The 195,067-nt window shown below is 70.3% G+C and carries 150 protein-coding genes and 3 pseudogenes (1 of these 153 only partly in view); 71 read left to right on the top strand and 82 right to left on the bottom strand.

Translation table 11 applies throughout. The annotated features are described in order from the left end of the window. Positions 1-306 precede the first annotated feature (306 nt). Both JN22_RS35325 and JN22_RS35320 read right to left on the bottom strand, forming a co-directional pair. A pseudogene (locus tag JN22_RS35325) lies at positions 307-1,391 on the bottom strand (NAD(P)/FAD-dependent oxidoreductase). 88 nt (positions 1,392-1,479) lie between these two features. Continuing rightward, a pseudogene (locus JN22_RS35320) lies at positions 1,480-1,578 on the bottom strand (FAD-dependent oxidoreductase); the annotation flags it as partial. 387 nt (positions 1,579-1,965) lie between these two features. On the opposite strand from JN22_RS35320, the gene JN22_RS35145 reads away from it, so the two are divergent. The 3 genes from JN22_RS35145 (at position 1,966) to JN22_RS02835 (ending at position 4,027) form a co-directional block, all read left to right on the top strand. After that, a complete protein-coding gene (locus JN22_RS35145) occupies positions 1,966-2,121 on the top strand; it encodes a hypothetical protein (RefSeq protein ID WP_317852914.1) in 156 nt (51 codons plus the stop codon). Beyond that, positions 2,087-2,911, top strand: a complete 825-nt coding sequence (locus JN22_RS02840; RefSeq protein ID WP_317852913.1) for a dihydrodipicolinate synthase family protein — start codon at positions 2,087-2,089, stop codon at positions 2,909-2,911. The genes JN22_RS35145 and JN22_RS02840 overlap by 35 nt, the downstream gene beginning before the upstream one ends. Positions 2,912-3,013: 102 nt before the next feature. Beyond that, the gene (locus JN22_RS02835) at positions 3,014-4,027 is read left to right on the top strand and encodes a 4-hydroxyproline epimerase (RefSeq protein WP_085552440.1); all 1,014 of its coding nucleotides are present in this window, start codon (positions 3,014-3,016) and stop codon (positions 4,025-4,027) included. 58 nt (positions 4,028-4,085) lie between these two features. Here JN22_RS02835 and JN22_RS02830 read toward each other — a convergent pair whose 3' ends face one another. From JN22_RS02830 to JN22_RS02820, 3 genes are all read right to left on the bottom strand, one after another. Beyond that, on the bottom strand, positions 4,086-4,754 hold the full coding sequence (locus JN22_RS02830; protein ID WP_085552439.1) for a GntR family transcriptional regulator: 669 nt from the start codon (positions 4,752-4,754) through the stop codon (positions 4,086-4,088). A gap of 25 nt (positions 4,755-4,779) precedes the next feature. Further along, positions 4,780-5,289 (bottom strand): DUF4126 family protein, encoded by a 510-nt coding sequence (locus tag JN22_RS02825; protein WP_223677538.1) that lies wholly within the window; start codon positions 5,287-5,289, stop codon positions 4,780-4,782. Positions 5,290-5,391: 102 nt separating this feature from the next. After that, complete coding sequence (locus tag JN22_RS02820; RefSeq protein WP_223677531.1) at positions 5,392-6,864, bottom strand: aldehyde dehydrogenase family protein; 1,473 nt, start codon at positions 6,862-6,864, stop codon at positions 5,392-5,394. 9 nt (positions 6,865-6,873) lie between these two features. Here JN22_RS02820 and crtI point away from each other — a divergent pair, with 9 nt between their 5' ends. From crtI to JN22_RS02795, 5 genes are read left to right on the top strand one after another with little or no spacing between them, the layout of a single operon-like run. Further along, positions 6,874-8,481: a phytoene desaturase family protein gene (crtI, locus tag JN22_RS02815; RefSeq protein ID WP_317852912.1), complete on the top strand. Its 1,608-nt coding sequence runs from the start codon at positions 6,874-6,876 to the stop codon at positions 8,479-8,481. 24 nt (positions 8,482-8,505) lie between these two features. Continuing rightward, complete coding sequence (locus tag JN22_RS02810) at positions 8,506-10,050, top strand: phytoene desaturase family protein (RefSeq protein ID WP_085552436.1); 1,545 nt, start codon at positions 8,506-8,508, stop codon at positions 10,048-10,050. 14 nt (positions 10,051-10,064) lie between these two features. Then, positions 10,065-10,922: a lysophospholipid acyltransferase family protein gene (locus JN22_RS02805; RefSeq protein WP_085552435.1), complete on the top strand. Its 858-nt coding sequence runs from the start codon at positions 10,065-10,067 to the stop codon at positions 10,920-10,922. Next, a complete protein-coding gene (locus JN22_RS02800) occupies positions 10,919-12,079 on the top strand; it encodes a glycosyltransferase (RefSeq protein ID WP_085552434.1) in 1,161 nt (386 codons plus the stop codon). Before JN22_RS02805 ends, JN22_RS02800 begins: the two co-directional genes overlap by 4 nt. An 8-nt stretch (positions 12,080-12,087) precedes the next feature. Next, entirely contained in the window at positions 12,088-13,203 is a 1,116-nt protein-coding gene (locus JN22_RS02795) for a sulfotransferase family protein (RefSeq protein ID WP_085552433.1), read from the top strand. A gap of 47 nt (positions 13,204-13,250) precedes the next feature. Here the strand turns inward: JN22_RS02795 and JN22_RS02790 are convergent, their stop codons facing one another. Then, the gene (locus JN22_RS02790) at positions 13,251-13,952 is read right to left on the bottom strand and encodes a hypothetical protein (RefSeq protein ID WP_223677530.1); all 702 of its coding nucleotides are present in this window, start codon (positions 13,950-13,952) and stop codon (positions 13,251-13,253) included. A 257-nt stretch (positions 13,953-14,209) separates the two neighbouring features. Between JN22_RS02790 and JN22_RS02785 the strand changes: the two genes are divergently transcribed. Beyond that, a complete protein-coding gene (locus tag JN22_RS02785) occupies positions 14,210-14,845 on the top strand; it encodes a calcium-binding protein (protein ID WP_085552432.1) in 636 nt (211 codons plus the stop codon). A 301-nt stretch (positions 14,846-15,146) separates the two neighbouring features. On the opposite strand, the gene JN22_RS02780 is transcribed toward JN22_RS02785, so the two are convergent. The 8 genes from JN22_RS02780 to JN22_RS35140 all read right to left on the bottom strand — a co-directional run bounded on the left by JN22_RS02780 (position 15,147) and on the right by JN22_RS35140 (position 21,780). Next, on the bottom strand, positions 15,147-15,623 hold the full coding sequence (locus JN22_RS02780; RefSeq protein ID WP_143268118.1) for a hypothetical protein: 477 nt from the start codon (positions 15,621-15,623) through the stop codon (positions 15,147-15,149). Between the two features lie 63 nt (positions 15,624-15,686). Continuing rightward, positions 15,687-16,610, bottom strand: coding sequence for a Mu-like prophage major head subunit gpT family protein (locus tag JN22_RS02775; protein WP_085552431.1), 924 nt, complete (start codon positions 16,608-16,610; stop codon positions 15,687-15,689). A 9-nt stretch (positions 16,611-16,619) separates the two neighbouring features. Further along, positions 16,620-17,609, bottom strand: coding sequence for a phage protease (locus JN22_RS02770; RefSeq protein WP_143268117.1), 990 nt, complete (start codon positions 17,607-17,609; stop codon positions 16,620-16,622). A gap of 508 nt (positions 17,610-18,117) precedes the next feature. Continuing rightward, positions 18,118-18,459 (bottom strand): hypothetical protein, encoded by a 342-nt coding sequence (locus JN22_RS02765; protein ID WP_085552429.1) that lies wholly within the window; start codon positions 18,457-18,459, stop codon positions 18,118-18,120. Beyond that, a complete protein-coding gene (locus JN22_RS02760; protein ID WP_085552428.1) occupies positions 18,459-18,881 on the bottom strand; it encodes a regulatory protein GemA in 423 nt (140 codons plus the stop codon). The genes JN22_RS02765 and JN22_RS02760 overlap by 1 nt, the downstream gene beginning before the upstream one ends. Continuing rightward, positions 18,865-19,140 (bottom strand): hypothetical protein, encoded by a 276-nt coding sequence (locus JN22_RS02755; protein WP_085552427.1) that lies wholly within the window; start codon positions 19,138-19,140, stop codon positions 18,865-18,867. The genes JN22_RS02760 and JN22_RS02755 overlap by 17 nt, the downstream gene beginning before the upstream one ends. Before the next feature lie 4 nt (positions 19,141-19,144). Continuing rightward, positions 19,145-19,903 (bottom strand): AAA family ATPase, encoded by a 759-nt coding sequence (locus tag JN22_RS02750; RefSeq protein WP_085552426.1) that lies wholly within the window; start codon positions 19,901-19,903, stop codon positions 19,145-19,147. Positions 19,904-19,962: 59 nt separating this feature from the next. Further along, positions 19,963-21,780: a Mu transposase C-terminal domain-containing protein gene (locus tag JN22_RS35140; protein WP_179166024.1), complete on the bottom strand. Its 1,818-nt coding sequence runs from the start codon at positions 21,778-21,780 to the stop codon at positions 19,963-19,965. Positions 21,781-22,132: 352 nt separating this feature from the next. On the opposite strand from JN22_RS35140, the gene JN22_RS02740 reads away from it, so the two are divergent. The 3 genes from JN22_RS02740 (at position 22,133) to JN22_RS02730 (ending at position 28,051) form a co-directional block, all read left to right on the top strand. Further along, positions 22,133-22,654: a helix-turn-helix domain-containing protein gene (locus tag JN22_RS02740; RefSeq protein ID WP_179166023.1), complete on the top strand. Its 522-nt coding sequence runs from the start codon at positions 22,133-22,135 to the stop codon at positions 22,652-22,654. A gap of 1,015 nt (positions 22,655-23,669) precedes the next feature. Continuing rightward, positions 23,670-27,524, top strand: a complete 3,855-nt coding sequence (locus JN22_RS02735; protein WP_085552423.1) for an autotransporter domain-containing protein — start codon at positions 23,670-23,672, stop codon at positions 27,522-27,524. 8 nt (positions 27,525-27,532) lie between these two features. Continuing rightward, positions 27,533-28,051, top strand: a complete 519-nt coding sequence (locus tag JN22_RS02730; protein WP_085552422.1) for an invasion associated locus B family protein — start codon at positions 27,533-27,535, stop codon at positions 28,049-28,051. On the opposite strand, the gene JN22_RS02725 is transcribed toward JN22_RS02730, so the two are convergent. From JN22_RS02725 to JN22_RS02695, 7 genes are all read right to left on the bottom strand, one after another. Continuing rightward, positions 28,020-29,228 carry a glycosyltransferase family 9 protein gene (locus tag JN22_RS02725; protein ID WP_085552421.1) on the bottom strand — a complete coding sequence of 403 codons (1,209 nt, stop codon included), beginning with the start codon at positions 29,226-29,228 and terminating at the stop codon, positions 28,020-28,022. The two genes, JN22_RS02730 and JN22_RS02725, sit on opposite strands and share 32 nt — an antisense overlap. 5 nt (positions 29,229-29,233) lie before the next feature. Continuing rightward, complete coding sequence (locus JN22_RS02720; RefSeq protein ID WP_143268116.1) at positions 29,234-30,799, bottom strand: tetratricopeptide repeat-containing sulfotransferase family protein; 1,566 nt, start codon at positions 30,797-30,799, stop codon at positions 29,234-29,236. Positions 30,800-31,003: 204 nt separating this feature from the next. Then, a complete protein-coding gene (locus JN22_RS02715) occupies positions 31,004-32,062 on the bottom strand; it encodes a hypothetical protein (RefSeq protein WP_085552419.1) in 1,059 nt (352 codons plus the stop codon). A 60-nt stretch (positions 32,063-32,122) separates the two neighbouring features. Further along, positions 32,123-33,610 carry a hypothetical protein gene (locus JN22_RS02710; RefSeq protein ID WP_085552418.1) on the bottom strand — a complete coding sequence of 496 codons (1,488 nt, stop codon included), beginning with the start codon at positions 33,608-33,610 and terminating at the stop codon, positions 32,123-32,125. A gap of 32 nt (positions 33,611-33,642) precedes the next feature. Further along, positions 33,643-37,356, bottom strand: a complete 3,714-nt coding sequence (locus JN22_RS02705; protein WP_085552417.1) for a hypothetical protein — start codon at positions 37,354-37,356, stop codon at positions 33,643-33,645. An 18-nt stretch (positions 37,357-37,374) separates the two neighbouring features. Further along, positions 37,375-39,699 carry a hypothetical protein gene (locus tag JN22_RS02700; RefSeq protein WP_085552416.1) on the bottom strand — a complete coding sequence of 775 codons (2,325 nt, stop codon included), beginning with the start codon at positions 39,697-39,699 and terminating at the stop codon, positions 37,375-37,377. Between the two features lie 9 nt (positions 39,700-39,708). Continuing rightward, positions 39,709-44,238: a DUF6603 domain-containing protein gene (locus JN22_RS02695; protein ID WP_085552415.1), complete on the bottom strand. Its 4,530-nt coding sequence runs from the start codon at positions 44,236-44,238 to the stop codon at positions 39,709-39,711. Positions 44,239-45,492: 1,254 nt separating this feature from the next. Between JN22_RS02695 and JN22_RS02690 the strand changes: the two genes are divergently transcribed. From JN22_RS02690 to JN22_RS02645, 10 genes and pseudogenes are all read left to right on the top strand, one after another. Beyond that, positions 45,493-46,899 (top strand): caspase family protein, encoded by a 1,407-nt coding sequence (locus JN22_RS02690; RefSeq protein ID WP_085552414.1) that lies wholly within the window; start codon positions 45,493-45,495, stop codon positions 46,897-46,899. Positions 46,900-46,982: 83 nt separating this feature from the next. Beyond that, a complete protein-coding gene (locus JN22_RS02685; protein WP_085552413.1) occupies positions 46,983-48,161 on the top strand; it encodes a DUF4384 domain-containing protein in 1,179 nt (392 codons plus the stop codon). A gap of 94 nt (positions 48,162-48,255) precedes the next feature. Then, positions 48,256-51,120 carry a caspase family protein gene (locus tag JN22_RS02680; RefSeq protein WP_085552412.1) on the top strand — a complete coding sequence of 955 codons (2,865 nt, stop codon included), beginning with the start codon at positions 48,256-48,258 and terminating at the stop codon, positions 51,118-51,120. Positions 51,121-51,191: 71 nt separating this feature from the next. Then, entirely contained in the window at positions 51,192-51,719 is a 528-nt protein-coding gene (locus tag JN22_RS02675; RefSeq protein WP_179166022.1) for an OmpA family protein, read from the top strand. A 143-nt stretch (positions 51,720-51,862) separates the two neighbouring features. Then, positions 51,863-52,411: pseudogene (locus JN22_RS35315) on the top strand (caspase family protein); the annotation flags it as partial. A gap of 354 nt (positions 52,412-52,765) precedes the next feature. Beyond that, on the top strand, positions 52,766-53,578 hold the full coding sequence (locus JN22_RS02665; RefSeq protein WP_223677537.1) for a caspase family protein: 813 nt from the start codon (positions 52,766-52,768) through the stop codon (positions 53,576-53,578). Between the two features lie 43 nt (positions 53,579-53,621). Continuing rightward, a complete protein-coding gene (locus tag JN22_RS02660) occupies positions 53,622-54,839 on the top strand; it encodes a serpin family protein (RefSeq protein ID WP_085552409.1) in 1,218 nt (405 codons plus the stop codon). Positions 54,840-54,855: 16 nt separating this feature from the next. After that, entirely contained in the window at positions 54,856-56,001 is a 1,146-nt protein-coding gene (locus JN22_RS02655) for a caspase family protein (protein ID WP_085552408.1), read from the top strand. 342 nt (positions 56,002-56,343) lie between these two features. Beyond that, positions 56,344-58,392 carry an ABC transporter substrate-binding protein gene (locus JN22_RS02650; protein ID WP_223677529.1) on the top strand — a complete coding sequence of 683 codons (2,049 nt, stop codon included), beginning with the start codon at positions 56,344-56,346 and terminating at the stop codon, positions 58,390-58,392. Between the two features lie 37 nt (positions 58,393-58,429). Continuing rightward, positions 58,430-59,866: a caspase family protein gene (locus tag JN22_RS02645; protein ID WP_179166021.1), complete on the top strand. Its 1,437-nt coding sequence runs from the start codon at positions 58,430-58,432 to the stop codon at positions 59,864-59,866. Positions 59,867-59,944: 78 nt separating this feature from the next. Here the strand turns inward: JN22_RS02645 and JN22_RS02640 are convergent, their stop codons facing one another. From JN22_RS02640 to JN22_RS02600, 9 genes are all read right to left on the bottom strand, one after another. Next, positions 59,945-61,264 (bottom strand): serpin family protein, encoded by a 1,320-nt coding sequence (locus tag JN22_RS02640; protein ID WP_085552407.1) that lies wholly within the window; start codon positions 61,262-61,264, stop codon positions 59,945-59,947. Positions 61,265-61,345: 81 nt separating this feature from the next. Further along, complete coding sequence (locus JN22_RS02635; protein WP_179166020.1) at positions 61,346-62,830, bottom strand: caspase family protein; 1,485 nt, start codon at positions 62,828-62,830, stop codon at positions 61,346-61,348. Between the two features lie 14 nt (positions 62,831-62,844). Next, the gene (locus tag JN22_RS02630; protein WP_179166019.1) at positions 62,845-64,407 is read right to left on the bottom strand and encodes a caspase family protein; all 1,563 of its coding nucleotides are present in this window, start codon (positions 64,405-64,407) and stop codon (positions 62,845-62,847) included. Next, a complete protein-coding gene (locus tag JN22_RS02625) occupies positions 64,388-65,314 on the bottom strand; it encodes an OmpA family protein (RefSeq protein WP_085552404.1) in 927 nt (308 codons plus the stop codon). Before JN22_RS02625 ends, JN22_RS02630 begins: the two co-directional genes overlap by 20 nt. Positions 65,315-65,382: 68 nt before the next feature. Then, positions 65,383-68,301, bottom strand: coding sequence for a caspase family protein (locus JN22_RS02620; RefSeq protein ID WP_143268113.1), 2,919 nt, complete (start codon positions 68,299-68,301; stop codon positions 65,383-65,385). Between the two features lie 97 nt (positions 68,302-68,398). Then, positions 68,399-69,646, bottom strand: coding sequence for a DUF4384 domain-containing protein (locus JN22_RS02615; protein ID WP_179166018.1), 1,248 nt, complete (start codon positions 69,644-69,646; stop codon positions 68,399-68,401). A 62-nt stretch (positions 69,647-69,708) separates the two neighbouring features. After that, positions 69,709-71,088 (bottom strand): caspase family protein, encoded by a 1,380-nt coding sequence (locus JN22_RS02610; protein WP_085552401.1) that lies wholly within the window; start codon positions 71,086-71,088, stop codon positions 69,709-69,711. 36 nt (positions 71,089-71,124) lie between these two features. Then, complete coding sequence (locus JN22_RS02605) at positions 71,125-72,174, bottom strand: DUF4384 domain-containing protein (RefSeq protein WP_179166017.1); 1,050 nt, start codon at positions 72,172-72,174, stop codon at positions 71,125-71,127. A gap of 23 nt (positions 72,175-72,197) precedes the next feature. Further along, a complete protein-coding gene (locus JN22_RS02600; RefSeq protein WP_179166016.1) occupies positions 72,198-72,716 on the bottom strand; it encodes a DUF4384 domain-containing protein in 519 nt (172 codons plus the stop codon). Positions 72,717-73,371: 655 nt separating this feature from the next. Here JN22_RS02600 and JN22_RS02595 point away from each other — a divergent pair. The 6 genes from JN22_RS02595 to JN22_RS35135 are packed head-to-tail and all read left to right on the top strand — an operon-like array spanning position 73,372 to position 79,401. Beyond that, positions 73,372-74,568 carry a hypothetical protein gene (locus JN22_RS02595; protein ID WP_085552398.1) on the top strand — a complete coding sequence of 399 codons (1,197 nt, stop codon included), beginning with the start codon at positions 73,372-73,374 and terminating at the stop codon, positions 74,566-74,568. Next, on the top strand, positions 74,565-75,119 hold the full coding sequence (locus JN22_RS02590) for a hypothetical protein (RefSeq protein ID WP_085552397.1): 555 nt from the start codon (positions 74,565-74,567) through the stop codon (positions 75,117-75,119). The genes JN22_RS02595 and JN22_RS02590 overlap by 4 nt, the downstream gene beginning before the upstream one ends. After that, positions 75,103-76,482, top strand: a complete 1,380-nt coding sequence (locus JN22_RS02585; RefSeq protein ID WP_085552396.1) for a hypothetical protein — start codon at positions 75,103-75,105, stop codon at positions 76,480-76,482. The genes JN22_RS02590 and JN22_RS02585 overlap by 17 nt, the downstream gene beginning before the upstream one ends. 15 nt (positions 76,483-76,497) lie before the next feature. Continuing rightward, entirely contained in the window at positions 76,498-77,331 is an 834-nt protein-coding gene (locus JN22_RS02580) for a hypothetical protein (protein WP_085552395.1), read from the top strand. Positions 77,332-77,350: 19 nt separating this feature from the next. After that, positions 77,351-78,478 (top strand): caspase family protein, encoded by a 1,128-nt coding sequence (locus tag JN22_RS02575; protein WP_085552394.1) that lies wholly within the window; start codon positions 77,351-77,353, stop codon positions 78,476-78,478. Beyond that, positions 78,475-79,401 (top strand): M15 family metallopeptidase, encoded by a 927-nt coding sequence (locus JN22_RS35135; protein WP_211099544.1) that lies wholly within the window; start codon positions 78,475-78,477, stop codon positions 79,399-79,401. Before JN22_RS02575 ends, JN22_RS35135 begins: the two co-directional genes overlap by 4 nt. A gap of 69 nt (positions 79,402-79,470) precedes the next feature. On the opposite strand, the gene JN22_RS02565 is transcribed toward JN22_RS35135, so the two are convergent. Genes JN22_RS02565 through JN22_RS02545 form a run of 5 tightly spaced genes read right to left on the bottom strand, consistent with a single transcriptional unit; the run spans position 79,471 to position 89,152 of the window. After that, positions 79,471-82,029, bottom strand: coding sequence for a hypothetical protein (locus JN22_RS02565; RefSeq protein ID WP_085552392.1), 2,559 nt, complete (start codon positions 82,027-82,029; stop codon positions 79,471-79,473). Further along, a complete protein-coding gene (locus JN22_RS02560) occupies positions 82,019-84,673 on the bottom strand; it encodes a penicillin-binding transpeptidase domain-containing protein (protein ID WP_085552391.1) in 2,655 nt (884 codons plus the stop codon). Before JN22_RS02560 ends, JN22_RS02565 begins: the two co-directional genes overlap by 11 nt. Positions 84,674-84,689: 16 nt before the next feature. Next, positions 84,690-86,690 carry a hypothetical protein gene (locus JN22_RS02555; protein ID WP_085552390.1) on the bottom strand — a complete coding sequence of 667 codons (2,001 nt, stop codon included), beginning with the start codon at positions 86,688-86,690 and terminating at the stop codon, positions 84,690-84,692. A gap of 33 nt (positions 86,691-86,723) precedes the next feature. Then, positions 86,724-87,590 carry a PP2C family protein-serine/threonine phosphatase gene (locus tag JN22_RS02550; protein WP_143268110.1) on the bottom strand — a complete coding sequence of 289 codons (867 nt, stop codon included), beginning with the start codon at positions 87,588-87,590 and terminating at the stop codon, positions 86,724-86,726. Further along, the gene (locus JN22_RS02545; protein ID WP_085552388.1) at positions 87,587-89,152 is read right to left on the bottom strand and encodes a serine/threonine-protein kinase; all 1,566 of its coding nucleotides are present in this window, start codon (positions 89,150-89,152) and stop codon (positions 87,587-87,589) included. The genes JN22_RS02550 and JN22_RS02545 overlap by 4 nt, the downstream gene beginning before the upstream one ends. Before the next feature lie 403 nt (positions 89,153-89,555). Here JN22_RS02545 and JN22_RS02540 point away from each other — a divergent pair, with 403 nt between their 5' ends. The 5 genes from JN22_RS02540 (at position 89,556) to JN22_RS02520 (ending at position 94,010) form a co-directional block, all read left to right on the top strand. Next, complete coding sequence (locus JN22_RS02540) at positions 89,556-90,683, top strand: ABC transporter substrate-binding protein (protein WP_085552387.1); 1,128 nt, start codon at positions 89,556-89,558, stop codon at positions 90,681-90,683. A 93-nt stretch (positions 90,684-90,776) separates the two neighbouring features. Then, positions 90,777-91,658, top strand: a complete 882-nt coding sequence (locus JN22_RS02535) for a branched-chain amino acid ABC transporter permease (RefSeq protein WP_085552386.1) — start codon at positions 90,777-90,779, stop codon at positions 91,656-91,658. Positions 91,659-91,663: 5 nt separating this feature from the next. Continuing rightward, positions 91,664-92,506, top strand: coding sequence for a branched-chain amino acid ABC transporter permease (locus JN22_RS02530; RefSeq protein ID WP_085552385.1), 843 nt, complete (start codon positions 91,664-91,666; stop codon positions 92,504-92,506). Next, a complete protein-coding gene (locus JN22_RS02525; protein WP_085552384.1) occupies positions 92,503-93,297 on the top strand; it encodes an ABC transporter ATP-binding protein in 795 nt (264 codons plus the stop codon). Before JN22_RS02530 ends, JN22_RS02525 begins: the two co-directional genes overlap by 4 nt. Continuing rightward, entirely contained in the window at positions 93,294-94,010 is a 717-nt protein-coding gene (locus tag JN22_RS02520; RefSeq protein WP_085552383.1) for an ABC transporter ATP-binding protein, read from the top strand. The genes JN22_RS02525 and JN22_RS02520 overlap by 4 nt, the downstream gene beginning before the upstream one ends. Before the next feature lie 86 nt (positions 94,011-94,096). Here the strand turns inward: JN22_RS02520 and JN22_RS02515 are convergent, their stop codons facing one another. Continuing rightward, on the bottom strand, positions 94,097-94,291 hold the full coding sequence (locus JN22_RS02515; RefSeq protein WP_085552382.1) for a hypothetical protein: 195 nt from the start codon (positions 94,289-94,291) through the stop codon (positions 94,097-94,099). A gap of 254 nt (positions 94,292-94,545) precedes the next feature. Between JN22_RS02515 and JN22_RS02510 the strand changes: the two genes are divergently transcribed. The 5 genes from JN22_RS02510 to JN22_RS02490 are packed head-to-tail and all read left to right on the top strand — an operon-like array spanning position 94,546 to position 100,372. Beyond that, a complete protein-coding gene (locus JN22_RS02510; protein ID WP_085552381.1) occupies positions 94,546-94,863 on the top strand; it encodes a hypothetical protein in 318 nt (105 codons plus the stop codon). Beyond that, positions 94,860-95,837, top strand: a complete 978-nt coding sequence (locus JN22_RS02505; RefSeq protein ID WP_085552380.1) for a GNAT family N-acetyltransferase — start codon at positions 94,860-94,862, stop codon at positions 95,835-95,837. Before JN22_RS02510 ends, JN22_RS02505 begins: the two co-directional genes overlap by 4 nt. Then, positions 95,834-96,151 (top strand): hypothetical protein, encoded by a 318-nt coding sequence (locus JN22_RS02500; RefSeq protein WP_085552379.1) that lies wholly within the window; start codon positions 95,834-95,836, stop codon positions 96,149-96,151. The genes JN22_RS02505 and JN22_RS02500 overlap by 4 nt, the downstream gene beginning before the upstream one ends. A gap of 25 nt (positions 96,152-96,176) precedes the next feature. Next, entirely contained in the window at positions 96,177-98,435 is a 2,259-nt protein-coding gene (locus JN22_RS02495) for a cysteine peptidase family C39 domain-containing protein (protein ID WP_085552378.1), read from the top strand. Next, a complete protein-coding gene (locus JN22_RS02490) occupies positions 98,432-100,372 on the top strand; it encodes an ATP-binding cassette domain-containing protein (protein ID WP_085552377.1) in 1,941 nt (646 codons plus the stop codon). Before JN22_RS02495 ends, JN22_RS02490 begins: the two co-directional genes overlap by 4 nt. A 27-nt stretch (positions 100,373-100,399) precedes the next feature. On the opposite strand, the gene JN22_RS02485 is transcribed toward JN22_RS02490, so the two are convergent. After that, on the bottom strand, positions 100,400-101,407 hold the full coding sequence (locus JN22_RS02485) for an ABC transporter substrate-binding protein (protein WP_085552376.1): 1,008 nt from the start codon (positions 101,405-101,407) through the stop codon (positions 100,400-100,402). A gap of 284 nt (positions 101,408-101,691) precedes the next feature. Between JN22_RS02485 and JN22_RS02480 the strand changes: the two genes are divergently transcribed. Next, on the top strand, positions 101,692-102,042 hold the full coding sequence (locus JN22_RS02480; protein WP_085552375.1) for a CCDC90 family protein: 351 nt from the start codon (positions 101,692-101,694) through the stop codon (positions 102,040-102,042). Here the strand turns inward: JN22_RS02480 and JN22_RS02475 are convergent. Next, positions 102,017-102,973 carry a LysR family transcriptional regulator gene (locus JN22_RS02475; RefSeq protein ID WP_085552374.1) on the bottom strand — a complete coding sequence of 319 codons (957 nt, stop codon included), beginning with the start codon at positions 102,971-102,973 and terminating at the stop codon, positions 102,017-102,019. The two genes, JN22_RS02480 and JN22_RS02475, sit on opposite strands and share 26 nt — an antisense overlap. A gap of 143 nt (positions 102,974-103,116) precedes the next feature. Here JN22_RS02475 and JN22_RS02470 point away from each other — a divergent pair, with 143 nt between their 5' ends. Together JN22_RS02470 and JN22_RS02465 are read left to right on the top strand one after the other, a co-directional pair. Continuing rightward, positions 103,117-104,478, top strand: coding sequence for an aspartate aminotransferase family protein (locus JN22_RS02470; RefSeq protein WP_085552373.1), 1,362 nt, complete (start codon positions 103,117-103,119; stop codon positions 104,476-104,478). Positions 104,479-104,566: 88 nt separating this feature from the next. Further along, a complete protein-coding gene (locus JN22_RS02465; RefSeq protein WP_085552372.1) occupies positions 104,567-105,364 on the top strand; it encodes a glucose 1-dehydrogenase in 798 nt (265 codons plus the stop codon). Between the two features lie 12 nt (positions 105,365-105,376). Here the strand turns inward: JN22_RS02465 and JN22_RS02460 are convergent, their stop codons facing one another. After that, positions 105,377-106,477 (bottom strand): lytic transglycosylase domain-containing protein, encoded by a 1,101-nt coding sequence (locus JN22_RS02460; protein WP_223677528.1) that lies wholly within the window; start codon positions 106,475-106,477, stop codon positions 105,377-105,379. Between the two features lie 116 nt (positions 106,478-106,593). Beyond that, positions 106,594-106,980, bottom strand: a complete 387-nt coding sequence (locus JN22_RS02455) for a hypothetical protein (protein WP_085552370.1) — start codon at positions 106,978-106,980, stop codon at positions 106,594-106,596. Positions 106,981-107,152: 172 nt separating this feature from the next. On the opposite strand from JN22_RS02455, the gene JN22_RS02450 reads away from it, so the two are divergent. Next, a complete protein-coding gene (locus JN22_RS02450; RefSeq protein ID WP_085552369.1) occupies positions 107,153-108,205 on the top strand; it encodes a hypothetical protein in 1,053 nt (350 codons plus the stop codon). Between the two features lie 3 nt (positions 108,206-108,208). Here JN22_RS02450 and JN22_RS02445 read toward each other — a convergent pair whose 3' ends face one another. From JN22_RS02445 to JN22_RS02435, 3 genes are all read right to left on the bottom strand, one after another. After that, positions 108,209-109,372: a PQQ-dependent sugar dehydrogenase gene (locus tag JN22_RS02445; RefSeq protein WP_085552368.1), complete on the bottom strand. Its 1,164-nt coding sequence runs from the start codon at positions 109,370-109,372 to the stop codon at positions 108,209-108,211. A gap of 64 nt (positions 109,373-109,436) precedes the next feature. Next, complete coding sequence (locus JN22_RS02440; protein WP_085552367.1) at positions 109,437-110,432, bottom strand: LLM class flavin-dependent oxidoreductase; 996 nt, start codon at positions 110,430-110,432, stop codon at positions 109,437-109,439. Between the two features lie 124 nt (positions 110,433-110,556). Next, entirely contained in the window at positions 110,557-111,039 is a 483-nt protein-coding gene (locus JN22_RS02435) for an Lrp/AsnC family transcriptional regulator (RefSeq protein ID WP_085552366.1), read from the bottom strand. Between the two features lie 152 nt (positions 111,040-111,191). On the opposite strand from JN22_RS02435, the gene JN22_RS02430 reads away from it, so the two are divergent. Then, complete coding sequence (locus JN22_RS02430; RefSeq protein WP_085552365.1) at positions 111,192-113,630, top strand: transketolase; 2,439 nt, start codon at positions 111,192-111,194, stop codon at positions 113,628-113,630. Between the two features lie 33 nt (positions 113,631-113,663). On the opposite strand, the gene JN22_RS02425 is transcribed toward JN22_RS02430, so the two are convergent. Together JN22_RS02425 and norR are read right to left on the bottom strand one after the other, a co-directional pair. Then, positions 113,664-113,858 (bottom strand): hypothetical protein, encoded by a 195-nt coding sequence (locus JN22_RS02425; protein ID WP_085552364.1) that lies wholly within the window; start codon positions 113,856-113,858, stop codon positions 113,664-113,666. 70 nt (positions 113,859-113,928) lie between these two features. After that, positions 113,929-115,512: a nitric oxide reductase transcriptional regulator NorR gene (gene norR / locus JN22_RS02420; RefSeq protein WP_085552363.1), complete on the bottom strand. Its 1,584-nt coding sequence runs from the start codon at positions 115,510-115,512 to the stop codon at positions 113,929-113,931. Between the two features lie 132 nt (positions 115,513-115,644). On the opposite strand from norR, the gene hmpA reads away from it, so the two are divergent. Then, entirely contained in the window at positions 115,645-116,820 is a 1,176-nt protein-coding gene (hmpA, locus tag JN22_RS02415; RefSeq protein WP_085552362.1) for an NO-inducible flavohemoprotein, read from the top strand. A gap of 32 nt (positions 116,821-116,852) precedes the next feature. Continuing rightward, a complete protein-coding gene (locus JN22_RS02410; RefSeq protein ID WP_085552361.1) occupies positions 116,853-117,272 on the top strand; it encodes a hemerythrin domain-containing protein in 420 nt (139 codons plus the stop codon). A 25-nt stretch (positions 117,273-117,297) separates the two neighbouring features. On the opposite strand, the gene JN22_RS02405 is transcribed toward JN22_RS02410, so the two are convergent. Then, positions 117,298-118,992, bottom strand: a complete 1,695-nt coding sequence (locus JN22_RS02405; protein ID WP_085552360.1) for a Na/Pi cotransporter family protein — start codon at positions 118,990-118,992, stop codon at positions 117,298-117,300. A gap of 223 nt (positions 118,993-119,215) precedes the next feature. Between JN22_RS02405 and JN22_RS02400 the strand changes: the two genes are divergently transcribed. From JN22_RS02400 to JN22_RS02390, 3 genes are all read left to right on the top strand, one after another. Beyond that, on the top strand, positions 119,216-120,301 hold the full coding sequence (locus tag JN22_RS02400) for a hypothetical protein (protein ID WP_223677527.1): 1,086 nt from the start codon (positions 119,216-119,218) through the stop codon (positions 120,299-120,301). A gap of 220 nt (positions 120,302-120,521) precedes the next feature. Continuing rightward, entirely contained in the window at positions 120,522-120,857 is a 336-nt protein-coding gene (locus JN22_RS02395) for an acyl carrier protein (RefSeq protein ID WP_085552358.1), read from the top strand. Between the two features lie 68 nt (positions 120,858-120,925). Continuing rightward, positions 120,926-122,290 carry a GH1 family beta-glucosidase gene (locus JN22_RS02390; RefSeq protein WP_085552357.1) on the top strand — a complete coding sequence of 455 codons (1,365 nt, stop codon included), beginning with the start codon at positions 120,926-120,928 and terminating at the stop codon, positions 122,288-122,290. Here JN22_RS02390 and JN22_RS02385 read toward each other — a convergent pair. Both JN22_RS02385 and JN22_RS02380 read right to left on the bottom strand, forming a co-directional pair. Then, a complete protein-coding gene (locus JN22_RS02385) occupies positions 122,265-123,575 on the bottom strand; it encodes a methyl-accepting chemotaxis protein (protein WP_085552356.1) in 1,311 nt (436 codons plus the stop codon). The genes JN22_RS02390 and JN22_RS02385 overlap by 26 nt on opposite strands. After that, complete coding sequence (locus JN22_RS02380) at positions 123,550-124,074, bottom strand: PAS domain-containing protein (protein ID WP_085552355.1); 525 nt, start codon at positions 124,072-124,074, stop codon at positions 123,550-123,552. The genes JN22_RS02385 and JN22_RS02380 overlap by 26 nt, the downstream gene beginning before the upstream one ends. Positions 124,075-124,614: 540 nt before the next feature. On the opposite strand from JN22_RS02380, the gene JN22_RS35130 reads away from it, so the two are divergent. Beyond that, on the top strand, positions 124,615-126,138 hold the full coding sequence (locus JN22_RS35130) for a sensor domain-containing diguanylate cyclase (protein WP_223677526.1): 1,524 nt from the start codon (positions 124,615-124,617) through the stop codon (positions 126,136-126,138). A 28-nt stretch (positions 126,139-126,166) separates the two neighbouring features. Here JN22_RS35130 and JN22_RS02370 read toward each other — a convergent pair whose 3' ends face one another. The 4 genes from JN22_RS02370 to JN22_RS02355 all read right to left on the bottom strand — a co-directional run bounded on the left by JN22_RS02370 (position 126,167) and on the right by JN22_RS02355 (position 133,155). Beyond that, positions 126,167-126,742: a HutD/Ves family protein gene (locus JN22_RS02370; protein ID WP_085552353.1), complete on the bottom strand. Its 576-nt coding sequence runs from the start codon at positions 126,740-126,742 to the stop codon at positions 126,167-126,169. A 97-nt stretch (positions 126,743-126,839) separates the two neighbouring features. Then, a complete protein-coding gene (locus JN22_RS02365; protein ID WP_085552352.1) occupies positions 126,840-127,538 on the bottom strand; it encodes a hypothetical protein in 699 nt (232 codons plus the stop codon). 559 nt (positions 127,539-128,097) lie between these two features. Continuing rightward, positions 128,098-131,610, bottom strand: coding sequence for an indolepyruvate ferredoxin oxidoreductase family protein (locus tag JN22_RS02360; RefSeq protein WP_085552351.1), 3,513 nt, complete (start codon positions 131,608-131,610; stop codon positions 128,098-128,100). Positions 131,611-131,784: 174 nt separating this feature from the next. Next, the gene (locus tag JN22_RS02355; RefSeq protein ID WP_085552350.1) at positions 131,785-133,155 is read right to left on the bottom strand and encodes a GH1 family beta-glucosidase; all 1,371 of its coding nucleotides are present in this window, start codon (positions 133,153-133,155) and stop codon (positions 131,785-131,787) included. A 213-nt stretch (positions 133,156-133,368) separates the two neighbouring features. Between JN22_RS02355 and JN22_RS02350 the strand changes: the two genes are divergently transcribed. Continuing rightward, the gene (locus tag JN22_RS02350; RefSeq protein WP_085552349.1) at positions 133,369-134,130 is read left to right on the top strand and encodes a cyclic nucleotide-binding domain-containing protein; all 762 of its coding nucleotides are present in this window, start codon (positions 133,369-133,371) and stop codon (positions 134,128-134,130) included. 10 nt (positions 134,131-134,140) lie between these two features. Here JN22_RS02350 and JN22_RS02345 read toward each other — a convergent pair whose 3' ends face one another. Genes JN22_RS02345 through JN22_RS02335 form a run of 3 tightly spaced genes read right to left on the bottom strand, consistent with a single transcriptional unit; the run spans position 134,141 to position 136,592 of the window. Then, complete coding sequence (locus tag JN22_RS02345; RefSeq protein WP_223677525.1) at positions 134,141-134,620, bottom strand: DUF2000 domain-containing protein; 480 nt, start codon at positions 134,618-134,620, stop codon at positions 134,141-134,143. A 44-nt stretch (positions 134,621-134,664) separates the two neighbouring features. Further along, on the bottom strand, positions 134,665-135,516 hold the full coding sequence (locus tag JN22_RS02340; protein WP_223677524.1) for an AraC family transcriptional regulator: 852 nt from the start codon (positions 135,514-135,516) through the stop codon (positions 134,665-134,667). Further along, entirely contained in the window at positions 135,513-136,592 is a 1,080-nt protein-coding gene (locus JN22_RS02335; RefSeq protein WP_223677523.1) for a LysR family transcriptional regulator, read from the bottom strand. Before JN22_RS02335 ends, JN22_RS02340 begins: the two co-directional genes overlap by 4 nt. Here JN22_RS02335 and JN22_RS02330 point away from each other — a divergent pair. The 5 genes from JN22_RS02330 to JN22_RS02310 all read left to right on the top strand — a co-directional run bounded on the left by JN22_RS02330 (position 136,540) and on the right by JN22_RS02310 (position 142,360). Then, entirely contained in the window at positions 136,540-137,739 is a 1,200-nt protein-coding gene (locus JN22_RS02330) for an MFS transporter (RefSeq protein ID WP_085552347.1), read from the top strand. The two genes, JN22_RS02335 and JN22_RS02330, sit on opposite strands and share 53 nt — an antisense overlap. 103 nt (positions 137,740-137,842) lie before the next feature. Beyond that, the gene (locus JN22_RS02325) at positions 137,843-138,322 is read left to right on the top strand and encodes a (2Fe-2S)-binding protein (protein WP_085552346.1); all 480 of its coding nucleotides are present in this window, start codon (positions 137,843-137,845) and stop codon (positions 138,320-138,322) included. A gap of 3 nt (positions 138,323-138,325) precedes the next feature. Further along, the gene (locus tag JN22_RS02320) at positions 138,326-140,587 is read left to right on the top strand and encodes a xanthine dehydrogenase family protein molybdopterin-binding subunit (protein ID WP_085552345.1); all 2,262 of its coding nucleotides are present in this window, start codon (positions 138,326-138,328) and stop codon (positions 140,585-140,587) included. 184 nt (positions 140,588-140,771) lie between these two features. Beyond that, positions 140,772-141,188, top strand: a complete 417-nt coding sequence (locus JN22_RS02315) for a CopG family transcriptional regulator (protein WP_223677522.1) — start codon at positions 140,772-140,774, stop codon at positions 141,186-141,188. Positions 141,189-141,232: 44 nt separating this feature from the next. Continuing rightward, positions 141,233-142,360: an extracellular catalytic domain type 1 short-chain-length polyhydroxyalkanoate depolymerase gene (locus tag JN22_RS02310; RefSeq protein ID WP_085552343.1), complete on the top strand. Its 1,128-nt coding sequence runs from the start codon at positions 141,233-141,235 to the stop codon at positions 142,358-142,360. A gap of 34 nt (positions 142,361-142,394) precedes the next feature. On the opposite strand, the gene pcaF is transcribed toward JN22_RS02310, so the two are convergent. From pcaF to JN22_RS02250, 12 genes are all read right to left on the bottom strand, one after another. Beyond that, entirely contained in the window at positions 142,395-143,597 is a 1,203-nt protein-coding gene (pcaF, locus tag JN22_RS02305) for a 3-oxoadipyl-CoA thiolase (protein WP_085552342.1), read from the bottom strand. Next, positions 143,597-145,153 carry a 3-hydroxyacyl-CoA dehydrogenase PaaH gene (gene paaH / locus JN22_RS02300; protein ID WP_223677521.1) on the bottom strand — a complete coding sequence of 519 codons (1,557 nt, stop codon included), beginning with the start codon at positions 145,151-145,153 and terminating at the stop codon, positions 143,597-143,599. The genes pcaF and paaH overlap by 1 nt, the downstream gene beginning before the upstream one ends. A 187-nt stretch (positions 145,154-145,340) precedes the next feature. Next, positions 145,341-146,327 carry an NADPH:quinone oxidoreductase family protein gene (locus JN22_RS02295; RefSeq protein ID WP_085552341.1) on the bottom strand — a complete coding sequence of 329 codons (987 nt, stop codon included), beginning with the start codon at positions 146,325-146,327 and terminating at the stop codon, positions 145,341-145,343. Positions 146,328-146,331: 4 nt separating this feature from the next. After that, a complete protein-coding gene (locus JN22_RS02290) occupies positions 146,332-147,468 on the bottom strand; it encodes a CaiB/BaiF CoA transferase family protein (protein ID WP_211099543.1) in 1,137 nt (378 codons plus the stop codon). Then, positions 147,468-148,139, bottom strand: coding sequence for a 3-hydroxyacyl-CoA dehydrogenase family protein (locus tag JN22_RS02285; protein WP_085552339.1), 672 nt, complete (start codon positions 148,137-148,139; stop codon positions 147,468-147,470). Before JN22_RS02285 ends, JN22_RS02290 begins: the two co-directional genes overlap by 1 nt. Before the next feature lie 3 nt (positions 148,140-148,142). Beyond that, positions 148,143-149,018: a 3-hydroxyacyl-CoA dehydrogenase family protein gene (locus JN22_RS02280; RefSeq protein ID WP_085552338.1), complete on the bottom strand. Its 876-nt coding sequence runs from the start codon at positions 149,016-149,018 to the stop codon at positions 148,143-148,145. Between the two features lies 1 nt (position 149,019). Continuing rightward, entirely contained in the window at positions 149,020-150,192 is a 1,173-nt protein-coding gene (locus JN22_RS02275) for an acyl-CoA dehydrogenase family protein (protein ID WP_085552337.1), read from the bottom strand. Between the two features lie 182 nt (positions 150,193-150,374). Next, on the bottom strand, positions 150,375-151,130 hold the full coding sequence (locus JN22_RS02270) for an SDR family NAD(P)-dependent oxidoreductase (protein WP_211099542.1): 756 nt from the start codon (positions 151,128-151,130) through the stop codon (positions 150,375-150,377). 1 nt (position 151,131) lies between these two features. Further along, a complete protein-coding gene (locus JN22_RS02265; protein ID WP_085552336.1) occupies positions 151,132-151,899 on the bottom strand; it encodes an enoyl-CoA hydratase/isomerase family protein in 768 nt (255 codons plus the stop codon). After that, positions 151,899-153,605, bottom strand: a complete 1,707-nt coding sequence (locus tag JN22_RS02260; RefSeq protein ID WP_085552335.1) for a class I adenylate-forming enzyme family protein — start codon at positions 153,603-153,605, stop codon at positions 151,899-151,901. The genes JN22_RS02265 and JN22_RS02260 overlap by 1 nt, the downstream gene beginning before the upstream one ends. A gap of 27 nt (positions 153,606-153,632) precedes the next feature. Beyond that, a complete protein-coding gene (locus JN22_RS02255; protein WP_085552334.1) occupies positions 153,633-154,412 on the bottom strand; it encodes an enoyl-CoA hydratase-related protein in 780 nt (259 codons plus the stop codon). A 34-nt stretch (positions 154,413-154,446) separates the two neighbouring features. After that, a complete protein-coding gene (locus JN22_RS02250; protein ID WP_085552333.1) occupies positions 154,447-155,682 on the bottom strand; it encodes a CaiB/BaiF CoA transferase family protein in 1,236 nt (411 codons plus the stop codon). A 252-nt stretch (positions 155,683-155,934) separates the two neighbouring features. Between JN22_RS02250 and JN22_RS02245 the strand changes: the two genes are divergently transcribed. From JN22_RS02245 to JN22_RS02195, 11 genes are all read left to right on the top strand, one after another. Continuing rightward, positions 155,935-157,617: a sigma-54 interaction domain-containing protein gene (locus tag JN22_RS02245; RefSeq protein WP_085552332.1), complete on the top strand. Its 1,683-nt coding sequence runs from the start codon at positions 155,935-155,937 to the stop codon at positions 157,615-157,617. Positions 157,618-158,032: 415 nt separating this feature from the next. Beyond that, positions 158,033-159,268 carry an ABC transporter substrate-binding protein gene (locus JN22_RS02240; protein ID WP_211099541.1) on the top strand — a complete coding sequence of 412 codons (1,236 nt, stop codon included), beginning with the start codon at positions 158,033-158,035 and terminating at the stop codon, positions 159,266-159,268. A 23-nt stretch (positions 159,269-159,291) separates the two neighbouring features. Beyond that, positions 159,292-160,047 (top strand): ABC transporter ATP-binding protein, encoded by a 756-nt coding sequence (locus JN22_RS02235; RefSeq protein ID WP_085552330.1) that lies wholly within the window; start codon positions 159,292-159,294, stop codon positions 160,045-160,047. Further along, positions 160,040-160,777 carry an ABC transporter ATP-binding protein gene (locus tag JN22_RS02230; RefSeq protein WP_085552329.1) on the top strand — a complete coding sequence of 246 codons (738 nt, stop codon included), beginning with the start codon at positions 160,040-160,042 and terminating at the stop codon, positions 160,775-160,777. Before JN22_RS02235 ends, JN22_RS02230 begins: the two co-directional genes overlap by 8 nt. A gap of 15 nt (positions 160,778-160,792) precedes the next feature. Then, positions 160,793-161,680 carry a branched-chain amino acid ABC transporter permease gene (locus JN22_RS02225; protein ID WP_085552328.1) on the top strand — a complete coding sequence of 296 codons (888 nt, stop codon included), beginning with the start codon at positions 160,793-160,795 and terminating at the stop codon, positions 161,678-161,680. Positions 161,681-161,682: 2 nt separating this feature from the next. Beyond that, positions 161,683-162,663 (top strand): branched-chain amino acid ABC transporter permease, encoded by a 981-nt coding sequence (locus JN22_RS02220; protein WP_085552327.1) that lies wholly within the window; start codon positions 161,683-161,685, stop codon positions 162,661-162,663. 171 nt (positions 162,664-162,834) lie between these two features. Next, on the top strand, positions 162,835-163,644 hold the full coding sequence (locus JN22_RS02215; protein WP_223677520.1) for an SDR family NAD(P)-dependent oxidoreductase: 810 nt from the start codon (positions 162,835-162,837) through the stop codon (positions 163,642-163,644). Positions 163,645-163,959: 315 nt separating this feature from the next. Continuing rightward, positions 163,960-166,008, top strand: coding sequence for a methyl-accepting chemotaxis protein (locus JN22_RS02210; protein ID WP_085552326.1), 2,049 nt, complete (start codon positions 163,960-163,962; stop codon positions 166,006-166,008). Positions 166,009-166,313: 305 nt separating this feature from the next. Next, on the top strand, positions 166,314-168,116 hold the full coding sequence (locus JN22_RS02205; protein ID WP_085552325.1) for a DUF2491 family protein: 1,803 nt from the start codon (positions 166,314-166,316) through the stop codon (positions 168,114-168,116). A gap of 15 nt (positions 168,117-168,131) precedes the next feature. Then, positions 168,132-168,557: a DUF350 domain-containing protein gene (locus JN22_RS02200; RefSeq protein WP_085552324.1), complete on the top strand. Its 426-nt coding sequence runs from the start codon at positions 168,132-168,134 to the stop codon at positions 168,555-168,557. A gap of 133 nt (positions 168,558-168,690) precedes the next feature. Continuing rightward, a complete protein-coding gene (locus JN22_RS02195) occupies positions 168,691-169,458 on the top strand; it encodes a hypothetical protein (protein WP_085552323.1) in 768 nt (255 codons plus the stop codon). A gap of 81 nt (positions 169,459-169,539) precedes the next feature. Here JN22_RS02195 and JN22_RS02190 read toward each other — a convergent pair whose 3' ends face one another. Further along, a complete protein-coding gene (locus JN22_RS02190) occupies positions 169,540-170,862 on the bottom strand; it encodes a replication initiation protein (protein ID WP_223677519.1) in 1,323 nt (440 codons plus the stop codon). A gap of 707 nt (positions 170,863-171,569) precedes the next feature. Then, the gene (locus JN22_RS02185; protein WP_085552321.1) at positions 171,570-172,322 is read right to left on the bottom strand and encodes a TSUP family transporter; all 753 of its coding nucleotides are present in this window, start codon (positions 172,320-172,322) and stop codon (positions 171,570-171,572) included. Between the two features lie 137 nt (positions 172,323-172,459). Here JN22_RS02185 and gcvA (JN22_RS02180) point away from each other — a divergent pair, with 137 nt between their 5' ends. Together gcvA (JN22_RS02180) and JN22_RS02175 are read left to right on the top strand one after the other, a co-directional pair. After that, positions 172,460-173,329, top strand: coding sequence for a transcriptional regulator GcvA (gene gcvA / locus JN22_RS02180; RefSeq protein WP_143268109.1), 870 nt, complete (start codon positions 172,460-172,462; stop codon positions 173,327-173,329). A 113-nt stretch (positions 173,330-173,442) separates the two neighbouring features. After that, positions 173,443-173,934 carry a hypothetical protein gene (locus JN22_RS02175; RefSeq protein WP_143268108.1) on the top strand — a complete coding sequence of 164 codons (492 nt, stop codon included), beginning with the start codon at positions 173,443-173,445 and terminating at the stop codon, positions 173,932-173,934. 70 nt (positions 173,935-174,004) lie between these two features. Here JN22_RS02175 and xdhC read toward each other — a convergent pair whose 3' ends face one another. From xdhC to xdhA, 3 genes are read right to left on the bottom strand one after another with little or no spacing between them, the layout of a single operon-like run. Then, positions 174,005-174,874 carry a xanthine dehydrogenase accessory protein XdhC gene (gene xdhC, locus JN22_RS02170; protein ID WP_085552319.1) on the bottom strand — a complete coding sequence of 290 codons (870 nt, stop codon included), beginning with the start codon at positions 174,872-174,874 and terminating at the stop codon, positions 174,005-174,007. Further along, positions 174,871-177,252 (bottom strand): xanthine dehydrogenase molybdopterin binding subunit, encoded by a 2,382-nt coding sequence (gene xdhB / locus JN22_RS02165; RefSeq protein WP_085552318.1) that lies wholly within the window; start codon positions 177,250-177,252, stop codon positions 174,871-174,873. The genes xdhC and xdhB overlap by 4 nt, the downstream gene beginning before the upstream one ends. Beyond that, the gene (gene xdhA, locus JN22_RS02160) at positions 177,245-178,732 is read right to left on the bottom strand and encodes a xanthine dehydrogenase small subunit (RefSeq protein WP_085552317.1); all 1,488 of its coding nucleotides are present in this window, start codon (positions 178,730-178,732) and stop codon (positions 177,245-177,247) included. The genes xdhB and xdhA overlap by 8 nt, the downstream gene beginning before the upstream one ends. Positions 178,733-179,016: 284 nt before the next feature. On the opposite strand from xdhA, the gene JN22_RS02155 reads away from it, so the two are divergent. Both JN22_RS02155 and JN22_RS02150 read left to right on the top strand, forming a co-directional pair. Continuing rightward, positions 179,017-179,970 (top strand): SPFH domain-containing protein, encoded by a 954-nt coding sequence (locus tag JN22_RS02155; RefSeq protein ID WP_085552316.1) that lies wholly within the window; start codon positions 179,017-179,019, stop codon positions 179,968-179,970. 4 nt (positions 179,971-179,974) lie between these two features. Next, complete coding sequence (locus JN22_RS02150) at positions 179,975-180,424, top strand: NfeD family protein (protein ID WP_085552315.1); 450 nt, start codon at positions 179,975-179,977, stop codon at positions 180,422-180,424. A gap of 64 nt (positions 180,425-180,488) precedes the next feature. Here JN22_RS02150 and amaB read toward each other — a convergent pair whose 3' ends face one another. Together amaB and JN22_RS02140 are read right to left on the bottom strand one after the other, a co-directional pair. Continuing rightward, on the bottom strand, positions 180,489-181,985 hold the full coding sequence (amaB, locus tag JN22_RS02145) for an L-piperidine-6-carboxylate dehydrogenase (protein ID WP_085552314.1): 1,497 nt from the start codon (positions 181,983-181,985) through the stop codon (positions 180,489-180,491). A gap of 25 nt (positions 181,986-182,010) precedes the next feature. After that, entirely contained in the window at positions 182,011-183,669 is a 1,659-nt protein-coding gene (locus JN22_RS02140; protein WP_085552313.1) for a thiamine pyrophosphate-binding protein, read from the bottom strand. Between the two features lie 161 nt (positions 183,670-183,830). On the opposite strand from JN22_RS02140, the gene gcvA (JN22_RS02135) reads away from it, so the two are divergent. Then, positions 183,831-184,763: a transcriptional regulator GcvA gene (gcvA, locus tag JN22_RS02135; protein WP_085552312.1), complete on the top strand. Its 933-nt coding sequence runs from the start codon at positions 183,831-183,833 to the stop codon at positions 184,761-184,763. 40 nt (positions 184,764-184,803) lie between these two features. On the opposite strand, the gene yddG is transcribed toward gcvA (JN22_RS02135), so the two are convergent. From yddG to JN22_RS02095, 8 genes are all read right to left on the bottom strand, one after another. Further along, positions 184,804-185,721 carry an aromatic amino acid exporter YddG gene (yddG, locus tag JN22_RS02130; protein ID WP_085552478.1) on the bottom strand — a complete coding sequence of 306 codons (918 nt, stop codon included), beginning with the start codon at positions 185,719-185,721 and terminating at the stop codon, positions 184,804-184,806. A 112-nt stretch (positions 185,722-185,833) separates the two neighbouring features. Then, a complete protein-coding gene (locus JN22_RS02125; protein WP_085552311.1) occupies positions 185,834-187,516 on the bottom strand; it encodes a methyl-accepting chemotaxis protein in 1,683 nt (560 codons plus the stop codon). A 276-nt stretch (positions 187,517-187,792) separates the two neighbouring features. Next, positions 187,793-189,277, bottom strand: coding sequence for an ATP-binding protein (locus JN22_RS02120; protein WP_085552310.1), 1,485 nt, complete (start codon positions 189,275-189,277; stop codon positions 187,793-187,795). Positions 189,278-189,334: 57 nt separating this feature from the next. Continuing rightward, complete coding sequence (locus tag JN22_RS02115) at positions 189,335-190,015, bottom strand: RluA family pseudouridine synthase (RefSeq protein WP_085552309.1); 681 nt, start codon at positions 190,013-190,015, stop codon at positions 189,335-189,337. A gap of 7 nt (positions 190,016-190,022) precedes the next feature. Further along, entirely contained in the window at positions 190,023-190,340 is a 318-nt protein-coding gene (locus JN22_RS02110; RefSeq protein ID WP_085552308.1) for a CcdB family protein, read from the bottom strand. Then, on the bottom strand, positions 190,340-190,594 hold the full coding sequence (locus JN22_RS02105) for a type II toxin-antitoxin system CcdA family antitoxin (RefSeq protein WP_085552307.1): 255 nt from the start codon (positions 190,592-190,594) through the stop codon (positions 190,340-190,342). The genes JN22_RS02110 and JN22_RS02105 overlap by 1 nt, the downstream gene beginning before the upstream one ends. A 132-nt stretch (positions 190,595-190,726) precedes the next feature. Continuing rightward, positions 190,727-192,361: a fumarate hydratase gene (locus JN22_RS02100; protein WP_085552306.1), complete on the bottom strand. Its 1,635-nt coding sequence runs from the start codon at positions 192,359-192,361 to the stop codon at positions 190,727-190,729. Between the two features lie 359 nt (positions 192,362-192,720). Further along, positions 192,721-195,067, bottom strand: partial view of a Pls/PosA family non-ribosomal peptide synthetase gene (locus JN22_RS02095; protein ID WP_223677518.1) — the 3' portion only. It continues 1,766 nt past the right edge of the window; 2,347 of the gene's 4,113 nt are visible here — the last part of the coding sequence; the start codon falls outside the window, past its right edge; the stop codon is at positions 192,721-192,723.

The following is a 195,067-nucleotide window of genomic DNA, read 5'->3' as shown; positions in this document are numbered from 1 at the left end:
TATATCCGACATGCAGGATACGATCCTACTTAAATCAGACAGACTCTAAAAGACTTGGGTGAGGGGGGCGCCACCGCTACCGGCCACCGGGCGGGCCGCGCGGGATGGAACCAAAGGGTTCGGCCGGATCACGGACCGGGGGCGGACAATGACCGCGCGGCCTGCCGATCCGGCATCGGTGCGTTTCGCCGGCGACCCGCGCCGTCCACCTCACGCGCTTGGCGCGGTCGTGGCGCTGTAGCATCATGCGTTTCATATGAAAACGCATGATGCTACAGCTTTATGTTTGGCGATCGGATTCACGCTTCAAATCGATTCTGATTTTACGCGATCCGATCTAATGCCGGAAACGTGAGGCAGCATAGGGCGCCGGGTCAATCGGCGCCGGGCGGCCGGCCGATCAGGGCGGCGACGATGTCGGCGCGTCGCGGCGGCCTGCGTCAGCCCGTAATGGCCGTGGCCGAAGGCGTGGATGACGCGGCGGTCGGCGGTTGCCGGGCCGATGACCGGCAGGCTGTCGGGGATGGAAGGGCGGAAGCCCATCCAGCGCGCGCCGTCCCCGACCGGCCGGCCGGGGAGCACACGGCGCAGGCGGCCGAGCATGGCATCGACCCGTGCCCAGTTGGGCGGGGCGTCCAAACCGGCGAACTCGACGCTGCCGCCGATGCGGTCGCCGCCGTCGAGCGGCGAGGTGACGAAGCCGTGCCCCTCGTACATCACCGGCCGAGTCACGCCCAGCGTGCCGGTGGGGACGGTGATGTTGTAGCCCCGTTCGGTGTCCAGCGGTACGCGGTCCCGGCCGCCGCCGCCAGCGGCTTCGCCCAGGCCCCGCAGGCAATCACGGCATGGTCGGCCATTGCCGTCCGCCCCTCGCCGAGTCGGAGAACCACGCCATCCGCCCGCGATTCCAGGCCCTCGACGGCCGTCACGGCGACACGGGCGCCGCGCGCCCGCGCCGCGTCGGCCAGCGCCTCGGTGAACAGGCGTGGGTCGCCGACATGGGCGCCGGTCGGGTAGAGGGCGCCGCCGGCGACCTCCGCGCCGAAGGCCGGCTCCAGCGCCCGCAGAGCCGCCGAATCCAGCCTTTCCACCGGGATGCCCAGAGCCGTCTGGCGGGCGTGCAGGGCCGTCGACGCCGCGAAACCGGCGGCGTTCATCCATACCGACAGGATGCCCCGGCGGCGCAGATGTCCGTCGAGGCCCAACGCCACCAGCCTCCTCTCCCAGGCCGGCAGGGAGGCGGCGTTCAGCGCGTGGATGGCGCGTGAGCCGGCGGCGATGCGGCCGGGCCGGCTGGCCGCGACGAAACGCAGGAGCCAGGGCGCCAGCGCCGGCAGATGACGGGGTGCGATCGACAAGGGGCCGAGCGGGTCGAGAATCCAGCGCGGCATGTGCGCCCACGCCTTGGGCGAGGCCAGCGGCAGAATGTCCATATGGGGCGATCCAGCCGGCGTTGCCGGCCGATGCGCCGGCTGCCGGCCCTTCGCGGTCGAGCAGTTCCACCCTGTGCCCCTCGTCGAGCAGGGCATGGGCGACCGCCACGCCGACGATGCCCGCCCCCACCACCGCAATGCGCATGCCGTCCGGGTCCTTCCAACGATGAGCCGGCCATCCGAACCGGCCATCCCGGCATGGGACGGGAAGCCGGCGGCGTCCCAGGACCGTTCATATACAATATGCGATCCCCGCGCGGCCTGCTTGGTTTTAACCGGTCACCGCGCCACCCGTGCCGGAAGATTCCGGGGAAAACGCCGTGGGCGGGCGGACGGGTGGCGTCCGGGAATTTCCTTGATCGCAATATTGTATAAAATGTACAATCAGCAAATCCTGAAGATGATCCCGTCCGGGCCGCGCAAGGCCGGCGCCGCGCTCCGGCCGTTGACGTGTCCTCCACCCCCATCGCCCCGTCTTCATCCAGGGGGCGGCGGACATCCCGTTCCGCCCCGCATTTTCCGGAGTGTCCCCATGACCGCCCGCATTTCCTGGGAAGGCGTCTTCCCGGCCGTGACCACCCAGTTCCGCGAGGACCTGTCGCTCGACGTCGACGCCACCGCCAAGGTGATCGACGCCCTGGTCCCGCGACGGCGTGTCCGGCCTGATCGTCTGCGGCACGGTGGGTGAGAACACCTCGCTGACCCGCGACGAGAAGGTCGCCGTCATGGAGGCGGCCAAGGCGACCGCCGCCGGCCGCGTTCCGGTGATCTGCGGCATCGCCGAATTCACCACCGCCTTCGCGGCGGACACCGCCAGGGAGGCGGCGCGGGTCGGCATCGACGGGCTGATGATCATGCCGGCGCTGGTCTATTCCTCCAAGCCGCACGAGACGGCGGCCCATTTCCGCACGGTGTCCAAGGCCACCGACCTGCCGGTGATGGTCTACAACAACCCGCCGGTCTACAAGAACGACGTCACCCCCGACATCCTGGCCTCGCTGGCCGATTGCGACACGGTGGTCTGCTTCAAGGATTCCTCGGGCGACACGCGGCGCTTCATCGACACGCGCAACATGGTGGGCGACCGCTTCGTCCTGTTCGCCGGCCTCGACGACGTCATCGTCGAGAGCGTCGCCATGGGCGCCGCCGGCTGGGTGTCGGGCATGTCCAACGCCTTCCCGCGCGAGGGTGAGACGCTGTTCCGGCTGGCCAAGGCCGGCCGCTTCGCCGAGGCGATGGCGCTCTACGAATGGTTCATGCCGCTGCTCCATCTCGACGCCCGCCCGGATCTCGTCCAGTGCATCAAGCTGTGCGAGCACATCATGGGCCGCGGCACCTGGCGCACCCGCCCGCCGCGGCTGGAGCTGCTGCCCCAGGAGAAGACCGCGGTGGAAGGGCTGATGCACAAGGCGTTGGCAACCCGTCCGGCGCTCCCCGATGTCGGGCTGGCTCCGGACGCGCTGGCCAGACCCGCCTGATCCGGGCACCCTGCCCATGAGGATTCGGGGCGGGCGGCCGGTCCGCGCGGTCGGACGGAACCGCCCGTCGTTTTTCGCCATCCCGCATGCGAGGTCACGCCCATGGCGCGTCACAGCTTCTTCTGCATCGACGGTCACACCTGCGGCAACCCGGTCCGCCTCGTCACCGGCGGGTCGATTCCAACGCTGCGCGGCGCCACCATGTTCGAGCGGCGCCAGCATTTCCTGGCCGAGCATGACTGGATCCGGAAGAGCCTGATGTTCGAACCGCGCGGCCACGACATGATGTCCGGCTCGATCCTCTACCCGCCGACGCGGGAGGATTGCGACGTCGCCATCCTGTTCATCGAGACGTCCGGCTGCCTGCCGATGTGCGGCCATGGCACCATCGGCACGGTCACCATGGCGCTGGAGCATGGGCTGGTCACCCCGCGCGAGCCGGGGCTGCTGCGTCTCGACACGCCGGCCGGCGTCGTCGAGGCCCGCTACGTCGCCGACGGCCCTTGCGTGGAGAGCGTGACGCTGACCAACGTCCCCTCCTTCCTGCTCGGCCGTGGCTACGAGGTCGAGGTCGAGGGGTTCGGGACGCTCAGCGTCGACGTCGCCTTCGGCGGCAACTTCTACGCCATCGTCGAGCCGCAGGACGGCTACGGCGACCTGTCGGAGCTTCAGCCGTCCGACGTGCTGCGCCTCAGCCCACGCCTCCGCGCCGCCTTCAACGCGCGGCACCGCATCGTCCACCCGGCCAACCCGGCGCTCGACCGGCTGACTCATGTAATGTGGACCGGCGGCCCGCAGACTCCGCAGGGCTCCGCCCGCAACGCCGTCTTCTACGGCGACAAGGCGATCGACCGCTCGCCCTGCGGCACCGGCACCTCGGCGCGGATGGCGCAGCTGCACGCCACCGGCCGCCTGCCGGTCGGGCGCGAGTTCGTGCACGAGAGCATCATCGGCTCGACCTTCACCGGCCGCGTCGAGGCGGAGACCGAGGTCGGCGGCCGTCCCGCCATCATCCCGTCGATTCGCGGCTGGGCGCGCACCACCGGTTTCAACACCATCTTCGTGGACGACCGCGATCCTTTCCACGCGGGTTTCCAGGTCGCCGACGCGCGTTGAGCGTTGACGCCGGTGCCGGGCGGGGGAAGGGCGGAAGCCCGCTCCCCCGCGGCCCCGCTCACCTGTCCGCCCGGAAGGTCCCGATCACCGTCAGCAGGTCGCTGCGGACGGTTTCGATGTGGCCGCACAGAAAGCGGCAGGCTGCGTCGATGTCGCCCTGCCGGCACAGGGCGATCAGTTCCGCATGCTCGCGCTCGGCACGCCCCATGGAGGTGGTCGTGCTGAGCTGGACGCGCGTGTAGCGGTCGCTCGTTTGCAGCAGGGAGGTCACGATGGCCAGCGTGCGCGGCTGCCGCGCCTTGCCGTAGAGCGCCAGATGGAACTCGGCGTTGAGGGCGCCCCAATGGCTGACGTCGTGGCTGGCGATGGCCGCCTCGAACCGCGCGTGGACCGCGCTCACCGCCGCGAAATCCTCCGCTTCGAAGGCCGGGATGGATTGGGCGAGCATCCGCGGCTCCAGGATGCGGCGCAGGTCGAAGACGTCGTTGATCTCGTCGAGCGACAGCTCGGAGACGATGGCGCCCTTGTGCGGGACGATGCGCACCAGCCCTTCCGCTTCCAGCTGGAACAGCGCCTCGCGGACGGGAATCCGGCTGGTCCCGTAGGCCTCGGCCAGCGCGTCCTGCCGGAGCTGCGTGCCGGCCGGGTGGGTGCCGTTCAAAATGGCCTGGCGCATCTGGTCGGCGATGGCCGATGAAAGGGTGCGATGTTGCAGCGTCTTATTCATGATGCCGAAGATTTAGCCGGGAAGCTCATGGATTGCCATACAGTGTTGATTGGATAAATTCGACGATCGTGGCGGCAACCGCGCCGCGCGCCGTGGCGACGACGAACAGGGCGGCGGCCAGCGCCGCCATGTCCTCCAGCAGCGCCGCCGGCCGGTCTTGACCGAAGGCGGTGGCCATGCGCCGTCGCGCCGCGTACCCCAGGAGCGTGCCGGCGACGGCGCCGAGCCCGCCCGCGGTCAGGCCGGCGAGCCAAACGCCCGCGTTCGACCCGCCCGCGTTGACCCCGATGGCGGCCCCGGCGATGGCGCCCCACACGACACGGCTGGCGAAAGGGAAGGGCCGCTTGCGGCTGGGGGTGGCCGGCAGCTTGTCGACGACGAGCTCCACCGCCGCCATCGCGGTGAAGACCCAGGGCGAGGCCGGGTGGCCGAGGAAGAACAGCCAGCCTTCCGACAGGTCGAGCCAGCCGCCATAGGCGGCCCAGGCGACGGCCGCCGGTGCGATCAGGGCGCGCGAGCCGGCGACGGCGCCGATCAGAACAGCGAGGGCAGAACAGCGAGGGGCAGAACAGCGAGGGGCAGAACAGCGAGGGGCAGAACGGCGAGGGACAGGACGGTCGTCATGGCGGTCTCCGCATCAATCGTCCCGGCGTCCGCGCAGTGCCTGGAACAGCCGCCGAAGCGCGCCGAGGCGGGCGCCGCCCCCACCATGGAGCAGACGCAGCGCCGCCAGCATCAGCGCCGCGTCGCCGTCGCGCGGCGGATCGAAATGCGGGCGGCTCCGGCCGCGCCGCACCGAGACGGTCTTCACCCGCGTCATCTCCAATAGCCCCTCGGCCCCGCGCGTGACGCCCCAGCCGCTGGCCCGGCGTCCGCCGAAGGGGAGGCGCGGGTCGGCGGTCGGCACGATCAGGTCGTTGACCGTCACCGCCCCGGCGTCCAGCCGCCCGGCCAGCGCGCGGGCCGCGCCCTCCGGCCCGAAGACCGAGGCGCCGAGCGCGTAGGGGCTCCGCGCGGCGGCCTCCAGCGCCTCGTCCAGGTCGCGCACGGGCACCAGCGACAGGACGGGCGCGAACAGCTCCTCGCGCAGCAGCGCCATGTCCGGCCGCGCGTCGGCCAGGATCAGCGGCGGCATCGTCGGGTCCGCCTCGCCGGGCAGGGGGCCGAGCGGGCGGGCGCCGTCCGCCACCGCCGCCCGCGCCAGCCCGCCCAGCCGGCGCCGCACCGCCGCAGGCACGGCCGTCGGCGGAATCGCCGCCACGGGACCCCGCAGCGCCTCCTCCAGCCCCGCCGCCATCTCCCGCGGCACGAAGACCCGCCGTGGCGCGATGCAGGTGGCGGAGCCGTTGAACCGCAGGCCGAAGGCGAGCGCACGGGCAACCAGACCGGCATCGGCGCCCGGCAGCACGAACACCGGGTCGTTCCCCGACAGCTCCATCGTGGACGGCACCAGGGCATCCGCGAGCCGTTCGGCCACCGCCCGGCCGGTGCCGGCCGATCCGGTCAGCACCAGCTTGTCGATGCCGGCGGCGACGGCGTCCGTCACCGCGTCGGGAGATTCGTCCAGAACCCGGAACAGCCCGGCCGGAAGCCCGGCCTCCGCCAGCCAGCCCGCCAGCCGGTCCATCGGCGCGGAGCAGCCGGGCGCCGGCTTGACCAGCACCGCGTTTCCGGCGGCCAGCGCCTGCAACGCCTGCACTCCCGGCAGCAGCAGCGGGTAGTTGGACGGCCCGACGATCAGGACGGTGCCGAAGGGCTCGCGCCGCACCTCCGCCGCGACCCCGAACAGCCAGACCGGGCGGCCGCGCCGCCCCAGCCGCCGCGGCGCCAGCAGCCGGACGGCCTCGCGCTCCAGGAAGCGGCAGGCTTCGGCCAGCGGCAGGATCTCCGCGCTCAGGCTCTCGGCCGCGCGTCGTCCGGGGCGCGTCGCCAACGCCCGCACAAGGTCTTCGGCGTCCGCCGCAATCCTGTGGCGGATTTTGCGGACAATGGAAAGTCTTTCGGTTGTGCCGCAACCGGACCATGCCGCGCGCGCAGAGGAAAATGGATCGCCGGCTCCGTTTTTCCAAGGGATTACGTCTGGAGAGGTGGGGTTGTTGCTGAGATCCATTTCCGCTCCATGTTCGTGACCGCCCCGACACAAGTCGGCAATTGGGGAGCGTTTGACAAGCGGATGGAACGGCAAGTCGTGATCATTGGCGCCGGGCCGGGCGGATTGGCGTCCGCCATGCTTCTGGCGCTTACCGGGGCGAAGGTGACGGTCCTGGAACGGCAGGACCGCGTCGGCGGCCGGTCGGCCGGTTTCGCGCTCGACGGCCACCGCTTCGACAGCGGGCCGACCTTTTTCCTGTATCCCCGCATCCTGGAGGAGATCTTCGCGGCCTGCGGACGCCGGCTGTCGGAGGAGGTCGAGCTGATCCGGCTCGACCCTCTCTACCGGCTGGTGTTCGAGGCCGGCGGGGAGTTGCGGATGCACGCCCAGAAGGCGGCGCTGACGGCCGAGATCGCGCGGCTCAGCCCGCGCGACGCCGGGGGGCTGCCGCGCTTCCTGGCCGACAACCGGGCGAAGATGGAGCGTTTCCGCCCGGTGCTCGAATCCGACTTCTCCAGCCCTTGGGCGCTGGCGTCGCTGCCGATGCTGAAGGCGCTGGGCAAGCTGGCGCCGCACCGTTCGGTGGACCGGGAGTTGTCCCGCTATTTCCAGGATCCGCGCGTCCGCCTCGCCTTCTCGTTCCAGAGCAAGTATCTGGGGATGTCGCCCTTCCGCTGCCCGAGCCTGTTCACCATCCTGTCCTTCCTGGAGCACGAGCACGGCGTCTTCCACCCGCGCGGCGGCACGGAGGCGGTGATGGAGGCGATGCGGCGGGTGGCGGAGGGCATGGGCGTCACCGTGCGCCTGAACGAGGCGGTGCGCCACATCCGCTTCCAGGGGCGCCGCGCGGTCGGGGTGCGGACGGAGACCGGCGAGTATCCGGCCGACGCGCTGGTCATCAACGCCGACTTCGCCCGCGCGATGACGACGCTGGTGCCCGACGACCTGCGGCGGCGCTGGAGCGACGCCCGCATCGCGACGAAGAAATTCTCCTGCTCCACCTTCATGCTCTATCTGGGCATCGAGGGCAGGGTGGACGGGCTGGACCACCACACCGTCTATCTGGCCGAGGATTACGCCCGCAACCTCGCGGAGATCGAGGAGGGCCGCGATCTGCCGCACCGCCCCTCGGTCTATGTCCAGAACGCCTGCGTCACCGACCCGTCGCTGGCCCCGCCCGGCGGCAGCACCCTCTACGTCCTGGTTCCGGTCGGCCACCAGCGCGGCCACATCGACTGGCGGACGGAGGCACAGCGCTACCGCCGCCTCGTGCTCGACCGGCTGGCCGGCTTCGGGCTGGGCGGTCTGGAGCGCCGCATCAAGGTGGAGCGCGTGGTGACACCCGCCGATTGGGAAAGCCGGTTCGCGGTGCATCGCGGCGCCACCTTCAACCTGGCGCACAGCCTGGATCAGATGCTCCATCGCCGCCCCCGCAACCGCTTCGAGGATCTGGACGGCGTCTATCTGGTGGGCGGCGGCACCCACCCCGGCAGCGGCCTGCCGGTGATCTTCGAGGGCGCGCGCATCACGGCGCGGCTGCTCGCCCAGGAGCTGGGTCTGCCGACGCCCTGGCGCAACGAGACCATGGACGTGTCCGGCCTGCCGAAGCGGGCGGTCGCCGGGGGATTGGCATGAGGGAATCGGCATGAGGAGATCGGCATGACGGGCCGGATCGCGGTGATCGGCGGTGGCCTGGGCGGGCTCGCGGCGGCGGTGGTGCTGGCGGCGCGCGGCCACGCGGTGGTGCTGCTGGAGAAGAACGGCTGGGTCGGCGGCAAGGCGGCGGTGCTGGAGGAGGGCGGCTTCCGCTTCGACATGGGGCCGACCATCCTGACGGTGCCGCGCGTCCTGCGCCGGATCCTGGCGGAGGCCGGCTGCGACCTGGACCGCGAGCTGGAGATGGTCCGGCTGGAGCCGCAATGGCGCTGCTTCTTCGACGACGGCACGGTGCTCGACCTGTCGGAGAACCTCGCCACCATGGCGGCGGATCTGGACCGGCTGTCGCCCGGCCGGGGGGCCGGAGAGGGCTACCGCCGCTTCCAGGCCCTGTCGGAACGGCTGCACGGCATTTCCGAGCGCTTCTTCTTCTGGAAGTCGGTGGAGGATCTGGGCGACACGCTGGACATGCGCAGCAGCCTGAACGCCCGCACCCTGTCGGACGTGCTGGCGCTGCGCATGGGCAGCACGGTCGCCGGCACCATCCGCGGCCATGTTCCCGACGCGCGCGCCGCCCAGATGCTGGACCATTTCACCCAGTATGTCGGCTCCTCGCCCTACGGCTCCCCGGCGGTGCTGTGCGCCATCGCGCACATGCAGACCAGCGACGGCGTCTGGTACCCGATGGGCGGCACCCGCGCCGTGCCGGTGGCGCTGGAACGGGTGGCGCGGCGCCTCGGAGTCGAGATCCGCACCGGCACCGGCGTCCGCCGGCTGGAGGTGACGGACGGGCGCGCCACCGCCGTGGAAACCGAGGACGGGGAGCGCATCCCGGTGTCGGCGGCGGTGTCCAACATGGATTCCGTCCGCACCTACGACGAGCTGGTCGGCGGCGCGCCGGCCAAGCGCTTCCGCAAGCGCCGGAGCTACGAGGCCGCCTGTTCGGGGGTGGTCTTCTATCTGGGGCTCGACCGCGGCTACGATCATCTGCGGCACCACGACTTCGTCTTCTCCCGCGACCCGAAGGAGGAGTTCGACTGGATCTACCGCCGTGGCGAACCAGCGCCCGACCCGACCTGCTACATCGCCGCCCCCGCCCGCACCGAACCCGGCGTGGCGCCGCCGGGGGGCGAGGCGCTCTATGTTCTGGTCCACACCCCCTATCTGCGCCCGCACCACGATTGGGCGCGGATGCTGCCGGACTACCGCCGTGTCGTGTTCGACAAGCTGAAGCGCACCGCCGGTCTAGCCGACCTGGAGGACCGCATCCGCGTCGAGCGCGTCCTGACCCCGCGGGACATCCACGACCGCTACCGCGTGCTGAACGGCGCCATCTACGGGCTGGCCAGCCACGGCCGCTTCCTGGGCGCCTTCAAGCCGGGCAACCGCTCGCGCGACGTGGAGGGGCTGTATCTGGCCGGCGGCGCCGCCCATCCGGGGCCGGGCATGCCGATGGTGCTGATGTCGGGCTGGATCGCCGCCGACAGCCTGGACCGCGACCAGCGGGGAGGCGAGGCGCGCGGCGGCGACCGGCGCGCCGTCGCCTGAAGGGCCGCCGAGCCATGCGGCCCAGCGGTGGGCAGGACGGCAGCGGGCAGGAAGGCGGCTGGCAGGGCGGCGGCGATCCGGTCTCCCTGCGCTCGCCGGCGCTCTGCCGCTTCTTCGGCGCCGTCATGGCGCGGCGGATGCGGCGCGACTTCCACGCGGTGCGGCTGGCGCTTCCGGGCTGGCCCGACCTGCCGCCCGACCGGCCGGTCATCGTCTGGCTGAACCACCCGTCCTGGTGGGATCCCGCGGTGCTGATCATGATGGGGACCAGCCGTTACCGCGAGCGGCCGGGCTACGGCCCGATCGACGCGGCGATGCTGCGCCGCTACCGCTTCATGGCCCGCATCGGCCTGTTCGGGATCGAGCCGGGCCGGGCCGGCGCCGCCGCCTTCCTGCGCAACGGCGCGCGCATTTTGGCCGACCCGCGCGCCATGCTGTGGATCACGGCGGAGGGCGCCTTCACCGACCCGCGCCGCCGCCCGGTCCGTCTGCGGCCGGGCGTCGCCCATCTGGTCCGCCGTGCCCCCTCGGCGCTGCTGGTGCCGCTGGCCCTGGAATACCCCTTCTGGGATGAAAGCACGCCGGAGGCGCTGGCCCGCTTCGGCGCTCCCATCGAGGCGTCGGCCTTCGCCACCCAGCCGGTGGCCGCGATCGCCGCCGCGCTGGAACGCCGGCTGGAGGCGACGATGGACGCGCTGGCGCTGGACGCGCAAAGCCGCGACCCGGAACGCTTCCTGACGCTGATCGACGGGACGGCGGGTGTGGGGGGCGTCTACGACCTGTGGCGCCGGGCATGTGCCTGGGCCGGCGGGCGGCGCTTCTCCCCCGCCCATGGCGACGTGTCGGACGGCGGCGAGGCGCGCCGGCCATGAGCGCCGTCACGCCGCTGGCCGCGCTGGCGCTGGCGCTGGCCCTGCTTCCGCTGGGGCTGGGCATCGCGAACCTGCGCCTCTACCGCCGCCCGGACGCCGAGCCGCCGCCGGACACCGCCGTCAGCATCCTGATCCCCGCCCGCAACGAGGAGGCCACCATCGCCGCCTCGGTGGAGGCGGCGCTCGCCAGCCGGGGGGTGTCGGTGGAGGTGGTGGTGCTCGACGACCAGTCCTCCGACCGCACGGCGGAGATCGTCCGCGCGCTGGCCGCCCACCCCGGCAACGCCTCCCGTCTGCGGCTGGAGCCGGCGCCGCCGCTGCCTCCAGGCTGGTCGGGCAAGCAGCACGCCTGCCGGACTCTCGCCGGGCTGGCGCGCCATCCGCTGCTGCTGTTCCAGGACGCCGACGTGCGGCTGGCCCCGGACGCCGCCCGGCTCGCCTGCGGCGCGCTGCTGGCGGGGCCGGCGGGTCTGGTCAGCGGCTTCCCGAGGGAGGAGACGGGCAGCTTGGCCGAGGCGCTGGTGATCCCTCTGATCCATGTGCTGCTGCTGGGCTACCTGCCGATGGGGATGATGCGGCGCTCGACCGACCCCCGCTTCGGCGCGGCCTGCGGCCAGCTGATCGCGGTCCGGCGGGAGGCCTACAGGCAGGCGGGCGGCCATGCGGCCATCGCGGCTTCCCTGCACGACGGGGTGACGCTGCCGCGCGCCTTCCGCCGGGCCGGGCTGGGGACCGACCTGTTCGACGCCACGGGCCTCGCCCGCTGCCGGATGTACCGCGGCTGGCGGGAGGTCTGGTCCGGCTTCTCCAAGAACGCGACGGAGGGAATGGCGACCCCGGCCGCCCTGCCGGTCTGGACCCTGCTGCTGTTCGGCGGCCATGTTCTGCCCTGGCTGCTGCTGGGCTGGGCAACGCTGGTTCCGTTGCCGGGTGTCGCGGTGGTCCTGGCGGCGCCGGCCGCTGCGGCGGGGCTGCTGTTCCGGCTGCTGCTGGCCATCCGCTTCCGCCAGAGTCTCCTCGGCGCCCTGCTGCACCCTGCGGGAATCCTGATCCTGCTGGCGATTCAATGGGCGGCGCTGCTGCGCGCCCGCCGGGGCCTCCCGGCGCAATGGCGGGGACGGGCCTACCCGGCCGATCCCGGAGGGCGCCCCCCGTGACTCCCTCCATGCCTGCCTGGCTGCGCCGGAATGCCCACCGCATCTTCCACCCGCTGGCCGGTGCCGACGCCGCCACCCTGGCGACCGTGTTGCGCGACGGCGGCGGGGTGGGGCCGCTCCACCTCCACCGGGTGGCGACGGCGCTGGGGGCGGCGGCCGTCCGGACCCCCTTCGACGCCCTGGAGCGGCGACGGGTGGAGCGCCTGATCGGACGGTCGCCCGCCGCCCCGCCGCCGCTGTTCATCCTGGGGCACTGGCGCAGCGGCACGACGCATCTCCTGAACCTGCTGGCGCAGGATCCCCGCCTTGCCGCCCCCGACCCGCTGGCGGTCGGGCTGCCCTGGGGGTTCCTGGGGCTTGGTCCCTTCTGGCGCGCGCGGCTGGAGGCTTGGCTGCCGCCCGACCGCCTCATCGACCCGATCCCCGTCACCCCCACAGCCCCGCAGGAGGATGAGCTGGCGCTGGCGCTGATGCAGCCGCTGTCCTATTATCATGGCGTCTTTTTTCCCCGCCGCTTGCACCAAGCCTTCCGCCAGGGCGTGCTGTTCGAGGATTGCCCGCCGGCCGCCATCGCCCTGTGGCAGCGCCGGCTGGAGCATTATCTGGCCAAGCTGCAACTTCGAGTCGGCGGCCGGCGGCTGCTGATCAAGAACCCGGCCCATACGGCCAAGCTGGTGGAACTGCTGGCGCTCCACCCCGACGCGCTCGTCCTCCACATCCACCGCGACCCCTACGAGGTCTACAGCTCCACCCGCCGCATGCTGAGGACGCTGCTGCGGGAATTCGCGTTGCAACCCTACGATCCGCAGGCGGTGGACGGGCTGGTGCTGGACCTTCACCCCGCAATCCTGAAGCGCTTCGACCGCGCTTTGCCCCTGCTGCCGCCCGGCCGGTTGGTGGAGATCCGTTATGATCGCCTTGCCGCCGACCCGCTGGCGACCCTTCGTCATATCTATGACCGGCTGCCGCTGGGACCGTTCGAAACGGCAAGGCCCCGGGTCGAGCGCTATCTGGCCGGGGTAGGGGACTACCGGCGCGCCCGGCACGAGCTGGACGCCTCAACCCGCCGCAACGTGCGTGAACGCTGGGCTTTTGCCTTCGAGCGCTGGGGCTACCCCGCGTGATCGCCCTTATGAATGGGCAACAGCGCAGCGTCGATCTTCGGACGGTGCTATTGCTCTTGACCGGGCTTCCATGCAGCGGAGTCGTCCTTGTCGGCTTTGACGAAACGGGACACGTCAGCGTTCGCCAGCAAGCGGATCGCGGAGTCGAAGCTTTCCGATTTGAAACCGAGCGAGGACAGGCGTTTGCCGGCTTGACGCTCGTCGTCATTCTGGACGTAGCGCTCGTCACCCGCCTTCATCACGAAGGGCGTCCCACCGGTGCCGACGCTGCCCGGCGAAGCCGAATCGCCGGTCCGGGAAAACTCGGCGGCCATATCCCGCATAGCCTCCAACGGGTCGCCACCGGACCGCATCGCCGCCCGGCGTTGATCGAAAGCGGCCATCTCCTCCATCGAGATGTCGAGGGGGTTGCCCTGCGACGAGCCAACAGCCTGCCGCGCGCCCTCCCAGAAGGCCCCGGCCCTCGCTTCCTTGAGCCGGCTGGTGAGCGCGAGCCCAAGGTCGCGGGCGCTGATCGCACCGGACGACACCAGGCCGCCCAGGGTGGAGCGATCCTCAGACGATAGGCCGGAAAAGACGGCGAGCGCCTCATCCTTCAACTCCACCGCCAGTGGACTCAGATCCACAGAATCGCTCCGGCTCGTTGCCGTCTCCGCACCCCGCGCGGCCGTCGCGGCGGTGCGGGCGCTTGGTGCCGCAGTCCCGCTTCTTATCGCCGGGCCAGCGGCGGACAGGTCAGAAACATTCATCGGATCCTCCTTAAGCCCACCATCCGCATCAGGTTTGGTTGCCAGATAGGCCAACAATGCTTATGTAGCTAAGTAACAATAATAATCAGTAGACATGCGAAATCATATCATCACTTAGTTAACGCGCAATTAATTTAACATCAACATTACGCATACTATAGTATATAATAATAAATATTATTGACTCAGTCGATTTACTTTGTTAGCGAATTGAACACAACAACTCGCCTTGAACCATTGAAATATGGAGGAAAAAAATGGGCTTTTTCGCTCTACCCTCGACGCAGTTCGATTATGTTGCGACGAATCCGAACGAGGCTTGGTCGATTTATGGGAACAACCTTGGAAATCAACTCGTCGGCGGAAACCTCGACGACTACATTGATGGCGGCAACGGCAGCGATACTATCGATGGCGGTGCCGGCAACGATTTCATCAACGGTGGAAACGACGCGGACACGCTGTACGGGTGGACAGGCAACGACAACCTCCTGGGCGGCGCTGGCGACGACTGGCTCTATGGAGAAGCCGGCAACGATACCCTGAATGGCGGCGCATCCGGCTTCCGCGACGTGCTTCAGGGCGGTGCCGGCGACGATGTCTACATCCACTACTATAACGACGGCGGTCTCTCGTGGATCGCCGACGCCAGCGGCACTTCGGACAAGCTCGTCATCAACGACGTGACCTTCGGCGACCTGCTTTTCGCGCTCGACTCAAGCAACAACAACAATCTGATCATCTACACCGCGGCTGACGATGCCAATGGCATCAGCGATGGGATCGTGATTCAGAATTTCTTCAACGGCAGTGGCCACGGGTCGGGCGAGGTCGAATACATCCAGGTTGGAAGCACCACGTACGATTTCTGGGATTATCTCGGCTTGGCATGATCGGGCCATGACCGCTTCGGCCGGCGCCGCCATGCGATCCCGGCCGAAGCACGCCGCTCCGACAGGAACACCGCTCCCTCTTCGGACCCGCTGAGAGCGGAAGTCAGGCGACATCACACTTGATGTCTTCGGGTTTTCGAAGCGGAGCAAATGCATTCAACGGCAACGGAGAACGCACGGGGGGGGGGGGAAGGCCCCTCTGTGCGCTCCGGTGAGTGAGAGATAATTATTCTGCACTGGCTAAAAATATCCTGCAATGGAACCGGGATCCTATGGGATTCGCGGGGATCCGATGGGATCCCTACGGCCTCTCTGTGAGGGCCGGAGGGATGAACGTATGAAGCTGGTCACAGGTGTGGCAACGCACGGTGACCGGCTCGGGAGCGCCCATAGGCTCTTCCATGCCCTGGCACAGTCTTTCCACGGAAGCGATACGCAACGCCAATGCCCTTGCAATTGCCTTCGCCCCCCAGCCTTTGGAGCGGAAAACCCGCACCCGATGATGCGAGAGTGACCAACGTGCCGTGGGGACCGGGTATTCTCTTCCGCCCATCGCCTCCGCAATGATGGCAGCCGCCTCCTGCCCAAGCGTTTTCACCAAAGGGTGGTCTTCTTTCAATTTCTTGGCCTTTGGGATGTAGAGCTTACCGTCCCCAAACGCCCTTGCGAACCTGTCAGTGGCTCCATCCCCCAGAAGCCGAGCAATATCACCCAGAATGCCGGGCCACCCCACAACAGGAATGTCGCTATCGGCAATCCTGAATTTTCCTTTCGCCATTACTCTTTTACCTTCTCAGAGCAACGTAATAAGTGCCAGTGCACACCAGCACTGGCACTATCTTCACAGGTGGGCAGAAACCACCAGTTCAGCGGAACCGGCCCACTCATTGGCAATCGCCACCGACCGTTCGTCCGGCGGCTCGCCCACCGTCACCACGCGCGTCGTGTTGTTGACGACGCGACGGCCCGCGCCGTCCAGTTCGTCGGGAACGACCAGGATGGTCGGAGAGACGCCCATCTTGCGACCGTTGTCGCCCCGCACCGATGTCATGGCCGCGCGTGCGGCCTCGTAGTTCTCGACCGTGAGCGGCGCCTTGCTGCCATAGGCGAGCTGCCACAGGCCGAACCCGGCATTCACCCGCGCCACGACGCCGTAGATGAATTCGCGCTTGTTGAACACGTTGTCGTCGGTGGGGCTGTCCTGCCGCTGGAACTCGTAGTCGCGGCGCTTCTGGAACACGATCGGCTTGATCGGCCGGGAACCGTCGATCAGGAACCATGCCGGTCCGTCGCCGGCCTGCATGTTGCTGTGGGGAACGGTCACGCTCTCGGACGTGTGGACCGGATGGTCTTCGGCGAAGAACGGCTTTCCGTCATAGCAATGGTCGGTGAAGCCCGAGGCGAGCAGTTCATACACCAGGGCATCCGGGTGGCGGCGGCTTTCATAGCCCATGTTCTCGAACAGCGGAGTGAACACTCCCACCGCGTCATCTTCGATATGATCTTGCGAGACGCTGATGGTCATCTCGAAGGGACGGTTCTTGATCGTGTAGCCATGAATCTCAAGGTTACGAACGATGCGCGGTCCCACCCATTCCCGCAAGATGGGGGTGCTGCCGAGCCAAGCATACTTTTCTTCTCCGGTCTGGCTCGGCACTTCCATGGCAATTTTCTGATAGGTGCTGGGAGCGCCCTGGAAACCCTTGTTGAAGCTGGTTTTGAAGCCAGAAAACAAATTTCCCAGGTTGGGTGCGGTAATAAGCATGTAATTCTCTTACAGGTTCTTGGCGTAATCAGCGGGATCGAGGCCCATGCTCTTGCACAGCGCGAGTTGATCGGCTGTCAGGTGATTGGAAACCGCCGGATCGCTTGGGCCGACACCCGGCAGTGTCTCGCGAGACAGCTTGGCGAACGCCGCCGGGGCAACACTCGCGAAAGCATCGAAGCTGTCCGGGTTCTGCCGACACAGGGCCAAGCCCCACTCCCGTTGCGCCGGGGTTATCTTCCCCGCACAGATCGCCGCATCGACCTTTGCGACAGCCTGTCCATCGACGATGCTGGAGCGCACCGACGCCAGTGCCGTGGAAGCTTCATCATAGAGCGCCCGAGGCACATAGAGGGCCGGATCGGGGATGGCCGATGCGGTCGCCGTGCTGGTGCCGTCCTTCAGCTTCGCGATGGTGGCGAGGATGGCGGCGTGATCGGCGTTACCGGGCAGGCCCAGCGCCTCCAAGATCGCCAGAAGCGTGGAGTTCATCGTGTCTCCTTGAGACGATGCGAGAGCGGGAAGCATGGTCAGGGCGGGCCGATTGGTGAGGCCCGCGCCGATGATGCGGGTGACGGCGCGGTCCGGCGTGTGCTGGAAGGACGGCGACAGGAAGCGGTATTCCTTGGACGCGATGGCGTGGGAACCCGACAGCGTCCAATCGACCTTGCCCCAGATACCGCCGTCCCGGCTTTCCAGAGCCGTGATCCAGCCTGCGGCCGGCGCCGTGCCGCCCTTGGGCGCAGCCAGGTCGGCGGCGTGGTCGTAGTCGATGGCGAGCAGGCCATGCGGCGCGGACGCCATAGACGCCGCAATGACGGCACCGGCATCTTTCAGCATCCATCCAGGCCGTCCGTCGTTGGGCTGGACGTTGCCGGCGGGCAGCAGTTGGACCCACTCCGGCGCTTTCCCATCGCCCGGCAAGGGCATGGTCAGCGCGGAGCAGACGGAAGTTTCAGTCAGCGATGGCATGGGAATGTGTGTGGTGGTTGACGCCACCAGATTGCATTCCCTCCGAATTTTTTATCAGGAACCGAGTTTCAGCGGGAAAAAGACCCGGCTCACGCCGTTTACCACCACGCGGCTCAGCGTCAGACCTGAATTGTGACCGTTCACGGGGTGACGCCACCCCACCCCGTGTTCCGAACCCGCCGCAAGGGCGGGGACAGCGAGCCGGCGGCGCTATTTTCCCGGTCGTCTGAACGGTCTTTGGAAATCCTACGTCTGCCGGAATTTCCAAGCAAGAAGCGACAGTGCGGCAATCGCGGAGGCACGCCACCCTCCTCGTAACGGTCGGCGGTTTCCACGCCCACCGAACCGGACCGGCGATTTCCCGGTTGTCGCGATTGCCGCCGGATCAGCCTAGAAGCGGAGGGGTGATTCCTGCAAGCCGCTAGGAAGCCCATGGATGCGTTTTGGACTTCGCCTAGGGGAAGGGGGCGGGCAAGCGCCAGACCTGTTTAAAAACCTGTTTAAATGGGCTCAGAGAGGCATGCGGAGAAGGCGCCTACCTCTTTGCCCCGCGCACCCGCTGCCAGTACCGATGCAGAGCCGAACGGGACGGCACCCGGTCCACCCCGAACACGGCGATGGCGGCAGCTCGCACATCGTCCAGGGTCAGGCGGGTCAGCCGGTCATCAACGAAGCGCCGCAGTTCAACGTCGTCGTCAAGACGCGGACGAACGCCGCTCTTTACCGGCATCCGCTCATTCCAGAAGGCGACGATGCGTGACCGCGACCACCCACACTCATCCCCGAAACGGACGCGAACGGCCTTCTCGACGTCGGAAAAGGTCATCGTCCGAGGCGCTTCAAGGATGAAGGCTTGGATATCGCGGTCACGGTTCATCACGCGGCAACTCCCGCCGGCTTGCGATCCTGCATGCTCTTCAAAGCGGTGATGATCTTCTGAGCGTTGGCGGCGGGAATGAAGCGGACGGAGCTGACCTTGAACTTGCTTTCCAGCCATTTCCCAAGACTGGCGTCATCGCCCGTGCCGTTCGTGTAGTCCTTCCATAGGCGCCGAATGTAGGCGACCTGCCGGGGCGTCGCCATGTCCGCGCGATAGCCGAGGTTGGCCCGGTTCCAGGTGCTGCGGAAGCCGAGTTGCGACAGGCGGAACATGACCGCTTCGAAGCCGTCGTCGCTCAAGTCCTTGGAACTGGCGACGCCGCCATAGTTCCGCAGAAGGCTCCGGTAGTCCTCTTCGGTCAGCCCGAGTTGCTGACGCGCCACCTGGATTACGGCGATCTTGTTACGCGAAAGCGGCATGTTCAGCCCCCCTGTGCAGGCGATGCTTGATTTGAATGGCCTTATCGGTGGTCAACTCCAGAAGCGCGGCGCCATCCGCTTCGTCGCCGGTGGCGATCCGCTCCGACGCGGCGCGCGTGCAGGCGTCAAGCTGGCGCAGGTCGGTCACCAGCGACGGATGAGCGGCACCGAAGAGGTAGGCGGCACGGCGTTGCTCACGTTCGGCCAGCACGTCGGCGAAAATGGTCCTGAGTTCCGCGATTTCGTCGTCGAACAGCATGGCCTTACCCCCGCGCCATGGTGTCGGCGAGAAACAGATGCTCCACCGCGACGGCTTCACCTTCACCGGCAACCGCGCGCGCGTTGGAAAGAAGCTGTTCCACGCTGTGAAGCCCGATCCCCCCTTTCAGGCAGCGGGCGATCAGGTCATGCTCCCGCTTGCCGGACAGTCCCATGTGCTGGCACAGGGCCGTCACATCGCTGGCATCCGGTTTCGGCATGGGAAGCCGCTGACCGATCCGGGCGCGGAAGGCCGCGAAGGCATCGCCCGCACCGCTCCGCTTCCCGGAGCGTTCCGCCCACAGGGCTTCCATGTCGGGCGTGCCCACCAGGACGAAGCCGCACCGGGCTTCGTCCCACAGCTCGCGCACCACATGCACCAGCTCGGGCGTCATGTGGTTGGCTTCGTCGATGATGACCAGCACGCCGGGCTTGGCACGCAGGAAGCCAATCAGTTCCTCCGCCAGTTCCGCCTTACCCATGTGTGGGGCGTGCGGCAACCCGGCCGCCCGGCACAGCCGCACCAGGAAGGGCTGCGGCGTCGCCGCAAACACCGGCAACCGCATGTAGACGGTCGTTGCCCCGTGCGCGTCGGCATGGGCCTTCGCCGCCGTCGTCTTGCCGGTGCCCGTGGTGCCGACGATGACGCCGATCTGCCGCAGACGGCGGCACAGGGCCAGCGTGTCGCCCGCCTCCCGGAACGCCTGGATGGCGCAGGGCTTTTCCAGCGCGCCGGGATCAACTATGTTCGTAGGCTCAGTCATGTTACCTCACAGGCTGAAATCCGGGGTCGCTCCCGGTGCTGGCCGTCGGGTGACTGCAATCACCCGGCGGCTTTTCGTTGTGCGTCGCGTTCAAGGATCATCCGCCGCACATCCGTCGCACGCGGACGGGTGGGCTGTTCGGAGACGGTAGACAGGGCGCGCGTCGGCCGCGCGGCCTTGCGGAATTCGGGGCTGATGCTCGCCACGCCACCGGGCAACGCCGCCGGTGCCGTGCCGAACACGGCGACGGCATCGGCCATTGAGCGTTCCAGGTCGATCTGGTCGGTTTGGGCTTCGAGCGCGCGGATTTGGCGGTTGTATTCCGCTGTCATGCGCTGCTGTTCACCCGCTCCCCGAATGTCATCGAAGCTAAAGACGGGCACCGGAACCGCACGACACAAGAATTTGTTGTCGTCATCGAAGACGAACAGTTCATCGCGATTGCCGAATTGCGGCGCGCGGACAATGACGGTGCCGACACCGGCCAACACCAACAGTGCATCATCACGGTAGAGCTTACCGCTCCAGGTGAATTCACCACCGGGGCGCACCTTACGCGGTTCTTCGGTGCAGAACGCGACGGCCAGTTCTGCCGGGTCGAGCAACAGGCTTCGCCAGCCCGCCGAAACGAACTCGGCAAAGCGTGCCGATGGGGCCGCGCCATTCAAATGGCCGGACTGTGTCTTGCAGTGGTAGTAGGCAACGGCGTTCGCGAAGGATGCTTTGAAGTCGTCGAAGGTGCCAGGATAGGGCACAGAATCGCGGCCCTGATTTTCCACCTTCTTCTTCATCCGGTCGCCACCGATGTGACCGGGGATTTGCGCGAGAGCCGTGCGTTCAAGAACGGCGAACAGCGTCTCGATGACTTTGCTTTGCGGGTTGTAGGGCCGTGAACGGCGCATGCCAGCGTCGGCACCGAAATCCGTCACATCCCGAACCTCAACGGCGTGTTTGAGCTTCGTCAAGTCCGCAACGAAGTCACCCCAGTTGTATTCACCACCATGGTCAACATAGAGCCGCGTCGGCACGCCCCAATTTGGGTCCGCGCACATGTCCACAAAGGACTGAATAACATGCTCACGCCGGATCATCTGCCCCTTGGGCATCACGAACAGGCTGATGAAGGTGCGGTTGGTGGCGAGGTCCATCCAAGCCACGGCTTTGACCGTGCACAGCGATCCGTCGTCACGCCGGAAGGCGATGTCGATGTGGTGAACGTCGCCTGCAACCCACTCCATGGGCCGAAGGTGCGAACGGTCGCGATGCACACGAGGCGTCTGGATGGCGGCGGAACGGCCAGCGTCCTTGCGCCGGATGGCGACGGCCCGGTGGTTGCGTTCACCTTCGATCAAGGAACGCGGCAGCATGCACGCGGCCCGCAGTTCATCATCGGACGCGGCGCAACCAGCTTGGCGCATCAGCCCCATAACGAAGGGCAGGCTGTTCAACTGGACCGTGGGCCACGTCGGGGCGCCCGAACGCCACTGCGAAGCGACGTGCCGTTGCGCAGCCGACGCGATGCGCGCCTGTTCGGTTTCGCTCAACCCGGCGGCTTCGGCCAGGGCATCCCAGGTGCGGGAAATGACGACGCGCCGCTGCCCGCGATCCGCACGCGCCTTGCGCATCAAGCCAGCGAAGCCCGCAGCTTCGTACTCGGCGATCCAGGCGTACAGGGTGCGTTCCGAAACGGGTTGGCCGCGCCGCGCGCCGGACTGGTAGCGCGCCGTTTCGGCAATATTCGCTACGGCGGCGAAACGCTCCGATGAACCGCGCGGGTGTGCCAGGGCTTGTTTGATGACGGTGTGCCGCCATGCCCATTGCCCTTCAAGGCGCGGCGTGCCAGCAGGGCGTTCTTGGACTGGAAGGGGGTTTGTCACACAGTCCGAAGCAGAGATAGAGATAACTGCCCGACCCGTTGCACTATCGTTGGAACCCGCTGTGGGTAAGCTGTCAGTAGAAACCTCATACTGAATGCCGCTTCGACCACCACGACCATGCGCCAATCGCACGTTTAGATGATGCCCACGCCAGGGCTTCCCAGCATGCGCCCGAGCAAGCGCTTGCCGTGCCATTCGCTCAGAAATACCGACACCCATAGCGAAGGAGGTCGCGTCGATCCATGCGACGGTAGGGTTGCCTTCTATGGCGTGATATGCATTATAATGGGCATCCATGCATGATAGTATGGCACCTATTATAGTAGGTGGTCAACCTGAAAAAGAGGCATCTATGGTCGAGACTACCTTTGGCTCGCGGTTGCGGGACGCGCTTGCAGAAAGTGGAATGTCGCTGGCGGCGCTCAGTGATAGGGCTCAACTGGTCTACAGCTCAGTCCAGAATTATGCTTCTGACAAGCAAAACCCCGGCGCCGAAGCCCTCGCAAAAATTGCGCGCGCAACCGGTATCAATTTACACTGGCTGTTGACTGGAGAAGGAGAAAAATTCTTTAGGTCTGTTCCGACTATTGCGCGCGAAATAACTATGAGGGACTATCAGGAACTTCGCGCCCGTTTTAGCAATTTTGACAATGTATTTACATTTAAGAACCCATGGGAATTTGGAGATGTAAAAGAGAATATGCCAGAGTATGAAGCCATGTCGTTTCGTGGCGCTATTCGTGCGATGGAAAAACTTCGCATTGGTGATGTCCAGACGGTACTTGCTGGTCGCGATCTTGATCAGATGCCGTTGGATGAACTTAGCGATGCCTTTCGCCAAGTCATCAACACGGTTCAGCCGACCCACCGATAGCGTGATTGCACCAACTCAGGCCGGGCAACGTGTCCAAACGTTGCCCGGCCTTTTTTGTGTCTGACTGGCAAGGGCCGAACTAGGCTCCGCAATAGGTCCTCAATAGGCTCCGCAACAAGAAAACGGCTCCCGCTTGGGGGAGCCGTTTTCTTATATATCAATGGCTTATCTGACCATGCCGATTGCGGAGCCTGCCTCTGCAACGCCAAGCTATTGCGGCCCTGTTCGGCTTCATGTAACCCATTGATTAGAAAGTCGTTTTATCTTTGCCATTGCAGAATAATCTTGGTTTACCGTTGCAGAATAATTTCCGCTATATCACCGGTTTCCGTGTTGACAGCCGCAGCACGTCCGCATTGCGCAAGCGGCACCAGCCGTTCTCCCACAGCATGTTCCAGATGTCCGGTGAAGGAAACCGCCTTCGGTTCGGATGAACGAGGCGGCTCTCCTGTTTGCGCGGCGGCATCGCATGGCTTGGTGGCACGGGGTTTCCCACATACCGGTTTCCAGGAAGGCCGGTTTCCAGGAAGGCCGGAAGCAGCGACGGACCATGGCCCAGCGAAGGACAGCGGGAATGGCCGCCGGGATCCGTGGTTCGGCCAACCGACACTGATCATCGCTCAGCGCTGGGCCCCTACTACCGCATCGGCGGTCTTCGGCGGTGCGTTTCCCCGCCAACCAGCAGCCGCCTCCGCCCCCTCCCCAGTCAGAAGAACTTCCGAACCAGGCTGTCAGTTCGGACAGGTGGCGCGTCAAACGCCAACAGCGCTCCGGTGCTTTTGGTACACCCCATAAACAGTCACAAAACATATTCCCTGAATGCTGTTCAGACCTCACATTTACTGGCCGTTTCCAGTTACGATTTGTGACGATTTTAAATATTAGAAAATGTTGATTATGAACAGTCAGCATTTATTATGGTTTCATCTTGTCGAAAAGGCGAAATGCACGTTACGATTGGATCGTGCAATCCATTGGCCACAACACTGCGCCCCGCTTGCAAGGTGAATCGCCCATGCCGCCGCCGTCACGCCTTGAGTCGATCCGTCAGAGCCTGCTGTCGGGCGGTCGCCTTCCGGCCATGGTTGCGGCCCCCATCGCGCTCGGCGTGTCGCTGGCCGGAAGCGCGGCGTCGGCGGAAACGCTGTCCACGGTCCAGAGCGAGATCTTCGAGCCGACCGGAAGCAGCATTCTCATCACCAGCACCGGCGGCGTGATCGACAGCGGCACCGGCAACGGCGTCAACGACCAGTCCACCGGCGTGTGGGTCAAATCTTCCGGCGGCTGGACCCTGACCAACCAGGGCACGATCAAAATATCGCTCGAAGCGAACTACTCCCAGGCCGACGGCATTTACGGCGAGCACAACGGCACCGTGATCAATTCCGGACGGGTCGAGGCGCCGAACACATTCGCAGGCATCGTGTTCGCCACCTCGTTGCATGGCCTGCCGTCGGTGCTCGAGAACACCGGAACGGTCATCGGCAACTGGATCGCCGTCAAATCCGACCATCCGCTCAACCTCACCAACGGGTCGCCGTCCAACACGACGGCGTTGATCAAGAACGTGCGGCCGGCGACGGATTCCTTGCAGGCGGATTACCCGGCGGTCACGGTCAACGGGCTGAACGGGACCTCCGTCATCACCAACCACGGCACGATCATCGGTACCGCCGACGCGCTGTCCGTCAGCGGTGGGTCGACCATCGTCAACCATGGAACGATCGCCGCCGGAAACGGCTACAGCGCGATCAGGACGGTGGACGGTGGAACCGGCAGCCTCATCAACCTGAAAAACGGCAGCCTCCTGGTCGGCGGCATCCAAGCCGCGGGGAGCAATCAGGTCCTGCGGTTGGAGGGAAGCGGCAGCCTGTCCGGACCGGTGTCCGGCCTGACCACCCTGACCGTGGACGCAACCGAGTGGACGCTGGGCGGCGCAAGCTCGGCCACCACCACGAACGTCCAGACCGGCACGCTGCGCGTCAACGGCTCCCTCACCACGGCGCTGCAACTCAGCAGCGGCACGACGCTCGCCGGAACCGGAACGGTCGTGGGGACCGTGACCAGCCCGTCCGGCACCACCCTGTCGCCCGGCGGCTCCAGCACGCCCGGAACCCTGACGATCACCGGCAACTACACGCAGGACAGCGGCAGCACGCTGGCGATCCGGACGACCTCATCCACCGCCAGCAAGCTGGCCGTCACCGGCACGGCCACCATGGGCGGCGCGCTGTCGGTCACCTCCACCGGGAGCGGGTACGGCGACAACACGACCTACACCATCCTGACCGCGACGGGCGGCCTGTCCGGCGCCTTCACCGCCGTCACCAACAGCGACGCGACGCTGGCCCCGACGGCCACCTTCGATACGGCGAACAATCAGATTCAGCTCACCCTGACCAAAGTGACGCCGCCGCCGCCGGCACCGGCACCGCCACCTCCGCCAGCACCACCACCACCGCCGCCGCCGCCACCACCACCCACTCCCACCCCCGATCCTGATCCCACTCCGACTCCGCCACCTCCGCCACCGCCACCGCCACCGCCACCGCCACCGCCACCGCCGACCGGCGTGATCGACACCAGCCGCCCAAGCTTCACCGACAGCGACAGCGCGGTCCAGGGCAGCACGATCACCTTCGACGGCGGCACGCTGCGCCCGAGCGCGCCACTGACGGTCGGCCAATCGGTCACCGTGACCGATCGGGGCGGCACCATCACACCGGAAGGCAGATCCGTCACGCTTGCGGGCGCCGTCGGCGGCAGCGGCGCGCTGGCGGTGTCCGGTCCGGGCGCGCTGGTCGTCTCCGGCCAGCTTGCCAACGCGGGCGGCCTGTCCGTCGCCAACGGCGCGGCCCTGACCATCGAGAAGAGCGGCGTGGTCGCCGGCGGTGCGCTGGCCGTGAACAGCGGCGGCAGCGCGACGGTCGGCGGCATCGTCGCGGTCCCGGTGACGGTCGCTCCCAACAGCACCGTTGCCGTGGTCGAGGGCGGCGGCGTCGGCGGCACGCTGACGGTCCAGGGCGGAACCCTGACCGTCGCCGCCTATGGTGCGGTCAACGGGGCGGTCACCGTAACCTCCGGCGGCAACGCCACCCTGGCCGGTGCCGTCATGGCCCCGGTCACGGTCGGCGAGGGCACCGTCACCGTGGCCGCCACGGGCAGCACCGGCACGGTCACCGTGGGGGACGGCGGATCGGTGTCCGTCAACGGGGTGATCGCCGGCTCCCTCACCACCAGCGCCGGCTCGACCTTCGGCGGCGGCGGCACGGTCCTTGGCCCGGCGACACTGTCCGGCACCCTGTCGCCGGGCAACTCTCCCGGCGTTCTGACCTTCCAGTCGGCCGTGACGCTGACCGGCACCAGCGTTCTGCGCGCCGAGATCGACGGCCCGGCCGCCGGTTTCGGCGCCGGTCGGCACGACCAGATCCGGGCGCAGGGAGCGGCCTTCACCGCCGCCGGCACGCTGGTCCCCGTGCTGCGCGGCATCAGCGGCGACGCCACCAACGCCTACACCGCGACGCTGGGTCAGAGCTTCACCATCGTCCAGGCGGACAACGGCGTGTCCGGCGGCTTCGCCGCCGTGACGCAGCCGGAGGCGGGGCTGGAGGCCGGCACCCGCTTCGACACGCTGTACGATGCCACCGCCATCCGGCTGGTGGTCACCCCGACCGGCTACGCGGCCCATGGCGGGACGCCCAACCGGCGGGCCGCCGGCGCGGCGGTGGACGCGCTGCGCCCCGCCGCCGGGGCGCGGCTGGAGGGCGTCGCCGCCCCGCTGTTCGGCGGACTCTACGGCCTGCCGGGCAGCGGCATCGCCGGGGCGCTCGACCAGCTCTCGGGCAAGCTGCACGCCGACACGCTGGCCGCCGACCGCAACAGCCGCCGCCTGTTCGGGAGCGCGGTGGAAAGCCGCTTGGCGGCGCTGCGTGGCGGCGAGGCGGCCTCGTCCGGCGTCCGGCTGGACGGTGGTGGCAACGGCACGCGCGCCGTCGGTGCGATTGGCGGGACCGGCGGCGGAACCCACGGTCCGGGCGGCGTGTGGGGCCAGCCGCTGGCGGCCTATGGCCGGACCGGTTCGGACGGCAACGCCGCCGGCTCCACCGAACGGATCGGCGGTTTCCTGCTGGGCGTCGACCGCAGCAGTGAGGACGGCGTGAGCGGCGGCGTGGCGCTCGGCTATCTGCGCAACCGCGTCACCTCCCGCGACGGGCTGGGCAAGGCCGACGTGGACAGCTACCAGGCGACGCTCTACGGCTCCTGGAGCCTGCGCGGCGCGGCGGACAGCCCCTATGTGGAGGGCGCCGTCGGCTACGGCCACGCCCGCTACGACACGTCGCGCGGCGTCGTCTTCGGCGGGCTGGCGCAGGGCGCCACCGGCACGGCGGACGGTCATGATTTTTCCGTCGAGCTCGCCGCCGGGCACCGCATGGCGTTCGCCGGGTCGGGCAGCGCCTGGATCGAGCCGCGGGCCGGTCTGCGCTTCGACCGGATCACCCGCGAGGGGTTCCGGGAGTCGGGCGGCGGCGTGGCGCTGGAGGTCGAGGCGGCGGGCTGGACCAGCCTGCGCAGCGCGGTCGGCGTGCGTGCCGGCACCAGCGTGACGGTCGGCGGCTGGCGCCTGGCGCCGAGCGCTGCCCTGGCGTGGGAGCACGACTTCGCCGACGCCACGGCGACCACCACCAACCGGCTGGGCGGTGCGGCTTTCGCCGCCGACGCCAGCAAGCCGGGCCGCGACGCCCTGGTGATCGGTGCCGGGCTGGGCGTGGCCCTGAACGACCGGCTGAGCGCCACCGTCGGCGTCCAGGACGCGATCCGCGCCCGCGAGAACAGCCTGTCGGCGACCGCCGGCCTGAAGTGGACGCTGTGAGGGGGCCGATGGCGGTGCGCAAGGTCGTCATCGCAGGGGCACTGGCTGCGCTCCCCCTTCTCGCGGGCGGGGCGCCCGCCGGGGCGGTGGAGCCGGGCAGGACCTTCGGCGACTGGCAGACCGAATGCGAGACGCCCGCCGACGGGAAGCCGCGCTGCTTCCTGTCGCAGACCCGCGTGGTGGAGAACAAGGAGGCGAAGCAGGCCACCCGCATCCTCAAGGTGTCGGTGGGCTATTTCGCCGCGGACGGCAAGGGGGTGATCGTGGTGATCCTGCCGCTGGGCGTCGATCTGCGCGCCGGGGCGGCCCTGACCATCGACGACGGCAAGCCGCTGCCCCTCGCCTACCAGCAATGCGTCCAGGACGGCTGCCTCGCCAACGCCCCGATGGACGAGGCGGCGTTGACCGCGCTGCGCCGGTCCAAGGGGGCGCGGATCACCCTCCGTCCTTACGGCGGCGCGCAGTCCCTGGCCTTCCCGATCTCCACCAAGGGGGTCACCGACGGGCTGGCCGCCCTGAAGCCCTGAGCGTGCCGCCAGCCACCGCGGCGGCGGCGCCGCGGACGGCCTCGTCCCATTGTCCGGGCGCCGGCTGCCGATGCAGGGTGACGGTGGGGTACCAGGGCGTGTCGCCACGGCCGAGCAGCCAGCGCCAGTCCGGCGCGTGGGGCAGCAGGAGCGCGGTCGGGCGCCCCATCGCCCCGGCCAGATGGGCGACCGCCGTGTCGACGCAGACCACATGGTCGAGCTGCGCCAGAACCGCCATGGTGTCGGCGAAGCTCTCCAGCTCCAGCCCCAGATTGACCAGCGGCGCCGTTCCATAGACGCGGGCGGCCTCGGCCTGCGCCGGGCCCTTCTGGAGCGACACCAGAACCGTCCTCTCCAGCGCAAGGAGGGGCGACAGCCGCGCCAGCGGCATGGAGCGGTTGCGGTCGTTCCCGTGGGTCGGGCGACCGGCCCAGACCAGCCCGACGCGGCGGTAGCCGCTGGGCAGCAGCCCGGCCAGGCGCCCCTTCCAGCGCTCCACCCGCTCCGGCTCGGCCCGCAGATAGGGGACCGCGGCCGGGATCGTCCCGAGCGCCGTGCCGAACAGCCCCGGCAGGCTGGACAGCGCGGCCCAGGCGTCGAAGGGCGGCGCCTCTTCCCAGGCGGTGAAGGCCCGGTGCCCGCCGGGAAGCGAGCGGATCACCGGCAGCATCTCCGGGCTGCAGGCAACCGCCGGATTCGGGCAGAGCGCCGCCGCCATCGGCAGGTAGCGCGCGAACTGGATGCTGTCGCCGAAGCCCTGGTCGGCGACCAGCAGAAGGGCGCCGCGGGGCATGGGCCGCCCATCCCAGGGCCGCGCGGCAGCCTGCCCGCATCGCTTTTGAATCGCGGGCGGCACCGGCGGCGGCACGCCGGGAAGGCGCCAGCGCCATTCATACTCCCGCCAGCCCTCCTCCAACCTCCCGGAGAGCAGCAGCCCCTCCGCCAGTTCGAAATGCGGAGCCGGCCAATCCGGGCGGAGCCGGACGGCCCGCCGCTCGCAGGTCATCGACGCCCCGATCTCCAGCCGGTCGTGAAGCGCGACCCCCAGATTGTACCAGCCCGCCGCGTCGCCGGGATCGAGCGCGGCGGCCTGGCGGCCATGGGCGGCGGCCTCGTCCAGCCGGCCCTCGCGGCGGCGGATTTCGCACAGGTCGCTGTGGGATGGGAGCACGGGCATGGCGGCTACAGGCTGTAGCCCAGCCCGTGGATGGCCGGCTCCAGGATCGGGATCACCGGCTTCAGATGGGTCCTGTAGGCGCGGTGGCGGTCGACGGAGCGGCCGTGGAGCTTCTCCGCGACCTTGGCGTGGCCGGGCGTGCGGGCGTAGCGCCGGTTCTCATCGAAACGCAGGCAGCGCCGGTCGAAGCCCAGCCCGAGGAAGCCAAGCAACCGCCGCACCGCCGGTTCCGGCTCGCGCACCATATCCTCGTAGCGGAGCGGCAGGTAGCGCAGCGGCATCTCGCGCCGGTAATGCTCCACCAGATCGTACACCCGCAACACATGGCGGGCCGCCGTCTCCGGATCGTTGGCGCAATGGAAGCCGTGGGTCAGGTTGGTTCCCATCATCGACAGCACCACGTCGAGCGGGTGGCGCAGAACATGGACGACCGGCGCGGTGGGGAACATCAGGGCGATCAGGCCGAGATGCGTCTCGTTGAACGGCATCCTGTCGGTGAACAGGGTGTGGCCGGGCTTGGGCTGGACCAGCTTGCGGGCGTGGCGCAGGTAGGCGTCGCGCAGCCGCTCCAGCCCGTCGCGCTGGTCGCCCATCCACAGCTCCGACAGCGCTTCGGGATAGGCCAGCGGGCTGCCCAGAATCCGCGGCAGCGCCTGGACCACCGCGCCGAGGGACGGCAATTCGTCCCCAGCGGCGACCGCCGGGTGGCAGGACAGGATCCGCTCGACCAGCGTGGTGCCGGAACGCGGGGCGCCCGCGACGAAGACCGGCTGCGCCCCGGCGGCCGGCGTGTCCGGACGCGGCATCAGGCGCAGGCGCGGCGCGACGAAGAAGCTGGCGAGGCGCGCGATCAGGTCCACCGCCGGCTCCTCGCCGTAGCGGCGCCCGGCCTGCCGCAGCAGGGCCTTGCCGGCGGCGAAGGCGGCGAACGCCTCGTCGTGACGGCCCATCCGGTCGAGAACGCGCCCCTTCTCCAGCAGTGCGTCGGGGTCGGCACCATGTTGGGCGGCGGCGTCGAGCACCGCCAGGGCCCGTTCCGGCTCGCCGCGCCGGGCCAGCAGGGCCGCCGCGAAGGTGCTGGCGCCGCGATGGCCGGGGTCGAGGCGCCGGGCGCGCTCCACAAACCGCTGCGCGGCAGGGAGATCGCGGGCCGCGTCCTCGGTCTGCGCCCAGCCGTGCCAGGTCAGGGCGATGGACGGGTGCAGGGCCACGGCCCGCCGGTAGGTCCGCCGGGCCTCGTCCAGACGGCCCTGCCGCATCAGGCTCCAGGCGAGATTCGCCACCGTCGCGGCGTCCGGCGGCGCCAGGGCCAGCGCCCGGCGGTAATGAAACTCGGCGGCCTGGGGCCGGCGGGTCTCGGCCAGGACCAGCGCCATCAGCGCATGGGAACGCGCGCTTTCCGGCGCCAGCCGGACCGCGTTGCGGGCGTGGACCTCGGCCTCCGCCGCGCGGCCCGTCCGGAACAGAAGCCCGGCAAGCTCCTGCGTCACCGGAAGGTCGTCGGGCGCGGCCCGCAACCGCCGCTCCAGCGCCGCGGCGTCGGGGGAGGCGCTTGGAAGGTCGTCGGGCATGATCGGCAAGACGGGCGGGCGCCATGGCGGTTGGACGCCCGCATGGGCGCGTGGTGCGGCGCAGGATAATGAAGAGCCGAAGCGACGGCAAGCCGCCGGAGCCTTCCCTGTCCATCATCACCGCACGCCCATGCGGATCCGCGTCGTCCCCCCAGCCGAGCCGGGCGGCCATTCCCGCGACCGGAAGCCCCTTCGCCGCTCCGGTCAGCCGATGATCGCGCGCAGCCGCGTCAACTGTTCGCCGGAGAGGCGGGCGAACTTCACCGTATCCTTCTCCACGGTCGCGCGGACGCTGGAACCCACCGTCTCCAGCATCGAGGACGGCTTCTGATGCAGCAGGGCCAGCGCCGCCTCCACCATGGCCACCTGCGCGGCCATGTCCTCGCTGTGCTCCGAGCCCATCAGCGCCGCCTTGGCCGCCTCCAGCTCTCCGGCCAGATCGTCGACGTAGGCGATGGGCCTTCCGCTCAGGGCGTCGCGGACAGCCGACACGGCCCCCTCGACCAGTCTCCGGATGCGGAGGTCCGGGATGATGTCCAGCTTCTCGTCAACGAAGTCGGCCGAGACGGTGGCCGCGTGCCACGCCGGCACGAGATCGCTCGAACCGAGAAACTTCAGCATCTCGATCGCAGGCAGCTTGGTCTCCAGGACCTCGTGCAGCGAGGCCTGGGTCCGGCCGGCGGAGAGGCGCGTCAGGTCGGCCTCGTCGTATTTCCCGCAGGGGATCGCGTGCAGGGCGCCGGGGATGTCGATCCGCCGGTCCCCCACATCCACCCGCGACAATCCGGCCAGGCGGGCGGCCAGAAGGTCGGCCAGCGACCCGCTCCGGTCGGAAGCCGAGCGCAACCCGTCCGGGCTGGTCCTGACGGCCGCGACGTCGCTGATCAACCAATAGGTGTTGGCGTCGCCGGCCTGCGGGAACGAAACCCCATCGCTGTAGGAGTCATTGGTGAGTAAGGCGCGGAATGCGTCCTTGGTGTTCCCGTCCAACACGGGCCCGCCGCTGTTGCTGGCGCTGTAGCCGATGCTCCAATTGAGCTGGACGGTCGTGATCCGGTCCCACAGAAGATATCGGACATAGCCGGTCGTGCCCGTGGCCGTATCGCTCATGCCGGTCGAAATGTAGGTGTCGGTGGCGCCGGAGGCGATCGTTTCGGCTGATTGCTGCTTCCACTTCCCATGCGACAGGTCGTAGGCGAGCCGCCACATCATGCCTTGGGTCGCGTTCTTGACGTGCAGGGTGATCTTTCGCTTTTCGGCCATTTATCGTCTCCCGATTGATGCGAGGTTGTGCGCGGCGCGCGTGCCGGCCCGGAGACCGGGCTAGATCGGAAACACACCGCTCTTGGTGGGAATCGAGGGGGCAGGGGCTTCGCCCACCCAGTCGGGCCTGCCGGTGCCGAAGGGTATCCAGAAGAAGGAATAGGTCGGCTTGACCACGCTGGTCTCGGTCTCCATGGCGAAGCCGATGGTGAACCTCTCGCCCTTGCGGACCGGCAGATTGAGGCTCTGGTTGTTCGAGCCCATCCAGAGCTGTCTTCCATTCGGCACGAAGCAGAAGACGGTCGAGCCGCCGGTCGCCGTCACGGTCTGGTCGCCGCTGCTTGCCCAGATCCACCCCAACTGCGCCCGCGTCGGGAAATTTCCGGAGCACTGGATGTTTCCGATCACATAGCCGTCGGTGGTGGCCGCGTAGATGCCGAGCCGCTCGGTCAGGGAGAGCCGCTCGCCCAGGATGGCGACGGGGCCGACGGCCGACAGGGCGCCGCTGACGGCGAGGCTGCTCTGCGCGGTCAGGGCGCCCGTCGCGTTCACGGTGCCGGTGACGGCGAGGTTACCGGCAACGTCGAGGTTGCCGGTGACGCCGAGAGCGCCGGTGACGGTGGTGTCCTTGAGCGCGGTCTGGCCGCTGGCGACGGTCAGCGCGGCGGCGGGCGGTGCGGCGGTAAGGGTCGTGGCGCCGCTCACGTTCAGGGCGCCGGTGAGCGTTGACGGTCCCGCGACCTTGAGTTCGTGCGGCGTCAGGATCGCCGGATCGGCGATGGTGACGGTCAGGCTGGCGTAGAGCTTGGAGCCGAGCCCGAGCCCGAGGTCCCCATCGGCCTCGGCGTCCTCCCCCACCATCGGCAGCGATGCCGCCAGCACCAGGGTGGTGTCGGCCGCCAGCCCCGCGTCGATCGACCGCCCCTTGTCGCCGCCGCTCCAGATCTCCCCCGTCTTGTCGGAGTAGAGCGTGAAATGGGTGCCGCTGCTCTCCCAGGACAGCACGATCTTGTCGCCACGGTTGAACTGCGTGCACGGAACCCCCGGCTTGCCGTCGGCGGTCGCCATGAAATTGCGGAGGAACAGGCTGAGGGTGGTGACCGGAACCGGCAGATCGGTCTCCTTCTCCGTGAAGGACGACGGGGAGGTGCCGGACTCCTCGATGACCACGATGGTGCTGGTGGTCACCTCCGACGTGGTGTGCCCGGTGATGGTGAATTCCAGGTCGTAGGTGATCTGCTGGTGTTCCTCATCCTCGCAGTGGAACTTGAAATATTTCGCGTCGCCCACGCCCAGCCCGTAATCGGCGGCGGCAACGACCTTCTCCTCGGATGGCACCCAATTCCGGTTGTTGTATTCGACGGTGGGGCCGGGCGAGGCGAGGAAGAGATAGTCCGGATCCGGCGCTGTCTTCACGATGAAGGTAAGAGCCCTGCACCAGCACGGGGTCGCGCCCTGGCGCGGGTTGATGATCACGCTTCCGCTCTGGTTGACCTGCAACGTCTCGGGCAGGAAGGATGTCTGGTAGGTCAAAAGGGCGTCGGTCATGGTGCACCTGTCTTGTGTTTGGGTCGGGCCGGCTATTTCTTCTCGGTCAGGTCGATCAGGAGCTGGAGCATCCCCTCGCGCAGGGAGTTGGGCACCGGCGGCAGCACGGCGTTGGGCGTGGCGGCGGTGATGTCGTGGCCGGTCGCCTCCGCCGCGTCCGCCACCGCCTCCCACCACGACCAGCTGCCGCCCTGCTCGGCCGGCAGGGGCAGCGTGATCGCCTTTTCGAACGGCGGCGGCCGGTCGTCCGCGCTGGTCGCGGCGTGGAGGGTGGTCAGGATCGGCCCCATCCGGAAGGTCAGCGCCATCCGCGACAGCGGCCCGTCGACGAAGCGGTTCGGCAATTCCAGCGTCTTGACCGGGAACAGGCCGGTGAAGACCCGCGCGCTGCCGCGCGGATCGAGCAGCAGGGTCAGCGTGACGCTGTCGTCGGGCTCGAAGGACAGGCGGGGATAATTCCGCCCGGAACCCAGCGGGCCGATCTGCCGGACATAGGCCTGCCCGTCGTCGGGCGGGACCACGCTGTTGAAGACGTCGTAGTCGGTGCCGGCGAAATAGCCGATGGTGCCGTCCTGACGCGTCGCCTGGTCGCCCAGGCGCAGGGCGTATTTCTGCCGGATCCAGGCCGGCGCCTCGTCCCGCAGGGTGTTCGCCCAGCCGGGATCGCTCAAGGGGGCGCCGCTGTGGCGCAGCCGAAGCCGCACCCGGACCAGCGCCAGCGCCCGCCCCACCAGGCTGGTCAGGTTGGCGTTCGTGCGGCCGCCCAGGGGATCGACGGTCCAGAGCGTGGAGTCGATCGCGCGCAGGAAGGCGTTGAACGACTCTTTCTGCTGGAAGACCGGCGACTTCACGAAGTCGCGCAGATGCGGCGAGACCCGCCCGAGATCCTCGACGCTGCGGACGTCGCCCCGTGGTGGCGGCGCCCAGACCGCGCGGCGGGTGTCGCCGTCGATATCGACCAGCAGGCGGACGTCGCCCAGGTTGGCGCCGTCGGGGCCATAGAGCAGGATGCTGCCGTCGAGATGATTGGGCACCAGCCAGCCGCAGACCGGGTTGGCGTCGACATCCGCCGCCAGGGTCACGCCGTCGTCGCTGTTGTCGATGAGCTGCACATCGACCTGTCCCGGCTGGACCAGCCGGGGCGGCAGTTCAATCACCGACTTCACCCCGGCGCTCGCCGCCAGCTTGACGTTCGGGCGAAATGCCTCGTCGATCAGGACCGGAAAGATGTCGTGGCTGTTCAGCCCCTGCTGCGTGCCGCGGCTGATGAACTCGAGCACGCGGCCGAAGCGGTCGTAAAGGATGACGTCGTTGAAGTAGAACTGGCCGGCGCGGATTCCGTGGAAGGCGCCGGACTGGGTCATCGGCACGCTGTCGACCCGGCCGCGCAGCGCGTCCGGCAGCGCCTCCGCCCCGGCGCCGGGGTCGTCGTAGCCGAGAAGGTCGGACAGGCGGTGCCGGGTGCCGCCGCCGCCGCCGATCGTCTCGCCGGGCCAGGGCCGGCGGAAGGCGCGGGTGTCCCGGCGCAGCAGCCCCTCGTTGAAGCCCACCAGCTCCTGGGTCAGGAACTTCCAGCCGAAGACCTCGCCGATCCGTTCGTAGATCGCGCCCAGCCCTTCCTGGCCGGCACCGAACTTGTCGAGGAAGGTCTTGAGGCGGGCCCCCAGGACGAGCTGGGTCTGCGGGCTCAGCAGCGAGATGCCGCCGACCTGCTGGGCGACGCTCGCGACGCCGCTGCCGGCGAAACGGTAGTCGGTTCCGTCGAAATGCCAGTTTCCGTCGTCCTCGGCGCCGTGCGGAATCGGCAGGAAATCGCCGCGCCATTCCAGGAACAGGGGTTCCCAGTCCTGGCTCCAGCGCGCGATGGTCAGCTCCGGCCGCAGGCCGACGAGCGCGGCCGAATCCCCGGCGGCCTGGATGGCGGCGACCACCCCGCTGCCGACGCCGGCGGCGGCGGCGAGGCTGGCCGCGTTGGCCGGGTCGAGCAGGAACAGCTCGTCCACCAGCGCGCCGACCGGCTCGGGCAGCGCCGCCAGATTGGGCAGCGCCGGCAACGCGGCGGCGGCGGTGGCGCGCGAGAGCGGCGCCCCCTCGCCGACGACGAGGCCGGAGACGATCCGGCCGGACAGGCGCACCGTCAGGGCCTTGGTCGGATCGGCGGCGTAGGGCGACTTCACCCCGGACAGGACGATGGTCGGGTTGTTGGGCCGCCAATGGCGGGGCGGCACATCCGCCTTCAGCCGCTTGCCGGCGCCGAGGCCCCGCTTGGCGGCGAAATCGGCGATGCCGGCCTGGTACGCCTGCTCCCGGCTGGCGCCGGCCGTGGCGAGGGGACGCGGGACACGCGCCAGCAGCGTCCTGACCCGCTCCAGGGCGGCGACCAGCCGGGCGGCCGGGCTGTCCGGCCGGGCGGGGTCGAGCGCCGCGTCGAGTTCGGCGGCGGGCGGGCGGTCGACCGGCCGGATCCCCGCGAGCACCCCGCGCTTGTACCAGATCGCGTTCACCTGCCATTGCAGCGCGAACACATGGTCGAGCGCCCCGTCGAGTTCGGCCTGATTGAGGTTGAGCGCGTTGAGCCAGACGGTCTCGGCGTCGGTCAGTTCGGCCGGCGTCTCGGAATCCTCGGGCGTGATGACCCAGCGGTCGCCGCCCCGGACCGAGCCGAACCACTCCTGCCGGATGCGCTGTTCCAGCAGCGCGCCGCCATTCACCTGATTGAGCACGTCGAGCAGGTCATGGTTGAAGGCGCGCAGCAGCGCCGTCGTCCCCGGCTCCTTCAGCAGGACGCCGACCATGGCGGTGAAGGCGTCGACCGGCGTGTTGGCGATGGCGATGTTGAGCGTCGGATTCCGGGTGATGTCGTGCAGGGCGTCGGGCTCCGGCGCCGGCCCGTTGCGCTGCCAGTCGATGCCGAAGCAGCCCCCGGTGTAGAAGCTGCGGGTCACCGCCGGCCCTCCCGCCGCGCCGTCCCCCCCTTCATCCCCATTGTCCAGCGCCCAGCGCAGCGCCGCCAGCAGCTCGGCCTGGGTGTCGCCGGTGGCGGTGGCGAGGATGTCGCGCGCCGGATCGGAATACCAGCCGACCACGTAATAGCTGAGCTGGTCGCTGTCGATGCCGGTGAGCTGGTCGTAGATGCCGAAGACGTTGCGGTGATGGGGAAAATAACCGCTGAACAGCGGGTTGGCCGGAGCGACGGCGGTGAGGAAGACCGAATCCGCCGCCCGTTCGCTCCAGCCGTCGAGTTCGAAGCGCACGCCGATCCGCGGGGTGCTGGGCTGGCCGTCGGCGGCGGGCACGAAGGCGCCGCGGATCGGATCGCCGCTCCTCCGCCACATTTCGACGACCGGGGGATCGACGAGGTAGAGCGAGCTGTCCGCCGAATCGCCGGGCGTCTTCCTGGATATCTTGGGGCAGTCGCTTTCCACCACCCAGCCGGTGACGGTGCGGCGGTCGCTGCCGCGTACCCGCACCACCAGCCAGCGGTTGGGCACGAGCGGATGCACGATGGCGCCGGTGGCGGCGTCCTGCCGCCCCTCGCGGAGCGCCGCCGGCAGGGTCCAATGCACGAAGACGCCGACGTCCTTCGTCTTGGCGAGACCCGACAGCGGCTCCGGCTCCGGGCTGCGGAAGTCCGGCAGGGCGAGATAGTTGAACGGCCATTGCCGGAAGGCCGTCCGCTTGACCACGGCCGTGTTTGCGACCATCGCCTCGCATCGCATGGGGACGATCAGGGAGGGCAGGGGCATCGCAAGCTCCGTCGACGGCTAGGGGATTTGGCAGTGGAAGACGATCGCCTCGGGCGACTTGATCATCTGAAGGGCGAACTGCGCCGGCTCCAGCGGACCGCCGGCCGGCGCGCCGGCCGAGGCCAGGGCGTCGCCCAGCGTCCTGACCAGCCCGGCGCCGCCGGGGGCGAGGTTCAGGACCCGGCTCGTCCGGTCGCGCATCTGGCGGGTTTCGCGGCCATGGGCGTCGTAGACCGGCACCTGGCCGCCGACCTGCTCGCCGATCGCCCCTTCGAGCCGGCGCGAGGTCGCCGTGCCGGAGCCGTCGACGCCGAAGCGGAAGCCCTCCTGCGGCTCGGCGATTTCGATCCGGTCGGGGATGCCCGCGAACAGGACGAGCAGCACGGTCGGCGACAGATGGTCCATCCGCAGGATCTTGACCGGCTGGTCGCCGGCGTAGGGCTGCACCGACAGGGTCGGCCAGCCCGAGACCAGGGCGGAACGCAGCAGCAGGCCGCTGATCGTCTGCCCGTCGCCGTCCGGCCCGACGCTCGCCCCCACCGGCTCGACCCCCGTGGCCTGACGCCGCAGATCCTGCGCCGCCTTGCGCGCCAGCCGGCCCAGCACGCCGCGGGTGAGCGCGTTGAAGACGGTCTGGCGGCTGGATTCCAGGCCGAGGCTGAGCGCGCCGTCGACCAGCGCATCGACCCAGTTGGCGTCGACCCGGAAGAAGCGGAGCGACTCCGCCGGAAGCATGCGCTCGTCGGCAACCAGCAGGTTGAACGGCAGCGGATGGAACAGCGTCAGCCGCGCCAGCCAGCTGGCGAGGCCCTGGGCGTCCTCGCTGACGATGGCCTCGATCATCTCCTGGACGGCCGGGTTCTCCAGCAGGTCGCGGACCGCGGCCTGCGGATCGGCCGCCGGCGCGTCCCCGCCGGACGGGCGCGGAGCCGTTTCGGTTCCGGTCAGCAGCCTCGCACCCAGCCCGCCGATCCGATCGACCAGCCCCGCATCGAGCACCGACAGCAGCCGCTCCTGCGCCGACCGGCCGTCGGCCAGGGCCGCGCCTTCGCTGCGGGCGGGCGGGCCGACCGCATCGAGCCGTTCGCGCAGCCCGTCCACATAGCTCATCGCCCAGCGCCGGAAGGCCAGCAGACGGCGGGCGAAATCCTTGTCCGACAGCGCGGCCGTCCGCCCGGCCTCCCACGCCGCCGCCAGCGACAGGTCGAACATGCCGAAGCGCTGCTGGTAGATGATCGCGGCGTCGGCGGTCAGCAGCGGTCCGGGCTTGGTGAGCGATCCGGGCTTGGTGAGCGGGGCGGGCTGGACCGGGGTCAGCGGGCCACGGTACCAGGCGAAGGCGGTCTCGCCGGTCCGGGTGTGCCAGGCCAGCGGCACGAAGCCCTGCGACAGCCGGTTCGACACCTCCAGGGCGGCGGGATCGGGATCAGCCGTGGCGGCGGCGGGAGGGGGCAGGCGCAGCCACAGCGCGTCCGGCTCCTGGTCCGCGCCCCCGCGCAGCCCCTCGACCAGCCCCTGGAAATCCACCGCGTGGTCCCGCACGCACTGGAAGCTCCAGCTGGCGAGCGACAGCAGGGCGACGCTGGTCCCGCCGGCGAAATCGGGCCGCTCGACCAGCCAGTCCTCCAGCCCTTCGACCGAGACCAGATGGACGATGTTCTTGACCGGCGACGCCCCGTCCGGCGGATGCGCCGGAAAGCGGTTGGCGGCGACGACCGAGACCAGGCCCTCGGTGTTCAGGTTCTGCGCCGCCTTGTCCCCGACCCCGGAGCGCCGGCAATGGGCGAGGAAGCGCAGTTCCTCCCGGCGGGGCATGAGCGCGGCGAAGCGGTCGGCCGGAAGGCGGATGTAACGGCAGGCGGTGTCCGGATCGACCTCGCCGTCCGGAACGACCGCCGGCTTCAGCACGCCCGGCTCGGGAGCGAGAAAGTCCCGGATCCGGGCGGTGACCACGCCGGTTCCTCCCCCTTCCTCCCTGCCGCCTCCGTCCAGCTCGTCCTCGGTCAACACCAGCAGGGCGAGCCAGGGGGTGCGGGCGTCGCCGCCGACCCGGCGCTCCCAGGGCAGCGACGGTTCGCGGAACACCAGATGCGGCAGTTGCTCGGCGAAGAGGCCGGTCGCGCCGCGCGGCGGGTGCATGCTGAGGATGTCGGACGCGTCCAGGGCGAACTGCGGCGCCTCGACCAGGAATTCCTGCACCGCCGAGAAGGGAGCGCCCGACCGGACGCCGTCGGGAAGCTCGTGGGTGACCGTGACCCAGTAGCGCCCGGCGCGGGTCGCCGGGAGCAGGTTGTCGTAAAAGGCGACATCGCCGAATGGGAGGGCAGCGGAGGCGTCCGGCATGGTCGTTCCTCAGTCCTGCTTCAGAGGGGCGTAGGTGAAGAGGGAGCCGGCCCGGCCCGCCAGACCCTCCAGCCGGTCGCAGCGGCCCCGGTAGACCGCGGCGGCGTCCAGGGCGTCCAGGATCGACTGGCGGGCGGCGTGGGCCGTGTCGCCGGCCGTGGCCGCGATCTGCCCGATGGTGACGTTGTCCCGGACGGGCCGGTAGGCGGTGGCCGCCGCCGTTCCGGGCCGCAGCGGCGCCTGTCCCGGCGGGCTGATGTAGTCCCGCATCAGCCGGTGGCGCGGCGCCGGCCCCGCCATCGCGCCCCGGACCGGCGACGGCGTGGTCACCTGGTAGCCGGTCGGGGTGTCGGGCAGGATGTCGGCGGACGGGCGGTCGGGAATGTGGGTGAAGGGGCTGGGCGGCTCGCCCCACAGCGCCTTCGGCACCGGCTGGGTGCGCGGCTCGAACCGCCAGCCGTCGAGATCGACCTCCGGGCCGTCCACGGTCTCGCGGGCGATCCGGACCCGGTGGATGGAGTCCACGCCGGTCCGGTTCATCGGGCGGATGTCGATTCCCGCGCCGGCGGCGTGCGTCCGGAGGCCGGTGTCGCCCGGCCCGTCGCAGACGAGGCGGCTGGCCGGGATGGCCGACTGGGTCGTGAAGCTGAAGCCGCGCGGCTGCACCACCCAGCGCTTCCTGCTGGAGCTTGCGGCGTCGTCGACCGTGCGGTTCAGTTCGGCGCCCGGCGCGATCACGCAGATCGCGTCCGGTTCCGGCAGCATGGCGGAGAAGCCGGCCCAGTCCAGCGGCTTGCTGGCGCCGCTGCCGTAGTCGGCGCCGAAACGGACGGTGAAGCTGACCACCACGATGTCGACGCGGACCTTGCCGCCGGTCGGCGGCCCCCACAGCGTCAGCGCGGCGCCGACCGAGACCGACAGCGTCTTGTGGCAGAACAGCAGGTTCAGCCGGTAGGAGACGCCGACGCTGATCTCGATTTCGGCCAGGAAGTAGAAGGGCCGCCAGGAGACCAGGAAATCGGCCCGCGCGATGAACCAGGCGCGCAGGTCGCCGTCGCTGAACAGCGCCTCCAGCGCGCAGCCGCCCATGATGCAGGAGGGGGTGAGCGCGAAATAGGCCTCGCCCTTCACCGTCACGCAATCGCTGACCGACCAGTTGAAGCCGACCCGCGGCACCTTCGGGTAATGGGCCGGCACCTTGAAGGCGGGGTGGTAGCCGCCCACCGTCACGACGAAGTCGCCGGCGTGGGGGCTGGGCGGGAACCACAGGCTGAAGGCGAAGCCGCCGGTCAGCCGGCACTCCCGCGTCAGCAGGTAGGAGGAACTGGTCAGGACGGCCGAGGCCTCGATCACGCCCAGCGTCGGCTGGAACACCGCGCGCAGTTGCAGTTCGAGGAAGGCGTAGGTTGGCACCCCCTCGGCCGGCACCGGCAACTGCATCGACGCGATGCCGAGCAGCGCGATGGTGAAGTCGCCGGTCGGCTGCACGATCAGCAGCGCGCGGGTCTTGATGATGCCGAAGGCGGTGAAGTGCAGCCCGGCCGCCAGCCAGAGCGACCCCATGCGCGGCACCACCCATTTGCGCGGCTTCACGTTGTCGCCGACCGCCTTCTTGCCCTCCAGGACGTGCAGCACGTCCATCGGCGTGAACGTCTCGGCCTCGCTTCCGGGTGTCGGCGGCCGGCCCAGCAGCAGGAAGGGGAAGCTCTGCACCTCGTCGATGCCGGGGATCGCCAGCTCGCGGTTGAAGCCGCCGCCGGCCATCAGCCCGTCGATGAAGATCGGCGGCACGCCGCCCAGCGGCGCCAGCACCTGGACGAACAGGAAGAGCGACGCGTCCCCCGACGTCATCCGCGCGTAGGAGCCGATGCCGGCGAGGCCGAACTGCTTGAAACGCAGCGAGAAGGCGCCGTCGAACTGGAAATCGACCCCGGCGGCCAGCTCGCTGCGGCGCAGCTTGATGAGGGCGCCCGAGATCGCGAGCGGGTCCTTCTGGAAGTCCACCCCCAGGCCATGCAGGTCGAAGACCGGATCGAACGCGTCGAGCGGCGAACCGGCGGACAGCCCGTCCAGGCTGAGCGTCAGCGGTCCCAGGGCGATGTCGGCGTCGAGAGACAGGCTCAGCACGTTGTCGGCGAAGCCGACGCCGATGCGGTTGAACTGGAAGATGCCGAACTGGCGCTGGATGCTGAACCAGCGGGTGCCGTCCGACGGGGCCTCCTCCCCGGCCTCCTCATCCTCCTCCGGCTTGGCCGCTTCGCTGGCCGGGCCGTCGCCGACCGGCAGCAGCAGGGCGAGGCTGGTGCCGGCGAAGCGGATGTCGGCGCTGATGCCGACCCCCTTCGACAGGCCGTCCTCCGGCAAGCCGGTGGCCTCCTCCGGCAGCAGCGCGGCGATCCGGCCGGTTTCCTCCGCGCCGATGGCGGCGGACGCGTAGAGCACCTGGAGATTGTCGATCGCCAGCGTTTCGTCCGCCGGCAGGCGGTCGCCCACCAGCGGCAGGCGGGTGAGATCGACGACGACGTCCATTCCCAGGCCGAAGGCGAAGCGCTTGGCCTTGCCGTCGGACCAGTAGAGGAACCTGGCCTCTTCGAGATCGACGGCGATGCCGCCGGGAACCAGGGCGCCGAGCGACGGCGAGACCCCGGCGACCAGACGGCCCAGATCGACCGTTCGCGTCTCGTCGTGCCGGAACAGCGCGACGAGCAGATCCGAGTCCGAATCCCGGTCGAAGGTGATGGCGAACAGGAAGCCGTCGATCGTCAGCGCGCCGCCGACCGTGGCGGCGTACCCCTTGCTTCCGGCCTTCGGCCCATCCCTGGCGATCCGGATCGACACCGACATGTCGACCGCCTTGTCCGCCACGGTGAAGCCGCCGTCGCAGGCGAAGGCGAAGGTGCCGTCCCCCGTCTCGTAACAGAGCGACAGGCGGGTCAGGGCAAGATCCTTGAGCGGCGCCGGCAGATCGGAGACACCGAACTCGCGCCCCAGGGCCGCCAGCAGCGATCCGATCGACAAGCGCGACTGCGGAGTCTGGGCGCCGGAAAAACGCCAGCCGGTCTCGGCCCCGGCATAGCCGCCCTCCAGCGCCAGGGTGAGGTCGCCGCCCAGCTTGAGCCGGCACGTGATCCCGGCGGTGATGCCGCCCTTGGCCTCCTCCTTTTCCCCTTCCTCCTTCCCGTCCTCCTCCTTCCCGCCCTCCTCCTTCCCATCGTCCTCGCCGCCGGGCTTGCCATCCCCGTCATCGGCCGCGGGCTTCTCCTCCTCGGCCTCCTCGCCTTCGGCTTCCTCGTCCGGCTTTTCCTGGGGACCGTAGGTCAGCGCGAACGCGACGCTCTCCAGCGCGACCGGCCCGGCCGCCCAGACGCCGGTGACGCCGGCCTCGAGCGCGTAGCTGCCCTTGCGGGGCTTGGCCGAGAAGGCCACGGCGTCGACCGCCAGCGCATCCGGGACTCCGGCGTCGGGCAGGCCGGCCGCCGCGACCATGGCCTTGACCTTGACCCGCGCCTTCTCCTTCAGCGCGCCGGTGATCGCGAGATCCGGCAGGCTCAGGACCACATCGAGCGGCAGCTCGGCAACGGTGAGCGCGCTGGCGATCTTGAACGACGCGATGGACCGCTTGCGCCACTCCACCGCCAGCGTGACCGCCTTGATCGCGAGGTCGAAGGCGGAACGGTCGAGGCCGAGCGTGGCGACGCCGTCGGCCGCGGCGCCGGCCAGCGTCGCGCCGCCGTTCCAGCCCGCCAACGCCGCCAGGCCGGGAAAGGCCGTGCCGGTCGCCGGACGCAGGGTGACGGGCCATTCATCCTCGGTCGACAGGTCGATCTCGACGAGCAGGGCGACGGCGTCGACGGTCAGACGGCCGGCCACCGTCATCACCGGCATCTCCTCGGTCGACAGCGCGGCGCGGAACTCGATCCCCTGGAAGACCAGGGTCGGCGGCGCGATCTCCCAGCGGGTCGCCGGCGCCCGCATGCCGAATTTCCATTCGGTGGCCTCGTCGTCCTTGGCCGGATGGAAGGCGATCTCGAAATCGTCGGGCAGGACGCTCAGCGTCTCGCCGAGGAAATCCAGATCCTCGGGAATCGGCATCGGCTGGCCGTTCGAAGGGCCGAGCCGCAACAGATCGACCGGCCTCACGGCGTTCAGCGTCCCGGTCAGCGTGACCAGCCAGGGACCGTCGTCGTAGGTCACCGACACCGGCGGCGTGGCCGGACCCAACGTCAGGGCGGCGTCGAGCACGCAGCCGGCGGTGATCCCCGACTCGGTTTCCTCGATGGTGATCGCGACGGCGCCGACCGCGAGCGAGGCCGTCAGGCCCGTGACGCCCCAGTCGGCGGTCACGGCGCCGGTGATGGTGAGCGATGAGCCGTCCAGATCGAGGCCATTCTCGGCCAGCACCAGCGTGATCGCACCGTCCGGCATCGTTTCCAGCAGGCCGGTCAGTTCGTCGGGCAAGTCGTCGTCGTCAGCCGACAGCGTCAGCCCGTCGTCGCCGCTCTTGCTTTCGATCAGGGCCTTCAACTCGGACAGGGTCATCGCTGCCTCGCGGTTGTTTTGCGGGTTCCTCCAGGTCGCTCCCGGAAGCCGATGCCATGGCCCCGACCGGCCGGCGGCGAAGGTTGCCGCCGGTTCAGCGGGGGCGTGTCAGCGTGGGGGAGAAGCCCCGGGCGGCGGACGCGACGAAGGGGGGGCGGTCGAACGGAAAAGCGTCAGCCGATCAGGGAAGCGGAGGGTGAAAGGCGGGAGGAACGGTTGGTGGGAAAAGCCATGGGCCTCCCCCACATCACGCAATTTAGAAAATTGCGATATAAATGCTTGATAATAGGGAAAATCCTTTCTTGTCAGCACCTTGTCTTTATCGCCGGGCACTGGAGCGGATGACGCCTTGCACCGCCCGGATCCGGGCGGATCAGAGCCTCTTCGGTCGAGGGGCCATCGCCGGCGCTTCAGCCATCACGCCCCGCCATTCCAGCAAGGGCCGACGCCCGGGGGTTCCCAATGTTGCCGCCATGATGACGGCTGGGCCCCGCCAGCCTGGGAATGACGAGGAGGAAAGCGCAAGCAATCGAGGGCTCCTGCATCATGCGGTTTTCAGCTCAACCGACACCCCCGAAGGATCGAACGAGCAACAGCCCGAGGCTCTGCTCTCGAACCGCCGGAACACGCAAAGCGTGGCACGGGATCGGCAACTTTAAAGTTATTATTTTTCTATTTTTCTACTTTGATTTGTAATCATGCTATCCTATGCACTCATACCTCATCAACATATTTTTACGGATTCCTAAAAAGTGTTCTCTTCGCCGAAGCGACCCGCCCAAAGGGGCGAAGAGGCACGCCATACGAACGAAACAGAAACATTTTGCAGCCAGACATTGGACGAAACATCCAGCGGGCGCCGGTCATCGGCGGCGTCCCAAGCGATGTCCTGTGAAACCTCACCGGGTAGCGGGCTTGGCGGACGGCCGGAAGCGATCATCCCGATAGGCCTCATGGGCACGCGCAACGCAGGCCCCCATCCGCGAAAGCGCATGGACCGGAACGCTCGGGAGACGCTCGGCATGACCGGCGGCGCTTGAGCCTTCTCACGAGCGGAGGTTACCGTTATGGTGGACAATCATCGAAAATTCCTCTCGATTCGTCGGTTTCCGCCATTGGATTTTCCGAAAAAAGAGCATCGCTGATGATGTTTGAAAACTTATGGGCGATGAAATCTCCCTCTTTAATTGCATTCCAACGCCTTGACCCACACGCCGCGGGCCCGGTGGGGCTGGCCGTCCAGGAGAGGGCATCATGAAGACACTCGTCCTGCTGGCCGTGCTCGCCGCCGCGGCCTGGTTTCATGCGGGCGGAGGGAGCGTGCCGACGGCATGGTCGCAACGTCTGTCCACCGTCCCCAAGGACATCGTCGCCGTTCCCGTCAACCCGGCCTCCGCGGTCGATCTGGCGATCGAGGTCGACGGCCCCGTTCTTCGCGAGGGGACGGAAACCCGCATCTGCTTCTCGGCCAGCCAGTCCGGCTACGTGACTCTGTGGAATGTCGGCACCTCCGGCCGGGTGGCGCGCATCTTTCCCTACACCGACGCCGGCCAGCCGGTGCCGGTCAAGGGCGGCCAGCGCTATTGCGCCGGCGACGCCAGCGCCAGCCACGCCTTCCGCGTCAACCCGCCCTACGGCTCCGAGGACAGCTATCTGGTGTGGACCCGCGCGCCGGACGCCCAGCCGCGCACGCCCAAATTCGAGTCGGCCGCCGCCCTCGCCAAGGACATCACCCCCATCACCCGGCTGCCGGCCGCCGACTGGGCGACCGCCAAGGTGACCTACGACGTCGTCCCGCCCGGCGGTCCGGTGAGCCAGCCGGCCCCGCCCGTAAGGCCGGCCACCCAGACCGCGGGCTCCGGCCGCACGTGGCTCCTGGGGATGGGCGCCAACGTCACCCCGTTGGTGCGGGCGAACGACGACGCACGCCGCTTCACCGAACAGGCGGCCCAGCTCTTCCGGGTGCCGGCGTCCAACGTCCGGCTGATCGCCAACGCCTACCGCCGCGATTTCGAGGCCGGCATGGCGTGGCTGGCCGCCAACGCCGGCCCCGACGATCTGGTGCTGATCTATTTCAGCGGCCACGGCTCCACCGTGCCGGACGACGACGGGGACGAGTCCGAGGACGGCCTCGACGAGGTGTTCATCCCGTTCGACGTCGAGGGCAAGGCCTATCCGACGGAGCAGGACATCGTGCGCGACGACCGCTTCGCGGAGATGGTCGGCCGCATCCGCACCAACCGGGTCGTCAGCGTGCTCGACACCTGCCATTCCGGCGGACTGCGCAAGTCGTTCACGGTGACCGGCGCCCGCACCAAGTTCCTGACCAAGGGCATCCTGGGAACCACGCCGCCGCGCGCTCCCGCCGGCGGGGCCCGCGCCCGCCGCAAGGATCTGCCGGGCGGCGTCGACGGCACCTCCCTGGGCGTTCCGGACGTCAAGGGCCTGGTCGTGGCCGCCGCCCGCGAGGACCAGTACGCCCTGGAAGGGGCCGACGGCAGCCTGTTCACCCTGGCCTGGCTGGAGGCGATGGCCCGCGGCGGCACCCTGCGTTCGGCCTTCCAGAGCGCCGCGCAGGAAACCGAACGCTCGAGCCGCGGCCAGCAGAACCCCACCCTGTCGGGCGACCTCAGCCTTCTCGATTCGGTGCGGCTCGACTGAGCCGCGCCCGGCTTCCCCGCCGCCATCCCGATAAGGAACGTGAACGGTTCTCCCCATTCCGGCCCACGGAGGCTTCACCCGCCATGCACAGCAGCGCCCCCACCTCCCGTCCCCGTCATTCCCGCCATCGCCTCCCGGCCAGCCTGATCGTCCTCGCCGCCACGCTGGCCTCCCTGCCGGCCCACGCCGACCTGGGCGGCGGCGCCCCGGCCGCCGCCCCGCTGGTCCGCGACCTGACGGCGGAGCAGCGTCCGGTCGCGCAGTTCCAGGTGCCGGCCTCCGACCTCACGGTCAACGCCTGGGTGAACCAGGCGGACAACAGCTACAAGCCCGGCGAGTTTCTGGAACTGACGGTGCAGACCAACAAGGAGGCCTACATCACGGTGGTCGACGTCGGCACTTCCGGCAAGGTGCACATCGTCTATCCCAACCAGTTCCAGACCGACAACCGGGTGCGCCCCAACAAGCCGGTGCGCATCCCCTCGGGCGGCGACGATTTCGCCCTCAAGGTGGGGGGTCCCGCCGGCACCGAGGTGCTGAAGATCATCGCCACCACCTCGCCCCAGCCGCTGTTCCCCGCCGGCCAGCTTGCCAGCGCCGGGCCGTTCAAGGCCTACAAGGGCGGCGGGGCGGCGGCGGCGAAGGATCTGGAGACGGTGCTGCGGCAGAACGCCGCCGGCAACGCCTGGGCCGAATACACCAAGATCATCCGCATCGCCGACGGGACACCCACGGCGGCGGCTCCGGCGCCGGTCCAGCCAGCGGCGGCCGGCGGACCGGTGCCGCCGGCCGCGGTGGCGGTGGTGCCGGCCGCCCCGGCACCGGGCAGCGGCTTCAAGCTGTCGGTGGCCACCGACAAGCCGGTCTACAAGGTCGGGGAGGCCGCCATGGTCTCGGTGGCGAGCGAGCGCGACTGCCGGCTGACGCTGGTCGATGTCGGCTCATCCGGCACGGTGCATGTGCTCTATCCCAACCGCCATCAGCCGGACAATCGGCTGAAGGCCGGCCAGCCGGTGACCATCCCCAGCGCCGCCACCCCGGTGGATTTCCGCGTGCAGGGGCCGGACGGGCTGGAGGCGCTGGTCGCCATCTGCCGCAGCGACGACCAGCCGGTGCTGTCGGGCACGCTCAACTATCAGCAGAGCGTCTTCCCGGCCTACGGCGACGCCAAGGCGCTGGCCAAGGATCTGGCGGCGACGCTGCGCCAGCCCTCCGCCGCCATCGCGCACGCCACCACCAGCTTCCTGGTGAGCGCCCCGTAAGGCGGCGGCGGATCGCAGCAAACAGGGGGCCGGTGTCCGCGACGGACGCCGGTCCCCTGCACCCGTTGGACGGACAGGCAAAGGGAGAGGGGCCATGGTGCGGACGCTGATCTTGGTGCTGACGCTGGCGTGGGCGGTGCTGCCGCTGCCAGCCCGGGCGGGCGAGCCGCCGTCCGAGCCGCAGTTGCGGGTGGAAACCGGCATGCACACGGCGACGATCAAACGCATCGACATGGATGCGACGGGGCGGCTGCTGCTGACCGTTTCGGAGGACAAGACCGCAAGGCTGTGGTCACTGCCGGACGGACGGTTGATCCGCGTCTTCCGCCCGCCCATCGGACCAAGCGACGAGGGCAAGCTCTATGCTGGGGCGCTGTCACCAGACGGAAGCGCGGTGGCAGTCGGGGGATGGATCAACCATGGGCTATCGAACGACCACAGCGTCTACCTGCTCGACGCCGCAACGGGAACAGTGATGAGACGGCTGAGTGGGCTACCCAATGTGGTGAACCACCTTGCCTTCTCACCGGACGGACGCCGGCTGGCGGCGGGGGTGGGGGGAGCGAACGGCATTCGGGTGTGGGATGTCGCCAGCGGACGGGAAGTGCTGACCGACAGCGATTATGGAGGGGGTGTTTACGGTCTTACCTTCGCTGCCGATGGCCGCTTGGCCACGGCCTCCTTCGACGGTCACATCCGGCTCTACAGTCGCGACGGGACGTTGCTGCGCAAGGTCAAGGCGTTGGGAGGCGAACGGCCCTTCGGCATCGCCTTTTCTCCCGATGGCACGCGCTTGGCTGTGGGATATGTGGACGTCAAGCGGGTGAGCGTGTGGTCAGCCAGCGACCTTTCCCTGCTGTATAGCCCCGACACAGCAGGCGGGAACGAGAATTCCCTTGCCTGTGTCGAGTGGTCAGCGGACGGCCGCTTCCTGTTCGCCGGCGGAATGTGGGCGAAGAATGGCAAGTGGTTCATCCGCCGTTGGACCGACGGGGGGCGTGGAGCCGCCACCGACCTCGCCGTTCCCATCGACCGTACCATCATGGACCTCAAACCCTGGGGCCGCGACGGGGTGCTGTTCGGAGCGGCCGGTCCGGCTTTCGGGACCTTGGACGTACGAGGCAAGCCGGCGCTGTCACGCCTTGCCGCCGTGTCCGATATGCGTGACAAGCTCGCCAGCTTCATGGTCGACCGCGACGGGCGCCGCGTTCGCTTTGGGCTGAAGTACGGCAGCGAGGACCCGGTGCTGTTCGACCTCACGGCTCGCACGTTGGAACCCTCGGGCGCCACGCCCTCCGATCTCGTCCCGCCGCGCATCACCGGCCTGCCCGTCGCCGGCTGGGAGGACACCACCGCCCCCAAGCTCGGTGAAACGGCCCTGCCGCTCCAGCCGTATGAAACGTCGCGCAGCCTCGCCATCTCCCCCACCACCGACGGCTTCCTGCTCGGCACCGAGTGGTTCCTCCACCTGTTCGGCAAAGCCGGAACCCAATTGTGGGGGCAACCCACCCCTGGCGTCACTTGGGGCGTCAACGTCTCGGGCGACGGGCGGCTGGCGGTGGCGGCCTACGACGACGGCACGATCCGCTGGCACCGCATGACCGACGGCAAGGAACTGCTGGCCCTGTTCGTCCACGCCACCGACCGGCGCTGGGTGGCGTGGACGCCGTCCGGCTATTACATGGCGTCGGCCGGCGGCGAGGACCTGATCGGCTGGCACGTCAACAACGGCAAGGACGCCGCCGCCGACTTCTTCGGGGCCGGGCGCTTCCGCGACACCTTCAATCGCCCCGACGTGGTCGAGCGCATCCTGGCCACGCTCGACGAGGGCGAGGCGCTCCGGCAGGCCGACCAAGCGGCCAACCGCCGCCGCCAGGACGACGACATCCGCCGCAAACTGCCCGCGGTGGTGGAGATCCTCTCCCCGGCCCCCGGCAGCGGCTTCTCCGGCCAGACGGTCGAGGTGCGCTACCGCGTGCGCTCGCCCTCCGGCCTGCCGGTGACGCGGGTGCGGGTGCTGGTCGACGGGCAGGCGCCGGCCGAGGCCGCCCGCGCTCTGGGCCGCATCCCCGGGGAGGGCAACGTCTACAGCTTCAGCGCGCCGCTGCCGGCGCGCGACGTCACCCTCGGGCTGGTGGCGGAGACCGAGCATGGCGCCGGCGAGGTGGCCTCGCTGCCCCTCAAATGGACGGGCCGGGCGACCGTCGACCCGACCAAGCCCAAGCTCTACGCGCTGCTGGTCGGCGTGTCCAACTACGCGCGGGCCGAGGACCGGCTGAACTACGCCGCCAAGGACGCCGAGGATCTGCGCAGGGCGCTGGAGAAGCAGCAGGGCGGCCTCTACCGCGAGGTGGTGGTGAAGGTCCTGCCCGACGCGGTGAAGAACGACGTGCTGGACGGTCTGGAATGGCTGGAGCGGCAGGTGACGGCCCGCGACGTCGGGTTGCTGTTCCTGTCCGGGCATGGGCTCAACGACCAGCAGGGCGAATACTGGTTCATCCCCCAGGACGGCGACCGCGACCGGCTGCGCCGCACCTCCGTCAACCAGGCCGAGATCAAGGGCGCCCTGAAGCGGCTGGCCGGCAAGACGCTGCTGTTCCTCGACACCTGCCACGCCGGAACGGTGGCGGGATCGCTGCTGAAGGGCACCACCGACGTCTCCGGCTTCGTCAACGAGCTGGCCTCGGCGGAGAACGGCGTCGTCGTCTACGCCAGCTCGACCGGACGCGAGCTGTCGATCGAGAATTCGGCGTGGCGCAACGGCGCCTTCACCAAGGCGCTGGTCGAGGCGCTGGGCGACGGCAAGGCCGACGGCAACCGGGATGGCGTGGTGACGCTGGCCGAACTGGACGTCTATCTCAGCGAGAAGGTCAAGGATCTGACCGGCGGCCGCCAGCACCCGGTGATGGTGAAGGCCGGCGCCATCCGCGACTACCCCATCGGCACGGCCGGCCGCTGAACCGGGGATGAGCCAATGAACCGATGGACCGTCATCCCGAACAACCAGAAAACCACCGAAGGAGTCCCGCCATGCTGTCGAAACCAGTCCTGCTCGCCCTGGCCGTCGGCGCGGCGCTGACCGCCGTCCCGGCCCTGGCCGAGGTGACCGACCTCACCGGCGGCGTGCCGAAGGCCGCCCGCATCATCGACGCCCTGGCCCCGCCCGAACCGGCGGTGCGGGCCAAGGGGATCGGTGCCCCCAAGGATCTCCAGGTGGAGGAGCGCCGCATCCGGCTCGACATCCCCTTCGCCAACAATTCGGCGGAGCTGACCGGCAGCGCCCGCCAGACGCTGGCGGAACTGGCGGCGGCGCTGACCAGCCCGCGGCTGGCCGGAGCCCGCATCGTCATCGAAGGCCACGCCAACCGCACCGGCACCGCCGACCACAACCGATGGCTGACGGGGGAGCGCGCGGCGGCGGTTTCGCGCATCCTCTACAGCGGCGGCGTCACGGCCGGCCGGCTGTCGGCGACCGGCTTCGGCTTCGACCGGCCGATCCCCGGCATCAAGCCGACCGACGGGCGCAACCGCCGCGTCGAGATCGTGGCGGTGCCGTGACGCGGAGCGTCTTCGGCGGGACCGGCAAGGCGCCGGTTCCGCCGTGGGGCGGAAAAGCCCGCCCTACGCGGCATCAACCGGACCTTGGAACAATACGCTTGCGGAAACGTGGGGGCGTGAAGGGAGTGCAAACCGTGAAACCTATGCTGATGGCGTGCAGTCTTTCCCTTGGGATGCTGATCGCGCCCCTTTGCTTGCCAACACCAGCACAGGCTGGCTTCCGTGCATGCCCAAGCTTCGATTCAACGGTTCGCACTCCAGCCCCGTCAACGGGGAAAATTCGTGCTTTGGTTGTTGGCGTTAACGATTATACAAATGGAATTCCTAAATTGCTCAGATCTGTCAATGATGCAAATCTCATTGCAAAGGCGCTTCTTGGCATAGGAATCAACACATTGCTTGTCACTGACGGGAACGCAAAAAGAAATAATCTTATAGACCAAATTGAGAGTCTTATTGAGAAATCACAACCCGGGGATACTATTTTATTTACTTTCTCTGGCCACAGCATGAGCAAAAATACTCCGCAAGGGAATGCAATATCAATAATAACCTATGATGCTTCAGCAGATTCTTTAAAAAATAATGATACATCAGGCACGATATCAAGCAAAGTCATGTCTGAATTGATAATAAAAGCAAAACGGAAAATGGTAAATTTTATGATTGTTTCTGATACAAAGCATTCCAGTAATTTCCATGGATTCTGCGAAATACCAGACAATTTATATTATATCGGCGCCGCATCCGATGACAAATCCCATCCTGAAAAAACAATCGAAGGGAAAACGTACGGCGCTCTGAGCGTTTCCTTTTCAAAGGCGCTGCGTGGTTTGGCCGACAGCGATGCCAATGGCTGGATTTCCTATGCGGAACTCACCGCCTTCCTCTCCCATGAACTTGCGGTGAAACCTGCAAAGCCTGCGACACCAGACTTCGCTTCCTTTTCGTCATCCCCATCCTTCGCCGTGGCCCCTGGGGTCGCCAACGAACCATTGATCGGGATCGCCGCTCCGGTCAACGTCCACGCGGCGCGTGCACAAGCCATGTCCAGCCAACCGACGACCGCCGCCCCCCCTCCTCCCGCCACGGCGGAGGCCTCCTTCCCCGGTCCACGCCACGCGCTGGTGATCGGCGCCAAGTCGTATCGGAACATCAAGCCGCTGGAGCGCACCCTGGAGGATGCCAAGGCACTGGCCGACGCGCTGGAGAAGCGCGGCTTCCTCGTGACCCTGGTGAAGGAACCCGACCGCCGCGCCCTGGCCCTGGCGGCTCCGGCCTTCGCCGAGGAACTGCGGCGCAGCCCCGGCGCGCTGGCCTTTGTCCTGTTCGCCGGGCACGGCGTCGAGATCAAGGGCGCCAACTACCTGTTGCCCATCGACTTCCCCGACGTCCGCGACCTTCCGCCGGGCCAGGGGGAGGCGCTGGTCCGTTCCGACGCGCTGGCTCTCGACAGCCTACTGGCAGAGGTCAAGGCGGCGCAGCCGCGCTATCTGGTGGCGCTGTTCGACGCCTGCCGCGACAACCCTCTGGTGGCCGCCGGCAGCCGGTCGGTCGGCGGAACCCGCGGGCTGGCGCGCATCGACGCCGAAAGCAACACCGCCGTCATGTTCACCGCCGGCGCGGGCGAGAGGGCGCTCGACCGGCTGCCGGGAAACGACCCAAGCCCGAACGGCCTGTTCATGCGCCATTTCCTGACCCAGATGGACAACCGGGACTGGCCGCTTGACCGCATCTTCCGGGAAACCGCCAAGCGGGTCGTGCAGGACGCCGGCGGCAAGGCCAATCACTCCCAGCATCCGGCCCACCACAGCCAGATCTACGACGACATCGTCCTCGCCGCCCCGCCACCCCGCTAAATTTGGCAACCCGCCCCCGGCAACCCGTCCAAGGAACCGCCCGATGCCCGTCCTCACCCGCCGCGCCCTGCTGGCCGCGTCCACCGCCGGCCTGGCGCTGGCCGCCGCCCGCGCCCGTCCGGCCGTTTCCGCGACGGTTCCGTCCCCGGCCTTCCTCAAGGCCGTCAACGCCCTGGGCCTGAAGGCCCTGGCCGAACAGTTGACCGCCGCCCCCAAGGCCAACCACGCCGTCTCGCCGCTCAGCCTGGGCGGAGCCCTGACCTTGCTGGCGCAGGGAGCGGCGGGCGGGACGGAGGCCCGGCTGAGGGCGGCGCTGGGCGGGCGGAGCGGCAGGGAAGCGGCCGAGGATTGGCGCCACCTGCGCAGCCTGACAAAGCCGAGGGCGGCGGACACGCTCACCGTCGCGCTCGCCAACGGGCTGTGGCACGCGCCGGGGCTGAAGGTGGGCGGCGGCGCGGCCGAACGCCTGAAGGACGCCATGGCCGCCGCCGTCGCCGGTCTCGATTTCACCGACCCCAAGGCGGTGGAGACGGTCAACGCTTGGGCCAGGGACAACAGCGACGGCATGATTCCCGCCCTGCTCGATCGGCTGGAGGGAAACACCGAACTGGTGCTGGCCTCGGCGCTCGCCTTCAAGGCGAACTGGGCGACCGCCTTCGCCGCCGACCGGACACAGCCGCTGCCCTTCGCCGGAGCGGACGGCGCCACCGTCGCGATCCCCACCATGGCGCGGAGCGACGCCGCCTTCGCCCACCGCAGGGCGGCGAACCACGAAGCGGTGCTGCTGCCCTACGCCGATCCGGCCTTCGCGCTGGTTCTGGCGCTTCCGGGGAAGGGGGTGGCGCCGGCCGCCCTGCTGGCGGACGGCGAATGGCTGGACACGGACCTGTTCATCCCGCGTCCGGGGGAGCTGCTGCTGCCGCGGGTCGAACTGTCCCCGCGCTACGACCTGACCGATCCCAAGGCCAGCCCCACCATGGCGACCCTGCTCTCCGGTCCGGTCGATCTGTCGGGGCTGGGAAAGGCGTGGCAGGACAACCCGCAGACGATGGGACAGGCGGTGCAGGCGGTGGCTCTGCGCTGGGACGAATCCGGCACCCAGGCGGCGGCGGCCACCGCTTTCGCCACCAGCCGCGGCCTGTCCGACGGCGAAGGAAACCCCTTCACGCTGCATTTCGACCGGCCGTTCGCCTTCGCCTTGCTGCACCTCCCCACCGGCGCCATTCTGCTGGCCGGGGCGGTCAACAGGTTGCAGGCATAGCGGGGGAACGGGGACGATGATGCGCTGGACGACGGCACTCCTGGTTCTGGCGGTTCTGTGGACCGCACCGGCCCTGGCCGGCAAGAGGGTGGCGATGGTGATTGGCAACGCCGGCTACGGGGTGAACGACGACCTGTCTCCGTTGCCCAACGTCGCCAACGACGTCCCCGCCATGGTGCGGACATTGCGCGATCTGGGCTTCCTGGTCATCGCCGACACCGACGTCGACAAGCGCCGCTTCTCCGACCGCCTGCTGGAGTTGAAGGACGCCCTGACCCTCGGCGAACGGCCGGAGATGGTCTTCGTGTACTACAGTGGACACGGCATGGAGATCGGCGGGCGCAACTACCTGATTCCGCTGGGCGCCCGCATCGACCGCAAGGAACGGGCCCGCGACGAGGCCACCGATCTCCAGGAGGTGCTGGCCGACCTTGCAGAAGCGCGTGTGCCGGCCACCATCGTGGTGCTCGATTCCTGCCGCAACGACCCTTTCGGCAAGGGGCGCGGCCCCCGCTTCAAAGGGGCCGACGCCAACGCCGGCTTCGCCCGCATCGACGCGCCCGAGGGGATGCTGATCGCCTACGCCACCAAGCCGGGCACCACGGCGATGGCCGGCCTGCCGGACGAAACCCTCAGCCCCTTCACCCAGGTGTTCCATCGGACGCTGGCGCAGCCCGGCCTCAGCTTCCAGCAGGTGCTCGCCCAGACGGCCGCCGAGGTCAAGCGCAAGACCGGAAACCGGCAATCCCCGTGGATCGAAGGCGAGCCGGGCCTGCAAAGCATCGTGCTCAACGGACGGGGCGCGCCGCCGCCCGCCGCTTCGGCCCCGGCCCCGGCCCCGGCCACCACGCCGGTGGGCGTCGTCCGGGCCTTCTACGCGGCGCTTTCGGCAGCCGACGGAGCCGCGGCGGTTCGCCACGTCATCGCGGAAAAGCGCGAAACGGGGCCTTATGTCTCAGCGACCATCACCGCCTTCTACGGCCAGATGTCCCGGCCGTTGCGCGTGCTGGACATCGAGGCGGCGGATCCGGGGATGGTCCTGGTGCGCTATGATTGGACCCACCGCAACGGCCGGTCCTGCAACGGTCAATCCCTCGTGGATCTGGTCGAGCGGTCGGGTGCCGTCCTGATCGAGAGGATCAGGGTGCTGTCCGGCTGCTGACGGCGGGACGACGCCCGGTTTTCCCCAATCCCGGCAACGGGAGCGGAACCCCTCCATATCCCTTGCATTGTCTTGAACCCGGACACGGCCACCTCCGGATGACGCCCTTCATGTCTTCCGCGTTTTTTTCGTCGCGCGACGGAAGTTCGATGCATTAAAATACGAACTCTTGATCATGACTTTCCACGGCCGCCCTCCGATCGGCGGCATTGGGTTGAGACGCGGGGGCGCATCGCGCCGATGACCGGCCTTCCGGCCATCGGCGCGCGCTGGCCGCGCGAATCTGGCCAGCGCGAGAAGGGAGCTTTCCGGTCGCGGCTGGCCAAACGGAGGATGACGGCGATGCGCGCAGCGGTCCTTGTTCTGATGGCGATCCTCCTGCTGGCCGGCCGGCCGGCGAGCGCCGAAAAGCGTGTGGCGCTCGTCATCGGGAACGCCGCCTACGAGGCCGAGGCCCGGCTCGGGAACCCGGTGAACGACGCCAGGGCGATGTCGGCGGCGCTGCGCAGGCTGGGCTTCGAGGTGACGGACGGCTACGACCTGACGATCGACCGCATGCTCGCCACCTTGCGCGACTTCAGCCGCACGGCGGGCGGCGCGGACGTGGCGCTGGTCTACTACGCCGGGCATGGGTTGCAGGTGGAGGGCGAGAACTATCTTTTGCCCGTCGACGCCCGGCTGAACCGTGAGCAGGAGTTGCGGCGCCAGGCGGTGGCCCTGGACGAGGTGCTGGCCGAACTGCGCGACGCCCGCCGGCTGAGGCTGGTGATCCTCGACGCCTGCCGCAACAACCCCTTCGCCAAGCGCCTCGCGCGGAGCATGGGACAGCGCAGCGTCATGGTCGGGCGCGGCCTTGCGCGGATCGACCGGGTGGACTCGGACACCCTCGTGGCCTTCGCCACCGGCGCCGACAGCATCGCCGACGACGGGATCGGGCAGGCCAACAGCCCCTTCACCCGCGCGCTGCTCGAACATCTCGAAGCGCCCGGCCTGGATATCCGGCTGGTCTTCGGCCGTGTGCGCGACAGCGTGAGGATGGCGACCAAGAACGAGCAGACCCCCTTCGTCTACAACTCGCTCGGCGGCGACGCCTATTATCTGAAACCGGGCGCCCCGCCGCCGGCGTCGGCACCCGCCGCCGACCGCGAGGCGCTGTTCTGGACGTCGGTCAAGGACAGCACCAACCCCGCCGACTTCGACGCCTACCTGAGCCAGTTTCCCAACGGAACCTTCGCGTCCCTCGCCCGCAGCCGCAGGGAGGCGCTGGCGCGGGCCGCCGAGAAGCCGGCGGCCGTTGCCGCCGCGGTGCCGCCCCAAATCGTCGCGCCGCCACCCCAGCCGCGCAGCCCCGTCACGGTCGCGGTGGCCGGTCCCATGACCGGACAGTACGCGATCTTCGGGGAGCAGATGAGGAAGGGGGCCGAGTTGGCCGTCGCCGACATCAACGCCCGTGGTGGCATCGGCGGGCGCAGCCTGAAGCTGGAGGTCGGCGACGACGCCTGCGACCCGAAGCAGGCCGTGGCCGTCGCCAACCAGTTCGCCAGGGTTGGCGTGAAATTCGTGGCCGGCCATTTCTGTTCGGGTTCGTCCATCCCGGCCTCGCAGGTCTACGCGGAGGAAGGGATCCTCCAGATCACCCCCGCCTCCACCAACCCGAAGCTGACGGAACAGGGCCTGTCGAACGTCTTCCGGGTGTGTGGCCGCGACGACCAGCAGGGGATCGTCGCCGGACGCTACATCGCCGCGGCCTACCGGAACCGCTCCGTCGCCGTTCTGCACGACCGGTCCGCCTATGGGAAGAACCTGGCGGACACGGCGCGCGCGACGCTGACCAGCCGCGGCGTCTCCATCGCGCTGTACGACTCCATCACGGCCGGCGAGCGCAGCTATGCCGCCACCGTCGAGCAAATCCGCCGGTCCGGGGCGGGCGTGGTCTATTTCGGCGGCTACCACACCGAGGCCGGGCTGATCGCCCGCGAGATGCGCGCCGCCGGCCTGCGCGTGGTCCTGGTCGGCGCCGACGCCCTGGTCACCAACGACTATTGGGCGATCACCGGCACGAGCGGCGAGGGCACGCTGATGACCTTCGGGCCGGATCCCCGCGAGAAGCCGGCGGCGCAAGCGGTCGTGAAGCGTTTCCGCGCCCAGGGCTACGAGCCCGAAGGGTACGCGCTCTACACCTACGCCGCCGTCCAGGTCTTCGCGGCGGCGGCGACCGCCGCCGGCACGACCGACGCGCCGCGCCTCGGCGAAACGCTCCGGCGCCAGCGCTTCTCCACCGTGCTCGGCGATCTCGGCTTCGACGCCAAGGGCGACCGCAGCGAGCTCGACTATGTCTTCTACAAATGGTCCGGCGGGGCATACTCGGTCTGCACGACCTGCACGTTCTGAGATCCGCGACGCGTCTCCGATCCGGGGGAGTTTGAGCATGCGAATTTTCGGAGCGTGGCTGGTGGCGGCGCTGCTGCTGGTCTGCCTTCCGGCGCGGGCCGAGCCGCGCGTCGCGCTGGTGGTGGGGATCGGCCGTTATGAACAGCAGGACAGCCTGCGCAACCCGCCGAACGACGCCGCCGCGATGGCCCGCACGCTGGCCGGGCTGGGGTTCGAGCTGATCGGCGGCGGGCCGCAGATCGACCCCGACCGGGCGCGGCTGCTCGACCTGCTGCGCACCGTCGGCGACCGGGCACGCGGCGCGCTGGCCCTCGTCTACATCGCCGGGCACGGGGCGCAGCACCAGGGACGCAGCTATGTCCTGCCCCGCGACGACGGGCGCATCCGCTACCGCGAGGATCTGCCCGACTGGGCGGTGTCGGTGGATGGCGTCCTGGACCGTCTGGACGGCGCGGCGACGGCGCTTCTGCTGTTCGACACCTGCCGCAACGTGGCGCTTCCGGCGCGCAACGGCGACCGGACGGCGGTCCGCGGTCTGGCCCGGCTGGAACGGACGCCGCCGCAGTCGATGGTGGTCTTCGCCACCCAGGCCGGCGCCGTGGCGGCGGACGGCGACGGAACGAACAGCCCCTTCGCCCAGGGGCTCGTCGAGCTTCTGGCCACGCCGGGGGTGGAGGTCGGCCTCCTGATGCGCCGGGTGCGCGACCGGGTCAGCAGCAGGACCGATGGCCGGCAGAAGCCGGAGATCGTCGTCAATCTGGGCGGCGACGAAATCTATCTGGTCCACCGGCCATCCCCGCGCGCATCCGTCCCGCCGCAGGCCCGCGACGACCGATGGAGCGGTCTGGAATCGGGGAAGGCCTATCTCCTGCCCGTGCTGGAGAACGATTCGGCCACGACAGGGGGACCATTGCGCCTCGCATCCGTGGATCCGCCCGCATCGGGCCAAGCCGTCATTTCCGACGATGGCCGGCAGATTCTGTTCACGGCGCCGGCCAATGCGGGTGGCGATGTCGTTTTCTCTTACCGCGTCCGCGAGGACGGTGGCGGGGAGGCCCGCGCCCGCGTGACGCTGTCGTTCGCGCAGCCGCAGCCCGCATACGCATCATCCATTCCGCCAGGAAGCCAGGAGGATTTGGCCGTCAAGATTGGCGATCGGGTCTTTTTCGGCTTTAACCGATCCGATCTCGCGCCCGAGGCCAAAATGACGTTGAACCGCCAGGTGGCGTGGCTGGTCCAGAACCCGACCACCAGGGTTACGGTCGAGGGGCACGACGACGAACGCGGCTCCCGATCACACAGCATGACGTTGTCCAAACAGCGGGCAAACGCCGTGAAGCAGTATCTGGTGTCTCAAGGCATTGCTCCCGACCGCATCAGCGTCGTCGGTTATGGTAAGGAACGGCCTGCGGTGACCGGCAGCAACGAGATCGCTTGGTCGCAGAACCGCCGGGCCATCACGGTGGTCGACTGAACGCCTCCGGCCGGCGTCGCGCCGATCCGGGACTGCGCGACGTCGGCGGTCGGTTCGTCTCCCGTCCCGATGCACGGGCTACGGCTTGGCCACCACCCCGGCCAGCAGAAGCGCGCCGGTTTCCCTGTGGATCAGCGCCAGGGCGAAGGGTCGGTCGAAGATCAGCTCGAAGGGCGTCTCCTGAGGGGCCACGCTCATGCTCTTCTCGATGCCGATGACGGTGGCGGCGGCGGCGGTCGTGCCGCTCTCGTCGACCTTCAGCACCACGCGCTGAAGAGCCTGCCCGACCTTGTGCGGCTTGGCCCACGCGGCGCCGAGCGCGCCTAGGTCGAGCCCGCCGGACAGCAGCTTGGCCACGGAGGGGTTCGCCTTGGTGTCGCGCAGGTCGCTGCCGGCCGCCAGATCGAGCCGTGGCAGCAGGACGCGGCCCTTGCGCCGGGCGTAGCGCTCGGGCTTCAGCCAGTCGCCGTTCTTCAGCAGGCCGGGCAGCTTCTCCGGCGTCTTCGGGAGCACCGCGATCATCGCGTAGGCCGGATCGGCGTAGGGCAGCAGCACCCCTCGGCTGTCCTTGGTCTCGGCGTAGCGGAACGCGTCATCGACCCTGGCCATCATCGGGACCTCGGGCTTGGTGCCGTCGGCCGCCTTGAACGGCCGCGGCATGGTCGCCGACGGGTCGAAGGACGTCTCCCAGCGCCCCTTGAACGCCAGCGCGCTCGCCAGCACCAGTTCGGTGTCGGGGCCCAGGCGCTCGACCACCGACGGTATCGCCCCGGCGGTCTTGTCAGCCACCCAGGCGTTGACGGCGGCGGCGGGATCCCCCTTGGCCGGATCGATCGCCGCGATCTCGCCGGACAGCGCGTCGCGAATCCGCCCGGCAACGGCCTCGTCCACCGTCAGCGCGGCCGCGTGCCACAGGCCGTTGGCGAGTTGCAGAGTCACCGTGTCGGAGGCCGGCTTCCTCAGCACGTCCGCCATCTCCTTCCAGGATTTCGCGACTCCCGCGGCGCCGTCCGGCGGGTTGCCCAGCGCCGGGAGAATGGTCTGCGCCGTCTTGCCGGAAGCCCCCTGTGCCAGAAGCCCCAACGCTCCGCCGAGGCTGAGCGGCGACACGATGTGGGTCCTCCTCGGATCGGCGGCCACCTGCTGCGCCAGCATGGCAACGCCCAGATTCCTGATGGCGTCCGTCAGCGCGACGGACTTCGGCGCCGGCTTCGCCACGGCCTTGGCCGCGGCCTTCGCCTCGGTCTTTGCCTCGGTCTTTGCCGGGGCCTGCTTGTCGGTGCCGCCCGGCGGATGCTCGTGCCGCGGTCCTTCCGCGCAGGCCGCGACGGGGACGATCGCCGCGGCCAGTCCGGCGGCGGTGAGGATCGACAACAGACGGTTGGAGAGGCGGGTCATGGAATGCTGTCTCCTTGATGGGAGCTGTCCGGGGAAATGCCGCAGCCATGCGGGTCGGAAGAGGGCGGGAACCTGTCCCGGCTATTTCCGCAGGATCTCGTACTCGTAACGCCCCATGGCCCAGCGGACCCCGCGGGTGGTCAAATCCGCGGTCCAGGGCCGGACCAGCCGCTGGCCGAGCGCGTTGAGGAAGCGGAGCGGGTCGGCCACGGACGCGAAACCGCCGTCGTTCCGGGCGCCCGCCGCCGCGGCCCGGAGCAGTTGGTTGAGCTGTTCGAAACGGATGTCGTCCTGGATCACCAGAGCCAGGACGGTTCCCTTGCCCGGCGGCTCGTCGGCGGGCAGGGAGAACCCGTCATACGGGTCGGGAATCCGGATGGTCTGGCCGGCGCGGACCCGGGCCTTGACGCCGCGTGCCTCGCTGTGGGCGTTGGGAAACAGAAGATTGACCTCCTCGTCCGGAGCGATGTCGAGCACGACCAGCGTGCCGTCGATCGGCGCCTTGACGGTCACGGAGACATCGCGGCCGACCGGGATGCGGCCCGGCGAGACCGTCACCTCCACCGCCTTCTCCGGCCCCGGCCCGATCGCGTCGGCGGCGGCCTGCGCCAGCGTCGGCGCCTGGGCCAGGGTGATCAGATCCTTGGACAGCGCGTCCGGCGGCGCCTCGACGAACGGGGTCATGCCGGTCTTGCACGCGTTCTCCTTGCAGTAGGTCTCGGCTTCCCGGCGGACGAAATCCTCGATCTCGGCGACGCTGACGATGCCGTTGCCATTGGCGTCGGCCGCGCCGGCCGCGCCGCGCAGGAAGGCCTCGGTGAAGACGCCGCGCCGCGGGGCCAGGCGCGTGTTGACCTGGGCCACCTGATCCGGACCGGCGGCATAGAAGGCGATGACGTTGCCTTGGCTTTCGGTCAGGTCGGGCACGATGCGCTGCTGGCCACGGTCGTCCGAAAGGGAGACGGACTTCACGGCGTCGTCGATCTCGAAGATCGGAACCTTCGCCTGCCCGTCGTCCAATCCGCCCCCGCCCCGCGTCATCGTTCCCGAGAAGCAGGAATCGAAGAGCATCACGACCTGACGATCCTTCAGGCGCTTCAGGCGCTCGTCGATCTCGTCGTCCAGCACGAAGCCCTCGTACCCGCCACCCTGGCGGAGCCGGCCGTCGAAGGCGACGATCACCTCGTCCTGGTTGTCGGCCGGATTGCGCAGCGCCTCGTCGCCGTTCAGATCCGGCACCCGGTAGCCGTGACCGCTGAAGAAGAACAGGACGGTGTCGCCCGGCTTGGTACCGCTGACCAGCCAGGCGTCGAGCGCGCTCAGGATCGCCGACCGGGTGGCCTCGCCGTCGATCAGAAGCTTGACGTCGTTCGGCTTGAACCCCCAGCGCTCGATGGCGAAGTCGCGCATGGAGCGGGCGTCGTTGGCGGAACCGTCGAGACGGCTGACATGCGGGTAGCGGTCGATGCCGATGACCAGGGCCTTGCCCTCGCGGGACTGCGCGGGCGCCGCCGCCAGCAGGCAGGCGATGCCCGCGGCCAGCGCGGTGGACGGAAGAAAGCGCATAGCCGGTTTTCCTTTCACTGGGGCTTCGCCACGACGATCTGGACGCCGATCCGCGCTTTCGGATCGCTGGCGAGAACGCCGAGCACCGCGTCGACCGCGGCGCCCGCGAGCCGCCGGTCGTCGAGGGACTTCAGCCGCTCGTGCAGGGCCTTGGGGAGGGCGGTCGAGGACAGGGCGATGATGTGGTCGGCGCCGAACGGCGGGATCGCCTTGGAGAAATCCAGGTTGCGGTACTCGCCGGCCACCGCCTTCTCCTCGCCGGGATAGCGCGGGTAGAGGAAGTTCACGGTGCCGTCGCCCGCAAGGTTCAGAATCGTGAGGGAGCCTCCGTTCACGCCCTCCACCGCCAGACCGACGGTCTCGCCGGCCTTGCGGGCACGGTCGTCCGGCAGCGCCCGCATGACCAGGGAGGTCTTGTGCGCCTTCAGGCGGACGAGCGCTTGCCATTTCTCGGCCAGCCCGTCGAGACGGTCCGGCCCGATCCCGGTCGCCACCACGTCGCCGCCCGCGCTCACCGCCTCGCGCTTGCCGGCGTCCCAGACCAGATCGGCCGGCTGGTCCGGCTGCCCGACCAGCGTCACGCCCCGCAGCCGCCCGGCCAGTTCGGCCGCCGCGTCGGCCGCCATGCCGATGACGCGCAGCCGGACCGTGGCGGGCTGGTCCGGCTGTTCGGCCCCCCGGCTCGTCTGGAACAGACGCGTCCCGCGAAACCCGTCGGGCGCGAAGTTCGGATTCTGGCGGCCGTCCGCCAGCGCCCGGGTTCGCGGCAGCAGATACTCCTGCAACTCGCCGTGGGTGATCCAGCCGTCGCGGTCGCGGTCGGCGCCTCCCCGCAACGCCTCGGCGAAGGCGATGCTGAACGCGCCCCGATAGCCCAGGGCAGGCGTCACGATTTCCGGCACCCGCTCGCTGTCCTGCCCGGCGGCGTAATGGAACACCCCGTCCGGCGGCGGTCCGGGCGCATGGGTGCGGATCGGTCCGAGCGCGTCGCCGCCCACGATGTCGAAGATCTGCGAGCGCAGGCTCTCCTCTCCGGCACGGGGGTCGATCGACCGGTACATCGTGCCCGAGTGGCAGGAATCGAAGACGAACACCAGGCGGACCCCCTTTTTGCTCGCCACCAGTTCGCGTTCGTAAATCTCGTCGTCGATGATCCGCTCCCCGTTCCCTGGCTTGCGCGCGGTGAAGCCGCCGAGGAGGATGGTCTGGTCGAGCGCCTCGATGGACGGGTCCCGCCCTTTCTCCACCCCGCCATGGCCGGCGTAGGTGAAGACGATCGTGTCGCCGGACTTCGCCTCCGCCACCATGCGGTCGAGCGTGCCGAGAATGGCCTTGCGCGTGGCTTGGCCGTCGAGGAGCCTAGTGGTCGGCACATCCAGCTTGCCCAGGGCGTCGGCGATGTCGTTGGCGTCGGCCACCGCGCCCTTCAGAGGCTTCAACTCGGTGTAGGCGTTGATTCCGACCACCAGGGCCCGCGTCGCCGGGGCGGCCAGGGCATGGCTGGCAACCAGACAGGAACCGACGAGGCAGGAACCGGCCAGAATGGCGGCGGTCAGTTTACGAACGGCGGCAGGCATTGGCGGTCTCCGGCTTTTCGTCCCCAGGAAGGTAGAATTCGACGCGGCGCAGCATCTGGTGGATTTCATCCTCGCTGTGGTTTTCCCTCCCGATGATCGGAAGGGGCTGCCGCTTTCCCATGGCGATCATTTCGATCGGCCCCCTGTAGCCCTGCCTCCTGAGGAAATCCGCCAGGGCCTGCATCCGGCGCCAGGAAAGATCGCAATTGTAGTCATCCGCTCCCTTCGGATCGGTGTGCCCGACGAGAAGGATGGCGGGGTCCTGCTTGTCGCGCAGGATGTCGCGCAGAAAGGCGGCGTCGCGCCGCCCGACGTCGGTGAACTCGGCCTTCTCGTAGTCGAAACGCACCGGCACCGGCGCGCGCCTCACCTTGATGCCGCCGCGCAGTTCCTTCACGTCGAGGATGCCCGAATCCCCGCGGCTGTTCTTGACGGCCAGAAGCCGGGCCTGCTGGGCGTAGCCGCGCAGATTCTCCAGCGTGCCGGGAGGCGGTTTCTCGGGGGAGATCTGCGGGTCGTTGAGATAGGCCAGCGCCCGTTCGAAGCGTCCCTGCGCCTCCGCGTACTCGCGCGCCTCGTAATCGAGCTGGCCGAGACGGGCATGCGCCAGCCACAGCGTGGGCGACAATTGCAGGGCCGAATTGAGCAGGCGCCGGCGCTCGGGCACCGGAAGCGGCTCGGCGATCCTGGCGAGGGCGATGGCGCTGCGCCGCCCCTGCTCCAACCGCTCGGCGCCCGGGCAGGCCGCTTCGTTCAGCAGCGCGCTCGCCGTCTTGACGATTCCTGCGGCGTCGCGGGCCTGGATGGCCGCGTCAAGCGACGCCGTGGCGGACGCGCAGTCGGCATGGGCGGTGCCGGCCAGCATCGCCACCAGCGGCAGCGCCTTGAGGAGGGAAACTGGTCGCATCGGGGGGCTGCTCCTGTCGTTCCGGGTTTGGGCGGGCATGATCGTTGTCGGGATGATCGCCTCCCGGTTCAGGGAGTCACGGCGATGGTGTAGTTGGGGGTGTTGGGGGATTTCAGGGTGTTGGGAGTCTGCCGGCCGCCGGTCAGCTCCTTGACCCGATCGGCGACGTAGGCCGACAGCTCGTCCACCGACACGGTGCCGTCGCGGCGCACCAGGCTCGCCTTGCCCGACAGCCCCTCGACCAGGGCCTTGGTGAAGGCGCCGTTGTTCCAGCGCGGGTCCTCCAGCGAATACTGGCGGCCGAGCGACGACATGAAGACGACGCTGCCGTTCTCGTGGGAGGCCAGTTCGTTGGCGAGCCGGTCGACGTCCACCGGGGCGCCCTTGCGGCCGCCCAAGGCGTTGCCGGAATGGCAGGTGTCGAGGAAGGCCAGCGCCTTGCCGCCGATGTCGCGCAGCGTCTTCTGGATCTCGCTGTTGGGCACGCCGCGGCGGCGCGGGTTGGCGGCGTCGGCGTCGCTCGGCAGGAAATAATAGTCGCCGTTGTTGTCGTCCATCCCGTGCCCCGACAGGAACAGCACGGCCATGTCGCGGGCGGTGGTCTGCCTTTGCAGCCAGTCGAGGCCGTCGATCACCGCGTCCCGCGTGGCGTCGCGGTCGATCAGCGGCTTGACGATCACCTCGCCATAGAGCCGCCCGGACTGCGTTTTCAGCGCGGCGGCGAAGTCGCGGGCGTCCTTCCCGGCGAACTCAAGCTTGAGCGCCGGATCCGCGTACTGCCCGACCCCGACCGCGAGGACGTAGAGCTTGGGTTTCAGCAGGTCGGCCCCGGCCGGCGGCGCCGCGTTGCGGCGGCGGACCAGCACGGTCGCGGCCTCCCCGACGCCGTCGCGCGTCTCGGCGCTGACCGAGATGGCGTGCGTGCAGCCCGCCCGGTCCGCTCGCGGCGTTCCGCCGGAATCGGGGCAGGCGGCGGGGAGAACGACCTCCAGCGTCCCTTCGCCGGCGGCCGGATCGATGCGCGCCTGCCCGCGTGGGACTTCCGCCGGCCGGTTGTCCACCCGCGCACGCACGGCGGTGACCGGCGCCCCCGAGGGCGAGCGCACCGTGTAGCGCACCGTCACCGTCGCTCCCGTCACCTCGGCGCCGTCGGCCGGCGAGAGGATCGCGGTGACCGGCGGCAGGGCGCGGCGGAGGTCGGGTTCGGTCTGGGTGCGGCGTCCGGCTTCGGCGTCGGCCTCGCGCAGGGCGGAGGCCTCGTCGAGCGTGGTCAGCACCCGCTGGACGACGTCGGGACGGTTGAAGCGGTCGCGGAAGCGCCCGGCGCCGAAGAAGTCGGCGGCGGTGTCGGCGCCGTTGTTGACGTGCCAGCCGATGAGGTCCTCGCCGCCAGCCGACGCCATGTAGTAGCCGGACGGCGTCCACGCCACCCAACGTTTATCGTGGGCGTGAACAAACAGCGCCAAAAGCTCTTTTCCATCAGAAATCCGATGCCAGCGGATGGTGCCATCTCCGTAAGCCGCTGTTATCAATTTTCCATTGCCCGAAATGTTGACGCCCCAGGTCTCGCCGGGCGTAGATTTCTTCCAAATGAGTTTTCCGGCGCGATCCAGCAATCGAAGGTACCAAGAAGTCCCAAGTAAGAAACGATCGTTTTGAGGCGCTATAGCTTGCGCATTGGGACGCTCGTATTTTTCAAGGAGAAATTTAACACCGTTTACATCAATGGAGTAGTTTTTGTCTTCTTGAGAGATTTTTAAACCTTCAATTCGTGGGGGTTTCATATCCGCAAAAGGGGCGAATGCTGTTTTCAGCGTCTGTGCATCCAGATCGAAAACTTGCGGATTTTTTCCCCGCAACGCGAGCCCGAAACGAACGCGCTTGGCGTCTTCTGAAATCGTCAGGGCGTCATCCGTCGACCCACGAAAGTCAGGGGAGGCAGAAACATGATCAATGATATTTTTCCCGGAGTCATTGAAGACTCCCCAATTGGGCAGCCCGGAGGAAAAAATGACGCCTTCATTTTTAAAAGGTTTTAGATCAAGCACGGTTTGGTCCGATGCCAAGAGCCATCTTTCCTCACTCCCCTGAACTTTCTTTTTGTATATGGTTCCAAAAATACCGAATTGAGATTCTCCGGAAAAAAACAAATAACCTCCATTATTTGACCATGATGTCGTAATAACAGATCCTTCTCCAACATTTTCCCCAGAAATAAATTTGAGAGATTTTTCTCCGAAAACTGATACATACTTCCCATCACGGCAAGCCACTGCAACATCGGATTTTTTCGAACTAATGGACAAGCCAAATGGCTTTAGCCCGCACATTCCATGAAATTTTTTCTCAAATTTTAAATCTTTGCTGTAAATACGAACAGAACCGTCTTGGGAAGCGGCGGCCAATTTTCCATTATTGAAAAAACTTAATCCATGAACTCCTTCTTTGTAATCTTTGTCATTGAGTGCTGATAACCATCCATCCGTTTGCCATACTTGAATTCCATGATCCGTGCCGGCGGCCAAGCGTTGCCCATCCGGTGAGAACTCCAGGTCACGAACAATGTCCTCTATACCCGTGAGGCGTCGCACCATTGATCCTGTGACAGTATCAAAGAGATAGATACTGATCACGTCCCCGTCCCATTCGTCTCCTGTCCGTCCCGCCACTGCGGCCAGTTTTCCGTCGGGAGATAAAGCTCCCGCATAAAGCATGCCTTCATCTTCACTGCCGATGGGCAGCCTTAGCGTCCGCAGCAGTTTTCCATCAGGCAGCGACCAAAGACGCGCCGTCTTATCACTGGAGACGGTCAGTACCGTTCTTTGCGCCCGATCAACATCGATCCTCCAAATAGGCGCGGTGTGCATGCCGGTTTCTATGCGCAGAATCGGTGTTGTTGACGGGCTGCCAGCAAACGACTGACCGGACAGGAAAAGCACCGTCGATACGGTGAGCAGACGCGACAGGGTGGCGGGCAAAACGGGCATTGGAAACTCCGAGCTGGACAAACCGCAAAGGGCGCCGGCGTTGCCGGCACCCCACGCTTCGACACATGATTGCGGGTTACGGAGCGAGCGTTGCGGGTTACGGAGCGATCAGGAAGCTGGTGGCCGCATGCCCCAGCAGGGCCGAGGGCTGGCGCAGCGACGCCGACAGGTCCTTGGCCAGCGCCTTGGCGTCACCGTAGGGCACGAAGGCGTGCTGCTCGTAGTTCATCGGGGTGCCGACCACCGGCTGCCCGTCGGCGCGGCAGACGCCGATCAGCGCCTCGGCGCCCTCGGGACCGCCGACGCGGAAGTCCACCGGCGTGCCCTCGCCCGACACCCGCACGGTCTGGCCAGCCTTCAACTGGTTGTCGGGCTGGAAACGGTTCGGGAACAGGATGTGGACCTTCCCGGACGTGCCGATGTCGAGCAGCGTGAGCCGGCAATCCTTCTCGGCCGTCACCGTCACGACGGCGGCCTCGCCGACGCGGTAGACCGCCCGGTCGGTGCCGACCGTCAGCCGGAACCCGGCCGGCGGCGCCGCGTCGGCCGGCACGACCGCCACCGACGACGGCGCGAAGGTGCCCTGGACCGCGACCGACGGAACCGCCGTCGACACGGCCGCCGTCGATGGGGTTGCCGGGGCGGGAGCGGTGGCCGGAGCGGCGGCGGCGGGAGCCGCCCCGTCGGCGATGCGGATCACCTTGGTGAACTCGGCCCAGGTCCCGGCGCCGTTCTCCCGCAGGGTGGCGGTCAGATCCTTGACAGCGGCGGCGGCGTCCCCCTTGTAGGCCATGAAGGCGCCGGCCTTGGAGAGCTGCTCCGGCTTGAACAGCGGCTGCGGGCCGGTGGTGGCGATGACCTTCAGCACCTCGGTGCCGGCCGGACCGCCGACCTTGAGGTCGAACGAGTCCGATCCGCCGGGAATCTTCACCGCCTGACCGCCGCGCACGCGGTTGTCGGTCTGGTACTGGTTCGGAAAGACCACATGGACCTTCCCGGAGGTTCCGACATCGACCACCGTGACGTAGGCCTCCTTGCTGGTCTGCACCGTCAGCTCCACCTTGTCGCCGGGACGGTAAACGCCGTCCTTGCGGTCGACCGAGGCCGTGATGGCGAGATCGGTCCTTTCGGGCTTCAGGTCGGCGATCGGCCGCTGCTCGGCCGACAGGTCGCGGGGGAGGCTGTCGGCGGCGGCGGCGGGCGGCTGGGCGTTCGCGCCGCCCAGATTCGTGCCGCCCAGGTCGGCCAGCGCCGGGATGGCGGTTCCGGCGAGCGCCAGGGAGAGGATGCCGGCGGCCAGGCGACGGCGGGTCCGGGCGGAGGAGGCATGGTTGATCGGGTGCATGCTGTGGTCTGCCTTGTGTTCGGAGTTGCCCATATCCGGCCTATCGGGATGACGGGCGCGGCCTAGCGCAGCGCCACGCCGGCCAGCAGGGACGCGTTGCCCACCACGGTCGGCGTCTGCCGGCTGCCGGTCACGCGCATGGTTTCGGAATTGGCGGCGTCGAAGGCGGCCTGGAGGGTGCCGGCGCGGGTCACCGCCTCCAGCAGGGCCGTCGTGAAGATGCCGCCGTCGGCGCCCTCGAAGGAGAACTGGTCTTCACGGGAGGCCGCGAGGACCACCCCCTTGACCTCGCTCTTGAGGCCGAGCGTGCCGCCGTCGATGCCGCCCGGCAGATCCCGCTGCGTCATGACCGAGGTCGTCCGCGTCGCCGGGGTGGTGCCGAGCGCGCCCTTGACAAAGAACTTCTCGCGCGCCCCGGTCATGCTGTAGGATTTCTGCATGCCACCGCTGTGGCAGGCATCGATCACGGTGATGACGCGATCCGTGCGCAGCGCGTTCACCATGCGCGCGTAATCGTCGTCGCGCACGACATGCCGCGCGTCGGGAGAGGCGACCCCCTCGGCATCGTAGGTCACGAACGCCTCGTCGAGACCGTCGGCCTCGTCGCCGTCGTCGTCGGCGATCGTGGTGCCGTGGCCCGAGAAATGGACCATCACCAGATCGCCGGGAGCGGCGTTGTCCCTCAGCCACGCCATGCCGCCCTCGAAATCGCGGCGCGTCGCGTTCTCGATCAGGCGGATCTGCGCGGCGGGGACGCGGAACAGGCTTTGCGCCTGGGTGGCGAAGCGCTGGGCGTCGAGGTTGGTCTTGGTCAGGCTGCCGACGTTCGCGCCCATGGCCAGCACCCAGGTGCGCCCCTGGGCCGGGGCAGGGCTGGCCGGCGTGAGGCCGGGGTTGGCCGGTCCGGTCGCCGGAACGATCTGGTAGGTGGCCTTGACGGTCGCCCAGTCGCGGCTGGGCAGGCGCTGCACGGCGTCCAGGTCCCGCGACAGCTCTCCCGCGTCGGAAAAGCTGAATTTCCGGGGCTGCGCCTCGGCGGTGCGCGTCCACACGAGGTAGGTGTCCTCCATGCCGTAGGGGCCGGACACCTTGATCTGGTGGCTGGCGTTCCCGTCGCCGGCGCAGGCGCGGGATCCCGCCTTCACCTGTGCCGGACGGTCGCCCTGATTGTACGGATAGATGCGCGACACACGCCCCGATGTGCCGATGTTCCACATGCTCACATAGCCGTCGGTGTCGGTGGAGAAGCACAGCTCGATGGTCGATCCCTCGCGCAGGGTCGGGCTGGGAACCTGGAGTTCCAGGCGCACGTCGGCGTTCTGGTTGCTGGGAACCGGCAGCAGGTCCTTGTGAATCGGCGCCTGCGCCGCGGCGGGAAGCGCGCCCATGATGGCGGTACCGGCCAGCAGCAGGGCGGAGAGAGGGAGTCGCAGTCTGGTCATGGTGGTCTTCCGCTCATGGACAAGGGGTGGGGCGGCTCAGAGGCCCTGCAACGTGTAGGTGACGTGGACCTCGCCATACTGGCTGGGCGGCAGCGCGTAGAAGCGGGTCAGGTCGTCGTTGGCGAACAGCATCGGTGAATGGGTCGGGATGATCCGCAGCGGATCGCCCTTGAACTGGAGGCCGCCGGGCTGCGCGCGCGGGGTGTTCGACGGGTAGGAGGTGATGATCGCGCGGAAGCTCTCCTGCCCGGCCGGGCCCTTGAAGGTCAGGTGGCCCGTCGCTGGAAAGCGGTAGGTGCGGCCGGTCTGGACGAAGTTGTCCGGCGCCGCCGCGACGGGGAACACCCGCTCCACCGCCCCGCTCGAACCGAAATGATAGACGCTGACGTAGCCGTCCTTGGTGGCCTGCCAGTGGATGGCGACCTTGGAGCCGATGCGGATCGGGCCGCCGTCCTCGGTCTGAAGCCACAGCTTGAGCTGCGGCCCGTCCTGGGCCGCGGTTCCCGTGGACGGCTGGGCGGGTGGCGCCGTGTGCTTGGCCAGGAAGGCGGCGATCTTCGGACGGGCGCTGTCCCGGCTGGCCGGCACCACTTCGAAGCTTTCCTTGGCCACCGTCTTGCCGTCGCGGGCGACCGCGATCTCGACCGGGGCATAGGCATCGCCGAGCATCGGCTTGACCAGACGCTTGCCGATTGCCGCCGTCACCGTGGTCATCGGCTTGACCGGGTCGAGCGCGACGTTCTTCGCCGCCCCGGCGGGCAGGGGAGCGGTCGGCGGCGGCAGATCGACCAGGGCGACGGCGGCGTTGGAGCCGACCGTCTCCCGCAGCAGGCCGGCGATGAATTCGCCCAGATCGGCGGGTGCCTCGGCCTGGGCCGCCTCGCCTTCCGGTCCGGGCTGGACGGTGACGGCCGTCGGCTCGGCGGGGCCGGCCACCGGCTGGCCGGCGGCGGGCTGCTGGATCTGCGCCGGGGCCGGCGGCTCGACCGGAGCCAGGATGTCGGCCAAAGCGGGCGTTGTCAGCGCCATGGCAGCTATGGCCGCGGCTGGCAGCCCGAACGGAAGCTTGCGGAGCGAACGGGGCATGTTCCGATTCCTTCGATTCCAGATCATTTGCGCACCAGGACCTCGGTCGAGGTCATCGCGCTGTTCCATGCATCGGGATGGAGCTGGGCCAGGGCCGATCCGAGACGATCGACGAACGCGTCGCGCGGCAGGGGCGCCAGAACCGGACCGGGCTTGGCGGCAGCGGCGGCCGGGCCGAGAATGGCCGGGAACGGTTGCGCGGTGACGACGAGCAGGGCGTTGTCGACGCCGGCCGGCGGGTGGACGCGCAGGTCGAAGCCGTCGACCGGGCCCGGAAAGACGCGTTCGGCGCGGGACCGGACCGCCAGATTCTCGGCCAGGACCAGCACCGCCCCCGAAGCCTGGAGAAGATAGAGCTGGGCGTAGCCGGACCGTTGGCTTTCGAGACGGAAGGACACGCTCTCGCCCTCGACCATCGGCTGTTTGCCCATGGGGGCGATACGGACGGCGAAGGGCTGTGCCGGATTGACCGTCGCCCGCAGATCGCCGGCGCTTGCCGTGGTCGTCGGCGGATCGGGCGGCGTGGTTGCGCAGGCGGACAAGGCCAGCGCGCATGACAGGGCCGCGCCCGCCACTCTGGCCGCGCGCAAATATGTTGATTGATTCGCCATTTCTAAGACTCCGTCGCCGCTTCAAGGAAGGTAAATTGTCTTCAATCATGCATCAAATCCAAAACAGAAGCCCCGCCGCCGGTTCCCGCCGACCGTTTGCGGCTTGGTGTCTGATCGGACATGCGTTTTTCCTATCGGGATGATCGCCGGCCTTTGCCGCCTCCCACGGCCGTGCCGCGCGCCGAAGGCGGGAGGGCATCGGAAAGGCCGGCCGCCGACGCCACCCTCCGTTCATGGCCTTGCGGCGCATGGCCGCACGGGTCGGCAGAGGCCCCCTGCTGCCGGCGGACCGGCTCCCTTGCGGGGGATGCGACCGAATCGGGGGGCGGAAACAGGTTTGGCCTCGCCGTCGGCGGCTTGCCGCTGCCTGCGGCGATTGATCGCGGGCGCCGGATCGATCCGCAGAAGGAGGATCCCCACCGGCTACCCCTCGCAAATGGCTCTGCCGGTGTGTGGGTTTGCCCGGTGTGGGAATCCTTCCCGGTTTCTCTTTTCGGGCGGATTGGTCATTATTCCGATGGAAGCCCCGAGGCGGTCATGCCGGGGCCGGGGAACGCACTGACGGTTGTCCATGCTCAAACCATCCTTGAAGCGGCCGGCCTTCGCGTCGAAGGCTCCCGCCAAGTCGCCGGCCTATGCTCTCGCCGTGCGCTTCGTCGCCTGGCTCACGGAGGCGGCCGGCGGGCGCTGGGGATACCCGGTGACGCCGTGGTCGATGGAGGAGCGGCTTCTCCTTCTCCTGGGACAGCCTCCGTTGCTCGACGAACTCGTCGGCCATCCGCTGTTCGCCGGGACCATGCCGCCCGAGCAGGCGGCGCGGGCGTTCCTGGAAAGCGTGATCCACGCGCCGGTGACGCTCACGGGGGGCGATCAAGTCTCCGCCGCGCACAGGCTCCTGGCGGAGATCGTCCGGCTGGCTCCGGGGCTTGCCTCTCCCGTGGCCCCGGCCCTCACCGACCAGCCGCCGGCGAACGCCACGGTCGTATCGCTGAATCCCGTTCTGCGGATGCTGATCCTGCGGCTGCGGCCGCTCCTGGCCGAGCATGGTCCGGGACCGGGGCTGACGGTCGGCGCTTTCGCGTTGCCCCTTCCGAAGCTCATCAGCCCGTGGGATGCCTTGAGCGTGCCTCCGGGACCGCTCGCCGCCCCCGCGACCCCGGCCGACGCGATCCGGCTCATCGACGTCCTGACGGACGCGCTGGAGTCCAAGGGACGGCACTGGAAGGAATTGAAGGACGCCGGCCTGGTCCCGCCCCATCATTGGTTCGACACCACATCCGCGAACCAGATCAAGGCGTTGAACAAGTTCCGCCGCACCGCCGAGGAGATCGCCGAAAAGACCGGGGGCCATACGAACGACACGAAGATCCTCGAGGCCGCGTGGGAGAAGGTCAAGGTGCCCCGCTTCGCCTCGCCGCAGGAGGTCGTCCGCAGCCCGCTGTGGAAGCACGCCGTCCGTCAGGGATGGAGGGTCGGCACCACCTCCGCCGTCGATACAGACGCCATCCCGATTAGGGAAGCGGACACGGAGGAGGACATGACCCCCGAACTGTTCGACGAGCGGCTCGCGCGGCTGGAGAAGGACGGGATCCTCGATCCCCTCGACGCCAGACTCCTGCGCGGCCTGATGTCCGGGGCCTCCCTGGGCGATCTGGCGAAGGACAAGGACGTGAAGACGCGTCTGAAGGAACGGGATCTGACGATCATGGAGTACATGAAGGATCTGGTGGCGCACGTGCACAAGGCTGCGGCCCGCTGCACGGACAATGGAGATGACGCATGACGGACGGAAAAGACGAAGGGAACCCGCCCGGTTCCACCGGGCGCCGCTCCGCCGGGGAGCAGGCCTGGCTGGGCTTCGCGCGCACCGTCGAGCGTCTGGTCGATCTGGCGATCGCCCGTCACGAGGTGTCGGAGACGGAGGCGGCCAGGGCGCGCCAGCCGGCCGGTCCGCAGGAGAGCTTTGCCTTCCTGCCCCTGGCGGCGGCGGCGACGGGCGGGCCGCCGCTGCCGTCCCAGGACGACGAACTGCTCGACGAGTCCCAGTCGCTCGGCTTCTGGGTCGAATCGCTGGAGCCGGAGGCGCTGCGGCTGCATTTCCAGGCGAAGGGGTTCACCGCCATCGACAGCCTGGCGGAGCGGTGGGCAACGGTGTCCAGCAAGGATCTCCTGATCAACCTCAGCCTGAAGTTCGATCCCGACGGCCACGCGCACTGCGATCTGCCGGACCTGCCAGAATTCCGGTCGGCTCTGGCGGCGCCGCTCGACGTGACGGTTCCGGGTCTGCATTTCGATTTCGGGTCCGGGAGCGGCCGCGATGACCGGCCCCGGTGACGCCAGCACGGGAAACAGCGGGCCGGGAAACAGTGGGCCGGGAGACGCGGCGGCCGTCACGGCGGCGGAGGGCGTCGCCACCGTGCATGTCCCGATCGTCCCGCCGGACGGTTCGACGCCCCCGCCCGATCTGGCGCTGCTCCGGCTGGTCGCCGGCCATCATCCGGTGGCGCCGACCCGGGGCAATCGTGAATTGCAGACGCACATCGAGCCGTTGCAGGACTTCCGCGCCTACACCGCCGGAATCGTCGCGACCGCCGCCGTGCGCGCCCTGGGGATGCGCCGGGCCTCCGGCTGGCGGCAGCCTCCCCTGGTCTGGCCGAGCGTGTCGGTGGCGAACTTCAAGCCCGGCAAGGGATCGCCCCTGACGGACCGGACCTGCCACAGCGCCGACCTCGGCATCGCGCTCGCCCTTGTCCTCGGGCTGACACGCAGCGGTGGAACCGGCACGCTGATCGCCACCGGAGCCCTGGGCGAACCGGACATGACGGCCCGTGACGCGCCGATTCTTCCCGTCGGCTGCCTGGAGACCAAGTTCGCTCTCATTCTGAAGCGGCTGGAGGACAAATCGATCGCCGGGCCGGGGCGTCTGTTCACCCCCGTGACCACATCGGACGGCCGCCCGGTGCGCGAGGCGCACAGGGAGGTTCTGGACGCCATCGCCGGGCACGGCCTGCGCATCCTGCCGGTGGCCGGGCTGCGGGCGGCGGTCGCCGAACTGGGGGCGGAGACGATTCCGGCCGACCCGCTTCCGCGCTGGACCAGGGCGGCGGCGGCGGTTGCCCTGACGGCCGCCCTTGGAACGGCCGGCAAGCTGGTGGCGGACGCCTACGCCGACCGCCCCCTGCCGCTGGCCGCGACGGCGGACCCGGCCACCGGGCTGGCGACACCGTTGCGCGCCAAGGCGACGGACGACCGCAGCGGCTACATCCCGCTGCCCGGCTGCCGGATCGGCGCCGTCGGGCGGGACGCGGTGCGGGCCGGCGAGCGCCTGATCCTCAGGGTCGAATCGGCGGGCGGGACGCTGGACGGGCTGCACCACGCGCTGGTCTTGGTTTCGGCCGGCAGCGGCGTCAAGCTGTTCACGTCGGAGATGGTGGAGGCCGTCGCCGACGGCGGCCTCAACTACGCCATTCCGGTGGCCGAGCCGGCCGAGCCGGGGCTGGTCGTCGTGCTGGCCCGCCGCACCCGGCCGTTCGACGGCACGGCGGTCAGCCGGGATCTGCGCGCCGCGATGGAAGGGCTGGCCCCGACCGAGCGCCTGAACGCCGCCGCCAACCATCTGCGGTCCCAGGCTCCGGGTTATCTCGGCATCCCGATACAGGTGCTGAAGGCCGGCGATCCGGCCTGCGCCGACGGCTGAGCCTGGGGGATGACGATGAGGGATGAACATGTTTCCGGCACGACGGCCGGCCGCGCCATCGCGATGACGGGGGCCCTGGTCCTGTGGGGAGCCGCCGCGCTTCTGGTTCTGCCGAACACGGGGAACGGGTGGTCCCCGGCGCTGGCGAAGACCGTGGAGCCGACGGTGGACATCCCGGCGCCGACGCGGATCCTGTTCCGCTTCCAGCCGGGGTCCGAACGCCTGCCGCTCGGGTATGGCGCCTATTCCCCGTCGGCGGTCGAGCAGAGCAACTTCCTGGCGCTGGATCACGTCCTGCGTCTGGTCGACCGCGTGTCCCGGCTGCCGGTGCAATGGGTGTGGAGCGGAACCGAAGGGCTGGAAGGGCTGAGCCAGCGCCGCGCCCTTGCGGTCCAGGCCCTGCTGGCGGAGCGGGCGCGCAGCCGTGGCCAGCCTTTCCCCGCCGCCCCCTGGCCGATCAAGCCGGCTGCCGCGAAGACGGCCCCCGGCGACGGCGAGCCGCTGGAACTGCGCCTGCTGCCGGTCCGCCCCCAGGCCGCGTGCGACACGCTGACGGAAGTGCTCGACCCGTCGCTGCCCCCGGACGCCGACAACGCGACGGTTCCGGTCAGCCTGCTGCTGTCCGGCGGTCAGGTCCGGGTCGACCAGGCCAGCGTGTGGCGCCTGGTTCCCGGCGACGGGAAGACCGGCCGGCCGGGGCCATGGCAGCGCCTGGACGAGCACCGGCGGACCCGGACCGCCGAGGGCGACATGGCAAAGGACTTCGACGACGACGTCCGGCGTTGGGGCGGCGGCAGCCTGCGCCGGCCGCCGGTGCCTTGCGGGGTCGAGCTGGTCATCGAACCTTGAGCGGGTGGGGAAGGGCGGCATGGGGAGACTGGCGATCGCCGTGATGGCGATGCTGATGGCGGTTTCGGTTGCGGTGGCTCCGGCGATGGCGGAGGACCGCGTGGCGCTGGTGGTTGGCATCGACCGCTACGCCAGTCTCGCCCCCCTGTCCAACCCGGCCAACGACGCCCGCACCGTGGCGGAGACCTTGCGCGGGCTGGGATTTCGGCTGATCGGCGGCAAGGCGCAGATCGATCCCGACCGTGCCCGGCTGCTCGACCTGCTGGATGATCTTGGCCAGGCCAGCCAGGGCGCGCTGGCGGTGGCGTATTTCGCCGGCCACGGGGCCCGGCACGGAAACCTCAACTACCTGATACCGTCCGACGACCAGCGCATCCGGTATCGCGAGCAACTGCGCGATTGGGCGGTGTCGGTCGATCAGGTTCTCGCCGAGCTCAAGGGCGCCGCGACCGCCGTCGTCCTGCTGGACGCCTGCCGCAACACTCCCCTGCCGTCCAAGGAGGGCGGGCGCTCCGGCGACCGCGGGCTGGCGCGGCTGGAGAGGGCGCCGCTGCAATCCCTGGTGATGTTCGCCGCGCAGCCCGGCAGCGTCGCCAAGGACGGCATCGGGTCGAACGGCCCCTTCGCCCTGGCGCTGAAGGAGCAGTTGCCGACGCCGGGCCTGGAGATCGGTCTGATGATGCGCCGGGTCCGCGATCGCGTCGCGGCCTTGACGAAGGACGAGCAGACTCCGGAGATCGTGGTCAACCTCGGCGGCCGGGAGGTCTATCTGGCCGGCGCCGGCCAATCGCCCCTTCCCCCTCCACCTCCACCTCCACCGCCCGTGACCGACCGCGCTGCCAAGGCTTCCTCCGGCCCAAGCACCGGCCGGACAGCAGCGACGGTGGACAGGAGCGCTTTCCTCTTTCCGGATTCCAGCGTCCGCCATCTTGGGGACGACGAGCTGAAACCGTTGAGCAAATGGGATCTTCGCGTCGCCCGCAACGAGATCTTCGCGCGCAACGGCCGTTACTTCAAGGATCCGGAGCTGCAACGCCATTTCTCACAGTTTTCCTGGTACAAGCCGACCAGATGGGATCCTCCGCTTTCCCCGATCGAGGAAGCCAACGTGCGCCGGATACAGCGGGTCGAAGAGACGAGGCCGTGACGGCGCCCTTCGCCATCGCCGCCATCGCCGCCGTCGTCGCGGCCCTTGCCGCCTTCCCGGCGGCGGCCGGCGGTTACGGCGCTCCCCCGCCCGCCATGAAAGCCGGGCTCGATGCCCTGGTCCGTGCCTATCCCGACCATCTTGAGAGCCACGACGGAACCCATCTGTTGTGGAAGGACGGCACCCGCATGGCGGTCTCGGACGGACGGACGGACAAGAGCTTTGCTGATCTGCTGGACGCGCCGGACATCGACGACCAGTTCGCCTTCGCCTACCCGGCGGGGGCGGCAGCGGCGGACCCAGGCCCGGACGTCGATCCCGGCCGCATCCGCAACGAGCCGCTCTTCCTCAAGATGTACGGCGACTGCCGCCGGGGCGAGGTCAAGCGCCGGCTGCGGACGATCCTGTTCTTCGGCAAGCCCATGCAGGTGACCACCGTCAACGGCGTCGACCGCGCCCTGGAAGCGGTGATACGGGATCTTCAACCGCTGCCGCCGGCTCTGCACGCCCATCTGACACCGCATGCCGGAGCCTACAACTGCCGGACCATCGCGGGCACTAAGCGGCTGTCCGTCCACGCCTATGGCGCCGCGGTCGACATCGCCACCCGCTCCGGCGATTACTGGCAATGGTCCAAGCCGGGGCGCGACGGAAAGCCCGCCTGGCGCAACCGGATCCCGGCGGCCATCGTGGAGGCGTTCGAGCGGCACGGCTTCATCTGGGGCGGCCGCTGGTCCCATTTCGACACGCTGCATTTCGAATACCGCCCGGAACTGATCGGCGAGGGAGCGCGGCCCGAAGGCCGCGCCGATCCGACGCCCGAACCAGCGGGCGCGCCGCCTCCACCTCCCCACCCCCATTCCTTTCTTCCCGAAGCGCCGTCATCGCTGCCGGTCCGGCAGGGGGCGGGCGGACCGCCCTGACCGCGCCGTGGAGTCCGGAGCCGGGCGCCCCACCCCGCAAGGCACCGGAAAAAGGCACCCCCCGCACCCTCACGCCTCCTTTGCCACGGCGGCGGCCAGCAGCGCGGTGAAGGCCAGAGGCCAGGTGAAGAACAGCAGATGGCTGGTGCCGGCCGACAGCAGGGTGGCGGATTGTCCCATCACCGGCAACAATCCGAGCGGGTTGGCCCAGCCGATCAGCCAGTGGCAGGCCAACAGCACGGTCAGCCCGACCAGCAGGAACTGGAGCGTGTCGCCCAGCGCGGGCGGCCGCTCGGGATCGCCGGGGGGCCAGGACAGGCGGGACGCCACCAGCCCCAGCAGCGCCAGAAAAGCCAGCTGCGCCGCCAGCAGCCCCATCGCCCCGGCCCGGCCGGCGTGCATGATCCAGAAGGTGATGGCGAAGTCGTTCTCGATGGCGGGAATCGCCTGCTCCTCGCCGTTGCGCCCGGTGAAGACGACCGGGGCGGCCAGTCCGGGAGCGCGGGCGAGCGCCTCCTGCGCCTTGCGCACCTGCCCGCCCGACACCGGGTACAGATCCGGATCGGCCCAGGCGGCGAGCCGGTCGTGTTCGGCCAGCAGGCCGTCCCAGGCATCGTCCGGCCAGGACGCTGCCAGCCCCGCGGCGGCCGCGCTCGCCAGCACGCCCGCGACGACCAGCGCCAGCGGCGCCCGGCCCCAGGCGGAGGCCCGCCCGATGCCGCAGCGCAGGGCGGCGGCGCTGCGCACGGCCAGATGATAGAGCCAGACGGCGCTGACGATCGCCAGCAGCAGCAGGGGCGAGCGGTCGTCCACGGCCAGCAGCCCCATCGCCACCGTCACGCCGACCAGCCCCAGCGCCGCGACGCCGCCGGCCATCGCCGCCGGCCACACGGTGCCGGGCGCCCCCAGCCGCACCAGATGCAGGAACCATCCCGCGGCCACGGCGAACAGCAGCGGCCAGGCCGTCTTGAAGGCCTCGGCCGGCTGGATGCCGCCAAGCCCGCCCTCGCGCCCGAACAAGCCATGCGCGACCGCCAGCCCCGCCACCCCGGCGAGCACGCCGAGCCACAGGGCGATCCGTCCCGGCCGGTCGAGCGCCAGCGCCCACAGGAGACCGCGCCGCCACGCCGCCGGACCCGGCATCGCCGCCAGTCCCAGCGCCAGGGCGAAGATTCCCAGCCCCAGAGTCTGCTTCCAGACCAGGGCCACGCGCGCCTCGCCGGTTCCGCCCGCCACCAGTTGCAGGAGGGCGAGCAGGCCGGCGCCGGCCAGCGCGCCGAGCAGCAGCCACACCGCCCCACCGATGCCGGCCAGCCAGCCGCGCGCGGCCAGACACAGACCGGCCCAGCCCCACAGGGCTCCGGCCACGGCCAGGGCCATCTGCATCCCGGCGGCCGAGCGGCCGGCCAGCGCAACCGTCAGCAGGGCCGTTCCGCCCGCCGCGAGGCCGGCCGCCAGCAGCCCCGCCCCCACCAGCCGCCAGCGCCGGCCGGGGCCGGCGGCGGCCAGCGCCGCCGCCACGGCCAGCCCCACGCCGGCGGCGGCCCCCGCCCCGACGATCATCCGCTCGGCCGGCAGCGCCGCCTCGCCGGAGACGATCCCCGCCTTGCCAAGCCACGCGACGGCGTCCGGCTCCACATCGACCCGCATGTCGCCGGACACCGGCGGCCAGTCGCCGAGGACGCGCCCGTCGGTCGGAACCAGGATCAGCGTGTCCCCCTCCGCCCACACCGACAGGGTCAGCCGGCCGAAGCGCAGCCGGACGGGATTCGCCGCATCCGCCTCGGGCAGCACGGCCGGCTGGGCCGCGAAGGCAGCCTCCGGGGACCGGCCGGCGATGGCGACACGCAGCCCGCCCGCCCCCTGGCGCGGAACCAGCGCCCAGCCACCATCGGCTTGGACGCCGCTGTTACGGACGCCGTTGGTCCGGACGTCGTTGGTCCGGACAAGGCCCAGGGAATCGGGGGCCAGGCCGGCCACGGCCCAGCGGCCGGGGCAGTCGACCCCGCCGCCGAGGCCGACGATCGGTTCGTCCCCCCCGCGCTGCCAGCGCTGCCTCACGGACTCCAGCGCCAGAAGCCAATCCGGCCAGCGCTCCTCCAGCCGCTTCAGACGGCAGCTCGACAGCAGCATCGGCGGATCGACCTCCGCCCGGCCATCGGCGGTGACGGTCAGACGCCGCCCCGGCTGGCCGAGAACGACCCGCTCCGCCGATGCCTCGACCACCTCGAAGGCGACTCCCGGCCCGTCGAACCGCTGGCCGGCGACGAGCGGCCGCGCGTCGAGACGACGGCGCTGCGGAGCCTGCATCGACAGGGCCGGAGCGTCCGGCAGGGCCGAGACCGCCCAGCCCCCGCCGGGGCTCCGCCGCACCGCCAGCGCTGGCCGGTCGTCGCCGGCGTGCCCCAGCTCGTTCCAGTCGAGATGCACGGGGTCGGTGTCGTCGGCGGCCATCGTCACGCGGATGCGCTGGACAAGGAAGCCGGACGCGGCGTCGCCGACGATCGCGGACACCGCCGGCACCATCGCGCCGAGGAGCGCCGCCGTCGCCATCAGCCACAGGAGGGACAGCCACGGGAAGGGCAGCCGCGCGCCGGGGCGCCGGGCGCCGGGTCGATCAGTCCACATCGCTCACCTTGACGGGTTGGGAAAGGGAGAGGGCGGCGTCCGGCCTGGCCAGAAGCTCCAGGAAGCGGGCGATGATCGGCGCGCAGGTCGCCCCGCCGGTCCGGCGGTCGTTCACGCCGTGCGTCACCTGGCAGGCGAAGGCGACCGGCCGGCTCCAGGCCGGTTTCTCCCCGCCGGGCGCGGGAAAGAAATCTCCCGAGAAGAATTCGGCGGCGGCCCAGCCGACGAACCACATGGTCGTGCGCGAGCGTGCCGCGTCGACCTCGCCGGTTCCGGTCTTGCCGTAGACATGGCAGCGGGCGGCGTCGGCCGGGGTTCCCGCCCAGCGGCCAAAGGCGTGGCGACCGGCGGCGGTGCCGACCTCCGGCACCATCTTGAGGCCACGGCGCAGCAGCGAGACGTCGGCGGCCGGCAGCGCGCTCCGGGCGGGAGGCGCCAGGGCCTGTCCGTTCCAGGCGGCGAACAGGTGGGGCACCGGCAGCTCGCCGGCCGCCAGCCCGGCGGCGAGGCTCGCCATGTGCAGCGGGTTGGCCAGGACGCGCTGGCCCATGGCGGTCTGCGACAGCACGTCCACGGCCCCGAAGCTCCGCCACGGGGTGTCCGCCCTGCGATCCAGGAGATAGAGAAGGTCGATCTGCGCCGCCTCCGCCTCCAGCACCGAACGCGCGCCGCCGGCCGGGTGGAGGTTCCCCAGGAACGGGCGGGCGGCCCCCGCCAGATCGACGGGATGTTCGAATCCGGCGGCGCGGATCGTGTCGGCCAGCCGGGAGGCCGGCGGCGCCGGCAGCGGCGTCCTCGGCCCCAGCCGCCGCATCGCCGCGTCGTAGCGGCGCGCGGCGTCGGCGTCGAGCAGCTCGGCTCCGCGCACGAAGTAGACGTTGACGGAATCGCGGATGGCCTGCGGCAGGCCAAAGCTCCGCGTCTGCTCCCGCCGGCCCTCCACGCACACCGGGGCGCGCTCCATCTCCCCGGCCCGCAGGCTGTCCCCGACCGGGGTGAAGCCGCGCTGCGGGGAACGGAAATTGTGGGTCGCATGGGTTTGCGGCGGGATCGAATAGGCGATCGTTCCGGTGCGCAGCCCCAGACAGGAGAACCCGCCGTCGGCGTTCGGCGGGCAGCCCGCCAGGAAGCCGCCGATGGCCGCCTCGTCGCCGGTGTCCGTCGCCGCCTGCAAGGCGAGGGCGGTGACCAGCTTGAAGGTGGAGCCCGGCGCGTTGTCGCTGTCCATTCCCTGCCAGGCGATCGGCGCCAGCGGGTCGAGCGTGCCGCCGAGGTGGGACAGGGCCGACGCATCCCACGGGTGCAGCCCGCTGGGAGGGCGCGGCCAGCGGGCACCGGCCAGGATGGCCCCGGTCTGCGGGTCGAGCGCGACGATGGACGCGCGCCGCTGCCCGGCGTAGGGATCCGGCGCCTTGGCGGTTCCGAAGGGTTCGGCCATCGCCTCCGCCAGAGCCTGGTTGGCGGCGCGCTGGACCCGGCTGTCGATGGTCAGCGCCACCGTCGCCGGAGAGAAGCGGTCGACCCGCCCATCGAGCAGGCCGGACACCCCGCGCCGGTCGGACCGCCCGTGCCCGATCACCGGCAACAGCCCCAGCGCGGCGGCGTCGGCGGTTGGCCGGCCGTCCTCGCCGGCGGTCAGCGCCACGCCGTCGGCCGTCGTCACCTGGGCCGGGACCGTTCCCGAGGGCGGTCGCGTGCGCGGCAGCCAGTGAAGCCCGCCGTCCTTATCCTGTGAAAGCTGGATCATGCCGCGGGTGAACCATGATCGGTCCAGGGGGACCGGCTCGACCTCCAGCGACACCTCGACGTCGCCGGGCGAACCGCCGGCGACATAAACCGTCGCCATGGCGCAGTCGGCCCCTCCGCACAGGGGCGTGAGCCGCGCGCCGGGAGGCAGCGTTCCCGGCCGGACGCGGCCGAGAATCTGGATCTCCACCCCCTCGGCCGGAAGCGGCGCCAGCAGGCGGGTGGCGACCTTGACCGCCCGACCGTCCTCTCCGGGAAAGACCTGCCAGTTCGCCATGCCGACCGGCATCGTCCGGGCGAAGGCGTCGAAGGAAGCGGGCGGGGTCAGCGCCAGCCGGTCCAGCCGGCGGCCCGACTCCGGCCCCGACACGGCGGCGGCCGTCCACGGCGTGTTGACGGGCGGAAAGACCGGAACCTGCCCCGCATGGCCGCGGCGGCGGTTGTCGCGGATCGCCACCACGGCCCGGCTGCTGTTCCACAGCCCGATCTGCGTGCGCACATGCCGGCCGTTGTCGGTGCCGTGGAGCGCCGCCACCAGTTTCCGGCGCTCCCGCCACTCGCGCCCGCCGAACGGCGGGGGCGCCCCCGCCTCCAGGACGGCTTGGAGATGGCGCAGCCCCCAATCGGCCTCGGGGATCGTCAGGCGCCCGTCCTTCCCGCGGACGATGAGGCCCTGGTCCCGCAGGCCGGCGAACAGCGCATGGTCCTCGATCGCGGCGGGATCCTGCACGCCCGTCTCGGCGGCCGGCTGGCGCAGCTGGTCCAGACGGTGCCCGAGGCCGAGGGACAGCCCGAAGGCCGGCACCGCCCAGGCGGCGAACCAGAGCAGGGGAGCGATCCGCCCGGACCGGGGGCGGCGCCCCGGTCCGGCGGGGAAGGGGGTGCGGGAACGCGGCATGGAACGCTCTCCCCTGTCAGACCGGATCGGCCGTTCTGCCGAACTGGAGGACGTAGCAGCCGAGCAGCAGATGGTCGCCCGGCACCAGTGTCAGCGGCTCGCCGCCGCCGGGCTGGCGCTCCTCGACCGCTTCGAAGCCGCCATCGAGCCGCCACACCGGCGCCCGGCCGGCGTGCATCGCCACCATCAGACGGTCGTCGGCGATCCAGGCCCGCACATGGTCGCGCGACAGGTTGACCATCTCCATGGTGCCGTCGGGCACGTCCATCGATCCCGGCAGGTCGAGCAGCCCGAATTGCAGCTTGGGAAGCGCGCCATCGCCGGCCGCGGCGTTCTGGTTCTGGCGGCCGATCAACTGCTCGCCGGAGCCCAACAGGGGGAAATGGCGCGGCCGAGGCAGCTTCAGGAGCATGTGGTAGCGCTCGGCGACCAAGCCGGGCGCGGGCAGCAGGGGGGCTTCGCGTCCGTCCGGCAGCAGGGCCATGCGCCCATCCTCCGGCACCACCACCCACGCGCCGCCGCCCGCCGGTATGGCGAACAGGTTGGCGTCGCCGGCCCGGCCGCCGAGGATCGCCAGCTTCAGGGTTTCGGCGCCGGCCCGCCCCACCGGCCGCACGGTGATCTCGCCGGCCTCGGTCAAGGCCAGCGTCCAGGAGGTCGGCCCCCACCCGCCGCCGGGCAGCCGGGGCAGCCGGGGCAGCGCCAGCGCCACGACGCTCAGCCGGTAGGGCGAGGCGGGCGAGAAGGCCAGGTGAAGCGGGTCGGCGTCGAGGCTGGCCAGAGCCTCCCCCGTCAGCACGATCGTATGGCGCGCGTCGGCCATCGTCCGCGGCGGATGCGGCGACATGTCCGGCGCGCGCCGCCCCGCTCCGGGCTTGGGCGTCATCGCCCCGACCAGGGCGGCCCAAAGCGAGCGGCGGGGCTTTCCGATCTTCTGAGGAAGCGGTCCGGCCCGATCCCGCGGTCCGGCCGGCGGCGGAACCGCCGTCGCCGCCTTCACCGGGGCGGCCGGGACGATGCGGATCTCGACCGCGATGTTCTGCCCCGGAGTCGCGGAGGGCTGGGCCTGATGGAAACGGAACGTCCGGACGCCGCCGCTTTCCCGCACCATCGTCCCTTCCCGCTGGAAGAAGACACCGTCGCCGCGCGCGCGGTCGGGCGACAGGCCGATCTGCAAGGACGCCTCGGGCGGGAGGCCGAGGGCGGCGGGCAGCACCAGCGGGGCGCGGGTCGCGTCGGGGCTGATGAGAAGGCTGGTCTGCTTGCGGTAGAGCGCCGCCGGCCGCCGGATCGACTGGCAGGACGGCAGATCCGCGAAGGGGCGGGTGAAGGAGAACGCGAACACCTCGGGCACGGGCGCCGGGCCGCTGCCGGTGTCGACGAACAGCTCCATGTCGCAGAGCCGTTCGTCCTTTTCGTTGGGGACGAACACCGAGGCGCCGAACAGCAGGATGACCTCGTCGTTCGGCAGGGACGCCGCCGGTTCGGCGATCACGTTGGCGCCGCGCTCGGGAGCCAGGAAGCGCCGGCCGAACTCGTGGGCGATCAGCCGCTCCAGCCGGTCGGTGAGATGCGCGATCGGCACGCCCCCCATGTCGAGGAAGGTTTCGTGGATCGCCGCCGGCAGCAGGATCTTCACGTCCTGGGCGGTGAATTCCTGATAGTCGTGGCGTCGCGTCCGGCGGTTCTCCACCACGCCGAGCAAGGGATTCTGGCCGAGTCCGGCCGCCAGCCGGTCCTGCGGCTTGCCGGAATCGACGTTGACGATGCTGTCGCTGCGGCCGACCCAACTGCTGGGACTCTGGAAGAGGCTGTCCGGAAGGTCGCCCTCGAGCCAGCGGGCGATGCCGCGCAGATGGACGCGGTTGACGGAGCGGAACGGGGCGTCCTGGACGCGCGACGCCACCAGGGGCGGCTTGGCCGTCGCCGGGGGCGCGGCGGACAGGCAGGACGGAACGGCGAGCGGCTGGTCGAAGATGGGGTCGAGGCGGGAGGTGTCGATGGTCGGGTTGTCCATGGCGCGGATGCTTCCATGCAAGGGGGATCGTGATTACGTCCTTCGGGATGACGCCTCGTGCCGCAGGATGAGGACGGTCGCGTTGTCGCTGCCGGGACCGCCGGCAAGGACGGCGGCGCGGACCAGCCCGTCGGCCGCCGCCGCCGGGTCGCGCTCCATCGCGGCGGCGAGGATGGCCGCCTCCGGCACCTGTGCCCACACCCCGTCGGTGGCCAGCAGCAGGGCGTCGCCCTCCTGGAGAATGGCGTGATCGATGTCCGGCGTCGGCGGGGCCGGTCCGCCCAGGCATTGGGTCAGCTTGTTCTGGTCCGGATGAGACGCGATCGCGGCCTCGTCGATGGCCCCGCAGGCGTAGAGCCATTCGGTCATGGAGTGGTCGCGGGTGCGGCGGAGCAGCCGGCCGTCGCGGACCAGGTAGACGCGGGTGTCGCCCACATGGGCCCAGACGGCCCAGCCGGGGCCGACCCAGGCGGCGGCGACCGTGCTGCCGGAGGCCGCCTCGCGGCCGCCGTGCCCCTGGCCGTGCCGTTCCAGGATCCGATGATGGGCCATGCGGCAGAGCGCCGCGAGGTGACGGCGGGCCTGCTCCGGATCGGCCGGCGGCCGGTCGAGCAGCCGCCCGGCCGTTTCGACCACGAGGTCGGCGGCGGCCCCCCCGGCCCGCAGCCCGCCCATGCCGTCGGCGACCAGCGCGAAGGCCGGGCGGTCCGCCTGCCGCCCGGCCTCGAACACCCGGTCCTGCTGTTCGGCGCGGCCGCCCTGATGCTGCGCGATGCCGATGTCGGGAACCGGCCCGGCCGACCGCGGCCGGGCCTTGCCGAAGGGGAACCAGCGCGGACTCCGGGCCCAGGCCGGCCGCCGGCCCCACGCCGCCGGCCGCCGGCCGGGAAACAGGATCATGAGCGGCCTCCACGGCCGGCCGGGGCCGGCAGCAGGAGAGCCAGGGCCAGCACCGCCGCCTGAAGGCCCCAGGCCAACGAAGCCAGCGCCGGCAAGGGGAGGCCGCCGGGGAAGGGCGGCGCGCCGATCGCTCCCCACGCCGCCCCCCAAGTCGCCGGCAGCACGGCCGCCGACCATCCCAGCGTCCACTCGGCCGCCGCCGCCAGGGCGACGCCGCCTGGAACCACCGCCAGGACCGCCCGCACCCGGTCCATCCGCCTCCCCAGGAACGCCCACAGGCGCCACAGCAGAAGGCCGGCCAACAGGATGGCCAGCAGGTCGAGCCGCGACGGCGGCAGACCCGTCGCCGCGGCCCAGCCCCCGGCGACGGCATCCACCGGCGGACGCTGCCCGCCGCCCAGCCGCGCCAGGATCCAGCCCAGGACGGGAAGCGCCGTCAGGGCCGTCAGGGCGTCGGTGGCGGACAGGCGCCCGGCCGTCCCCATCAGCAGAGCACCGGAAAGAGACAGCGCCGCCGCCGCCGCGACCGTGCCGGGCAGGGGCGCCGTCGCCAGAACGGGAAGGGCGCCGCCGGCCACCGCCACCAGGGCCGCGGCGGTCCATGGCCGACGGCGCCGCTCCGGCCCCGGTGTCCCCAGAAGGGCCAGCCATTCCTCCGCCGTCGCCGGGCGATCGTCGATCTTCAGGGCCATGGCGCGGTCGACGGCGGTCAGGAAGCGGGTGCCGTGGCCTTGCGGACGCAGGCGCGCCAGCGGGATCAGCGGATCGGCGCGGCGGTGGTTGAGCGAGGTGAGGCGGCGGATGGCGTCCGGCGGCGACTCCCCGGCGATCATGCCGTAGACGGTCGTGCCGAGCGCGAACAGGTCGGCCGCCGCCTGGATCTTGGGCGGGCTGTCGAGCAGTTCCGGGGCGGCGTAGCCCAGCGTCACCGTCAGGGCGATGGTGGTCTGTCCGCCCGGATGGAGACGCCGGTCGGTGCGGGCGGAACCGAAGTCGATCAGCACCGGCCGGCCGTCGGGACGGACCATGATGTTTTCCGGCTTGATGTCGCAGTGGCAGATGCCGGCCTCGTGCAGGGCGGCGAGCGCGTCCAGAAGCTCCCGCGTCAGCCGCTCGACGGTGGCCGGAGCGGGCCGGCCACGGGCCAGGACGGCCGCCAGCGGTTCGCCCGGCACCATCTCCATCACCAGATAGGCCGTGCCGTTCTCGCTCAGCACGTCATGCACCCGCAGGATGCCCGGATGGTCGAGGCGGGCCAGCGTCTGGCCCTCGCGCCAGAAGCGTTTCAGACCGTCGCCGAAGGAGGCGCGGGAATCCTCCCGGTCCTGCGGACAGACGGTCACGGCACCGGCGCGGACCGCGCTGGCCACCGGGAAATACTCCTTGATGGCGATCCGGCGGCCGAGACGTTCGTCCTCCGCCTCGTAGGTGATGCCGAAGCTGCCCCGGCCGAGCACGCGGATCAGGGGATAGCGCTGCAAAAGCCGATGACCGGGGGGCAGGGCGTTGTCCGGCGGAGGCGGGCCGGCCGCCGGAGGATCGACGACGATGGTGCTGGGCACGGGTTCGGCTCCCTTCCAGAGAGGGGTGGGGGCGACCGGCGGCCGGACGGTGCGGGTGTGGAGGACCCGCTGAGGGTCGGTTTCGGCCGGTCATGTCGGATCGCGTCGTGACGGAACCGGGGAGCCGTTTCCGGCGCCCCGCTCTTCCGGCTTTCGGGATGACCGCTTCACCCTGTCGCGCGGAAAGCGCCGACCGCCGGCGAAACCCCGCACCCTTCTTCGCACACAGACGGTTCATGCCCTTCGGCCGCCGGCCGCGGCGCGGCCACGACCGGCGACCCGGCCCCCGCGCCGTTCGCATGGCATGGCCGACGGGCACGGCAAACGCTTGCAATTTTTGTCTTATCGATCACAACTACGTCAGCCCAAGCCCGTAAAGGCGCATTCTGTGGGAGGATATTGTATGTTTCGGTCGTTCCTGGTTTCCGGCGCGCTCGCCGTCGCGGCGGTCGCGGTCACCCCGGCTTACGCGCAGCAGACGGTCACCGTCGGCGCCATCGAGATCCTGTCGGGACCGAGCGCCGCGTACGGCACCGCCATCAAGGCCGGGCTGGAACTGGCGCTGGACGAGATCAACGCGGCCGGCGGCGTCCTCGGCGGCAAGAAGGTCGCCTTGATCGTCGAGGATTCGGCCGGCAACAAGGACCAGGCGGTCAACGCCGCCCGCAAGCTGATCGGCCGCGACAAGGTGCCGGTGATCATCGGCCCGACGCTGTCGAACGAGATGTTCGCCGTCGGTCCGGTCACCAACGAGCGCAAGGTCGTCACCGTCGGCACCTCGACCACCGCGGTGGGCATCACCGCGATGGGCCCCTACATCTTCCGGACCTCGCTGCCGGAATCCGACGTGGTGCCGGTCACGCTGAAGACCGCCAAGGAGAAGTTCGGCGTCAAGACCATCGCGATGATGTACGCGAACGACGACGCCTTCAGCAAATCCGGCTTCGATTCGATGAAGGCGGCGGCCGAGAAGCTCGGCCTGACCATCGCCACCATCGAGGCGTTCGGCAGCAAGGATTCCGACTTCTCGGCCCAGCTCACCAAGATCAAGGCCCTGAACGTCGACGCCATCACCGTCTCGGCGCTGGTCGAGCCGATCTCCGGCGTCGTCCTCCAGGCCCGCCAGCTCGGCATCCCGGCCAGCGTGCGCTTCATCGGCGGCAACGGCGCCAACTCCCCCAAGCTGGGCGAGATCGCCGGCGAGGCGGCCGAGGGCCTGATGGTCGGCAGCCCGTGGTTCGTCGACAAGAAGGACGCGCTGAACGACAAGTTCGTCGCCGACTTCCGCAAGAAGTACTCGAAGGATCCCGACCAGTTCGCCGCCCAGGCCTATGACACGATGCACATCGTCGCCCAGGCCATCGACAAGGCGGGTGCCGCGGAAAGCGACAAGATCCGCGAGACGCTGCTGAAAACCAACTACAACGGCGCGATGGGCCCCTTCACCTTCACCGAGGGCCGCGACCCGGCCTCGACCGAGGGCGTCGTGGTGCTCGGCATGAAGGGCGGCAAGTTCCAGATCATCCAGTAATCACACGAGCCTATTCCCGCGCCGGCCGTTCCCGGGGACATCCCCCGGGCGGCCGGCGCGGTCCTTCATCAAATCAGGCGGTGCAGCCGGTCAATGCTTTCCCAACAGCTGGTCAATGGTCTCGTCCTTGGATCAACCTACGCGCTGTTCGCGCTGGGCTTCACCCTGATCTTCGGCGTGCTCCGGGTCATCAACCTGACCTATGGCTTCTACTTCTCGGTCGGCGCCTTCGTGGCGCTGTGGCTTGCCCGGTCGCTCGGTGCCTCGATCTGGATCGCGCTTCCGCTGGGGTCGCTCGCGGCCGGTCTGGTGGCGGTCGTCATCGACGGGATCCTGCTGACCCGCCTGCGGCGGACCAAGGCCGGCGAGCTGCCGTCGCTGATGGTGACGCTGGGCGCCGTGCTGGCGCTCTACGCGCTGATGGCGGCGCTGATCGGCACCGAGATCCAGCGCTTCCCCTTCGGTTTCGTCGGCTCGACGGCCCTGGAGTTCGCCGACATCCGCGTCTCGCTGGTGCAGATGCTGATCGTCGGCACCGCCTTCGTGATGGTCGCGGTGCTGTTCCTGCTGCTCCAGTACACGCGGCTCGGCCTGATGATCCGCGCGCTGGCGGAGAACGAGGACGCCGCTCGGCTGATGGGCATCAACGTCGACGCCACCGTGGTCGCCGTGTCCTTCCTGTCCGGCCTGCTGGGCGGGGCGGCCGGCGTGCTGATCGGTCTGAACTTCAACGCCATCCAGCCCTTCATGGGCGAGGCGATGATGCTGCGCGGCTTCGCGGTCATCATCATCGGCGGCCTGGGCGACATCCGCGGCGCGCTCGTCGCCGGCATCCTGCTTGGCGTGCTGGAGGTTCTGACCGCCGGCTATCTTTCCTCGAACGCCAAGGAAGCGGTTGGTTTCGCCATCCTGGTGCTGACCCTGTGGTTCCGTCCGGTCGGTCTGTTCGGACGCGCCCAGGTGAAAAGGGCATAACGACCATGGCCGAATGGCTGGATGATTTTCTCTTCACCTACGAAAACCTGATCCACGCGCTGGGCATCCACGGGCTGCTGGCCCTGTCGATGTACTGCGTGATGGCGCTGGGGCAGCTCTCCCTGGGCCAGGCGGCCTTCATGGGGCTCGGCGCCTACACCGGCGCGCTGCTGACGCTGAAGCTGGGTCTGCCCTTCTGGCTGGTCCTGCCGATCTCCGCGCTGGTGCCGGCGCTGGTGGCGCTGGTCATCGGCGGGCCGACGCTGCGCCTGAACGGCGTCTATCTGGCGATCTCGACCATCGCGCTGGGCGAGGTGCTGCGCGTCCTCTACATCAACGCGGAGAGCCTGACGGGCGGCGCGCTCGGCCTGTCGGGCATCCCGCAGAAGGCCAGCCTCTGGCTGGTCTACGGGCTTCTGGCGGTCTGCGTCGCCGGCTTCTGGGCGGTCGGCCGCTCCAGGATCGGCCGCGCCATGGAGGCGATGCGCGAGGACGAGATGGCCGCCGGCGTCATGGGCGTCAACCTGCCGCTCTACAAGCTGGGGGCGCTGATCGCCTCGGCCATGCTGGCCGGGCTGGCGGGCTCGCTGGCGGCGCATTCCAACAGCTTCATCGGTCCCAACGAATATGGATTTGAGGCGGCGGTGACCATTCTCAGCTTCGCGCTGCTCGGCGGCATCGGCACGCCCATCGCCCCGGTGGTCGGCGCCTTCGTCCTGACGGCGCTGCCCGAGGTTCTGCGCCCCCTGGCGGATTTCCGTCTGGTCTTCAACGGGCTGATCATCGTGCTGGCGGTGCTGTTCCTGCCGCGCGGCATCGTCCCCTTCCGCCTGCGGCGGGCGCCATGAGCGCGCTGCTCTCCGCCCGCGGCCTGACGATGCAGTTCCGCGGGCTGCTGGCCGTCAACGCCGTCGACGTGGATGTCGCGGCCGGGTCGGTCCACGGCATCATCGGCCCCAACGGGGCCGGCAAGACGACCTTCTTCAACCTGATCTCCGGGCTGCTGCGTCCGACATCGGGCTCCCTGACGCTGGACGAGCAGGACGTCACGGCGCTGCCGCCCTACGCCCGCACCCGCATGGGTCTGGCGCGGACCTTCCAGAACATCCGCATGTTCTCCGACATGTCGGTTCTGGAGAACGTCATGACCGGGATGCACACCCGGCTGAAGGCCCCCGGCTGGTCGGCGCTGCTGCGGCTGCCCGGCTTCCGCGCCGAGGAGCGCGAGGCCAGGGCGCAGGCCATGGAGCTGCTGGAATTCGTCGGGCTGGCCGACAAGGCGGACGGCCGCTCCGGCAGCCTCGCCTACGGCGAGCAGCGCCGGCTGGAGATCGCCCGCGCGCTGGCCAGCCGGCCGCGCCTGCTGCTGCTCGACGAGCCGGCCGCCGGCATGAACCCGGCGGAGACGCGCGAGCTGGCGATCCTCCTCAAGCAGCTCGGCCAGCGCGACGTCACGCTGCTTCTGGTCGAGCACGACATGGGGTTCGTCATGGACCTGTGCGACCGCATCACGGTGTTGAACTTCGGCCGCAAGATCGCCGAGGGCGGCCCGCGGGACATCCGAAACGACTCCTCCGTGATCGAGGCCTATCTCGGCTCGAAGGTCGCGGAACGACTGGCAAAGGCCCACGGCGCATGACCAACCTCCTGGATGTCTCCGGCCTGCGCCTGGACTACGGCCGCACGATGGCGGTCAAGGGGATCGACCTCGCGGTTCCCCAGGGATCGGTGGTGTGCCTGATCGGCGCCAACGGCGCCGGCAAGACCACCACCATGCGCGGCCTGTCGGGTCTTCTCAAGGCGGCCGGGGGGAGCGTCCGCTTCGAGGGGACGGACATCACCAACGCGCCGGCCCACCGCATCGCGCGGCTCGGCATCCGGCAGGTTCCCGAGGGGCGGCAGGTCTTCGCCGAGATGACCGTGGATGAGAATCTGCGGCTCGGCGGTCTCCAGGCACCGGACGCCGGGGAGTTCCAGAAGCGGCGCGGCCGGGTGCTGGAACGCTTTCCCCGCCTTCAGGAGCGCCTCGCCCAGCAGGCGGGCCTGCTGTCGGGCGGCGAGCAGCAGATGCTGGCGCTCGGCCGCGCGCTGATGGGGGCCCCACGCCTCCTGCTGCTCGACGAGCCGAGCATGGGGCTGGCGCCGCTGTTCGTCGAGGAGATCTTCCGGATCATCGCCGACCTGAAGCGGGAGGGAACGACGATCCTGCTGGTGGAGCAGAACGCCCAGGCGGCCCTGGAGATCGCCGACTACGCCTATGTGCTGGAAAGCGGCCGCATCACGCTGCACGGGCCGGGTGCCCGGATCGCCGACGACCCGAAGGTGGTCGCCGCCTATCTCGGCGGCCATTGACCGCCCGCCTCGACAGGGGGGGTGTCCGACAGGGGCCTGTCCGGGTGATGCCGGCCTCGTCCTGGCGGCCCCCTCCCTCGGAGCCGTCAGGCGAGCAGCCCCACCGAGACGCCCAGGCACAACACGGCCAGCCCCAGCAGCCACCGGCGCCCGCGCGGGCTGGCGAGGGTCGGCGGCCGGTCGAGATCCTCCGTCACCGACAGCCGGTCGAGCGCCGCCTTGCGGAACAGCCGCCCGGCCGCGGGCGGAGCGGGGAAGGAGGGACGTTGGGCGGGCGTCATCGGTTGCTCCTTAAAATAGCAGGAGAGACAATAACCGACGCGGCGTACCAGAAAAAAACGATGTTGCAGCGCGGTTTGATTTCATATTCTTAACAAAATGCGGCTTTTTTGAAAGCTGATTTCTCGATTGCAACATTAAATATGCGAGCACCGCAACCTTGACGCTTGCGGGCGTCTTCGATGTCCGCATAATACGGCTCGAAGCAGGACGGTCCGTCGGGAGTGGACGGACCGGGGCCGATGCCGGAGCGAGCATGCGCGAAATCAATTTCGAATCCCTGTACGGCGCGAACACGGTGCAGGCGGCGCTCTTCAAGCTGGAAACCGACCGGACGTTCCGGGAGGAGGCGGAGGCCGACCTGAACGCCGCCGTCCTGCGCCATTTCGGCGTGACCCTGCCCCTGAGGATGCGGCTGGTCGAGGACGAGATCGGTTTCCGCGCCGAAATCGCCGAGGCCGTGGCGGAGGACGAGCTGTCCGACAGCGAACTCGATCTCGTGGCGGGCGGCGCCGGGTCGGTGACCGCTTCCGGTCCGGTGGCGAAGGGCGGAGGCCCGCGATTCACAGCGTGACCGTCGCCGACGCCGACCGCCTCCCCCTGTCCCTCTCCCCCCTGTCCGGCAAGGCCGGCGCCTTCGCGCCCCTGACCTTTCCCCGGCTCGGCTGGGTGCTGGACGCGCTTCCCGCCCCCTGGGTCGCCGTTGGCGCGCGGGTCGGCGGGTTGCCGGCCGGCTTGGCGCTTGGAATGGTGCAGGAGGGCACCGGGCATCTGTTGTCGCTCACCGTCGCGGCGCCGTTGCGCCGGCGCGGCATCGGCCGCCGGCTGGCGGCGGCCTGGGAAGCGGCGGCGCAGGCGGCCGGCGCCGGCCGCCTGCGCGCCGGCTATTCCGAACGCCTGAAGGAACGCGCCGCCCTGGCCGCGACGCTCGGTCACGCGGGATGGAGCGCTCCCCGCCTGTCCCAGGTCTGGGCCATCGGCGAGACCGCCCCGATGGTCGAAGCGGTCGGCGCCTGGCCGGCGGTGGCGGCGCGGCTGCGCGACCCCGATGGCTTCGCCTTCGAACCCTGGAGCGGCGTCGGTGCCGCCGACGCCGGCGCTCTGGCCGCCCTGACCGCCGAACCGGACGTCCTGCCCCACATGCACCCGGACTTGCGGGCCGAACACATCGAGCCGGCCTGCTCGGTCGCCGTGCGCCGCCATGGCGCGCTGGTCGGCTGGGTGATCGGCGAACGGGCGGCCAGCGTGCCGCTGGACAGCCACCGCGATCGCCCGGCGATCCTCTACCGCAGCGCCTATCTGGCGCGCCCGCTGTGGCACACCGGCATGCTGGTCGGCGCCTACTGGCACGCCTACGCCCGGCAGACGGCGGCCTTCGGGCCGCGCTCCGTCGCCATGTTCGCCACGGTCTTCCCGCGCATGATGGCGCTGGTGCGCCGGCGCTTCGCCCCGATCTCGCTGCGGGTCGACGAGACCTTCGAGATGACCCGCGACCCCGCGGCCCCGCCGGAGAATCCGCCCCCCCCAACCCTGGAGAGCATCCCATGAGCGACATCGACCTGAAGACCATGTTCGGCCTCGACGCCATCGCCGCCTTCACCGAGCGCCTCAAGACCGACCCGGCCTTCCGCGCCGAGGCGGAGGCCGACCTGAACGCCACCGCCAAGACCCATTACGGCATCGACCTGCCGGTCCCCCTGCGCCTGGTCGAGGAGGCGGACGGCGGCTTCGGCGTCGCCCTGGCCGACGCCGAGCCGAGCGAGCTGTCCGACGAGGAGTTGGATCTGGTGGCCGGCGGCATTCCCACGATGCCGGGCATCGACAAGTCGTCGAAGGGCACGCGCGTCGTTCTCGGCGGCTGAGCGGACCGGCGCGGCGTGGCCTCCGATGATCCGTCCATGGAACGCGCCGCGCCGCCCCCGTCCCGCCGCCACCCCGGATCTGCGCCAGGGGGAGACCGCCGAATGCGGTCTGGCGGCGCTCGCCATCCTGCTGGCGCATCACGGGCGGCCGGTCCCGCTTGAAACCCTGAGGGTGGCGGCCGGTTCGACCCGGCTCGGCTCGACCGCACGCACGCTGCTCCAGCTCGCGCGCCATCACGGCATGGAGGCGCGCGCCTTCCGCAAGGAGCCGGAGGCGCTGGCCACCCTCGGCTTTCCACTGATCGTCCACAGCCGCTTCATCCATTTCCTGGTGGTCGAGGGCATGACCGCCCGCGAGGTGCGGGTCAACGATCCCGGCTGCGGCCCCCGCCGCGTCCCCTGGGAGGAATTCGCCGACGACTTCACCGGCATCGCCATCACCGTCCGCCCGGCGGCGCCATCGGCGGCGCCCGCGCGCCGCCCGTTCCGGCCGGGGGACTGGCCGACGGCCCTGTCCCGTCGTCTCTTTCCGCAACGGGGCGGCGTCCTCGCCATCCTGGCGGCGTCCCTGCTGTCGGGCGTGGCGACGACCGCCGCCTGCCTCGCGGCGGGGGGGCTGGCCAACGGCCATCCGGCGGCGGCGGCGATCCTGTCCGGGGCCGCCGCCGTGGCGGTCGCCGCCGGATGGGCGCGAGACCGCTGGATGGCGCGTCTCGGCAACCGGTTGGCCGATGGGACGGCGGCGGCCGTGCTCGCCCGTCTGCTGCGCCTGCCGGCCCCCTGGTTCGCCCGCCGCTCCGCCGGGCAGATCGCCGCCGCCGCCGTCGGCGGGGCGGCCATCCAGACCCACGCGGGCGCCGCGCTGGCGCTGGTCGAGGCTCCGCTGCTGCTGGCGCCGGCCGCCGCCGCCCTGGCGGTCGATCCCGTCGCGGGCGCCGGCCCGGTGGCGAGCGCCGCGCTCGGCCTCGCGGCGCTCGGGGTGGTCCACGCGCGGCGCGGCGGGCTGGTGGCGCGGGCGGGAAGGGGGAACCTGACGCCGGTCCTGCCCGACGCCGACACGATCCACGCCCTTGACGCCCACAAGACCGGCGGCCGCGACGCCGAGCTGTTCGGCCAGTTCGCCGGCCGCCACGCCTTGCAACTCGCCACGGCGCAGGAGGCGGCGGCGGCCCACGCGGCGCTGGCGGCGCTCCACGTCGGGCTGGCGGCGGCGGGGCTGGCGCTCGCCGTCGGGATGGGCGCGCTGGGGGTGGCGGAGGGGCGGTTGACGCCGGGCCATGCGGTGGCGCTGGCCGCGCTGGCGGTGGCGCTGCACGGGCCGCTCGCCCGGCTGGACCGTCGGCTTCCCGGCCGGGAGGCGCTGAAGGCGGCGCTGCACCGCTTGGCCGACGTCGAGGCCACGGCACCGCAGGAGGACGGCCCGGCTCCTGCTCCCACTCTCCTCCCCGGGGAGGGGATTGGAGTGAGGGAAAGGCACGGCGGTTCGCATCCGGGCGGGGCCGGGAGCGTTTCGTCCCATCCTGAAACGGTCCGCGATGCATCCCCCTCACCCCAACCCTCTCCCCGAGGGGGAGAGGGAGACGGCACATGGAGGAGCGGGATTGCCCGGCCGGCCGGGCGTCTGGTGCTGGAGAACGCCGGCTTCCGGCCGTCGCCGCTGCTGCCGCCGATCCTGGCCGGGATCGACCTGACCGTCGAACCGGGCCGGCGGATCGGCATCGCCGGTCCGTCCGGTTCGGGAAAGTCGGTGCTGGCGAAGCTGGCCTGCGGCCTGCTGGCCCCCGAACCAGGCCGCGTCCTGCTCGACGGCCATCCGGTCGACGCGATGGCCCGGCGCTTCCCCGGCGCGGTGGCCCTGGTCGACCGCTCCAGCCCGGTGGAACCGGGAACGATCGCCGACAACCTGCGCTTCGGCGACCGGACCCTGAGCGACGCGGCCCTGCAAGGCGCGCTCGACCTCGTCGCCCTGACGGCGGATCTGGAGCCGCGCGGCGGCCTGTCGCTGATGCTCGCGCGGGGCGGGGCGGAACTGAGCGGCGGCCAGCGCCGCCGTCTGGCGCTGGCCCGCGCGCTGCTGCGCCGGCCGGCCCTGCTGGTGCTGGACGAGGCGCTGGACGCGCTGGAACCCGACCTCGACCGCGCGATCCGCGACCGGCTGCGCGCTCGAGGCTGCACGACGCTGATCGTCAGCCGCCGCCCGGAGAGTCTGCTCGGCTGCGACCGGGTGATCGAACTGGGCGCCGCCTCCCCTTGCGCCCCGGCGGCGGGAGCGGCGGAGCGATGAGCGGCCCCCTGGACGTCCCCTTGCTCACCCGGCTTCTGCGGGTCGCCGAAGCCGCCCCGTCCGGCGACGACGCCCTGCGCGACCGCGCGCGGGCCGAGGGGCTGCGCCTGCGCCGGGTCCGGCTGCGCCAGCGCGCGTGGTGGCGGCGCGACAACGGTCCGCTTCTGGTCACCCTTCGGGATGGCAACGGTCGCGCGCTGGTGCTCTGGCCGGATGGCAAGGGCGGCGCCGATGCCTGGGATCCGGCGGGCGGGCGCAGCGTGCCGCTCGACGGGGCGCTGGCCGCCCGTCTGGCGGAGGACGCCCACGCGCCGTTCCGCCGCTTCGGCGCCGGGCCGCTCTCCCCCGCCGCGTGGAACCGCTTCGCACGGGCGGGCGCCGGACGGGAGCGGGCGGCGGATTGGGCGGCCGGCTTCGGCCTCGGCCTGACAGCCGCGCTGCCGGGCGCCGCGCTGCTGACGCTCGGCCCGATGGTCGCGGCGGGCGACCGTTCCGGCATCCTGACGATTCTGGCCGCGCTGCTGGCCGCCGCGCTGGCAGGGGCGCTCTTCGATCATTCCCGGCGGATCGCGGCCGCGCGCGCGGCGGCGATGACCGACCTGGGGCTGCATGGCGGGCTCTGGGACCGGCTGTTCGACCTGCCGCTCCGCCTCCTGCGCGACACCCCGCCGCTGACGCTGGCCGAACGGCTGCACGACGGCGTCGCCGCGATGCAACAGGCCGAGGCCGCGCGGGCGTCGGTCCGCCGCGCCGTGCCGCAGTTGGTCCCGGCCCTTGCGGTCATGGGATGGGCGGCGCCGCTGCCGGCCCTGGCCGTAAGCCTGCTGCTGCTTGCCGGCGCCGCGACGCAGGCGGCGCTGCTGCGCCGCGCCGACGCCGCGCGGCGCGGCGGCGAGACGGCGACGCCGGAGCTGCGGCGGCGGATCGACCGGGCGGTGCAGGCGCTGCCGCAATTGCGTCTGCTCGGCGCCGCCCCCTGGGCGGCGGAGGAGGCGCGGGACGGGCTCGCCACGGCCGCCGTGATCAGGCGCCGGGCGGCCGATCGCCTTGCCGACGCCGACGCGGTCGGCCACGCGCTGAGCCTCGGCGCGCCGTTGCTGGGCGCCGGGCTGACCCTGGGGCAGGGCGGCGGCGTCGCCACCGCCGGGGCGCTGGCGCTGGCTGCGCTGCCCGCCTGCCGCGCCGCCCGCCGGCTCGCCGACGCCTTCGGCCGCCTGCCCCTGGCGGTCCGCCTGGAACCGCTGCGCCCGCTGCTGGAGGCTGCGCCCGAGGTGCCGCCCGGCGCGCCCGAACCGGGAAGGTTTGAAACCCTGGCCCTGCGCGACGTCACCTTCACCCATCCGGGCGCTCCGTCGCCGTGCCTGCGTGGGGTCGGGCTGACGCTGGCGCGCGGTGACATCCTGGCGGTCGCCGGGCCGTCCGGCAGCGGCAAGAGCACGCTGCTGGCGCTGGCGCTCGGGCTTGTCCGGCCGGAGTCCGGGGAGGTGCTGGTCAACGGCCGCGATCTGGCGGGGCTGGACGCCGCCGCCTACCGGGCGCGCATCGGCGCCGTGATGCAGGACGAGGAGATCGGGGTCGCGACCATCCGCTCGGTCATCCTCGGCATGGCGCCGCTGCCGGCGGAGCGGGCCTGGGAAGCGGCGCGGCTGGCCCGCCTGGACGCGGACATTGCGGCGATGCCGATGGGCATCCAGACCCTGGTCGCCGAGGGCAGCTTTCCCGCCGGTCTGGTCCAGCGCCTGCTGATCGCCCGCGCGCTCGCCCGCAACCCCGACCTGCTGGTGCTGGACGAGGCGACGGCGGCGCTGGACGAGGATGTCCAGGCCGCCTTGTTCGCCGACCTGCGGCGGCTCGGCGTCGCCGTGCTGGTGGCCAGCCACCGCCCGAGCACGCTGGCGCTGGCCGACCACGTTCTGCACCTGTCCCCGCCGCGCTGACCAGGGCCGTCCTAACGGAGGCGTCCCCTACATCTTCGCCGCCGCGTCGAACACCGCGTGGGTGTAGGCGCCCTCCGGCTTCCTCGAGATGACCGGCGCGGAGGCGCCCGACAGCAGGATGCCCACCGTGCGGTCGAAATCGGCCGGGTCGAGATAGCCGGTGCCCTTGGCGCCGCCCTCGATCAGCTTGGCGACTTCCTGCATCATGGTGGTCTGGTGCTCCTTGGTCTGGGCGCCGGTGGTGTCGGCGGCCAGCACGATGTCGACCGCCTCGGCCTGGTTCTTCGCCGCGTAGTCCCAGCCCTTGGCCGACGCCTTCACGAATCTCGCCAGCTTCTCCACCGTCTTCGGGTCGGAAAGCTGCCTGTCGGTGGCGTAGAGCCCGTCCTCCAGCGTGGCGACGCCCTGGTCCTGGTACTTGAAGACGACCAGATCCTCGGGCTTCATCCCGGCCTCGATGAGCTGCCAGTACTCGTTGTATGTCATGGTCGAGATGCAGGCCGCCTGCTTTTGCAGCAGCGGATCGACGTTGAAACCCTGCTTCAGCACCTTGACGTCCGGCGACGAACCGGAGGTCGAATAGCCGAGCTTGCTCATCCAGGACAGGAACGGGTACTCGTTGCCCGAGAACCAGACGCCCAGCGTGTTGCCCTTGAAGTCCTTCGGGTCGGCGATCCTCGCGTCCTTGCGGCAGGTCAGCATCATGCCGGACGTCTGGAAGAACTGGGCGATGTTGACCAGCGGCACGCCCTTCTCGCGGGTCGCCAGCGCCGACGGCATCCAGTCGACGATCACGTCGGCGCCGCCGGCCGCGATGATCTGCGTCGGGTTGATGTCGGGGCCGCCGGCCTTGATCGTCACCTCAAGCCCGGCGTCCTTGTAGAATCCCTTTTCCGCCGCGACGTAATAGCCGGCGAACTGGGCCTGGGTGACCCATTTCAGTTGCAGGGTCAGCGTCTCGGCGGCCGGGGCGGCGGTCGAGAAAGCGGTCAGCGCGGTGGCGGCGAGCAGGGCGGCGGTGGCGAGACTCTTCATCGCGTGCGTGTCCTTCTCTGGAATACGTCTGGAGCGGGGCGGCCGGGCACCAACGATGGCCCCGATCACGGCCACGGTCGAGTTGAACTTTCGGCCGCGTGAAGAAACCACGCCCGCCACACGCCGACGGACTGCGGCCGGGCAACAGCCTGCGACACCACGCGGCATCCGGGCGTGGATTGAAACAAACCGTCGCCTGAAGTATTTTAAACTCAAGCTGCGGTTCGATCCCCTGGAAGGACCTGCCGTGAACGTCGCCTCCCGCGCGGAGGTGCGGAGGATCCATGAGCGCATCCGCGATCCTGAAGCTCCAGAAGGTCGGCTTCACCGCCGAACAGGTGGAGGCGCTTGCCGATTTCATGGACACCCAGGCCGCCAGCAAGGCGGATCTCGGCGAAGCGAAGGCCGAACTGAAGGCCGACATCGTGGCCGTCCGGTCGGAATTAAGGGCCGATATCGCCGACGTCCGGTCGGAAGTCGTGGCTGTCCGGTCGGAATTGAAAGCCGACATCGCCGACGTACGATCCGATCTGAGGCTGCTCGAGCAACGGATGACGGTCAAGCTCGGCGGCATGTTGCTGGCCTTCGCCGGCGTCCTGCTGGCCGCGATCAGGTACCTGCCGCTGCATCCCTGACCGGCCGGGCACCGCCCTCCGAAGGCGGCGCTCCCGCGCCCGCCTCCAGCAGGCCCATGAAGCGTTCCAGCACCAGGTTCGGCGGCACGCCCTTCTTCGTCACCGCGTGGAACTCCAGCCTGTGCCGGTGGCTGTCGGGCAGCAGGGCGCGCATCGCCCCGCGCTCCACCCACTGGCGGGCGTAATGCACCGGCAGGAAGCCGACGTAGCAGCCGGTCAGCAGCAGGAAGGCGACGCCCTCGCGGTCGGTCGCCGTCGCCGTGGTGTTCAGGGGGTGGGGCAGCGGCCCCTGGGTCGGCGCCACGGCGTCGGCGGCCTCCACCGCCGCGCGCGTCACCGAATCCGGCGGCGCGTCGAACAGCGGGTGGCCCCGGCCGCAATAGAGCCGCGATTCCTCCTCGTAGAGCGGCAGGCGGGCAAGGCCGGGCAGGGCGCGGCGCGCCGGCACCACGCCGACATGCAGCCGGCCGTCCAGCACGCCGCGCTCGATCTCGTTGGGCGGAACCATGCGGATGTTGACCCGCACCTCAGGCCCCTGGACCTTCAGCCCGCGCAGCGCGTCGGTCACCCGCATCTGCGGCAGGGTGACGAGGTTGTCGATGATGCCGATGTTCAGCTCGCCGCGCAGCCGGCCGTGCGCCGCGTTGATCTCGCTGCGGAAACTCTCCAGCCCGGCCAGCAGGCGCAGCGCCGCCTCGTAGGCCAGCCGCCCCTCCTCGGTCAGCCGGAAGCCGGCGCGGCCCCGGCGGCACAGGCTCAAGCCCAGCCGGCGCTCCAGGTCGGCCATGTGCAGGCTGATGGCGGCGCGGCCGATGTTCAGCTCGACCTCCGCCGCCGAGAAGCCGCCGCACTCCACCACCGTCCGGAACACCCGCAGCAGCCGGATGTCCACGTCGGTGACGGCCGGCATGGGGTGGGGGGGCTTGCTCATGGCGGTGCTCGAATGTTTGGGAAAGGCTTGAGTGAAGTTTGAACGGTTGGGATTTAACCACATCCATCGACCCGGCACACTGTCCGCCTCGCGCACCCTCATCGACCCCCCTTCATCAACCCACAGGCGCAGGAGAGCGGCGGATGGCCCCCTTGGACGACGACCACAGCTTCGGATCCGACCGGGCCGGCGGCCTGACCCGCGCGGAGATGGACGCGCATTGGATGCCCTTCACCGGCAACCGCGAGTTCAAGTCCAACCCGCGCGTCATCGTGAAGGCCGAGGGCTGCTGGTACGAGGACGCGCGCGGCCGCAAAATCTACGACAGCCTGTCGGGCCTGTGGTGCTGCGGCGCCGGCCACGGCCGCCGCGAGATTTCGGAAGCCGTCGCCCGCCAGATCGCCGAGCTGGACTACAGCCCGGCCTTCCAGCACGGCCACCCCGCCGCCTTCAAGCTGGCGCACAAGCTGGCCTCGATGACGCCGGCCGGGCTCGACCATGTGTTCTTCGTCAATTCCGGGTCGGAGGCGACCGACACCGCGCTGAAGATGGCGCGCGCCTATTGGCGGCTGAAGGGCCAGCCGGCCAAGACCAAGCTGATCGGCCGTTCCAAGGGCTATCACGGGGTCAATTTCGGCGGCATCAGCCTGGGCGGCATCGGCGGCAACCGCAAGCTGTTCGGCACCGGCGTCGATGCCGACCACCTGCCGCACACTCTGCTGCCGCAGAACCTCTTCACCAAGGGCATGCCCGACGAGGGCGCATATCTGGCCGACGCGCTGGAGGAACTCGTCGCCCTGCACGACGCCTCCAACATCGCCGCCGTGATCGTCGAGCCGCTGGCCGGGTCCGCCGGCGTGCTGCCGCCGCCCAAGGGCTATCTCCAGCGCCTGCGCGAGCTGTGCACCAAGCACGGCATCCTGCTGATCTTCGACGAGGTCATCACCGGCTTCGGCCGCATGGGCGCGGCCTTCGGCGCCGACGCCTTCGGCGTGGTGCCGGACATCATGAACGTCGCCAAGGGCCTGACCAACGGCGCCGTGCCGATGGGCGCCGTGGTCGCCAGCCATGAAATCTACCAGACCTTCATGGACAATGGCGGGCCGGACTATCTGGTGGAGTTCCCGCACGGCTACACCTACTCCGCCCACCCGGTCGCCTGCGCCGCCGGCCTCGCCGCCCTCGACCTGTTCGAGCGGGAAAAGCTGGCCGACAGGGCGGCGGCGCTCGCCCCGCATTTCGAGAGCGTGCTGCACGGGCTGAAGGGGCTGAAGCACGTCGCCGACATCCGCAACTACGGGCTGGCCGGCGCCGTCACCATCGCGGCGCTGCCGGGCGAGCCGGCGCGGCGGCCCTACGAGATCGCCATGAAATGCTGGGAGGCGGGCTTCTACGTCCGCTACGGCGGCGACACCCTCCAGTTCGGCCCGCATTTCCATGCCGAGCCGGCCGACCTCGACCGGCTGATGACCGTGGTCGCCGACGCCATCCAGGCGACCGCCTGACCCCGGCCTCCGATCCGGGGCCCGGAACACCGCCGGGCCACGCGCTGTTGGGCTTCTGCCAAGCGTGGCCGGCGGTGGAGGATGGGCGATGGAATGCAGGCTCGACGGGCAGGTGGCGCTGGTCACTGGCGCCAGTTCCGGCCTGGGCGAGGCCATCGCCCGGCTGTTCGCCGGGGCGGGCGCCGCCGTGGTCGTAAACTACCATTCCGGGGCCGGGCGGGCCGCCGATCTGGTCCGCCGGATCGAGGAGGATGGCGGCCGGGCCGTCGCCATCGGCGGCGACGTGGCGGACGAGGCGGCGGTGGAGCGGCTGTTCGACGGGGCCGTCGCCGCCTTCGGCGCGGTGGACATCCTCGTTGCCAACTCCGGCCTTCAGAAGGACGCCCCCATCGGGTCGATGGCGCTGTCCGACTGGCAAAAGGTGATCGACGTCAACCTGACCGGCCAGTTCCTCTGCGCCCGCGCCGCGATCCGCCGCTTCCGCGCCCAGGGCGACCGCGGCGTGTCGCGGGCCATCGGCAAGATTTTGTGCATGAGCTCGGTCCACGAGACCATCCCCTGGGCCGGGCACGTCAACTACGCGGCGTCCAAGGGCGGCGTCGCCCTGCTGATGCGCAGCCTCGCGCAGGAGGTCGCGGGCGAGCGCATCCGGGTCAACGGCCTCGCCCCCGGCGCCATCCGCACGCCGATCAACGAGAAGGCGACGACCGGGGCGGCGGAGGAGAAGCTTCTCGGCCTCATCCCCTACGGCCGGGTCGGCGAACCGCTGGACGTGGCGCGGGCGGCGCTGTTCCTGGCGTCGGACATGGCGGACTATCTGGTCGGCGCGACGCTGACGGTCGACGGCGGGATGACGCTCTACCCCGCCTTCCGCGACAACGGCTGAGCGCCCGTCCTTCTATGCCCCCGGCGCCACCACGAAGCAGGCCATGCCGAGCCCGACCAGGCCGTTGCAGGCGCTGGCCGCGTCCTGCTGGGTCAGGCCGGTCAGGCGGGCGCGGTAGAGCGGCCCGCCCTGGGTGTCCACCGGCTGGACGATCTTCTGGGTGCGCGCCAGGGCGCCGGGCATCGAGCGGCGGGCACGGTCGATCACCCGCGTGCTGTCCTCCGGCGACTTGAAGGCGCCGAGCTGGACCGTCCAGCCCCCGCCGCCGGAACCACCGCCCATCGACGGCGGCGTCGGGCGGGCGTTGGGCAGCGCCGTGTCGGGAGCCACCACCCGCACCGGGCCGGACTGCGCGGCGATCGGAGCGGGCAGGGCGGCCACCGCGATGGGTTGCCGCGACGACGCCGGAGGCGGCGCGTAGGAGGGCGCCGGCGGCGTGTAGGCCGGAGCCGCAGGCGGCGTGTAGGAGGGCGCCGGAGGCGGCGTGTAGGCCGGCGGGCTGTAGGAGGACACCGCGTAGGGCGGCGGGGCGGTGCCGCTGTCGCTGCTCTGGGGAACGCCGCCCTGGGGGGCGCTGACCAGCACGATGTCGGCGCCGGTCGGCGACGGGGTGCGGTTCAGGCGCGGGCCGACAGAGGCGATGTATCGCTTCGTCTCGCCGGGCAGGCTGCGCTTGCCGGCCAGATAGTCGCCGTAGCAGCCCGGCCCGCAATTGTAGGCGCCAAGGAAGCCCGGCGCGCCGAACAGGTTGTACATCTCGCGCAGATAGGCGGTGCCGGCGATGATGTTGTCGTGCGGGTCGTAGGGGTCGGAGCCGAGGTCGTGCTTGCGGCGCAGTTCCTCGTAGGTCGCGGGCATCACCTGCATCAGGCCCATGGCGCCGGCCTTGCTGACGATGGGGCGGCCGTTCACCATGGTGCGCCCGCCGCTCTCCTGGCGGATGACCTCGCGGATCCACAGTTCGGGCATGTCGAAGCGCTTGGAGGCTTCCGACACATAGGCGTCGATCTCGGCCGGGGTGGCGGTCCGCGAACCGCCGCTGCCGCCACCGCTGGCGCAGGCGGAGAGGACCGACAGAACGGCACAGGCCAGCAGTGGCTTCACGCGACGCATGGGGCCCCTCATGTCTTTGCAACCACCCTCTCAATTTGGAGGGGGGACGATTGCACATTCGGGATGGCCGGTAAACCACCGGGACTGTGACCTTCGCTCAAGGATGGGGGAGAGGCCTAGCGGTCGGCCGGAGGGTCGAGGTCCAGCTCGCGCAACAGCCGCTCCTTCGCCGTCGATCCGCTGGAGACCGGGGCCGGGCGGCGACGCCGCAGGACACCGAGCAGCCTGGCCGGACGCTCCGCCGATTCCCGGCGGGCGGCGCGCTCGGCCGCGCGCCGGGCGATGACGGCGGCGCGCTCGGCCAGCGGCAGCCGCAGCCGGTCGGGCAGCGCCTTGAAAGCAAGGTCGGCGCGCTGGAGGTCGACCGGCGCCTCGGTGGAGCGGGCGATGCGCAGGGCGATGCGGAACAGGTCGAGCTCCCACGCGTCGGCGGGCGCGTGCGGCAGCGTTTCGGCCGCCCGCAGCAGCGCGTCGAGTCCCTTGCCGTCCTGTTCCCCGTTCATCCCGCGCCTTCGCGTCCCGTGGTTCCCCAGGCCGCACTATAAAGCCGGTTGCGAGGCGTCGCGGGTGTGTCAAATCATCCGGGGAGATCTGCCCCGCCGGCGCGCAGATGGCGGTCGACAGGGCGCCCCGCCGCTCCTATGGTCGCCGGAAACGAGCGCGCGGGGGTCCATCATGGCGACGAAACGGAAAGACGGGGCGAACGGCAAGGAAGGCGGACGGGGCGGCTCCTTCGCCGGGACGCCGGCCGACCGGCTGATCCGGCTGTGGCGCGCCAACGACCAGCGCTTCGGCGTGCTGCTCGACGAGATTCTCGATTCGGGCCGCCAGCCGGTGATCGAGGCCGCCATCGCCAAGCTGCGCGAGGACGAATCCTACGCCTTCATCGACGAGGTCGACGCCTTCTCCGAGACGCTCCAGCGCACCGACAGCTACGGCGACCCGTCGACGGTGACGCTGTTCTGGCTGGCGGTGGAGGTCGAGGGCGACCTGACCGAGCCGCCGCCGGTCGAGGTCATCGAGCGCGGCCTCGATTCCTCCGGCCTGCTGGAGACCGCCGCCGACACGAGGCTGCTGCCGCTGTGGCTGGATCCGGAACCGCTGGCCTATCTGGAGGCCGCCGACCGCCGGACCCTGCTGCACCGGCTGCTGGAATCGACCGAACAGGCCGAGGCCTTCGTCCGCAAGCAGGATCTGCTGGCGCCCGCCCAGCCCGACGCCGAGCAGCCCGGCCCGCGTTTCGTCGCCGTGGTCGGTCTGGTCGAGGAGAGCGACGACGCCATCGCCGCCGCCAACGACGCGCAGCCCGACCCGCTGAAGCTCGGCATCGGCGACGCCGACGAGCCGGAGATCGACCCGGCCGAGGAGCTTCGCATCAAGGAGGCGATGGCCGTCTTCTCGGACGCGGTGAAGGCCGCCGATCCGCGCGTGCGCCGCTGCGAGCCGATCGGCGGCCTGACCGACCTGCTCGACTTCACCGCCGACGAGGCGTGGCAGGGCGACGGCGCGCTGGACGAGGTGGCCGACTTCCTCGACGTCGCCAGCAACGAGACCGTCGATGGCGTCGTCGACGCCAGCGTGTCCGACACGGTCGCCGGCCTGCACGTCCGCGCCTTCGATTCCGAGGGGCGGCTGCTCGACGACCGGCTGTTCTCGCTGGAGGAAGGCCAGACGGCGGAGGCCATGGCCCTGCTGAAGCGGCGCTGCCGCCGCGTCACCACCGGCTGACGGTCACGGCTTGGCGGCGGCGACGCGCAGGATCTCGCCGCGCCTCTCGTCGGTCAGCAGGTAGAGCGCGCCGTCCGGTCCCTGCCGGACGTCGCGGATGCGCTTGCCGAGCGACCGGAGCAGCCGCTCCTCGTGCGTCACCCGCGTGCCGTCCAGTTCCAACCGCACCAGCTCCTGGGAGGCCAGCCCGCCGTTGAACAGGCTGCCCTTCCAGCCCGGAACGGCGTCGGCCGTGTAGAAGGCCATGCCCGAGGCGCCGATCACCGGCGTCCACTGATAGCGGGGATCCTCCATGCCGGGGGCGCTCTTCTTTCCGGTGCCGACCGGGGTGCCGTTGTAGTTCACGCCGTTCGACACCTCCGGCCAGCCGTAATTCTTCCCGGCCTCCGGCACGTTGATCTCGTCACCGCCACGCGGACCGTGCTCGTTCAGCCACAGCGCGCCGGTCTGCGGGTGAAGGGCGGCGCCCTGGGCGTTGCGGTGGCCGTAGGACCAGATCTCCGGCAAGGCGCCCGGACGGTTCACGAAGGGGTTGTCGGCCGGGACGCTGCCGTCGCGGTTGACGCGGATGAGCTTGCCGAGATGCGAGTTCAGATCCTGCGCCTGGGTGCGGAACCGCTCCTCGGAGCGCTCGCCGAGCGTGATGTAGAGATGGCCGGCGCGGTCGAAGACCAGCCGCGACCCGTAATGCTTGGTGCTGTCCACCTTGGGCTTCTGCGAGAAGATCACCCGGACACTCTCCAGCGACCGGCCGTCCGCGCTGAGCGCGCCGCGCGCGACGGCGGTGGAGTTGCCGCCCGGACCGGGTTCGGAGAAGCTGAGATAGACGAGGCGGTTGCCGGCGAAATCCGGGTCGAGCGCCACGTCGAGCAGCCCGCCCTGGCCGCGGTCGTCCACCTTCGGCACCCCGCGCAGGGGCTCGGAGCGCGTGCCGTCGGCGCCGACGACGCGCAGGTTGCCCTCCTTCTCCGTCACCAGCATCCGCCCGTCGGGCAGGAAGGCCAGCCCCCAGGGGTGCCGCAGCCCTTCGGCGACCGTCGTGACCTGAACGGTCGCCTTTTCCGTCCGGAAGGTCTGGTCGACCGCCGCGGCCGGGCCGGCGGCGAGGGACAGGCCGAGGACGGTCAGGGCGGTCGTGAGGGCGGCGGTTCGGGCGATGCGGCGCATGCGGGTCCTCCCAGGGTTCTTCCTCCAAGCCTAGGTGGGGGCATGCGCGCGCCTGACAAGAGCCTCAGCCGGCCAGCCGTCCCATCACCCCGGCGCCGATCTCGAAGGAGCGCAGCCGGGCGGCGTGGTCGAAGATCTGGCCGGCGAGGATCAGCTCGTCGGGCTGGGTGACGCGGATGATCTCGGCCAGACGCGCCGCCACCGTGTCCGGCGAGCCGACGGCGGAGACGGCGAGCGCCCGCTCGACCATCGCCTGCTCGCCCGGCCCCCAGAAGGCGTCGATGTCGTCGATGGGGGCGGGCAGCGGCCCCGGCGTGCCGCGCCGCAGCTTGGCGAACTGCTGCTGGGCCGAGGTGAAGATGCGCCGCCCTTCGGCGTCGCTGTCGGCGGCGAACAGGTTGACGGCGACCATCGCGTGCGGCTTGGCGAGCGCGGCCGACGGTTCGAAGCGGGCGCGGTAGATGGCCAGCGCCTCCATCAGCATGTCGGGCGCGAAATGCGACGCGAAGGCGAAGGGCAGCCCCATCATCGCGGCGAGTTGCGCGCTGAACAGGCTGGATCCCAGAAGCCAGATCGGCACGGACAGGCCGGCCCCCGGCACGGCGCGGATGCGCTGGTTGGGCTCCGCCTCCTCGAAATACATCTGGAGTTCGACGACGTCCTGCGGGAAGCGGTCGGCGCTGTCGCCCATGTCGCGGCGCAGCGCGCGGGCGGTCATCATGTCGGTTCCCGGCGCCCGGCCGAGCCCGAGGTCGATGCGCCCCGGAAACAGCGAGGCCAGCGTGCCGAACTGCTCGGCGATCACCAGCGGCGCATGGTTGGGCAGCATCACCCCGCCCGAGCCGACGCGGATGGTCGAGGTGCCGGCGGCGACGTGTCCGATAACCACGGCGGTGGCGGCGCTGGCGATGCCCGGCATGTTGTGGTGCTCGGCCAGCCAGTAACGCGTGTAGCCCCAGCGCTCGGCGTGCCGCGCGAGGTCCAGCGTGTTGCGGAAGGAATCGGCGGCCGTCGCCCCCTGGACGATCGGGCTGAGGTCGAGGACGGAATAGGGAATCATGGCGGGGTCCGCGAAATGGGGGCGTTGGGGGAGAGTTGGGAGCGGAGGGCGCCGGGGTCCACCGCCCCACCCCCTCCCGGCCCCGCAGGCCAGATCTGCGCCGCGCGCCCGGCCGGTTCCCCCTTCAATCCGTCAGATGGCCGAGCGGCAGGGCGGTGCGGTAGCGCACCTGCTTCAAGGCGAAGCCCGAGCGGATGCTGGCGACGCCGGGGATGCGGGTCAGATGATCCTTCAGGAAACGCTCGTAGCTCGCCAGATCGGGCACGACGACGCGCAGCAGGTAATCGGCGTCGCCGGTCATCAGGTAGCATTCCAGCACCTCGGGCCGCTCCATCACGGCGGCCTCGAAGGAATCGAGCCGGTCCTCGACCTGACGGTCCAGGCTGACATTCACAAAGACGTTGACCGGAAGATCGACCGAGGCCGGATCGACCAGCGCCACGTAGCGGCCGATCACCCCGGCCTCCTCCAGCGCCTTGACCCGGCGCAGGCAGGGCGAGGGCGACAGGCCGACCCGCCCGGCCAGATCGTTGTTGTGCTGGCGCCCGTCCTCCTGGAGCAGGGCGAGGATCCGGCGGTCGATCCGGTCGAGTCTGATCTTTGGCATCGGATGCCGTTTCCCCGGTTGCGGCGCAATCCGATGCTAAAGCGATCGCGGTCCTACCGCCAGTTCGCAAGCACCTGCCCGGCCGCCGATGATAGGCTTTTCCCATCATCGACCGCCCATCCCCAACGAATTCCCCACGAGAGGGTGACGCCATGACCGCGACCGTTCCGAACCGTGCCGACGACCTCGCCTGCCTGCGCGAGCTGGAGCGCAAGGTTCTCTGGCTCGCGTCCTGGACCATCCACAACGCCAACCACCTCCGCCCGAACCTGGACGGGCTGAAGATCGGCGGGCACCAGGCGTCCTCGGCCTCGCTGGCGACGATCATGACGGCGCTCTATTTCGCCGTGCTGCGCCCGGAGGACCGCGTCGCGGTGAAGCCGCACGCCAGCCCGAACTTCCACGCCATCCAATATCTGTTGGGCAACCAGACGCGGGAGAAGCTGGAGAGTTTCCGCGGCTACCAGGGCGCGCAGTCCTACCCGTCGCGCACCAAGGACATCGACGACGTCGATTTCTCCACCGGCTCGGTCGGGCTGGGGGTGGCGCAGACGCTGTTCGCCTCGCTGGCCCAGGACTATCTGAAGGCCAAGGGCTGGGCGAAGGATCTGCCCGAGGGCCGCATAGTCTCGCTGGTCGGCGACGCCGAGATGGACGAGGGCAACATCTTCGAGGCCCTGCTGGAGGGCTGGAAGCACGGGCTGCGCAACACATGGTGGATCGTCGACTACAACCGCCAGAGCCTCGACGCGGTGATCCGCGAGGGGCTGTGGGAGCGGCTGGAGAACATCTTCCGCGCCTTCGGCTGGGACGTGGTGATCCTGAAATACGGCACGCTGATGCAGGCGGCCTTCCGGGAACCGGGCGGCGAGCGGCTGCGCGAGTGGATCGACCGCTGCCCGAACCAGCTCTATTCGGCGCTGACCTACCAGGCTGCTGCCCAGGGCGGGGCGGTCTGGCGCCGCCGGCTGCTGGACGATCTCGGCGACCAGGGCCCCGTCACCCGGCTGATCGAGAGCCGCAGCGACGCGGAACTGGCGGCGCTGATGGGCAATCTTGGCGGCCACGACCTGCCGTCGCTGCTCGACGCCTTCGAGCAGGCGCGGACGCACGACCGGCCGGTCTGCTTCATCGCCTACACCGTCAAGGGCGCCGGCCTGCCGCTGGCCGGCCACAAGGACAACCATTCCGGCCTGCTGACCCCCGCCCAGATGGACGGCTTCCGCGAATCCCACGGCATCCGCCCCGGCCACGAGTGGGACCGCTTCGAGGGCACCGCCCTGCCGGCGGCGACGCTGGAGTCCTTCCTGGCGCGGGTTCCCTTCGCGCAAAAGGGCCGGCGACGCCACGCGGCGCCGCCCGTGCCGGTGCCCGCCGCCCTGGCGGTGCCGGCGCAGAAGAGCCTGTCGACCCAGGCCGCCTTCGGCCTGATCCTCAACGAGCTGGGGCGCGAGCGCTCCGACTTGGCCGAGCGCATCGTCACCACCGCCCCCGACGTGACGGTCTCCACCAACCTCGGCGCCTGGGTCAACCGGCGCGGCCTGTTCGCCAAGAGCGAGATGGCCGACCTGTTCAAGAAGGAGCGGATCCCCTCCACCTACAATTGGCAGTTCTCGCCGACGGGCCAGCACATGGAGCTGGGCATCGCCGAGTCCAACCTGTTCATCCTGCTGTCGGCGCTGGGGTTGTCGCATTCGCTGTTCGGCGAGCGGCTGCTGCCGATCGGCACCGTCTACGACCCCTTCATCATGCGCGGGGCCGACCAGCTCAACTACGCCTGCTACCAGGACGCACGCTTCCTGCTGGTGGCGACGCCGTCGGGGGTGACGCTGGCGCCGGAGGGCGGCGCCCACCAGTCGATCGCCACCCCGCTGGTCGGCATGGCGCAGGATGGGCTGGCCTATTTCGAGCCGGCCTTCGCCGACGAGCTGGCGGTGGTCATGCGCTGGGCCTTCGACTACATGCAGCGCGACGGCGCGAAGGGCGACGGTCCGGGGGAGCCGGACGAGCGCAACTGGCTGCGCGACGAGACCGGCGGCTCGGTCTATATGCGCCTGTCCTCGCGCGCGCTGGAGCAGCCGTCCCGCACCATCGACGAGGGGCTGGAGCGCGACATCGTCGACGGCGCCTACTGGCTGCGGCGGCCGGGGCCGAACGCCCAGGTGGTGGTCGCCTACACCGGCGCCGTGGCGCCCGGCGCGATCGAGGCGGTCGGCATGCTGGGCGAGGACCGGCGCGACGTCGGGCTGCTCGCCGTCACCTCCGCCGACCGGTTGCAGGCGGGGTGGAGCGCCGCGCAGCGGGCGCGTGAACGCGGCCTCGGCCACGCGCGTTCCCACATCGAGCGGCTGCTGGAGGGGGTGCCGCCGCACTGCGCGCTGGTCACGGTGGTGGACGGCCATCCGGCGACGCTGGGCTGGCTCGGCTCGGTCGCCGGGCACCGCACGCGGGCGCTGGGGGTGGAGCATTTCGGCCAGACCGGGACGATCGCCGACCTGCACCGCCATTTCGGCATCGACGCGCAGGGCATCGCGCGGGCGGCCGAGGCGCTGTCGCCGGGCCGTCCGGTGCGGCATCTGCGGGCCGTGTGAGAACGCGTCGCGGGTGGCGCGGTGTCAGCCGCGCTATCCCTCGCGATCGTCGAAGAAGCGCCCGCTCTGGTTCAGCGTCTCGGCGAAGCGTTGCGCCTGATCGCGCGAGAGCCCGTCGAAGCACAGCGCGCCGACGACGGCGCAGCCGCCCGTCGTCTGGTCGATGACCGACCAGACGTCGTCGCCGGCGTGGCAACGGGCTTCGTAGCGTTGGGTGTGAGCCTCCATGTCGTGCCCCCGTCTCCTGGATCCGTGACCCTTCTTCTACGGGCGGGGGCGGCACAGCCCTGCGTTGCGATTAAGGGGTAGTCTCTCCCCGCAATCCCAGCCGGCCGGCGAGGCGGAACAGGTTGCCGCGGTCCAGCCCCAGGGCGCGCGCCGCCTTGGCCCAGTTGCCCTCGTGGCGGTCGAGCTGCCCGCGGATCATGCGGCGCTGAAGCTCGTCCACCGCCTCGCGCAGCGGGAGGTCGGACGGCGGCGGCGGGGGAGGCGCCTGGACCGTCGGCGGGGCCTCCTCCTCGGCCAGCCCGAGGTCGGCGGCGGTCAGCGTCAGCACGCCCCCCTCGGCGGCCCGCGCGGCGCGGGCGCGGATGGCGCCCCGGCCGATGGCGTGCTCCAGCTCGCGCACGTTGCCCGGCCAGGGGTAGGTCAGCATGCGCCGCTCAGCATCCGCCGAGAGCCGCAGGTTGCGCAAGCCCAGCCGCGCCCGGTTGCGCTCCAGGAACAGGCCGGCGAGCCGCAGCGTCTCGGTCCCCCGCTCGCGCAGCGGCGGGACGTGCAGGGGGTAGACGCTGAGTCGGTGGTAGACGTCGGCGCGGAAACGGCCGTCGCGCACCTCCTGCACAAGATCGCGGTTGGTCGCGGCGACGACACGGACGTCCACCGTCAGGTGACGGTCGGACCCGACCCGCTGGATCTCGCCGTTCTGCAAGGCCCGCAGCATCTTGGCCTGGACCGCCAAGGGAAGCTCGCCGACCTCGTCGAGGAACAGGGTGCCGCCGTCGGCCAGCTCGAACTTACCGCGCCGGTCGGCGACGGCGCCGGAGAAGGCGCCGCGAACATGGCCGAACAGCTCGCTCTCCACCAGCGATTCCGGCAGCGCCGCGCAGTTGACATGCACCAGCGGCCCATGCGCCCGGCGCGAGCGGTCGTGCAGGCGGCGCGCCACCAGCTCCTTGCCGACGCCGGTCTCGCCCAGCACCAGCACCACCAGATCGCTGTCGGCGACGGTGTCGACCTCGCGCAGCAATGCCGCCATCGCCGGCCCCTCGCCGACCAGATCGGAGCCGGGGTCCGGACGCTCGTCGAACGGGCGCTCCCCGGCGAAACGCGAAAGCTCGCGGCCGGCCAGGGCGGCGCGGCGCTCCTGCGCCTCGGCGAGCGACGCCGCCAGCCGGGCGAAGCCGGCGATGCTCCCCTCCAGCCCGTCGAAACTGCCGGCGCGCAGGGCGTCGAGGGTCAACACCCCCCACGGGCGCCCGGCCACCAGCAGCGGCACCCCGACGCAGTCGTGGACGTGCAGCCGGTCGCTGTGGTCGGGGATCAGCCCGTCATAGGGATCGGGCAGCGCGGAGTCGGCCGGAAAACGCAGTGGCCGGTTGCCGGCCTCGACGATCGCCTTGAACCGGGGATGCTCGTCCAGCAGGAAGCGGCGGCCCAGCGTGTCGGGACTGAGCCCCCGCGTTGCCAGCGGCACCAGCCGGTCGCCGTCCTGGCGCAGCAGGGCGCAGGCGTCGCAAGGCAGGCGGTGGGCGAGCAGCTCCAGCAGGGCCGGCCACAGCCGCGCCGGCTCGTCCAGCCGGTCCAGCAGCTCCGCCGCCTCCCCTGTGGTCAGGGCGGCGGCCTCCGTAAGCGTCGTCGGAATGACAGCGTTGTTGTCCATTCGACATCATAACCCAGCGTGTCACTCTGACAACAGCCCCAACCAGTCCGGCGGAAAGTCGGGGCCGTCGTCCTGGCACGGGGATTGCCATTCGAATGCGACATCGTGCCGCGCGAAAGGATTGCCTCCTCCATGCTGACCCCCGCCCAGATCGCCGTCGTCAAGGCCACCGCCCCGGTCGTCGCCGCCAACGCCAACCGCATCACCGGGACCTTCTACCCGCTGATGTTCGAGCGCTTCCCCGAGGTGCGCGCCGTCTTCAACCAGAGCCACCAGCGCGGCGGCGCCCAGCCGGAGGCGCTGGCCAACGCCATCATCGCCTACGCCTCCAACATCGACCGGCTGGAGGTGCTCGGCCCGGCGGTCGAGGGCATCGTGCAGAAGCACGTCTCGCTGAACATCACCCCGGACCAGTACGAGATCGTCGGCACCTGCCTGATGGAGGCCATCGGCCGCGTGCTGGGCGACGCGGTGACGGCCGAGGTCGCCGACGCCTGGGGTGCGGCCTACTGGCAGCTCGCCCGCCTGCTGATCGCGGCGGAGGAGGCGGAATACGCCCGCAAGGCCGCGCTGACCGGCGGCTGGCGCGGCGCGCGGCGCTTCCGCATCGCCGGGAAGACCTCGGAGAGCGCGGTCATCACCTCCTTCCGGCTGGAGCCGGTGGACGGCGGGCGGGTGATGGATTTCCTGCCCGGCCAGTATCTCGGCCTCAAGCTGTCGATCGGCGGCGAGACGGTCCACCGCAACTACAGCCTGTCGGCCTCGCCGAACGGCCGCGACTACCGAATTTCGGTGAAGCGCGAGGCGCAGGGGCTGGTGTCCGGCTTCCTGCACGACCGCGCGCGGGTGGGCGACGAGCTGGAGGTCTACCCGCCGGCCGGCGAGTTCGTGCTGCGCGAGGGCGACGGCCCGCTGCTGCTGATCACCGGCGGGGTGGGGCAGACCCCGGCGCTGCCGCTGGCCGAGCAGGCGCTCGCCGCCGGCCGCAAGGTGGTCTATGTCCACGCCGCCATCAACGGCTCGGTCCACGCCTTCCGCGGCCATCTCGACGCGCTGGCGGGCCGCCACCAGGGGCTGACGACCGTCTATTGCTACGCCGAGCCGGAGACGGCCGACCAGCCGCACCTGACCGGCCTGCTCGACCGCGAGCGTCTGGCGGCGCTGCTGCCGCGGGAGCCGGGCGTCGCCGCCTATGTCGTCGGGCCGAAGCCCTTCATGACGGCGGTGATCGGGGCGCTGACCGCGCTGGGCCTGCCCGCCTCGGCGATCTTCCACGAGTTCTTCGGGCCGAAGGAAGCCATCGCCTGAGCGGAACCCCTTCAAAACGAAAGACCACGACCATGGACATGACAAGCTTCAACGACCACCACGCCGAGGTTCTGGCGCTCGCCGCCTCCGTCGAACGCCGGCTCGACCCGGCGGCGGTGGCGGCGGATCCGGCCGCCGTGTCGGGCGAGCTGGTGCGGCTGTTCGGCAAATTCTCGGTCCATCTGGCGATCGAGGACAAGGCGCTCTACCCCCGGCTGGCGCGCGGCGCCGACCCGGCGCTGCGCAGCATGGCGGTGCGCTTCCAGGAGGAGATGGGCGGGCTGACCCAGCGCTTCGACTCCTACCGCAAGGCGTGGCCGGGGCCACTGGCCATCGCCAGGGATCCCGCCCGCTTCATCGCCGAGACGCGCGCCATCCTCGCCCAGCTCAAGGCGCGGATCGGCCGCGAGGACGCCGAACTCTACCCGCTGGCGGCCAGGGCGGCGGCCTGACGCGTCGAGCAGGAAAACCGGCGGGTCAGCGCAGCGACGGCTGTCCGTGCCCGCCGTCGGTCTCCTTCAGCCGGCTGGTGCGCAGCTCGCCCGAGCGGTCGAGCACCGGGTAGGCGGTGGCGGCCAGATGGGCGTTGATGCGCCGCAGGTCGCGCAGGATGTCGATGTGCAGCGCGCTGGTCTCCAGGCTTTCGCCCCGGCCGGCGCGCAGGCGGGCGAAGTGCGCCTCGGTCGCCCGGGTCTCCAGGTCGCGCATGACCTCCTTCTCCCGCATCAGGCTGCGCGCCGCCCGCAGATCGCCCGACACGAAGACCGCCGCCGCCAGCCGCTGGGTGGACAGCAGCCGTTCCAGCATGCCGGTGATCTCCGCGGCCCCTTCCTCGGAAAAGCGCAGCTTGCGCTTGATCTTCTTCGACGCCGCATCCATCAGGCTGCGGTCGATGATGTCGCCGACATGCTCCAGATTGATGACCAGCGTCAGGATTCCGGCGGCGCGGCGGGCGTCGCGCTCGTCCATCTCATCGGGCTCGATGTGGGTCAGATACTCCTTGATCGCGCTCTGCAACCGGTCGAGCACGTCGTCCATCCGCCGGATCTCCTGGATCAGCTTGCGGTCGCCGGTGCGGAAGACGTCGAGCGCGCCGCGCAGCATCACCTCCACCGTGTCGGACATGCGCAGGGCCTCGCGCGCGGCGTTGGCGATGGCGAGGTGCGGGGCGGCGAGGGCGGCGCGGTCGAGATGCAGCGGGGCGGAAGGGTCGGCAACGCTCACCCGCTCCGGGAACAGGCGGACCAGCAGCCGGGCCAGCGCCGGCAGCGGCAGCACGAACAGCGCGGCGAGCGCCAGGTTGAACAGCAGGTGGAAGTCGGCGGCAAGCCGGCCGCCGCTGCCCGACAGCCGGGTCATCGCCGCGACGATCGGGTCGCCGGCCACCAGCACCAGCAGGCAGCCGACCGCCCGGTTCAGCAAATTGCCGACGGGAAGGCGGCGGACGGCCGGGTTGCCGTCGGGACCGCCGCCGCCCGGCCCCTCGAGGATCGGGTTGATGGCGCTGCCGAGGTTGGCCCCCGCCACCATGGCGAGGACGGCGTGCGGCGCGATCACCTGGGTGCCGGCCAGCGAGGCGATCAGCAGCACGATGGCGACGCTGGAATGGGCGGCCCAGGTCAGGACCGCCGCCAGCAGCAGGGCGATCACCGGATCGCCGGTCAGCACGGCGAGGATCTCGCGGAAGGCCGCGTCGCCGCCGACCGGCTCGATCGTCACCAACAGCAGGTGCAGCGACAGCAGCATCAGCCCCAGCCCGATCCCGACCCGCCCGAGGTCGCGGGTGCGCGTCCGCGCGCCGCGCCGGAAGGCGAGGAATCCCGCCAGCAGCAGAACCGGGGCGAGGCGCGCGGCGTCGAAGGCGAAGAGCTGGACGATCAGCGTCGTGCCGACATTCGCCCCCAGCATCGCCGCCAGCGCCGGAACCAGCGGCATCGCCCCGGTCGCGGCGAAGCCCGCCACCATCAGGCCGGTGGCCGTGCTGCTCTGCAACAGCGTGGTGACGCCCAGCCCGGCCGCCATCGCCGACCAGCGGTTGCGCAGGCCGACCGACAGGAGGTTGCGCAGGTCGCCGCCGAAGGCGCGGATCAGCCCGGACTGCACCATGTGCAGCCCCCACAGCAGAAGCACGACGTTGCCGGCAAGGGTGAGGAGAAGCTGGGTCGCCTGCATGCGCGCACTCCTTGGCCGGCACGCCCTGGCCGGCGGTCATGGTGCCGTGGTCGGATCCTCCGCGTTGGGTGGGCACCGTTCGGGATCGGTCACCCTTCAAATCATGGGCGCAGGACGCATCCACGACAATATGACGGTTGTGTTACACCCGGCCCCGCCGGGACGACGCCCGGCTGGGACGGCGGCCCGGCCGCATGCTATGCTTTCGGGCAAAGGAGCATGCATGTCGTCTGATCGTTTGATGAAGCTGGGCGCCTGGGAGCGCCCGGCCGAGATGCCCGACAGCCTTGCCGCCGAGGTCGCCGGCTGGCCGGTGATCGTCCGCGGCCCCGGCGGGGGCGGGTTCTATTCGCAACCCGGCCAGCCCTGGCTGGCACCGGAGGAGGGCTGCCTGCGCGCCGCCGACCGCTGGAACCTGGACTCCGGAGACGGCAAATCCGGGGAAGGGGAGGGCGGCGAACCCCGCTTCGCCACCGACCGGCCGCTGCCGGCGCGCGCCGGCTGGGCACTGGCCCGCCGGGAGGGCGGCGTGTGGGTGCTGCTGTCCGCCGACGCGGTCGAGCCGCGCGAGGTGCGCGAGCACCACAAGGAGCGGGCCGAGCGGCTGGTCGCCTCCCGCCGCTGGACCCGCAGCGATCTGGAGGTGATCCAGGCGCTGCTGGGCACCGACGCCACGCCGCGCGCGGCGCTGCTCGCCGCCGACCCCGCCGGGCGGGAGCGCTCGCTGCGCTCGCTGCTGGCCCTGCGGCTGGCGCTGGAGGTTCCGGCCGGCGAGGCGGCGAATCCGGAGCTGCCCGAGGCGGTCCGCTCGCTGCTGCGCGGCGGGGCCGAGGCGGTCGTCTGGCTGGACGAGGACGGCCGCGCGGTCGCCTCCGACGTGCTGGCGTGGCACGCCAGGCGCCACGCCCGCGTCGAGGCGCGCAACGACCGCCGCGCCGAGGAACGCGGACGCGGCGACGACCTCAAGCAGTCCATCGCCACGGCGGTGCGCAACGTCTTCCCGGCGATGCCAGCCGAGGTGGCGGCGTCGGCCGCCGCGCGCCTCGCCCCCAGCGTCGCCAAGCTGGGCCGCCGCCCCGGCACCCAGAACATCGTCGACGCGGTGGTCGAGATCCGGCTGGAGCGCTGGCGCCAGGCCATCGCCAGCGAGCCGGAGGTCGAGGAGCGGCTGCTGGCGATGCAGGCGCGCGGAGCCAATGGCCGCGTGCGCAAGCGCTTCCGCGACCAGCGCGCCGCCGAACGGGTGGAGCAGGAGATCCGCGACTGGCGCGGCGACCTGGAGCCGGTGTCGTCGCACCGGCTCGGCTGACCGGCCACCCGTCACCGCTCATCCACCGCGACCGACGCCGCGACCTTTCACCGCCCGCAGGGGTGGCGAAAGTGTCGCGGTTTTTTAACATTTCGGGAGCGATCCTGGGGAGGATCCTGAGTTCTTCCCGCGGTGCGCTGGTGTATAGTCCCGCCATCCGGGCTACCCCTTTCGTGTCTTCGGCGTCACCCACCCGCAAGGACCTTGAGCGAGTGTCGAGATGAGCAAATCGATCGAAGGCGTTTCCAACTGGATGAACATGTTCCGTTGGATCGTGAAACTCATCCGCGACGAGTACGGGATCGACGAGGCTCTGCTGACCCGCAACGCCACCCTGGAAACCGACATCGGCCTGACCATCGAGCAGATCGAGCAGGTGCTGGAGTACATCGGCGACAGCTTCACCCTGCGCTTCCCCGGCGGCACGCTGGATGAGCTGGTCAAGCTGGAGGAGCTGTGCCTGCTGGCGAGCTGGATGAAGGGCTATTACAAGCGCCCCGACTTCATTTCCGACGATTTCGAGGGCCGCTGCCGGGCGATCAACAGCATCGCCTGAGGCCCCCGTTTTCAGTGCCCGTTTTCAGTGCCCGTTTTCAGGCCCGGCCTTTCAGGGAAGCGACCGTCATGACCACCGGCACGTCCTACCCGCCCGGATTCGTCTGGGGCGTCTCGACCTCCGCCTACCAGATCGAGGGAGCGGCGGCCGAGGACGGGCGCGGCCCCAGCGTCTGGGACACCCGCTGCCGCACCCAGGGCGGGGTGGTGAACGGCGACAGCGGCGACGTCGCCTGCGACCATTATCACCGCTGGGAGGAGGACGTCGCCCTGATGCGGGGGCTGGGGGTGGATGCCTACCGCTTCTCCGTCTCCTGGCCGCGCGTGCTGCCGCGCGGGCGGGGCGTGGTGAACGACAAGGGCCTCGACTTCTACGACCGGCTGATCGACCGGCTGCTGGAACGCGGCATCGAGCCGTGGCTCTGCCTCTACCACTGGGACCTGCCGCAGGCGCTGCACGACCTCGGCGGCTGGTCGTCGCGCGACAGCGCCGGCTGGTACGCCGATTATGCCGCGCTCTGCGCCCGCCGCTACGGCGACCGGGTGAAGCGCTGGATCACCTTCAACGAATTCTCGGTCTTCACCCTGTTCGGCTACGCCATCCCCTGGGCCGCTCCCGGCATCGTCGACCGCACCCAGCATCTGCGCGCCATCCACCACGTCAACCTCGCCCACGGCGCCGGGGTCGAGGTGCTGCGCGATCTCGTGCCCGGCGCCTCGATCGGGGCGATCCACAACCGGCAGGTCGTGATCCCCGAGACCGACACGGCGGAGAACCGCGCGGCGGCCTCCCTGCTCGACGAGCACTGGAACCTGGTCTTCTGCGACCCGCAGATCCTCGGCCACTACCCGCCGCAGACCGCATCCCTGATCGAGCCGCATGTCCGGGCCGGCGACATGGCCCGCATCGCCCGGCCGGTCGACTGGTTCGGGCTGAACCATTACGGCCCGATCTTCGCCAAGGCCGACCCGTCGCGCATCTGGGGCTATGGCTGGGGCGACGCGCCGCCGGATTCGCCGACCCACGGCGTCGGCTGGGCGATCTTCCCCGACGCCTTCCGCGAGGAGCTGCTGACCATCCAGCGCCGCTACCGCCTGCCCATCGTGGTGACGGAGAACGGCTGCGGCGGCAGCGACGCCGTGGCGGCGGACGGCGGCGTCCACGACCCCCACCGCATCGCCTACCTGACCATCTACAACGAGGCGATGCGCGCGGCGATGAGCCAGGGCGCCGACGTGCGCGGCTATTTCGTCTGGTCGCTGCTCGACAATTTCGAATGGGGCAGCGGCTACGGCCAGCGTTTCGGAATCGTCCACGTCGATTTCCCGACGGGGACGCGGACGCCGAAGGACTCCGCCCGCTGGTACGCCGATCTGATCCGGAGGGCGCGCGGAGCCGGGGGAGCCCTCACGCCGCCCGCACCCGCGCGATGAAGGCGTCGATCTGCTCCTGAAGCTCGCGGGCCTGCTGCGACAGCTCGCCGGTCGCCGCGTTGATCTCCGACACCACGCCGTTGGTCCGCTCGGCGGCGCAGCGCACGGTGGAGATGGCGGCGATCACCATCCCGGCCCCGGCGGCGGCGTCGGAGACGTTGCCGGCGATGTCGCCGGTCACCGCGTTCTGCTGCTGCACCGCCCCGGCCACCGCGGTGGAGGTCTCCTCGATGCTGGCGATGGTGTGGCCGATGGCGCGGATCGCCTCGCCCGCCCCCTCGGCGACGCTGCGCATGCGGCGGACATGGGCACCGATGTCCTCGGTGGCCCTGGCGGTCTGGTTGGCGAGAGTCTTCACCTCGGACGCGACGACGGCGAAACCCTTGCCGGCCGGACCGGCGCGGGCCGCCTCGATGGTCGCGTTGAGGGCCAGCATGTTGGTCTTGGCGGCGATGTCCTGGATCAGCGCGATCACACCGCCGATCTGCCCGGCGGCCTCGGTCAGCTCGCGCATGGTGCGGTCGGTCCGCTCGGCCATCGTCACCGCGTCGCTGGCAACGCTGGTCGCCGCCGCCGTCTGGTGGTTGATCTCGTCGAAGGAGGCGGCGAGCTGGCCGGTCGCCGCCGCCACCGCCTGGACGTTGACCGAGGCGCGCTCCGCCCCCGCCGCCGCCGCCACGGCGTCGCGCACCGCGGCGTCGGCGTTGGTGGCGAGCTGCGCGGCGTTGGACTGCAACTGGGTCACGGCGCCCGACACGCCGAGCAGGACATGGCGGACCTTCTCCTCGGCGAAGCGGATCGCCTCGGCGTCGCGCTCCTTCATGCGGTCGAGCGACTGGCTGATGGTGGTGGCATGGCGGGCGAAATCGCCGCGCAGGCCGGTGGTCAGGATCTTGCGGTAATAGTGGCGCTCGTTCGCGCTGTGCATGGCGGCGTCGGCCTCCTTGCAGAAGGCTTCGGTCAGGTCGAGCAGCCGGTTGATGTTGCGCAGCATCCGCCCGATGTTGCCGTGCCCGCGGATGCCCATCACCCGCACCGACAGGTCGCCGCGCGCCGCCGCCTCGCAGACCGCCGCCGCCTTGTCGATGCTGGCGCCGGCCCGCTTCAGCGCGCGCAGCCCGAACAGGGACGGGACGAGGGCCGCCAGCGCCAGCCCGGCCGCCGGCCAGTCCTGCCGAACCAGCAGCAGCAGGGCGAGGGCGGCGAGGAGCAGCGTGCCGGCCCAGGCGGCGGCCCGCGCCCGCGCCACCGAGGACCAGTCAGAGACCGAGAACGAATTCGTCATAGCCCACCCCCTCCTTGTCCAGGATCCCGTCCAGCAGGAGCGCGGCGGCCGTCATCCCGGCTTCCCCGCCGCCGGCCGCGCGCTCCGCCGCCGCCAGACGGCCGTAGAGCGGCTCGATGATGCCGAGCACGGCGCGGCGCGGCACCCGGCGGTTGGAGTGGTAGCCGGCGATCGTCCCGTCGGGCGCCATGTTGGGGGTGACGTGGGCCAGCACCCAGTAATGGTCGCCGTTCTTGGCCCGGTTGTTGACGTAGGCGAAGATCTCCTGCCCGGCCCGCACCGTCTCCCACAGCCGGCGGAAGATCGTGCGCGGCATGGCCGGGTGGCGGATGATGCTGTGCGGCTTGCCGATCAGTTCCGCCTCGCCATAGCCGGCGACCTCCAGGAAAATGTCGTTCACGTAGGTCAGCCGGCCCTGGGGGTCGGTCTTGCTGACGATGATCTCGTCCGGCGAGAAGCTGCGCTCCCGGCCGGTCAGGTGGACGCCTGCGTGAGGCATGGGCGTGTCCCTTCCGCTGTCCGATGATCCTCGGCGATCACAGAGGGCGGATACAGCAGGAAGCGTGCCAAGGCCCGCCGCAGCCGCCAAGAAACGGCCGGGCTCCTGCCCTTCCGATGATTCAAGGGCTTACCCGTGGACGGCGCCGGTCATCCGGCGAAGTGCGACAAATCACACCGGCATCGTGCTGTATGGGCGTGAACACGCCGCGTTCGGCGGGTTGCCTATGTGACAAAAGGCGACGTCGACAGGTCTTGCGGTTTCTTGGCCGGTCGAACAGGAAAGAACCGGACGGGCCGTCCGGCGGACAGGCAAGGGCTCACCTGGGCGCAAGGCTGCTCCGCGACAAAAACGATGAAAATGTCCGAGTGTTTTACTTATACAGAAAAATACGGAGCCGGTTCGGGAAATGTGAAGGTCGGCATGAGTCTTCGCCGCACAGCGGTGCCTTTTCAACGGGCATGGTCGCGCGCAGGGCTTCGCGCGAGGTTGGAAATCTTTATTGTAATTGCGCTTCTTCCCTTGATTGCATTGGGCGCCGTGCTCTTCCTCCAGCAGAGACAGGACAAGCTTGAGGACGCCCGCCGGGAGGTTCTTCAGCTGGCCCAGCGGGGGGCGCAGCAGCAGACCGACATCGTCGAGCAGGTGCGCGGCACGCTGCGGCTGCTGGCCCTGGTGCCCGAGGTGAGGCGAGCGGATCCCATGCTCTGCGCGCCGCTCCTCCGCCAGGCGGCGGCGCTGTACCCCTGGAGCGTCGGCTTCGCCGTCGCCACCCCCGACGGGACTCTCCGGTGCAGCACCCACGGCGACACCCCGGTCGCGCGGGTGGCCGAACAGGAGTATTTCGGCAAGGCGCTGGCCACCAGAGCCTTCGCGACCAGCGACTTCCGCATCGGTCTGGTCAGCGGGCGGCCGGTGGTGACCGCCGCCCTGCCGCTCCTGGACGTCGATGGAAAGGTCGAGCGCCTGTTGCTGACCGGCATCGACCTGAACTGGCTGGAGGGCATCGCCAGGGAGGCGGCCCACACGTCGGGCGGGGCGGTGACGCTGTTCGATTCACGCAGAACGGTGCTGGTCCGCGTGCCCGACACCCACGCCCTTCCCCCCGGCCGGTCGATGGCCGATCACCCCCTGACCCTGAGCATGGCGGGCCGGTCGCAGGGCGTCATCGAAGCCCCCGGCCTGGATGGCGTTTCCCGCATCATCGGCTTCGCGGCGCTGGGGGAAACCGGCGGGCTCATCGCGGTCGGCGTTCCACGCGCCACCATCCTGGCTGACCTCGACCGCAAGCTGCTGTGGAGCGGCGGGGTCATGGCCGTCGTGGTGCTGGTCATCGTCGTCGGCGTCTGGTTCCTGCTGGACATCCTGGTCCTGCGCGGGCTGCGCGACCTCAAGCGGTCGGCCAAGCGCCTGTCCACGATGGAGTTCGACGCCCGCCATCCCTGCGCGCCGGCCCCTATCCAGACCAGCGAGATCGGCGACGCGGTGCGGGCGGTGCGCAGCATGGGCCGGACGCTGCGCGCCATCGCCTTCAAGGATTCGCTGACCGGCCTCGCCAACCGCCGCTTCCTCGACGCCCATATGGAGCGGCTGGCCGAGGCGCCTCCCGGTGGCGAACCGCCGGCCCTGGCCGCCCTGTGCATCGACCTCGACGGCTTCAAGCCGGTCAACGACCAGCACGGCCACCATGTCGGCGACGCCGTCCTCGAACAGGTCGCCGCCCGGCTCGCCCAATGCGTGCGCGACGGCGACATCGCGGTCCGTCTCGGCGGCGACGAGTTCCTGGTGCTGCTGGCCATGCCGGACGCCGGACGGACCCGGTTGCCGCTGGAGGTCGCCAACCGGATCATCCAGACCCTGTCGCTGCCGATGACGGCGGAGGGGCTGCCCGTCCAGGTCGGGTGCAGCGTCGGCATCGCGCTGTGGCCGGCGGACGATCCGGATCTCGGCACGGTCCTGCGCTACGCCGACCAGGCCCTCTACGCCGCGAAGCGCGGAGGGCGCGGGCAGGCGATGCGCTACGAAGCCGCAGCGCTTCCCCCCGTGCAGCCCATTTCGGGCTGAACGAAAATCCGGGCTGAGGGAAAACGCGTCAGCCGCGCCGCCGCACTTCGGCGCAGACGCCCTCGGCACCGGCCGGAACGGCGACGGCCGCCGTCCCGCGCAGCAGGGCGCTATGGCCGGCGGGAACCGCGACCGCGTCGCCGCCCTCGGGAGTCACCGTCAGGGTTCCGGCCAGACCATGGACCAGCACGGCGTCTCCCGAGGCCTGGTGCGCCGTGCCGCCGGCCAGCATCGTCACCGACCCGCCGGCCGCGGCACGGTCGAGCATCAGGTTGAAATCGCGGATCGGCCCGCCCAGCAGGGCGCAGCCCACCGCCGCCTCGCCGGGGAAGGCGAAGGCCGGCTCCATCCGGCGGCGCTCCACCGGGGTGCCGCCGTCCACCGTCAGCCGCATTCCCTCCCCCTCGACCACGGCGATCAGCCGGTCGTAGCCGGGAAAGGCCGAGAAGGGGCCGGAGGCGGCCACGTCGGCGACGCTGACCCGCCATAGAAAACGATCGCCCCCCTCCAGCGGCTCGACCGCGATCTCGGTGGTCAGGCCCAGCCCGTTGCGCCAGGGAACGCGGTGCCCGTCGGCGGGGGTCAGCAGGGTGACGGACGGCATCGGACTCGTCTCCGGCGGGTGGTGGAGGAAGACGCGTCATAGCATCCGGTCCGTCGGCAGGACCAGCGGAAGAAAGCCCGGAGAAGAAAGCCCGGGGTCAGACGAACAGGCTGAAGCTGCCCATCAGCTTTTCCGTGCCGGTCTGCCCGTAGGTGATGGAGTTCGCCGAGCTGATCGCCGAATTCAGGCCGTCCAGCATCGACTGCTGACCGGTGGACAGCTGGAACGGGCTGTCGCCCTTGGCCGGTTGCTTGGCGACCGTGTCGTAATCCTGGCTGTAGCCACCCATCACGAGCTGGAGGGCGTAGTTCTTGTCCTCGCGCGCCGACACGCCCTTGTCGCGGGTGACGCGCAGGGTGTAGTCGCCCTTGTCGAGGGTCATCTCGCCTTTTTGAAGGGCTTGGTAATTCTCGTAATCCTTGCCGGACTCCGCGTTGCTGTCGGCCAGCACGCTGCCCAGCCGCGACAGAAGCTGCACGCGCACACCCTCGTCGCCGACCTCGCCCAACGTCGCCTCGCCCTTGCTGGTGACCTTGAACTTGTAGAAATCGACGGGATCGTTCGCCGCCAGGGTGCTGGCGACGTTCAGGCGGGTGGTGTTCCTGGCCAGGACGCCGATGTCGGTCGCCGCGCCGGCGTTGGTCAGCGTCGATTTCTTGACGGACTTCTCATAGGTCTGCACCTCGTCGGCCGAGGTCGTGCTCTGCTGGGCCTGGATCGCCGACAGCGCGTTGGCGATCGAGGCGTTGAGGCTCGACACCATCGAGTTGACGCTGGAAACCGCATCGCTCGCCATGGCCCGTCACCCTTCCCGTTCCGACAGGAAACCCGCCGCTCCCGTCCCGCAGGACCTGCCTGCACAGGGGAATACGGGCGAGGCGGGCTGCTCCTGCGCGAAAAAGATGAAAGTCCTTTGAAACGGCCCGGAACGGAACCGTCACGACGCCTTCACGACGCCTGGGCCGGCTCCGGGCTCCGGGCGTTCCGGGTCGCGGCGTCCGACGCCGGAAGGGCGGGCGGGACCGGTTCGGCGGCCTGGGGCTGGGGCGGCTGGGTGGGGCCGGTCACAACATCGAAATCGAACATGGGAAAACCTCTTCTGGCTGGTGAGGCCGCCCGGAGATCCCGTGATCGCTTCGATCGATGTGCCGCGTGAAGGTCACAAACACGAAAGCCGCCTCGGGGTCCGGGCGGCTTCGGGATGGTGCAACGAGTGCGCGATCCTAGGCCGCCGGCGGAAACCAGCGGCCAAAATATCGGGACGAGCCCGAAGGAGCGGTGCGGAGCGCGTGTTGCATGGCGGCGACCATAGCGCGGAGCCACCGCCCTGCCAAGCGGTTTGTCGAACCGGCGGATCAGGCCGCCTTCGCCAGCCCGCCGCCACGCAGCCGTTCCTCCAGAGCGCGCCAGCGCGGCTCCACCGCCTCCAGCGCGCGCTGCTTGACCGGCCCGAAGCCGCGGATCTCCAGCGGCAGCGCCGCCAACTCGACGGCGGTCGCCAGTGTCTCCGCCGACAGCCTCTCGACGATCTCCGCCACCGTCGCCTCGTAGCGGGCGATCAGCGCGCGCTCCATGCGGCGTTCCGCCGTGTGGCCGAAGGGGTCGAACGCCGTTCCGCGCAACCCCTTCAGCGCCGCCAGCCCCCGGAACACCGGCAGGATCCAGGCGCCGAACGCCATCTTGCGCGGCTCGCCCGCCGAATTCACCCCGGACGACAGCAGCGGCGGGGCCAGATGGAAGACGGGTTTCCAATCGCCTTCGAACCGTTCCGCCAGGCTTTTGCGGAAGGCCGGATCGCTGTGCAGCCGGGCGACCTCGTACTCGTCCTTGCAGGCCATGAGCTTGAAGGCGCCGCGTGCCACCGCCACGGCCAGCGCGGTCGAACCGGGGGCGACCCGCTCCTCCGCCCGCCGCACCCGCTCGACCAGCGCGCGGTAGCGGCCGGCGTAGGCCGCGTCCTGGTAGCCGGTCAGGAAGACGGCGCGGCGCTCGACGACGGTCGACAGATCGGTGGCCGGCAGATCGGTGGCCGGCGCGTCCTCCCCGGCGCCGAGCGCCGCCAGCGCTTCGGGACGGTGGGCGGCCAGCCGGCCGAAGGCGAAGGCGTGCCGGTTGGCGGCGACACCGGTGCCGTTCAGTTCGATGGCGCGGTCCAGCGCCGCCAGCCCGACCGGCAGCAGCCCCTTCTGGAAGGCGAAGCCCATCAGGAAGACGTTGGCGAGGATGCTGTCGCCGAACAGCGCGGTCGCCAGCCGGTTGGCGTCCACCGCCTCCACCCGGTCATCCCCGGCGACGCGGCGCAGGGAACGCAGCAGGGCGGCGCCGTCGGGCAGCGCGGAGCCGTCGCGGGTGAAGGCGCCGGTCGGCGTCACATGGGCGTTGGCGACCACCCGCGTCCGCCCCGGAGCCACCGTGCGCAGGGCGTCCGGCGAGGCGGCGACCACCGCGTCGCAGGCGAGCACGAGCTGCGCCCGTTTCGGGTCGATGCGCGCCTGGTTCAGCCGCGTCGCGTCGCGCGCCACCCGCAGGTAGCTGTAGACCGCGCCCCCCTTCTGCGCGAAGCCCATGAAGTCGAGCACCGACGCCGCCTTGCCCTCCAGATGCGCCGCCATGGCGAGCAGCGCGCCGATGGTGACGACCCCGGTGCCGCCGACGCCGACGATCAGAATTTCCGCCGGGTCGTCGCCCAGGCCGCGCAGCGGGTGCGGCAGGTCGGCCAGCGCGTCCCTGAAGCGCGCCGCCACCGCGTCGGGGTCCGGCCTGCGCAAGGTCCCGCCCATCACCGACACGAAGCTGGGGCAGAAGCCCTCGACGCAGGAATAATCCTTGTTGCAGCTCGACTGGTCGATCTGCCGCTTCACCCCGAACTCGGTGGGTTTGGGCTGCACCGACAGGCAGTTCGACTTGTGGCCGCAGTCGCCGCAGCCCTCGCAGACCAGATCGTTGATCACCACCCGGCGGGCCGGGTCGGGCAGGCTGCCGCGCTTGCGGCGGCGGCGCTTCTCGGCGGCGCAGGTCTGCTCGTAGACCAGGGCGGTGACGCCGGGAATCTCCCGCAGTTCGCGCTGGACGGCGTCCAGCTCGTCGCGGTGGTGCACGGTGGTGAAGGGGGCGAGGCCGGAGCGGCGGTCGTATTTCTCCGGCGCGTCGCTGACCAGGGCGATGCGGGCGATGCCCTCGGCGCTCAACTGGCGGGTCAGGGCATCGACCGGAAGCGGGCCGTCCACCGGCTGGCCGCCGGTCATGGCCACGGCGTCGTTGTAAAGGATCTTGTAGGTGATGTTGACCTTGGCGGCGACCGCCTGCCGGATCGCCAGCAGGCCGGAATGGTAATAGGTGCCCTCGCCAAGATTCTGGAACACATGCGGGCGTTTGGAGAAGGGCGCCTGCCCGATCCAGCCCACCCCCTCGCCGCCCATCTGGGCGAGGCCGACCGTCTCCCGGTCCATCCAGGAGGCCATGAAGTGGCAACCGATCCCGGCCATCGCCTTGCTGCCCTCCGGCACGCGGGTGGAGCTGTTGTGCGGGCAGCCGGAGCAGAAATAGGGCGTGCGCGCCGCCGCCGGAGCGGGCAGGGCCTCGGCCGGCAGCAGATCGGCCAGACGGCTTGAGAGGTCGCGCTCCGGGAAGCGGTGGCGGATGCGCTCCACCAGCGCCTTGGCGACGATCCAGGGGCGCAGCTCGCCGGTCGCGGGCAGCAGCGGCGCGCCCAGTTCGTCGGTCTTGCCGACCAGGGCGCGCGGGCGCTCGCCGTCCGGGAGGTGGTAGAGCAGATCCTTGAGCTGGCCCTCGACGACCGGAGCCTTCTCCTCGACGACCAGGATCTCCTCGGCCCCGCGCGCCATGGCCAGCGCGCCTTCCGGCTCCAGCGGCCAGGACAGGCCGATCTTGTGGACCGACAGCCCGATCTCCACCGCCTCCCGTTCGCCGATGCGGAGCAGGCGCAACGCCTCCATCAGGTCGAGATGCGCCTTGCCGGTGGTGACGACGCGCAGCCAGCCGCCCCGCCCCTGCCCCAGCATCGTCCGGTCGATGCGGTTGACGCGGGCGAAGGCCTTCACCGCCGCGATCTTGGCGGCCAGACGTTCCTCGATGCGCAGGCTGGGCAGGTCGGGCCAGCGCTGGTGCAGGCCGCCGGGCGGCGGCGTGAACGCCACCGGAAGGAAGGGGGTGTCGAGCGAGGGGACGCGGACGGTGGCCGAGCTTTCCACGCTCTCCGAGATCGCCTTGAAGCCGACCCAGCAGCCGGAAAAACGCGACAGCGCGTAACCGTAGAGCCCGAAGTCGAGATACTCGCGCACCCCCGCCGGGTTCAGCACCGGCATCGACCACGCGATCATGGCGAGGTCGCTCTGGTGCGGCATGCTGGACGACACGCAGCCATGGTCGTCCCCGGCGACCGCCAGCACCCCGCCGCGCGGCGAGGTGCCGTAGGCGTTGGCGTGCCTCAGCGCGTCGCCGGCGCGGTCCACCCCCGGCCCCTTGCCATACCACAGGCCGAAGACGCCATCGACCGTCGCCTCGCCCGACGCCTCGACCTGCTGGCTGCCCATCACGGCGGTGGCGCCGAGATCCTCGTTGATGCCGGGCTGGAAGGTGATGGCGCAGCGGTCGAGATGCGGGCGCGCCTGCCACAGCGCCTGGTCCAGCCCGCCGAGCGGTGAGCCGCGGTAGCCGCTGACGAAGCCGGCGGTGTTCAGCCCCGCCCGGCGGTCGCGCTCGGCCTGGAGCAGCAGCAGCCGCACCAGCGCTTGGGTGCCGGACAGGTAGACCTGCCCCTCGGTGCGGGTGTAGCGGTCGTCCAGGCGGTAGCTGTGGTCGATGTCGGCGGGTTCGCCAAACAGGCCGCCATTGGGCATGCCGTCCATGGTGCGTTTCCTCGGTTCCCCAGGATCTTCCTGCTCTTGGACCGAGTGTGCGCCGCTGGACCGCGAATGATTTTGCGCGTTGTGGGAGCAAAAGGATGATTCGCGGAACGAACATTCCGCAATCGCGCCGAATCCGCAAAACCCATGCGCCGATTTGCCGGCTATGCGAAAAGGCTACCCCTGTTCGCCAGCCCCGCTGATCGAGTTGGCGCGGATCAGGCCGGCGTACCAGCGCGCCGATTCCTTGGGGATGCGGGCCTGGGTCCCGTAGTCGACGCGGACGAGGCCGAACCGCGTGCCGTAGCCGCCGCCCCATTCGAAATTGTCGAGCAGCGACCACGCGAAATAGCCGCGCACGTCGGCCCCGGCGGCGAGCGCCTCGGCCATGGCGCCGGTGTAGTCGCGCAGATAGGCCACGCGGGCGCCGTCGACGACCCGGCCTGTGGCGTCCGGCGCCTCGTCGGCCTTGGTGCCGAAGCCGTTCTCGGTGACGTAGACCGGCAGGCGGTAGCGCCGGGTCAGGTCGAGCAGCGTGTCGCGGAAGGCGCCGGGGTCGTAGGGCCAGCCGATGTCGGTGCGCGGCATCTCCGGCGGCGGCGAGCCGAAGCCGAAGCCCCAGATCAGGCTGTCGTCGCGGCGGCCATAGACCGGGGCGTAATGGTTCAGGCCGAACCAGTCGAGCGGGCGGGCGATGCGGGCCATGTCGCCGGGCTTCACGAAGGGCTCGATGGCGGCGGCGATGCGCGGCGGGTAATGGGCGCGGATCTGCGGGTCGGGGAAGGCCCAATTCCAATGCTCGTCGAACAGGGCGGCGGCCTCGATGTCCTCCGGGCGGGCAAATCCGGAGGGGCCGGATTCGGGGCGCATCGGCTGCACGCTGTGGACCGCGCCGATGGAGGCCCCCGGCACGAGAGCGCGCAGCGTGTCCACACCGGCGCCGTGGGCGAGGTTGACGTGGTGGATCACCGCCAGATGCGTCGCCCGGTCGGCGATGCTGGGCGCGCCCCAGCCGAAGGCGTAGCCGAACAGCGTGAAGACCGAGAATTCGTTGAAGGTCGCCCAGCGCTTCACCCGGTCGCCGTAGCGCCGGGCGCACAGCGCGGCGTAGTCGGCGAACCAGCCGGCGCTGTCGCGCGACGACCAGCCGCCGAGGTCGTGCAGCGCCTGCGGCAGGTCCCAATGGTAGAGGCAGAGCCACGGCTCGATGCCGTGCTCCAGCAGCCGGTCGATCAGCCGGTCGTAGAAGTCGAGTCCCTTGTCGTTCGGCGCCCCGCGCCCGCGCGGCAGCACCCGCGGCCAGGACACCGAGAAGCGGTAGGCCTGGAGCCCGAGATCCCGCATCAGGGCGACGTCCTCGGGCATGCGGTGGTAGTGGTCGCAGGCGACGTCGCCGCTTTCGCCGTTGTCGACCCGGCCCTTCAGCCGGCAGAAGCTGTCCCAGATGCTCGGCGCCCGCCCGTCCGCGTCGGCCCCGCCCTCGATCTGGTAGGCGGAGGTCGAGGCCCCCCAAAGAAAGTCTTTCGGAAAGGCGGGGGTGTCGGCCATGGCGCGGCTCCGGAGGCGGGAAAGCGCAGTGTAACCAGGAAGGCGCATGGGCACCAAGGCCTTCACACACAGGTTGCCGCCCACCGCGACGCGGCATTGTTGGTCGAGGTCCGGGAAAAACGCCGTTGCGCGTCCGCTGCTTTCATGGCTCGCTGTCACGACGCGGCAAGCCCCCCGGCCATGCGACCGCCAGCGCCCCTTCGCGAGAATTCCATGTCGACGTCCGACACCCCAGGCCCGAAGCGCCATTCCGTCCCCGCCAACATGGTCTTCATGCGGCAGGGCGAGCGGGGCGACCGGGCCTGGCTGATCGAGGCCGGGGAGCTGGAGATCCTGCTGGAGACGCCGGCCGGCACCCGCCGCCTGGGAACCGTCGGCAAGGGCGCGGTGGTCGGGGAGATGGCGCTGATCGACGACGGCGAGCGCAGCGCCACCGTGCGCTCCCTGACCGAGGTCGTCTGCGTCGAGGTGACGCGCGACGCCTTCCAGGGGCTGCTGAAGCGCAGCCCGCCGCTGGCCTCCTACGTGTTGCAGGGGCTGATCGCGGCGATCCGCCGCGACTACGGCCTGCCACCGACGCCACGGGTCGGCAAGCCGGTGGATTTCCGCTCCACCACCTCCTTCCAGAAGGTGGTCGACCGCCGCATGTTCCGCGAGGGCTTCGTCTTCTACAGCCCGAACGAACCGGCGACCGCCGCCTATCTGATCCAGTCCGGCCGGGTCGGCGTGCGGCGCGGCTACGGGACGCAAGGGGAGGAGATCGCGTCCTTCGGCCCCGGCCAGCTCTTCGGCGAGATCTTCCTGCTGACCGGCCGGGTGCCGAATGTGACGGTGACCGCGACCGCCGGGTCGATCTGCGAGGTCATCGACAAGCGGAGCTTCGACGAGGTGCTGTCCTCGATGCCGCCGATCCTGAAATCGCTGGCCCGCATCTACATCGCCCAGCTCACCAAGACGCCGCGCCGGGAAGAGTAGGGGCGGTCCGTCACCCGTGCAGGGCAAGGCCCTTCACCGCCTTGTCCACCGCCTTCCTGGACCCGTGCAGGGCGAGCCCGACCCAATCGGCGTCCTCCGGATTCTCCGCCGCGAAGACCGCGCGGTTGGCCGCGTCGTGGCCGGTGGCGAACATCGCCGCCACATAGGGGATCATCGTCAGACCGCGCGCCGCCGCCTCCCGCTGCACGGACTGGAGACCGGCCCGGTCGGCGGCGAAGATCATGACCGGCTGGCCGAGCATCCGGCCATAGGCGCGGCCGGCGGCGTCGACATAGGGCTCCCCGATCGCCTCGGGCACCGCCGCGGCAATCCCGGTGGCGAGAAAGGCCGCAACGTTGAGCTTCTGCCAGACGGCGAGGTCGGAGCGGATGACGAGGGCCACCTTACTGTCGAAGCGGACAGCGGGGCCAGGGGCGGGGGTGGGGGCGGGCATGGCGTCATGGTCGGTGTCGTGCCGGGCGTCGGGCATGGGCGTGGTCTCCTTCGCCCGGCAGCCTGCCCGCCGCCGGCTCCTCAGTCTGGAACGTTTGTGCAGATCCGGCGGTAGGCGGCGGGCGTCATGCCGTAGGCGCGGCGGAACCAGCGGCCCAGATGGCTCTGGTCGGCGAAGCCCACACCGGCCGCCACCGCCGCCGGCGCCTCGCCCGCCGCCAGCATCCGCCGCGCCGCCTTCAGGCGCAGCCGCACCAGATAGGCGTGGGGCGACAGGCCGAAGGCCTCGCGGAAAGCCCGGTTCAGGCGGAAGCGGTCGGTTCCGGCCACCCCCGCCAGATCGTCCAGCCCGACATCCTCGGCCATGCGGGCGTGCAGCGCCTCGCGGGCGCGGCTTGCGGCCGGCTGCGGCCGCCGCGCCGTCGCCGGGCGCGGCGCGGCGGCGTGGCCGGCGAGCCGCGCCACCAGACGGTCGACGGCGAGGTCGCGGGCCAACCGCCCCTCCGCCCCATGCACGGCCAGGAAGGCGGCGTGGATCGTCCGCGCCAGCACCGGGTCGTCGGCCAGCGTGTCGCGGAAGCCCAGATCGGTCGCGGACGGCATCCCGGCGCCGCGCAGCGCCTCCAGCCGCGCCGCGACGAGGCGCTGCGGCAGATAGAGCATGGCGTAGGTGAAGCCGGCGTCGCGCGGGCTGTGGCCGTCATGCAGCTCGCCGGGCTCGATCAGGATGGCGCGGCCGGGCGTGCTGGTGTGGAGCCGGCGGCGGCAGCGGAACTCCTGCACCCCCTGTTCGGTGACGCCGACCAGCACGTCGTCGTGGTCGTGCAGCTCGTAGGCATGGCCCTTGAAATGGGCGCGGATCGTCTCGATCCCGCTTTCGGCGTCGCGCCGCATCGACAGCCAGTCGCCCTCCCGCTCCCCCCTCGCGCTCACAGCCGCGCCGCCTCCTCGGCGATCCGCTGGCGCAGCCAGCCGTGCGAGGGGGAACCGCCGTTCCGCCGGTGCCACGCCATCGACACGTCGAAATCCTCCGACGGAAAGGGCAGGGGGCTGGTGACCAGCCCCGTGGCCTTCGCGCAGAAATGCGCCAGCCGGGCCGGCAGGGTCGAGATCATCGGCGCCTGCGTCAGCATCATCGGAATCGCCAGGAACTGGGTGGTCGAGGCCGCCACCCGCCGCTTCGCCCCCAGCGCGTGGAGGTCGTCGTCGATGAAGCTGCTCATGCCGCCGCGCAGCGACGGCATCAGGTGCGGGTAGCGGGTGTAGTCCTCCAGGCTGACCGGCGGGGTCAGCGGCACCAGCGCCGGGTCGAACAGGCAGACATGGTTCTCCGCGTAGAGGAACTGCCGGTCGTGCCAGCGCCGCACGTCGGGCATGTAGCCGATGGCGAGGTCGATGGTGCCGTCGTCCAGCGCGTCGAACATGGCGTCCGGATCCAGCGTCTTGAGCGCGACCGACACGCGCAGCGCGCAGGCGTCGCGCAGGATCCCGGTCAGCAGCACCGCCTGGAGCGAGTCCGAGGTCGAGATGGTGAAGCTGCGCTCCTCCCGGTAGGGGTCGAAGGTCTCCTCCACCGACAGCGCCCGCGCGGCCCCCAGCAGCAGCTCGCGCAGCGGCTCGGCCAGCCTTTGCGCGCGCGGCGTCGGCTCCATCCGGTTGCCGGTGCGCACGAACAGCGGGTCGCCGACCATGACCCGCAGCCGGCCCAGCGCGTGGCTGACCGCCGACTGGCTGACTCCCAGGCTGTCGGCCGCGCGCGAGACGCTGCGCGCCTCCAGCAGGGCGTCGAAGACCTTGATCAGGTTGAGGTCGAGCGCGGGACTATGAATGCTTCTCATGACGATATGAACCCACCCCAGCTTGTTCATGATGTGCGACGCGGCGTAGTCTGTCCAGTCCCAGCCAGACGCCCCCGCCAGACGCCTCCGGTCGACAGCCAGGAACCGCCAGCCCTCCATGACCTGCGACGCCATCACCACCAGGACCGCCGCGCGCGGGCGCGAGACCACGGCGCTGCTGGTCCTGGCGCTCGCCTATTTCGTGGTCGGCGTCACCTCGCTGGCGGTGGTCGGGGTGCTGAAGTCGCTGGGCGGCGACCTCGGCGTGTCGCCGGGGGCGGTGGCCGGGCTGGTCACCGCCTTCGCGCTGTCCTTCGCCGTCGCCGCACCGCTGGCCCAGGCGTGGCTCACGCGCTGGCCGCTGCCGACGCTGCTCGGCGCCGGGCTGGTGCTGCTCGCCGGCGGGGCGGCGGCCACCGGGATGGCCGGCAGCTACGGCGAGGCGCTCGCCGCCCGCATCGCCAGCGGCGCCGCCGCCGCGCTGGTCGGCCCCTCCGCCTCGGCGATCGGGGCCTCGCTGGTGCCGGCGGAACGGCGCGGGCGGGCGCTCGGCACCGTCTTCGGCGGCATGACCATGGCGACCGTGCTGGGGGTGCCGCTGGCCGCGTGGCTCGGCGCGCATCTGTCCTGGCGGACCGTGTTCCTGCTGGTCGCCGGGCTGGGCCTGGCGACCGCCGTCGCCGCGCGCTTCCTGGTGCCGGCGGGCATCGGCGCCGGCCGCGCCCGGCTCGGGCTGGGCGACGTGGTGGCGCTGCTCGCCCGGCGCGGCGTCGGCTTCGGCATCCTGGCGAGCCAGTTGCAGATGCTGGCGCAGTTCGTCACCTACGCGCTGCTCGCCGCCTTCCTGGCCGAACGCTTCGGCAGCGGCCCCGACCAGGTGTCGCTGGCGTTGCTGGTGTTCGGCGCCTCGGGCGTCGTCGGCAACGCGGTGGCCGGGCGCATGGCCGACGGAGTCGGACCGGACCGCGTCATCCGCCTCTCCTTCGCCGGGCTGGCGCTCGCCTTCGTGGCGCTGGCGCTGGTGCCGAGCTACCCGCTCGCGCTGGCGGCGATGGTCGTCTGGGCGGTCTTCTCGCTGATGCTGATGACGCCCCAGCAGAAGCGGCTGGTCGGCTTCGCCGGGGACCGCACGGCGGTGGCGCTCGGGCTGAATTCCTCGGCGATCTACATCGGGATGGCGGCCGGGTCGTCGCTGGGCGGGGCCGCCCACGCGGCGCTCGGCGCCGGCTGGCTGCCGGCCCTGTCGCTGGCGGTCACGCTGGCGGCGGCGGCCTCGGCCGAATGGGCGATCCGCGCGCCGCATCCGCACGGCGTCTGACCACGGCACCTCTTGATTTCGCGTTTTCGACAGCGTTGGCAATGCCCGAAACGGGCGGGCGGGACCGAAACGGGCCCCGCACAGGGAGAGAGAGACCGAAAGCATGATCACCATCACCGTCAACGGACAGCCCCGGCAGGTCGACGTTCCCGACGACATGCCGCTTCTGTGGGTCCTGCGGGACGAACTCAACATGACCGGCACCAAGTTCGGCTGCGGCATCGCCCAGTGCGGCGCCTGCACCGTCCATGTCGACGGCGCGCCGACGCGGGCCTGCCAGACGCCGGTCGGCACGCTCGGCGCCGACGCCAGGATCACCACCATCGAGGGGGTCGCCACCGTCGAGGGAACGGCCGGCAAGGCGGCGCAGGCCGTGCAGGCGGCGTGGCGGAAGCTGGACGTCGTTCAGTGCGGCTACTGCCAGTCGGGCCAGATCATGAGCGCCGTGGCGCTGCTCACCGACAACCAGAATCCCAGCGACGCGGACATCGACGCCGCGATGGACGGCAACGTCTGCCGCTGCGCGACCTACATCCGCATCCGGGCGGCCATCAAGGACGCCGCCCAGACCATGAGGGCCTGATCCATGCTGCATCATCTGATCCGTCAGGCCGCCCGGAACGGCATCCAGGAAACCGGCGTCCGCGACACCGCCCTGCCGGAACTGGCCTTCCGCGCCGCCCCCTCCCGCCGCTCCTTCCTGAAGGCCGCCGGCATCGGCGGCGGCGCGCTGGTGCTGGGCGCCCATGTGCCGCTGCCGGCGCTCGCCGCCGGGCCAGCCCCCGCCGGCATCGTCGGCCCGGCCGACCCGCGCCCGCAGCTCTTCGTCATCGTCGCCCCCGACAACACGGTGACGGTGCTGGCCAAGCATCTCGACAAGGGCCAGGGCATCGTCACCGGGCTGGCCACCATCGTGGCGGAGGAGCTGGACGCCGACTGGGCGCAGGTGCGCGGCGCCTTCGCCCCGGCCGACAGCAAGCTCTACGGCAACCATTTCTTCGGCATCCAGGGCACCGGCGGCTCGACCGCCGTCGCCAACAGCTGGGACGAGCTGCGCATGGCGGGTGCGGCCGCCCGCGCCATGCTGGTCGCCACCGCCGCCGCGCGCTGGAACGTCCCCACGGGCGAGGTCACGGTCGCCAAGGGCGTCGTCAGCCACGCCAGGTCCGGCCGCAACTTCACCTTCGGCGAGCTCGCCACCGACGCCGCCAAGCTGCCGGCGCCGCAGACCGTCGCGCTGAAGGACCCGAAGGATTACGTGCTGATCGGCCGGCCGGACCTGCACCGGCTCGACCACATCAGCAAGACCGACGGCACCGCGGTCTTCGCCATGGACATCCGCCGGCCGGGGCAGGTGACGGCGGTGCTCGCCCGCTCGCCGCGCTTCGGCGGGACAGTGAAGAGCGTGGATGACGCCGCCGCCCGCGCCATCCCCGGCGTGCTCGACGTGCTGACCCTGCCGGTCGGCGTCGCTGTGCTGGCGAAGAACACATGGACCGCGATCAAGGGCCGCGAGGCCCTGAAGATCACCTGGGACGATTCCAAGGCGGAGACGCGCGGCACCGAGCGGATGCTCGCCGACTACCGCAAGCTGGCCGACACGGCGGGTGCGGTCGCCGCCAGCAAGGGCGACGCCGACAAGGCGTTCGCCGAAGCCGCGACGGTGGTCGAGGCGGAGTTCACCTTCCCCTACCTCGCCCACGCGCCGATGGAGCCGCTGAACGCCGTGGTGGCGCTGAACCCGGAGGGCGGCTGCACCATCTGGGCCGGCTCGCAGTTCCAGGGCGTCGAGCAGATGGTCGTCGCCCACATCCTGGGCTGCACGCCCGAGCAGGTGAAGATCGAGACGCAATGGGCGGGCGGCAGCTTCGGCCGCCGCGCCACCACCACCGCCGACTACATCGCCGAGGCGGCGATCGTCGCCAAGGCCTACGGCAAGGCGCCGGTGCATCTGGTGTGGACCCGCGAGGACGACATCCAGGGCGGCCGCTACCGCCCGCTGTTCCTGCACCGGATCAAGGCGGCGGTGGACAAGGCGGGCACGCTGGTGGCGTGGCGCCAGCGCATCGTCGGCCAGAGCTTCATGGCCGGCACGCCGTTCGAGAAGGTGATGGTCAAGGACGGCGTCGACGCCACGATGGTCGAGGGCGCGTCGGACATGGCCTACGCCGTGCCAAACCTTGCGGTGGACGCCCACAGCCCGGCCTCGCCGGTGACGACCCTGTGGTGGCGCTCGGTCGGCCACACCCACACCGCCTACGCCAAGGAGGTGATGATCGACCGGCTCGCCAAGGCGGCGGGCAAGGACCCGCTGGCCTTCCGGCTGGAGATGCTGAAGGACCACCCGCGTCTGGCCGGCGTGCTGAAACTGGCGGCGGAGAAGGCCGGCTGGGGCCAGCCGCTGGCCAAGGGCAAGGGGCGCGGCGTCGCCGTGCATGAGAGCTTCAACAGCTTCGTCGCCCACGTCGCCGAGGTGACGGTGGACGACAAGGGACATGTGAAGGTGGACCGCGTCGTCGTCGCCATCGATTGCGGCCGGGTGATCAACCCCGACATCGTCAAGGCGCAGATGGAGGGCGGCACCGGCTGGGGCATCGGCCACGCGCTGCGCGGCGAGATCACCATGACGGACGGGATCGTCGACCAGAGCAACTTCGACAGCTTCCTGCCGATGCGGATGTCGGACATGCCGGCGGTCGAGGTCCACATCGTGCCGTCGCGCGAACGCCCGACCGGTGCGGGCGAGCCCGGCGTCCCGACCTCGGCGCCGGCGGTCGCCAACGCGGTGTTCTCGGTGACCGGCCAGCCCCTGCAAAGCCTGCCCTTCAGCCGGGCGGGCCTGGTGTAGGCGCGGAGGGACCGGGCGCCCGTCCCGAGGGCCGGCGCCCGGTCCCTCCCCAGGCTTCGGAAACCGAAGCCGGCCGGCAGCCCGCCAGCTGGGCGCCGGCCGAGTCGACGACGGCCCCCCTTGAACGGGCGCCCATTTCCATCCACATACCATCCAACCAGATGGTTTGTGGATGGATTTGGTCATGAACGCCTTGCACGAGACACGGCCGAAAAGCGCCGACAGCGAAAAGATCACCATCAATCTCGGTTACGTCGATCTCGGCCACGTCGATCTCCTGGTCGAGGAAGGGTTCTATTCGAACCGCACCGACTTCATCCGCACCGCCATCCGCAACCAGATCGACCGGCACGCCGACGTCGTACGGCAGGCGGTGACGCGCAAGAGCGTCGACCTCGGCCTGCGCCATTTCAGCCGCGCGGATCTGGAGACGGCGCAGGCGGCCGGGCAGATGCTCGACATCCGTGTCCTCGGCCTTGCCACGATCGCCCCGGACGTCACCCCCGAACTTGCCCGCGCCACCATCGCCTCCCTTGCCGTGCTGGGCGCGCTGCACGCCAGCCCCGCCGTCAAGGCGGCCCTGGCCGACCGTATCCGCTGACCCGCCCGTCCCCGTCCGCTCCCTTCAGTCCCGGAAAGACCGCCATGCTCCGCAAACTTCCTCCCGCCCTGACCGAGATCGCCCGCCTGACCGGCGCCGGCAAGCTCGGCGAGGCCACCGCCCTCATCCAGCGCCATCTCCAGGGGGGCCTTCAGGGGGACGGCCTCCGGGACGACGGGCCGGCCGCCGGTCGGGCGGCTCCCGGCACCCGTCAGCGGCGGACCGGCCTGGGCGACACCCTGCGGGATCTCGCCGCGCGCGCCAAGTCCGGCGGCTTCGGGCTGCCCGGCAACGGGCCCGCGGTCTCCGTGCCGGACGGCGCCTCCTTCACGACCGGCTCTTACAGCGGCCCGGCCGGAACGCGCGGCTACAAGCTCTACATCCCGGCCAACCGCAACGTGCAGCCGCTTCCGCTGATCGTCATGCTGCACGGTTGCACCCAGTCGCCCGACGATTTCGCCGCCGGCACCGGCATGAACGCGCTCGCCGAGGAGTTCGGCTGTCTCGTCGTCTACCCGGAGCAGCCCTCCTCCGCCAACCCGCAGAAATGCTGGAACTGGTTCCGGCCGGAGGACCAGCGCCGCGACCAGGGCGAGCCGTCGCTGCTCGCCGGAATCACCCGCCAGATCCTGCGCGACCACCCGGCCGACCCGACCCGCGTCTACATCGCCGGACTTTCGGCCGGCGGAGCGGCGGCGGCCGTCATGGGCGCCGCCTATCCCGACCTCTACGCCGCCGTGGGCGTGCATTCCGGCCTGCCGGTCGGCATCGCCGCCGACGTGCCCTCGGCCTTCGCCGCGATGCGCCAGGGGGCGCCGGCCACGCTGCCGCCGGTAAGGCCCATCCCGACCATCGTCTTCCACGGGGACCAGGACCGCACCGTCCATCCGAACAACGCCGACGCGGTGGCGGCCCAGGTGACGGCCTCCGTGAGCGGCCTGCGCGTCACGGTGCAGGACGGCCAAACCGGCGGCGGCCGCGCCTACCGCCGGACCCTCCACAGCGACGCGGCCGACCGGATCCTGTGCGAACGGTGGACGGTGCTGGGCGGCGGGCACACCTGGATGGGCGGCAGCCCGTCCGGTTCCCACACCGACCCCGGCGGACCGGACGCCAGCCGGGAGATGCTGCGCTTCTTCCTGACGCACCGCTTGGGAGAGTCCGTTTCCTGAGAAGACCGGATCACCGGGGCACGGCCGGCGCGCGTCACACCCGTTCGATGATGGTGGCGATGCCCTGGCCGACGCCGACGCACATGGTGCAGAGCGCCCGGCTGAGCCGCGCCTCCTCCAGCTCGTGCATCGCGGTGAGGATCAGCCGCGCCCCCGACGCGCCGAGCGGGTGGCCGAGCGCGATGGCGCCGCCGTTGGGATTCACGCGCGCCCCGTCGTCGGGAAGTCCCAACTGCCGCAGCACGGCCAGCCCCTGGGCGGCGAAGGCCTCGTTCAGTTCCACCACGTCGAGATCGGCGACCGTCAGCCCCTGGCGGTCGAGCAGCTTGCGCACCGCCGGCACCGGGCCGATGCCCATCACCCGCGGCGCCACCCCCGCCGTCGCCATCCCGGTGACCCGCGCCCGTGGCGTCAGGCCGTGACGCTTGACCGCCGCCTCCGAGGCCAGCAGCAGCGCCACCGCCCCGTCGTTGACGCCGGACGCGTTGCCGGCGGTCACCGTGCCCCCCGGCTTGACCACCGGCTTCAGCGCGGCCAGCGCGTCGGCCGTGGTGTCGGGGCGGAGATGCTCGTCGGTGTCCACCACCGTGTCGCCCTTGCGGCCCTTGATGGTGACCGGGGCGATCTCCCGCCGGAAGCGCCCGGCGGCGAGCGCCCGGCCGGCGCGCTGCTGGCTGCGCAGGGCGAAGGAATCCTGGTCGGCCCGGCCGATCCCGTGATCCTCCGCCACGTTCTCCGCCGTCTCCGGCATGGAATCGACGCCGTAGGCCGCCTTCATCGCCGGGTTGACGAAGCGCCAGCCGATGGTGGTGTCGAAGATCGCGGCGTTGCGCGAGAAGGCGCTGTCGGCCTTGCCCATCACGAAGGGGGCGCGGCTCATGCTCTCGACGCCGCCGGCCAGGATCAGGTCGGCCTGGCCGGACTGGATGGCGCGGGCGGCGATGCCGACAGCGTCCATGCCGGAGCCGCACAGCCGGTTGACCGTGGTGCCGGGCACCTCGACCGGCAGGCCGGCCAGCAGCGCGGCCATGCGGGCGACGTTGCGGTTGTCCTCGCCGGCCTGGTTGGCGCAGCCGAGGATCACCTCGTCCAGCCGCGCCCAGTCGATGGCCGGGTTGCGCTCCATCAGGGCGCGGATCGGCACGGCGGCGAGATCGTCGGCACACACCGACGCCAGCGCCCCGCCGTAGCGGCCGAAGGGGGTGCGCAGGCCATCGCAGAGGTAGGCGGCGGTCATCACGAATCCTTTTCGTTCAGCAGGGCGACGCCCGCCAGCGCGCAGCGGCGGAGCAGGGGGGAGGCGCGGTAGCGGTCCTCGCCGTAGGTGCGGGCGAGGTTGTCCAGCGTGCGCAGCACCAGGGCCGGGCCGACGCGGTCGCCCCAGGCGAGCGGCCCGACCGGGTAGTTGACGCCCCTGGTCATGGCGAGGTCGATGGCACGCCCGTCGGCCACCCCCTGGTTGAGCGCGTCGGCGGCCTCGTTGACCAGCATGGCGACGGTCCGGGCGGCGATCAGGCCGGGCACGTCGTCGATCAGGGCGACGCTCATCCCCAGCGCCTGGAACAGCCGGACGGCGGCGGCGGTCGCGGCGGCGGAGGTCTGGCGGGCCGGGGCGATGGCGATGGTTCCCGCCTTCGCCCAGTCGAGCGCCCAGTCGAACAGCACGAGATCCCCGCCGCTCTCCGCCGCGCGCTCGGTGGCGAGCCGCCCGTCGGTCGGCGCCAGCGTGACGGGGCCCAGGCGCAACAGGCCGGGGCCGGCGCTTTCCTCCACCGCGATGCCGGCGGCGCGGATGCGGTCGAGCAGCGGCGCGGCGAAGCCCAGCGCCCCCGCCACCGTCACCGAGGCGGGCAGCGCAACCGACGCGGCGGGCGCGAAGCCGGGATCGGCGGCGGCGGCGCCCGGCCGGTGGTCGTAGAAGCCGCGCCCGGACTTGCGGCCGAGCCAGCCGGCCTCGACCAACTCGCGCTGGACCAGCGAGGGCTGGAAGCGCGGGTCGTTGTGGAAGGCGTCCCAGACGGAACGGGTGACGGCGTAGTTCACGTCGTGGCCGATCAGGTCCATCAGTTCGCACGGGCCCATGCGGAAACCGCCGCAGCCGCGCATCACCGCGTCGAGCGCCGCCGGGGTGGCGGCCCCCTCGGCCAGCACGCGCAACGCCTCGGCGTAGAAGGGGCGGGCGACGCGGTTGACGATGAAGCCGGGGGTCGAGCGGGCCAGCACCGGCACCTTGCCCCAGCCGGCGGCGGTGGCGAGCAGCCGGTCGGCGATGGCCGGATCGGTGGCGCGGCCGCGCACGACCTCGACCAGCGCCATCAGCGGAGCCGGGTTGAAGAAATGCAGGCCGGCCAGCCGCTCCGGACGGGACAGCGGCGCGCCGATGGATTCGATGGAGATGGAGGAGGTGTTGGTGGCGAGGATGCAGTCGGCCGACACGACGCCCTCCAGCGCGGTGAACAGGGCGCGCTTGGCCGTGAGATCCTCGATGATCGCCTCGACGACGAGGCCGGCTCCGGCCAGCGCTTCGAGCTTGTCGCCGGTGCGGATGCGGTCGAGGATAGCGCCGCGGCCCGCCTCGTCGAGGCTGCCCTTGGCGACCAGCCGCGCGAGGTTGGCGGCGATGGTCTGCCGGCCGCGCTCGGCGGCGCCGGCGAAGCTGTCGAACAGCAGCACCGGGTGACCGGCGACCGCCGCCACCTGGGCGATGCCGCTCCCCATCGTGCCGGCCCCGACGACGGCCACGACCGTATCCCTCGGCAGGGCTTTGGCCCCGTTTCCCGCTTTGCCGCTCACTGGTGCCTCTCCACTTATTTTTTCCTTTGAAAAGCCCTCTCTCCCCCGGGGAGGGGGAAGGGGCTTTAAGCACGGTGTTGGGAAGGCACGCGGCGACGGTGGGTGATCCGGCAACCACGCAACGGATCGCCCACCGTCACTGCGGCCCCCGCCCCCCCTCACCGGGATGGGCGGGGCCGGCGCCCGGTCACACCCGCAGCACGACCTTGCCGGTCACCTTGCCCTCGCGCACCAGACCGAGCGCCTGGGCGTAATCCTCGAAGGCGAAAGCCTTCATCACCTTCGGGCGAATGGCCCCGGCGCTGTAGAGGTCGAACAGCTCGGCCTGCACGCGGCGCACCCAGTCGGGGGCGCGGTCGCGGTAGTCGCTCCATTGCAGGCCGCTGACGTGGATGTTCTTGACCAGCAGATAGTTGACCTTCACCTCGGGGATCGTGCCGCTGACGAAGCCGATCACCACCATGCGGCCCCGCCACGCCATCGACCGCAAGGCCGCCGTGAACGCCTCGCCGCCGACCGGGTCGAGCACCACGTCGACGCCGTGCCCGCCGGTGAGTTCCTTGATGCGGTCGCGCAGAGCGTTGCGCAGGTCGGGCATCGACAGGTCGACGGTGTGGTCGGCGCCGTTCTCGCGGGCGATGGCGGCCTGGTCCTCGCCGATCACCCCGGCGATCACCGTGGCGCCGAGGCCCTTGGCGATCTGCACGGCGGCGAGCCCGACGCCGCCCGCCGCCCCGTTGACGAGCACGGTCTCGCCCGTCCTGTACATCCCGCGCTCGACCAGCGCGAAATGCGCCGTCTGGTAGACGAGGCCCATCGCCGCCGCCTCGTCGAAGGACATGGCGTCCGGCAGGACGAAGCACTGGTCGGCCGGGACGGTGATCTCCTCGGCGTAGGCGCCGTATTCGAGCTGGCAGACCACGCGGTCGCCGGGCTTGCAGACCGTCACGTTGGCGCCGACCGCCAGCACCACGCCGGCCGCGTCCTTGCCGGGGCTGAAGGGCGGCTTGGCGAGGATCTGGTACTTGCCGCCGATGACCAGCAGGTCGGGATAGTTCACGCCGATCGACTTGACCGAGACCAGCACCTCGTTCGGCCCGGCCTGCGGCGTCGGGCGCTCCTCGATGGCCATGCCGTCCGGTTCGCCGAACTGGCGGATGGTGATCGCTTTCATGGCGTTACTCCTTGCTGGTCGGAGCGCTGCCGAGCAGGTCGCCGTTCGCCTCGCCCAGCGCCGGATAGCCGGTTTCGGCGGCGTCGGCGCGCAGGCTGGCGGCGAGCGGGGTGGGCAGGGCGGTGATGGTCCGGCCGTCCTGCCCCGCCAGACGGCGGGCGAACAGGCCGCGCTCCCGGAAATGCGGGTTGGCGAGCGCCTCCTCCATGCGGCTCATGACGACGCAGCAGACGTCCTTGCCGGCGAAGGCGGCGCGCCAGTGGCCGGAGTCCTGGCCCGCGATCAGCCCGGCGACCGCCTGCCGGGTCGCGGCCGGGTCCTTGGCATCGTCGCGGAACTCGTCGGGCAGCCCGATGAGGCCGCAGAAGGAGGCCCAGAACTTGTCCTCCAGCGGGGCGGCGGCGAGGAAGCGGCCGTCGGCGGTGCGGTACATCTGGTAGCGCGGCGTGCCGCCGGTGACGAGGTCGCCGCCCGGCACCGGCCATTGCCCCGCGGCCAAGCCGTTGCCCATCGCCCAATAGAGGAAGGTGAACATCCCGTCCGCCATGGCGATGTCGAGGTGGCAGCCCTTGCCGGTGCGGTTGCGCTCCAGCAGGGCCATCAGGATGTTGACCACCGCCGGGTAGGTGCCGCCGCCGACGTCGGCGACCAGCGCCGCCGGCAGGACGGGGGCGCCGTCGCTGCCGGCCGCCAGCGACAGCATGCCGGTCTCGGCGACGTAGTTCAGATCGTGCCCGGCCTCGGCCGCCTTCGGGCCGCTCTGCCCGTAGCCGGTGATCGAGCAGTAGATCAGGCCGGGGTTGACCGCCGACAGCGCCGCGTAGCCCAGCCCCAGCCGGTCCATCACGCCGGGCCGGTACTGCTCGACGATCACGTCGGCGGAGCGGATCAGCGGCATCAACTGGTCCACCGCGCCCGGCGCCTTGAGGTCGAGCGCGATGGAGCGCTTGCCGCGGTTCAGCAGGCCGAAATTCACCGCGTCGGCGCCGAATTTCGGCTCGTAGCTGCGCATCTCGTCGCCGCGTCCGGGGCGCTCGATCTTGATGACCTCGGCACCCGCCTCGACCAGCATCAGCGTGGCGAGCGGGCCGGGCAGCAGCGTGCTGAAGTCGAGAACGCGGATTCCGTCGAGGGGCCGCATCACTTGAGCCCTTTCTCGGCGCGGCGCTTGGCGACCACGGCGCGGCGGGCCGGGGCGTAGTCGGGGGTGCCGAGCGTCTCGAACAGGGCCGACGTGACGTCGTAATGGTGTGCCAGCCCGGTGCGCTCCAGCAGGCTGATCGGCCCCTCGGGGTAGCCGAGCCCGAGCTTCAGCGTCAGGTCGAGGTCGTCGGCCGTCGCCAGCCGCTCGTCGAGGCGGCGCAGCGAGGCGTTGTAGTAGGGGCGGATCAGGCGGTCGATGATGCGGCCGGCGAAGTCGCCGCAGACCGCGACCTTCAGCCCGGCGCCCTCCAGCACCGCCCTGGCGGCGGCGATGGCGCTGTCCGGCGTGGCGGGCTGGCGAACCAATTCCACGAGGTCGGACGGCGCGCCGTCGCCCAGGCGGAAGCGGGCGAAGCCCAGCACGTTGGAGCCCTCGGTCCCCCGGCTCTCGCCGGTGTGGGTGCCGAGGCTCTCGGTGCCGAGTTCGACGAGGATCGCCGCGCGGCCGGCGCGGTCGGTCACGTCGTTCAGCGCGGAGCCGGTGTCGGCGCCGATCAGCACCACCACGTCACCGGAGGAGGACGCCCCGTCGAGCAGCGCCCCATCAAGCAAGGGGTGAGCGGCGGGGAAGGAGCGGCTGTTTCCCGTGTCGATCAGTTGGTAGGACATCGCTCAGCCTCCGAACATCGCGTCTTTTTCGTAGGTGTAGAACCCCCGGCCGGTCTTGCGGCCCAGATGGTTCGCGGCGATCATCCGCTTGACCAGCGGCGGGCAGGCCGCGCGCGGGTCGTTGGTGACGCCGTGCAGCGCCTCGCAGAGCAGCAGCTGGGTGTCGAGCCCGATCAGGTCGAGCAGCTCCAGCGGCCCCATCGGGTAGCCGAGCCCGGCCTTGATGGCGCGGTCGATGTCCGCCGGCTCGGCGACGCCCGCCTCGACCATGCGGATGGCGTCGTTGTTGAAGGGCACCAGGAAGTAGTTGAGGATGAAGCCTGGGTTGTCCTTGGTCTTCACCGGGCGCTGGCCCATCGCCTCGGCAAACTTCCAGGCGGCGTCGAACACCTCGGGCGCGGTGGTCAGGCCGGGCGACATCTCGATCAGCTTCATCAGCTGGGCGGGCAGGCAGAAATGCATGCCGACGACGCGCTCCGGACGCCCCGACCCGCCGGCGATCTCGGTGATCGAGAGGGTGGAGGTGTTCGACGCGAAGATGGTGTGCGGCGGGCAGACGGCGTTGAGATCCGAGAACAGGCCGTGCTTGACCTTCAGATCCTCGAAGATCGCCTCGATCACCACGTCGCACTCGGCCATCGCGGCGATGTCGGTGGTGCCGACCATGTTGCCCATGATCGTCTCGACGGCCTCCGCGGTCAGCTTGCCGCGCTGCACCGACTTGGCGAAGAAGCCCTCGGTCTGGCGCCGCGCGCGGTCCAGCGTGTCCTGGCGGGTGTCGTAGAGGATGGTGCGGAAACCGGCCCGGGCGGCGACGATGGCGATGCCGGCGCCCATCGTGCCGGCTCCGGCGACGCCGACGGTCTTGATCGTGCTCATGTCACTTCTGCCTTTCGATGAAGCTGCGGCCGATCAGTTGGCGGTGGACCTGGTTGGTCCCCTCCCAGATCTGCGTGATCTTGGCGTCGCGCATCAGCCGCTCCACACGGTAGTCCTTGCAGTAGCCGTAGCCGCCAAGAAGCTGGACGGCCTCGGTGCTGATCCGCATGGCGAGGTCGCTGGCGCGCATCTTCAGCATCGAGGCCTCGACGCCGAAATCCTGCTCGCCGGCGTCGATGCGGCGGCCGAGCTGCCACAGCCACGCCTCGCACATGGCGAGGTCGGTCGCCATGTCGGCCAGCAGGAACTGGATGCCCTGGAACTCGATGATGCGCTTGCCGGACTGGCGGCGCTCGTTGATGTAGGCGACGGAATCCTCGAAGGCGGCCCGCGCGATGCCCAGCGCGTGCGCCGCGACGCTGGGCCGCGACTTGTTCAGCGAGGCGAGCAGGATGCGCAGGCCGTCGCCGGGCTGGCCCAGCAGGTTGGCGCGCGGCACCCGGACATTCTCGAAGGACAGCGCCGCCGTGCTCGACGCGCGGTGGCCCATCTTGTCCTCCTTGCGGAGGATGTTGAGGCCGGGCGTGCCCTTCTCCAGGATGAGGACGGAGATGGATTTCTTCGGGTCGTCGATCTCGCTCCACTTGCCGAAGACGAGGTAGAGGTCGGCAACGTCGCCGTTGGTGATGAAAATCTTGCCGCCGTTGACGACGATGTCATCGCCGTCGGGGGTGAAGCGGGTCTTCATGCCGGTGGCGTCGGAGCCGGCGGATTCCTCGGTGATGCAGAGCGCGCCGAGAGCCCCTTCGGCGAGGCGCGGCAGCAGGCGCCGTTTCTGCTCCTCGCTGCCGAAGTCGATCAGCGGCTTCATGCCGTGGAAGTTGGTCGCCCAGACGATGCCGGTCGAGGCGCAGGCCTTGCTGATCTCGCGCACGCAGGCGAGATAGGCGACGTAGGAGAGCTGGGCGCCGCCGTAGGCCTCCGGCACGAACATGGCGTTGAGGCCCAGCTCGTTGATGCCGTGGACGTTGTCCCACGGGAATTCGCCGGCGGCGTCATGATGTTCGGCCTTCGGCGCGATCCGGTCGCGGGCCAGCGCCTGGACGCTCTCCAGCAGCATCGCCTCCTCGTCGGAGAGCGGGATCTGGGCGTCGAGCTTCTCGAAGACGTTCATTCCCTGGTCCTTCTTACTTCCCCTCTCCCGCCCCGGGAGAGGGAAGGGGCCCGCCGCGCAGCGGTGGGAAGGGTGAGGGGCTATCGGAGCATGGATTGCGTACCACGCCCTCTAGCCCCTCACCCTCCCCATGCTGCCGCATGGGTCCCCTCCCTCTCCCGGGGCGGGAGAGGGCCGGTTGGTCAATGCGCGATGCCTTGGCCGCCGTCGAGGTAGATGGTCTCGCCGGTCAGGAAGGGGATGTTCTCCTCCAGCAGCGTGGCGGCGAGCCTGGCGACGGCGTCGGCGCCGCTGGGGCCGCCGGTGGGGATGCGCTTTTGCAGGAAGGCGCTGAGCGGGCCTTCGGACAGCGCCTCGCGGTTCAGGTCGGTCAGGATGTAGCCCGGTGCGAGATTCACCACGCGGATGCCGGCCGGCGCCCATTCCACCGCCAGACAGCGCGAGATCGCCCCGACCGCCGCCTTCGAGGCGCAGTAGGCGAGGTTCCGCTTCACGCCCATGCGGTCGAAGAAGGATCCCATGTTGAGGATCATGCCCCTGGTCTTGGCGAGGTGCGGGTAGGCTTCGCGGGCCGCCACGAACACGGCGGTGGCGTTGGTCGTCATCACCGCGTTGAAGTCGTCGGTGGAGAAGCTGTCGCTGCGCCCGTCGAGATGGATGCCGGCGTTGTTCACCAGCGCGGTCAGCCCGCCCCTGAGGCCGGCCAGTTCGGCGAACACCGCGCGCAGCGATGCCTCGTCGGTCACATCGCAGCGGAAGGGCAGCAGCCGCTCGGCGAGGCCGGCATCCCCGGCCGGCCGCTCCGGGATATTGCCCTTGCGGGTCAGGCAGGCGACGGTGAAGCCGCGCCGCGCCAGTTCGATGGCGATGTCGGCGCCGATACCGCGCCCGGCGCCGGTGACGGCGACGATTCCGTCTTTGATCGAAGTCTGGGTCATGTCAGCGGTCCTGGAAGCTGGCTTTGCGCTTCTCGGCGAAGGCGGCCATGCCCTCGGCGGCGTCGGCGGTCTGGTAGGCGAGGGTGGACAGGTCGGCCTCGATCTTCAGCCCCTCGTGGATCGGCAGGTCGATCGCCCGCTGCACGGCGGAGCGCGCGAAGGACAGCGCCAGCTTGCCGTAGACGGTGAACTCGCGCGCGAAGGCGGCGGCGTTGTCGAGCAGCGGCTCGTCGATCAGCCGGTTGACCAGACCGATGCGCTCGGCCTCCTCGGCGCCGACGGTGCGGCCGGTCAGGATCATCTCCAGCGCGCGGGCCTCGCCGATCAGGCGCGGCAGGCGCTGCGTCCCGCCATAGCCGGGGATCAGCCCCAGCTTGATCTCCGGCAACCCCAGCTTGGCGTTGCGCCCGGCGACGCGGAAGCTGCACGCCAGCGCCATCTCCAGCCCGCCGCCGAAGGCGAAGCCGTTGATCACCGCGACCGAGGGCATCGGCAGGGCGGCCAGCTTGGCGAAGACCGCCTGTCCGAACTCGGCGCCCTTCTTCTGGGCGTCGAGGCTGCGGCCGGTCAACTCCTTGATGTCGGCCCCGGCGCAGAAGGATTTCGGACCGGCGCCGGTCACCAGCAGGGCGCGGGCGTCGCCCCGCGCCACCTCGTCGAGCGCCGCGCCGATCTCGCCGAGGATCGCGAAGCTCAGCGCGTTGAGGGCCTCGGGACGGTCCAGCGTCAGGACCGCCAGCTCATCCAGCCGGGTCAGGGTGACGGGCATCAGGTCGTTTCCCCAGAAAATGTTGGCGTGAGGTTGGGCGTGGTTGCGGCGGGCGCCGTCCAGCGCACCGGGGTCGGTTGCAGCTTGCCGCTCTTGACCCAGTCGATCAGGCCGCGCTTGAGGATCTTGCCGCTCGGCGTCATCGGGAAATCGCCGGTGATCGCCAGATATTCGGGCATGTCGTATTTCGACAGGCCGGCCTCGAACAGGTGGGTCAGGATCGCCTTGGGCGTGGGCGGCGTGCCCTCAACCGACAGGATCAGGCAGACCTTCTCGCCCAGCCGCTCGTCGGCCACCGGGATGGCGGCGGCGATCAGCACGGCCGGGTGGGTCTTCGCCAGATCCTCGATGCGCGACGGATGGATGTTGTGGCCGCCGCGGATGATGAGATCCTTCTTGCGGCCGACGATCTCCAGATTGCCCTTGGCGTCGAAGCGGCCGAGGTCGCCGCTCATGAACCAGCCCTGCCGGTTGAAGGAGTTCTCGGTGGCGCGCTGGTTGTCGAAATAGCCCAGCATCAGGCAGCCGCCGCGCCCGCCGATCTCGCCGATCTCGCCGGGGGCGGCCTCGACGTCCGGCGCGTCCTGCTTCCAGATCCGCACCTCGTAGGCGTTGCAGGCGCGCCCGCAGGTGCCGACGATGGTGTCGACGTCGTCGTCGGGCCGGGTGTACTGGTGCGACCCGTTCTCCGTCATGCCGTAGATGTTCTGCGGCTGGATGCCGAGCGCCAGGAAGCCGCGCGCGGTCTCCTGCGGGATCGGCGAGCCGGCCATGTAGAAGATCGTCACCGCGCCCAGCCGGTCCATGCCCCGGCGGCGGACATCGGCGAGGATATCGATGGCGTGGGTCGGCACGCCCATGATGTAGGTGGCGCCGGTCTCCAGGATCCAGTCGAGCGGCCTCGATCCGGCCGGCGGGTCGTTGACCACCAGCTCGCAGCCGGCGGCCAGCGCCTGCTCCAGCGCGACGGTGCCGATGTGGTGGCTCATCGGGCTGAGGCTGAGCAGGATGGTGTCCGGCCCGTGGCCCCAGTCCTCGACCATCGCCCGGCCGTTGGCCAGCAGCGTGTTGTCGGAGTGCATGACCGCCTTCGGCGCGCCCGTCGTGCCGGAGGTGAAGGCGAGGTAGACCACCTTGTCGGCGTTGGTCACCGGCTCGGCGTGGACCGGACGGCGCGGCTCCAGCGGCGGGAAGGGCAGGTCGGCGCCGCTCCAGCGGTCGCCGTAGGGCTCCAGCCGGTGGATGCGCTTCATCGAGGGCAGGTTGCGCGCGGCGGCGAAGACGTCGGCGGTCTGCGCATCCGCCCCGTAGCCGGTCTGGCCGAAGAAGGCGGCGGCGTCGATGCGCTCCAGCAGCCCGGCGATCTCGGCGACCGTGTAGTTCTGGTGCAGCGACGGGTTGCAGACATAGCCGTTGCGCGAGCAGGCGAGGAAGACCACCACCGCCTCGACCCGGTTGGGCAGCCAGACCGACACGCGCTGGCCGCGCCGGATGCCGCCCTCGTCGAGGTCGTCGGCAACGCTGTCGACCCAGGACAGCAGCTGCGCCCAGGTCAGCCGGCGGACGCCGTCGCGCAGCGCGAAGCGGTCCGGCCGTTCGGCGGCGCGGCGGGCGAGCAGACCGTACAGCGTCTCGCCGCGCCAGATGCCGGCCGCCTTGTAGCCCGCCGCCAGCGCGGGGTCGTGGAGCGTGAGGACGGTGTTCACGACGGTGATCTCCCTAGCCTTGCGGTCTCAATGGCCGAACTTGTCGGCGTCCGGCTTGCGGCGCTCGGCGAAGGAGGCGGCCAGCTCGTGCGCCTCGTCGGTCTCCAGATAGCCCCGCAGCAGCAGGTCGTGCGCCATGCGCGACAGGCCGCTGACGCCGTTGTGGCGGGCGTTGAAGGCGGCCTTCAGCGAGGCCAGCGCGAAGGCGCCGCGGTCGGCGATCTCCAGCGCCATGGCGCGGGTGGCGGCCTTCAGCTCGGCGGCGGGAACGACCTCGTTGATCAGGCCGATCTCGGCGGCCTTGGCGGCCGTCATCTTCGGGTTGCGGAACCAGATGTCCTTCGCCCGCTTCTTGCCGACCAGATCCTCCAGATACCAGGTGCCGTAGCCGGCGTCGAAGCTGCCGACCATCGGGCCGACCTGCCGGAACACGGCGGTGTCGGCGGCGATGGTCAGGTCGCAGACCATCTGAAGCACGTTGCCGCCGCCGACCGCGAATCCGTTGACCGAGGCGATGACCGGCTTTTGCAGCTTTTCGATGCTCTCGTACATCTCCAGCGTCGGCAGCACGCCGGCGTAGAGCTGCGAATCCTCCATGCCGTCCTTGCGGCCGCCGGTGCAGAAGAACCGGTCGCCGGCGCCGGTGATGACCAGAACGCGGGTCCGCGTCTCGCGCCGCACCTCGTTGATGCAGTCGCGGATCTCGTGGCACATGGTGGCGTTGAACATGTTGCCGTCCTCGGGACGGTTCAGCGTCAGGGTGCCGACGGGGCCGTCTTCGGCGTAGAGGATGGTGTCGTAGGCCATGGCTCGCGTTTCCGTTCGTTCGTGGTGTCGGTGGTCAGATGATGCCGGCTGCGGACAGGCTGGCGAGATCCGTCTCGGCGCAGCCGACCAGCTCTCCCAGGATGGCCCGCGTGTGCTCGCCGAGACGGGGCGGCGGCAGGCGGGGGGCCGCCGGGGCGCCGTCGACGTGGATGCCGAGGTTGACCTGCGGGCAGGACCCGCCATCGGCGCCGTGGGGCAGGGCGTAGAACAGGCCGCGCTCCAGCAGATCGGGGTCGGCCGCCACCTCGTCCAGGCGGTTGATCGGTCCGGCCGGCACCTTCGCCTCGGCCAGCAGCGCCAGCCATTCGGCGCGCGGGCGGGCGCGCAGGCGCTCCTGGATGCCGGCGACGATCTCCGGCCGCGCCTCGCGGCGGTGGGCGTTGCTGCCATAGCGCGGCTCGGCCGCCCAGTCCGGCTGACCGAGCGCCGTGCAGAAGCGGCGCCAGATGCCGTCGTTGCCAAGCCCGACGGTCATCGGCCGGTCGGCGGTGTCGAAGACCTGATAGACGGCGATGACGCTGTCGCGCCCGCCCGAGCGCCGCGGCAGCTCGCCCGATCCCAGATAGGTGGCGACGCGCGGGGTCATGAAGCGGGTCATGCTCTCGACCAGCGAGACGTCGATCTTGCGGCCCCGCCCGGTGCGCGCGCGCTCCAGCAGCGCGGCGCAGACCGCGAGCGCGGCGTCCTGCCCGGCCAGCATGTCGGCCGCCGGGGTGCCGACCTTCTGCGGCGCGGAGTCCGGCTCTCCGGTCAGGTCCATGACGCCGCTGTAGCCCTCGGCGATCAGGTCATAGCAGGGCAGGTCGGCGCGGCCGCCCTTCAGGCCGAAGCCGGTGATCGAGGCGACGATCAGCTCCGGCTTCACCGCCGACAGCGTCTCGTAGCTGATGCCCAGCTTGTCCTGCGTGCGCTGGACCATGTTGACGACCACAACGTCGGCGTGGCGGGCGAGGTCGAACAGGATCGCCCGCCCCTCCGGCCGCGTGTAGTCGAGCGTGAGGCTGCGCTTGTTGCGGTTGACGCTCAGGAACCACAGGGATTCCCCGTTGAGAAAGGGGGGGCCCCAGGCGCGGGCGTCGTCGCCGTGCCCCGGCCGCTCGACCTTGATGACGTCGGCGCCAAAATCTCCCAGAAGTTGTGATGCGTAGGGGCCGGCGACGGAGGTCGTCAGGTCCAGCACCCGGACGCCGGCCAGCATCCCGAACGGGGCGGCGTCGGGCGCGTCGGGAAGAGTGTCCATCGGAAGCATGGTGTCTCGCTGTTCCGGCTTGTTGGTCGAACGGATGGTAGCAACCGCCGTGCCAGTTCCAGATTTTTCATTAAGCTATTGGAATTTATCTAATTTTTCAGTGACGCAACGGGGCGGCACTCTGGCTCCTTCTTGGACAATGTAGTCGACGAACACACAGCTACACCAACAATATGTGTTCACAGGGGACAGTGGCTGTGCTTAGGATGCGCCAACGACACCGCCCGGCGGCGGCAGAACAAAGGCATTCCGATGAGCGAAACGCACGACCCGGTCGAGGCCGGCCTGCTGGTCCTCGACGGCCAAAGCAACGTAAGGTTTCAGAGCGGATTGGGCGTCCGGGCCGATGTGCAGGAGCGGCTGAAGGGCCTGCGCGGCCAGTTGAAAGCCCGGCGGCTGTTCGGGATCGAGCTGGACGGCGCGCGCTGCACCGTGCTCGGCTGGCGCGGCGCCGACGCGACGCTGTTCCTCGTCCACCGGGGCCAGCGGGAGGACACGCTGCTCGACTTCATCGGCAGCGTCGATTTCGCCTACAGCATCCTCAACCATCTGGTCAGCAGCCCCTACGAGGGGATGACGGTGGTCGACCACGAGGCGAAGGTCCGCTTCATCAGCCCGGTCCATGAGGGCTTCTTCCGGCTCGGCACCGGCGAGGCCGCCGGCAAGCCGGTGACCGAGGTGATCGAGAACACCCGCCTGCACGAGATCGTGCGCACCGGCAAGGCCGAGATCGGCCGGGTCCAGCAGATGCGCGGCGTCACCCGCGTCGTCAGCCGCATCCCGATCGTCGAGGGCGGCGCGGTGGTCGGCGCCATCGGGCAGGTGATGTTCAAGGCGCCGGAACAGCTCCAGCAGCTCAGCCTGGAGGTCAACCGGCTGCGCGACGAGATCGCCCAGTACAAGCGCGAGCTGACCGGCCTGCGCACCCGCTCCACCGGGATCGAGCAGATCATCGGCACCAGCGACGCCATCCGCCAGCTGAAGGCCGACATCGCCAAGGTGGCGCCGCTCGACGTCCCGGTGCTGCTGATCGGCGAGAGCGGCACCGGCAAGGAGCTGGTCGCCAACGCGCTCCACAGCCTGAGCGCCCGCCACGGCCGGCCGATGGTGATGGTGAACTCGGCGGCGCTGCCCGCCAGCCTCGCCGAGAGCGAGCTGTTCGGTTACGAGCCCGGCGCCTTCACCGGGGCCGAGCGCAAGGGCCGCAAGGGCAAGTTCGAATCCGCGCACAAGAGCACGCTGTTCCTCGACGAGGTCGGCGACATGCCGCTCGACCTCCAGGTCAAGCTGCTGCGCATCCTCCAGGACGGCGTGTTCGAGCGGGTCGGCGGCGAGCAGCAGCGCTTTTCCGATTTCCGGCTGGTGTCGGCGACCAACCGCGATCTCGGCCAGATGATCCAGAGCGAGAAGTTCCGGCTCGATCTCTATTACCGCATCAGCCCGGTCACCCTGCGGCTGCCGCCCCTGCGCGAACGGCTGGAGGATATTCCGGCGATCGTCCAGGGCTTCCTCGCCGGGCTGTCCAGCCGCAACCGCAGCAACGTCCGCTTCGTCGACGACAAGGTCTACGGCTACCTGCAATCGCTGAAATGGCCGGGCAACGTCCGGCAACTGCTGCACGAGGTCGAGCGTGCGGCGATCTTCTCCGACGGCACGACGATCCGCGTCGAGGATTTCCGCCCCTCGGCCCTGCCGGGCATGCCGTCGGTGGTGCCGGCACCGACGGTAGCCCCCGAGCCCGCGGCGGTGGCATCCGGGGCGGCGCCGTCCGCGTCGGGCGCCGACATGCGCTCCACCGTGGAGAATGTCGAGGAATCGCTGATACGCGACGCGCTGAAACGCCATGACGGCAACAAGAAGCGCGCGGCCGAGGAGTTGGGGATCTCGCGTTCCTACCTCTACAAGCGGCTGCGGCTGATCGAGGAGCAGGCGTAGGCGGGGGGCTTGAGGCAAAAAGAAGCCCTTCTCCCCTTGTGGGAGAAGGGTTGGGATGAGGGGTATTCCGCCGAAGGCGGAAAGTTTGCCCCCCCCTCACCCCAACCCCTCTCCCGCGAGGGGAGAGGGGCTTCAGTCGCTCATTGCAAACGCAACAGTGCCTGTCTTCCGCCATGCCTCCAGAAGACACCCTGCCGTCGCCGCCGGTGTCCTCGTCGAGGACATTGTGTTTCCCGGCAACACTGTTCGCGCCGCTGACTGTGTGCTTGGTGGCGGCATTCCACGCTTTCACGGGTTGGCACGGGCTTTGCGACAGTCCCCCTGACAGCCTGTCCTTCCGCCGTCCGCGCCCCTGCGCGACCCCCGACGCGGAGACAGGCGCATCCCAATCAAAATCGCCGTTCGGGAGGCCCCCATGTCCAAGAAGCCCCTCATGCTCTCCGCCGCCACCGCCGCACTGGCCGTGACGATGGCCTTCACCGGAGTCACCGCAGCCCAGGCACAGGGCGTCTCGGACGACGCCGTGAAGATCGGCGTCATCGTCGACATGACCGGCGTCTATTCCGGCAACGGCGGCAAGGCGGTCGTCGTCGCCTCGCAGATGGCGGCCGAGGATTTCGGCGGCACCGTGCTCGGCAAGCCGATCGAGATCGTCTCCGCCGACTACCAGAACAAGGTCGACATCACCTCCTCCACCGTGCGCCGCTGGTTCGACCAGGACAAGGTCGACATGGTGCTGGAATCCACCGATTCCGCCTCGGCCATCGCCATCCAGAAGCTGGGGGCCGAGCGCAAGCGCATCACCATCGCCGCCGGCTCCGCCTCCACCGCGCTGACCAACGCGGAATGCTCGCCCTACGGCATCCACTATGTCTACGACACCTACGCGCTTGCGACCGGCACCGGGCGCGCCGTGGTGGAGGAGGGCGGCAAGCGCTGGTTCTTCCTGACCGCCGACTACGCCTTCGGCCATTCGCTGGAGAAGAACACCACCGACGTGGTGAAGGCGATGGGCGGCACCGTGGTCGGCGGCGTCCGCCACCCGCTGAACAGCGCCGATTTCGCCTCCTACCTGTTGCAGGCGCAGTCCTCGGGCGCCGAGATCGTCGCGCTGGCCAACGCCGGCACCGACTTCAGCAACGCGCTGAAGCAGGCGCAGGAATTCGGCCTGACCGACAGCGGCCAGTCGATCGCCGCGATGCTGGTGTTCCTCAGCGACCTGAAGGCTTTGGGGCCGGACGTCGCCAAGGGCGTCAAGTTCACCACCGGCTTCTACTGGGACTACAACGACGAGACGCGCGCCTTCTCCGAGCGCTTCTTCAAGCGCTTCGGCACCATGCCGACCGACATCCAGGCCGGCGCCTATTCGGCGGTGACGACCTACCTGAACGCCATCAAGGCGGTCGGCACCGACGACGCCGACAAGGTGCGCGCGCATCTGCGCACGGTGACGATCAACGACTTCTTCGCCAAGGACGGCAAGATCCGCGACGACGGCCGCATGGTGCACGAGATGTATCTGGCGGAGGCCAAGGCCCCGGCGGAGGTCAAGTCGCCCTGGGATCTCGCCAAGGTTCTGCGCCCGATCCCCGGCGACGACGCCTACCAGCCGCTGGAGCGCAGCACCTGCCCGCTGGTCAAGAAGTCCTGACGGCCGCGCACGGGAAGCGGCCGATGACCGACGACATCATCCTGGAAGCGCGTGGCCTGACGAAGGAGTTCAAGGGCTTCGTCGCCGTGAAGGAGGTGAACCTGCAAGTGAGGCGGGGCACCATCCACGCGCTGATCGGCCCGAACGGCGCCGGCAAGAGCACGGTCTTCAACCTGCTCACCAAGTTCCTGACGCCGACGCGCGGCCAGATCCTCTACAAGGGCCGGGACATCACCCGCACCAGGCCGGCCGACATCGCGCTGATGGGGCTGGTCCGCTCCTTCCAGATCTCGGCCGTCTTCCCGCACCTGAGCGTGCTGGAGAATGTCCGCGTCGCCCTCCAGCGCCCGCTCGGCACCAGCTTCCATTTCTGGAAGTCGGAGGCCAGCCTGCACGACCTGCACGGCCGTGCGCTTGAGTTGATCGAGGACGTCAACCTGACACCCTGGGCGCACCACCTCGCCGCCGAGCTGCCCTATGGCCGCAAGCGCGCGCTGGAGATCGCCACCACCCTGGCGCTCGACCCCAAGGTCATGCTGCTCGACGAACCGCTGGCCGGCATGGGCCACGAGGACATCGAGGGCACCGCGGCGCTGATCAAGCGCGTCGCCGCCGACCGCACCGTGCTGATGGTCGAGCACAACCTCTCGGTCGTCGCCCATCTGTCCGACACCATCACCGTGCTGCGGCGCGGCGAGATCCTGGCGGAAGGCCCCTACGAGGTGGTGTCGAAGAACGCCCAGGTCATGGAAGCGTATATGGGGACCGGACATGCCTGACGGGATGCAGAGCAAGACCAGCCAGGTCGGGACCGCCATGCTGGAGGTCCGCGACCTGCACGGCTTCTACGGCGAGAGCCACGTCCTGCACGGCGTCTCGCTGGAGGTCCGCCAGGGCGAGGTGGTGACGCTGCTGGGGCGCAACGGCGCCGGCAAGACCTCGACCATGCGCGCCATCATGGGCATCATGGCCAAGCGCACCGGCTCGATCCGCTTCCAGGGCACCGAGCTGATCGGCATGGCCCCGCACCGGATCCCGCGCCTGGGCATCGGCTATGTGCCGGAGGAGCGCGGCATCTTCTCCTCGCTCAGCGTCGACGAGAACCTGACGCTGCCGCCGGTCATCAGGGACGGCGGGATGACGGTGGAGCAGATTTACGAGCTGTTCCCCAACCTGAAGGGGCGCGGGAGCACGCAAGGAACACGCCTGTCGGGCGGCGAGCAGCAGATGCTGGCGATCGCCCGCATCCTGCGCACCGGCGCCACCCTGATCCTGCTCGACGAGCCGACCGAGGGCCTGGCCCCCGTCATCATCGAGCAGATCGGCGTGGCGGTGCGGGCCTTGAAGCAGCGCGGCTTCACCATCGTGCTGGTCGAGCAGAATTTCCGCTTCGCCGCCACCATCGCCGACCGCCATTACGTGATGGAGGAGGGGCACGTCGTCGACATGATCCCCAACGACCAGCTCCACGCCAACATGGACAAGCTCCACACCTATCTCGGTGTGTGAGTGGGAGAGCTTCTCATGTTCGAACTTCTGGGGGTGCCACCCCAGGCGCTGTTCGGCCAGCTTCTGCTCGGCCTGATCAACGGCTCCTTTTACGCGCTGCTCAGCCTTGGGCTGGCGGTGATCTTCGGCATGTTGAACGTCGTCAACATGGCGCACGGCGCCTTGTACATGGTCGGCGCCTTCGTGGCGTGGCTGCTGCTGACCTATGTCGGTGTCGGCTACTGGGGGGCCTTGATCGTCGCGCCGATCGTCGTCGGCGCCATCGGGCTGGTGCTGGAGCGCACGATGCTGCGCCGGCTCTACAAGGTCGACCACCTGTACGGGCTGCTGCTGACCTTCGGCCTGGCGCTGATCTTCGAGGGCGCCTTCCGCCATCAGTACGGCGTCTCCGGCCAGCCCTACCCGATCCCCGACGCGCTGCGGGGCGGCAACAACCTCGGCTTCATGTTCCTGCCCACCTACCGCGGCTGGGTCGTGGTGTTCTCGTTGATCGTCTGCTTCGGCACCTGGTTCGCCATCGAGCGCACCAAGCTCGGCGCCTACCTGCGCGCCGCCACCGAGAACCCGACGCTGGTCCAGGCCTTCGGCATCAACGTGCCGGTGATGGTCTCGCTGACCTACGGCTTCGGCGTCGCCTTGGCCGGTCTGGCCGGGGTGCTGGCGGCGCCGATCTATCAGGTCTCGCCGCTGATGGGCTCGAACCTGATCATCATCGTCTTCGCCGTGGTGGTGATCGGCGGCATGGGCTCGATCCTCGGCGCCATCGTGACCGGGCTGGGGCTGGGGCTGCTGGAGGGACTGACCAAGGTCTTCTACCCCGAGGCCTCCAACATCGTCGTCTTCGTCATCATGGCGATCGTTCTTCTCATCAAGCCCGCGGGCCTCTTCGGACGGGAGCGTTGATCATGACCACGCAAACGCAAACCGGGCTGCGGGTACGCGCCACGGCGGGCACGGGAACGGGAACGCGCACGGCGCTGCTGTTCGGCGCCGGCCTGCTGATCGCGCTGGTGGCGCCCTTCGCGCTGTACCCCGTCTTCCTGATGAAGGTGCTGTGCTTCGCGCTGTTCGCCTGCGCCTTCAACCTGCTGATCGGCTACGCCGGCCTGCTCAGCTTCGGCCACGCCGCCTTCTTCGGCGGCGCCGCCTACATCACCGCCCACACGGTTAAGGTCTGGGGCCTGCCGCCGGAGCTCGGACTGCTGCTCGGCACCGGCTTCGCCGCCCTGCTCGGGCTGGCCTTCGGCGCGCTGGCGATCCGCCGGCAGGGCATCTATTTCGCGATGATCACGCTGGCCTTGAGCCAGATGGTGTTCTTCCTGGCCTTGCAGCTGAAGTTCACCGGCGGCGAGGACGGCATCCAGGCGGTGCCGCGCGGCGTGCTGTTCGGCCTGTTCGACCTGACCCAGCCGCTGACCATGTATTACGTGGTTCTGGCGATCTTCCTGGGCGGCTTCGTCCTGATCTGGCGCACCGTGCATTCGCCCTTCGGCCAGGTTTTGAAGGCGATCCGCGAGAACGAGCCGCGCGCCATCTCGCTCGGCTACCGCACCGACCGTTACAAGCTGCTGGCCTTCGTGCTGTCGGCGAGCCTCGCCGGTCTGGCCGGCGGCACCAAGGCGCTGGTGTTCCAGCTCGCCTCGCTGACCGACGTGCAGTGGCAGATGTCGGGCGAGGTCGTGCTGATGACGCTGCTCGGCGGCATGGGCACGCTGTTCGGTCCGGTGGTGGGCGCGGCGCTGGTCGTCACGCTGGAGAGCTATCTGGCCGCCACCAGCCTGCCGGTCCCGGTCGTCATCGGCGCCATCTTCGTCGTCTGCGTCCTGCTCTTCCGCAAGGGCATCGTCGGCGAGATCCGGCACTGGCTGGAAAACCGCGCCAGGTAACGGACTCCCGACGACGAAACGGAGGAAACACGGCAAGGGGACTCGCTTGCGCCGACACCATGCCGGGCGCCGCCCCTCGCGTTGACGCTCCGCCTGGCCGGCCTCTATGATCGGAAACGAACACAAGCAAACAATCGGATCTTCGGATTCGAACCGCAGGGAGCCGCCGCCGTGACCCACCCCGTGACCGAGCCCGTCCACCCCGCCGCCCCGGCTTGGCCCACCGACCTGCTCGGCCGGGAGTTCCACGGCAAGCGGGTGCTGGTCACCGGCAGCAGCCGGGGCATCGGCGCCGCCGTGGCGGCGGCCTTCGCCGAGCTGGGCGCGCAGGTGGCGATCCACGGCCGCGACGAGGCCGCCGTCACCGCCCAGGCCGACCGTATGGGGCGGGGCACCGTGCCGCTGGCCGGGGACTTCGCCGACCGCGCCCAGGTGCGCGCCGTGGTCGAGCGCGGCATCGGCGCCTTGGGCGGCCTCGACGTGCTGATCAACAACGCCGGGACCATGCTGGGCCGGGTCGCCCTCGCCGACATCGACGACGACTTCCTGCAACGCCAGTTCGACCTGAACGCCGCCTCCGCCGTCATCGCCAGCCGCACGGCCCTGCCGGCCCTGGTCGCCTCGCGCGGCGCCATCGTCAACACCGGCTCGATCTCCGGCCGCACCGGCGGCAGCCCCGGCTCGTCGCTCTACAGCGCCGCGAAGGCGTTCCAGGCCAGCCTCGCCCGCTCGCTGGCAACCGAACTGGCCCCATCCGGCATCCGCGTCAACGCGGTGTCGCCGGGCACCGTCGCCACCGACTTCCATGAACGCTACTCCACCCCGGAAAAACTCGCCCAGACGGCGGCCCGCATCCCGTTGAAGCGGCTGGGCGACGCCGAGGACTGCGTCGGCGCCTATCTGTTCCTCGCCTCGAACCGGCTCGCCGGTTACATCACCGGGCAAGTGATCGAGGTGAATGGCGGACAGTTCTTCGGCTGACCGGACAGACATCGGCATCGGCTCGGCCAGACGACCTATGGCGACGGGCAAGGCAGCCAAGTCCAGCGGGGACTCGGGATCGCCTCGGCCCGTCGCGTTTCGCGCGCCTCATCGCAGAATGCGAATTGATCGGTCACAATCTGGCAAACTGCGAGAACACAAGCTTTAGCCATCGCGCGTTTCCCTCCATTCCATAAAGCAAAAAACAACGTTTCCGGCAATTGCCGGATGGCATTCTTTTTGAACAACTGGTCTCCCGACGGCGGTCCTAGAAGCACGGACCACCAGCAAACCAATGGGACCCAGAGGCCAGCCATGACCACCCCCACCAAGAGCCGGACGGCCGGCGCCAGCGCCTTCGCCAACCTGCGGACGGCGACCAAGGTCTACACGGGCTTCGGCGTCACGCTCTGCCTGCTGGTCGGGCTCGGCGGGGTGTCCTGGGTGGGGTTGCGGGCCAGCGGCGACGCGATGGCCCAGTATTCGGCGCAATCCGGCGTCGCCACCCTGGTGGCGGAGGCCGACACCGACATGTCCGACGCCTTCACGGCGGCGCAGGAGTTCATGGCGACCGGCGCCCCGGCCGCCGCCGACCGCTTCCGCGCGACGGTGACGCATTTCCGCGACCTGATGCGCGAGGCCGGCAGCCGCATCGCCGACTCCGAAAGCCAGCGGCTCGCCTCCGAGCTGGTGGAGCTGGAAACCCGCTTCTCCCAGGGCTTCGACCGGCTGGTGGCGCTGCGCACCGAGCGGGAATCGCTGATCGCCTCGGTGGTCAACGCGCAGGGCGCCGACATCCGCCGCCTGCTGAGCGAGACGGTGAAGACGGAACGGGACGGCGGCAACCTCGACCGCACGGTGGCCGCCGCCGAGCTGAGCGAGCAGTTCCTGCTCGCCCGCGTGCTGGTCGCCCGTTTCGTGGCCGAGACCAAGCCGGAGGATCTGGCGCGCATCCGCAAGGATCTGGCCGATCTGCGCGGCGAGGCCGACAAAGCGCTGGGCGGGCTGCCGGACGGCGCGTCGAAGACGACGTTGGCCGGGGCCGCCGGCAAGCTGCCCGCCTACAGCGCCGGGGTCGACCGCATCGCCGCGCTCAGCGACCAGCTCCGCACCGTCAACCAGGAGGCGCTGGAACAGATCGGCAAGGCCACCAACGAGAGGATCGGCCAGATCCGCCGCAACGCCACCACGGCGCAGGCGGCGCTCCAGGCCAAGGCCGACGACGCCGTTGCCTCGGCGCAGTCGCTGGGCGCCCTGGTGTCGGGCGTCGCGGTGGCGCTCGGCCTGCTGCTCGCCTGGCTGATCTCGCGCGCCATCACCCGCCCGCTGGGCGGCATCACCCACGCCATGGGCCGGCTGGCGCAGGGCGACCTCACGGTCGACGTGACCGACGACGCCCGCCGCGACGAGATCGGCGCGCTCGCCCGCGCGCTCCAGGTCTTCAAGACCAACGCCCAGGAGATGAAGCGGCTGGAGGCCGAGCAGGCGGAGACCAAGCGCCGCGCCGAGGCCGACCGCAAGCAGGCCATGCTGCGGCTCGCCGACAATTTCGAGGGCACGGTGAAGGGCATCGTCGACACGGTGGCCTCTGCGGCGGACGGCATGCGCGGCGCCGCCACCGCGCTCTCCGCCACCGCCACCCAGGCGAGCGAGCGCTCCACCCTGGTCGCCGCCGCGTCGGAGGAGGCGTCGGTCAACGTGCAGACCGTCGCCTCGGCCACGGAGGAGCTGTCGGCCTCGATCCAGGAGATCGGCTTCCAGGTCGAGAACTCGACCCGCATCGCCGGGCAGGCGGTCACCGACGCCGAGAGCGCCAGCGAGACCATCCGCAAGCTGGTCGTCGCCGCCGAGCAGATCGGGCAGGTGGTGGAGCTGATCAGCGGCATCGCGGCGCAGACCAACCTGCTGGCGCTGAACGCCACCATCGAGGCGGCGCGGGCGGGGGAGGCCGGCAAGGGCTTCGCCGTGGTCGCGTCGGAGGTCAAGGCGCTGGCGACCCAGACGGCGCGGGCGACCGACGAGATCCAGGCGAAGGTGCAGGAGATCCAGGGGGCGACCGGCGGCGCCCGCAGCGCCATCGCCAGCATCGGCCAGACCATCGCGCGGATGAGCGAGATCGCGACCGCCATCGCGTCGGCCGTGGAGGAGCAGGGGGCCGCGACCCGCGACATCGCCAACAGCGTCACCCAGGCGGCGCAGGGCACCGACGAGGTGTCGAGCAACATCGTCGGCGTCAGCAACGCGGTGCAGGAGACGGGATCGGCGGCCGGCGCCGTGCGGGCCACCTCGGAATCCCTGGCGGTCGAGGCCGAACGGCTGCGCCGCGAGGTCGGCGCCTTCATCGCCACCGTGCGAAGCGCTTAAAAAATGAGAGCGAAGCGCTTAGAAATGAGGGTGCAGCGCTTGAACACGAGGGCGCAACGCGCGGGGGCCTCTCCTCGAAGTCCTTGAGATGTTTCGCTTGCGCGCATAGCCTCCCCGCCGGAAGCATCCCGGCGGGTTCCCGCCACGGACGGATGCCGGGGAAGGGGACGAATGAAGCATCACGCGGTTCCGTGTGTCATGGCCCGCTCTTCGGGCGGCATTCTCCTTCCTTCGCACCGCGGGCACCGGCCTTCGCACGGCCCCACCCCCACCCCGGCCCTCCCCAGAGGAGGGCGGACGTGACCATGGCGCGCCGTCTCCGCGCTGCCGCCCTGGCGGCGTTGCTGGCTCTTCACCCGGCCGGAACGCCGGTCCCGCCGCTGGCGACCATCGCCCTGTCGGCGACGGCCGTCGTCCTGGCCCCCGACGAGGCGTCGGCGCGGGCCTCGACCTCCCGGTCGTCGGGGGGCTACTCCCGGCCATCCGCCAGCCGCACCCCGTCGGTCGGCAGCAGCAGCCGGAGCAGCAGCGGCAGCGGCGGCTACTCCCGGCCGTCGACCACCCGCACCCCGTCGACCAGTTCATCCTCGGGCGGCTCCTGGTGGGGCGGGTCGAGCGGCGGCTACGCGCGGCCCGGCAACAACAACGCCGCCCCCTCGGTCGCGGCACCGCCCCAGTCGGCGGGCGACCGCGCGATGAGCCAGCAGGGCTCGGCCGACGCGCTGAACCGCTACCGCGCCCAGCAGGACGCCGCCCCCGCCCCCGCCACACCGGCGGCGCCCGCCCCGGCGCCGTCGCGCCCCTCGTCCAGCGCCAGCCAGAGCGGCGGCGGAAGCTCCTGGAACTGGGGAACAAGCGGCGGATGGGGCGGCGGATCCGGCCGCACGCCCTCCACCCGGCCGGCACCGGCGCCCTCCATCCCGAACGCCTACGGCCGCTACGGCTGGGCGCCGCCGCCCTACGCGATGAACGCGCCGCGCCGCTTCGGCATCTGGGACGGGCTGTTCCTGTGGTTCATGCTCGACACGCTGACCCGGCCCGGCCACGCCGCCTTCTTCCACGACAACGCGGACGACCCCGGCTACCGCCAATGGCGGGCCGAGGCCGACCGTCAGGCCCAGGACAACGCCGGGCTGCGCGCCAAGCTGGACGAGCTGGACCGGACGGTGCAGAGCCAGGCCGGCACCCCGCGCGAGGCCGGTCGGCTGCCACCCGACGTGCCGGCGGATCTCGCCCGTGCCGACTCGGCCGACCGGGCCGCGCCGGATGCGGAGGGCGGAAAGCCGGCCGGATCCGGCCTGTCCAGCCTCGCCCTGTGGAGCATCCTGCTGCTGGGCGCCGCCGCGCTGTTCCTGCTGTGGCGCGCGCGCCGCCGGAGGGACCAGCCGGCCAAACCCGGCGCCGCCCAGACAGCCGCCCCGAAACCCAAGGCCAAGGGAGGATCCGACGTGCCCCTGTTCGGAACGCTCGGCAACTACGTGAACCAGAAGCTGTCCGGCCAGCGTTACAGCCCGTCGCTGTTCCGGCTCGGCATGACGGTCACCATCGACCCCGCCCCCTTCCTGCTGGCGGAGGGCGTCACCAAGGTCAAGGCGCCGGACACCGGCGGCGACCGGCTGGTGTCGATCGACGGCGTCGGCACGGTGACCTCGGGCAACGCCACGGTCCACCGGCTGCATATGCCCGACGGCGGCTTCCTCCAGATCCATCTCGGCCCCGACGGGCAACCGGACGAGTGCCGCTACTTCACCCCGATCGACAGCGTCACCCCGGCCGACCCCGGCGAATGGGGCTTCTGGCTGGACGGGCGCGAGGGGATGATCGGCTGGCCGGAGTTCCAGACCAAGGACGGCCAGCTCTACACCCGCGTCTGGTCGCCGGGCGGCGGCCGGATCGAGCCCTTCCTGCTGTCGGAATCGCTGGAGACCCTGCGCGGCACCGAAACGGTGGTGAGCAACGCCATGCTCTACGGCCGCCCCACCGGCGCCGCCGCTCCCGCACCGGAGCGCGAGTATCTCCTGGTCGCCGCCGTCGAGCGGAACGGCCGGGCCTCCGTCGAGATCGCGGCGGGGATCGACGTCAACCCCGCCTCCCTGTCCCTGTCCTGAGCGAGTGCCGGCCCCATGGAAAGCACCTTCGGTTCCATCCTCACAGCGCTGGGCACCGGCCTGCCGGTTCTGCTCGGCCAGCTCGCCGTCACGCTGGCGCTGCTGGTCGTGGGCGTCGCGGTCTACACCCGCATCACGCCCTACGACGAACGGCGGCTGGTCGCCGACGGCAACGCGGCGGGCGGGCTGACGCTGGCCGGCTCCATCGTCGCGCTGGCCATCCCGCTGGCGGCGACGCTGGCGACCAGCACCGTCATCCTCGACATCGTGCTGTGGGGGCTGGTCGCGCTGATCCTCCAGCTCGTCGCCTTCGCGGCGGCGACCCTGCTGATCCGCGACCTGCGCGGCCAGATCGAGGCCGGCAACATCGCCTCGGCGACGGCGCTGGTCGGCATCCAGATCGGCGTCGCCGTCATCAACGCCGCCGCCATGGCGGGGTGAGGGCGGAATTCCTCCCCCCAGGAGGTAAGGATATGGGGGCCGCCGCCTCTTGCAGAGCGCCCGGCCCCCACACCATCTGTGCGCTGAGGCGCCGCGTCGCTTCCAAACAACCCGTTCGACAGGAAACAGACCCATGATCTCGTTCATCCGCAACCTTCTGGGCGTGAAGACCGATCAGGCCGTGCAGGGCGCCATGGAAACGCTGGTGCGCTGGGATCCCAAGTCCGCCACCGAGGCGGAGCTGCGGACGATGGAGCAGCATCTCGACGGCCTCGGCCGCCAAGTGGCCGAGGCGCGCGCCATCTACGACCGCGAGCAGCGCGAGGCCGACGAGATCAGGAAGCTGTCGAGCCAGCGCATGGCGGCGGCCGAGCATCTCCAGAACCAGCTCAACACCGAGTCCGACCTTTCGCGCCGGGCCGCGCTGGAAAAGAGCCTGGAGACCATCGTCGCCATGCTGGAGGAGATGACCCCCGACATCGAGCGCGAGGAGCGCGACGCGGTGGAGGCCAAGCAGTTCCTGGAGATGCTGGAGAAAAGCTACGCCGACGCCGGGGCCAAGCTGAAGTCGGCCCGTTCCGAACTCACCCGCGCCCAGCGCGACATGGGCCGCGCCGAGCAGCAGCGCGACATGGCCGAGCGTCAGGCGGACGCCGCCCGCCGCGCCGCCGGTCTGGCGGGCGCCACCAGCGGGCTGACCGTGGCCCTGAAGGCGATGCAGGACACGGCCGCCAAGGATCTGGCCTCCGCCGAGGCGGCCAAGGCCAAGGCCAAGCTGCTGTCCCCGACGGTGCCGGAGAAGGACGACCCCAACATCGCCGCCGCGATGGCCGCCGCCGCCGGCAAGCCGGCCGCGACCAGCCTGTCCGACCGTCTGGCCGCGCTGAAGGCCAAGGGCTGATACGAACGCCGCGGGCGGGGGAGGGGCCGCCTTCCCCGCCCGCTCCTTCCCCGCCCGCTGTGTCCTTGCCGCCGTTAACCCTTACTCCTTGGGGGCGGCCTTCGCGCGCTTCGCCGGCACCTCGAAGGCGACGTCCTCGATCATCCCGCCGGTCAGCGAGGACAGGGCCGACTTGAAGCTCGGCCAATGGTTCATCCGCGCCGTGTCGGCCATGGCGGCGGTCTTCGCCTTCAGAACCAGCCGGCGCCCGCCCTGCGGCGCCTCCTCGACCCGCTCCGGCTCCATGCCACCGAGCAGCGGGGTCGGCACCTTGTCCTTCAGCGCGTGCAGCAGGGCCGCCCACAGGGCCGTCACGTCGTCGGCGTCGGGCAGGGGACCGAGATCGGCCAGACCGGCCTCCACCGGGCCGGCCGTCTCCCCCTCCGCCACGCTGTCGACGGAGCCGATGCGCCGGGCGCGGCGGCCGGCGCTGTGGCGCTCGCGTTCCAGATAGGTCTCGGCGGCCTCCTCCTCGTCCTTGGCGAGGAAGTCGAGGGTCACCGCCTCGATCTTGCGGCCCTTCCGCTTCATCCGGTCCTCGGGCATCGTCACGCGGAAGGGGGCGAGCTGGTTCACCTCGGCGATGGCGCGGTCGATGGTGCGGGTGCGCAGGATGCCGAAATCCTTGTAGGCGCCCTCCGGCACGTTCAGCAGCTTGCGCAGCGTGTCGATGTCCAGCTCCAGCGACGGGAAGTCCATCTGATAGCGCTGCATGCCGATCTCGTAGAGCTTCAGCGCGTAGGTGCTGGTCACCTTGACCATCGCCGGCCCCGACAGCTTGGCCCAGAGCTGGGAGGAGCGCTGGATTTCCAGGAAGGCGTCGGTGAACTGGAAATGGATGTCGGCGGCGTCGCTGTCCTCCTCCTCCTCGGGGCGGACGTAGCTGCTGAGGATGCGCAGCTCGGCGCGCGACCGCCGGCCACGGAAGGGGCCGATGACGACGAGGCTGGAGTCGAAGATTTCCTTCAGCGCGTCGAAGATGCGCTCGTTGCCCTTGTGGTTGCCGCGCACCACGCGCTTGGGCAGGCGGTAGAGCTTGTTGGCGAAGTTCTGGCTGCCCGCCAGATGGATCATGAAGTTCAGCATCTTCTGCGCCGGCAGCGACAGGCGCGTGCCGTTGGCCGGGTAGCTGTAGACCGCCTCCGCCGCCTTGATCAGGTGCTTGTAGCCGTCACGCTCGAAGGTGGCGCTGGCCACGCGGGCGGTCAGCCCGGCGCTGGGGACGGTGTCCTCCGCCGCGACCGCCGGCAGGCTGGGCGAGACGATGCCCGTGGCTCCGGCCGCCACGCCGTCGGCCGTGCCCTCGATGATGGCGCCGCCAGCCAGATCCTGGGGGCCGAGCACGACAAGGCCGCCCGCGGGCACGGCATCGCCGTCCGCAGCCCCCCGCGCCTTCCTGCGCCCCGTCCCCGCCATGCCGTTCCTCCGCCGCAACCGACGGAAGCTAGATCAATCCTTACATCGAAAACAAGTAAGGAAAGGGTTCGTCGGAAATTTCCCTGTGGATTCATTTGCATCCTTACCGCGTGGGGGCGTTACCCTTACGCCCCGGGGCGTGGGGGATCCGCCCCCGTCCAGTAAGGGTGCTTCCCCCGGCACGTAAGGAAGATTCGACCCGACTCGCGGATTCCCTTGGGCTTTCGGACGGACGAATCCTCTTAGAAAGGGAACAGAGTCGCCGCGCGCCCCCCGAAGGTCCTTACATGCCCCCGTGTCGACGTCCGTACGGGTCCATTCTTCGGACCTTCACCAGGATTCGGCAGCGAATCGGGCAGGTTCATCCTTACCGCTCGGGGGCGGGAAACCGTAAAGTGGGGCTTGGCGGGTATCGAACCATGTCCATCCTTACCGCCTGGGGGCTTGCAGGGAGCCGGATCCGCCCCCAGGCGGTAAGGATGCCCATCGAGGGGAGATTCCGAGTCGCCATCGATCCCCTCAAAGCTTTTCCAAGGCTTTCAAGGCCCCCCGGACGTAAGGATGGCCGCTCTCCCATCCTTACGGCTTGGGGGCGGCCATGGCGCGAGGACGAACCGGATCCGGTGCCCCCAAGCGGTAAGGATCGGGCTACGGCCTCAATGGGAGGCCAGCAGGAGCAGGCCCTGGCCCAGATAGACGCTGGCGGTCCCCATCACCAGATAGCGGCTCCAACGGCGGAATTGGGCGTCGCTCATGCGGTCGAGGACCCGGCGCGACAGGTTGGTGCCGAGCAGGGCCATGCCGACCGACAGCAGGATGACGGCCGCCTCGACCGTCTCGCCCGAGGAGCCGGCGACCATCGGCGCGAAGTAGGCCACCTTCACCGCGTGCCCGAAGACCTGGGTCATGGCCTTGGTGGCGACCACGCCCTGCCGCGTCATGCCCGACCGCACGAAGAACACGTCGAGCAGCGGTCCGGAAATGCCGGCGAGGAGCTGGATGCCCATGCACAGGAAACCAGCCATTAGAGCATGCGGCGGCTTGGTGGCGTCCAGCGCCCAGCGCCGCGGCACGGCGAGCGCCATGAAGGGCGTCAGCCCCAGGATCAGCAGCGACGTCGCGCGATCGGGAACCGCCCCGACCAGCGAGAACCCCGCCCCGGCGACGGCGGCTCCCCCCGCGAATCGCCCGACGATGCCCCAGTCGACATGCCGCCGCCACAGCCACGCCCGCCAGCCGTTGGAGGTGAACTGCGTGATGCCGTGCAGCAGCATCGCGGACGGCACCGGCAGCAGCAGGAGCAACAGCCCCATCAGCGCCATGCCGCCGGCCATGCCGAACAGGCCCGACAAAAACGAGGTCATGAGCACGGTGAGGCCAAGCCCCACCATCAGCGGAAGCGTCAGCATGAACAGCCTTCGGTTTGTGCGACTCGGAGGAATCCTTACATCGAGGGGGAAAATCGCACGGTGGCGGCTTGCGCCGCAAACAGCATTGTCCGATGCTGAGCCTCAGGAAAAATTGGGGTCAAGTAAGGATAGCGGCGATGCGGCGCCTGCCTTCGCTGAACGGACTGCGCGCCTTCGAGGCGGCGGCCCGCCATGGCAGCTTCACCGGGGCGGCGACGGAGCTGCACGTCTCGCAGGCCGCGATCAGCCGGATGGTGAAACTGCTGGAGGGGCGGTTGGGCTTTCCGCTGTTCGAGCGGCGGGCCAACGCGCTGACGCTGACCGAACGCGGGCGGGCGCTGCACCCCACCCTGACCGAGGCCTTCGACAGCATCGCCCGGCGGGTCGACACGGTGTCGGCGATGCGCGCCGGGCCGGTGCTGACGGTGGGGCTGGGGGCGACCTTCGCGGTGCGCTGGCTCATCCCGCGCCTGTCCGGCTTTCACATGGCGCATCCGGAGATCGAGGTCCGCATCGCCACCGGCGGCGCCGGCAACCCGATCGGTGAGGATTGGACCTGCGCGGTGCTGATCGGTGACGGCCGCTGGCCGGGCTTCGAAACCGAGTTGCTGTTCACGTCGAGCCTGCAACCGGTCTGCGCCCCGGCCCTGGCCCGCAGCCTGCGCAGCCCGGCGGATCTGCGGCGGGCGACCCTGCTCCACGTCTCCCATTGGGCGGAGGACTGGCCGCACTGGCTGGCCGCCGCCGGGGCCGGGACGCCGGAGTCGAACGGGCTGTCCTTCGGCAGCTACGCCATGACGTTGCAGGCGGCGATCGACGGGGTGGGGGTGGCGCTGGCGCCTCAGCCCTACATCGCCGACGACCTCGCCGCCGGCCGGTTGGCGGCCCCCTTCGCGCTGGCGGTGCCGATGAGGCAGTCCTGGTATCTGGTCTATCGCGCGTCCCGCCGCGAGGCTCCTGGCTTCGCCGCCTTCCGTGACTGGCTGTTCGCGCTCTGCACCGCATGACGGAAAGAAGAGACGCCCGCGCCGGGCGTTGGAAGCGGAACATCGCGTGGGAGAAATTTTAAGGTGAAATCCGGGATGAAAGAGAAGACCAGGCGTGTTCACCCGATTGTCGGATGGCCGACGGGTTGAGTGGAGGGAAGAAAATGCGCCTGGTGTTCGCGATGATGCTTGGTCTTGTTTTAAGCTCGGCGCCGCTTCTCGCGGAAAGCCGCGAATCGAAGGGCCCCCCCGGTGTCGGGCCAGGCCGCGTGGAAAGCGACGGTCGCGGCGGCTTCCGCCTGAAGGACGAGCACGGGGCGGACACCGGCCGCGTGGAAAGCGACGGCCGTGGCGGCTTCCGCCTGAAGGACGAGCATGGGGCGGACACCGGCCGCATGGAAAGCGACGGCCGCGGCGGCTTCCGTCTGAAGGACGACCACGGGGCGGACACCGGCCGCATGGAAAGCGACGGCCGTGGCGGCTTCCGTCTGAAGGACGAGCACGGGGCGGACACCGGTCGCATGGAAAGCGACGGTCGCGGCGGCTTCCGTCTGAAGGACGATCATGGGATGGACACCGGCCGCATGGAAAGCGATGGCCGTGGCGGTTTCCGTGTGAAGAACTGAGGGTGATCGGAGCCGCCGGCTTGTTCCTTTCGGTTTGCTCCCCGCCCAGGCGAGGGGGCAGACCGACGGGTCAGGCCGACGGCAAGGCGGCTCTCTCGCCGAACGCCGCGAAGGCCAGCAGCAGTTCCGCCGCCGCCAGGGCGGCGATGACCTCCGGGCGCTTGTCGCCCGGCAGGGGGGAACTGGCGAGGGCGGCGCCGATCGGGCAGGTCAGGCGGGACAGCGCGTCGGCGTCGCGCCCGCGCGCCCGGTACCAGCGCTCGAAGCGGGCGCGCTTGGTGGTGGAGCCGATCAGCCCGACATAGGCGGCGTCGCTTCCCCGGCGCAGCGACGCCTCGGCGATGTCGAAATCCAGCGCGTGGCTGTGGGTGAGGATCAGGCAGCCGAAGCCGGCCGGCGCCGCCGCCACATGGTCGAGCGGGCGGTCGCTGACGATCCGCTCCACGCCCGGCGGAATCGCCTCCGGAAACTCGTGGGCGCGGCCGTCGATCCACAGCAGCCGCAGGGGCAGCGGCGCGAAGGCCGCCGCCATCGCCCTGCCGACATGGCCGGCGCCGAACAGCAGCAGGGTCGGGCGGGCCTCGGCCTCCCGGCGCTCCTCCTCGGCCAGCGTCGCGACCGTGCCGGCGTCGGCGCGCTCCAGCCTCAGCACGACATGGCCGCCGCAGCATTGCCCGGTCGCCGGGCCCAGGGGCAGATCCAGCGTCGTTCCACGCTCGTTTCCGGCCGGCATTCCCCTGGCCAGCATTTGGCGCGCCGCATCGACCGCGATCCACTCCAGCCGGCCGCCGCCGACGGTGCCGGCGGTGGCCTCCGGCCCGACCAGCATGCGGGCGCCGGCCTCGCGCGGGGTGGAGCCGCGCGCCTCGGCGACGGTGAGCAGCACGGCGCCATCCCCCCGCTCCAGCCACCCGGTCAGCAGGGAAGAGAGCGCGGTCATCCGGTCGCCGTGCCGGGTGCCGCGCCGTGCGCCGCCGCGCGCTCGCGCAGCGCGCCGATCGCCGTCAGCACCCGTTCCGGCGTGGCCGGCGCGTCGAGCCGCGGGCAGAAGCGGTGATCGGCGACGCTGGCCACCGCGTCGGACAGCGCGTGCAGCACCGAGATGCCGAGCATGAAGGGCGGCTCGCCCACCGCCTTGGAGCGGAAGATGGTGTCCTCGCGGTTGGGGGCGTCCTCCAGCAGGGCGACGTTGAAGATCCGCGGGCGGTCGCCGCAGGCCGGGATCTTGTAGGTGCTGGGGGCGTGGGTGCGCAGGCGGCCCTCGGCGTCCCACCACAGCTCCTCCGTGGTCAGCCAGCCCATGCCCTGGACGAAGCCGCCCTCGATCTGCCCCTTGTCGATGGCTGGGTTCAGCGAGCGGCCGCAATCGTGCAAGATGTCGACCCGGTCCACCACATACTCGCCGGTCAGCGTGTCCACCGTCACCTCGGCGCAGGCCGCCCCATAGGCGAAGTAGTAGAAGGGCGTGCCGCGCCCGGCCTTGCGGTCCCAATGGATCTTGGGCGTCTTGTAGAATCCGGTCGCCGAGAGCTGCACACGCGCCATGTAGGCGGCTCGGACCAGCGCGGCGAAGTCCATCTCTTGTCCGCCGACGCGGACCCGGTTGCGGTGGAAGGTCACGGCCTCCGGCGCCACGCCCCACTGCCCGGCGGCGAAGGCGACCAGCCGCTCCTTGATGGCGCGGGCGGCGTTCTGCGCGGCCTTGCCGTTGAGGTCGCTGCCCGAGGAGGCCGCCGTCGCCGAGGTGTTGGGAACCTTGCCGGTGCTGGTCGCGGTCGGGCGGACGCAGCCGATGTCGACCTGGAACTCCTCCGCCACCACCTGGGCGACCTTGGTGTAGAGGCCCTGGCCCATCTCGGTGCCGCCATGGTTCACCTGGATGCTGCCGTCCGTGTAGACATGGACCAGCGCGCCGGCTTGGTTGAACTGGGTGGCGGTGAAGGAGATGCCGAACTTCACCGGGGTCAGCGCCAGCCCCTTGCGCAGGATGCGGCTGGCGGAATTGTGGGCGCGGATGGCGGCCCGGCGCTCGCGGTAGGCGCAGTCGGCCTCCAGTTTCGCCACCAGATCCGGGAGGATGTTGTCCTCGACGGTCTGGTGGTAGGGGGTGACGTTGCGGTCGGTGGTGCCGTAGAAGTTGCGCTTGCGGATGTCCAGCGGGTCCATGCCGAGCGCGAAGGCGATCTCCTCGATCACCCGTTCGGCCGCCACCATGCCCTGCGGGCCGCCGAAGCCGCGGAAGGCGGTGTTGGACACCGTGTTGGTCTTCAGCGGCAGCGATTCGAGCCGGGCGTCGGCGTAGTGGTATCCGTTGTCGGCGTGGAACAGCGCGCGGTCGGTCACCGGGCCGGACAGGTCGGCGGCGTAGCCGGCGCGGGCGGCGAACAGCATGTCCACGCCCCGGATTCGCCCCTCGGCGTCGAAGCCGACGTCGTAGTCGATCTCGAAGTCGTGGCGCTTGCCGGTGATCTGGAAATCGTCGTCGCGGTCGGGGCGCAGCTTGGCGGCCCGGCCGGTCTTCTTCGCCACCAGCGCGGCGCAGACGGCGAACAGGTTGGCCTGGGTCTCCTTGCCGCCGAAGCCGCCGCCCATGCGCCGCACCTCCACCGTTACCGCCCCGTCCGGCACGGCGAGCGCGTGGGCGACGATGTGCTGGACCTCGCTGGGGTGCTGGGTGGAGACGTGGACCGTAACCTCCTCGTCCTCGCCCGGCACCGCCAGGGCGATCTGGCTTTCCAGGTAGAAATGCTCCTGCCCGCCGATCCGCAGCCGGCCGGCGAGCCGGTTGGGCGCCCCGGCCAGGGCGGCGGCGGCGTCGCCGATGCTCAGCGTCATCGGCGGGACGACCAGGGTGCGGTCGCCGTCGCGGGCGGCGGCGATGGTCAGGACGGCCGGCAGATCCTCGTAGACGACTTCCGCCAGCTTGGCGGCGCGCCGCGCCTGGTCGCGGGTCCCGGCGGCGACGGCGAACAGCGGCTGGCCGACATGCTGGACCAGATCGGTGGCGAAGAGCGGCTCGTCGTGCAGGCCGACGGCGCCGATGTCGTTCTCGCCGGGGATGTCGGCGGCGGTGAACACGGCGACGACGCCGGGGGCGGCGCGGACCTTGGCGAGATCGACCGAGACCACGCGGGCATGGGCGCGGGCGCTGAGGCCGAGATAGACGTGCAGCAGCCCGGCCGGCTCGGGGATGTCGTCGACATAGACCGCTTCGCCGCTGACATGCTTGTGGGCGCTGTCGTGGCGGCGGGACTCGTGGACGGCGCCGGCGATGCGCTCGGGCGTGGCGGGGGGCAGGGTGGTCGCGGCGTCAGGCATGGGCCAGCCTCCGGTCGCCGACCAGGCGGGTTTCCGTCGCCGGGTCGGTGGTCTCGACATGGAACCGCAGTAGCAAATTCGCGGCCACCTCGGCACGGTAGCCGGCGCTGGCCCGCCAGTCGCTCAGCGGCGTGAAGTCGGTTTTCAGCGCCGCCATGGCGGCGTGCACGCTGGCCTCGCTCCAGGGTTGGCCGAGCAGGGCCGCCTCGGCCCCGGCGGCGCGCTTGGGCACGCCGGCCATGCCGCCGAAGGCGATGCGGATGCCGGCGACGTTGCCGGCGTCGTCCAGGGTCAGCCGAAAGGCGCCGCAGACCGCCGAGATGTCCTGGTCGAAGCGTTTGGCGATCTTGTAGGCACGGAAGCGCGTGCCCGGCGCCGGTTTGGGCAGGAGGACCGTCTCGACGAACTCGTCCGGCCGGCGGTCCTGCCTGCCGTAGGCGAGGAAGAAATCCTCCAGCGGAAGGGTGCGCGTCGCGTCGCCCCGCCGCAGCCGCAGCGCGGCCCCGGCGGCGATCAGCGCCGGCGGCGTGTCGCCGATGGGCGAGCCGTTGGCGATGTTGCCGCCGATGGTCCCCATGTTGCGCACCTGCTCGGCGCCGATGCGGCGGATCAGCTCGCCGAAGTCCGGGTAGAGGGCGGCGATGGCCGGGGCGGCCTCGCTGTAGGTGGCGCCGGCCCCGATCTCCAACGCGTCGCCGGTGTCGGCGATGCGGCGCAGTTCCCTGACGCGGCCGGTGTAAAGCACAATGCTCAGCACGCGCTGGAACTTGGTCACCCACAGCCCGACGTCGGTCGAGCCGGCGACGATGGTCGCGTCGGGGTGGGCGAGCAGCAGCCCGGCCAACTGGTCGGCGGTGGCGGGGGCGAGAAAGCGGCGGGTGCCGCTGCCGACGTCGAGGATGTCATCGTCGGCCAGGGCTCTCAGCCGGGCGGCGGTGGCGGCGCGGTCGTTGAAGCGGTCGGCCGTCCGGTCGCCCAGATCGTGCATGGCGCGGGCGGCCTGGACGATCGGCGCGTAGCCGGTGCAGCGGCACAGGTTGCCGGCGAGCGCGTCGTCGATGCGCCGCTCGTCGGGCCGGTCCTCGTTGAGGTAGAGCGCGAACAGCGACATCACGAAGCCCGGCGTGCAGAAGCCGCATTGCGAGCCGTGATGCTCGACCAGCGCCCGCTGCACCGGGTGCAGGGCGCCGTCCGGGCCTTTCAGATGCTCGACGGTCAGGAGCTGGCAGCCGTCGAGCGTGGCCAGGAAGCGGATGCAGGCGTTCACCGCCTCGTAACGGACGCTTTTGCCGCCTTGGCTGTCTTCGGTGAGCCGGCCGACCACCACGGTGCAGGCCCCGCAGTCGCCCTCCGCGCAGCCCTCCTTGGTGCCGAGGCGCCGTTCGGACAGGCGCAGCCAGTCGAGGACCGTCAGCGTCGGATCGACGTCGCGGATTTCCCGAAGCTCGTCACCAAGATAGAAGCGGAGGCTGTCGCGCATGGATCATCCCGGTGGTTCGTTGCGGACGGATGCGGATGGCTGGCGGCCGAGTATTTCACCAGCGTGAAGCCTCTCACCAGAGCGGGGCCGGTGAAAAGACTTTCAAACGATCCGCGAAGGTCCTTTGCTGAACATGGGGATGGCGGACGGGCGCCGCAAACCGGCGGCCTTGCGGCCATCCGTCGGATGGCGTCGACCGGCGCGATGCCGCATCCTATGATCGAAGCCTTGGGAAGGCCCGGCATCGCGCGAAACCCATTTTCCACCCAAAGGATGATGCGCCCATGGAATTCACGACCCTTGTCATCGTCGCCCTGGTGTTCGTCGTCGTCTTCGCCCTGACCAGCGTCAAGATCGTCCCGCAGGGCTTCCATTTCATCGTCGAACGGCTGGGGCGCTACCACGAGACGCTGGTGCCGGGCTTCAACGTCATCGTGCCGATCATCAGCTCGGTGCGGGCCCGCGTCGACATGCGCGAGACGCTGGTGGACGTGCCGGAGCAGAGCGTGATCACCAAGGACAACGCGGCGGTCGTCGCCGACGGCGTTCTCTATTTCCAGGTGATCGACCCGACCAAGGCCACCTATGAGGTCGGCGATTTGCAGCGCGCGATCCAGACCCTGGCGATGACCACCATCCGCACGGTGATGGGCTCGATGGATCTGGACGAGCTGCTGAGCCAGCGCGAGCGGATCAACGCCTCGCTGTTGCGCGCGGTGGACGAGGCGACGGCCTCCTGGGGCGTGCGCATCACCCGCATCGAGCTGCGCGACATCACGCCGCCGGCCGACATCGTCCAGGCCATGGGGCGCCAGCTCAAGGCCGAGCGCGACCGGCGCGCCCAGATCCTGGAGGCCGACGCGGAGAAGGAGAGCCAGATCCGCATCGCCCAGGGCAAGCTGGAGGCCGCCAAGCTGGAGGCCGAGGCGCGCGAGCGGCTGGCCGAGGCCGAGGCCAAGGCGACGCGGCTGGTTTCGGAGGCCGTCGCCAACGGGTCGGGTCAGGCGCTCGGCTACTTCCTCGGCCAGAAATACATGGAGGCGCTGAAGGCCTTCGCCGACTCGCCCAACCAGAAGACCATGGTGTTGCCGGTGGAGATGGCGGGCGTCGCCGGGGCGCTGGCCGGGCTGGGCGAGATCCTGCGCGACGCCGTTCCCGCCAGCTCCGCCGCGCCCAAGGTGAGGCCGGTGGGGCAGCCGCAGCCGGGGCCGTGGTCCACGCCCGGCGGCGGGGCGTGAGGCGATGTCGCCGCTGCTCTGGACCGCGATCGGGGTCGCCCTGGCGGCCCTCGAACTGGTCGTTCCCGGAATCTTCCTGATCTGGTTCGGCGGGGCGGCGCTGGGCACCGCGCTTGTGACGTGGCTGTCGGGCGGCTGGCCGCCGATGACCGAGCTGGCGCTCTTCACCGTCCTGTCGGCGGTCGCCATCGGCGCCGCCATCGCCTACGCCCGCTGGAAACCGGCGGCGGCGGAGCCCAACGACGTCAACGACCGGGCCGGCCAGCTTGTCGGCCGGGTGGTGACGCTGGGCGATCCGATCGTGAACGGCCAGGGGTGCGTCTTCATCGGTGACACGCTGTGGCGGGTCGAGGGACCGGACCGGCCGGCGGGCGCGTCGATGGCCGTGGCGGGGCATCGCGGCATGGTTCTGCTGTTGAATGATGTGGGTGGCGAGGCGCCTCGCACGCACTGACGCCGGCGTCCAACTCCCTCCCCCAGGGCGGGAGAGGGAGTTTCGGACAACCGGACGAGGGCGGTCAGCCCAGATCGAACTTGATGCCCTGGGCCAGCGGCAGCGCCTGGGAGTAGTTCACCGTCGCGGTCTGGCGGCGCATGTAGGCCTTCCAGGCGTCGGAGCCGGACTCGCGCCCGCCGCCGGTGTCCTTCTCGCCGCCGAAGGCGCCGCCGATCTCGGCCCCGCTCGGCCCGATGTTGACGTTGGCGATGCCGCAGTCCGAGCCCGCCGCCGACAGGAAGCGCTCCGTCTCGCGGACGTCGGTCGAGAAGATGCAGGAGGACAGGCCCTGCGGCACCGCGTTCTGCAACGCGATGGCCTCGTCGAGCGTCTCGTAGGTCAGCACGTAGAGGATCGGCGCGAAGGTCTCGTGCCGCACCACCTCGGTCTGGCCGGGCATCTCGACGATGGCCGGGGTGACGTAGAAGGCGTCGGGGAAGCGGTCGGTCAGGGTGCGGGCGCCGCCGGTGACGCTGCCGCCCTCGGCCTTGGCCTTCTCAAGCGCCGACTGCATCGCCGTGAAGGCATCGGCATCGACCAGCGGACCCATCAGGATTCCGCTTTCCAGCGGGTTGCCGATGGGAACCGAGCCGTAGGCCGACTTCAGGCGCGGCAGCAGCTTGGGCGCCACCTCCTTGTGGACGATCAGGCGGCGCAGCGTGGTGCAGCGCTGGCCGCAGGTGCCGACGGCCGAGAACAGGATCGCCCGCAGCGCCATGTCGAGGTCGGCCGAGGGCGCCACGATCATCGCGTTGTTGCCGCCCAGCTCCAGGATGGTGCGGCCGAAGCGGTCGGCGACCGACTTGGCGACCTCGCGGCCCATGCGGGTCGAGCCGGTGGCCGAGACCAGCGGCAGGCCCGGATGCGCCACCAGCGCCTCGCCGACGGCGCGGCCGCCCTGCACCACCTGGGACAGGTTGGCCGGGGCATCGCCGAAGCGGGCGGCGGCGCGCTCGAAGATCACCTGGCAGGCGGCGGCGGTCAGCGGGGTCTTCTCCGACGGCTTCCAGATCACCGGATCGCCGCAGACGAGTGCGAGCGCCGCGTTCCACGACCACACCGCGACCGGGAAGTTGAAGGCCGAGATGACGAGGCAGGGGCCCATCGGGTGCCAGGTCTCGCGCATCGCGTGGCCGGGGCGCTCCGAGGCGATGGTCAGGCCGTAGAGCTGGCGGGAGAGGCCGACCGCGAAGTCGCAGATGTCGATCATCTCCTGGACCTCGCCGAGCCCCTCCTGATAGATCTTGCCGGCTTCCAGCGACACCAGACGGCCGAGATCCTCCTTGGCCGCGCGCAGTTCCTCGCCGAGCAGGCGGACCAGCTCGCCGCGGCGCGGGGCGGGGACCGAGCGCCACGCCTCGAAGGCGCGGGCGGCGTTGGCCACGATGTCCGGCACCTGGGACGGGCTGGTTTCGGCGACGGTGGCGAGCGTGGAGCCGTCCACCGGCGACCGCGCGGTCAGCCCGGCGCCGGTCGAGGAGGTGAGGCCGAAACGGGAAAGGATGTCGCTGTGCTGCACCGGGGTGGCTCCTTTTGACAAACTCTTAGCGCGCGGCGCCGGCGGCGCGGATCTCGGACAGGGTCCGGGTCGGCGTCAGCGCCTCGGGATCGATCTTCACGTGGATGATGGCGGGCAGGCCGGACGCGCGGGCGCGCTCGAAGGCCGGGGCGAACTCCTCGGTGCGCTCCACCGTCTCGCCGTGGCCGCCGTAGCTGCGGGCCAACGCCGCGAAGTCCGGATTGCGCAGCTGGGTGCCCGAGACGCGGCCGGGATATTCGCGCTCCTGGTGCATGCGGATGGTGCCGTACATGCCGTTGTCGATCACCAGCACGAGGACGGCCGCGCCCTCCTGCACGGCGGTGCCGAACTCAAGCCCGGTCATCTGGAAGCAGCCATCGCCGGCGAAGCACAGCACGTCGCGCTCGCGGTGCTCCAGCTTGGCGGCGACGGCGGCCGGCAGGCCGTAGCCCATCGAGCCGCAGACGGGCGCGGCCTGGGTGCCGAAGCGGCGGAAGCGGCGGAAGCGGTGGATCCAGGTGGCGTAGTTGCCGGCGCCGTTGGTGAAGATGGCGTCGTCGGCCAGCCTTTCGTTCAGCCAGGCCATGATCGTGCCCATCTGCACGTCGCCCGGACCGTTCTCCGGCGGGGTGCTCCAGGCCTCGTAGGCGGCGTGCGCGGTCTCGGCGCGGGCGGCCCAGCCGGGCGACGGCGGCGCCGTCAGGGTGGACACGGCGTCGAGGAAGGCGCCCGGTGTCGCCACCACGCCCAGCGCCGGGCGAAGGACGCGGCCGATCTCCTCGGCGCCCGGATGGACGTGGACCACCGCCTTCTTCGGGTCGGGGATGCCGAGCAGCGTGTAGCTCTGCGACGGCACCTCGGAGAAGCGGTCGCCGAGCAGGATCAGCAGGTCGCTGTCGGCGACCAGCGCCGACAGCTTCGGGTTGATGCCCAGCCCGATGTCGCCGGCGTAGAGCGGGTGGCCGTGGTCGAACAGCATCTGGCGGCGGAAGGTGACCGCCACCGGCAGCGAAAAGCGCTCGGCGAAGCCGCGCAGCGCGGCGACCGACTCCTCGGTCCAGCGCGAGCCGCCGACGACCAGCAGCGGCCGCTCGGCCTTGGCGAGCAGCCGGCCGAACTCGGCGACCTGGGCCGGGGTCGGGGCGCTCTCCACCGCCTCGGCGCGCGGCGTGGCGACGGCGTCGGCGGTCTCGGTCAGCGTGTCCTCGGGCAGCGCCAGCACCACCGGGCCGGGGCGGCCGGCCATCGCGGTGTGGAAGGCGCGCGAGATCATCTCCGGCACGCGGTCGGCGCTGTCGATCTCGGCGACCCACTTGGCCATGCCGCCGAACAGCTTGCCGTAATCGACCTCCTGGAAGGCGTCGCGGCCGCGCATGCCGCGCTCGATCTGGCCGACCAGCACGACCAGCGGCGTCTCGTCCTGCTGGGCGACGTGGATGCCGGACGCGGCGTTGGTGGCGCCGGGGCCGCGGGTGACGAGGCAGACGCCGGGGCGGCCGGTCAGCTTGGCCTGCGCCTCGGCCATCATGGCGGCCCCGCCCTCGTGGCGGCAGACGACCATCTCGATGGGGCTGTCGTGCAGCGCGTCCAGCACGGCGAGATAGCTCTCGCCCGGCACGCCGAACACCCGCCGCACGCCCTGCGCCTCCAGCGCCTCGACGATCAACTGACCACCGGTCTTCATCCGTCCCTCGCCCCTGTTCCGTCCTGGGCCCGTCCCAGTTCGCGCCCAAATCGTGACCTTGGGACGGTGCCCCGTCGCGCGTCGCGCCGCAACCGACTTTCTTTCCGCCGGTCATGAGCGGAGGTAATGACCGCGGCCCCCGCGCCGTGCTAGGGATCCGCATGGATCTGCAACGGCGCCTCCTTCCCTCCATGAGCGCGCTGACCGCCTTCGAGGCGGCGGCGCGCACCGGCAGCTTCACCGCGGCGGCGGGCGAGCTGTCGCTGACCCAGGGCGCCGTCAGCCGCCAGATCAAGGCGCTGGAGGACCAGATCGGCACGCCGCTGTTCACCCGCAAGGGGCAGCGCGTCACCCTGACGCCGACCGGCGCGCTCTACGCCGAGCCGATCCGCGACGCGCTGCGCCAGATCGCGGCGGCGACGGTGCGGACGATCGCGGCGCCCAAGGGCGGCGAGCTGCACCTCGCCATCCTGCCGACCTTCGGGACGCGCTGGCTGGTGCCCCGCCTGCCGGCCTTCCAGGAGGCGCACCCGCACGTCACCATCCACTTCACCACCAAGCTGGCGCCCTTCGACTTCCGCACCCACGACCTCGACGCGGCGATCCATTACGGGCTGGGCGACTGGCCGGACGCGGTCTGCGACCCCCTGATGGACGAGACGATGCTGCCGGTCTGCGCGCCGGCCTTCCTGAAGGCCCACCCGATCGCCGAGCCGGCCGACCTGCTCGCCCTGCCGCTGCTGCACACCAGCACGCGGCCGGATTCCTGGGCCGACTGGTTCGCGGCGCAGGGGGCGCCGCCGCACACCGGCGCCGGCATGTTCTTCGAACAGTTCGCCACCACCGCGCAGGCGGCCGAGGCCGGGCTTGGGGTGGCGCTGCTGCCGACCCTGCTGGTGCGCGGCGAGCTGGCCGACGGCGCCCTGGTGCCGGCGATCGACCGGCCGCACCGCAGCGCGCGGGCCTATTACCTCGTCCACCCGCGCGGCAAGGCCAACCACCCGCCGCTCGCCGCCTTCCGCCGCTGGCTGCTCGACACCGCGCGGGAAGAGGCGGAGAAGCCTTCGCCTCCCTCCGGGGAGAGGGGTGGGTGAGGGGGATGCGCGGCGGCCCATCCGCAACAGAGGGTGGGCGTCATTTCCGGCGGATGACGTCCCAGCTCGCCATCACGGCGCCGCCGCCGATCAGGGCGCAGGCCGCCCACACGGCCCAGCCGCCCACCGCCTGACCGAACAGGATCAGCAGCAGGGTCGAGGCCGGCGGCACCGCGTAGGACAGCACGCCGAGCGCGCGGATGTCGCCGCGTTTCATGCCGTGGTCCCACAGGAAGAAGGCCAGCCCGTCCGGCCCGATGCCGAGCGCCAGCAGGGCCAGCCACGCCCAGCCCTGCGGCACCACGGTCGTCTCGAAGGCGAGGTGGCAGAGGAGGCCGAGCAGGGCGGTGACGAGGCAGAAGCCGCCCACCGCCTCGGTCGGCACGTTGCCGAAGCGGCGCGACAGCACCGAATAGGCGCCCCAGATCACCGCCGCCGCGAAGGCCGCCGCATAGGCCGGCAGATTCTCGCTGGCCAGCGACAGCCCGCCGCCGCGCCCGGTGACGATCAGCGCCGTCCCGGCCAGCCCGCACAGCGCGCCCAGCACATGGGCCGGCTTCAGCCGTTCCCCCGGCAGCAGCGCCGAGAACAGCACGATGAACAGCGGCCACAGATAGTTCAGCAGGTTGACCTCCACCGCCGCGCCGGGCGCGATGTGGAAGGCCAGGAAATAGAAGAAATGGTAGCCGAACAGGCCGGCGACCCCGACCAGCCAGACCGGCCAGGGCTGGCGCAGCGCCCCCACCACGTCGCGCCCGCGGATCAGCCCGCCGATCGTTCCGGTCAGGAAGGCCAGCCCGAAGGTCGAGGCGACGAGCTGGAAGGGCGGCACCCCGCCCGCCAGCGTCGTCAGCAGCGCCGCCGACGACCACAGCAGGATGGCGAGGGCGCCGACGCCGGTGGCGCGCCGCACGTCCGAGGCGGACGGCACGGGGGTGATGAGGGGGATGGTGGTCATGCCGCTGAAATAGCGGAGCCGCTCCGGGCCGCGCAAGGGCGGAGGTCGGGGGGATGGCAATCCCTTGAAGAAGCGGGAAGGGATTTCGACCCGGATCGGGTGGGACGACACCTCAGGCGGCGGTGCGGCGCCCGCCGGTCATGGCGGCGATGGCCGCCTGGAGGGTGGCTTCTTCGGCCTCGGCGCCGGCCTCGAAAAGCAGATGGGCGCCGCCATTCTCCGCCCCCAGCATGGTGACGCGGATGCGGGTTTGGAGCCGCGGGATGATCAGCACGCCGCTGCCGCCGGCGGACAGGCCGGAGACGCCCTGGACACGGGCGCCGCCCCGCGAGACGTTGGCGATGCGTCCCTCGTGCCGGCCGCTGCCGGCCTCGATCACGCAGGGCTCGCTGACGTCGAAGCGTTCCCACCGGCGGCGGTCGGCGTCGTCGGTCGAGGTGCGGACCACCTGCACCAGCACCCGGCGCAGCGCCTCGATGCTCTCCGCCACCTCGCGGGAGTTCTTCTGGACCTCGGCGGCCTGGGCGCCGGTCTGCACCGCCTCGCTCGACACCGCGCCGATGCGGTCGGACACCGCGCGCGCCGCGTTGGAGGTCTCCACCAGGTTGCGGCTGATCTCCTGCGTCGCCTCGGCCTGCTGCTCCATCGCCAGGGCGATGTCGCCGGACACCTCATCGATCTCGGCGATGGTGACGCCGATCTCCTCGACGGCGGCGACGGCGGCGGCGGTCACCGTCTCGATCTCGCCGATCTGGCGGGCGATCTCGTCGGTCGAGCGGGCGGTCTGGTTGGCGAGGTTCTTCACCTCCTGCGCCACGACGGCGAAGCCCTTGCCGGCCTCGCCGGCGCGGGCCGCCTCGATGGTGGCGTTGAGCGCCAGCAGGTTGGTCTGGCCGGCGATGGCGCCGATCAGCCGCGCCACCTCGCCGATCCGGCCGACCGCCTCGGACAGCGAGCGGATGGTCGCCTGGGTGCGGCTGCCGGTCTCGACGGCGCGGCGGGTGACCTTGCTGGAATGATCGACCCGCTGGAGGATCTCGCGGATCGAAGCGGCCAGCTCCTCGGTCGCGGCGGCGACGGTCTGCGCGTTGTTCAGCGCCTGGTCGGCGGCGGTGGCGACATCGCGGGAGTTGGCGCCGACGGTCAGGGCGGATCCGGCCATGCTTTCGGCGTCGCGCGCCATGTTGTTGGTGTGGCCGGCGACGCGCGACACGGCGTCCCGCGCCTCGCGCTCCACCGTGTCGGCCATCGTCTCCACCGCCTGCCGCCGGCTTTCCTGCTCGGCCTCGGCGTAGGTTTCCAGCAGCAGTTCGAGGTCGAGCCAGGTCAGCTTGGTCAGCGCCGTGCGCAGCGCGTCCTTGCGGCGTTCCCCGGCGCGGCCGAGAAGGGACTGGAGGCCGCCGGCCCGCTCGTTCAGGCCGAGCTCCTCGGCGATGCCGTTCAGCACGACGTTGTGGCAGATGGCGACGGCGTAACCGGGCACGCCGTTCTCGTAGAAGGCGCGGGCCAGCCGCTTGGCGGAGGCGGTGAAGTCGGCGTCGATCCGGCCCGAGACGGCGCGCACCCAATGCTGCACCCGGATGGCGTGGACATCCGGATGGGACAGGGCCTTGCGCATCTCCGGCCAGGCGTCGAAGCGCACCAGCCATTGCTGGAGCAGTTGCGGCAACGTCTGCTGCGCGAAGGGCGCCAGTTCCCGCACCAGCGCGATGTCGTCCTGCGTGATCTGAAAGACCTTCAACCGCATGACATCCGTATCGGTGCCCGCCTGCGCCCCATGGCTGTCCAGCTGCATGATAAATTCCCCTGAATAACAGAGCTTTCAGAGCATAGTACGCTACTCGAACGTTGGTGGATTACATGTTTATAAAAAATAAATTCCTGATATGGGCCAACATTTATGTGGGAATTAGTGTAGGAAATTTAGATACATTGAAGGATAACGAGATTCCAAGCGGCGTGATGCGATCCGCACCGCCGATGGACCGAAAGCAATCGCGATGGCCGGTGGTGCGCAATGAATCCGCGCGGACGGCGCGACCATGCGGCCTGCTGGTCCAGGCGCCTCGCCTCAGGCGGCCGGACCGGCTTCCGGCACGCAGACCGCGAAGACGGTGCCGCGGCCGACGACCGAGCGCACCGTCACCGGATGGCCGAGCAGCCGGGCCAGACGCTCGACGATGGCCAGCCCAAGCCCGATGCCCTCGCTGCGGTCGCGGTCGGGCCGGTCGAGCTGGACGAACTCCTCGAAGATGCGGCGGCGGTCGGGTTCGGCGATGCCGCGTCCGGTGTCGTAGACCTCGATCCACAGGCTGGATCCGCGCCGCCGGCACCCCACCAGCACGCCGCCGGCGTCGGTGTAGCGGATGGCGTTGGCGATCAGGTTGCGGACGATGCGCTCCAGCAGGGCCGGGTCGCTGCGCACCACCGCGCCGGTCGGCACGGCGCGCAGGCGCAGGCCCTTCGCCTCGGCCTGACCGGCGAACTCGGCCTCGAGCTGGTCGAGCAGGGGGGAGAGGGGGAGGTCGGCCGGCTTCGGCGACACCACTCCGGATTCCAGCTTGGAGATTTCCAGGATGGCGTTCAGCAGGTCACGCATCGAGCGCTGCGCCGCCTTCAGGTCGGCCAGCAGCGCCGCCGTCCTGGCGATCTGGGCGGTGGTTGGAGCGATCTGGGCGGTCTGGCGCTCCAGCATGCCGGTGAACATGCCGATCGCCTGGAGCGGCTGGTGCAGATCGTGGCTGGCGTGGGCGAGGAAGCGCGACTTGGCCCGGTGGGCCTGCTCGGCGGCGGTCTTGGCGGCGTGCAGCTCGGCGGTGCGCTCGCGCACCTGCTGCTCCAGCGTCGCGTTGGCCCGCTCGACCGCCCCGGTCATGCGGGCGATCTCGGTGAACTGGTCGCGGACATGGCGGGTCATCGGGCGGAAGATCACCAGCGCCTCGACCAGCAGCGTCAGCAGCGTCAGGACCAGCGCCGCCAGCCCCATCCGGTGCAGCGAGTGGAAGCCGGCCTCGCCCTCCTCCTGGTAGAGCGCCACCATGGCCTCCAGCCGGGCGAGCAGCGGCCCCAGCGCCTGGCTGGTCACGTAATCGGCCTCCGGCATGCCCGGCGGCAAGCCGGCTGGGGCGGCGGCGATGACGGCGCGTAGCGCCGCGACGTGGCCCCGCACCAGCGGGTCGAGGGCATCCGCCCCGCTGAAGAACGGGTCGCCGGGGGGCGGGCCCAGCAGCGGTCCGCCGGCCGCCCCGTCGCCCCGGCCGCTGAGCCGGTGGTGGGCGGCCTCGAACATGTCGGTGGCCTCGGCGAGCTGGCGGGCGAGGTCGGCGCGCGAATAGGCGTCGGGGTCGTGCTTGAGCTGCTCGACCAGCAGGGCGGTGCGTTGGGACAGCATGCGCTGGCGGCCGGAGACGTTGACCACCTCCAGCATGCGCTCGTGCTGGCCGATCACCCGCTCGGTCATGACGAAGCCGGCCAGCGTGCCGAGCGCGATCAGCGCCAGCGCGATGCCGTAGCGCAGGGTCATCCAGCGGGCGGTGGTCGTGCCGATCGGGATCATGCGCAAGCCTCACCCCTGATGCTGCGGTGCAGCGACAACCCTGAGCCTAGGCCCAAGCTATGAAGCCTCCGTAAAACCGCAGGCGGCGAGCGCCGGGCGCATGTGGGCGGGAACCGGGGCGACGGCGCCGACCGGCTCGCGCTTGGGGTAGAGCGGCAGGGAGATGGCGCGGGAGTGCAGGTGCAGCGCCCCCTCCGGCCCGCCATATTGCGGATCGCCGAGCAGCGGGCAGCCGATGGACGCGCAATGCACGCGGATCTGGTGGGTGCGGCCGGTGTGCGGCGTCAGCTCCAGCCAGGTCAGACCGTCGGCGCGGCCCTTCACGACATAGTCGGTGACGGCGGTCTGCCCGTCGGGGGCGCCGCCGACGATGCGCCAGCCGCCGGTCTTGTTGGAGACCTTGGACAGGGTCAGCTCGATCCGTCCGGCCTCGGCCGGCGGCGAGCCGGCGACCACCGCCCAGTAGGTCTTGTCGACCTTGCCGTCCTGGAACAGGATGCCGATCTTGCGCAGCGCCTTGGCGTGGCGGCCGAGGATCAGGCATCCCGAGGTGTCGCGGTCGAGCCGGTGGGCGAGCGACGGCGGCTTGGGGAAACCGTAGCGCAGCGCGTCGAAATGGCGTTCCAGGTTGGGGCCGCCGGCCGGGCCGGCGTGGACCGGCAGCCCGGCGGGCTTGTCGATGATCAGCATCAGCCCGTCCCGGTAGAGGACGCGCTCCTGGATTTGGGCGGGTGTCACGGGCGCATTATCCCCAGGCGCGAGAGATCGGCAGGTCGAGCGCCGCGATGATGCGGTCGCCGTCGTCCGCCAGAGAGCAGACCTTCTCGCCGAGATGATCGGCGGGAATGGAAACGATTTGCAGAGGATGCAGGACGACGGAGCGCTGTTCGACGAGAAAGGCGGGCGTGAAGGATGGCTCGGTGGCGCGGAGCTTGTCGGCCGGGAGCAGTGGCACGACGACCCGCCGGCCGGATGCGTCGAAACGCTGCGACTGCACGACCAGCAGGAACGGCACGCCGGTTCGCGCAGCGCTCCGGTTCCGATGGACGTCGAACTGGGCCATCAAAGATCGTCGAGATACTGGTCGGCGAAGGAGCCGTGCTTCGCATCGAACTCGTTCAATGCGGCGATCGTCGCGTCCAGGCGGCGTTCCCGCTCGTCCCGTTCCCGTTCCTCGGCTGCGACATAATCGGCCAGCAGCTTTTCCACCCGTTCCGACAGATTTCCGGTCAGCGATTCGGCGCGGCGAACCAGATCCTCGTTCAAGGACAGGGTCACCGGCCGTTTCGGAGCCTGCCGGTCGTGGATGCCGTCCATGCGGAAACCCTCCCCGCGCCTCACGCGCTCATCACGTCCATGATAGGCGCGAGGCACGGGAAAGGTCCAGCCGCCGTCAGAGGGGTTTCAATTCCCCCTCGCCGTCAGGCGAGCTTCAACTCCCGCTCGCCGTCAGGCGAGCTTCAACTCCTTGAAGAAGTCGTTGCCCTTGTCGTCGACGATGATGAAGGCCGGGAAATCCTCGACCTCGATGCGCCAGATGGCCTCCATGCCGAGTTCGGGATACTCGACGACCTCGACCTTCTTGATGCAATCCTGCGCCAGCCGCGCCGCCGCGCCGCCGATCGAGCCGAGATAGAAGCCGCCATGCTGCTTGCAGGCCGCCGTCACCTCCGGGCTGCGGTTGCCCTTGGCCAGCATGACCATGGAGCCGCCCGCCGCCTGGAACTGGTCGACAAAGCTGTCCATGCGGCCGGCCGTCGTCGGGCCGAAGGAGCCCGACGCGTAGCCCTCCGGCGTCTTGGCCGGGCCGGCGTAGTAGATCGGGTGGTTCTTGAAATAGTCGGGCAGCGGCTCGCCGGCGTCGAGCCGGGCGCGCAGCTTGGCGTGGGCGAGGTCGCGGGCGACGATCAGCGGGCCGGTCAGCGACAGGCGGGTGCGGATCGGGTGCTGCGACAGGGTGGCGCGGATCTCGCTCATCGGCCGGTTCAGGTCGATCTTCACGACCTCGCCCGACAGGTGCTCGTCGCCGATCTCCGGCAGATACTGGGCCGGATCGGTCTCCAGCTGCTCCAGGAAGATGCCGTCCCTGGTGATCTTGCCCACCGCCTGGCGGTCGGCCGAGCAGGACACGCCGACGCCGATCGGCATCGAGGCGCCATGGCGCGGCAGGCGGATGACGCGGACGTCGTGGCAGAAGTACTTGCCGCCGAACTGGGCGCCGATGCCCATGCTCTGGGTCAGCTTGTGGACCTCGGCCTCCATCGCCAGATCGCGGAAGGCGTGCGCGTCCTCGCCGCCCTCGGTCGGCAGGTTGTCGAGGTAGCGGGCCGACGCCAGCTTCACCGTCTTCAGGTTCTGCTCGGCCGACAGACCGCCGATGACGATGGCAAGGTGGTAGGGCGGGCAGGCCGAGGTGCCGAGGTAGCGGATCTTGTCCTCAAGGAACTTCAGCAGCCGGTCGGGCGCCAGCACCGACGGGGTCGCCTGGTGCAGGAAGGTCTTGTTGGCCGAGCCGCCGCCCTTGGCCATGAACAGGAACTTGTAATAATCCTCGCCCTCCGAATAGATGTCGATCTGGGCGGGCAGGTTGTTGCGGGTGTTCCTCTCCTCGTACATGGAGATCGGCGCCAGCTGGCTGTAGCGCAGGTTGCGCTTCAGATAGGCGTCGCGGGCCCCTTCGGACAGCGCCTGCTCGTCGCCGCCCTTGGTCCAGACGCGGCGGCCCTTCTTGCCCATGATGATGGCGGTGCCGGTGTCCTGGCACATCGGCAGCGTGCCGGCGGCGGCGATGTTGGCGTTCTTCAGCAGGTCGAGCGCCACGAACTTGTCGTTCGGCGAGGCCTCTTCGTCCTCCAGGATCCTGGCGAGCTGGGCGAGGTGGCCTGGGCGCAGCAGATGGTTGATGTCGGCGAAGGCCGCCTCGGCCAGCAGACGCAGCCCCTCCGGCTCGACCTTGAGAACCTGCTCGCCGTCGAACTCGACGACGGAGACGTGATCGGAGGTCAGCTTGCGGTAGGTCGTGTCGTCCTTGGCGAGCGGAAACAGGCCTGTGGCTCCGCGGGCTGGGGAGAGATCGTCGGGCATGGGGCGTTCCTTCAATATCCGCTGGGTCGCCCGCGCCTCCCGCGCAGCCGACGATCCGGATGCGCGAAGGGGCCGGGGCCGCGCTCGGACCCCCTTATACACCGCTGGGGCGCCGACACAACGGGCTGGCGGGGGGCTGGGGAGGGAGTTGGACCATCGTCCGGGGGGAGTGCCATGCAAGCGTCGTCATGCCCGGCCTTGTGCCGGGCATCCACGGCCGCGAATCATGCAAAGGACGGTCGCACGTGGATGACCGGGCCAAGCCCGGTCATGACGAAAGGAGAGTTCCACCCCCGAAACGGAAAAGGGCCGCGACGATGCGCGGCCCCTTCCAACCCATTCCCTCAAACCCGCCCCGATCAGGCGGCGGCCTTGAGCTCCTTCGCCGCTTCCGCCTCGCGCTGGCCGACCGGTTCGGCGGGGGCGCCGGCCCATTCGGTGTGGGCGGGGATCTCCTCGCCCTTCATCACCAGCGTCAGCGGGCCGAGCCGGGCGTAGTCGCCGACGCGGGTGTCATACAGCACGGTCGCCCCCGCCCCCACCGTCACCCCGGTGCCGACCGTCACGCGGCCGACCTTCATGACCCGGTCCTCATACAGGTGGGTTTGCAGGGCCGACAGCGCGTTGATCGAGGCGTAGTCGCCGACCGAGACGCAGTCGAACTCGGTGATGTCGGTGCTGTCCATGAAGACGCCCTTGCCGAACTTCGTCCCGAACAGACGCAGCACCCAGGGCAGCATCGGCGTGCCGCGCAGATGGTCGAGCAGCACCTTGCCGGCGAGCCCCCAATAGAGCACGGCGACCGCCTCGGTCCGCATCGCCCACCACGACCACATCGGCTTCATGGTGGGGGCGTAGCGGCCCATCAGCGCCCATTTCACCAGCACCACCATCAGCACCATCGCGACCGGGATGGCGACGCTGACGCCCATGAACTGCCACAGGAAGTCGCCGTAGCGGCCTTCCAGGATCGCCGGGGCGAACAGCTCGACCGCCAGCGTGCCGAAGGTGATGAACAGCATCGTCGGCATCGACAGGCTGAAGGCCTCGAACACGGCGCGGCCCAGCCGGCGCGCGCGCGACGGCTCGAAGGTCCAGGCGGCGCCGACATTGTCGAACTTCTGGCGCACCGGCAGCTTCATCGGCGGGCTGCCGAACCAGGTGTCGCCGGCCTGCATGGCGGCGTTGGCCGGCGGCTTGGACTTGATGCCGATCAGCGAGCCGGTCGGGATCATGGCGCCCGGCGGCACCACGGCGTCGTTGCCGACGAACACGCGCGCTTCGGTCTTCACCGGCTTCAGCTCCATCCAGCCGCGCCGGATGTCCTCGTCGCCCAGCACCACCTCGTCGGCGATGAAGCATTTCTCGCCGATCTCGACCAGATCGTAGCGGCCGGCGAGGTTGGTCGAGATTTCGGCGTCGCGGCCGATCTTCGCCCCCATCAGCCGGTACCAGGCCCGCATGTAGACGGTGGCGTAGAGCGAGCTGAGCGTCTCCAGCATCACCTCGGTCGACAGCGCGACGATCCATTTGCGGACGTAGAACCAGGAATGCACCGAGTAGGTCCCGGCCTTCACCCTGGGCAGCAGGGTCCAGCGCAGGGCGGCGATCATGAGCACCGTCACCCCGACCAGCGCCATCGCCGTCGGCCAGGCGATGGCCGGCACGTAATACAGGTAGTTGACCTTGAACAGCCCGCCCATCGCGGCGTCGAGCCGGTCGAACAGGTAGAAGGCCGGGAAGATCGGGATCAGCGCGATCGGCGGCAGGGCCAGCACGGCGACGGCGTAGACCACCGCCTGCACCGCCTTGCGGAGCGGGCCGGCCTGGGCCTCCGCCGGCAGGGAGTCGCGGTCGACCATGCCGACGCGCCGCGCCGGCGAGCCGTCCCACATCTCGTAGGATCCGGTGCGGGTGTCGGCCGGCAGCGCCGTCAGGTCGGCCAGCTCGGTGCCCGTCCCGATCACCGCGCCGTGGCCGATGACGCAGGAGGTGCCGATGTAGGCGTCCTCGCCGATCTCGATTTCGCCGATGACCAGCTCGTTGCCGATCACCTCGGCGTTGGCCAGCTTCACCTTGCCGCCGATGGTGGCCCCGCGTCCGATCGACACGAGGTCGATGGCGCCGGACTCGATCTCGCCGATCAGCGCGCCGCTGCCGACCTTGGCGCCGAGTGCCCGCAGGAACAGCCGCATCACCGGCGAGCCCTGGAACCACTTCAAATGGATCAGGCTGACGAAGCGCTGCACCAGCCACCAGCGGTAGTAATAGGCACCCCACAGCGGGTAGCGACCCGGCTTGGTGCGGCCGATGATCAGCCATTTCGCGGCGACCGCGATGATCAGCGTGACGATGTTGATGACGACATAGACGCCGAGCAGGGTGGCGACCTCGGTCAGCAAAGTTGCGTCCTCGCCGGACAGCAGCATGTAGCTGACGAAGACGCCGAGCCACTGCGCCGTCATCAGCGCCAGGATGACCGGCAGCGCCGCGGCCTGGGCCAGCCCGCAGAGCAGGCGGCGGCGCAGCGGCGGCGGGGCGAAGGACAGGTCGGCCGGGGCCGCCGTCTTGCCGCCGGGGTTGCGCGGGGTGCGCGCCTCCAGCCGCTCGGCCATCGCCCGCAGCGTGCGGGCGCCGTAGACGTCCTGTAGGGTCAGCCCGCCCAACCCGGCGGTCTCGCGCACCGCCGAGACGAAGCGCGCCGCC

Origin of the sequence: Azospirillum agricola (assembly GCF_020005195.1) — a bacterium.
In the GTDB taxonomy this organism is placed as follows: Bacteria; Pseudomonadota; Alphaproteobacteria; order Azospirillales; family Azospirillaceae; genus Azospirillum; species Azospirillum agricola.
The sequence above is the reverse complement of the archived record's forward strand: the minus strand, read 5'-3'. Positions and strand labels throughout refer to the sequence as shown.

Coding starts and splice junctions, on each gene's coding strand:
- JN22_RS02385 (WP_085552356.1), bottom strand. CDS start 123,575: ATGACGAATTCGTTCTCGGTCTCTGACTGGTCCTCGGTGGCGCGGGCG.
- JN22_RS02350 (WP_085552349.1), top strand. CDS start 133,369: ATGTCGACGTCCGACACCCCAGGCCCGAAGCGCCATTCCGTCCCCGCC.
- JN22_RS02535 (WP_085552386.1), top strand. CDS start 90,777: ATGCTTTCCCAACAGCTGGTCAATGGTCTCGTCCTTGGATCAACCTAC.
- gcvA (WP_143268109.1), top strand. CDS start 172,460: ATGCGGCGCCTGCCTTCGCTGAACGGACTGCGCGCCTTCGAGGCGGCG.
- gcvA (WP_085552312.1), top strand. CDS start 183,831: ATGGATCTGCAACGGCGCCTCCTTCCCTCCATGAGCGCGCTGACCGCC.
- JN22_RS02140 (WP_085552313.1), bottom strand. CDS start 183,669: ATGAAGACCGGTGGTCAGTTGATCGTCGAGGCGCTGGAGGCGCAGGGC.
- yddG (WP_085552478.1), bottom strand. CDS start 185,721: ATGACCACCATCCCCCTCATCACCCCCGTGCCGTCCGCCTCGGACGTG.
- norR (WP_085552363.1), bottom strand. CDS start 115,512: ATGGACAACAACGCTGTCATTCCGACGACGCTTACGGAGGCCGCCGCC.
- JN22_RS02255 (WP_085552334.1), bottom strand. CDS start 154,412: ATGGCCTACGACACCATCCTCTACGCCGAAGACGGCCCCGTCGGCACC.
- JN22_RS02740 (WP_179166023.1), top strand. CDS start 22,133: ATGGTCGAGACTACCTTTGGCTCGCGGTTGCGGGACGCGCTTGCAGAA.
- JN22_RS02695 (WP_085552415.1), bottom strand. CDS start 44,238: ATGACCCTGTCCGAGTTGAAGGCCCTGATCGAAAGCAAGAGCGGCGAC.
- JN22_RS02810 (WP_085552436.1), top strand. CDS start 8,506: ATGACGGGCCGGATCGCGGTGATCGGCGGTGGCCTGGGCGGGCTCGCG.
- JN22_RS02320 (WP_085552345.1), top strand. CDS start 138,326: ATGCTGCATCATCTGATCCGTCAGGCCGCCCGGAACGGCATCCAGGAA.
- JN22_RS02640 (WP_085552407.1), bottom strand. CDS start 61,264: ATGACCCGCCTCTCCAACCGTCTGTTGTCGATCCTCACCGCCGCCGGA.
- JN22_RS02610 (WP_085552401.1), bottom strand. CDS start 71,088: ATGACCAGACTGCGACTCCCTCTCTCCGCCCTGCTGCTGGCCGGTACC.
- JN22_RS02290 (WP_211099543.1), bottom strand. CDS start 147,468: ATGCGGCCCCTCGACGGAATCCGCGTTCTCGACTTCAGCACGCTGCTG.
- JN22_RS02585 (WP_085552396.1), top strand. CDS start 75,103: ATGACCGGCCCCGGTGACGCCAGCACGGGAAACAGCGGGCCGGGAAAC.
- JN22_RS02230 (WP_085552329.1), top strand. CDS start 160,040: ATGCCTGACGGGATGCAGAGCAAGACCAGCCAGGTCGGGACCGCCATG.
- JN22_RS02285 (WP_085552339.1), bottom strand. CDS start 148,139: ATGTCCTACCAACTGATCGACACGGGAAACAGCCGCTCCTTCCCCGCC.
- xdhB (WP_085552318.1), bottom strand. CDS start 177,252: ATGCCTGACGCCGCGACCACCCTGCCCCCCGCCACGCCCGAGCGCATC.
- JN22_RS02480 (WP_085552375.1), top strand. CDS start 101,692: ATGAGCGCATCCGCGATCCTGAAGCTCCAGAAGGTCGGCTTCACCGCC.
- JN22_RS02655 (WP_085552408.1), top strand. CDS start 54,856: ATGATGCGCTGGACGACGGCACTCCTGGTTCTGGCGGTTCTGTGGACC.
- JN22_RS02520 (WP_085552383.1), top strand. CDS start 93,294: ATGACCAACCTCCTGGATGTCTCCGGCCTGCGCCTGGACTACGGCCGC.
- JN22_RS02730 (WP_085552422.1), top strand. CDS start 27,533: ATGGCGGTGCGCAAGGTCGTCATCGCAGGGGCACTGGCTGCGCTCCCC.
- JN22_RS02790 (WP_223677530.1), bottom strand. CDS start 13,952: ATGAATGTTTCTGACCTGTCCGCCGCTGGCCCGGCGATAAGAAGCGGG.
- JN22_RS02680 (WP_085552412.1), top strand. CDS start 48,256: ATGGTGCGGACGCTGATCTTGGTGCTGACGCTGGCGTGGGCGGTGCTG.
- JN22_RS02755 (WP_085552427.1), bottom strand. CDS start 19,140: ATGCTGTTCGACGACGAAATCGCGGAACTCAGGACCATTTTCGCCGAC.
- JN22_RS02270 (WP_211099542.1), bottom strand. CDS start 151,130: ATGACCCAGACTTCGATCAAAGACGGAATCGTCGCCGTCACCGGCGCC.
- JN22_RS02330 (WP_085552347.1), top strand. CDS start 136,540: ATGACCTGCGACGCCATCACCACCAGGACCGCCGCGCGCGGGCGCGAG.
- JN22_RS02605 (WP_179166017.1), bottom strand. CDS start 72,174: ATGCCCCGTTCGCTCCGCAAGCTTCCGTTCGGGCTGCCAGCCGCGGCC.
- JN22_RS02715 (WP_085552419.1), bottom strand. CDS start 32,062: ATGGCCGAAAAGCGAAAGATCACCCTGCACGTCAAGAACGCGACCCAA.
- xdhC (WP_085552319.1), bottom strand. CDS start 174,874: ATGACCGCGCTCTCTTCCCTGCTGACCGGGTGGCTGGAGCGGGGGGAT.
- JN22_RS02795 (WP_085552433.1), top strand. CDS start 12,088: ATGCCTGCCTGGCTGCGCCGGAATGCCCACCGCATCTTCCACCCGCTG.
- JN22_RS02530 (WP_085552385.1), top strand. CDS start 91,664: ATGGCCGAATGGCTGGATGATTTTCTCTTCACCTACGAAAACCTGATC.
- JN22_RS02410 (WP_085552361.1), top strand. CDS start 116,853: ATGGACATGACAAGCTTCAACGACCACCACGCCGAGGTTCTGGCGCTC.
- JN22_RS02515 (WP_085552382.1), bottom strand. CDS start 94,291: ATGACGCCCGCCCAACGTCCCTCCTTCCCCGCTCCGCCCGCGGCCGGG.
- JN22_RS02425 (WP_085552364.1), bottom strand. CDS start 113,858: ATGGAGGCTCACACCCAACGCTACGAAGCCCGTTGCCACGCCGGCGAC.
- JN22_RS02645 (WP_179166021.1), top strand. CDS start 58,430: ATGCGAATTTTCGGAGCGTGGCTGGTGGCGGCGCTGCTGCTGGTCTGC.
- JN22_RS02265 (WP_085552336.1), bottom strand. CDS start 151,899: ATGCCCGTCACCCTGACCCGGCTGGATGAGCTGGCGGTCCTGACGCTG.
- JN22_RS02150 (WP_085552315.1), top strand. CDS start 179,975: ATGTCGCCGCTGCTCTGGACCGCGATCGGGGTCGCCCTGGCGGCCCTC.
- JN22_RS02210 (WP_085552326.1), top strand. CDS start 163,960: ATGACCACCCCCACCAAGAGCCGGACGGCCGGCGCCAGCGCCTTCGCC.
- JN22_RS02475 (WP_085552374.1), bottom strand. CDS start 102,973: ATGAGCAAGCCCCCCCACCCCATGCCGGCCGTCACCGACGTGGACATC.
- JN22_RS02775 (WP_085552431.1), bottom strand. CDS start 16,610: ATGCTTATTACCGCACCCAACCTGGGAAATTTGTTTTCTGGCTTCAAA.
- JN22_RS02760 (WP_085552428.1), bottom strand. CDS start 18,881: ATGCCGCTTTCGCGTAACAAGATCGCCGTAATCCAGGTGGCGCGTCAG.
- JN22_RS02590 (WP_085552397.1), top strand. CDS start 74,565: ATGACGGACGGAAAAGACGAAGGGAACCCGCCCGGTTCCACCGGGCGC.
- JN22_RS02235 (WP_085552330.1), top strand. CDS start 159,292: ATGACCGACGACATCATCCTGGAAGCGCGTGGCCTGACGAAGGAGTTC.
- JN22_RS02735 (WP_085552423.1), top strand. CDS start 23,670: ATGCCGCCGCCGTCACGCCTTGAGTCGATCCGTCAGAGCCTGCTGTCG.
- JN22_RS02205 (WP_085552325.1), top strand. CDS start 166,314: ATGGCGCGCCGTCTCCGCGCTGCCGCCCTGGCGGCGTTGCTGGCTCTT.
- JN22_RS02765 (WP_085552429.1), bottom strand. CDS start 18,459: ATGAACCGTGACCGCGATATCCAAGCCTTCATCCTTGAAGCGCCTCGG.
- JN22_RS02315 (WP_223677522.1), top strand. CDS start 140,772: ATGAACGCCTTGCACGAGACACGGCCGAAAAGCGCCGACAGCGAAAAG.
- JN22_RS02275 (WP_085552337.1), bottom strand. CDS start 150,192: ATGAACGTCTTCGAGAAGCTCGACGCCCAGATCCCGCTCTCCGACGAG.
- JN22_RS02725 (WP_085552421.1), bottom strand. CDS start 29,228: ATGCCCGTGCTCCCATCCCACAGCGACCTGTGCGAAATCCGCCGCCGC.
- JN22_RS02525 (WP_085552384.1), top strand. CDS start 92,503: ATGAGCGCGCTGCTCTCCGCCCGCGGCCTGACGATGCAGTTCCGCGGG.
- JN22_RS02495 (WP_085552378.1), top strand. CDS start 96,177: ATGATCCGTCCATGGAACGCGCCGCGCCGCCCCCGTCCCGCCGCCACC.
- JN22_RS35145 (WP_317852914.1), top strand. CDS start 1,966: ATGACCGCCCGCATTTCCTGGGAAGGCGTCTTCCCGGCCGTGACCACC.
- JN22_RS02690 (WP_085552414.1), top strand. CDS start 45,493: ATGAAGACACTCGTCCTGCTGGCCGTGCTCGCCGCCGCGGCCTGGTTT.
- JN22_RS02400 (WP_223677527.1), top strand. CDS start 119,216: ATGTCGTCTGATCGTTTGATGAAGCTGGGCGCCTGGGAGCGCCCGGCC.
- JN22_RS02635 (WP_179166020.1), bottom strand. CDS start 62,830: ATGCGCTTTCTTCCGTCCACCGCGCTGGCCGCGGGCATCGCCTGCCTG.
- JN22_RS02240 (WP_211099541.1), top strand. CDS start 158,033: ATGTCCAAGAAGCCCCTCATGCTCTCCGCCGCCACCGCCGCACTGGCC.
- JN22_RS02830 (WP_085552439.1), bottom strand. CDS start 4,754: ATGAATAAGACGCTGCAACATCGCACCCTTTCATCGGCCATCGCCGAC.
- JN22_RS02710 (WP_085552418.1), bottom strand. CDS start 33,610: ATGACCGACGCCCTTTTGACCTACCAGACATCCTTCCTGCCCGAGACG.
- JN22_RS02650 (WP_223677529.1), top strand. CDS start 56,344: ATGCGCGCAGCGGTCCTTGTTCTGATGGCGATCCTCCTGCTGGCCGGC.
- JN22_RS02225 (WP_085552328.1), top strand. CDS start 160,793: ATGTTCGAACTTCTGGGGGTGCCACCCCAGGCGCTGTTCGGCCAGCTT.
- JN22_RS02660 (WP_085552409.1), top strand. CDS start 53,622: ATGCCCGTCCTCACCCGCCGCGCCCTGCTGGCCGCGTCCACCGCCGGC.
- JN22_RS02630 (WP_179166019.1), bottom strand. CDS start 64,407: ATGCCTGCCGCCGTTCGTAAACTGACCGCCGCCATTCTGGCCGGTTCC.
- JN22_RS02675 (WP_179166022.1), top strand. CDS start 51,192: ATGCTGTCGAAACCAGTCCTGCTCGCCCTGGCCGTCGGCGCGGCGCTG.
- JN22_RS02155 (WP_085552316.1), top strand. CDS start 179,017: ATGGAATTCACGACCCTTGTCATCGTCGCCCTGGTGTTCGTCGTCGTC.
- JN22_RS02195 (WP_085552323.1), top strand. CDS start 168,691: ATGATCTCGTTCATCCGCAACCTTCTGGGCGTGAAGACCGATCAGGCC.
- JN22_RS02700 (WP_085552416.1), bottom strand. CDS start 39,699: ATGCCGGACGCCTCCGCTGCCCTCCCATTCGGCGATGTCGCCTTTTAC.
- JN22_RS02380 (WP_085552355.1), bottom strand. CDS start 124,074: ATGCCTCACGCAGGCGTCCACCTGACCGGCCGGGAGCGCAGCTTCTCG.
- JN22_RS02820 (WP_223677531.1), bottom strand. CDS start 6,864: ATGGATCTCAGCAACAACCCCACCTCTCCAGACGTAATCCCTTGGAAA.
- JN22_RS02500 (WP_085552379.1), top strand. CDS start 95,834: ATGAGCGACATCGACCTGAAGACCATGTTCGGCCTCGACGCCATCGCC.
- JN22_RS02310 (WP_085552343.1), top strand. CDS start 141,233: ATGCTCCGCAAACTTCCTCCCGCCCTGACCGAGATCGCCCGCCTGACC.
- hmpA (WP_085552362.1), top strand. CDS start 115,645: ATGCTGACCCCCGCCCAGATCGCCGTCGTCAAGGCCACCGCCCCGGTC.
- JN22_RS02360 (WP_085552351.1), bottom strand. CDS start 131,610: ATGGACGGCATGCCCAATGGCGGCCTGTTTGGCGAACCCGCCGACATC.
- JN22_RS02440 (WP_085552367.1), bottom strand. CDS start 110,432: ATGATTCCCTATTCCGTCCTCGACCTCAGCCCGATCGTCCAGGGGGCG.
- JN22_RS02685 (WP_085552413.1), top strand. CDS start 46,983: ATGCACAGCAGCGCCCCCACCTCCCGTCCCCGTCATTCCCGCCATCGC.
- JN22_RS02460 (WP_223677528.1), bottom strand. CDS start 106,477: ATGCGTCGCGTGAAGCCACTGCTGGCCTGTGCCGTTCTGTCGGTCCTC.
- JN22_RS02470 (WP_085552373.1), top strand. CDS start 103,117: ATGGCCCCCTTGGACGACGACCACAGCTTCGGATCCGACCGGGCCGGC.
- JN22_RS02805 (WP_085552435.1), top strand. CDS start 10,065: ATGCGGCCCAGCGGTGGGCAGGACGGCAGCGGGCAGGAAGGCGGCTGG.
- JN22_RS02100 (WP_085552306.1), bottom strand. CDS start 192,361: ATGCCCGACGATCTCTCCCCAGCCCGCGGAGCCACAGGCCTGTTTCCG.
- JN22_RS02250 (WP_085552333.1), bottom strand. CDS start 155,682: ATGCTTCCGATGGACACTCTTCCCGACGCGCCCGACGCCGCCCCGTTC.
- JN22_RS02105 (WP_085552307.1), bottom strand. CDS start 190,594: ATGGACGGCATCCACGACCGGCAGGCTCCGAAACGGCCGGTGACCCTG.
- JN22_RS02200 (WP_085552324.1), top strand. CDS start 168,132: ATGGAAAGCACCTTCGGTTCCATCCTCACAGCGCTGGGCACCGGCCTG.
- JN22_RS02580 (WP_085552395.1), top strand. CDS start 76,498: ATGAGGGATGAACATGTTTCCGGCACGACGGCCGGCCGCGCCATCGCG.
- JN22_RS02625 (WP_085552404.1), bottom strand. CDS start 65,314: ATGCGACCAGTTTCCCTCCTCAAGGCGCTGCCGCTGGTGGCGATGCTG.
- JN22_RS02445 (WP_085552368.1), bottom strand. CDS start 109,372: ATGCGCCGCATCGCCCGAACCGCCGCCCTCACGACCGCCCTGACCGTC.
- JN22_RS02365 (WP_085552352.1), bottom strand. CDS start 127,538: ATGGCGAGCGATGCGGTTTCCAGCGTCAACTCGATGGTGTCGAGCCTC.
- JN22_RS02550 (WP_143268110.1), bottom strand. CDS start 87,590: ATGATCCTGTTTCCCGGCCGGCGGCCGGCGGCGTGGGGCCGGCGGCCG.
- JN22_RS02245 (WP_085552332.1), top strand. CDS start 155,935: ATGAGCGAAACGCACGACCCGGTCGAGGCCGGCCTGCTGGTCCTCGAC.
- JN22_RS02705 (WP_085552417.1), bottom strand. CDS start 37,356: ATGCCCCTGCCCTCCCTGATCGTCCCCATGCGATGCGAGGCGATGGTC.
- JN22_RS02785 (WP_085552432.1), top strand. CDS start 14,210: ATGGGCTTTTTCGCTCTACCCTCGACGCAGTTCGATTATGTTGCGACG.
- JN22_RS02800 (WP_085552434.1), top strand. CDS start 10,919: ATGAGCGCCGTCACGCCGCTGGCCGCGCTGGCGCTGGCGCTGGCCCTG.
- JN22_RS02565 (WP_085552392.1), bottom strand. CDS start 82,029: ATGTGGACTGATCGACCCGGCGCCCGGCGCCCCGGCGCGCGGCTGCCC.
- crtI (WP_317852912.1), top strand. CDS start 6,874: ATGTTCGTGACCGCCCCGACACAAGTCGGCAATTGGGGAGCGTTTGAC.
- JN22_RS02405 (WP_085552360.1), bottom strand. CDS start 118,992: ATGCAGGCGACCCAGCTTCTCCTCACCCTTGCCGGCAACGTCGTGCTT.
- JN22_RS02430 (WP_085552365.1), top strand. CDS start 111,192: ATGACCGCGACCGTTCCGAACCGTGCCGACGACCTCGCCTGCCTGCGC.
- xdhA (WP_085552317.1), bottom strand. CDS start 178,732: ATGCGCGACAGCCTCCGCTTCTATCTTGGTGACGAGCTTCGGGAAATC.
- JN22_RS02620 (WP_143268113.1), bottom strand. CDS start 68,301: ATGCCCGTTTTGCCCGCCACCCTGTCGCGTCTGCTCACCGTATCGACG.
- JN22_RS02465 (WP_085552372.1), top strand. CDS start 104,567: ATGGAATGCAGGCTCGACGGGCAGGTGGCGCTGGTCACTGGCGCCAGT.
- JN22_RS02750 (WP_085552426.1), bottom strand. CDS start 19,903: ATGACTGAGCCTACGAACATAGTTGATCCCGGCGCGCTGGAAAAGCCC.
- JN22_RS02125 (WP_085552311.1), bottom strand. CDS start 187,516: ATGCAGCTGGACAGCCATGGGGCGCAGGCGGGCACCGATACGGATGTC.
- JN22_RS02490 (WP_085552377.1), top strand. CDS start 98,432: ATGAGCGGCCCCCTGGACGTCCCCTTGCTCACCCGGCTTCTGCGGGTC.
- JN22_RS02555 (WP_085552390.1), bottom strand. CDS start 86,690: ATGGACAACCCGACCATCGACACCTCCCGCCTCGACCCCATCTTCGAC.
- JN22_RS02175 (WP_143268108.1), top strand. CDS start 173,443: ATGGCCGACGGGTTGAGTGGAGGGAAGAAAATGCGCCTGGTGTTCGCG.
- JN22_RS02665 (WP_223677537.1), top strand. CDS start 52,766: ATGTCCAGCCAACCGACGACCGCCGCCCCCCCTCCTCCCGCCACGGCG.
- JN22_RS02390 (WP_085552357.1), top strand. CDS start 120,926: ATGACCACCGGCACGTCCTACCCGCCCGGATTCGTCTGGGGCGTCTCG.
- JN22_RS02540 (WP_085552387.1), top strand. CDS start 89,556: ATGTTTCGGTCGTTCCTGGTTTCCGGCGCGCTCGCCGTCGCGGCGGTC.
- JN22_RS02345 (WP_223677525.1), bottom strand. CDS start 134,620: ATGCCCGACGCCCGGCACGACACCGACCATGACGCCATGCCCGCCCCC.
- JN22_RS02575 (WP_085552394.1), top strand. CDS start 77,351: ATGGGGAGACTGGCGATCGCCGTGATGGCGATGCTGATGGCGGTTTCG.
- pcaF (WP_085552342.1), bottom strand. CDS start 143,597: ATGACCGCCGCCTACCTCTGCGATGGCCTGCGCACCCCCTTCGGCCGC.
- JN22_RS02720 (WP_143268116.1), bottom strand. CDS start 30,799: ATGCCCGACGACCTTCCAAGCGCCTCCCCCGACGCCGCGGCGCTGGAG.
- JN22_RS02295 (WP_085552341.1), bottom strand. CDS start 146,327: ATGAAAGCGATCACCATCCGCCAGTTCGGCGAACCGGACGGCATGGCC.
- JN22_RS02185 (WP_085552321.1), bottom strand. CDS start 172,322: ATGCTGACGCTTCCGCTGATGGTGGGGCTTGGCCTCACCGTGCTCATG.
- JN22_RS02780 (WP_143268118.1), bottom strand. CDS start 15,623: ATGGCGAAAGGAAAATTCAGGATTGCCGATAGCGACATTCCTGTTGTG.
- JN22_RS02355 (WP_085552350.1), bottom strand. CDS start 133,155: ATGGCCGACACCCCCGCCTTTCCGAAAGACTTTCTTTGGGGGGCCTCG.
- JN22_RS02560 (WP_085552391.1), bottom strand. CDS start 84,673: ATGCCGCGTTCCCGCACCCCCTTCCCCGCCGGACCGGGGCGCCGCCCC.
- JN22_RS02280 (WP_085552338.1), bottom strand. CDS start 149,018: ATGAGCACGATCAAGACCGTCGGCGTCGCCGGAGCCGGCACGATGGGC.
- JN22_RS02835 (WP_085552440.1), top strand. CDS start 3,014: ATGGCGCGTCACAGCTTCTTCTGCATCGACGGTCACACCTGCGGCAAC.
- JN22_RS02510 (WP_085552381.1), top strand. CDS start 94,546: ATGCGCGAAATCAATTTCGAATCCCTGTACGGCGCGAACACGGTGCAG.
- JN22_RS02435 (WP_085552366.1), bottom strand. CDS start 111,039: ATGCCAAAGATCAGACTCGACCGGATCGACCGCCGGATCCTCGCCCTG.
- JN22_RS02220 (WP_085552327.1), top strand. CDS start 161,683: ATGACCACGCAAACGCAAACCGGGCTGCGGGTACGCGCCACGGCGGGC.
- JN22_RS02110 (WP_085552308.1), bottom strand. CDS start 190,340: ATGGCCCAGTTCGACGTCCATCGGAACCGGAGCGCTGCGCGAACCGGC.
- JN22_RS02395 (WP_085552358.1), top strand. CDS start 120,522: ATGAGCAAATCGATCGAAGGCGTTTCCAACTGGATGAACATGTTCCGT.
- JN22_RS02455 (WP_085552370.1), bottom strand. CDS start 106,980: ATGAACGGGGAACAGGACGGCAAGGGACTCGACGCGCTGCTGCGGGCG.
- JN22_RS02120 (WP_085552310.1), bottom strand. CDS start 189,277: ATGATCCCGATCGGCACGACCACCGCCCGCTGGATGACCCTGCGCTAC.
- JN22_RS02370 (WP_085552353.1), bottom strand. CDS start 126,742: ATGCCGTCCGTCACCCTGCTGACCCCCGCCGACGGGCACCGCGTTCCC.
- JN22_RS02450 (WP_085552369.1), top strand. CDS start 107,153: ATGGCGACGAAACGGAAAGACGGGGCGAACGGCAAGGAAGGCGGACGG.
- JN22_RS02485 (WP_085552376.1), bottom strand. CDS start 101,407: ATGAAGAGTCTCGCCACCGCCGCCCTGCTCGCCGCCACCGCGCTGACC.
- JN22_RS02325 (WP_085552346.1), top strand. CDS start 137,843: ATGATCACCATCACCGTCAACGGACAGCCCCGGCAGGTCGACGTTCCC.
- JN22_RS02615 (WP_179166018.1), bottom strand. CDS start 69,646: ATGCACCCGATCAACCATGCCTCCTCCGCCCGGACCCGCCGTCGCCTG.